The sequence below is a fragment of the Mesorhizobium sp. M0808 genome (assembly GCF_040320025.1).
Taxonomy (GTDB): Bacteria; Pseudomonadota; Alphaproteobacteria; order Rhizobiales; family Rhizobiaceae; genus Mesorhizobium.
The window spans coordinates 1-204665 of sequence record NZ_JAMYOX010000008.1; the positions used below are offsets into that span (position 1 = coordinate 1).

The window sequence follows — 204665 nt, forward strand, 5'->3', positions numbered from 1 at the left end:
TCGCGAACCCCACCTTGGCCAGCGGCCGCAAGGACCGTGCTCAAAGGCCGGACATATGGACGCAAGCGATCGAAAACGACGCAAAACAACCGTTGCAGGCAGGGCGCCGTCCACATATGGATCCCAGGGTCTCCGCGACGGAGCTCCGCTCCTGCTTCGCCCTGGGATGACGAAGTTCGGGGGCTTCAGCCAATCGCGAATGGGCTGGAGTAAACCTCCTCCTCACCAGGCACGTGACAAGCGCCTCCGCGTCGACTATATCAGCCCTCATGATCAACCTGACCGCCACCTATTGGTACTTTATGAGCTCGCTGGCGGCGGGAGGATTGCGCTCGATCTGAAGATTGCAGCAACAATATCCGAACAGCCGCCAGACCTGGCGGCTTTTTTGTTTCAGCCGGCAGGTCTCCCAATCAGGAGCATAAGCCGTGTTGACGACCACAGACGATGTTCGGGTCAAAGAAATAAGGGAATTGAGCACGCCGGACGAGGTGATGCGGGAGATACCGCGCAGGCTGACGGCGACGCGCACCGTTGCCGCGTCACGCAATGCGATCCACGCCGTGCTGACCGGCACAGACGATCGGCTGGTGGTCGTCGTCGGCCCCTGTTCGATCCACGACCCGGCCGCCGCCGTAGACTATGCCAGCCGTTTGGCATCGCTGCGTGAAAACCTGTCGGACCGGCTGGAGATCGTGATGCGGGTTTATTTCGAGAAGCCGCGCACGACGGTCGGCTGGAAGGGCCTGATCAACGATCCCGACCTCGACGGCAGCTTCAACATCGACAAGGGTCTGCGGATGGCCCGCAACGTGCTCTCGGCGGTTAACAATCTCGGCCTTCCCTCAGCGACCGAGTTCCTCGACATGACAACTCCGCAATACATTGCCGACCTCGTCGCCTGGGGCGCGATCGGCGCACGCACGACAGAGAGCCAGATCCATCGCGAGCTCGCATCGGGCCTCTCCTGCCCGGTCGGCTTCAAGAACGGCACTGACGGCAATCTGCGGATTGCCGCCGAGGCGGTGAAGTCCGCCGCCCAGCCGCATCATTTCATGGCGGTGACGAAGGGCGGGCGCAGCGCCATCGCGACGACCACCGGCAACGAGGACTGCCACGTCATCCTGCGCGGCGGCATTGCGCCCAACTATGACGCGGCAAGCATAGCTGCTGCCTCCGCTGAACTCGGCCGGATCGGCGTGGCACCGCGGCTGATGATCGATGTCAGCCACGCCAACAGCAACAAGAAGCCGGAAAACCAGCCGCTGGTGGCGGCTGACGTGGCGGGCCAGATCGCGGCGGGCGACGAGCGCATCATCGGCATCATGATCGAGAGCAATCTGGTCGCCGGCCGGCAGGAGGTCGTGCCCGGCAAGCCGCTTGTCTATGGCCAGAGCATCACCGATGGCTGTATCGACTGGGAAACCACCGAAACGGTGCTGCACGGCCTTGCCGACGCCGTCGAGCAGCGCCGGTCGGCGCGACGCGCCATGATCGCTGGCCGTCCGGGAGCCGCCTGAGGCAGCCAATGCCGGCCCTGTCCCTTCTCCCCTTGTGGGAGAAGGTGGATCGGCGCGCAGCGCCGAGCCGGATGAGGGGTGCTGGAAGAAACTTGGCGTAAAATATTGAGGGATTTTAAGCGGTTATTTCTTCGCTGTAGCGATCCGTCAACACCCCCTCATCCGACCGAGCTTCGCTCGGCCACCTTCTCCCACAAGGGGAGAAGGGGCTTATTACCGCACCTCCACCCAGCGCTGTTCCGCGAACGAGCGCGCCATCGCGTGCACCGTGCGCTCGATCTCCAGGCCTTCGTCGAAATCGATGATCCGCGCCGGCTTGCCGGCAAGTCGCGTCAACAGTTCCCGGCATTCGATAATCTTGAGGTCATTAAAGCCAAGGCCGTGGCCGGGCGCCGGCAGGAAGGCGTCATAAGGCTTATGATGCGGCGCCACCAGGATGGTGCGATAGCCTTGCTCGGTCGGCCGGTCGGCCGTCAGATAGAGTTGGAACTCATTCATCCGCTCCTGGTCGTACAGGATCGAGCCCTTCGAGCCAAAAATCTGGATGGCGATCCGGCCTTTGCGGCCCCAGGCCGAACGGTTGACCAGCAGCGTGCCGGCGATGCCGTTTTCGAGATGCATCAGGATGCTGGCGATGTCGTAGGTCTCGACCGCGCGGCGCCCGCCCGAGGCGACGCGGCGGTCGGCATAGGGTCTGGCCATGTCGCACATGACGCGGGCAACGCGGCCGAACAGTACGGCGATGAGCGACAGCGGATGCACGGCGAAATCGTCGAGCGCGCCGTAACCGGACGCCGCCTCGTGCTTCCAGAAGAACAGCGCCTCCGGATCGGCCATGAAGTCCTCGTCCATCTCGATACGCAGATGGTTGACCTCGCCGATGATCTTCTCGTCGAGCAGCGCGCCGATATGGCGGATCGCTGGGTTCTGAATATAGTTATAGCCAAGCGCGGCGACCTTGCCGGACTTTTGGGCCGCCGCGGCCATTGCTTGCGCCTCGGCGAAGCTCGGCGCCATCGGTTTTTCACACCACAGATGCTTGCCGGCTTCGAGGATGGCGATGGCCATTTCCGGGTGGAACTGGTTCGGCGTGGTCAGCGAGATGACATCGACATCCGGGTCGTCGACGACGGCGCGCCAGTCACCGGACGCCTTGGCGAAGCCGAATTCGCTGGCACGGCGTTTGGCAAGATCCTCGTTGACCTCGCCCAGATGGACCAGCCTTGGCTTGGCCACATCGGGAAAGACGGTGCCGACCGCGTTCCAGGCAATGGCGTGGCACTTGCCCATGAAACCCGTGCCGATAAGACCTACCCCGACCATCCGCTTGCCTCCCTGTGTGCAAAATTTGTGTGGATGAATTAGTCCATTTTGTCTGGAGATGGAACGCTTGTCTCATTTTTTATGGTGTTCTTGCACAGGCCCGCTATGATGGGGCACAGAGGGAACCAGACGATGAGCCTGGGCGGAGCGACGATGGACGAACGGGTGCCGCGCGATTTCGAGACGCTGCGGGCGACGATCCTGGAGCGGCGCCACAGCTTGCCGAAACGTATCGCCCAGATCGCCGCCTATGCGCTCGACAACCCAGACGATATCGCCTTCGGCACCGCTGCCAGCATCGCCGCTTCCGCCGGTGTCCAGCCTTCGACCCTGATCCGCTTTGCCCAGCAGCTTGGTTTTGATGGTTTCACCAGCCTGCAGTTGGTGTTTCGCGAGCGCCTGCGCGAGCGCAACTCATCCTATGATGAAAGGCTGGCGGCATTGCGCGCCAAGGCCGAGGAAGGCGCCGGCCACCGCGCGATTTTCGACGGTTTTGTTGCCGCAGCCAGTACCTCGCTCAACGACATTTCGCGCACGCTGAATGAAGACCATTTCGAAGATGCAATCACCGTGTTGGCCAAGGCCGAAACCATTTACGTGCTGGCCAAGCGGCGCTCCTACCCGGTCGCCTCCTATATCGCCTATGCATTGGGCAAGCTCAAGATCCGCAACCAGCTGATCGAATCGGCCGCCGGCCTCAATGCAGAGATGATCGGCTTTGCCTCTCCAAGGGACGCCGTGATCGCCATCAGCTTTTCGCCCTATGCCCCGGCCACCATCGAGGAGGCGCGCGTCATTTCGGAGCAAGGCGTGCCGATCGTGGCGATTACCGACAGCTCCTTTTCGCCACTCGCCCAATTCGCCAGGATCTGGTTCGAGGTCGCCGAGGCCGATTTCGCCGGCTTCCGCTCGCTGTCGGCGACGATGGCTTTGGCTATGGCGCTGACCGTCGCGGTCGGCGAGAAGCGGCGCGATACTGGCAAGAAGCGCAAGCCTTAGATCACCTCTATTGCGGTTTCGCCTTCTGCCGAAAGCCGCGCTGCGTCGCGGGCAGGCGGCGACCCGAACTGGCGGGCATACTCCCGGCTGAACTGGGAAGCACTCTCATAGCCGACGGCGAAGGCGACACGTGCGACGTTGCCCGGCTGGGCAATCAGCAGATGGCGGGCTTCCAGCAAGCGGATTTGCTTTTGATACTGGATTGGGCTCATGGCCGTCGCCGCCTTGAAGTGACGATAAAACGCAGCACTGCTCATACGGGCAATCTCGGCCAGATCGCCGACCCGGACCGGCTGATGGGGATGCGAACGGATCCAGGCGATCGCCCGGCCAATCCGGGACAGATGGCCATCGGCGCGCGCAAGTTCACGAAGCTTTCCGCCTTGGGGGCCTTGCAGGAGCCGAAACAGCATCTCTCGCTCGATCATGGTCGCGAGCACGGGAATCTCCGCTGGCCGGTCAAGCAGCCGCATCATTCGACGCAACGCGTCGAGCAGATCGTCATCAGCGGGAGAGGTGGAGAAACTGTCGCCACTGAGGGCCGGCGCGTGTTCGACGAGGAGCGCGGCGACGGCCTGCAGGTCAAGGGTCAAGCCAATGGCCAGGTAAGGACGCGCCGCGCTCGCTTCGATTATCTGGCTGATGGTGGGCGTCTCGACAGTATAGATGAAATAGCTGGCCGGATTGTAACGAAGAGCCCGGTCGCCGATCAGAACCGTCTTCGCGCCCTGCAGTACGAATAAGATCCCCGACCCCCACACCCCTGACAATGGCGGCGTGGCGACTTCGCTGCGGCCGATCGAAACGCGGGGAACCGCCGTTCTTGTTCGTCGCCCGCGCGCATGGCGGCTGGCGATCTCGATCAACTCCTGCAGCGCTTCGCTCATTGCGCCAGCATCGCGCATTCGCACCGGCGGCGCAACAGCGTGAGAGGATTAGGCAAGAGCTGGAGAGTTTCCGGCGCGCAACGCCCGCTGCCTCGCACCATTTGTGGGTCTTCCACAAGAAAAATGGAGACACCGATTATGAGAACATCGAAAAGCGCGCTGGTGACCGGCGCCAACAAGGGTATAGGCCGTGAAATCGCCCGGCGACTGGCGACCATGGGCTTCAAGGTCTGGCTCGGCGCCAGGAGCGCCGAACGCGGCATGGCGGCGGCGCAGGCATTGCGCGCCGAAGGCCTCGACGTGGAGTGGCTTGAGCTGGACGTCACGCGGGATGACAGTGTGAAGGCGGCAGCCGAGGCATTCAGGCAGGCCAGCCCCTGCCTCGACGTGCTGGTGAACAATGCCGGCGTCGCCATCAATTACGACCTGCCGCCGAGCCAGCAGCGGATCGCCGACATCCAGGCCACCTACGACGTCAATGTCTTCGGCCCGATCCGCGTGACCCAGGCATTCCTGCCGCTGCTGCTAGCAGCACCTGCTGCCCGGATCGTGATGGTGAGCAGCTCCACCGGGTCCATCGGCCGGGCGCTCGATCCCGCCACTGCGAACCACGCCGTTAACATGATGGGCTACGGCAGCTCCAAGACAGCCTTGAATGCCATCACGGTGGCGTTCGCCAGGGAGCTCGCGCCCCAAGGCATCAAGATCAACGCCGCGGCGCCCGGCTACACTGCCACCGATCTCAACGGGTATAAAGGTCACCGCACGGTGCAGCAGGCGGCCGAGATCGTCATTCACCTGGCGACCTTGGACGCCGATGGCCCGACCGCCGGGTACTTCAACGATGATGGCCCGCTTCCTTGGTAAATCAGCTGGTTTCAGTGGTAGACACTTGACGTTCGTCTGACTTCAAAGTTTCTGAACGCGCGAGCCTTGCACAGCACTTTTCAGCCTTGGGAATGCTCGTTCCATATTGACTATGGATTGGAATTATTATTTCATATTGCCGGCGCCACGCTGCCGCTCGCGCGTGTTACCCAAGACAACAAAGCCGATGGGAGGTTTGAATGGGCGAAGCCGTGGAAGCGAAATATTCGCCGCTCGACATCATCACCATCGGCCGCGCTTCCGTCGATCTCTATGGTCAGCAGATCGGCTCGCGCCTCGAGGACATTACTTCCTTTGCCAAGTCGGTCGGCGGCTGTCCGGCCAATATCGCGGTCGGTACTGCCAGGCTCGGCCTGCGCTCGGCGCTGCTCACCCGCGTCGGCAATGAGCAGATGGGCCGCTTCATCCGCGAGCAGCTGACCCGCGAGGGCGTTTCGGTCCAAGGCCTCAAGACCGATCCGGAGCGGCTGACCGCCCTGGTGCTGCTGTCGGTCGAGGATGAAGGCGTCTCGCCGATGATCTTCTATCGCAGCGATTGCGCCGACATGGCGCTTTCGAAAGACGATATCGATGAGGCGTTTATCGCTTCGGCACGCGCGGTCGTCGTCACCGGCACGCATTTTTCACGGCCCAACAGCGACGCCGCCCAGCGCAAGGCGATCCGTGTCATGAAAGCCAAGGGCGGCAAGGTGGTGTTCGACATCGACTACCGCCCCAACCTCTGGGGTCTCGCCGGCCACGCCGAAGGCTTCGAGCGCTATGTGAAATCCGACCGCGTCTCGGCGCAGTTGAAGACGGTGCTGCCCGATTGCGATCTCATCGTCGGCACCGAAGAGGAAATCATGATCGCCTCGGGCGCAGACGATTGCCTGAGCGCGCTGAAAACCATCCGCTCGCTGTCGGCGGCAACCATCGTGCTGAAACGCGGCGCCATGGGCTGCATCGTCTATGACGGGCCGATCAGCGACGACCTCGAGGACGGTATTGTCGGCAAGGGATTTCCAATCGAGGTCTACAATGTGCTCGGCGCCGGCGACGCCTTCATGTCGGGCTTCCTGCGCGGCTGGCTCGGCGAGGAAGGCCTGGCGACGGCGGCGACCTGGGCCAATGCCTGCGGCGCCTTTGCCGTGTCGCGGCTGCTCTGCGCACCGGAATACCCGACTTTCGAGGAATTGAATTTCTTCCTGAAAAACGGCAGCAAGCATCTGGCGCTGCGCAAGGACGAGGCGATCAATCACATCCATTGGGCGACCACGCGCCGGCGCGACATCCCCTCGCTGATGGCGTTCGCCTGCGACCACCGCGTCCAGCTGGAGGATGTCGCGGCAAAAGCCGGCGCCGATCCGTCGCGAATCCCAGCTTTCAAGGTGCTGACGGTCAAGGCTGCGGCCAAGGTCGCGGCTGGCCGCGCCGGCTACGGCATGCTGCTCGACGAAAAATACGGACGCGAGGCGATGTTCGAATTCGCCCACCATTCCTTCGCCTGGCTCGGCCGGCCGGTCGAGTTGCCGGGTTCGCGACCGCTTCGCTTCGAGTTCTCGCAAGACATAGGTTCGCAACTGACCGAATGGCCGGTCGACCACTGCATCAAGTGCCTGTGCTTCTATCATCCCGACGATCCCGCGGCGCTGAAGAGCGAACAGCAGCAGAAACTGCGCGCTTTGTTCGAGGCCGCGCGGAAAGTGGGCAGAGAACTTCTGGTCGAGATCATCGCCGGCAAGCACGGCAGGCTCGACGACATGACCATCCCGCGCGCGCTCGAGGAACTCTACGCACTCGGCATCAAGCCCGATTGGTGGAAGCTCGAACCGCAGGCATCGGCCGGCGCATGGGCAAAGATCGAGGCGGTGATCCTGAAGAACGATCCGTGGTGCCGCGGGATTGTGCTGCTTGGCCTCGAAGCGCCGCAGGACGAATTGGAAGCGGCCTTTGCTGCCACCGCCAAGGCGTCTATCGTCAAGGGCTTTGCCGTCGGCCGCACCATCTTCATCAACGCGGCCGAACAATGGCTTGCCGGCAAGATGTCAGACGATGAAGCGGTTGCCGACATGGCATCTCGCTTCGAGAGACTGACCGAGGCATGGCTTGCGGCGCGCGGCCGCAAAGCAGCATAAGAAGGCGCGGCATAAGGACTGCGGAGGACCCGACATGACCAAGACAATCCGCCTGACGATGGCGCAGGCGCTGACCCGCTTTCTTGCTCGACAGATGACCGAGATGGACGGGAAGAAAGTGCCGATCTTCGGCGGCGTCTGGGCGATCTTCGGCCACGGCAATGTCGCCGGCGTCGGCGAGGCGCTCTACCAGGTTCGCGACGAACTGCCGACCTTCCGTGCCCATAACGAGCAGGCAATGGCGCATGCGGCGATCGCCTACGCCAAGGCCAATTTCCGCCGTCGCTTCATGGCCGCGACCAGTTCGATCGGCCCCGGCGCGCTCAACATGGTGACCGCTGCGGCACTTGCGCATGTAAACAGGTTGCCTGTCCTGTTTCTGCCCGGCGACGTCTTCGCCAATCGCATTCCCGATCCCGTCCTGCAGCAGGCCGAGGATTTTTCCGACGGCACGGCGACGGTCAATGACTGCCTCCGCCCGGTGTCGCGCTATTTCGACCGCATCACGCGGCCGGAGCAGATCATGCCGGCGCTCAACCGCGCCATGCAGGTGCTGACCGATCCCGCCGAATGCGGCCCGGTGACGCTGGCGCTGTGCCAGGACGTGCAGGCCGAGGCCTATGACTACCCCGAGAGTTTCTTTGCCGAGCGACTCTGGACGCCGCGACGGCAGCGCCCGGACCGCAACGAACTGGCGGCCGCAGTCGCGGTACTCAAAGCGGCGAAAAAGCCGCTGGTGATCGCGGGCGGCGGCGTACTCTATTCGCAGGCGTCCGAGGAGCTGGCAAAACTGGTGCAAGACACCGGCATTCCGGTCTGCGAGACGCAAGGCGGCAAATCCTCGCTGCCAGACGATCATCCGCTGAACATGGCTGCGGTCGGCGTTACCGGCACCTCGGCGGCCAACAGGCTGGCCGAAGAGACCGACGTCGTGCTTGCCGTCGGCACCAGACTGCAGGATTTCACCACCGGCTCCTGGGCGCTGTTCAAGAATGCCGGCAAGACCCTCATCGGGCTCAATGTCCAGCCTTTTGACGCCGGAAAGCACCAGGCGCTGCCGCTGGTCGCCGATGCGGCGGAAGGGCTCGCCGAACTCGCTGCGGCGCTGAAAGGCTGGAAAGCCCCTTCAGACTGGACCGACAATGCGATTAGCGGCAAGAAGGAATGGCAAGCGGATGCCGACAAGGTGACGGCGTCGACCAATGCCGCCTATCCGTCCGACGCGCAAGTGATCGGCGCAGTACAGCGCGCCATGGGCTCCGGCGTGGTACTGCTTCATGCCGCCGGCGGCTTGCCCGGCGAATTGCACAAGCTATGGCAGGCGGGCGCGCCCGGCTCCTATCACGCAGAATACGGCTTCTCGACAATGGGCTACGAAATCGCCGGCGGGCTTGGCGTCAAGATGGCCAAGCCGGACGAAGAGGTCGTGGTGATGATCGGCGACGGCTCCTATCTGATGCTCAATTCCGAGATCGCGACCTCGGTGATGCTCGGCCTCAAGCTGACCATCGTGCTGCTCGACAACCGCGGCTATGGCTGCATCAACCGGTTGCAGATGGCGACCGGCGGCGCCAACTTCAACAATCTGCTGAAGGACGCCCGTCACGAAACCTTGCCCGAGATCGACTTCGCCGCGCATGCTGCGAGCATGGGTGCGATTGCCGAAAAAGTGCCATCGATCGCCGGGCTGGAAACGGCGCTGGCGCAAGCGAAGAAGAACACGCGAACGACCGTGCTGGTCATCGACACCGACCCGCTGGTTTCGACCGAGGCCGGTGGAAGCTGGTGGGATGTCGCAGTGCCGGAAGTCTCGGCACGGCCGCAAGTGAATGCGGCGCGCAAGAAATATGAGGAAGCGCTGAGCGGGCGGGTTTCTTTAGCCATCCGCGAACGCGCCTCGAATGTCTGAAACTGGAGTGACGACTTGAAAGCCAAACTGGGCATGTCCCCCATTGCATGGTGGAACGACGATCTTGCCGAACTCAGCGATGATGTGTCGCTGGAGGAGTGCCTGCGCCAGTCGCGCTCGGCTGGCTTTACCGGAATGGAAATGGGCCGCCGCTTTCCCAACGATCCGCAAATCATGCTGCCGATCCTGAAAGAGGCCGACGTGACGCTTTGCGGCGGCTGGTTCTCGGGGACGCTGGTCGACGAAGACATGGCGAAGAACAAGGATCGTATCCAGCCGATGATCGACCTGTTCAAGGCGGTGAACGCGCCCTGCATCGTCTATGGTGAAGTCGGCCGCTCCATCCAGGGCGACCGCTCGAAGCCGCTCGCCAGCAAGCCCAGGCTTTCGGACGAGGAAATGAAAGCCTACGCCCGGCGGCTCACGCAGTTCGGCGAATGGTGTGCAGAGCAAGGCATGCGGCTCTCCTACCATCATCATATGGCGGCAGTAGTTGAGACCGAGCCAGAGCTAGATGCCTTCATGCGCTATTCGGGAGAAGGCATTCCATTGCTGCTCGACGCGGGTCACCTGGCCTTTGCCGGCGGCGATGTGCTGCGCGCTATTGATAACCACCACCCGCGCATCAACCATGTGCATGTGAAAGATGTGCGCATGGAGGTGATCGCGGGACTGGATCGCGAGAAGCAATCGTTCCTCGACGCGGTGGCACTTGGCGCCTTCACCGTGCCGGGAGATGGCTCGCTGGATTTTGGCGCCATCGTCCAGAGGCTCGCCGACCATGGCTATGAAGGCTGGTTCGTGGTCGAGGCCGAGCAGGATCCGAAGAAGAACCCGCCGCTCAAGATGGCGCAGGTCGGCTACAAGGAATTGATGCGGGCTATGACGGCGGCCGGCTATACGGTGGAGACACAGGGCTTTCCCAATGCTTGAGGCTCGCGAGGAAAGGTGTTGATCCGATGAAAGACTCCGAGCACCCGTTTTTCCGGCCGCTGTGGCGGCGCGTTGCCGTTGTCGCGGTCTGCCTGGTCTGGTCGGTGATCGAATTCGCTACGGGCACACCGTTCTGGGGCGTGATCGCGCTCGGCTTCGCCGGCTATGCCGTCTGGCAATTCTTCTATCTCTACAAGCCGGCTGACGAGGACAAGCCATCGGCAGACGCCAAACCGAAGGAATGACCATGTCGAAGCTGCTCGTCAAAGCCAATAAGGGCCACGGCCGCATCGCCCATGTGACGCCGCAAAGCGCCGGCTGGACCTATGTCGGCTTCGATCTGCATCGGCTCAGGCCCGGCGAGAGCGCTTCCGGGCAAACCGCGGATCGTGAGGTCTGCCTGGTGTTCGTCACCGGCAAGGGCAAGGCCAAGGCCGGCGGCAAGGATCTCGGCTTGCTCGGCGAACGCATGTCGCCGTTCGAGGGCAAGCCGTGGTCGGTCTATGTGCCGCAGGGGTCGGAGTGGTCGGTGAGCGCCGATACCGATCTCGAACTTGCCGTCTGTTCGGCGCCAGGACTGGGCGGCGGTCTGCCGGTCCGTGTCATCGGGCCCGACGATCTCGGCCAGGAGGTTCGCGGCAAAGGCACCAACACGCGCTATGTCACCAACATCCTGCCGGAGGGCAAGCCGGCCGATTCCTTGCTGGTGGTGGAGGTCATCACACCCGGCGGCCACACATCGAGCTATCCGCCGCACAAGCACGACCAGGACAATCTGCCGGCTGAATCCTATCTCGAGGAGACCTATTACCACCGTCTCAACCCGCCACAGGGCTTTGCTTTCCAGCGCGTCTACACCGATGCCGACGAGAACGGTGCTCGTTCGCTCGACGAGGCGATGGCGATCGAGGATGGCGACGTCGTGCTGGTCCCCAAGGGTTATCACCCCTGCGCAGCCTGCCACGGCTATGATCTCTATTATCTCAACGTCATGGCCGGACCGAAGCGGACGTGGAAATTCCACAACGCGCCCGAGCACGAATGGCTGATGAAGGCCTAACAGGTTTTTCGCTTCGCCTTCATCCGCTGGTCCAAGGCGAAAAAATCGTCGGCTAATGACCCGCCTGGACAACTTTGTTATCAGAAGCAATCACCAGCTTCGTCATTTCGTCATGCAAATCGCCTATGGGCAGCGGGGCTGACGAGGAACTTCGATGCGCTACGCGATCTATTTCACCCCCCGACAAGACGAACCGCTGGCACGGATCGCCGCCAACTGGCTCGGCCGCGACCCATTCGGTGCCGCCACAAAGCCGGTCGAGGCTGCGGGCGAGTTGTCGGCGGCAGAAGTTGCCTTCCATACCGCCTCGGCGCGCCGCTATGGCTTTCATGCGACACTGAAGGCGCCCTTCAGACTGGCCTCCACCGAGACGGAAACCTCGCTTCGTGCAGCACTCGACGATTTTGCCGAGGCGACGCCGGTGGTTACGATCCCGCGCCTCGTCGTCAGCCAGATCGACGGCTTCTTCGCGCTGTTGCCGGAAGCACCGCTGCCGGCGCTCAACCGCTTCGCCGACGACGTGGTGCGCGACTTCGACCGCTTCCGCGCGCCGTTGACGGAAGCCGAGATCGAACGGCGCAGCCCCGATTCGCTGAAGCCCGACGAGTTCCGCAATCTCTGCCAGTGGGGCTATCCCTATGTCTTCGAGACGTTTCGCTTCCATATGACGCTGTCCGGCCGGGTGTCGTCACAGGAAAGCCCTCGTCTTCGCCTAGCAATCGACAGCCTGTTTGCGGACGTGCTGCAACGGCCGGTGGCGGTGGACGCGCTGACGCTGTTTGTGGAAACTGAACCGGGCGCACCGTTCATGGTGCTGTCCCATCACGCGCTCGGGCGCCGCCCGGCCAGAAGAACTGCCTGACCAGAAGAACTGCCTAAATGACTATTTGTTCTAACCGCATTTGTACGACGCCAATTGGTTCCAGTTGGCTGCAAAATCCTGCAAGGACTGCTTGAAATGACCGCCGAGACTGTTCTTGACAACGCCCGGATCGTGCTCGCCGACCAGATCGTCGAAGGGTCGATCGTGCTGCGCGACGGCATGATCGCCGCCATCGATGCCGGACCCGGCCGCAGCGGCGAGGACATGGGCGGCGACTTCATCATCCCTGGCCTGGTCGAGCTCCACACCGATCATCTCGAAGGCCATTACGCGCCGCGGCCGAAAGTGCGCTGGAACCCGATCGCAGCTGTGCTCGCGCATGACGCGCAGGTGGCGACCGCCGGCATCACCACCGTGCTCGACGCTTTGCGTGTCGGCATGGACGAGGATGCCGACCTGACGGCCGCCGACATACGCAAGCTGGCCGACGCGATCGAGGACAGCGTGCAGCAGGACCGGCTCAGGGCCGACCATTTCCTCCATCTGCGTTGCGAGGTTTCGGCGCCGGACTGCCTCACGGCCTTCGCCAATTTCGACGGCGACGAGCGGGTCAGGCTGGCGTCGCTGATGGACCATGCGCCCGGACAGCGGCAATTCGTCGATCTCGAAACCTATGCCTATTATTACCAGCGCAAGCTGAAGCTGACCGATCGCGATTTCCAGAAATTCTGCGAAAAGCGGATGGCGGAATCGGCGAAGAACTCGAGCCCGAATCGCAGCTTCATCGCCGCTGCCTGCCAAGAGCGCGGCATCGTGCTCGCCAGCCATGACGACGCGACCGTCGGCCATGTCGACGAAGCGATCGAGCAAGGCGTCCGTGTCGCCGAGTTCCCAACCACCGAGGAGGCGGCTCGGGCTTCGAAAAAGGCAGGGCTCGGCGTTTTGATGGGCGCGCCGAATGTCATGCGCGGCGCTTCGCATTCGGGCAATGTCTCGGCCCGCACGCTGGCCGGCGATGGCCTGCTCGATATCCTGTCGTCGGACTACATTCCCTTCAGTCTGATCCAGTCAGCCTTCTTCCTCGGCGACGTGGTCGAGGGCATTTCCTTGCCACAGGCGGTGGCGATGGTCTCGAAGAACCCGGCCGAGGCGGTCGGCCTCACCGATCGCGGTGTCATCGAGCCCGGCCGGCGCGCCGATCTGGTTCGCGTGCGCGTCGACGACCATGTCCCGGTCGTCCGCACGGTCTGGCGGCAGGGACGCCGAGTCGCATGATGGTGTCGGCATCGGTCGAGCGTGAATTGTCCGCTACGGGATTTCCGATCCGCGACGGTGTCTTCGTCGCCGTCGTCGGGCCGAGCGGTGCCGGCAAGGACACGGTGATCGGCTATGCGCGCGCCGTGTTTGCCGACGAGAGCCGGCTGGAGTTCGTGCGCCGGGTGATCACCCGGCCGAGCGATGCGGCCACCGAGGATCACGACACGCTCGCCGACGTTGCCTTCGTCGAGGCCGAAGCGGATGGCGCCTTCGCGATTTCCTGGGAGGCGCATGGCCTGCGCTATGGCATCCCGGCCGAAGTCGATTGGTCGGTCTCAAACGGCCGTGTCGCGATCGCCAACGTCTCGCGCGCGATCATCCCGGCGCTGCGGGAGCGCTACGCCAATCTGGCTGTCGTCGAGATCACGGCTACACCGGATATCCTGGCCGAGCGGCTGGCATTGCGCGGTCGCGAATCGCGCGGCGAAGTGCTGGCACGGCTGGCGCGCAGTGCCAATGTCGCGCTGTCCGGACCGGGTGTCACCTCGATCGACAATAGCGGCCCTCGTGAAGCCGCCGGCGAGCGCTTCGCCGAGGTGCTGCGCAAGGCCATGGCCTTCTCCGACATGTCGGGCCTTATCTAAAGTAGCGCCCATCCGATGCATTCGGTATGGGCGCTACTTGTCTAACCGATATCTTTTTGGAAACCGGTATCCACTTTTCGGGATTATGGCCTCATGCGGCGTGCCGGTCCCGACCAGCGTGACGAGTATCCGTGGCAGTGGTTGTCGAAGGCTTCGCTGGCGCATCCGCTGGTGTGTCCAGAACTGCAACGTGGTGCCGATACACCATCTCCCAGCCCTTCCAGCCGGTGAACAGCAGTATGCAGACCACTATGAACGACAAGAGCACACCCCATGGGCGGACCGCGGCTTCGGCGCCTTGCGCATAGCGAAGGTAGAAATTGATCAGTGCCACAACGACCGCGGTCAAGTTGCCCAGCATGTGGTATCAGGCGTCGGACAAGGCGCGAATGCGCGGCTCGTTGAGGAAGTCGATAAAACCGGCTGTCGCAGCGAGAAGGGCCATTACTATGGCTGCCCCGATCAGCCACATCGATGCTCGTGCCCAGAAGGCATCGGCAGTCCCCCAGAAAACCAGGTCGGTGACAAACGCACCGACAAGAAACGCGACAGGAAAAGGTATCAGCATCGGGTGGAGGGGGTGAGTTCCTACTTTGGCGGTACTAACTGGATTCGTGGGCATGGAACGCCTCCGCGTAGCAAAGCTTAAATAAACGCTCAGATACGGGTTTTCGTTCCAAATAGAGACCGACCTGAACTGCTGTCGCGAAGCTCCGGCTGACTCTTTCACGCCACCTGCCATGGCAGTCGGCGTATTTCATCCAGCTATTTTTGCGTCACTCAGCGGCAGCACCCGCCACGCCCTTGCGTGTGGCTTCCAGCATCCGCCGCCGCGCCCTGAACACGCCCCATTGCTGGTCGACCAGCACGCCGATGAGGATCACCCCGCCCATGACGGCGAAGTTGAGCGAGGACGGGATGCCGAGCAGGTTGACGAGGTTCTGCAGCTCCTGCAGCAGCACCGTGCCGAGCAGGACGCCGATCAGCGAGCCTTCGCCGCCACGCAGCGAGAAGCCGCCGAGCACCGCGGCCGCGATGGCATAGAGCTCGTAGAACTGGCCGTGGCTCGCCGGCGAGATCGAGCGTGTGTACATGGCGAAATAGATAGCCGACAGCGCCGTCAGCACGCCGCAGATGACATAGGCGGCCATGACGATACGGCCGGTGCGGATGCCGGAATATTTTGCCGCTTCCTCGTTCTTGCCGATGGCATAGAGATAGCGCCCGAACACCGACCGGTGCAGCACCACCCACATGACGACGGCGATGACGATCAGCGCGATGAAGCTGTTCGGCACGCCCCAGGACCGCCCCGCCGTCAGGAACTCGAGTTCCGGGAAGTTCTGTCCGAAGGCAAAGCCGGCGGTGCCGTCGGCGGTGTAGAATCGCGCCACGCCGCGATAGATCAACAGGCCGCACAAAGTCACCACGAAAGGCTGCAATTTGAGCCGGGTGATCAGCCAGCCATGCGCCAGCCCGATGATGCCGCCGAGCACCAGGATCAGCGGCAGGGCGACCGGCCAGGCCATGCCGCGCGTGGCGATGAAGTCGATGAACAGCACGCCGAGCAGCGCAACCACCGAGCCGACCGACAATTCGATGCCACCGGTGATGATGACGAAGGCTTGGCCAATCGACAGGATGCCGAACAACCCGATCAGGTTCGAGGTGTTGGCGAGATTGATCGGCAGCAGGAAGCGTGGGTTGATGATCGCCACCACCGCGCCGACCACCAGGATCAGGATCAGCAGGCCGAGATCTTTCTTGCTCATCGTCTTCTCCCAGTGCCTGCGAACTACTTCGGCTGCTTGCCGACCGCCAGCAGCAGCACGTTTTCCTGGCTGAACCGGTCCTTGTCGAGAATGCCGGAGATCTGGCCTTCATGCATGACGGCAATGCGGTCGGAAACGCCGATCACCTCCTCCATGTCGCTGGAGATCATCAGCACGGCGACGCCGGCATCGGCCAGCGCCCGCATTAGCCCGTAGATCTCGGCCTTGGCGCCGATGTCGATGCCGCGGGTCGGCTCGTCGAGGATCATCACCTTCGGCTTCATCGCCAGCCATTTGGCCAGCACGACCTTTTGCTGGTTGCCGCCCGACAGCGTGCCGGTGCGCGTCTGGACGGAGGGCGCCCTGATGCCGAGATTGGTCTTCTGCTTCTCGGCGGTGGCGGATTCCGCGCCGGCCGAGACCAGCGAGCGCCGCGAATGCGCCGGCAGATTGGGCAGCGAGATGTTCTGGGCAATCGACAGGTCGAGCAGGATGCCGGTCAGCTTGCGATCCTCGGGGACGAGGAAAATACCGTTGGCCACTGCGTCCGCGGCCGAACCAAGAACCAGATCTTTTCCGTCAAGCTGGAACGAGCCGCCAAAGCTCTTGTCGATGCCAAACAGGACGCGCGCCAGCTCCGTCCGACCGGAGCCGACGAGACCGGCGAGGCCGAGGATCTCGCCATGCCTGACATCGAGGTCGACGGGCCGGTCGGGATAGGCAGCGGTGCGAATGGCCTTGACCGACAGCGCGACAGAGCCCGGCGGGCGCGCCGATTCTGCGGCCTTCTCCCTCTCCTTCAGCATGCGGCCGATCATCAGCTTGACCATCTGGTCGTGATTGATGGCGCTCTTCGGCAAGGTTCCGGCGAGCATGCCGTCCCTGAGCACGACGACGCGGTCGGCGACGCGCTCGACCTCGTGCAGGCGGTGCGAGATGAAAATGACGCTGATGCCGTCTGCCTTCAGCGCCTTGATGACACCGAGCAGCTTGTCGGTTTCTGCGATCGGCAGGCTCGATGTCGGTTCGTCGAGGATGACCAGCCGCGCCTCGATCGACAGCGCCTTGGCGATCTCGACCATTTGCTGCTGGGCCAGCGACAGCGCCGACACCGGCGTATCGGCCGAGAAATTGGCGCCCACGCGTTTGAGCAGCGGCGCCGCCAGCGCTCGCAGCCTGGCGCGGTCGACCAGCCTGAACGGGCCGGCGCGCAGCGGTTCGCGGCCGAAGAAAATATTGGCGGCGACGTCGAGGTTCTCGAACAGGTTGAGTTCCTGGTGGACGAAGGCGATGCCCGAACCGATGCTGGCTTCGACGGTCAGACTGTCATGGGCGACGCCATCGACGGTGATGGTGCCGGTGTCCGGCCGGGTCACGCCGCCGAGGATCTTCATCAGCGTCGATTTGCCGGCGCCGTTTTCGCCGACCAGGCCGATGACCTCGCCGGGCCTGACCTCGATCGAGAACCCGTCCAGCGCGACAACGCCGGGATAAGTCTTGCGCACGCCGTCGAGGCTCAGGAACGGAGCGGCCGTGGATGCAACGATGGATGGGTCGGAATAATTCATCACGCCTGACAGCAGCCGGTGAGCCGTTTTGGCCTCAGACTGACGGGCCTTGCGAGGCGCGTCAATAGAATCGCCGGCTCAGGGCGAACCCTTGAGCCGGCGCAACTTATTCGCTCAATTTCCCGACATCGCCTTGAGGTTGGCGGCGTAGGCGTCGACATCGTCCTTGCCGATGATCTTGGTCGGCACGATGATCAGGCCATCGGCGGGAACGCCCGACTTGTCGCCCTCGAGATAGGCAGCCATCAGCTTCATGCCCTGATAGGCCCATTCGAAGGGTTGCTGCACGACGGTGGCGGCGACGGTACCTTCCTTGACGCCGCCCAGCGTGATCGGATCGTCGTCGAAGCCGACGACGGTGATCTGGCCGAGCTTGCCGGCATCGCGCAGCGCTTCATAGATGCGCGGCGTGTTGTAGGAGTAGAAGCCGACCATGCAGGTGACGTCGGGGCTGGCGACCAGCGCGTCCTCGACGTTCTTCTTGGCGCGGGCCTGATCGATGTCGTCGCCACGCACGTCGACCAATTCGATCTTGGTGCCCGCGAGGCCGTCCTTCATGCCCTGGATGCGCTCCTTGGCATTGTCGGCGCCGAGCAGGCCAACGAAGCCGAGGCACTTGCCGCCGTCGGGCATTGCCTTCTTGGCGATCTCGGCCGCCTGCTTGCCGGCATCGACATTGGACGAGCCGATATAGGCGACACGCTTGGTCTGCGGCGCGTCGCTGTCGGTGGTGAACAATGCCGTCTCCGAGGCGATCTTGTTCAGCCCGTCGGTCGACGTCTTGGGGTCCACCGCCGAAACCATGATCCCCTTCACGCCGGCCGTCACCAGATCGTCCATCAGGCGCTGCTGTATGGCGACCGAGGACTGTTCCGGATATTTGAGCTCCAGACTATAGTTGGGCAGTTCGCCTTGAGCCTTCTTGACGCCGGCTTCGGCCGCCTTCCAGAAATCGGAAGCGCCGTTGACGACGAAGGCCAGCGTCGGCTTGTCGTCGGCGCGCGCAATTGCCGTGACGGACAGGCCGAGCAGCAGGGCCGCGGCGGCGACGGACGTATTTCGTATCACAGATTTCATGTTCAACCTCCCATTTGAATCAGTCGTGTCGCTGATGTGAATTTGCGGATTGCGGCTTGGACGCCCCTCCTCCTCAAGGGTTCCGGCAGCGAAAGAACGGCGCCAATCCAGCCACGATGCAAACTCTAGACACTCGTTTGCGGTTAGTAAATAGTCCGATTTGTCTGACATTTTCGTGATTGCGCGACGCATTTACGCCGGCCCGAGAGCCGCCAGACATCGCGTCGCACGCTCGATTTGCCGCGCCCAGCATGATCCATGCCGGGCATGACAAATTGACTTTAGAACGTTGCGAGTTATTAGTAAACAGTATTAGTTTCTTGGTTGGAACGTCGCTTGCCATGAGCGGCAAGGCCTTGGCCGCCGCGTGGAGCAGAGAGGCGCCAGGGGATCGAGCGGACCGTCGATGGCTTGCGCAGCGGCAGAAATCCGCGAGAAATCAAGCTTTGTGGCGAGATTGTCGTTTGCGCCGCCGTATGGCGGGCGATGGGATTCGATTGATAATAATGATAAATTTGATTTCCGTTTATAAACGCGGCATGTCGGACCGGCTTGCCGCCCGCGACGCGATCCGGTTAGACGGGCCGGGGTGGGAAACATGAAACCATGAGCGAACCGACGGATCTCAGCGATCCCGATGTCTCCAGGCGGCGCAAGCCGTCGGGGAAAAACCCCAAGGGCCGCGTTACCATGACCGACATCGCCAGGGCGGCAGGCTGTTCGCAGGCGACGGTTTCGTTCGTGCTCAACAACACGCCGGGCATCAGGCTGTCGCAGCAAACCCGAGAGCGGGTGATCGAGACGGCGCGAACGCTGGGCTATTCGCCGCCCGTGTTTTCTGCCTTGCGAGCCCCGGTTGCAGCATTCGACGGGCTGGATGGCGTGATCGGCTTCGCCGTCGACCAGTTGGCGACCAGCCCGGAGGCGGTCGTCGCCATTGAAGGGGCGCGGCAAGCCTCGTGGAACGCCGGCAATGTAGTGTTGGTGGCGCAGACCATGGGCGACGAGGTGATGGAGCCCCGGGCCATCGCGGCACTGACCAAGCGGGGCATTTCGGCACTGATCTACATGACCATTTTCACCCGCGAGATCGTCGCGCCGGACTATCTCTACGGCCTCGACATTCCGGTCATCCTGCTCAACTGCTACACCGCCGACTATGCCTTCCCCGCCGTGGTGCCGAGCGAGATCGCCGGCGGCCAGAGCTCCACCCGCCACTTGATCGGCCATGGCCACCGGCGCATCGCCACCATCACCGGCGAGCCCTGGATGCAAGCGGCGCAGGACCGGCTGAAGGGCTACCGCCGGGCGCTGGCGACGGCCGACATTCCGTTCGACCCGGCGCTGGTCGTCGAAGGCGACTGGTCGGCGAGCGCCGGCTATGCCGCGACCGTCAAGCTCTTGGCGCTGAAGGACCGGCCGACCGCGATCTTCTGCCAGAACGACCGCACCGCGATCGGCTGCTACGAGGCGCTGAAGGAGGCCGGCCTGCACATCCCCCGGGATATTTCGGTGATCGGTTATGACGACGAGGAGATCGCGCGGCATCTGTTCCCGCCGCTGACGACGTCGATCCTGCCGCATATGGCGATGGGACAATGGGCGATCGAGCAGCTCGAAGTCCCCGCTGCTCCCGGTCGTGGCCGCTATCCCATCACCAAGCTCGAATGCCCGCTGGTGGAGCGGGAGTCGGTTGGCGCTCTGGCGGGCTGAGGCGAGAGCGCCGGCGATCGACAATGGCACAGGCTTGACATCGGGCCCGGCATATACCCGATTGATTTCATGAGATTGCAAAGCTGCTACAATTTTCAGGACTTCCGCCGGCTGGCAAAACAGCGCCTGCCAGGTCCGATCTTCAATTATATCGATGGCGGCGCGGACGACGAGACGACGCTGCGGCGCAACACGGCGGCGTTCGAGGACTGCGATCTCGTCCCCAACGTCCTTGCCGGCGTCGGACAGGTCGACATGTCGGTCACCGTCATGGGCCAGAAGCTGGCGATGCCGGTCTATTGTTCGCCGACGGCTCTCCAGCGACTGTTTCACCATAGCGGCGAGCGCGCCGTCGCCGCGGCGGCGGAGAAGTTCGGCACGATGTTCGGCGTCTCGTCGCTCGGCACGGTCAGCCTGGAGGAAGTCCGCAAGCACAGGACGCCGCAGGTCTATCAGTTCTATTTCCACAGGGATCGCGGCCTGAACCGCGCCATGATGGAGCGCGCCAAGACGTCCGGCGTCGACGTGATGATGCTGACGGTCGACAGCGTCACCGGCGGAAACCGCGAGCGTGACCTGCGGACCGGCTTTTCCATCCCCTTTCGGCTTACGCTCGGCGGCATGATGCAGTTCGCGATCAAGCCGAGATGGGCTATCGACTATTTGACGCACGAAAAGTTCAGCCTGCCGCAGTTGGACGGCCATATCGATCTCGGCGGCGGAGCGCTTTCCATCAGCCGCTATTTCACCGAGATCCTCGAGCCGTCGCTGGATTGGAAGGACGTCGAAGACATGGTCCGCTTCTGGAACGGCCAGTTTTGCCTGAAGGGGATCATGAGCGTCGCCGATGCCAGAAAGGCGGTCGACATCGGCTGCACCGGTATCGTTCTGTCAAATCATGGCGGCAGACAGCTGGACGGCTCGCGCAGCCCCTTCGACCAACTGTCGGAGATTGCCGACGCGGTGGGCGACAAGATAGACGTGATCATCGACAGCGGCGTCCAGCGCGGCACGCATGTGCTGAAGGCCCTGTCGTTGGGCGCCAAGGCCGTCGGCGTCGGGCGCTACTATCTCTTCCCGCTGGCAGCCGCCGGACAGGCCGGCGTCGAACGGGCGCTCGGCCTGATGCGAACCGAGATCGAACGCGACATGCGGCTGATGGGATGCAGGTCGGTGGCAGAGCTTTCCAGGGGGAATGTGCGGTTTAGGTAATAGAGCCGGGAAGTGGCGCACGGCATAAGCTTTTCGAAGTGCGAAACTATACCGACCTGCCGCTGCTCCTGCCGTCCGTTTCGAAGACAGCCTCGCCGGAAACAGCATCCGTATATCCGCCCTCAAGCTGCTGCAACGTATGGCGGAACCGATCAAGATTGCCCAGCATTTTGTGCCTGGCATCGACCATGTGCTGAAAAGTGTCCCACTCTCCAATCGAGAAGAAGGCGCCATCTCCCGATTTGATGAGAGCCATTTTTCGCAATCCCTCGAAATTGCGCGGAGCGCTGCTGAATAGTTCGACGAATTCGTCTTCACTACCCGGCTTGACCCGGAAGCGGACGCTGTTGAATGCCGTCATGTACGTTCCCCCGTGAAAGAACTGAAAACCTCGAATATGCGAGGCCCTAACGCGCCTCGAACCCTTCGAACAGGTGTACAGGAAAATCGGAAGGTTGGCTTCAGTCACCTCTGGCCGAAAGCCCCGTTTCTGGCGCTATTTTGCCAGGAAGAGGACGACGCTCGATCTCAATCGGTACGCCCTTCCGACCGGCAATGAAAACGCGCTGTTAACGCCGTTCGCGGGTGACAGGATGTTGGCCGCAGTTCGAAGGTATAATCTGCGTCTCGCTGTCAGTTGCGGAGGCGAAAATGAATTTGCTTCGGATTGCGCTCTTGTGCACGGCCATGATCGACCTTGGAATGCCGGCCGTTCGCGCTGAGGATCGGCCTGTGCCGTAGAACAATAAAGCCGCAACAACGCAGCCGCCCGTTCATTGTGAAGGCCAAAATTGTCTCCCGCCGGCGAAAGATCCCGTGCAGGAATGCACTGGCCAGGATTGCACGCCAGGCCCGCCGACTGAACCGGGCCCGGAGATTAAGCAGGCCGACTGAGCAGCATTAGCTGACGATCCCCTTTTTGGCATGGATGGCGCTCAGCCCTCGCGACTTTCCGGCCACCGGTGGTAGATTCTGTTACCTATGTTCCCGGGGTAGGCATGGGTTTAATGGCGCGCCCGAAGAGATTCGAACTCCTGACCCCCAGATTCGTAGTCTGGTGCTCTATCCAGCTGAGCTACGGGCGCGCAACAGGCCATGCTTTGCATAGCCCCGCGATCCGATCCTGGCGACCGGCCGCGAATGTGAGCTGTTCCCTAGCGACTGAATTTGCGAAAAGCAAGCCGATCCTGGCCAAAAGTTTTGCCGTCATGTGCCGGCCGGCGAAGGCAAGATCGCGTCACGCGGCGGCCGAGCCGATAGGTCGTCGTCTTGGATCAGTCATTTGCCAATCGGAACGGCCCGTAACGAAACACGCCGTTGCACGGCGGCCGAGCCGACGGCTCGTAGTCTCGGACCAACCATTTGCGAATTGAAACGGTCCGTAACGAAACGGTTCGTTACGCCGGGCGGCGCAGACCGTTGCGGGCCTGGTCGAGCCGGACCGGCTGGTCGGGAATGGTGACCGCGAATGTGGTGCGGCCGCCGATGCTTTCGACCAGCTCCACCGTGCCGCCATGGGCGCGGATCAATTCATGGGCGATCGCCAGGCCAAGGCCGGTGCCGCCGCTGCGGGCCGAGCCGCGAAATGCCGCGAACAGGTTTTCTCGCGCCTTTGGCGGCAGGCCGGGGCCGGTGTCGGTGACGACGATGCGGCTGACGCTGCCGATGCGCTCGGCCGATATGGTCAGGCGGCGCACCACGGCGCTCTCGGTGTCGGCCGCCATCGCCTGCACGGCGTTGCGGCTAAGATTGGTGAGCACGCGGAACAGCTGGTCGGAATCGGCGTCGACCTCGAGCACCGGATCGACGGCGTTGACGAATTCGATGCCGCATTCGATGTCGAGCAGGCCCTGGACGTCCTCGACCAGCTGGCGCAGCCGCAGCCTGCGGCGCGACGGCGGCGGCTCCTGGGTGCGGCCATAGGCCAGCACGCCCTCCGAGTAGGACACCGCACGGTCGAGCGCGCGCAGCAGTTTTGGTGCGAAGGCCTGCACGGTCGGGTCCTTGACCTGGCGCAGGCGGTCCGACATCAGTTGCGCCGAGGCGAGGATGTTGCGCATGTCGTGGTTGATCTTCGACACGGCCAGGCCGAGATCGGCCAGGTGCTTCTGCTCGGTCAGCATCTTCTGCAGCCGCTCCTGCATCTGCGACAGCTCGCGTTCGGCGACGCCGATCTCGTCGGCCCGGGCGGCGGGGTGAATGATGCGGCCGGGGTCGTCGGGCGCCTCGGAAAAGGACAGCATCGAGCGTGTCATCGTCCTGATCGGGCCGATCATGATCAGGTCTATCGCGGCGTAGACCAGCATGGCGGTGAACAGCGAGATCAGCAGCGAGACGAAGGCGACGTTGCGCGAATAGATCAGCATGGCATTGCGCAGGCGGTGGTCGGGCATGATCAGCTCGAATTCTTTGTCGCTGTCGCCGACCGGCCCGAAAACGCGCAGCATCCGCTTGCCGCCGAAAAACAGCGTGTCCAGCGCGCCGGTCATACCCTCGATCATGCCGACATTGGCGATATCGATATGCTCGTCGACCTGCGGCGGCATTTCGGCCACGACCAGAAGCCGCGAGACGCCGCCGTCGCGCACGGCGATCGCCTTGGCGCCGATCGCCATCAGTACGTCGTTCTGGGCGGCACGCGACAGCGAGGCAGGTTCGCCCTGCACTAGGACGATGGAAACCGCGGCGGCGGTGCTCAGCCTCTCCTTCAGCCAACTCAGCCTGTAGCTGGCGATCCAGGGCACGAAGATGAGGATTTCGGCCAAGAGCACGAAGACGATGGTGAGCAGCAGCAACTTGGTCGACAGGCCGCGCGCCAGCGGCACCCTGCGGGTGGCCGCCTTCGCCTGGGCGATGCTTTCGTCGGTTGCTGGGACTTCACTCATGCTCGTCGTCACGGCTGCCTGTCATCACGGCTGCTTGTCTTAGGGACTGCTCGTCTTCACGATCGCTTGATCGGGTGAGATTAGGCGATTGCGGCTTTTTTGCCAAATTCATCCTTGGTCGAAGCCGGACAAAGGGCCGCAAGACTTCAATGCCGGTCCGACAATGCCGGCCCGACACGCTGGATTGACTTCCAAAACCCTTCTTTCTATAAGCCCGCTCACGCTCGGGCCATTCGTCCCGGCGCGGTTTCGATCGCGCCTAAACCGGCCCGGCAAAGCTCCTGTTACAAAGTGACAGAATCAAGAAGGGCCGCACCCCGCGGTATTTAAACAAATGAAGCGTACTTACCAGCCGTCCAAACTCGTCCGCAAACGCAGGCACGGTTTCCGCGCCCGCATGGCCACCAAAGGTGGCCGCGGCGTCGTCGCAGCCCGCCGCAACCGCGGCCGCAAGCGTCTCAGCGCCTGAGCACCAAGCGAGAGACAAGATCGTTGCCCGCAACCGGCAAGCCAACGGGTGCCCATCCCAAGCGGCTTCTGAAGCGCGCGGAATTCCTGGCTGTCCGCCGCGGCGAAAAGCGCCGCGGGCGGCTTTTCCTCGTCGAGGTCCTGGGCCGCGGCGACAGCGAGGCGCCGCGCGTCGGCTACACCGTCACTAGGAAGGTCGGCAACGCCGTCGTTCGCAACCGCATCCGGCGGCGGCTCAGAGAGGCCGTGCGCACGCATGCCGCGGATGACATGGCGCCGGGCAATGATTATGTCATCGTCGGGCGCGAAGACGTGCTTACCACTCCGTTCGGCCAGTTGAAGGCCGAACTCTCCCGCAGATTGCGTGGAACACGATAGGCCAAGGGCTTCGATGGAAAACAACCGCAACTTCTTCATCACCATCGCACTGTCGGTGCTGATCCTGGCGCTTTGGCAATATTTCTATGTGATGCCGCGCAGCGAGATGCAGCGCGAAGCCGCCCGCATCGAAGAGCAGCGCGTGGCGGAGCAGAAGAAGGCCGCCCAAGGCACCAGTCCGGGCGCCAGCGAAACACCGGTGCAGCCCGGCGCCATTCCGAGCGCGCCTGGCGGCGAAGCCGTCACCGCGGCTAGCCGCGACCAGGCGATCGCCTCGACCAAGCGCGTCAAGATCGACACGCCGAGCCTCGAAGGCTCGATCAACCTCACCGGCGCACGTCTCGACGATCTCAAGCTCAAGCATTACAGGGAGACGGTCGACAAGACCTCGCCCGAGATCGCGTTGCTCAACCCGGCGTCCCTGCCGAACGGCTATTTCGCCGAGATTGGTTTTTCCGGCACGCCGGATGTGGGCAGGCTGCCGGGTCCCGACACCGTCTGGCAGACCGACGGCAATGCGACGCTGACACCGGCGACGCCGGTGACACTGACCTTCACCAACGACAAGGGCCTGACCTTCAAACGGACCTTCTCGGTCGACGCCCAGTATATGTTCACCGTGTCCGACACGGTCCAGAACGGCGGCTCGGCGCCCGCGACGCTGTCGAACTATGGCCGCGTCACCCGTTTCGACAAGCCGGCTATCGCCAGCACCTATGTGCTGCACGAGGGCCTGATCGGCGTTACCGGAAGCGAGGGCCTGCAGGAATACAAATACTCCAGCGTCGAATCGGACAAGGAATACAAGCCAGGCAAGTCGACCGACGGCTGGCTAGGCATCACCGATAAATATTGGGCGGTGACCCTGGTGCCGCCTGGCGGCCGCGAATTTCAGCCCAAATTCTCTTATTTCGAGTTCAAAAGCGGGCCCCATCCGCACAGCTACCAGTCCGATTTCCTGTCCGATCCGGTCACAATCGCTCCCGGGCAATCGACGACCGTGGAGTCGGAGATATTCGCCGGCGCCAAGGAAGTTTCGACGATCAACGCCTATGAAAAGGACCGTCATATCCGTCAGTTCGACCTCCTGATCGACTGGGGCTGGTTCTATTTCATCACCAAGCCGATGTTCTGGCTGATCGACACGCTTTACAAATTCTTCGGCAATTTCGGTCTGGCGATCCTCGCCACCACCGTCATCGTCAAGGCGCTGTTCTTCCCGCTTGCCAACAAGTCCTATGCGTCGATGGCGAACATGAAGAAGGTGCAGCCCAAGATGCTCGAGATCCGCGAGAAATACGCGGACGACAAGATGAAGCAGCAGCAGGCGATGATGGAGCTCTACAAGACCGAGAAGATCAATCCGCTCGCCGGCTGCTGGCCGGTGGCATTGCAGATCCCGGTGTTCTTCTCGCTCTACAAGGTGCTCTACATCACCATCGAGATGCGGCACGCGCCGTTCTTCGGCTGGATCCAGGATCTGGCGGCGCCGGACCCGACATCGATTTTCAACCTGTTCGGGCTGATCCCCGTTACCTTGCCGCACATGCTGATGATCGGCGTCTGGCCGCTGATCATGGGCGTGACGATGTTCCTGCAGATGCGCATGAACCCGACGCCGCCGGACCCGACGCAGGCGGCGATCTTCACCTGGATGCCCGTGATCTTCACCTTCATGATGGCGGGTTTTCCGGCCGGCCTCGTCATCTACTGGGCCTGGAACAACACGCTGTCGATCCTGCAGCAGGGCGTGATCATGAAGCGGCAAGGCGCCAAGATCGAATTGTGGGACAATCTGGTCGCGCTGTTCCGCAAGAAACCGTCGCCGGCGGAATAGCCGGCGCTCCGACGATGCGAGACCAAAAAGCCCCGGTTCGTCCGGGGCTTTTTGCACAAGCTGCCCGCCTGGATTAAGCGATTGGTACTGCCGGACGGATCGCGCTATTTTGACCTGCCTGGCAGTTGCTCGACGGAGCTCGATATGACCGGACCCAATCCATCGATCAAGCATCCGATCCCGTTGCACACGCGCGTCGGCTTTCTGAAACCGCTGGTGACGGCGCCGAATATCGAGATCGGCGACTTCACCTATTATGACGACCCTGACGGACCCGACAAATTCTCCGAAAAATGCGTGCTGCATCATTATCCGTTCATCGGCGACAGGCTGATCATCGGCAAGTTCTGCGCCATTGCCGAAGGCGCGCGCTTCATCATGAACGGCGCCAATCACGCCATGTCCGGCTTTTCGACCTATCCGTTCAATATCTTCGGCCATGGCTGGGAGGAAGGCTTCGACCCGGCGACATGGTCGAAGGAGGTGCGCGGCGATACAATCGTCGGCAACGACGTCTGGATCGGCATGGAAGCGGTGACGTTGCCGGGCGTGAAGATCGGCGACGGCGCCATCGTCGCGGCAAAGTCGGTGGTGACGCACGATGTGCCAGACTATGCGATCGTCGCCGGTAATCCGGCCAAAGTGGTGAAGATGCGCTTCGACGACAGGACCATCCGGCGGCTGCTGGCGCTGGCGTGGTGGCACTGGCCGGTGGAAAAGATCAGCCGCAATCTCGATGCCATTCGTGGCAGCAACATTTTTCTTCTGGAGGCAGCGGTTTGAACGCGTTGAACAAGACCACGATCGGCATCGAATTGTTCACGCGAGCCTGGATCTTCATCCGCGGCGTGCCGGCGATGAAATTCCTGCCGCCGGAGGGTCCACCCGAGATCGCCTTTGCCGGCCGCTCCAATGTCGGCAAATCGTCGCTGATCAACGCGCTGGTCAACCAGAAGGGGCTGGCGCGCACCTCCAACACGCCGGGCCGGACGCAAGAGCTCAACTATTTCGTGCCTGGCGGATTTTCGGGAGAAGGCGCCGATCTGCCGCCGATGGCGCTGGTCGACATGCCAGGCTATGGCTACGCCACTGCGCCGAAGGAAAAGGTCGACGAGTGGACGAAGCTCGTCTTCGACTATCTCAAGGGCCGGGTGACGCTGAAGCGCGTCTACGTGCTGATCGATGCCCGCCACGGCATCAAGGCCAAGGACGACGAGGTGCTGTCGCTGCTCGACAAGGCGGCGGTGTCGTATCAGATCGTGCTGACCAAGACCGACAAGATCAAAGCGGCGGGGGTACCGCGGCTGATCGAGGAAACGCTCCAGAAGATCAAGAAACGCCCGGCGGCATTTCCCTTCGTGCTCGCCACGTCGTCGGAAAAGAGCGAGGGCCTCGAGGAATTGCGTGCGGCGATCGTGCTCGCCGCCAACGGCGGATAGGCAACGGACTCCGACGGCTGGTCAGGCGGGGCTGGAGGCCCGTTCCTGCTCTGCAAGCTGTTCGGTGCCGTAGGCCTTCAGGAACACATCGACGCCCGACCTGACGATGTGTTCGATCTCGGCCGCACTTGGCGCCTTGGTGCGATAGGCGAAAATGCACTGGCGGAAAAGACCGGCCAGACACAGCTCGGTGAACTGATAGGCGGCAAGCTCGACGTCGTCGATCTTCAGCAGGCCGCGTTCGATAGCCATGTTGAGGAAAACGACGACCCTGTCATGGCCACGCTTCGGGCCGCGTTCGTAGAACCGGGCACCAAGCTCCGGAATGCGTTCCGACGCGCCGATCACCGTCCGCTGCGCCAGGATGACCCTCGCCGAAGTGATCTTCATGGACAGCACGACGCCGAACTTCACCAGCGTCTGGCGAAGGTCGCCAATCTGGTCGAGCACTTCATACATGTTCTTGAAAATCGTGCCGCGCTCTTCCTCAATCAGCGCTTCGAACAGCTCTTCCTTGTTGGCGAAGTAGACATAGATGGTGCCCTTGGACACGCCGGCCTCGCGCGTAATGTCGTTCATCGACGCGGCTTCGAAGCCCTTGTCGATGAAGACACGGCGCGCACCCTCGATGATCTGGCTGCGCTTGACCGGGTCTTGCCCCGCGGCCGGGCGGCCGCGCGGCAGACTGTCCAGCAGATCGCACTGGTTCTTGCCGGCGCTGGGCAATGGGCCTGAATCAGGCAAAGGAGCGGCCTTGGGGGCTTCGGCCATAATGTCACACCTCGTAAATAATTCGAACCATCCGGTTCGATTGCTCTTGATATGGGCCTCTTTAAGCGCTAAGTCAACGTCGAGATCGAACCGAACGGTTCAGTCTGACGAAATTCAGCGCCAGTTAATTTAGAGAGATATCATGTCCTCGAACGCGCCCACCAGTGCCGAAGTCCGCCCCTTCCCCAGTGCCAAGGTCCAGCCTGCGATCGAGGCGCCGGAGGCCCCTCTCAAGCCCGCCGACGTCGCTCCCGCCAAGAAGAAGCGCTCAATGCGCTCGATGTTGCTGCCCATCATCGGCCTGGCCCTGCTGGGCGCCGGCGCCTGGTATGGCTATGATTACTGGACCGACGGGCGCTTCATGATCACGACCGACGACGCCTATGTTCAGGCCGACACGGCGTTCATCTCGCCAAAAATCTCGGGTTATGTCGATCAGGTCAAAGTGACCGAGAACCAGCAGGTGAAGGCCGGCGACCCGCTGCTGATCGTCGATGACGGCGACTACAAGATAGCCGTTGCCCAGGCCGAGGCGCAGATCGCCACGTTGAGCAAGACGCTCGACCGCATCGATGCCCAGACCGAGGCGGCGCGCGCCTCGCTCAAGCAGGCGCAGGCGCAGAAGACCGCCGACCAGGCCGCGGCCGATAATGCGAAGCGAGCTCAGGTTCGTGCCGCCCAGTTGCTCAAGACCCGCGTCGGTACCCAGGCCCAGTTGGACGATGCCCAGACGGCGGTCGAGCAAGCCAATGCCGCACTAGCCGGCGCCGACGCGCAGATCGCGGCGGCTCAGGCCAATATCGGCGTGCTCCAGGCGCAGCGGGCGGAATCGGCAAGCACGCTGGCCTCGCTGCAGCTTGCCCACGACAAGGCGGTGCGGGATCTGTCCTTCACCGTGCTGCGCGCACCCTATGACGGCGTGGTCGGCAACCGCTCGGTCGAGCAGGGCGACCTGATCAGCCCCGGACAGAAGCTCGCCGTCATCGTGCCAATGGACAAGCTCTACATCGTCGCCAACTTCAAGGAGACCCAGCTTGCCCGGCTGGTGCCTGGTGAAAAGGTCAGAGTGTCGGTCGACGCGATCGACGGTCAGGACATCGAGGGTACCGTGTCGTCGCTGGCCCCGGCTTCGGGAGCAGTGTTCTCGCTGCTGCCGCCGGAGAACGCCACAGGCAATTTCACCAAGGTGGTGCAGCGCGTTCCGGTTCGCATCGACGTGCCCGCGGATGTGCTGAAGACGGGCAAGCTGCGCGCCGGCCTGAGCGTCGTCGTCGCCGTCGACAGCCGCACGGCGCCTTCGGCATCGAAGTAAAGCGGAACCGGGAGCAAAGGTCATGGCGACCGCAACCCTAACTGCAGGATCGGCGCCGACGCCAGCCATGCCGGTGCCGGTTGACCACATCTCGACACGCCGCGTCATCGCCTTCCTGGCAATGGTGTTCGGCATGTTCATGGCCATCCTGGACATCCAGATCGTCTCGGCCTCGCTGGCCGAGATCCAGGCGGGCCTGAGCGCCAGTTCGGACGAGATTCCGTGGGTGCAGACGGCGTATCTGATTGCCGAGGTGGTGATGATCCCGCTGTCGGGCTTCCTCAGCCGGATGCTGTCGACGCGGGTGCTGTTCACAATCTCGGCGGCAGGTTTCACCGCGGCCAGCGCGCTGGCGGCGACCGCAACCAATATCGACCAGATGATCGTCTACCGCGCCGTGCAGGGCTTCATCGGCGGCGGCATGATCCCGAGCGTCTTTGCAGCCGCCTTCACCATCTTCCCGCCGTCGCGTCGCGCCATCGTCTCGCCGATGATCGGCCTGGTAGCGACGCTGGCGCCAACCATCGGCCCGACCGTCGGCGGCTATATCAGCCATGCCATGTCCTGGCACTGGCTGTTCCTGGTCAACGTCGTGCCCGGCATTCTGGTGACGACGGCCGCCTGGTCGCTGATCGACTTCGACAAACCCAATCTCAAGCTGTTCAGCAAGTTCGACTGGTGGGGGCTTGCCGGCATGGCCGCCTTCCTCGGCTGCATGGAATATGTGCTGGAGGAAGGTCCCAACAACGACTGGCTGCAGGATCAGGCGGTGTTCATCTGCGCCGTCATCATGACCTTCGGCGCGGTGCTGTTCTTCTGGCGCGTGTTCACCGCCGAGGAGCCGATTGTCGATCTGAGGGCTTTCAGCAATATCAATTTTGCCTTCGGCTCGCTGTTCTCCTTCGTCGTCGGCATCGGCCTCTACGGTCTGACCTATCTTTATCCGGTGTTCCTGGGGCGGATCCGCGGCTACGATTCGATGATGATCGGCGAGGCGCTGTTCGTCAGCGGCCTGGCCATGTTCTTCACTGCGCCGATCTCCGGCATCCTATCGAACAAGATGGACCCGCGCATCATGATGATGATCGGCTTCTTCGGCTTCGCCACGGGGACCTGGTGGATGACGCATCTCACCGCCGACTGGGATTTCTATGAACTGCTGATCCCGCAGATCCTGCGGGGCTGCTCGATGATGCTTTGCATGGTGCCAATCAACAACATTGCGCTCGGAACCTTGCCGCCGGAGCGGCTGAAGAATGCGTCTGGCCTGTTCAACCTGACCCGCAATCTCGGCGGCGCCGTCGGCCTGGCAGTCATCAACACCGTGCTGATCGACCGCAATGCCTTCCACTACGCCAGGCTCTCCGAGCACGTGCAATGGGGAAGTGCCGCTGCGCAGCAGAAGCTGCAGAACATGACGCTCAACTTCGAGCAGACCGCCGGGCTCGACGCCTCCAAGGCGGCCATCTCCAAACTGTCAGGCATGGTCCAGCAGCAGGCGTCGCTGCTGTCGTTCATGGACGTATTCTTCATGCTGACGGTTTTGTTCGCGACGCTTGGGCTCTTCACCCTGGTGATCCGCAAGCCAGCCGCTCAGGGCGGCGGTGGCGGAGGCCATTGAGGCGCGCTGGATCCCCCGCCTGGCGCCCTCGCGCATGACCCCGAAAAAGCGATTTTCGGGGTCATGCGCAAAATCAACCATTACGAAGTTCTCTCGCGCTCCGACAAAGTCAGGGTCGCAGCCGTCCTCACGCCGTCGCCGGCTTGAAGGTCAAGGCAACGCCATTGATGCAGTGTCGCAACCCGGTCGGCGGCGGACCGTCGTCGAATACGTGGCCGAGATGGCCGCCGCAGCGGCGACAATGGACCTCCGTGCGGGTCATGCCCAAAGACCTGTCCACGGTCTTGCCGACGGAATTCGGGATTTCCTGCCAGAAGCTCGGCCAGCCTGTGCCGGAATCGAACTTGGTCTCTGACGAATAGACCGGCAGGCCGCAGCCGGCGCAAGCGAAGATGCCTTTGCGGTGCTCGTTGAGCAGCGGACTGGTGCCCGGGTATTCCGTGCCCTCCTTGCGCAGCACATTGAAGGCCGCGTCGGACAGGATGGCGCGCCACTCGGCTTCGGTCTTGGTAACCTCGAAAGTCTCAGCCGCGCGTGCATCCTGGGCTCCGCCCATGCGCAGCGCGGTGGCGCCTGCGACAACGCCAATGGCTGCCGCACCACTCAAAAGAAGCTCGCGACGGTTCATGGCCATTCCTCCTGTCATTGCTTGTGCCAAATTCGACCGCCGCACGGAAATCAAAAGCCGGTGACGATCGCTGTCCTCAAAGCGGGACTCCGCGCCTATCCACATCTTGCGTGAACGGCGCGGAGTGTACGCAGGGAGGCCCTTAGCGATATCTTCGCCGGCAGCGTGCGTTTGTTACATCTTCGGCAGGAGAACCTTGTCGACGACGTGGATGACGCCGTTGGACTGCTCGACATCGGCGATCGTCACATTGGCGACGTTGCCGTTCTCGTCGGTCACGGTGACCTTGCCGCCGTCGGCCTTGAGCGACAGTTCGCAACCACCGACCGTCTTGACCTTGTGGGTGCCGCCGTCGTTCTTGACCATCTTGGCGACGTCGGCGGCCATCGCTTTGGCGCCGATGACATGGCAAGTCAGGATCTTGACGAGCTTGTCCTTGTTTTCAGGCCTGAGCAGCGTCTCCACCGTGCCGGCTGGAAGTGCCGCAAAGGCCTCGTTGGTCGGCGCGAACACAGTGAAGGGGCCAGCGCTTTGCAGCGTATCGACCAGGCCGCCTGCCTTGACGGCAGCGACCAGCGTCGTGTGGTCCTTCGAGTTGACAGCATTTTCGACGATGTTTTTCTGGGCATACATGGCGGCGCCGCCGACCATCGGATTTTGAGCATAGGCAATGGTGGCGAGCGCGGAAATGGCGACCGTTCCGGCAAGCAAAAGGGTGGCGGATTTACGCATGATTTCAATCTCCTCGGGTTATCGTTCCCCTCATTTGGGAACGCAAGGAGATACGCGATAGAAATGCTGGAGTTTCGTCCTCTCCGCAAAAAAATATTTGTCGCTGCAATTTGCCCGGCGCGGATCGACAGCCGCCAACAAGCTTTGCAGGCGTTTCAATCGCGGGAGATAGATTTCAGGTCTGCTTCCGGAGATGAGAAGCGGTCAGATGCTCTTCAGATCGCCCGCTGCGACCACCGGTCCAGTCGGCTGGCCGGTCGGTGAACCGCCGGCAGGCTCAACGCTGACCGCAAGCACGGCGCCTTTCGCCAATTTCTCCTGGACGGCGGGCGGGATGGCCAAATGCGCGGTCGCACCGGCCGGGATGACGCCCATCGACACCGGCGCCTTCTTGCCTTCGATCATCCACAGCTCGAAGTCCTTGCCGGCGGCCCGCTCGCCGGAAACGTGGGAAAGACCGACCTCGTGACGGGCGGCATCGTAGACGACGAGATATTTGACGTCGCTGCCTTCGGCCGCCAGCGAGGCGACAAGCCGCGCCTGCGGCGGTTCGGTGGACGGGCGGAAGTAAGGCACGGCGATGTAGATCGCCAGCGCCGCAATGGCGGCGGCGGCAAGACCGCGCCAGAAGCCAAGGCTCGACCACAGGCCGGCGCGCGGCTCTGCAGCGAACAGCCGGCGGTCCAATGCTTCCTTGACCCTGATCGGAGGCTCTGTCTCCGGATAGGCGGCGGCCATCGGCGAAAGATGCGCCTCCCAGGCATCGACAAGGCGCGCGAAGGCGGCGTCCGCATCGATGCGGCGCGACGCGATCTCGCGTTCATCGGCGGCCAGAACGCCAAGAACGTATTCGGCGGCGAACAGGTCGTCGCCCCCACGTTCCGGTCCATTGTCGTCAGCCAGCGTCATCTTTCCAGGCATTCTCTCAGTTTCAACAGGCTGCGGCGCAGCCAGGTCCGCATCGTGTTCAGCGGTACGCCATAGCGCTCCGCCAGTTCGGCATAGCTTTTGCCATCCAGATAGGCGCCCCGGACGGCCGCCGCCCGGTCCTTCTCCAATTCCTTGAGACAATGGTAGATGCGTTCGGACTCACCGCCCGCCACGGCCATGGCCTCCGGCCCCGGCGCCGGATCGGCCACGTCGAGCGCGGCATCGATATAGGCGGCAGGCTCTCGCCGCGCCCTGATCCGATCGATCGCATGATTGCGCGCAATGGCCACCAGCCAGGAGATCGGGCTCAGATCCGAAACGGCGAAACGGTCCGCCTTCGTCCATATCTTGACGAAGACCTCTTGAAGCGCCTCTTCTGCATCTCCCCGATCCTTCAATACACGAAGGCAGACGCCGAAAAGTTTCGCGCTGGTCTGCCGGTAGAGCAGATCGAACGCAGCCCGGTCCTTCATCGAAGTCCGGACAATCAGGTTGCTGATGTCCTGCGGCGTCATCCGCCGCCAAATTAGGCGATTGCAATGTATTTGCAACGACTGAAATGGTCTTGCGCACCGGCAGCGCCAGCGTCGATTGCCAATGAAATCGCAGCCCGCTAGCTTGCAATGAGCGGGAGGGCGACCATGTCGATCGAGCGGGTTCTGTGGGAGCATGACGCAACCGGCCAGGCCGCACTCGTGCACAAGGGAGAGATCACACCGCAAGATCTCGTCGATGCGGCGATCGCCCGGGCCGAGGCCACCCACCCGGAGATCAACGCCATCGCCGAACCGCTCTATGAGGCGGCGCGGGCGCGGGCGAAAACCGTCGACCACAAGCTGCCGTTTGCCGGAGTGCCCTTTGCGCTGAAGGACCTCGGCATCGCCATGAAGGGCGTGCCGACGCATGGCGGCAGCCGCATCCCGGCCTTCACCCCCGATTTCAGCTCGGTGATGACGGAACGCTATCTGGCCGCCGGCCTGATCCCGATCGCCACCAGCACCGCACCCGAACACGGGCTGAGGCTGGTGACCGAATCGGCGGCTTTCGGCATCACCCGCAACCCATGGGACACCGCGCATACGACCGGCGGTTCCTCAGGCGGTGCGGCTGCGCTGGTCGCGGCCGGCGTCGTGCCGGTGGCGCATGCCTCGGATGGCGGCGGCTCGATCAGGGTGCCTGCGGCCTGTACCGGGCTGGTCGGGCTGAAGACGTCGCGCGGCCGGGTGCCCTTGACGCCGCTCGTCACCGAAAGCTGGTACGGCTTCGTCGTCGACCATGCGCTGGCTCGCTCGGTGCGCGACACGGCCCGGCTGCTCGACCTGACCCACGGGCCGGACCCACTGTCGCCCTATGCGGCACCGCCGCCGAAAGGCAGTTTCGCTGCGGCCGCCGGGCGCGATCCGGGCAAGCTCAAGCTCGCCTTCTATCGAAAATCGCCGCTCGGCCTGCCGATATCGGAAGAGACGTTGAAAGCTCTGGATGCGGCGATCGGGCTGGCGCGCGAAGGCGGACACAGCGTCGAGGAGATCGACCTGCCCTATATCGATCGCGATTTCATCGCCGATTTTGCCAGAACCGTCGCTGCGGCGGTGGCCGGCACGATGCGTGGCGAGGCCTTGCGCGTCGGCCGCTCCATCTCAGGCGACATCGAACGCGCCACGCGCGTGATGAGCGGGTTCGGTGAAATTCTCTCGGCCGGCGAAATCTATGCCGGCCTGCAGCGGCTGCACGCAACCTCGCGCCGGCTTATCACCGAAACCGCGCATTATGATGCAGTGCTGATGCCTGTCATCGCGCACCCGCCGCTCGCCTGCGGCACCATGGACCCGAAAGGCGCCGACGAATTCATCGAGAATGTTCTGGACAGACTGCGCCTCGCCGGCCTGCTGAAGTTCAAGCCGCTATTCGGCCAGCTGATGGACAAGAGCCTGTGGTTCACCCACTGGCCGGCGATCCAGAACGTCAGCGGGCAACCGTCGATCACGCTTCCGGTTTACGTCACCGATGCCGGCCTGCCGCTCGGCGTCCAGGCCGCCGGCCGCCCCGGCGACGAGGAAACGCTTTTGTCGTTCGCCGCGCAGATGGAAAGGATCTCGGGCTGGCTGGGCCGACGGGCGCCGCTGCAGCGGCCGGCATAGGCGGTGATTTTGATCGATCGTGACAGCAAAGCCGTTTGCCCCCTCGTCCAATTCCCGCTAAGACGCCGCCGTTCATGCCAAGCTGGGAACCACGCCGATGACGGATGTCGCCGCCACCGCCGAAATGCAGGCCGCGCTGCTTTCAAGGGCGCTGCCCTATATGCAGCGCTACGAGAACAAGACGGTCGTGGTGAAATATGGCGGCCACGCGATGGGCGACATCGCGCTCGGCAAGGCTTTCGCCCGCGACATCGCACTTTTGAAACAATCCGGCGTCAACCCGATCGTCGTGCATGGCGGCGGGCCGCAGATCGGCGCCATGCTCAGCAAGATGGGCATCGAATCCAAATTCGAGGGCGGCTTGCGCGTCACCGACCAGAAGACCGTCGAGATTGTCGAGATGGTGCTGGCCGGGTCGATCAACAAGGAGATCGTCGCGCTGATCAATGCCGAGGGCGAGTGGGCGATCGGGCTGTGCGGCAAGGACGGCAACATGGTGTTTGCCGAAAAGGCGCGCAAGACCATGATCGATCCGGATTCCAACATCGAACGGGTGCTCGACCTGGGCTTCGTTGGTGAACCTGTCGAGGTCGACCGCACATTGCTCGACCTCCTGGCACGATCCGAAATGATCCCGGTGCTGGCGCCGGTGGCGCCCGGCCGCGACGGCCATACCTACAACATCAACGCCGACACGTTTGCCGGCGCCATCGCAGGCGCCTGCCAGGCGACGCGCCTGCTGTTCCTCACCGACGTGCCCGGCGTGCTCGACAAGGACAAGAAGCTGATCGACGAGTTGACCGTGGCCGAGGCCAAGGCCCTGATCAAGGACGGCACTGTCTCGGGCGGCATGATCCCCAAAGTCGAGACCTGCATCGAGGCAATCGAGCGCGGCGTCGCAGGCGTCGTCATCCTCAACGGCAAGACGCCGCATGCGGTGCTGCTCGAGCTGTTCACCGAACACGGCGCCGGCACGCTGATCGTGCCGTGATTGGCGGCCTCGGGATTCAATCGTCTTTGAGCAGGCTTCGCGTCAAATCCTCTTCGTTTGGCATGCTTCCGTGCAGCAGGATTGCTTGTAGCGCGTCGCGTAAGAGCAACCAAGCCCGCGCCCAATTCTCCATGCTAACCGGCTTTTGTGAACCATGAGAAATCCTGCTGCGGTCCCCATAACTTTTTTTCGCGGCCTCATATGTGACGGAACGGGAATTGAGCGGGGCTAGTAGCTCCGCTAACAGCAGAGATGTTCGAAACGTTATCTCGGTGCTTATCGATGGAAAAAGGCCTTCGATTCCCTGCCAGATATGAAGGATCGAGCTCCCCAGATCAGGGATTAGCGGGGCTTTGACCAAGGCACGGCGCGCCGCGCGCAGTACGGGCGTCTCTTTTTCGAAAGCGAGCCACTTTGTCATATCTTGGGCGACCCCATCGGCGACACCCTCACTTACGTTTCGGGTAAATTGACCCGGTTCGCCGACGATGCATACAAAGGATAGCTCATGCGACCAGGTCTCAACCCGCGCGGTCGCGTGCGTGATTCCTTCGCGCATTCCTTCGTGCATTGTCGCTTGATGGCCGGATGAGCGGGCGTTTATGCCGGCGTAAGCGTTGAGCGACGTGTTGCAACCAAACGGCGCGACTGTGGGGCAAGTCCCACGAAGGTATAGCATCGCGCGGTACGCATCGATGCGATCGGCGGCCTCGGGAAAATCTCTGCCAGTAGTCTCAAATTCGAGATTTACGCTTTGCTTGCATCAGCTCGGCCGGCACCCTGATGGGATGATGTTCCGCGACGAGGGAATACAAATCGAAGATCGGGACCTCCCATTTGCGCTTGTGCACGCGTACGAGGTCGTTGCCGCACACATCCCCCTCGAATTCAGGGAGCAGCCAGGTTATGGGGAAAAAGAAGTTCGGCATGGGGATATTATAACCTAATGCCCCATTTGCGGCATCGGAAGTTCAAGCGCGCAGTGCTAATTACCTGGACGCGTCGGCGACCAAGCGCCGCGTGAAGCTACAAAGGGAATAGAGAGCCTCTCGCCACTATCGGCAAAAACCGATTAAGCGACCAGATCCGTTGCGCGGCAAAGGCCCTTGGCCTGCACTTGATCGTCAATGTGACGGGCCAAGGCGCATATCGCGTGCCTCGCATCGTTCACGAATGGGAAATCAAGTTTAATGCGCCCTTCCGATATCGCGATTGCAGCGTATTTCGCAGTATAAGCCGCATCTATTTTACCGTCGTTGTGAACAATTATGTGCCGCGCGTCCAGGAAGGGCATGGCGGCATCAATCGTCACCTGCGTCAATTCCAGGCCCAGTCGTTTGTCTATTTTTTCGATTAGCTTGATCGTGCTCCGCTCATTTTCCAGGGAACGGAAGATCGTCTCGGAAACCTTTTTGATCATCTCATTCCAAGAACCCGTCGCGAGAAGGTCGCTTAGTTTAATATCGACCTTGAGGTCACCGATTATGCGTGCAGGATCGAAGCCAGCGAGAGCGGCGACGCCTACGATCGAAGTCAAGAACTCGCCAAAATCCTCGTAAGCATCCTTGATGAAGGACCCATAGACAGTCCTTTTGAGATGGATACCCACGATTTTCCGGGAAGTCTTTGTGTTTACCCTGCCATCGAGTTTTTGATGAGTATGGGGGTTCGCATTGATAGCGACGGCCACCGTTTGGTTACTGTCCGGCGTTTGATTGATAAATTTATTGAGTAGTACATTTGAAAGCTCAAGGTCCGTCTCGTACGCGGCGATTCGAGCAACAAATCTCTGATGCACTTTCGTCTGCATGCGGCCCTCCCCATTCTCCATCGCACATATCAGTTTGCGCACCGCATCGCACTTTATCTCTAGAGGTCGCGCGAGCGGTCGTACGTCATGCGCATAGTCAGGTATCAGGCGCCGGGCGAGATCGCGACGACTGTTTCTACCGCCTTGCGGGCCGGGCGCGCGACCACCATCGATTCCTCCTCCTCGTCTTGCGGCGCGCCCCAGAATTCGGCGAGCGTCGGGCCATTTTTCAGGCGGCGGTCGCGGACCAGAAAGCCCCAGACTTCGCGGAACCAGACGCGGCGGCCCATTTTGGTGTACCAGCGCATCGAATGCCGTTGCTCCGGATCCTTGTGGAACAGGATGCGCGCCAGCGCCTTGGGCCGCGACTGCACGGCCAGTTCGATCAGCTTGACGGCGAAGAACAACATCCACGGCTTGAGGCGCGTCATCCGCAGCACCTGGTGCTTGTAGTCCCACAGGCGGGCGTCCAGCTGGATCACCTTGCGGTCCCTGGCAATCCTGAAGAACGGCGTCCAGCGGTGCGGCGTTACATAGAGCGCCTGGATCTGGTCGGGGTCATAAGCGATCAGCTGGCGGAAGCCGCGCCAGAGGTCGCGCAAACTTTCGTCCTCGAAACCGGCCACCCAGGTCGCCATCGACAAGATGCCATTGAGGCGCAGCAGCCGTATCGCCTCGCGGTCGGACGAGGTGCTGCCGCCCTTGCGGATCAATGCAAGCGTCTGCTCGTCGGTATTTTCCATGCCAAGCAGCCAGCGGATGACGCCGGCCTGGCGATAGAGATGCAGGCTGTCGGCGTCGCGGACGATGTCGTCGGCGCGGGTGGAGCCGACGATCAGCACCGGCACATTCTCGGCGATCATCGCATCGAGAAAGGCGCGCCAGGCTTTTTTGGACGACGTCGGGTTCTCGTCGGCAAGGTTGATCAGCTCGACGCCTTGCTCGCGGTATAGCCAGGCAATCTCCCGCGCGAACTTCCCGGGGTCGCGGTGCCGCCAGCGCGTCCAGAAGCCGCGCTGGCCGCAATAGTTGCACAGATGCGGACAGCCTCGCGAGAACTGCATGACTACTGCGCGCTTGCCGCCCCAATAGCTGTAGCGACTGAAGTCGATCAGTTCCCAGCCGATGCGGTAATCGTCGAAATTGGCGATCGTCCTTGCCGGCCGGGTGGCAAAAGGACGGCGCAAATCGTCAGGAAAAGCGATCCCCGCCACGTCCGACAGCGGCTTGCGTTTCTCAAGCGCTTCGGCCAGCGCGACGATTGTCGCCTCGCCCTCGCCGCGCACGATGAAGTCGAAGGCATGCGTTTCGGCCAGTATGTCGCGCCAGTGATAGGTCGGAAACACGCCGCCATAAATCAGGATTGTCGCTGGCTCGATGTCCTTGACCATGCCGGCGATCAGCAGGGCTGTCGGATGCGCAGAGGTCGAGCCGGAATGGCCGATCAGAATGCAGTCGGGATGATCGCTCAAGGCGTCCCGGACCAGCGTGGCAAGCGGCATCGGCCCGAATTCGGCATCGACGAGCCGCACCTCGTGTCCCGCGTCGATCAGCGGACCGCCCAGTGTCAGCAAGCCGAGCGGCGGCAGATGGTCGTCCGGCACACGGCTGCCGATGGCGGTATGCGGCGGGTTGATCAGGACGATTTTCATGGCGGGCCTTATGCAATGGCGGTCCGCATGTCGTAGTCGGCGATCTAGTTCCGGAGATTGGCTCGCTTCAGCAGTTTGTGTGCAGCTTTTCCGCAGAAATGCCTATCGTCTGAGATGTGCAAGCGGGACATGGCCGGGCCCCTTGATGTTCTGCAGCACAAGCTGAGTGTGTACGTCGCGCACGCCTTCGAGCCGCATCAGCCGGTGCATGACGAAGGCATTGAGCTCGTCGACCGACGGCACCATGACATGCAGCAGGAAATCGTAGTCTCCAGTCATCGTCCAGCACGACGACACCTCGTCCATGCGCTGCACGGCGGCGATAAAGGTTTCGGGCGAGCCGTCGCTGTGGGTTACGAGGCGCACCTGGATGAACACTTCGACCATCAGCCCGACGGCGCGGCGGCTGAGCACCGCAGCAAAGCCCTTTATGATGCCCGCCTGCTGAAGGGCCTCGAAGCGCCGCGCGCAAGGTGTCGTCGACAGCCCAATCTCCTGCGCCAATTCGGAGACCGGCTTGCGCCCGTCGCGCTGCAGGATGTCGAGCATCTTGATCTCGAATTCATCAAACTGAGGCATTTTCACTCTCCCAAAGCTCGATCGTGGAGTCTTTTACCTCCAACCCCGCATTTGAGCCACCATCAAAGCTGATTTGCCTCGCGCCATCCGGCTAGAATTTCCGGCAATCCGCTGATCATGATTTCCAGGGAGAGCAAGCCATGACAATGAACGTTGCCGACTATGCCCGCGAATGCGCTGCGCGAGGCCTTCGCGGCGATTATTCGGTCTGCCGTGCCGATTTCACCGTGGCGCAGGGCTACAATTATAGCGACGAAGAACAGGCGGTGTGGCGCACGCTGTGCGACCGCCAGACGAAGCTGACCAGGAAGCTCGCCCACCATTCCTATCTCGATGGCGTCGCGGCGCTCGGCCTTCTCGACAAGATCCCGGATTTCGGTGCGGTCAGTGAGAAGCTGCGCAAGCTCACCGGCTGGGAGATCGTCGCCGTGCCGGGGCTCATCCCCGCCCAGCCGTTCTTCGACCACCTCGCCAACCGCCGCTTCCCGGTCACCAACTGGCTGCGAACCCAAAAGGAGCTCGACTACATCGTCGAGCCCGACATGTTCCACGATTTCTTCGGTCACGTGCCGATCCTGACGCAGCCGGTCTTTGCCGACTTCATGCAGATGTATGGCAAAAAGGCCGACAGCGTGATTGCGCTCGGCGGCGACGAGATGATCACCAGGCTTTACTGGTACACCGTCGAATACGGGCTGATACGCGAGCCGGGCCAGCCGCTGAAGGCTTTCGGTGCCGGGCTGATGTCATCCTTCACCGAGCTTCAGTTCGCGGTCGAAGGCGGCGAGGCGCACCATGTCCCCTTCGACCTGGAAACTGTAATGCGCACCGGCTACGAGATCGACAAGTTCCAGCGTGCCTATTTCGTGCTGCCGTCGTTCGACGCCCTGCGTGATGCTTTCGAGACCGCCGATCTTGCGGCGATCGTGGCGCGCCGCAAAGGCGAGCCAGCGCTCGACCCGGCGAGCCTATAGGCTGTCGGTTATTTCCAACGCCTCGGCCTTCAGCCGGGCCAGCTGGTCGCGCTGAAGGTCGAGCGACGCCGTAACGAAGCGCAGGATCGTGGCGAGTTCAGTGTCGCTGAATGTGGCGATCACCTTTTCCCCCTCCTGCGCGATCGCGCCATAATAGCGCGTCGATAGTTCTCGCGTGAGTTCCGTCGCCTCTATGACCACCTTGCGCCTGTCCTCGAGGCTGCGCGTTCGTGTCAGCAGGCCGCGTGCCTCCAGCCGGTCGATCAGCGCGGTGACCGCGGCCGGCGTCAATCCTGTTGCGGCCGCGACCTCGCCAGCCGATCGCGGGCCGCCATAGAGCAGCGCCAGGCAATGGCGTTCCGCCGTACTCAGCCCAAGCCTATCGCCCACTGCCTCGTCATAAGCCTGCGTCGCGTCCTGCCAGCCCATAATGGCAAGGCTGATGGCGGTCTTCATGTCGGCCCGATTCATGCTTGACGAATTTATTTCGATCATCTAACTATCAATCTGTCTAACATTACGGCCATTATAGTAATATGCTGCATCAGGCGCAAGGCAAGGCCGGTCGCAGCCTGCAAGGAGTGAACCATGAATCAGACCCCAACGCGCGGCCTACTCACACCGGCCGAGGAGTTCAAATATGCCAAGCTGGCGATGGAGTGGTATGGCTGGGGCTCTCCCATTGGCCTTGGCATCGCTCTGGTGGCGCTGGCGGCGACCGCCCTGCTGTTCCGCATCGCCATCTTCGGATTTTGACCGTCTGGCAGCGGCGCGGTTGAATGCAGCAGAAGGCTTAGGGCCGAGCTCAGGCGGCTTCGGAAATATCGCGGTCGATGATCGACAGATTGCGGCCGCGATGCTTGGCCTCGTAGAGCCGCTGGTCGGCGGCGCGCATTAGCTCCGACACTGCGGCGTCTCTGCCGCAGGTGATGCCGCCAATACTGACTGTCAGCGGAACCGTTCGTTCGTCGACGGGCCGGAAACGGATACGCTCGACTTCACGGCGGATGCGCTCGGCGATGCGCCTGGCCTCGTGTTCGGTGGCACCAATCAGAAGGGCGCAGAATTCCTCGCCGCCGATGCGGCCAAGCACGTCGCCGCTGCGCACGCCACGCTCTATCGCGTTTGCGATCAGGAGCAGCGCATCGTCGCCGATCAGATGGCCGTAGCTGTCGTTGATGGTCTTGAAATGGTCGGCATCGACGATCAGCAATGCCCCGCGATCGGATTTGCCCCGGGAGCCGTCGAGAGCGGCAAAGAAACTTTCGCGGTTGAGCATGCCGGTCATGTCGTCGCGGCTCGCCTTTTCCGCCAAGCGCCTGTGCGCGGCGGCGAGTTGGGCATGGGCGCGGGCGAGCTCGCGATGCGCGGTCTGCAACCTTTCGCCCTGCCAGAACGTATAGGCGCCGACGCTCCAGGCAAGCGCGAGCGGGCACACGGTGGATGTCAGCCAAATGGTGCGATTGATCGGAAACCCCATTGCCGGCACGACGATCAGCGTCAGCAAAAGCGAGACCGCGACGGAGGCGAAAGCGATGGCGGCAGACTTTAGAAATATGCGATTCATCGCTTGCTCCCACTGGTCCGTCTTGGTTCCAGCAAAGCGCTGAATGTCACCTTTCGGCGATGCTTAAGATTTTAATCATGGCGCCATTTTTACTACCCAGGGCGCGCATAGGTTGTGGATAAACCTCCTGTTAGAAAGATCGTTTCGTGCCATAAGGACGTATGACCACACTTCCCGACCCCGCCCGCTTTGCCCATGTCACCGACTGGGTGTTCGATCTCGACAACACGCTTTATCCGCACCATTCGAATCTGTTCTCGCAGATCGATGTGAAGATGACCGCCTACGTCGGAGAATTGCTGACGCTGCCGCGCGAGGAAGCACGCAAGCTGCAAAAGGAGCTCTACCGCGAATACGGCACGACACTGAACGGATTGATGACGCGCCACGGCATCGACCCCGACGATTTTCTCGAGAAAGTGCACGACATCGATTATTCCTGGCTGGTTCCAGATCCCGTCCTCGGCACCGCCATTCGCCAGCTTCCCGGCCGTAAATTCATCTTCACCAACGGGGATCGCCGGCATGCCGAACGCACCGCGCGGCAGTTGGGCATTCTCGAGCATTTCGATGATATTTTCGATATCGTCGCAGCCGGACTGAACCCCAAGCCGGCGCGGCAATCCTATGAGAAATTTGCCGAACTCCACGCCGTTACCGGGCAAAATGCGGTGATGTTCGAAGATCTTGCCCGCAACCTGTCGGTGCCGAAATCGCTGGGCATGACCACAGTGTTGGTGGTGCCGCGCAATTTCGAGCCGACCTTCTCGGAAATCTGGGAACGCGACCCGGCCAGCGAGGACGATGTGGACTTCGTCACCGACGACCTCGCCGGCTTTCTCACGGCGATCGTGGAAGTCCCTGCTTGAGGCAGCCGGCGCGCTTCAAGTCCTTGCTTGCATGTCAAAGTTTATAGAAGCGGCTGACGATCCCCCAGGCCTCGTCGGCAGTGTCGACGAAATCGATGATATCCTGGTCGCCGGGCGTGATCGTGCCTTGCTCGGCGAGGAAATCGAGGTCGATCGCCCTTGCCCAGAAAGCCTTGCCGAACAGGATGACCGGCACGCGTTCCATGCGGCCGGTCTGGATCAGGGTCAGCGTTTCGAAGAACTCGTCCATCGTGCCGAAGCCGCCTGGAAACACCGCAACGGCCTTGGCACGCATGACGAAATGCATCTTGCGGACCGCGAAATAGTGGAAGTTGAAGCAGAGTTCCGGCGTCACGTAGGCGTTTGGCGCCTGCTCGTGCGGCAGCACGATGTTGAGACCGATCGACGGCGCGCCAACATCGTCGGCGCCACGATTGCCGGCCTCCATGACGCCCGGCCCGCCGCCGGTCACCACGACGAATTCGCGATAGTACGAGATGGCCGACTGCTGCGAGCAGAGGCGGGCGAATTTGCGCGCCTCCTCGTAATATTTGCTGTTTTGCTCGAGGTTCTTCTTCTGCGTCTCGTTCTTGGCCGCCCAGGCTTCGCCGCCGGGCTCGGGGATGCGGGCGCCGCCGAACAGGATGACGGTCGATTGGATGCCGCGCTCGGCCAGGATCATCTCCGGTTTCAGCAGTTCGAGCTGCAGCCTGACCGCGCGCAACTCGCGCCGCGTCATGAAATCGGGATCGTTCCAGGCCAGCCGGTATGTCTCCGCGCGCGTTTGCGGCGTGTCCGGCACGCTTCTCGACCGCTCCAGATCCTCGTCCGAATGCGGCAGCGGCGTCCATCCCGTCTTTTCCATGGGAGTCATATTTGCTTTACCCGTCCAATCATTCACCTGCGCCGTCCCGTGACGCTGCCGCGATTGACCCTCCCCAAGCCTTCACATAGGGTCCGCGCGACTTTCAAACAGGTTAAGGCGCCGGCCCTTAACAGCTTGGTAATGGAGCGAATTCATGTCGAAGCCCGATCTCGCGAGCCTCGAGGAGATTATCGAGAACGCCTTCGAGGAACGCGACACGATTTCGACCGCAACCCGCGGCGAGACGCGCGAGGCCATCCAATCGGCGCTCGACCTGCTCGACCGGGGCGTCGCCCGCGTCGCCGAGCGGCAGGCCGACGGCAAATGGCACGTCAACCAGTGGCTGAAGAAAGCGGTGCTGCTGTCGTTCCGGCTCACCCCGATGGAGATCATAAAGGGCGGTCCCGGTCAGGCGGTATGGTGGGACAAGGTGCCTTCGAAGTTCGACGGCTGGAGCGCCGTCGATTTTGAGAAGGCGGGCTTCCGCGCCGTGCCGTCGTCGATCGTGCGCCGCTCCGCCTATGTCGCGCCCGGCGCCGTGCTGATGCCGTCCTTCGTCAATGTCGGCGCCTATGTCGACAGCGGCACCATGGTCGACACCTGGGCTTCGGTCGGCTCCTGTGCCCAGATCGGCAAGAATGTGCATCTGTCGGGCGGCGTCGGCATCGGCGGTGTGCTGGAGCCGATGCAGGCCGGCCCAACCATCATCGAGGACAATTGTTTCATCGGTGCCCGTTCCGAAGTGGTCGAAGGGTGCATCGTTCGCGAAGGCTCGGTGCTCGGCATGGGCGTCTTCATCGGCCAGTCGACCAAGATCGTCGACCGCGCCACCGGCGAGATCTTCTACGGCGAGGTGCCGCCTAATTCCGTCGTCGTCGCCGGCTCGCTGCCGGGCAAGCCTTTTCCAAACAACGAACCCGGCCCCAGCCTCTACTGCGCCGTCATCGTCAAGCGGGTCGACGCCAGAACCCGTTCCAAGACATCGATCAACGAATTGCTGCGCGATTGATCTTTCCCCACGAATACGGACGGAATTCGCTTGCCTGACAGATCAGACCTCATCTGGCTTTTCTTCAGAACTTCGGGCCGCGTCAGCCGCGCGGCCTATTTTCTGGGAGGACTGCTGGTGGCCATCATACAAGCCCTCCCACTCTACCGTTTCACGCTGGTTCCGGAAGGCACTACCGAGAGCAACATGTGGTCGTTCATTTTCTTCATCGCCTTCATTGCCTCGCTTTGGTCGAACGTGGTGCTGGCGGTGAAGCGGTTGCATGACCTCGACAAGCCGGGTGTTGCGGCGCTGGTGCTGTTCGTGCCGGTTGTCTCGATTATCGCTTTCCTCGCGCTTTGCCTGTTTCCCGGGCGGCCGGGACCCAACCGCTACGGCAAGCGCACCAACGCCCCGGCCGAACCCTGAGCACCGATCGGACATTTCGTCATGCGCTACCGCTCGCTTGATCCGAAACTGATCCTCGAAACCGCCGAACGGCTGGAAGGGCGCGTCGCCGAGCGCTTTCCCGATGCAGGCTTGCGCGGCGTCGCCGCCGAGCTCGTGTCGCTGTCGCGCGATCTGGCAAAGGCAGCCAAGGCGCTGGAGGCGCCGATCTGGTGGCTGCGCGGCCTCATCATCGCCGCCTTCGTCGTCGGAGCGCTGATGTTCCTGTTCGTCGGCACAATCCTGCCGCTCGGCCGCATCTCGGGAAACCACGATGCCTTCCAGTCGGTGCAAGGCATCGAAGCCTCCCTCAACATGATCATCCTCGCGGTGCTGGGCTTCCTGGCCCTGATTCGCTCCGAGGAGCGGATCAAGCGCAAGCGGGTGTTTCGCCAGCTCCACGGGCTGCGGTCGCTGATCCACGTCATCGACATGCACCAGCTGACCAAGGATCCGGCAACGCTTTCAGCCAGTTTCAAGCCGACTGCGCATTCGCCAGCCCGCATCACCAACGCCGCCGACCTTGCCCGCTATCTCGACTACTGCTCCGAAATGCTGTCGATCACCGGCAAGATCGCCGCGCTGTTCGCGCAATCGGTGAATGACGCCGTGGTCATCGACGGCGTCAATGACATCGAGAACCTGGCTTCGAACCTCTCGCGAAAGATCTGGCAGAAGATCACGCTGATCGAAACCCCTCATGGGCAGCCGGCACGTGCGGCGAAGACCGATCCCGAGCCGGGCCCGCCGCGCCGGCCTGCAGTCCGCAGACGACCGGGGCCGGCAAGCTAAAGCCGGCGACCCGGCGACAGATCCGCTAGAACGGTTCATCGTTTCGCAGAAACGCCGAACCGCTCTATCTTTTTGTTTTGACGCAATTCCGGACGGAAAACCGCTTCACACTTTTCCTGGAATTGCTCCAGAGCGGCGGAGCGGGGAGTTCCGAAAGCCCGGTTTTGCGCCGGATGCTCTAAGCGAATGTTAATCACCCTGGCCCAGCATGCCGGCGAAGACTGTGTCGACCGGCACGGAGCGCTCGACTGGCAAGCGACCTATCCCTGATCACCAAGGAGCCGCGCAAAACGTGGAGCGCCGCCGCTCGCCTATTTGCCTGGTTCTCTTCGCCGATGAAATTGGAACCGGAAGCTGTCCGCGCCCGGCTTCTCGACACCACCTTCGACCGCAAATTCGCAGTCCTGTTCGGCACCATCAGCGTTCTGTTGGTTGCAGTCAGCGCCGCTCTTGCCACCGGGGATTGGTGGCCCTACGCCTGGATTGCCGCCGACCTGATGCTTTTCACCGTCCGCGTGCTGCTGATGCGGGAATGCGAGCAGGCCCGCAGGCGCGGCTCGAAAGGGCCGCTGGCGGGCCTGATGGCAGCCAGCGGCGTCTGGTCGGTCGTTTTCGGCCTCGGCTGCTATGGCTGTGTTGCCAGCGGGAATATGGCGCTTTCCGTACTTGCCGCCTTGAATGTCGCAGGCGTCGTCGGCGTGGTGTCGTCACGCAATGCGGCGACCCCGCGCTTCGCCATGTTCGTCATGTTGGCCGTAAGCCTGCCTTACGTGGTCGGTGCATTGTTTTCTGCGGCGCCCGGAATGCCGATCGTCGGAATTCAAACGCCGTTCTATGTGGCCGGCGTCATCATCGTGCTGCTTCAGAACCACGCAATCAATGCCCGCATGATCCGCGCCGAACTGGACAATCGCGACCTGGCCATCAAGGACGCGCTGACCGGCCTGCCAAACCGCATCTTCCTGCAGGAGAAATTGCGCGACATGTGCCGCGACCTTGCGACGCCGGCCGCCAATGGCGGCAAGCCGTTTGCAGTGCTCAGCATGGATCTCGACGGTTTCAAGCAGGTCAACGACCGTTTTGGCCACGCCGTCGGCGACGTGCTGCTGCGCAAGGTGGCCGAACGATTGAAGCGCGGCTTCCGTCCGGGGGACGTGGTCTTCCGCATTGGCGGCGATGAATTTGTCATCCTTTTGCCCGCAACCTCGGAGATCGAGGCCACCTACCTGGCAAAGCGGGCCATCGAAAAGGTCTCGGTGCCCTTCGACCTCGGGGTCGGCTCCGCCATCCATGTCGGCTTGAGCGTCGGCAGCGCATGCGCACCCGCCGACGGAGGCGATCCGGAAATCCTGCTCACCTGTTCCGACCATGCGCTCTACGAAGCCAAGCGCACCGGCAAGGGCCGTTACTGGGCGCCTGTGCGGGCTACGATCTGACGGTCGCAGCGACAGCTTCCGGCGACAGGCAGGGCGATCCGCGCCTCTTCTGCTCGGCCGCGCGCACCAGTGCCGTGACATGCTTCAGCAACGGCGCCGGCGTGCCGGCCTTTTCGGCCAAACGCAGGACCGCGCCTTGCAGTTCGCCGATCTCCGTCGGCCGGCGGCGCTGAAGGTCATCCCACATCGACGAACGCGCGGCCGGATCGATGGCAAGCATCCGCCGCGCCAAGAACTTGAACAGCCAGTCGGGCAGGCGAAGCACTTTCGGCAGCAGCGCGGGACGCAGGCCGGCGATGCGAGCGGGTTCGATGCCTGTCGCCATCATTGCCGCCAATGCTTCGTCGATCTGGCCGGCCAGGATCAGCCGCCAGCGGCGATCGGCAAGCTCTGCCGCCAGCGGCAGGCCGGAAAGCGCCACCAGCGCGTTGTTGAGGTTGAGCAGCAGCTTGCCCCATAGCACCGCTTCGATGTCACCATGCGTGGCGACGGCAAAGCCCTCGACGTCAAGCAGTTCGTCAAGGCCTGTCGGACCCTGTTCGATCATCACCTTGCCGCCGCTGGCGCGGTGCAGGCGAAGCGGCAATTCGCCCTCCGCCGATTGGACCACGTTGAACGGCACCATGCCCGCGAGCACCCGCCGGGCGGCGAGATGGGCTCGCAACTTATCGGCATTGTCGACGCCGTTCTGCAGACTGAGTATCACCGCATCCGGTCGGGCATGGGCCGCAATAAGCCCGGCCATGTCCTGCGTCGCGCCGCTCTTGACCGTTAGCAGGATGACATCGGCACCGGGGAATGCCGCGGCCGGATCGGCGGTGACCGACAATGCCTCCGGCTTGACGGATCGGTCGCGGCCATCACGGTCGGTGATGTGCAATCCACCTTTTTGCAGCACCTTCTCGATGCGCGGCCGCGCCAGCAGAACCACCCTTCGCCCGGCAAGTATCAGGCAGCCGCCGGCGTAGCATCCGATACTGCCGGCACCGGCGATTACGATCGTCCTGCCATGCGTGATCATGCGATGGCCCTGTCCTGGTCGAGAGGCCTTGCCGCAACTATACGGCATGAAAACCATAATGTCGGCGGCATGGCTGGCCCTTATGTCTGGCCGTGACAGGCCTTGCGCTTTCGACTATCGCTTTTGCCCATGACGCTGCCTACCAATCCGACCAGAAATCTGGCTGCTCTCATCCGCTGCGCTTCCGTGACGCCCGCCGAAGGCGGTGCGCTGAGCGCGCTGGAAGAAATGTTGAAGCCGCTCGGCTTTGCCGTCGAGCGCCCGGTGTTTTCCGAATCCGGCACACCTGACATAGAGAACCTTTACGCGCGGCGTTCCGGCAACGGCCCGCATCTGATGTTTGCCGGCCATGCCGATGTGGTGCCGGTGGGCGATGAAACAGCCTGGACGCACCCACCCTTTGGCGCCGAGATCGCCAATGGCGAGATGTTCGGCCGCGGCGCCGTCGACATGAAGGGCGGCATTGCTTGTTTCGTCGCGGCGGTAGCGCGACATATCGCGCAGAAGGGCGGCCCGAACGGGTCGGTCTCGCTGCTGATCACCGGTGATGAGGAAGGGCCGGCGATCAACGGCACGACGAAGCTGCTCGAATGGGCGGCCGCCAAGGGTGAGAAATGGCATGCTGCGATCGTCGGCGAGCCGACCAATCCCGACGCGCTCGGCGATATGATCAAGATCGGCCGGCGCGGCTCGCTCTCCGGTACGGTCGTCGTCAACGGCCGCCAGGGACACGCCGCCTATCCGCAGCTAGCCGACAATCCCGTGCGCGGCCTGGTGACGCTGGTCGACGCCTTGCTTGACCCCGTCTTCGACAACGGAACAAGGGATTTCCAGCCGACCAATCTTGAGGTCACCTCCATCGATGTTGGCAACCCTGCCACCAACGTCATCCCGGCGAAGGCAGCGGCTACTTTTAATATTCGCTTCAACGACACATGGACTGCCGAGACGATCCAGGCCGAGATCCACAACCGCCTCGACCGGGCGGCGAAACGCAAGAAATACCGCGCCGGCAAGAAGACGCCGGTCGACTACGAGATCGTCTGGCGCGACGGGCCGAGCCATGTTTTCCTGACACGCGACGACAGGTTGATCGAGACGCTTGGCGGCTCGATCAAGGCGGTGACCGGCAGAAAGCCGGCGCTCTCCACCTCTGGCGGCACCTCCGATGCCCGCTTCATCAAGGATTATTGTCCGGTGGTCGAATTCGGACTGGTCGGCAAGACCATGCACATGGTCGACGAACGCGTGGCGATTGCCGACCTCGAGACGCTGACGCAGATTTATCTGCGCTTCGTTGAAGACTGGTTTGCGCAGGACATATCCTAGTGATGCTTTCAGCGGATGAAACCTACGCTTCGCTTGCCGGTGCCTGGCGGCTGATGCTCGGCAAGGCCGACGGATTTCGCCTGCTCGACCTTTCGGCGGACGGTTTCTGGAACTCCTTTTTTGCCATCGTTGTCGCGGCGCCGGCACTGATCGTCGGCTGGGTCGGTATTGCCAACGAGATCGGCGATCCCAACGCATTCGTCGGCCGTTTCAGCATGTTGATCCGCCTGGCCACCGTCGATATCGGCGCCTGGGTGCTGCCGCTCATAGGCCTCGCCCTGGTGGCGCCGCGGGTCGGCGTCGGCGGCCGTTTCGTCCATTATGTCGTGGCCAGCAATTGGGCCTCGGCGATCATCGCCTGGATGATGCTGCCATCGGCGTTGATCCGGCTTTTCCTGACGTCGGCCAACGAAGTCTCCGGACTCGTGTCGCTGCTGTTGTTCGCGCTGTCGATGGTATTGACTTGGCGGATGACCAACGTTGCGATCGGCAGGGGTGCGGCCACCGGCAGCGCCGTTTTTGCCGGCATGTTCGTGGCGTCGCTGATCGTCCTGTTCGGCCTGCAGGCGCTGCTCGGGATCAGCGTTCCGGATCAGCCAGGCGTCGGATAATCGACGCCGACGAGAAACAGCCCGTCGGGCGGCGCCACCTGACCGCAGGCCGCACGGTCGCGCGCCTCAAGCGCCGCCTTGAGGTCGGCAACAGTCCAGCCGCCTTCGCCGACACGTTTGAGCGAGCCGACCATCGAGCGCACCTGGTTGTGCAGGAATGACCGCGCCGAAGCGCGGACCTCAATGAAATCGCCCGCCCGGCTGACATCCAGCCGGTCGAGCGTGCGGACGGGGCTGGTGGCTTGGCACTGGGTCGAGCGGAAGGTGGTGAAATCATGCCGGCCAAGCAGCACCTTTGCCGCCTCGTGCATGGCACCGGCATCGAGCTGCTTCGGTACCCACCAGATCTTGCCCTTGTCGAGCGCCGCCGGCGCGCGGCGATTGACGATGCGGTAGAGGTAATGGCGGCCGATCGCCGAGAAACGCGCATCGAAGCCATCCGGCACGACGGCGGCCTTCAGGATGGCGATGCGCACCTTGGCCGCTTGCAGATGCGCGTTGACGGCGTCGCGCACCTTGTCGCCGGGCCATGCCTTGATCAGATCGACATGCGCCACCTGAGCGGTCGCATGGACGCCGGCATCGGTGCGGCCGGCGGCGCGCAGCGAAACCTGCTGACCACAGAACTTCTCGATCGCCTGCTCGATCGCCTGCTGCACCGATGGCTGGTTGGCCTGGCGCTGCCAGCCGGCGAAGAGACTGCCGTCATATTCGATGTCGAGGCGAAAACGCGGCATTCCCGGATCGAGGCGAAATCAGGCGGCGAGGGCTGAGCCGAAGGCCGAGGCGTAGACCAGCCTGCCGGTCTCCGGCGCCTCGCCCCAGGCAAGCGCCTGCAGGGCTTCGCCCTGATAGTCGCTGTCGAATTTCGCGGCACGGGCACGGCTGTAGCCGAAACGGCCATAGTAAGCCGGATCGCCGAGCACCACGGCGAGCGTCTCGCCAGCAGCCTTCAGGCGGATATGAGCCTCGCGTACCAGGGCACCGCCGATGCCGGTGCCGTGGAACGACGGCTCGACCGCCAAAGGAGCCAAAGCCACCGCCGGGAAGCTCTTGCCGCCATTCTGCACGAAAAGCCGTGAAAACAGGATATGGCCGACCACTTGCCCGTCTTCGTCCGCCACCAGTTCGACGACGGCATCACCGCCGGTGACCAGCGCGTCGACCAGTCCGGCCTCCGTCTGCTGGCCGAATGCGTGTTCTTCGACAAGGCGGATCGCCTCGCGGTCCCGCGGCGTCGCCGCGCGTATGGACATCATGCTCATGACAATTTCATTCCTTTTTCGAGCTTGGCCCCGCGCAGAAACTCCTGCGCGGCAATGGGCCTTCCGCCCGCACGTTGAACTTCGACCAGCCTGATCGCGCCTGACCCGCAGGCGACCGTCAGTCGGTCATCGAGAATTCCTCCCGGTTCGCCGGCGCCTTGCGAGAGCGTCGAGCGAAGCAGTTTCAGCCGTTCCACGCGGCCGCCGATTTCGGCCTCGCACCATGCACCGGGAAAGGGCGACAGGCCGCGAATCTGGTTGTGCACGTCGCCGGCAGGTCGCAGCCAGTCTATGCGAGTCTCCGATTTATCGATTTTCTTGGCGTAGGTCACCCCCACCTCCGCCTGTGTGGTAAATGTCAGCGTATTCCGCTCCAGCCGTTCGAGCGCTTGCACCATCAGCGCAGCACCGAGGACCATCAGCCGGTCGTGCAGATCGCCGGCCGTCATGTCGGGACCAATGGGACATTTTTCAACCATTGCCACCGGGCCGGTGTCGAGGCCTTCCTCCATCCGCATCACCATAATGCCCGTTTCGGTATCGCCGGCCATGATGGCGCGCTGGATAGGGGCAGCGCCGCGCCAGCGCGGCAATAGCGATGCGTGACCGTTGAGGCAACCGAGCCGCGGCGCCTCGAGAATGGGTTTGGGCAGAAGCAGCCCGTAGGCGACGACCACGGCGACGTCGGCACCCAAGGCGCGGAACGCCTCCTGCTCCGCCTCGCCCTTCAGCGACACCGGCGACCGCACCTCGATGCCAAGCCGCTCCGCCTCGCGCTGCACCGGCGACGGCGTCAGTTCGAGCCCGCGCCGGCCGCCGGCGCGCGGCGGCTGCGTGTAGACGGCTGCCAACTCGTGCCCGGCCCCGGCAATCGCCCGCAGCGTCGGCACGGAGAATTCGGGCGTACCCATGAAGATGACACGCAGGGGCATTCGTCGACGCCTACCCCACCATCTTGCCCGGCGCCTTGTCCCTGGCGAGCTTCTTGAATTTCTTGACCACCATGTCGCGCTTCAGCTTGGAGATGTAATCGATGAACAGCACGCCGTTGAGGTGGTCGATTTCATGCTGCAGGCAGGTCGCCATCAGGCCCTCGGCCTCGATCTCCTGCAGCTTGCCGTCGCGATCGAGATATTTCACCCGCACCGCCGCGGGGCGCTCGACCTCGGCATAGTAGTCCGGGATCGACAGACAGCCTTCCTCGTAGACCGAACGCTGGTCGGAGCTTTCAAGGATTTCGGGATTGATGAAGACGTGCGGTGCCGGCGTCTCGTCCTCTTTGGCCAGGTCGATCACCAGCATGCGCAAGGGTTCGCCGACCTGGATCGCTGCGAGGCCGATGCCGGGCGCGTCGTACATGGTGTCCAGCATGTCGCCGGCCAGTTTGCGCAAATCGCCATCGACACGCTCGACCGGTTTTGAAACCTGGCGCAGGACGGGATCGGGGAGGATGATAAGCGGCTTGATCGACATGGCGTCTCACCTAAGACGTCGCAGGAAAAGCGTCAACCGGGGCGCCTCCGGGCCGTTCACGTTTTGATCTGTGCCGACGTTCCGAATCATCTATGCTGTCGGCATGAACGAACTGGCCACCATCCTGTCCGAACCTGTCGCCCGCCTCGGCGCCACCACACTCACCCTCGGCCATGTCCTGGGTTTCGGTGCAATGCTGTTCCTCGGTCTGTTCGTGGCGTTGGTCATTGCGCTGTGGCGATCGGCCAAGGCGCGTGCGGTAGCGGCCGCGGAAGCCGCCGACCATGCCCGCGACGCCGAGGCGCGGATGGCCGGCATTCTGCAATCCCAAGCGGAAATGCAGGGCCGCATGGGCGCCATCGCCGAAGTGTTCGGGGCGCGCCAGGCGGAACTGACACAGTCGATCGGCCAGCGCCTCGATGCCATGACCGGCCGCCTGGGCCAGACCATGACCGAGCAGACGAGATCGACGCATGAGAGCCTCGCCAAGCTGCAGGAACGGCTGGCGGTCATCGATATCGCGCAAGGCAACATCCAGTCGCTGGCCGGCCAGGTCGTGCAATTGCAGGCGATCCTTTCCAACAAGCAGACGCGCGGCGCCTTCGGCCAGTCGCGTATGGAAGCCATCGTCGCCGACGGATTGCCGCACGGCGCCTATGAATTCCAGGCGACCTTGTCGAATGGCAGCCGGCCCGATTGCCTGGTGAAGATGCCGAACGGCGCACCGTCGCTTGCCATCGATGCAAAGTTTCCGCTCGAGGCCTGGAATGCCATCCGGGCCGCCGAAGGCGCCGAACTGCAGAAGACCGCCGCACAGGCTTTCCGCCGCGACATCGAGGTGCATGTCCGCGATATTTCCGAAAAATACCTGATCCAGGGCGAGACGCAGGACACCGCCTTCATGTTCGTGCCTTCGGAATCGGTGTTCGCCGAAATCCACGAGAATTTCGAGGCCGTTGTCCAGAAGGCGCATCGCTCACGGATCGTCATCGTCTCGCCATCGCTTTTGATGCTGTCGATCCAGGTCATCCAGGCGATCCTCAAGGATGCCCGCATGCGCGAGCAGGCACACCTGATCCAGGGCGAGGTTATCCGGCTGATGGAAGACGTCTCCCGGCTAGACGAGCGGGTGCGCAAATTGCAGACGCATTTCGGCCAATCGGCCAAGGATATCGACGACATTCTGGTCTCGACATCGAAGGTGACCAGGCGCGGACAAAAGATCGAGGCGCTGGAGTTTGGCGTGCAGCCGGCGGAGGACACCGCTGGTTCGAATGGCAGCGGAGCAAAAGCGGAAAGCAGCCCGCGCGTCGCCGATTCGAAAACCGGGCAGTTGAGGCTAAGGGTCGTCGAAGGCGACGATTGAGGCCTGCGCCGGAACCGGAGGCTTCGCCCCGGTCTGGCGCTACTGCTCCTCGATGATGGTTGTGCCTTCGAATTCCGGCAGCCAATGCAGCGCCGAGCGGTGCCAGATCTGCTTTCTCGGCACCAGTTGCTCGCGCTGCCGTGCCGTGCCGACCCTGATACCGTAAACCTTCGGTCCCTCGCCCGCCGACGTGGCGTAGAGATGCGAGCCGCACTCACCGCAAAATGCCTGGGCACGCTTGGCGCCGCTCGAACCGGTCTTGATGTAGATCTTCGGCGTGCCCTTGGTGATCCTGTAATTGTCCTCGGACGCCGGCACGGTGACGCGAAAGGCCGTTCCGGTTAGCTTCTGACAATCGATGCAGTGACAAATGGTGGTCTTTTCCGGATCGACTTCGGCCTCGTAAGTGATAGCGCCACAATGACACGCGCCGTCGATTTTCATCTTCGTTCCTCCTGGAGCTTTTGCCCGCAATCATAACCGGGACTGCCCGATGGCGCAGCCATTTTCCTCAGGCCGGTTCCCCTCCGGACGCCGCCAAGGCCTTGCTCCGGCGTTCCCAGGTGCCGGTGGTCTGCGGCTTGACGAACAGCCGCGTCACCTCCGGCATCTCCGCCTTCAGCCGCGTCTCGAGGCGCTCGACACAGGTCTCTATCTCGGGCGCCGACAAATGATCCTCGAACTCGATGCTCAAAGCGGCGACGATCTCCTGCGGACCCATATGCAGCGTCAGCACGCCATTTGCCCGTTGCACCGCCGGGTCCTGCTGGATGATGGCCAGCACCTCTGTTTGCACCTCGGGCGAGGCCGGCTCGCCGAGCAGCAGGCTCTTGCTTTCGCGCGCCAGGAAGATCGCGGTCGCGCCCAGGATGAGCGCGATGCCGATCGACGCGGCGCCGTCGAGCTTCGGCATGTCCAGCAATTCCGCCGCCAATATGCCGGCGAAGGCGACAACGAGGCCGAGAAGTGCCGCGCTGTCCTCGAAGAGTACGGTGTAGACACTCGGATCCTTGCTGAGCTGCACCGCCTCAAGCCAGCCGTGGCTGCCTTTTTGGTGGCGGAATTCCTTCAGCGCCACCAGCCAAGAGGTGCCTTCGAAGAGGAAGGAAAGGCCGAGGACAGCGTAGTTCACCTTGGCGTTGGCGATCGGCTCCGGCGCCATGATGTGCATCACGCCTTCGTAGAACGATATGCCGGCACCCAGTGCAAACACGAGGAGCGCGACGATGAAGCTCCAGAAGTACAGCTCGCGGCCATGGCCGAGCGGATGCGTGCGGTCGGCCGGCCGGGCGGCACGGTGCATGCCGTAAAGCAGCAGGCTGCCATTGCCGGTATCGACGAGCGAGTGGACGCCTTCCGAGAGCATTGCCGAGCTGCCCGTGAACAAGGCAGCGGCAAATTTGGTCAGTGCGATCGCAAGATTTCCGGCGAGCGCCGCATAGATCACTTTTTTCGACCCGCCATGCGCCGCCATGGTGTGCTGCCTTGGTTGATGCACCGAGATTGGCGGAGCGCCCGCCCACGCTCCACAGTCCCCACAACGCCCGAAGGGCCCAGTTGTTCACAAGGTCAGTTGTTCAAAAGGGCGGCGCGGGGCTATTCGACGACCTCGTCCGTCCAGACCTTGAAGCCAGCCAGCGCGCCCGGCCCGAAAATGTGGTCAGCGGCACATCGGCGGCATCGCGTCCGGAGGCAATCAGGATGCGGCCGATGCGCGGCGCGTTATTGCGCGGGTCGAACGCGTGCCAGCGGCCGCCGAGATAGACCTCCATCCAGGCGGCGAAATCCATGTCCGACCACGGCTTTGGCAGGCCGATATCACTGATATAGCCGGTGCAGTAGCGGGTCGGAATGTTCAGGGCGCGGCAGAAGGCAACAGCGAGGTGAGCAAAGTCGCGGCATACACCACTCTGCTCGCGATAGGCCTCGGCGGCGGTGCGCGTCGGCCGTGCATTGAAATAGTTGAAGGCGATGTGGTTATGGACGAAGTCGCAGACCGCCTGGACGCGCGGAATGCCGTGCGGGGTGCTGCCGAACAGCCGCCACGCTTCATTCGACAGCACGTCGCTCTCGCAATAACGGCTGGGCAGCAGGAACAGCAGCGTCTCCGACGGCAGATCGCGCACCTCGTGCTGCCACGCCGTCAGCTCGCGCGTCTCGAAGGAGCCGGGGTCGCGGATCACCGCGTCCGTGCCGAACGCAAAGCGCCCGGCCGGCGCAACGAAACGGTTGCACCAATTGCCGAAACTGTCGCGGTAGCTTTCGATCGGCACCGGCGGGTTCGACGTCAGGAAGTCCGGCCGCTCAAGATCGGATGCGCGCGAATAATGGACGTTTAGCATCGCGATCAGCGGTGTTTCCTGCGGGAAGTCGAAGCTCATCTGGCAACCGATGTGGATCCGCATTGTCGTCCTGACCGGCCTGCTTGATCATCAGCCGGCGAAACGCAAGGGCTGATGCTGCAGTGCGAAGAAGACCATGGCACGGACCGCTGCGGTTTACGAGGGAATTAGAAACCAGTTGACAGCCATCGGCCAGGGCGACTGCACGGCAGCGGCCTCTTGCAGTCGAGCGTTTTCTCTTGTTTCACTTCGCCAGACATCAACTGGAGGAACGAATCATGGCTAAGGGTGCGATGAAGGCAGGCAAGGAGGCCCGCAAGCCGAAGAAGGACGCGAAGAAACCGGCTCCGGCGCCGGCCCTGAAGGCACCGCCGGTGAAGGCGATGAAGCTGAAGGACAAGTAGGGCCGCAGCTACCGTTTCGGCTTATCTCGACCGGCCGCAAACGCGGCCGGTATGATTGTTCACTAAGCTCACGCGCATCCCCTATGGATGCGGCGAAGGCAATTTTTGCGCTTTTCAAGAAATCGGCCGGAAGCCATCGAAACGGAGCGTTCCAATGTCGTGGATCTTCCTGTTGTTCGCCGGACTGTTCGAGATCGGCTGGGCGATCGGCCTCAAATACACCGACGGATTCTCGAAGCCGCTGCCGAGCGTCCTGACGGTAGCCTCGATGATCGTCAGCCTGACCTTGCTCGGCCTGGCGCTGAAGGCGTTGCCGGTCGGCACCGCTTACGCGGTGTGGACCGGCATCGGCACCGTCGGCACGGCGCTGTTGGGGATATGGCTGCTCGGCGAGCCAGCGACGGCGATCAGGCTGGCCTGCATCGCGCTAATCGTCTGCGGCATCATGGGACTGAAGCTCGCGGCTTAGCCGATTCTGACGGACGAACGCGTGCGGGGCCGCTGCAAGGCGGCCCTGATTCTTGAATTCGGCTGATCAGCGCCGGAAAGCGCTATCGCGCGGAGAAGCCGGGCGGCGTCCTGCCGGTGCGCTGCTTGCGCGCCGCATAGCGCGCATCACGCTTGGCCTTGCGTTCCGCCTCGTCGGCAAGAAAACGGGCGATGCGCTCGTTCTCTTCAGCTTCCCGGATCTTCGCTTCGGCCTGTGCGGCTTCTTCCGCGGCGATGCGTGCCGCTTCGGCGGCTGCCTCGCGCTCGGCCTTTTCGGCCGCTTCGCGCGCCAGCTTTTCCTGCTTCAGCCTGGCCTTTTCGGCCTCGCGTATCGCGCGGGCCTCGAGGATCGCCTTGCGCTCGGCCTGTCGTGCCAGCACCGCTGGATCATCTGGCGCCGGCTTTGCCTTGAAGCGCTCCAGAAGCGCCTTCTTTGCCTCGTTTGCGGCATTGCGCCGCTCGAAAACGTCTTTTTCCCTATAGATAGCCAAGTCCACTTCCCTGAAGTCAATTTGCGAGGCTTACATACGCGCGAAAACCGAGAGTTCAAGCGCCAAAACGGTATGCCAGCCATGAAATTCTGATCTGTTGCAGCCGGGAGACGCCATTTCGATTGAATTCGGCTGAAAGGCACCCGCACTGTTCACCATCCAGGCATCTGGCGGGGCGGCGGACTGATCGCTACGTGTAGCGCCAAGACAAAACGCTGAGATGACACACTATGGAACTCGGTCTCTACACCTTCGCCGACGTCAGCCCGGAACCAGGTCCCGGTGCGATCGGTGCGCATGAGCGGTTGCGCAACCTGATCGAGGAGATCGAGCTCGCCGACCAGGTCGGGCTGGACGTCTTTGGTCTCGGCGAGCACCACCGTCCCGACTATGCTGCCTCGGCTCCGGTGGTGGCGCTGGCGGCGGCGGCCGAACGGACCAAGCGCATAAGGCTGACCAGCGCTGTCACCGTGCTGTCGTCCGACGATCCGGTGCGCGTCTTCCAGCAGTTTGCCACCCTCGATCTTCTGTCCGGCGGCCGTGCCGAGATCATGGCCGGGCGCGGCTCGTTCATCGAGTCCTTTCCGCTGTTCGGCTACAATCTCGAAGATTATGACGAGCTCTTCGCCGAGAAGCTCGACCTGCTGCTCGCCATCCGCGATCATGTCAAGGTGACCTGGTCGGGCAGTCTGCGCGCGCCGATCAACGACCGCGGCGTCTATCCGCGGCCCTTGCAGGACAAATTGCCGATCTGGATCGCCGTCGGTGGAACACCGCAATCCGTCGCCCGCGCGGGCGTGCTCGGGTTGCCGCTGGCACTGGCGATCATCGGTGGCGAGCCGGCGCGGTTCGCACCGCTGTTCGACATCTACAGGGATGCAGCCAGGCGCGCCGGCAACGATCCGGCAAGCCTTGCCACCAGTCTCAACGTGCACGGCTTCATTGCCGACACCACGGACCAGGCAGCCGACGATTTTTACGGGCCGCAGGCCGAGGTGATGAACCGCATCGGCCGCGAGCGCGGCTGGGGGCCGACATCGCGGGCGCATTTCAACCAATCGCGCGGCCCAAACGGCGCGCTGTTCGTCGGCAATCCAGAACAGGTGGCCGAGAAGATCATTGCCCAGCACAGGATATTCGGCAACGACCGCTTCCTGCTGCAAATGGCGATCGGCACCATGCCGCACGCCAAGGTGATGAAGGCCATCGAACTCTACGGCACCAAAGTGGCGCCGATCGTGCGCCGGGAAACTGCTAAGGCCGTTCCCGCCGTGGCGGCGCCGGTTGCCTGATTCCCAGTCACCTGATTCATTGCCAAGGCCGCGAGGCGGCCTTGCCGGTGACGCCGGCTAACGGAACCTTGAAGCGACAGAGGCGTTTTCGCCAACGGTCTGCACCAATCGCGGTGTGCCGCCGAGGGTCAGAATGAAAGCCGAACCCGACGCTTCGGGCGCAAGCGCTGCCGAAAGCCTGGATCCGCGCGTCGAGGCGCGGGCGGATGCGCATCTGATGCGTTCGCTGCTCGTCGGCATCTTCATTCTCATGGCGATCTACGCGCTTTACTTCGCCCGCGCCTTCTTCATGCCGGTCATTCTGGCTTTCCTGCTGGCGCTGACGCTGACGCCGATCGTTCGCTTCCTGCGCAAGCATGGCATGCCCGATGTCATTTCAGCGACACTGTTGGTGCTGCTTTCGTTCTGCCTCGTCGCCGTCGCGGGATTTCTGCTCAGCGGCCCGGTCATCGACCTCATCAACAACACCTCGACGATCGGCCAGCAGCTTACCGAACGTCTGGCACAACTGCGCCGTCCGTTCGAACGGATCGTGGAGATTTCGCGCCAGATCGAGGGCCTGACACAGACATCCCAGGAGCCGGGCGTTCAGAGGGTGGCGACGGCGCCATCCGGTATTCTCTCGCAGGCCGCCGGCAATGTGCTGTCGGCCGGCGCCAGCGTTACCATCGTCTTCGTCCTGTCGCTGTTCCTGCTCGCCTCGGGCACGATGTTCTATGAAAAGATCGTCCAGTCCTTCCCCAGTCTCAGCGAAAAGAAGCGGGCGCTGCGCGTCGTCTACGACGTAGAACGTGAAATCTCGCATTATCTGCTTACTGTCACGGTCATCAATACATGTCTCGGCGTGGTCATCGGGCTCGGCCTGTGGGCGCTCGGCGTGCCCAACGCGCAGGTCTGGGGCGCGGCAGCGGCTCTGCTCAATTTCCTGCCCTATATCGGGGCGCTGACCACCATCACGCTGGTTACGATCATCGCGCTGATAAGCTTCGACACGATTTCCTATGCGCTGCTGGCGCCGGCCTTCGTCCTTATGTGCGATGTCGTCGAAGGCCAGTTCGTGACGCCGACGGTGGTCGGCCGCCGTCTCGAAATCAACGCAGTGGCGATCCTCATCGCCATCGCCTTCTGGTCGTGGCTGTGGGGTTTTGTCGGCGCGCTGCTGGCGGTGCCGCTGCTGGTCGTCATCAAGGTGTTCTGCGATCATTTCGACGGCCTCAGTCATGTCGGCAATTTCCTGGCGGCGCAGCATACGGCAGCGATCGAGGACGAAGAGATTCCCGAGGTGAAAAAGTAGCGGCTTAAAGGGTCAAAAGCGTCCCCCCGATGGGGCAGATCACGACCTTGCATCGGTCGCACGTCCGTTGTGCCCTCAGCGCTCCATCAACATTTTGAATTTGCCGCCTCGGCAACGGCTTCCTACATCCCTTCGGCCCACAGGAAACCCGCGCCGATGACCGTTCTTTCCGTTCTCGACCTGTCGCCGATCGTCGAAGGCAGCAACGCTTCACAGTCACTCGCCAATTCGCTCGATCTCGCCCGTCATGCCGAGCGGCTGGGTTACCGGCGCTATTGGCTGGCAGAGCACCACAATATGCCGGGCATCGCCAGCGCCGCCACCTCGGTGGTCATTGCCCATGTGGCCGGCGGCACCAATACGATACGCGTCGGCGCCGGCGGCATCATGCTGCCCAATCATTCGCCGCTGGTCATCGCCGAGCAGTTCGGTACGCTTAACGCTCTGCATCCTGGCCGCATCGATCTCGGCCTCGGCCGGGCGCCCGGCACCGACATGGCCACGGCACGGGCGCTGCGCCGTAACCTCGACGCTGGCGCCGACAATTTCCCGCAGGACGTCGTCGAGCTGATGGGTTACTTGCAGCCGGCCGAAGACGGCCAACGCATCCGCGCGGTGCCCGGCGAAGGCGAAAAGGTGCCGATCTGGATTCTCGGTTCCAGCCTCTACGGCGCGCAGCTTGCCGCCATGCTCGGCCTGCCCTACGCCTTCGCTTCGCATTTTGCGCCGGCCGAGCTCGACCATGCTCTGGAGATCTACCGCTCGCGTTTCCAGCCTTCGGAGCAGCTCGACAAGCCTTATGTGATGCTCGGCCTCAACGTCTTCGCCGCTCCTTCCGATGCCGAGGCGCGGCTGTTGTTCACCTCGCTGCAGCAGGCCTTCGTCAATCTGCGCACCGGCCGGCCCGGCCGATTGCCGCCGCCGGTCGAAGGATATGAGCGCGACCTCGATCCAATGGCCAAGACCATGCTCGGCCAGGCGCTTTCCTGCGCCGCCGTCGGCTCCCCGGAAACGGTCAGGCAAGGCATCGAGGCGTTTGTGCGCCGCACAGGGGCCGACGAGCTGATGGTCACAGCGCAGATTTTCGACCATGCGGCGCGGGTGCGCTCGTTCGAGATCCTGGCCGACGCTCACAAATCGCTGTCGGAAGCTGCCTGAGAGTTGGTTCGCCACTTGCCACTGTTGCGGGCAAGGCCGGCCTTAGGCAGGGAACATCGCGAACAGGTGTGCGAAGACATAGCGAACATTTCGCGCGTTTTACGCGGAGGTTTTCGATCCGTCATGCTCGTCCGTTAGCGGGAAACGCGGCGTCCACTAAATAACGATCACCTTGGTGCCGATTGTGGAGCGGTCATAGAGATCGATGATGTCCTGGTTCATGAGGCGAATGCAGCCCGCAGACACGGCTTTGCCGATGGACCACCATTCGGGGCTACCGTGCAGGCGATATCCAGTGTCACCCTTCTCGTTGAAAAGATAAAGCGCCCGCGCACCGAGCGGGTTCACGAGTCCGCCCTCCATATGGGCCGGTATGATGCGGCCTCGCTTCTGCTCGCGCACGATCATCGCGGACGGCGCGCTCCAATCCGGCCATTCGCGCTTCCTCGCAACGTGAGCAGTGCCATGCCACTCGAAGCCCGCCTTGCCGACGCCGATGCCGTAGCGCAGTGCCTGACCGTCTCCCAGCACGTAGTAGAGAAACTTCGCTCCTGTATCGACAATGATGGTGCCAGGCTCCTCGTCAGTTGCATAAGGCACTGTCTGCCGACGGAACTTTGGGTCGACCTTGTAGATCGGAACCGGCGGAATGCGGAAACCGGCGTCGGTGAGGCCGCCATAGGCCTGGGGAAAGGTCTGTAATGCTCCGCCGGTGGTGCAGCCGGAGAATGCGACCATCCCAGCAAGTCCCAGCCCAATTAGGATCGATTTCACGCGCATGACTCAAGCCGGCGCCCGTGTGAACGATCAGCCGCATCTCGTCATATTCCTAATCCGACATGCTTCGATTGCCAAGATTTTCCTGACTGTCGGCTGGCTGATTGTTGGCCACTTGGCTCGATCGGCGCCGCGTCCTTCAATTGCTCGGTTTTCGAACGACGAACGCCCGTAGTGGCTGCGAAGGCCCGGGGTCGGCAGGACAGAGGGAGCGCTGTCCGTCCGGCATTGCAAAGTTTCTGAACAGAGCCCAAGCGCTACGCGCTGACGCTCTGCGCAGTCGCACCTAGCGGACGGCATGAATTGCGGATCATCAGGCGTCCCTTGAGCGTCAGCTTGCGCGGCGGCGCATCCCTGTTTCCGGCGAGCCGGTCGAGCAGCAGATTGGCCGCCTGTTCGCCAATCGCCTGCACCGGCTGTGCGACCGTGGTCAATTGCGGCCGGAACACATCCGACCACGGAAAGTCGTCGAAGCAGGCGACCGAAATATCCTCCGGACAGGACAGGCCGATATCGCGAATGGCCTTCATGGTGCCGATCACCATCGGGTTGTTGGCCGAAAAGATGGCGCTCGGCCGGTCGTGCAGCGAAAGCAGCTGCATGGTTGCGTTGTAGCCATCGACTTCGTGGAAGTTGCCGAAGCGGACGAGTTCGGTCTCGGCCGGCAGGCCGGCGGCCTGGAGGGCCTCGCGGTATCCCGCCATGCGGTCATGCATCGGCGAGATATCGAACGAGCCGGAGATGTAGCCGATGCGCCGATGGCCGAGATCGATCAGGTAAGTGATGGCGTCGAACACCGCGCGCTGATTGTCGAGAACGACGGCATCGGTGTCGACACCCTGGCAAACACGGTCGAGCAGCACGACCGGCACATTGGCGTCGTCGACAATCCGTTTGAGGATCGCGCCGTCACCGACACGCGCGACGATCAGTCCGTCGACCATGCGGTCGAGCAGCAGCCTGATCTGGTCGTCCTGCGTGTTCAGGTGCTCGTCGGTGCAGCACAGCATGACGGCGTAGCCGGCCCTGTCGAAAGCCTGCTGGATGACCGAAACGACGTCGGTAAAGAACGGATTGGTGATGTGTGGGACGGTGAGCCCGATGGTGCGTGTGGTGCCCATCTTCAGGCTGCGGGCAATGGCGTTGCGCTTGTAGCCGATGTCGCGGATCGCCTGTTCGATGCGCTGGCTGAGCTCGGGGCTGACGGTCGCGGTGCCGTTGATCAGCGCCGATACGGTGGCCACGGAAACACGCGCGGCCTCGGCCACATGAAGCATAGTCGGAGCCGTGAATTTGCGCTGCTTTTTTCGTCCTGACGCTGTCATTTTCGAAACGTTTCACCACTCCACGGTAGCAATACGTACGGAATCTTATGATTTTGCGCAAGAATTGAAATGGAACAATCTCAGGCTCCAGATATTGCCTTGACATGATCGAAACGTTTAGATTAGCGTTTGAGGTGTTCGGTGACGACGGAGGGAGGCCGTCCTTGTCATGCAGCACGGCAATTCCATCCCTGCGCAAGGCGTTATGGCGGACGGCTCGGCTGTCGTACTGAGCGCCGAGCACATCTCCAAGTCCTTCGGCGGTATCGCCGCGCTTGTCGATGTCGGCTTCGAACTGCGGCGCGGCGAGGTCCATGCGCTGATGGGCGAGAACGGCGCCGGCAAGTCGACGCTGATGAAGATCCTGTCCGGCGTCTACACGGATTATAACGGAACGGTCAGTATCGATGGCCACCCGGTGCGCTTTACCGGCGTCCGCGAAGCCGAGCGCGCCGGCATCGCCATCATCCACCAGGAGCTGAACCTCGTCCCCGAACTCAGCGTCGCCGACAACATTTTTCTCGGCCGCGAGAAGCTGATCGCCGGACTGATCGTCGACCGCAAGGCGAGCAGCCGCGCCGCCGGAACGCTCTTGCAAAGGCTCGGCATCGAGCTCGACCCGGATGCGCGCGTCGGTGCCTTGCGCGTCGGCGAACAGCAGCTGGTCGAGATCGCCAAGGCGCTGTCGATGTCGGCGCGCATTCTGATCATGGACGAGCCGACCTCGGCGCTTTCGCCGGCCGAATGCCAGCGGCTGTTCCGCATCATCCGCCAGCTCGCCGACAGCGGCGTGGCGATCGTCTACATTTCGCACCGCATCGACGAGGTTATGCATCTGGCCAGCCGCGTCACCGTGTTTCGCGATGGACGCCACGTCCTGACGCAGGCGATGGACAAGCTCGACGAAGACGCCATAATTTCGGCGATGGTCGGGCGAAACCTGCTTGCTTCCTCCCAGGAACACCGCATTCCCGGTGGCAACACCGTCCTTTCCGTAAGCGAGCTGTCGCTGTCGAAGCCCAATCGCCATGGCTGGCGCACCGTGCTCGACGGCGTCAGCTTCGATCTTGCCGCCGGAGAAATTCTCGGTATCGGCGGATTGCTGGGCTCGGGCCGTACCGAAATCCTGGAAACCATCTTCGGGTCCAGCGGCGGCCGTGCCGGCGGTGAGATCTGGCTCGATGGCGAGGCAGTAGAAATCCGTTCGCCGCGCGACGCACGCCGGCTCGGCATCGCCCTGGTCACCGAAGACCGCAAGACGCAAGGCCTGCACCTCGAGGCCTCGATCACCGACAATGTCGCACTGCCGCTGGTCGGCGCGCTGGCGCGGTTCGGCCTGCGCTCGCTGGCCGGCGAGCAAGGGCTGGCACGGGACGCCGTCAAGGCGCTCGGAATTCGCTGCGAGACCGTCGAGCAGCCGGCCGGCACGCTGTCCGGCGGCAACCAGCAGAAGGTCGTCATCGGTAAATGGCTGGCGACGAGGCCGCGGGTGCTGCTGCTCGACGAGCCGACGCGCGGCATCGATGTCGGTGCCAAGCGGGAAATCTACGATCTCATCTTCAAGCTGGCGCGAGACGGGCTGGCAATCGCCGTCATCAGCTCGGAATTGCCGGAGCTGCTGCATCTTTCCGACCGTATCCTGGTCATGGCCGACGGCCGCCAGACGGGAATCCTGTCCCGCGCGCAAGCCAGCGAGGAGGCCATCATGCGGCTTGCGGCGCCGCGACGGACGATGACGAGGCCTGCCGCATGAGCATTTTGCATATCCTGTCCCGGACGAAGCTCTATTGGGGCCTGATCGCCATCTTCCTGATCGGCGTGCTCGGCTCGCCGATCAGCTCCAAGGGCAACAACATCTTCCTGTCCTACGGCAACCTGCTCGATGTGCTGCGCCAGGTGTCGACCACCGGGCTGATTGCCACCGGCATGACTGCGGTGATCATCACCGGCGGTATCGACCTTTCCGTCGGCTCGCTGATGGCTATCTGCACGGTCGTCTGTGCCATGCTGCTGACGGTCCCCGGCGTGACGCCGGCGGTGGTGCTGGGGGTGCCGACAGTTGCCCTGGCAGCCCTTTGCCTCGGCATTCTCGTCACTCGTTTCATCCTGCTGAACATCGAAAAATCCCGCGCCGGCGCGCAGGCCACGCACGACATCAGGTTGGACAGCGTTCGCGGGCTGGTGACACCCGGCATTGTCGGGGTGATCCTGTGCAGTCTGGTGCTGTGGTTCCTGCTGCCGCAGGTGGGCTCAAAATTCGGCGTGCTCGGCGTGCTGCTGGTGGCGCCTTGCGTCGGCCTGCTGTTCGGCGCGCTCAACGGCTTCATCATCGTCGCCGGGCGGCTGCAGCCCTTCATCGTGACGCTGGCGATGATGGTCACTGCGCTCGGCATCGCCCGGCTGACGGCCGGCCAGAACAATGCGGTGCTGCCGGTCTACACCGGCTCGAATGCCACCGCCGATTTCGAAATGCTGCGCTCGCTGGTATTCGGCGTGATCCCGATGCCGGGCCTGTTCTTCCTCGGCGCCATCCTGATCTACGGCGCCGTGCTGCGCTTCACTCCGTTCGGCCGCTATGTCTATGCGATCGGCGGCAATGAGGAGGCGGCGCGGCTGTCGGGCATCGCCGCAGGCCGCGTGAAGATCGCCACCTATGCCGTGTCAGGGCTGCTGGCCGGCATCGCGGCGGTGCTCTATGTCGCGCAGTACCGGCAAGGCAAGCCGGACGCCGGCGCCGGGCTGGAGCTCGACGCGATTGCCGCCGTGGTCATCGGCGGCACCAGCCTGATGGGCGGACGCGGCAGCCTCACCGGGACGTTCTGCGGCGTGCTGATCTTCGGGCTGCTCTCCAACATCCTGCAGCTGCACAACATCAATTCGAACCTTCAGCTGGTGCTGAAGGGGATGATCATCATCGGTACCGTGCTCGTACAGGAGCGCAGTGCCGGTGATCTTCTCTTCTATCTGCGACTGCCCGGTGGGCAAGCGCACAAGGAAACGGCCGCGGCAAAGCGGCCGTCGCAAGAGACCGCGTCTCTGAATATTGGAGGAAACAAGAAATGAAACGACGTGAATTGTTGAAGCTCGCCGGGCTGACAGCGGCACTCCTGACCACGACCGCCATGCTTGCCGGCGGCGCCCATGCGCAGGACAAGAAGTGGAAGATCGGCTTCTCGCAGGTGACGACCATCGAACCCTGGCGCGCCCAGTTCAACAAGGACATCCTGGCCGAAGCGGCCAAGCATCCGGAAGTCGAGCTGATCATCACCGACGGCGAGGACAAGACCGAGAAGCAGGTCGCCGATGTCGAAAACCTTATCCGTCAGGAGGTCGATGCGCTCTTGGTATCACCGAAAGAATCCGCCGGCCTGACCGGTGTCGTGCAGCAGGCGATCGATGCCAAGATCCCGGTCTTCGTGCTCGACCGCAACGTCGAAACCAACGACTACACGCAGTTCGTCGGCGGCGACAACAAGCTGATCGGCCGGGCTGCCGGTGAATATGCCGTCGAGCTGCTTGGCGGCAAGGGCAAGGCCGCCGGCAACGTCGTCGAGATCTGGGGCGGCATGGGCACCCAGCCGGCACACGACCGCCATGATGGCTTCCATGAATTCACCGACAAGGAGCCAGGCATAAAATACCTGCTCGACCAGCAGTCGGGCGACTGGAAGCAGGACCAGGCCTACAACATCATGGCGACGGCGTTGCGTAACAACGAGAAAATCGATCTTGTCTACGGCCACAATGATCCGATGGCCTATGGCGCCTATCTTGCCGCCAAGGACGTCGGACGTGAGAAGGACATCAAGTTCATCGGCATCGACGGCCTGCCCAATGAAGGCGTGCAGCTGGTCGCCAATGGCGAGCTGACGGCGACGTTCACTTATGTGACGCCGGGCGCCGAAGGGCTGCGGCAGGCGATCAAGTTCCTGAACGGGGAGAAGGTGGAAAAGACCATCACCCTGCCGACGCAGAAGATCACCAAGGAAAATGCCGCCCAGATCCTGAAGGACAACGGCCTCTGAGACGAGGCTTTCCTGCCGGGCGTTCAGCGCCCGGCAGGAACAACAACCAAACGCCGGCAGGCAGCAGATTAAGCCAGCTTGGCCAGCAGCTTCATGAAAATGGCCGCTTCCTTGGCGGAAAGCGGCGCCAGCGTTTCCTGCGTAATCTCACGGGCAAGCGGAATCAGCCGCTCGATCGCGTCGCGCCCCTCGGCGGTCAGATTGACCAGCAGGCGCCGTTTGTCGACTTCGTGTTTGCTAAGTTCGACAAAGCCACGCGCTTTCAGCCGGTCGATGACGCCCTTCACGGTCGCCGCATCCATGGCGATCAGGCTGCCAAGCTGGTTCTGCGAGGTCTCGCCGACGTCGCGCAATTTGGCCAAAGCGGCAAATTGCGGCGGCGTCAGATCGGCGATGTGTGCGGCGAAGATCGAGACATGGCGCTGATGCGCCTTGCGCAGGATGAAGCCGACCTGCTCCTGCAAGCGATAGTCGTTTTCGTCAGGCTCCTCGGCCTCGACCAGCTTGAGCAGATTGTCCTCGGCGCTCACCGCAGCCCATCCCATGCCTTAATGTCCTTGGCCGCCAGCCCACCCATGCGGTCGTGCACGCGCGGGCCGCAGGTCATGGCGAGGCAAAACAGGATCTCGTCGGGACGGGGGCCATCGCTGATGCCGATTTCCATGGCATCGAAATGGCTGCGCACATAGGCGGCGTTGATGTGGCCGAGCGGCACATCGAGCCGCGCGCCGAAGCCGCCGACCTTTTTCGCCGAGGGCACGATCGCCTTGGCGTCGCCGAGCCGTTCGCGCATGGCATAGCCGCCCGGCACATGCCACAGCGCGCCATGCTCCAGCTCGCCCGCCATGCCGACGATGGCGCCCTTGCCGTAACCGTCGATCTGTTTGACGTCGCCGCCCAATGCGGCAATAAGCCTGTCGGAGAGCAGCAGCCCGAGCGGCTTCAAATCCTCCATGGCGCTCTGCAGTTCCTCGACGTAACGGCCGGCGAACGGGTTCTTGACCACAGCCATGGCCGCCGCGCGGTGCCGCGGCACCTTCGCCACCGGCCCGCCTTCGTGAAAAATCTCTTCGGTCAGCACGGCGATCTTGCGGATCGGAAACTCAGGCATGAGCAATTTCCCTCTCTAAAACTTTATTGGCGAGCGCCATCGGACCTGCGATGCGCGCCTGACCGCCGAGGAAAAGCGCCGCGGCGGCAATCAGGCCGCGCCGCCGAAACTCCTCGGCAACGGCAAATCCGCCTTCCAGCGCAATAGCGATTTCAGCGGCGGAAAGCAGCCCCACGCCCTGCGTCACCAAACGGTCGCCTAGGTCGCTGTCAGGTGCGAGATCGCGCGCCCGTACGCGCCTAACGGCCGGATGACCGGGCAGGTCGACGGCGTTGGCGATCAAGGTCGCGGCGGCATCGGCTTCAGCACCCGTTCGCGCCAGCACTGTGACCGCGTCGGCGATGCCCAGCGAAAAGGAGCGGCCGCGCCAGCCGCTTGTCGCGACACCGCGGATCCCGTCTTCGGGGCGAATCGTGAGACGATCTGCCAACCCATGACCTGTCCCGGCAATGGCAAGCGTCATCGACTGCCCGTGGCCGAGATAGATCGCGCTGTCGCCGCCATTGTTGACATAGGCGCGCTCGAGCCGGCGGCCGGCAAGCAGCGCGCCAAGCACTTCGTCGGCTACCGAGCCGGCGACGGCCGCCATCGGTGTGATGAATTGTTTCGCTAGCGGAACGACTGCCGCTTCCATGCGGCGCGCCGTCGGGCCAGCGAAAGCACGTGGCCGCGAGGCGGCCGGGCGCCGCAGTTCGGGCAACTCTTCGACCAGTTCGGGCAAGATTGTCTGGAAGCGCGCCACTGCCTGGCGATATGCGGCGCTGCATTCACTCGCCTCGCCGAATGCCTCGACGATCAGGTCGATCGGCCCATGATTGAGGTGAAGCCTCCGGCCGTCCTCGAGCCAATGTGCCTGCGGGCCGTTCATCGCCCGGCCCCGTTTGCGGTCGCGCAACGCAACTGCGCCAGCGGCGGCCAGGGATTGTCACGGGGTGCGGCCGTGCCGCGGCGCGGATTGAGATATTCGCCGCCCTTGGCCAGGATATCGTCGACGCTGCGGATTTCGCCTTCGTAGCCGCCAAGCCTGACATAATCGTCGCGGCGCATGGTGAACTCGATCGGCGCCACCAGCGCCGGGGTCGGCACATAGCCGAAGGCGCCTTCCGGCACGCGGGTGACGTCGACCATCAGCGTGATGCCGCCGCCCGGCCAGACATAGACCGGCGCGCCGCCGACCGTCACATAGGTCGTCAAGCCCTGCACCGAGCGGGTCAGATTGACCGGGTTCTCGGTGACGCCGGCGCGCAGCGAGCCGCCGGCGCCGCCGACGAAAAGCACGGTGCAGAGCGCCGGCTCGCAATTGTCCTCGATCAGTTCGACCGACTTCCGCAGCCGCTCCGGGAACGGTTTCTGGACCGGCTTCAGTTGGTCGTCGAGCTCGTAATAGGCGAATTGCTCGCCGGTGGTCGAGACCATCAGCAGCGACATGCCGGGGCGCGCACCCTTTTTGGCGTTCCATTCACCAAGGATCGACAGCGGGTCGGAAATGCTGGTGCCGCCCCAGCCGAGACCGGGCTCCGACACCTTGAAATAACGGCCCGGCGTCGAACGGCGGCCGATGATCTTGATGCCGGTATCCTGCCAGCCAAGCACCTTGCCGGCCTGATGCTCGGAGACGACGCCGGTGATGTGGTCATCGACCACCACCACCTCGTCGACAAGGCCGCGCCATTGGGTCGCGAACATGCCTATGGTAGCCGAACCGCAGCCGACGCGCATGCGCTGCTCGAGCTTGCCGTCGATGACCGGCGGCTTGCCGGCTTCGACGATGACGGTGGCGCCGCCGTCGATGACGAGTTCAACCGGTTTGCGGTTGCACAGCGCGAGCATGGCGTCGCAGGTGGCGCGCCCTTCAGCCTTCGAGCCGCCGGTCAAATGATGTACGCCGCCCAGCGACAGCATCTGCGAGCCGTATTCGCCGGTCGTGACATGGCCGATCGCCTCGCCTTGGGCACGGACCGTAGCCGTTTCGGGGCCGATATGACGGTCGGTGTCGATCTTCACCTTGACGCCGCAATAGGAGAAGATGCCCTCGGTGACGACGGTGACCAGATCGACGCCCTCGACCTCCTGGCTGACGATGAAGGGCGCCGGCTTGTAATCGGGATAGGTGGTGCCGGCGCCGATGGCGGTGACGAAGCGGCGGCCGGTGTTGACCAGTTCGCCGTCCCATGTCTCGCCTTCTTCGGCAAAGGGTACGATTGCGGCGCCGGTCTCGGCCGCGTGGTCGAGGATGGTCAGTGGATCCATCCGCACGATCCTGCCGCCAACATTGCCGTAGCGGTCGCAGGCGCCGGTGCGGCCATCGGCGATGTAGCACATGACCGGACAGGCATCGCAGCGGATCTTCTCGGCCACCAGCTTCTCGCCGGGATCGTGTGTCTCGAAGCGTTCGGCAAGCTCGCTCATCGGCGCGCCTCCTTGTCGAGGATGGCGGCGCGGATGCGGGTCGGCGTCGCCGGAATTTTGGTGACCAGTACACCGGTGGCGTGGCGGATGGCGTTGAGGATCGCCGGCGCCGTCGGGATCAGCACATGCTCGCCCAAACCCTTGGCGCCGAAGGGTCCTTCCGGATCCGGAACTTCTATCAGGATGGTCTCGATCGGTGGCACGTCGCCGATGGTCGGGATCAGATAATCGTGCAGGTTTTCGGTGCGGCCGGGGATGAATTCCTCCATCAGCGCCATGCCGATGCCCTGGGCGATGCCACCCTCGATCTGGCCCTCTGCCAGTAAAGGGTTGATGGCCTTGCCGACATCGTGAGCGGCGGTGATTTTTATAAGCTTCACGGTGCCGAGCCTGAGGTCGACCTCGAGTTCGGCGATCTGGGCGCCATAGCCATAGACGGCATAAGGCTTGCCCTGGCCCTTGGCATCGAGCGGCAGCGTCGGCGGGTCGTAGCTTTCCTCGGCGCGGAAGACAAAGCCTTCGGCGTCTGCCTTCAGCGAGGAAAGATCGATGCGGCGCGTCGCTTCGCCTTCCCCGATGCTCAGACTTGTGCCGTCCAGCGCAATCGCCGCTTTTTCCGAGACATTGGCGAAACGCAAGATCTCATCGCGCAAGGCGCGGCCGGCCTTTTCGGCGGCCTTGCCGGTGACGAAGGTCTGGCGCGAGGCCGATGTCTTGCCGGCGTCGGGGGTGATCGCCGTGTCGGCGCCTTTCAGCCGCAGCTTTTCAAGCGGAAGACCCAACGCCTCGGCGCAGATCTGCGCGATGACGGTGTTCGAACCTTGCCCGATATCGACCGCCCCCTGATGCAGGACGACTTCGCCCGATGCCGAGATGCCGACCTTGATGGTCGACGGATTGGGCAGCGAGGTGTTGCCGCAACCGTACCAGCAAGAGGCGACGCCGACGCCGCGTTTTTTTTCGCTGCTGCTACGGGCGTTGAACGCGTCGGCGTCAGTTAGGGCACGCCGCCAATGTGAGCGCAGGGCCTCCAGGCAGTCGGCGATGCCGACGCCCGACTCGAGCCGCTGGCCGGTGACTGTTTCGGATCCGTTCCGAAGGCAGTTCTTCAGGCGAAAGTCGAGCCGATCCATGCCGAGCTTGTCGGCTAGGTCGTCATAGAGGGTCTCCTGCATGATCGTCGCCTGCGGCACGCCGAAACCGCGAAAGGCGCCGGCAATCGGGCCGTTGGTGTGGATGGCGCGGCCTTCGGCGCGATAGTTCGGCGTCGCATAGGGGCCGGAGGCGTGCACCGGCACGCGGTTGGCGACCGTCGGCCCCCAGCTGGCATAGGCGCCGGTGTTGAAATCGCCGGCGAAGACCATGCCGGTGACACGGCCGTCGGCATCGGCGCCGATGCTCGCTCTCATCAGAGCCGGATGGCGCTTGGTGGTCGAGATCATCGATTCGGTGCGGCTGTAGGCGAGCGCCGCCGGCCGGCCGGTTTTCATGGCGACGAGGCCGATGAGCGGTTGCAGCGAGACGTCGAGCTTGGAGCCGAAGCCGCCGCCGGTGGCGGTCGGCACGATGCGCACCTGTTCCGGGGCAAGGCCGAGCACTTTTGCCGTGTCGTCACGGTCCATATATGGCGCCTGCGTGCAGGCGACGACGACCAGCGTGTCGCCGTCCATGAAGGCATAGCCGGCTTCCGGTTCGATATAGGCATGCTCGACATAGGAGGTGTCGATGGTGCCGGAAACGACGAAAGCCGCACCGGCAAGCGCGGCTTCCGGGTCGCCACGCTCGACGAAGCCGGAGGTGAGCAGGTTCGAGGGCCGGTTTTCATGGACCAGTTGCGCACCGCCGGCCTGCGCTTCGCCAGTTTCCAGAAAATGCGGCAACTCGGTCCAACTGACAGGAAAATCGGCAAGGTCGAGATCGAGGATAGCCTCGCGTTCGCCGGCAACCAGCGCCACCGCCTCACCGCGAAAGCGCGAAACCCCTTCGGCCAGCGCCGGCTGGTCGGCGAAGGGCGCGATGACGCCGAAACAATTCTTTCCCGGAATGTCGGCGGCGGTGAAGACGCCGGCAATGCCAGGACGGGATTTCACCCAGCTGCCGAGATCGCCAAAAGTGAAAGCGGCATGATAATGCGGCGAGCGGACCACCAGCACCGACAATGCGTCGGCCGGGAATGAATCGCCGCCGAATTTTTCGCCGCCAGTGACTTTCGGAAGGCCATCGAGGCGGATCGGGGAGGAGCCGACGGCATGGCCAGAGGATGGCATGCGCTGATCGAAACCATCGGCGTGGCGCCAAGCATCCATCACCGCGGTGACGATCTTGCGGTAGCCGGTACAGCGGCAGAGCACGCCGCCAAGTGCATCCTGCGTTTCGGCCTCGCTCGGGCAAGGCGTCCTGTCCAGGAGTGCCGTTGCCGCGACCAGCAGGCCGGGCGTGCAGGCGCCGCATTGCGCTGCGCCATGGCTGAGGAACGAAGCCTGCAGCGCCGACAACCGGCCATTGGCGAGGCCTTCGACTGTCGTCACCACGGTGCCGGAGGCGGAAGCCGCGGGCATCAGGCAGGCGCAGACCGGCTCGCCGTCGACCAGCACCGTGCAGGCGCCGCAATCGCCGGCATCACAGCCGATCTTGGTGCCGGTCAGCCGCAACTCGTCGCGCAGCACCGCGGACAGCCGCCGCACCGGCGGCACACAAACGCTGACGGCGGCGCCGTTGACTTCGAAGGCGATGTCGGCGCGCTCCATGCCCATCAGGCCGCCGCCCTTTCGTCGGGAACAGCGCCCATCGCACCAAGCACGGCGCGGGCGACGATCTCGCGCGCAGCGTCCAGCCGATATTCGGCGCTGCCGCGCACGTCGCCGATCGGCGACAACTCGTCCATCGGTGCGGATTGGATCGCAGTGGCCAGCGCGTCGCCGACGGGCCGGCCGCGTAGCGCCGCCTCGACACCCGCCAGGCGCCTGGCGACAACCGAGCAGGAACCGACGGCGACGGCCGCGTTCCTGACCATACCATCTTCGACGGCCAGGCGTGCGGCGGCCATGGCGATGGAGATGACGAGATAACGCCGCGCGCCGAGTTTCACGAAGGCGGAGCTGCCGGCGGTCGCGGGTTTGGGAATGCGGATTGCCGTGACCATTTCGCCGGGCTGCAGTGCGGTGCGACGGTTGCCGAGGATGAATTCTGCAAGGGGCAGATGCCGGGTCGCCACAGCGGAACGCAGTTCGACTTCGGCATCGAGCACCAGCAGCGCCGGCACGCCGTCGGCGGCCGGCGAGGCGTTGCAGAGATTGCCGGCAATCGAGGCAACGTTCTGGATCTGCACCGAGCCGACTTCCCGCGCCGCCTGCTTCAGCGCGTCGAAAGCCGCCGGCAGAGGATGGCGGACGAGATCGGTCCAGGTGGTGCGCGCGCCGACGAGCCAATGGTTTTCGGCTTCGGCAATGCCGCGCAATGCCACCAGGCCATTGATATCGAGGACATTGTCGCGGAAAGGCTTGCTGCCCTGTGCCGGATAGAAGTCGGTGCCGCCGGCGAGGATGCGCCATTGCCCTTCGCCCAGCAAAGCGAGGGCGTCGTCGACCGTGGTGGGTTTTGCGAAACGGATCACGCTTTGCCTTCCCAGAATGGGCTTCCCGAGAGGGGATCCTGCCGAAAGATTTTCCCGAGCATTCAAGGCAGGAAATTCATTCGTATGCAAATGATATCAAGCCGGCAGGAATTGTCAAAGCCAGAGTTTGCACGGCTGTTGGCACCGGTGCACCCGGAACGCATTTGTTATGCCATGAGAGGTTGACGCAGCCGGCCATCTGGTCAAGTTTCTGCGTCCGGTCGCGTTTTCATTGGAGCCTAAGCTCAAGACCAAGAAAATAAGGAGGCTCCATGGCCGACGAAGCGCTTGTCGTTATCGACCTGCAGAACGATTTCTGCCCGGGTGGCGCCCTTGAAGTGGCCGGTGGCGACGAAATCGTGCCGTTGGTCAATGACCTGATCCGGCGGACCGGGCACGTCCTGCTGACGCAGGACTGGCACCCTGCCGGCCATTCGAGCTTTGCCTCCAGCCACCCCGGCAAGCACCCGTTCGAAACGATCGACGTGCCTTATGGCCACCAGACGCTGTGGCCGGATCACTGCATCCAGGGCAGCCTGGGATCGGATTTCCATTCGGGCCTCGCCTGGAGCAAGGCCGAGTTGGTGATCCGCAAGGGGTTCCGTCCTGCGATCGACAGCTATTCCGCATTCTTCGAGAACGACCGGACGACGCCGACCGGCCTTGCCGGCTATCTCCGGGATCGGAACATCGAGATGCTGACCCTGGTCGGCCTGGCGACGGATTTCTGCGTCGCCTTTTCGGCGCTCGACGCGGTCAAGCTCGGTTTTGAGACGTCCGTGCGGCTCGACGCCTGCCGCGGCATCGATCTCAACGGCTCCGTGGAGAGGATGCTGGGCCGGATGCGCGATGCCGGCGTGACACTGATTTGAACGTCATCCAGCCGAACCTGACAGACTTTTGAGGGCTTCATGCGGTTTGCGGCGTTGACGGCAAGTGCTGCACTTATTGCAGCAATCTTTTCTCCGAATGCGGTTCTCGCGGCCGAAGCGCACGAATTGCCGGGCGCCGCCATGTCGCTTTGGTGGGTGCTGCCGTTTGCCGGGCTATTGCTTTGCATCGCGACCGGCCCGCTGCTGTTCCATCATGCTTGGGAGCACCATTACGGCAAGATCGCTGCCTTCTGGGCAGCGTTGGTGATCGGGCCGCTGGCCATCGCCTTCGGCATCCCGTCCGCCACGCAGGCGGTGCTGCATGCGCTGCTCACCGAATACATGTCGTTCATCATCCTGCTGTTTGCGCTGTTCACGATTTCGGGCGGTATCTTCGTTGCCGGCAACATACACGGCACGCCGCTGGTCAATGCCGGGCTGTTGCTGGGAGGGGCGCTGCTTGCCTCGATCATTGGCACAACCGGCGCCTCGATGATCCTGATCCGGCCGCTCATCCGCGCCAACGACAACCGGCGCTTCAACGCCCATGTCGTCATCTTTTTCATCTTCCTGGTGTCCAACATCGGCGGGTCGCTAACGCCGCTGGGCGATCCGCCGCTGTTCGTCGGCTTTCTGCGCGGCGTCGATTTCTTCTGGACGACAGTTCACCTGCTGCCCGAGACGCTGTTCGTCGCCGGCGTGGTGCTGGCTGTTTTCCTGGCGATCGACATCATCATGCATCGCCGGGAGGAAGGCGCGCCGAAGATCAAGGATCCGACGCCCGACAGCAAGGTGCGCATTCGCGGCCTGGCCAACATCCCGCTGCTGGCCGGCGTAATCGCCGCGATCCTGATTTCCGCTGCCTGGAAGCCGGGAGTGAGTTTCTCTTTTCAGGGCGTCAGCCTCGAGCTGCAGAATCTGGTGCGCGACGCCGCCATCCTGATACTGGCCTTCACTTCGCTTGTCGTCTCGCCGAAGGAGTTTCGCGGCGCAAACGCCTTCAGCTGGGGGCCGATTGCCGAGGTGGCGAAGCTGTTCGCCAGCATCTTCATCTGCATCGTGCCGGTTGTCGCCATATTGCGGGCCGGGCTCGACGGCGCGCTGGCGCCGTTGGTGCTGCTCGTCAGTTCGCCGACCGGCGCGCCGGACAACCTTGCCTATTTCTGGCTGACCGGAGCGCTGTCGTCCTTCCTCGACAATGCGCCGACCTATCTGGTGTTCTTCGAGCTGGCTGGCGGCGATGCGCAGCATCTGATGACCGAGCTCGCCTCGACGCTGGCGGCGATCTCGGCAGGCGCGGTGTTCATGGGCGCCAACACCTATGTCGGCAATGCGCCGAATTTCATGGTCTATGCCATTGCCAGGCATCGCGGCATCAAGATGCCGAGCTTCTTTGGCTATATGGCATGGTCGGGCGCGGTGCTGATCCCGACATTCCTGCTTGCCGGCTTGCTGTTCTTTGCCTGATCATCCGACGCCGACATAGCGGCGGACCGCGGAGGGATCGGAACGCAGTTCCTCGACATCGACCGTCTCGCGGTTGCGGCCGTTTTCGATGAAGCAAACGCGGTCTGCGACCGAGAGCACGGCATCGACGCGCTGCTCGACAAGAATTGTCGACACGCCAAGCGCACGCAGCTTCGACACCGTTTCGCGGATCTTGGCGATCATCGATGGCATCAGCCCTTCGGTCGGCTCGTCGAGCAGAAGCACCTGTGGTTCCAGGCACAGGGCGCGGGCCATGGCCAGCATCTGCTGCTCGCCGCCGGATAGCGTGCCGGAACGCTGCCTGAGGCGCTGGCGCAGCAGCGGGAAAAGATCGAGCACGTTTTCGCGCGTCGCCTTGCCCTTGTTGCGGGCCATCAGGCCGATCTCGATGTTTTCACCCACCGTCATCTCGGCGAACAGCCGCCGGCCCTGCGGCACGTAGGCGACGCCGGCCTTGGGCACCTCGTGCGCCGGCAAGCCGGTCAATTCCCGCCCTTCGAGCCTGATCGAGCCGGCGGCTGCCGGCACCAGGCCCATGATCGCCTTCAGCGTCGTCGTCTTGCCGGCGCCGTTGCGGCCGAACAGGCAAAGCACCTCGCCCTCGTTCAGAACCAGATCCAGCCCATAGAGCACCTGGACCTCGCCATAGAAGCAATCGAGCCCGGAAACGGTCAGTGCCTTGGACTGGACCTCAGTCATGGGTGGTCCCCAGATAAGCGTCCTGCACCGCGGCATTGGCGCGGATCTGCTCGGGCGTGCCTTCAGCCAAAATCCTGCCGGCGTTGAAGACGGTGATGCGGTCGGCGAGCCGCATGACCACCGGCATGTTGTGCTCGATCAAAAGCACGGTGGCGCTATCGGCGATCTCGCGCACCAGCTCGATGAAATTGTCGATCTCGCTGTCGGCCAGCCCTTGCGTCGGTTCGTCGAGGATCAGCAGCCGCGGCTTCAGTGCCAGTCCCATCGCCACTTCCAGCAACCGCTGGTGACCGTAGGACAATTGCCCGGCCGGCATTTGCGCGCGGTCGGCAAGGCCGGTACGCTCGAGCGCGGCCATGACGCCGGTGTGAACCGCGCCCTTCGAGCGGCCGTCGGTCAGCGTGCGCTGCACCGGCAGGGCAACATTGTCGTAGGCGCTGAGATTGGCAAAGACGCTGGTGATCTGGAACGTATAGGCGATGCCAAGGCGAACCCTGGCGTAGGCAGGCAGGCTGGTGATATCGGCGCCGTCAAAGATGATCGTGCCCGACGAGGACTGGATGCGGCCGCTGACCAGGCTGACGAAGGTGGTCTTGCCGGCGCCGTTAGGGCCGATGATGGCGCGAATCTCGCCCGGTATCAGCGCGAAGTCGACGCCGTCGACGGCACGCAAGCCCCCGAAACTGCGCGACAGGCCTTTGGTGGTGAGCAGCGGCATCATGGCAACCACCCGAGCCAGCGCTGGCGGATGCTGCCGAGAACGCCTCTCGGGAAGAACAGCACCAGCAGGATGAGCGCTATGCCGACGATCAGCAGATAGGCCGAGGTGTAGCCGCTGGCGATGTCGATGACATAATACATGAACAGCGTGCCGATCAGCGGACCGAGCGTGGTGGCGGCGCCGCCCAGCAGCACCCAGAGCAGCGGCAGGATGGAATATTGCACCGAAGCGAAGCTCGAGCCGACATAGCCGAACAGCAGCGCATAGGCCGCGCCGGAAGCCGCGCAGATGCTGCCTGAGATGACGACGGCGGCGAGCTTGTTGGAAAATGTATCGTAGCCAAGCATTTTGGTCCGCTCTTCGTTCTCGCGGATGGCGACCAGCACGCGACCGTAGCCGGAGCGGACTATCGCCAGGCTTATGAGCAGCACGATCGAGAACAGTGCCAGCGCGCTCATATAGCGCACGGTCGGGTTGGTGAGGTCGAGTGACGTGCTGCCCAGGACAAGGACACGCATCGGCTGCGGCACGACCATGCCCTGGTCGCCACCGGTCCAGGCAGCGAAATAGAGGATGACGAGATAGAATACCTGCGCGAACATCATAGTGACGATCATGAAGGCGACGCCGAAGGTGCGCAGCGCCAGCAGCCCGATCCCCAGCGCGAGAAGCGCGCCGCAGGCAAGCCCGGCTGCGAAGGCGGCCGGCACGCTCCAGCCGAGATGGATGACGGCAAGGCCGGCGCCATAGAGCCCGGCTGAAAAGAACATGGCATGGCCGAGGCTAAGCAGCCCGACATAGCCGAACAGCAGATTGTAGCCCATGGCGAAGACCGCCAGCACCATGATGCGGGCGAGCAGGCCGTGATGGTATTCCGGCAGGACGAAGCTAAGCCCGCAAAGCAGGGCGATGGCGCCGAGGTGCAGCGCATATGGCTTTGCCGGCGAAGCATCCTTCATCGCGATGTCGTCCCGAACAGGCCCTGCGGCCGGAACACCAGCACCATGGCGACGAGCAAGGTGGCGATGATCTTGGCCAGCGTCGGTGAGAAGAACACCGAGATGATGCCGTCGGAAAGGCCGATCAGCACCGCGGCGACGACCGTGCCGCGCAGCGAGCCGAGGCCGCCGATGATGACGACGATGAACGACAGCAACAGCGGGTCCTGCCCCATCAGATAGTGGGCCTGGCTGATCGGCACGATCAGCACCGCGGCGACAGCAGCCAGCATGGCGCCGAGCGCGAAAACACCGGCATAGACTCTGGTCACCGGGATGCCGAAGGCCTGCGCCGTCTCGCTGTCATATTGCGTGGCGCGCATGACGAGGCCGATTTTCGTGCGCGTCAGCACCAGCCAGGTCGCGACCAGCAGCAGCGCCGACGCGGCGATGATCGACAGCTTGTAGCCGGAATAACCGAACCACGGCAGGAGGATGCGGTAGCTGAACGGCGGCTCCACCGGCCGCGCCTCCGGGCCGTAGAAGGTCAGTGCCAATTGCTGGATGATGTAGAGCATGCCGATAGTGGCGACGATGGTGGCTTCCGGATTGTAGTTGAGCCGGCGCAGCACCAGCCGTTCGGCGAGCAGCGCGATCAGGCCGACGATCAGCGGCGCCAGCACCAGGGCGGCCAGGAAGCCGAGCGCCGGATGGCCGGATATCGCCGTTGAGATCGCCCAGGCAAGCACCGCGCCCAGCATGAAGAACTCGCCATGCGCGACATTGACGACGCGCATGACGCCGAACACCAGCGACAGGCCAAGCGCCGTCAGCGCCAGCACGGCGGAGGTGACGAGGCCTTCGAGAGCGGCGAGGAGCAGGTGAGGTCCGAAGTGCATCGGTTACACACCCATCGCAGGTGCGAGGCGCACCCCCCTCTGTCCTGCCGGACATCTCCCCCTCAAGGGGGGAGATTGGCAGTTCCCGCGAAGGCGGCCACCTACCGGCCTTTGCGATTGGCGAAAGCGCTGGTGACAGCCAATCTCCCCCCTTGAGGGGGAGATGTCCGGCAGGACAGAGGGGGGTGGGCCGAAGCGCACTGTGCTTAATGAAACCAAGCTCACAGCGTCTGCGTCGTGTAATCCCCCTCAGGCTCATAGAGGCCGTCCTCGATCTTGGTCTTGTGGACGACATTCAGCCGGCCGCCTTCGACCTTGGAGATGTTCTGGATACCAAAGCACTGGTGGATCTTGCCGTTGAAGGTTTTCGGTCCCTGCGGATGCTCGGGCCCCTCGGCGAACTCGGTCAACGCCTCGGTCGCCTCGACCAGCTTGGCGCGGTCTTCCGGGCCCTTGTAGCCGGCATCCTCCATCGCCTTCTTGACGACGTAGAGCGTTTCCCAGCAGCCGAACATGTGCGCGGCGGTGGAGACGTCCTTGGGGTCGCCGACGGCGGCACCATTGTCATCGATGCCGACGGCGGCGCGGTAGGCCTTCTGTGCGGGGGAATCATCGGGCTGCGCGTAGCGCGGCGAGCCTTCCCAGAAATGGCTACCGTCGAGGAATTCGAGGCCGGGGCTGTTGATGTCGGTGGCTTCGAGCGAATCGATGAAGCCGAACAATTGCGGCCGATTGGAGCCGTAGAACTCGCCGAGCTCCTTGACGAAGGTGAGCACCGCCGGGCCGACCATGACGTGGTAGATCACCTCGGTCTCCGCGGGGATCTGCGGGAAATATTTGGTGAAGGAGGATTCCGTCGGCGGAATCGCGATCTGCGCAATGACCTCGGCGCCTTGCGCCTTCAGCGCCGGCGGCAGGTAGTCGCGATGGTCATAGCCGAAAGCGAAATCGGGGAAGATCTGCGTCACCTTCTTGCCGGCATTGGCGGCAATCCACGGTGCCATCGACTGGATCTGGCTCTTCACATCGGTGATGCCGGGCTGGAAGACGTAGCGGTTCAACTTGGTCGAGGCGACGTGGTGGCCTTCGCTGACAACGAAATAGGGCATCTTGGCCTCGCCGGCGGCCGGCGCCGAGCCGATCACGACATGCGAAAACAGCGTACCGTAGACGATGTCGGTCTTGTGCTGGGAGGCGAACTTGCCGACGACTTCGGCGCCCCGGCCGGGATCGGTGCCGTCATCCTCGATGATCACCTCGACCGGTCGGCCGTTGATGCCGCCGGCATCGTTGATCGCCTTGACGGCAGCCGCCGTGGTCTTCTCGTACCAGCGGCCATAGGCGGCGCCGATGCCGGTGCGGTGCGACTGAAAACCGATCTTGATCGGCGCCGAGCTCTGCGCCTGGCTGTAACGCACGAAACCCGGCGCGACGGCAAGACCGGCGCCGGCGGCAAGGCCCTTCAGCGCCGTGCGGCGGGTGAGAGCGGATCTGGAGAGATCGAAAAACCCATTCTTGTCAGTCACGGCAGTTCCCCTTGTTTTTTGAGCTTTGACCAATGGCTGTAGCAGGCAGGCCACTCTTGTTAAGAGGGGCAAAAATTGCATGTGTACAAACTAAATCACCAAAGCTCTGACGTGGCAAGCGAGCTTTCCCCAAGGTTCGATTGACGGGCATCGCACACCTCGTTCATCCGGCGCTCGGCGTCGCAAGCAGCCATAGGCCGAGGACGGTGTAGGCGATCATCAGCACGGTGAGCGGGAACTGGCTGAGCGCGGCGCGAGCCGGAATGGCGTGCAGCCGCCAGGCCAAGCCATGGGCGACAAGCACAGCAAGCATGTGGCCGGCTATGATGACGCCGGCCTGGAGGTTCCACAGCCACCACGCCGAACCGGCACCGGCGACGACGCCGGCTTCAATTGACATGTCGGCGGTACCGAACAGGTTCCAGCCCAGCGCAAACGGGTCGGAGAGACCGGCAATCGCATATTGGCCGTCGACCAGCAGCGCCGTCAGATAATGCGCGAAGTGGTAGGCGAGCGCGATCGGTACGATCGACCAGACCAAAAGCCCGGCGGCGTGACCGAGCGAATGCTTGCTGCCGGCAAGGTTCTGGCCAAGAAAGACGGCGAGCGCGAACACGGCCGCAAGCACGGCAAAGCTCAGCACAAGGCCGAAGCTGCCGATGCCGATCAAAGCGGTGCGTCCCGGAAACTCCAGCGGATTGATGCCGAACCAGCCTAGCCAGAAGAAGGTTTTCGACAGGCCGTCGAAGGACACCGACGACAGCGCAAGCAGCAGGAAAGCGACGCCGCTGCGCGGTAGCGGCGCGGCACCGAGCAGCTTGGCGCCCGGCCAGCAGAGTTTTAGCCGGCCGTCTGCGCTACGTTCGACGATGGCGAAGCGCGCCACCATGGAAAAGAACACGGTCAGGAACTCACCGCGCAGGGTCCAGTCGCGGTAGCCGAAGACCTGCATGGCGGCAAAGCTCAGCAGCCAGTAGAGGCCGGCGGCCCAGGCCAGCCGCGCCGGATCGTCGGGCGCAGGGTCGATCAGCTCGAACCAGGCGAAGGCGAAGAACAGCAGGAAAGCCGGCCAATAGCCGAGCCGTTGGGGGAGCAGATACGGCTGCGTTCTGCCGGACAGGCGCGAGGCGACGCGGCATGGCCCGTACCAGGGGTTGAGCCACGACCAGAGATCGCCGCCGAGCCCCTGCAACAGAGCCAGGCCAACCCAGAGAAGCGTCCATACGGTCAGCGGCATCGGATTGGAAAGCGGATCGCGGCTGCCGAACAGGCCGGCGGCAATCAGAATTGCAAAGCCGGCAAAGGATACCAGGCTGACGGCAGTCCGCGCGCCGTCGCCGAAGGTAAAAAGCGGCAGGCGTTTGCGCCAGAAGCGGTCGAGGGAGTCCGGCGGCAGTAGCGCCAGGACAAGGAAACTGGCGGCAACCGAGAGCGCGCCACCGACGACGTAGTAGCCGGTGGGGAGGAGCAGGACGTGGCCGCGGTCGGAGGCGTGGGCGAAGGCGGGCGTGGATGGGAATGCCAAGGAAGCGACGAGGCCGGGAAAGGGCCTGATTGCAGAAATGCAGCGCTCTACGGCGCCCCCCTCTGTCCTGCCGGACATCTTCCCCTCAAGGGGGGAGATCGGCGGTTCCGCCGTCGGCTCTCCTTCTGCAACTTTAGCGATTGGCGAAAGCAGCAATGAGGGCGCAATCTCCCCCCTCGTGGGGGAGATGTCCGGCAGGACAGAGGGGGGCGCGAAGGAACTCATACTACGCAAGAGTTCCCCTACCTCACACCTTCACCAACTGCTCCACGCGGTCCTTCTGGCCGAAGATGCGCAAATAGCGCTCGATCTCTTTCTCGTCGCCTGTCGACTTGGCCGGATTGTCGGAAAGCTTGACCGCCGGCCTGCCGTTGGCTTCGGTGACCTTGCAGACCAGCGAGATGGCGTCTAGCCGGTTGGTCTCGGTCGGCGCGCAGCCCTCGAAATCGTTGGTCAGGTTGGTGCCCCAGCCGAAGGACATGCGCACCTTGCCGCGGAAGTGGCGGTAGGTTTCCTCGATGGTCTCGACCTCCAGCCCATCCGAGAAGATGAGCAGCTTCTGCTTGGGGTCCTTGCCCTTTTCGCGCCACCAGGAAATGATTTTCTCGCCGCCTTCGATCGGCGGCGCGCTGTCGGGGCGGAAGCCGGTCCAGTCGGCGACCCAGTCCGGTGCATCGCGCAGGAACGCCGCGGTGCCGAAGGTGTCCGGCAGTACGATCAGCAGGTTGCCGCCGTAGTAGCGCTGCCAGTCCTGCAGCACGTTGTAGGGCGACTGTTTCAATTCCTTTTCCGAATTGGTGAGCGCGGCGAACACCATCGGCAGTTCATGCGCATTGGTGCCGAGCGCCTCGAGATCGTTGTCCATGGCGAGCAGCACGTTGGAGGTGCCAGTGAAGGCCTCGCCGATGCCCTCCTTCAACGCTTCGACGCACCAGCGCTGCCACAGGAAGGAATGACGGCGGCGGGTGCCGAAATCCGAGATGCGGATGCCGGGCAGCGCCTTCAGCCGCTCGGTCTTGGCCCACATCTTGGCCTTGGCGCGGGCATAGAGCACGTCGAGCGCGAACGGCCCGAACGCCCGCATGGCCGCGCGAGATCGAAGTTCATTGATAATTGCCAGCGCCGGGATCTCCCACAGCGTCGTGTACATCCACGGACCGCTGAAGGCGAGTTCGTATTGACCGTCGCGCTTGGAAAGCTCGTATTCGGGCAGCCGGAAATTTTCCAGCCAGGCGAGGAATTCCGGTTCGAATATCTGCTTGCGGCCATAGAAGGTGTTGCCGCCGAGCCAGATCATCTCTTTCTTAGAGAAGCGCAAGGTGCGGGCATGGTCGAGCTGCTCGCGCAGCTCCGTCTCATCGATCTCCTCGGCAAGGCGGACCGAGGTGGTGCGGTTGATCAGCGAGAAGGTGGCGTCGACCTTGGGATACATGCCCCAGATCATCTGCAGCATCAGAAGCTTGTAGAAATCGGTGTCGAGCAAGCTGCGGACGATCGGGTCGAGCTTCCAGGTGTGATTGTAGACGCGCCGCGCTATATCGGTCTTTGCCATCGCTCAATGCGCCTTCGCTGCTCGCTCTAGCTTTTGTCTAGCGCAATTCCGGACGGAAAACCGCTGCGCACTTTTCCTGGAATTGCTCCAAATGCCTCTTAGCATCGAATTTTTGAACGCGCCTCCCGCTTTGCGGGCTGGCCCGACAAAAAGAAGCCCCTGCGGCAAGCGGCGCCTACGGCAGTTTCGGCCTCAGGATGCGGTCTTGGCGCCGACCACCTTGAGCGCTGGACGCTTGCGGCGAATGCCGATGCGGCCTGCCACCGGCGCGTCGGCGCGGCGGTCGGCCTGCTCTTTCTCGGCAAACAGCCAGTCGATGAACAATTGCACGATCGGCGCCGACCGCATCTCGTTGCGGCAGACGATGTAGAAATCGTCGACGGCCGGCACGGAAAGACTGAACGGGGCGACAAGCAGGCCCCTGGCGAGCAGTCCGCTTGCCGTCACCGTGTCGCCGAGCGCCACGCCATGGCCGTGGACAGCGGCCTCGGTCGCCATGCGCGCGTCGCCAAGATGGTGGCGGCGGCCGCGCTCCAGGTCCAGCGCGTCAGCGGCGGCCAGCCAGGTATGCCATTCGCGGCCGTCGTCGCCATGCAGGAAGACGTGATCGGCGAGGTCGCGGACGGTGCGGATCGGGCGGTTGTTGATCAGCGTCGGGCTGACCACCGGGAACAGTTCGAGGCCCGACCATTTGCGCATCCAGCAGTCGGTCCAGCTGCCGTCACCATAGTGCACGCAGACATCGATATGCGGTGCGCGGACGTCCTTGGCATCATTGGATGGGATCAGCGTCAGCCTGATATCCGGATATTGCGACGTGAAGCTGCCCAGCCGCGGGATCATCCACAGCAACAGTAGCGCCGGCACGCAGGATACAGAGAGAACGCCGGTGCTGGCCGGCCTCGTCATGCGCTGCGTGGCGGCGGCAATGCCGTCGAAGGCGGTCGACACCGCCGGCAGCAACTCGGCGCCGTGTGGCGTCAGCTTCACCCGCTGACCGGCACGCTCGAACAGCTTGACACCCAACGATTGCTCGAGCGCCTTGATCTGATGGCTGATGGCGCCGTGGGTGACGTTGAGCTCAGCCGCCGCCTTGCTCAGCGAGGCGTGGCGCGCCGTCGCCTCGAAGGCGCGCAGCGGGTTGAGCGGTGGCAAACGCTTGGCCATTTGGACCCGAGGCTCTGTGAGATTTTCTCACAGATAACACACTAACAATATCAATTGATTTTTCAATGCAGCTACGGGACACTTTGCCCAGGCATTGCATCAAGACGTGAAATCTGCAGGCAGCCGACGGCTGCGGCTATCGGGGCCGCTGTCCGCGCGCCGCACCAGCCATGGAGGACCGACATGGGTTACGACCGCGGCAAGCTCGAAGCGTTGCGCCGCAAATACGGCGAGAGCCATGGCGGCGAAATGTTCGACCCGAAATTCCAGCGTGTCGCCGACAAGATCTTCTCCAAGACCGGCACGCGACTGGCGCCCTATTCCGGCATCCCGACCTTCCTCGCGGCGCCCTATCGGGAAATCGCCGCCGACAATCCGGATTTCGGCGATCTGCAGGTGGCGATGATCGGTGTGCCGATGGATCTGGGCGTCACCAACCGGCCGGGCGCCCGTTTCGGGCCAAGGGCGCTGCGCGCCATCGAGCGCATCGGCCCCTACAATCATGTGCTGGAATGCGCACCGACGCATGAGCTGAAGGTCGCCGACATCGGCGACGTGCCGTTCCAGAGCCGCTACCGGCTGGAGACCAGCCATGACGACATAGAACGCCGCACCAACCAGATCGTCGACGCCGGCGTCCTGCCCTTGTCTGTCGGCGGCGACCATTCGATCAGCCACCCGATCCTGAAGGCTGTCGGCAAGAGGGCGCCGGTGGGCATGATCCATATCGACGCGCACTGCGATACCAGCGGCCTGTTCGACATGACCAAGTTCCACCATGGCGGGCCGTTCCGCAACGCGGTGCTGGACGGCGTGCTCGACCCGAGCCGTACCATCCAGATCGGCATTCGCGGCTCGGCCGAGTATCTGTGGGAGTTCACCTATGAGTCCGGCATGACCGTCGTGCATGCCGAAGAGGTGACCGGCCTCGGCATTCCCGCAATTATCGAGAAGGCGCGCAGGATAGTCGGCGACGGCCCGACCTATGTCTCGTTCGACATCGACAGCGTCGATCCGGCCTTTGCGCCGGGCACCGGCACACCGGAAGTCGGCGGGCTGACGACGCGGGAAGTGCTCGAGCTGCTGCGCGGCCTGAAGGGACTCAACATCGTCGGCGGCGACGTCGTCGAGGTGGCACCGCAGTACGACGCGACCAGCAACACGGCGCATGCCGGCGCGCAGGTGCTGTTCGAGATCCTCAGCCTGATCGTCTTCAGCCCGGCAATCACCAGCAAGGCGGGCTGACACGCTCGACCATGATCCCGAAAAGGCGGAACCGGTTTTCGGAGAAGATCATGGTCCACTAGAGAACCCAAAGGCGACCGCCGCGCTGGAGTCGGCGGTTGCACTCAAACAAACAAGCTTCCAGCAGGGGAATGACAATGACACTTCACATGAAGCTCAAATCATCCATCGCCGCCGTGCTGATGCTCGGCGCGACCGGTCTTGCTTTCACCAACCAGGCCGCCAATGCCGACGCGATCGACGACATCGCCAAGGCCGGCGCCATCAATGTCGGCATCTTTTCCGACTTCCCGCCCTTCTCCTCGGCCAGCGCCGACATGAGCATCAAGGGCTACGACATCGACGTGGCGCAATCCATCGCCGACCAGCTCAAGGTCAAGCTCAATCTGGTCAGCGTGACCGGCCAGAACCGCATTCCGTACCTGACCGACAAGCGGGTCGACCTGCTGATGAGTGTCGGCTATTCCAAGGAGCGTGAGCAGGTGATCGATTTCGCCGCCGCCTACGCGCCCTATTACATCGCAGTCATCGGCCCGGCAGCTCTTGCGGTCAAAGGCAAGGAAGACCTCGCCGACAAGTCGATCGCCGTCAATCGCGGCACGCTGGAGGATACCTCGCTGACCGAGGCGGCACCGGCCTCGGCCGACATCCGCCGCTTCGACAACTATAATTCCGTCATCCAGGCCTTCATTTCGGGCCAGACCCAATTGATGGTGGTCGGCAACGATGTCGGCGCCCAGGTGCTTGCCCGCCAGGAGGAACTGAAGCCGGAGCAGAAATTCCAGCTTCTCACCTCGCCCTCGCATATCGGCCTCAACAAGAAGGAAGACCGCCTGAAGCAGGCGGTCAATGACGCGGTTGCCAAGATGCTGGCCGACGGCAGACTGGACGAAAGCTCGAAAGCCTGGCTGAAGACGCCGCTCGATCCCGCCAATCTCAAGGATTGATGGCCGGTGAGCTATAGCCTCGACTTCGGCTGGCTTGCCGGGGCGACAGGGGCGATCGCGCGCGGCGCGGCCACGACGATCCTGTTGATCACTGTCACCACGCTGGCGGGAACGTTGCTCAGCATCCTCGGCGCCGCAGGGCGGCGGAACGGTCCGCTCCTGCTCAAGCGGGCGATCGGCGTCTATGTCGAGGTGATCCGCAACACGCCGTTCCTGGTGCAGCTATTCTTCATCTTCTTCGGGCTGCCCAGCATCGGCGTCAGGCTCGATCCGATGCTGGCAGCCATGCTGGCGATGACGCTCAACATGGCTGCCTATACGATCGAGATCGTTGGCGCCGGGCTCGACGCGGTGCCGCCCGGGCAGACGGAAGCGGCACTGGCGCTTGGGCTCAGGCCGCGCCAGGTCTTCATCAAGATCGTTCTGCCGCAGGCGCTCAAGGTGATCTATCCGGCGCTGACCAGCCAGATCGTCATCATGATGCTGGAATCCGCCGTGGTATCGCAGATCGCCGTTCGCGAGCTGACCTATGAAGCCGACATGCTGCAGGCGCGCACGTTCCGGGCTTTCGAGACCTATTTCATCGTGACGATGGTCTATCTCATCCTGTCGATTGGGCTGCGCCGGCTGCTGGTCGGCGGCGGGCGCCGGCTTCTCGGAGCCGGCGTGTCATGATCGAATTCACCTTCTGGGACATTCTGCGCAACCTGCTGCTGGCGGCGCGCTGGACGGTGCTCTTGTCGCTGGCCGCCTTTGTCGGCGGGGCCGTGGTCGGCATGATCGTGTTGTTCTTCCGGATCGCCAAGAATAAATGGGCGCGCCGGTTTGCCTCCGGCTACATCGCGCTTTTCCAGGGCACGCCGCTGCTGATGCAGCTCTTCCTGATGTTCTTCGGCTTGCCGATGCTGGGCCTGCGCATCGAGCCGTGGACCGCGGCGGTGCTTGGCCTGACCTTCTTTGCCAGCGCCTATCTCGCCGAGATCTGGCGCGGCGGCGTCGATGCACTGCCGCGCGGCCAGTGGGACGCCGGCGCCAGCCTCGGCCTGCACTATCTACAGGAACTCCGGCTGATCATCTTGCCTCAGGCGTTTTCGATCACCCGCGCACCGACCGTCGGCTTTCTGGTGCAGCTGATCAAGTCGACCGCGCTGACGTCGATCATCGGTTTCGAGGAGCTGGTGAGGACATCCAACGCGATCAACAATGCGACCTTCGAACCGTTCAAAGTCTATGGGCTGGTAGCGCTGATCTTCTTCGTCATGTGCTTTCCGCTGACGCAATACGCACGTTCGCTCGAGCAGCGGGCGGCGGCCCGCTGAGCGGGCGACCAGCAATTCAACGCCCGAATACCAGCGGCGGCGCGATCTTGTCTCGCCGCAGCCAGCGCACCAGCAGGAGTGCCGCAACCACCGCCAGTCCCGACGACAGGCCGATCCAGATGCCGACGCCGTTGAAGCCGAAACGAAAGGCCAGCAGCACGCCGAGCGGCAGCCCGATGCCCCAATAGCCGATCGCGGCATAGATCATCGGCACCTTGGTGTCGTGCAGGCCGCGCAGCATGCCGCTGGCGACCGCCTGCGCACCGTCAAAAACCTGGAACAGCGCGGCAAAGGCGAGGAACGACACGGCAAGCGCCACCACCTCGGCATTAGCCGGATTGCCGAGATCGATGAAGGCGCCGATCAAGAGATGCGGCCACAGGATCATCACTAGCCCCATCAGCGCCATGAAGGAGACAGCGACGACATAGGCGGTCCAGCCAGCCCGGCTGACACCTTCCGGATTGCCGGCGCCGTGGGCAAGTCCGACGCGCACCGTCACCGCCTGGTTGAGGCCGAGCGGCACCATGAAGGTGATCGAGGCGATCTGGATGGCGATCGCATGGGCGGCAAGCGAAGCCGCATCGATCAGGCCCATGAGAAAGGCCGCCGCGTTGAAGATCGTCACCTCGAACGCCAGCAGGCCCGCGATCGGCAGGCCGAGCCGCAGCAGGCCCTTGAAGCGCGGCCAGTCGGCGCGCCAGAAGCGTCCGAACAGACGATAGCGCCGGAATTTCTTCTCAAGCATCACCACCGCCGCCATGCCGGCGAACATCAACGTGCTGGACAGAGTGGTGGCGAGGCCGGAGCCGGCGATGCCCATCGATTGGATGCCGAGATTGCCGAACATGAACAGCCAGTTGAAGAAGGCGTTGCAGGCGACGGCAACGAAGACGATGATCAGCGCCCAGCCCGGCCGTTCCAGCGCCGAAATGAACGAGCGCAGGACGATGTAGCCGAAAAAGGGCAGCACCGCCCATTCGAGCCAGCGCAGATAGATGCCGGCCTGGTGCGCCAGCGCCGGTTCCTGACCCATGGCCAGCAACACGCTCTCGCCGTGCCAGAGAAGGGCCCATATCGGAATGCAAATGAGGATCGCCAGCCATAGACCCTGGCGCACGGTGCGGCGCAGGTCGCGCACCGAGTGCCGGCGACGGCCGAGCTCGGTCGCCATCATCGGCGAGGTCGCCAGCATCAGGCCGAGCCCGAAGATGAGCGGCATGAAGTAGAGGTTGGCACCAAGCGCACCGCTGGCCAGCGTGTCCGGCCCCAGCCGCCCCATCATCATGACGTCGGTAGCGGTCATCGCGGTCTGGCCGAGATTGGTCAGCACCATCGGCCAGGCGAGCGCCAGCATCGCCCTGATTTCCCGACGCCAAAGGTTTTCCGGCGCGCGAGCGTCGGCTTCGATCGCAGACATTCTAGTTTTCCGCCTATCCGATTGCGGCACGTCGGCAAGAGCCGGAAGCCGCGTCTCAGCGCGGAAAATGGCCAAGATCGGCCGGATTCCGCATTACGACGGGTTTGTCTATCAAATGGGCACCGGTGGCAAGAGGCTGACTTGTGGAAGGGTTAAGCCAGTCGGTTCAATGCAGGCTATTGGAGAGGCTATGGAAGCCGCTATGGTCGCGGCAGATCCATTTGAAAGGCAGCCTGATGAGCGCGTTTCCCGAAATCTATCTGGTTCGGCATGGCGAGACGGAATGGAGTGCGTCCGGAAAACATACCGGCCGAACCGACATACCGCTGACGCCGGCCGGCGAGGAAGCGGCAAGGCGGATCGCTGAGCGGCTCAAGGGCCTGTCCTTCTCGGCGGTGTGGTCGAGCCCGTCGCAGCGCGCCTTCAACACCTGTGCGCTGGCCGGCTTCGGCTCGTCAGGCGTGAAGAAGGACGATCTGGCGGAGTGGGATTATGGTGCCTATGAGGGATTGACCACCAAGCAAATCCTTGCCGAAGGTCCAGGCTGGCGTCTCTTTCGCGACGGCTGCCCGAGGGGCGAGTCAGCCGCGGATGTCGGCTCGAGGGCGGACCGGATCGTCAGCCAGTTGCGCGAGGTCGGCAGCAATGTCCTGGTCTTCTCAAGCTCGCATTTCCTTAGGGTGCTGGCCGCACGCTGGCTCAGCCTGCCGCCGCAAGCCGGCGCGTTTTTCGTGCTGGATACCGCCAGCATAAGCGTGCTCGGCTATGAGCACGACCTTGACGAGCCGGTCATCCGGCGCTGGAACCAGAGATAGCAACCGATCCCGATTTATCGGATCGCGTCCAGCGCCTGCCTTTGCCTGTGCATTTCGAGAAACACGCGGTAGTCGCGATCGAACCGGCCGGCAGCAGCCGGATTGGGCCCTCGCGTCCTGCCGCCCTGTTGCATGGCGACGCAGGCAGCGTTCAAATCGGGAAAAAGCCTGGCCGCGGTGGCGGCAATCATGCCGGTGCCGAGCAGCACCGCCTCGTCCGCCAGCGGCTCGACCACCGTGCAGCCGGTGGCATCGGCATAGAGCTCCATCAACAGCGGGTTCTTGGTGTGGCCGCCGGTGACGTGCAGCGTGTCGATCAGATAGCCGTTCTCGTTCAGAGCTTCCAGCACATGACGGACGCCAAGCGCGATGCTGACGGCGGTGCGCCAGTAGAGCTTGCACAGACTGTCGAAGGAGGCATCCAGCGTCAGCCCGCTGATGACGCCGACGGCATGCGGGTCGGCGAGCGGCGAGCGGTTGCCGTGAAAATCGGGCAGTACGTGCAGCCTTGCGGCGAGGTTGTCGCCCTCGGCGGCGCGCAGCTCGGCGACGCGGTGGGCAATCCTGGCATGCATGGCGGCATCCGGCTCGCCGCCGGCGCCATGCCAGCGGATGATGTGGTCGAGCAGCGCGCCGGTGGCCGACTGGCCACCTTCCGACAGCCACAGGCCGGGAAGGGCTGCGCCATAATATGGGCCCCAGACACCGGCGAAAGGCTGCGGGTCGGGCGACATCGCCATGACGCAACTCGACGTACCGGCAATCAGGGCCAGATGGCGGCCGATGTTCGTCGCGTCACCGGCGAAACCGCCGAGCACGCCAAGCGCGCCGGCATAGGCATCGATGACGCCGGCGCCGACCCGGCATTTTTCGGTGAGGCCAAGCTCCGTCGCGGCTTGCGCGCCGAGCGGGCCGATATCGGCACCGACCGGGCTTGCCTTTTCCGGCAGGTTGCCGTGCTCAAAGATATCGCCGAGCCCGACGGCTTCGAAGAAGTCGCGCCGCCAGCCGGTCGCTTCATGGGCTAGATAGGTCCATTTGGCGGTCAGCGTGCATTGTGAACGGGAGAGCGAGCCGCTTGCCTTCCAGGTGAGGAAGTCGGTGAGGTCGAATAGATAGCCGGCTTCGTTCCATGTTCCGGGCAGGTTGCGCTTCAGCCACATCAGCTTCGGCGTCTCCATTTCCGGCGACATGACGCCGCCGATATAGTCGAGCACAGCGTGGCCGCTTTCAGTGCATTCGTCGGCCTCGGCAATTGCGCGATGGTCGAGCCAGACAATGGTGTCCCAGCGCCTTTCACCAGTGACGGACACGCTGAGCTGGCCGCCATGCCGGTCTCGCACCACCAGCGAGCAGGTGGCGTCAAAGGAGATGCCGACGATATCCTCGGCCCGCACGCCCGCCTTTTCGCGGGCAGCGCGGACGGCCATGCACACCGCCGACCATATATCCTGCGAATCGTGCTCGGCATGGTCGGCCTTCGGCTGTTGCATGGCGATCGGGTGCTCGGCGCGGCCGAGCAAGGCGCCACCGGTGTCGAGAATGCCGGCACGAGCGCTTCCGGTGCCGACATCGACCGCGCAAACGAAACTGTTGGTCAAGGTGTTCTTGCTCTCGCTCCCAAGCCTGCAATCAGATCGGGCAATTGCAGCATGTCAGCGAATATAAAGTCCGGCTCACTCGACGCAAGCCGCGCTTTCAATGCCGGGTTGCCGGTGTGCGAGCCGCCGGTGAAGGCAAGGACGCGCATGCCGGCCGCCCGCGCCGCTTCGATGCCGGCCGGGCTGTCCTCGACGACGAGGCAGTTTCGCGGGGCCGCTCTCATTTTATCTGCTGCGTGGAGAAAGAGATCGGGCGCCGGTTTGCCCCGCGCCACCATGGCGGCGCTGAACAAATGCGGCTCCAGCAGCCCAAGCAACCCGGTGACGGCGAGCGCATAGCGGATGCGTTCCAGGGTGCCGGAGGAGGCGACGCAGCACGGTACGCCGAGCCTCGGCAGGACCTGTGCGATACCTGGCATCGGTTTCAGCTCCTCGCGGAATCTGCGCATCAGTTCGGAGCGCATCTCGGTCAGATGCTGGTCGGTGAGATCGAGCCCGAAGTCGCTTGCGAGGATTTCGCGGACGCTCTTCATGCTCTTGCCGAGGAAGTGCTCGTAGGCAATGTCCTCGCTGACGTTGCCGCCGGCAAGCGCGATCATCTCCAGCAATGCCGAGACGGACAGCATCTCACTGTCCACCAGCACGCCGTCACAGTCGAAAATGACCAGTTCAGGCGTCATCGCGCTGGATCGGCTTCAGAGGTCGCCGGCGAGATAGCGCGTCAGTGTCGCGCGCGCGCCGTCCGCCCACAGCAGTCTCAGCGCTTGGCCGAAGGCTTCAGCGAACGGCGGCGAGCGGCCGACATCGCCATAGATGTCCTCCATGGCAAGCCAGGCGGCAGGCATGTCCCTGGCCGCCTTGGCCGTCGCCTGCAACCGGCCCCAGTTCGGGTCGTTGGGCTCGGTGACGGCACCGGAATCCGTCGTGCCGAAGCAGTAGCGACACCAGAGCGCCGATTCCAGCGCAAGGCCGGTGACACTTTTGCCAGCCTTCAGCCGGTCGGCGATGGTCGGGATGATGAATTTCGGCTGGCGGTTGGAGCCGTCGAGGCAAAGCCGGCGTATGGTGTCGCCGATCTTCGGATTGGAGAAGCGGTGCTCGATGAGCTGGTAGTAATCTTCGAGGTCGGTGTCCGGAACCGGCGGCACGGTCGGGATGATTTCGTCATACTCGAGCTTGTCGAGGAAGCCGCGTACCAGCGGCTCCTGCATCGCCTCATGGACGAAATGGATGTCCATCAGCCCGGCCGGATAGGCGATGGTCGCATGGCCGCCATTGAGGATGCGGATCTTCATCAGCTCATAGGGCGCGACGTCGCTGACGAACTGCACGCCGACCTTTTCCAGCGGCGGGCGGCCGTCGGTGAAACGGTCCTCCAGCACCCATTGCTTGAACGGTTCGCAAAACACCGGCCAATTGTCGTCGAGGCCGAACTCGCTGGAGAGAATGCCGCGCTCGCGGTCGGTGGTGGCCGGCGTGATGCGGTCGACCATGCCATTGGGAAAGGCAACGTTCTCGCTCACCCAGTTTGCCAAACCTTCGTCGATCAGCCGCGCAAGGCCGATGACGCCATCTGAGGTGACGTGGCCGTTATGGGGGATGTTGTCGCAGGACATGATTGTGAAGGGCACGATACCGTCGGCGCGGCGGCGCAGCAGCCCGGCGAGGACGAGGCCGAAGACGGTCTTCGGCGTCGCCCCCGGCTCAGCGTCGGCAACGATGTCGGGATGTGTCGGATTGAAGACGCCGGATGCCGGATCGATGAAATAGCCGCCCTCGGTAATGGTCAGGGAGACGATCTTGATCGCCGGATCGGCAAGCCGCTCGACGATTGCGGCCGCATCGCCCGGCACCAGGAAGTCGATCATGACGCCGGTGACGCGCGCGCTCATATGGCCGCTGTCCTGCTCGACCACGGTGGTCAGCCAGTCCTGCTCCTGCAACTTGCCGCGGCCGACCTTCTCGCCCTCGAAGACGCCGGCGCCAACAATGGCCCAGTCGTGGCCGACACCCGAATTGAACAGGTCGTCGAGATAGACGGCCTGGTGCGAGCGATGGAAATTGCCGACGCCGAAATGCACGATGCCGGCCTTGAGCGCGGCGCGATCATATTTCGGGCCGGCGACCTTGGGCGGCAGCTTGGCGAGGATGGAAGAAGAGAGTTTCACGGTCATCTGCTTTTACCCTTTAGCGGGACGGCTCTTCCCCCCGTGGAGGAGACGGGGGGAAGAGCGCCTTCGCCCCCTCAACTCATCCACTGGCCGCCATCGACATTGTAGGTCTGGGCGACGATGTACTCGGCCTCATCGCTGGCCAGGAACACCGCCATGCCGGTGAGGTCTTGCGCCGTGCCCATGCGGCCATAAGGCACGGCTTCGCCGACCAGCCTCTTCTTCTCGCCCCTCGGCCGGTTCTCGAACTTGGCGAACAAGGCATCGACATGGTCCCAATGCTCGCCGTCGACGACACCCGGGGCGATGGCATTGACGTTGATGCGGTGTTTGATCAGGTCGAGCCCTGCCGACTGGGTGAGCGAGATGACCGCCGCCTTGGTGGCGCAGTAGACGGTGACCAGCGCCTCGCCGCGGCGCCCGGCCTGGCTTGCCATGTTGATGATCTTGCCGCCCTTGCCCCGGGCAATCATCGAACGGGCGGCGGCCTGCAACGTAAACAGCGTGCCGGCGACGTTGACCGAAAACAATTTGTCGTAGCTTGTCTTGGTGATCTCGACGATCGGCGCCAGGTCGAACAAAGCAGCGTTGTTGATCAAGATATCCAGGCCGCCGGCCCTGGCTTCGACTGCCTTGACGGCCTCATCGATAGACGCGAGATCGGTGACGTCGAGCTTTACCGCGTAGGCGTTGCGGCCGATTTCCGAAGCCGTCTTCTCGGCGGCTTCGAGATTGATGTCGCCAATCGCGACCGTCGCCCCTTCGCGCATGTAGGCTTCGGCAAACGCCCTGCCGATGCCGCGCGCCGATCCGGTAATCAGCGCCGATTTACCCCGGAGCCTCATTGCAGCATCGCCTTCCCGTCGGCGCCGAAACGATGCAGCTTGGCCTTTTCCGGCGTCAGGTAGATCGTGTCGCCGTGATGGGCGGCCAACTCGCCGTCGGCACGCACCGTCAGCTGCCCGACACCATCCGCCTGGACGTGCAAAAACGTGTCGGAGCCGAGATGCTCGGCAACCCCGACCGTCGCCTTCCAGTCGCCTGACGTCTTCGAAATGTTCATATGCTCCGGGCGGATGCCGACCGTCTTGGCGCCATATTTGGCGGCCGGCGCGCCTTCGATCAGGTTCATCTTCGGCGAACCTATGAAGCCGGCGACGAACAGGTTCTTCGGCGTCTTATAGAGCTCCATCGGCGAGCCGACCTGCTCGATATTGCCGGCATTGAGCACGACGATCTTGTCGGCCATGGTCATCGCCTCGATCTGGTCGTGGGTGACGTAGACCATGGTTGTCTTGAGCTGGTGATGCAGCTCGCTAATCTCCAGCCGCATGGTGCCGCGCAGCGCCGCGTCGAGATTGGACAAAGGCTCGTCGAACAGGAAGGCCGACGGCTGGCGCACGATGGCGCGGCCGATGGCGACGCGCTGCCGTTGGCCGCCGGAGAGCTGGCCGGGGCGGCGGTCGAGGTAGTTGGTGAGGTTCAGGATCCGCGCGGCGTCCTTCACCTTCTTGTCGATGGTCGCCTGGTCCTCGCCCGCCATCTTCAGCGGGAAGGCGATGTTCTTGGCCACCGTCATGTGCGGGTAGAGCGCATAGGACTGGAACACCATAGCCAGCTTGCGCTTGGCCGGCGCCTCGCCGGTGACGTCGCGACCATCGATGATGATGGTGCCGCCGCTGGTATCCTCGAGACCGGCGATCAGACGCAACAGGGTGGATTTGCCGCAGCCCGACGGGCCGACGAAGACGACGAACTCTCCGTCCTCGATGACGAGATCGAGGCCGGGGATGATGGACGTCGCCCCGAAGGATTTGGAGACGTTCTTGAGCGTGATGTTTCCCATGGTTTCCTCCCCCGAAGGGCTATCTTTTCGTTTTGCGTCAGGCGATGCCCGCTACTTTACCGCACCGAATGTCAGGCCTCGGACCAGCTGCTTCTGGCTGAACCAGCCCATGATCAGTATCGGTGCGATCGCCAGCGTCGAGGCGGCCGAAAGCTTGGCCCAGAACAGCCCCTGCGGGCTGGAGAAGGAGCTGATGAAAGCGGTGAGCGGCGCGGCCTCGGTGGTGGTCAGCCGGATCGTCCAGAACGCCTCGTTCCAGGCGAGAATGATGTTGAGCAGCATGGTCGAGGCGATGCCGGGGACCGCCATCGGCGTCAGCACATAGATGATCTCGTTCCAGAGCGATGCGCCGTCCATGCGCGCCGCTTCCAGGATCTCGCCCGGGATCTCGCGAAAATAGGTGTAAAGCATCCAGACCACGATCGGCAGGTTGATCAGCATCAGCATGACCATCAGGCCGATACGGCTGTCGAGCAGACCGGTATCGCGGAAGATCAGATAGATCGGAAACAGCACGGCGACGGCCGGCATCATCTTGGTGGAAAGCATCCACATCAGGATGTCCTTGGTGCGTTTGCCCGGCGAAAACGCCATCGACCATGCCGCCGGTATGGCGACGAGCAGAGCCAGGATGGTCGAGCCGACCGACAGGAACACCGAGTTCAGGAAGAATTTGAAATAGCCGTTCTGCGCCTGGACCTCGGAATAGCTCTCCGTGGTTCCCGACGGGAACAGGTTGAAGCCCTGGATAGCCTCCTGCTCCGACTTGAACGAAGTGATGATCGTATAGAGGATCGGGAAGAAGATCAGCAGCGCGACGATCCAGGCGGCCGCGGTAGCAATCGTCTTGTGCTGGGTGGTGACTGCACGTGCCATGGTCAGGTCCTCCCTATCGGCGATGTTGGCGGCAGGGTCGACCCCCACTCCGGTTTGCTGCGCAACCCACCTCTCCCCCGATCGAGGGGGTGGAGGAAGGGCGCGGTTTCGATGCAGGCCTTTCCTCTACCCCGGGCAGGGGGAGAGGTGTCCCGCGCAGCGGGACGGAGTGGGGGTGGTTCAGCGCACGTGCCATCTTATCCTCCCTTATTTATCCAGGTTCTTGCCGACAGCGCGCATGGCGAAGAAGGCAACGATGTTGGCGAGAATGACGGCAATGATACCGCCGGCGGACGCCTGGCCGATTTTGAACTCCAGCAATGCCTTCTGATAGACGAGGAAGGGCAGGTTGGTGGAGGCGTAACCCGGGCCGCCATTGGTGGTGACGAGGATCTCGGCATAGACCGACAGCAGGAAGATCGACTGGATCAGGATGACGACGGTTATGGCGCGCGACATATGAGGCAGCGTCAAATAGATGAAGCGGCTGATGAAGCCGGCGCCGTCCATTTCGGCGGCTTCCTTCTGCTCGCCGTCGAGCGACTGAAGCGCGGTCAACAGGATCAGCGTAGCAAACGGCAGCCATTGCCAGGCAACGATGATGATGATCGCCAGGAGCGGATGCTGCCCGAACCAATCGATCGGCTGCCCGCCGAAGAAGCGCGCAATATCGGCGAAAACCCCGTACTGCGGATGCATGATCATGTTCTTCCAGACCAGTGCTGCCACCGGTGGCATGACGAAGAACGGCGAGATGACAAGGATGCGGACGATGCCCTGTCCCCACATCGGCTGATCGAGCAGAAGGGCGAGCAGAATACCGCCGATCACCGTGATCAAAAGCACGCTGACGACGATGGTGAGCGTGTTGAGGATCGACTGCAGGAATGCCGGGTTGGAATAGAACAGCGCGTAGTTCGAAAACCCGACGAAGCCGTCGCGCATCGGATTGAGCGGGTTGTATTGCTGGAAGGAAAACCACAGCGTGAATGCCAGCGGCACAATCATCCAGACCAGCAGCAGCACCACGGATGGCGCCATCATGAAACGGGCAAGCGAACGGGTCTGCTGAGTAGCCATGACGGTCACCCTTCGAGGTCGGCCAAGTTTTCAGCGGTGTGAAAGCTGGCCGCCCGAACTGGGATTCGGGCGGCCGTTGCCGGTCGCCATTGGCAACCGGCACCGGGAGGAGCTTACTTGATGTAACCGCCCTCGGTCATCGTCGCGGTGGCGGCGTCCTGCGCCTGCTTCAAGGCATCGTCGACGCTCGACTGGCCGGCAAGTGCCGCCGAGAAGAGCTGGCCGACGGTGGTGCCGAGACCCTGGAACTCAGGAATGGCGACGAACTGGACGCCGACATAAGGCACCGGCTTGACGGTCGGGTGCGTCGGATCGGCGGAGTTGATCGAGTCCAGCGTCATCTTGGCGAAAGGTGCTGCCTTCTGGTATTCGGGATTGGCATAGAGCGACGAGCGCGTTCCCGGCGGAACGTTGGCCCAGCCTTCCTTCGAGGCGACGAGCTCGGCATAGTGCTTGCTGGTTGCCCAGGCTACGAACTTTTGAGCGGCGTCGGCCTTCTGCGTGCCGGCGGGGATGGCTAGCGACCATGCCCACAGCCAATTGCCGCGCTTGCCGAGGCCATTGTCCGGCGCCAGCGCATAGCCGACCTTGTCGGCGACGGTGGAGTTCTTCGGGTCGGAAACGAAGGAGGCAGCGACGGTAGCGTCGATCCACATGCCGCATTTGCCCTGCTGGAACAGCGCCAGGTTTTCGTTGAAGCCGTTGGACGACGCGCCCTCGGGGCCGTCGGCCTTCATCAGGTCGACATAGAACTGCAGCGTGTTCTTCCATTCGGGCTGGTCGAATTGCGGCTTCCAGTTCTCGTCGAACCAGCGCGCGCCGAACGAGTTCGACATGGCGGTCAGGAAGGCCATGTTCTCGCCCCAGCCGGCCTTGCCGCGCAGGCAGACGCCGTTCACGCCGTTGGCGCGGTCGGTCATCTTGTCGGCGGCCTGCTTGATGAAGTCCCAGGTCGGTGCATCGGGCATCTTGAGCCCGGCCTTTTCCATCAGGTCCTTGCGGTACATGACGAAGGAGCTTTCGCCGTAGAACGGGGCTGCGTAGAGCTTGCCGTCGACCGACAGGCCGCCGGCTATGGCCGGGATGATGTCCTTGACGTCGTAATCGTCGCCGAGTTTGTCGAGCGGCAAAAGCCAGTTCTGCTTGGCCCAGATCGGCACTTCATAGGTGCCGATAGTCATCACGTCGTACTGGCCACCCTTGGTGGCGATGTCGGTGGTGACGCGCTCGCGCAGAACGTTTTCCTCGAGCGTGACCCACTGCAGCTGGACGTCGGGATTCTTGGCGGTGAAGTCGTCGGTCAGCTTCTGCATGCGGACCATGTCGCCATTGTTGACCGTGGCGATGGTGATGGATTCGGCATGCGCGGCGAAAGCGAGCGCGCTGGCCGAGAACAGGCCTAGGGTGAACGTGCGAAGTTTCATCAAAATTCCTCCCATAAACCAAGATGAGCATTTGCCTTGGCTGTGAGCAATTACTCACTTGCGATGAATTATGTCAAGACGGATTCGTTGCTGCAGCGCAGCACGCCGGGTCTTGTGCAGCGGCAAGCCTGGGACGTTTGCGGCATGTCTGACGAAGGATTCGGCCGGGCTGATTGGGCCCGGCGCTTTGCTATCGGGCTTGCTGGGATTCAGCCTACTGGCAAGCGATTTCACTCAGGATCCAATCGCGGAAGGCGCGGATCTTCGGCACGTTGCGTCGTGCCGTCGGATAGACCAGCCAATAGGCGTGGCCGTCGTCACCGACCAGATCAAAGGGCTGGATCAGGCGGCCGTCGGCAAGTTCGGTCTTGAACAGCGCCTTGGTAACGATCGCCACGCCGTGGCCGGCAATCGCGGCATTGGCCTCGTAGGCCTGCGCGCCCATGCTGGTGCCGGGACGCCTGGCCAGATCCTCGACCGGCAGGCCGGCGGCGGCAAACCAGTCCCGCCACCAGATGTCACCCGGGTCGAGGATCGGCAGCCGCAGCAGGTCGGCCGGCTCCTTGACTCCGCCGATGCTTGCCGCGAGCTTTGGACTAAGGACCGGCGTGAAATCGGCCCTGAAAAGCATATGGGTCTCGACGCCCGGCCAGTTGCCACCGCCGGAGCGGATGGCGATGTCGATATCCTCTCTGGCAAAGTCGACAACCCTGTTCGAAGTATCGACGCGCACCGCCAGCGACGGATGCGCGACCTGGAACGAACCGAGATGCTGCGCCAGCCAATTGGAGGCAAATGTCAGCAGCGTCGAAACGCAAAGCAAGCCGTCGGCGCCGGTGCGCGCGGCGGCATAGGCGCCGCTCAACAGCGCGAACGCCTCGCTGACCGCGGGCGCCAGGCGCTGGCCGGGTTCGGTCAGCACGATCTGTTTTGGCTGGCGCAAGAACAGGGGCGCGCCGATGCGCTCCTCCAGAAGCTTGATCTGATAGCTTGCCGCCGCCTGCGTCATGCCAAGCTCCTGGGCGGCCTTGGTGAACGAGAGATGCCGCGCCACCGCCTCGAACACCCGGATCGCCTGAAGCGGAGGAAGCTGCGAAACCAGCTGTCGTGAATTGAGCTCCGGCATAAGCCCTCCTTATGGGCAGTGATCGACGTTTGATTGGCGGCACCGGCCGGTCCTACCGATATTCCGTATTGAAGATCAATTACGCCTAGGGATAGCGAAGGCTGACGATCATGACCACAATACAGGAAAAGCTGCTTCTTGCTCCAGCCCATGGCTGGTTTTCACGGTTGGCGCGGGGATTGGCAAGGCACGCGGCGCGGAAACGGGCCTATCTCGACGTCCGGGAGCTGCCGCCGCATCTGCAGCGCGACATGGGCTTTCTCGACGGCAACGATCCTTGCGGCCGGCACCAGTAGTGACGCTCGTTTTATCGGGGATTCAGATGCGTTTCGATTTCACATGATCGTTTCCGACCGCCAGCGGCTCGGAGATCATGCGCCCGCCAGCAAGGCGGCGGCGGTCCGCTCATCGGTGATGAGGCCGTTGACCAACCGCCGGTTGACGGCGGCGAAGATGCCCGGCAGCTTGCGGTCGCCCATGGCAAGCGCGATCACCAGCGACTTTTCGCGCGACGGCAGCGGCGCCGACGACACCCGATCATTGGTGATGCCCTCGATCATGCGGCCGTCACGATCGAATACCCAGCCGACGATCTCGGCGACGCCGCCGGCCTTCTGCAGCGCCTTTAATTCGCCCTCCGAAATGAAGCCGTCTTCGTAAAGCGGCGCTTTCGGGCCGAGATCGCCGATGCCGACAAAGGTGACGTCGGCCTCGGCCGCAAGCGCCAGCGTCGGCTGGATCATCGGCTGGCTGAGCAGCATCTCGCGCTCCTCGGGCGAGGAAGCGATGACCGGCAAAGGCATCGGAAACGAACGCGCCTTGACCCTGTCGGCCATGGTGAAGATGACGTTGTAGAAGGCCGCCGAGCCGTCCGGCGAGATGTTGCCGGTCAGCGACACCACTTTGTGCTGCGGGCATTCCATCGGCGGCAGTTGCTCGATCGCGGCCTTCAGCGTGCGGCCGGTGCCGATCGCCATGACGATCGGCCCCCGCGACCGCAGCCGCCGTTCGATCTCGGCCGCCGCCGCCTCGGCGACGCCGATGACGGTGGAGGAAGAAGAAGGGTCGCTCGGCACCACCTCGACCAGATCGAGCGCAAAGCGCGATTTCAGCCGTGCCGCAAGGTCGAGGCAATTGGCGATCGGATGGTCGACGCGCACCTTGATCAGCCCTTCGGAGACTGCGAGCGACACCAGCCGCTGCGCCGTCTGCCGCGAGATGCCAAGCGTGGCGGCGATCTGGTCCTGGGTGTTGCCTGCGACATAATAGAGCCAGCCGGCACGCGCCGCGTCGTCCAGCCTGTTGCCGCCGCTGTCCTGCCGCGAATTCAAGTTCCTGCCTCCCAACCCCGCCGAGCATAAGAGGCGGAGCGCAGTAGTTTCGCAGGGAATGAACTTGCGCGCAATTGCCTATTGTAAGAGCAATTGCTTAGTGATGAAACTTGGGTGTTTGGAGCGAAGTGACAGGTCGACCCAGTCTCGTTGCAACAGCAAGGCTGTCGAGGTCGCACCAATCACGGTTCTAAAGCGCGTTGCGTTCGATCGACCTCATGCGACGCGTTTTAGGTTCCTTTTTATGCATGTCGTCATCGCAAAACCGCTGCACACTTTGCGCGACATGCATTAGCGGGGACGCGGCGGTTTATCTCGCGCGCTAAACGCTTTAAGGAATTTTTTGAGAATGGAGCCTTGCATGACGCCGAAAGCGGTTTTCTGGGATATGGACGGCACGCTGGTCGACAGCGAGCCGCTGCACGAGGCGGCGCTGATTGCGGCGCTGCACAGCGTCGGCATCGCGCCGCCGGCCGACCTGCATGAGCGCGTGCTCGGCATCGCCGCATGGCCGGTCTACGAAATGCTGCGCGACGAGTTCGGCCTCGACCTGCCTTTCGACGACTGGATCGTGCGCAAGTACGATCACTATCTGCCGATGGCCGAAACGCTGACGCCACGCACCGGCGCGATCGAGATTTTCAATGAGCTGCTCGCGCTTGGCGTGCCGCAAGCGGTGGTGTCCAACTCCGACAGGCTGATCGTCGATGCCAATCTGCGCGCCGTAGGCCTCGTATATCCCGGCATGAAGACGGTCAGCCGCAACGACGTGCGTGAAGGCAAGCCGCATGCCGAACCTTTCCTGCGCGCCGCCTGGTTGGCCGACGTCGATCCCGCCGAGGCCGTGGCGGTCGACGACAGCGTGACCGGCGCCACGGCGGGGCTGGCAGCTGGAATGAAGACGATTTTCTGGCCAGAGGTGCCCATGGAGGGGCCGCCGGGGGCGATTGTCATCAACAGCGCCGGCGAATTGCGGGCCGAACTCGGGCTTTAAGCCAGGCCCGGCGGGACCGCGCTCAACTCCGGTAGGCAGGCTCCTGCTCGTCGAGGATCGCCTTCAGTTCGGAAAGGTGGCGCTCGGCCTGGCCGGGATAGTCTTCCTGTTCCCTTGCCGCTTTCTCGGCGATCTCATCCGGCAGTACCCGCAGCGGCCGGCCGGTCCACAGCGCCTTGATATAGGTTTCGGCGGCGCGCTCGAAATAGAACATGCGGTTGAAGGTGTCGGCGACGCTGTCGCCGATGACCAGCACGCCATGGTTGCCCATCACCATCACCTTGACCTTCGGGTCGACAAGAAGCTGCGAGCAGCGCTCGCCCTCTTCCTCGAAGGCCAGCCCGCCATAATGAGCGTCGACGACATGGCGGTTGAAGAAGATCGCCGAGTTCTGGTCGATCGGCGGCAACGTCGAGTCAGCGAGCGAGGCAAGCACGGTGGCGTGGATCGAGTGGACATGCATGACGCAGCGTGCATGACGCACGTTGCGATGGATGGCACCATGCAGGCCCCACGCCGTCGGGTCGGGCGCATTCGGGCCGACCAGCGTGTCGGGATCATTGGCGTCGATCAGAAGCAGATCGCTCGCCTTGATACGCGAGAAATGCACCTGGTTAGGGTTCATCAGGAATTGCGAGCCATCGTCGTTGACCGCCAGCGAAAAATGATTGGCCACCGCCTCATGCATGTTAAGCCGCGCCGTCCAGCGGAAGGCGCAAGCCAGATCGACGCGCTCCTCATAGAACGGCAGGTTGGTCAGCACTTCCTTCTGCAGGCGCGTGATGCTCATCGTAACCTCCGTGAAAGAAGCAAGGATGCCGCGCGGCTGGAACGCGCAACCGGTTTCGTTTGGTACAGGCGAGCGCCGTTATGCCGCCGTGCTGGTGGCCGCGCCGACCCGAAGCCCGCCATGCTCGACGATGAAATCGATCACCTCCTGCAGGCCCTTGCCGCGCGACAGGTCGGTGAAGCCAAACGGCCGTTTGCCGCGCATGCGGGCAGCGTCGCGTTCCATGATGTCGAGATTGACGTTCACATAGGGCGCAAGGTCGCTCTTGTTGATGACCAGGAAATCGGACCGGGTGATCGCCGGTCCGCCCTTGCGCGGAATCTCCTCGCCCTGGCAAACCGAGATGACATAGAGCGTCAGGTCGGCAAGGTCCGGCGAGAAGGTGGCGGCGAGGTTGTCGCCGCCCGATTCGATGAAGACGATGTCGAGATCCGGGAATTTTTTGGTCATCTCGGCGATCGCCTGCAGATTGATCGAGGCGTCCTCGCGAATGGCGGTGTGCGGGCAGCCGCCGGTCTCGACGCCGATGATGCGATCCTCGGGCAGCGCCTGAAGCCGGGCCAGCATCATGGCATCTTCCTTGGTGTAGATGTCGTTGGTGACGACGGCGATCGAGAACTCGTCACGCAGCGCCTTGCAGAGCTTTTCGGTGAGCGTCGTCTTGCCGGAGCCGACCGGGCCGCCGATGCCGATGCGAAGAGGACCGTTGGCTTGTGTCATCTAGGGAACTCCGTGATGGCAAGAATGGCGAAGCCGAGCCCGATCAACAGACAGAGCGGCGAATAGTAGCTGACATCAAGCCGCGCGAAAGGCTGTTCGGGCGCCAGCCGGCGCCACCACGGCGTGAAGCCGGCAATGCCGCGCGCCAGGAAGACCAGCGCGATGAGCAGCGCCGTGGCGGCCAGCCCGGCCTTGGGAAAGGGCGTGGCGAACACGCCTTCGAGCGCCATCGGCCACAGCGTCGCCAGGCCGAGGCAGGCGGCAACGGCGAAGCTGGCGAAGGGTGCCGGCATCTCGTCGACGCCGCGAAAGCCGATGACCGCGCGAGCGCAGGAGGCGGCGTCCCTGCCCGGCCAGATGCCGCCAATGCCCCAATAGACATGCAGTGCTGTGATCAACAGCAGGACCAGCGAGAGCGCGAAAGCGAGGACGATCATGAGCGGAACAGCCGCGAATACTGGGCTTCGTGCTTCATCGCCGTGACGTCGGAGATGAAAGCGCAGCCGCCGAGATCATCGAGGGTCGAGCCGGCAGCGCGGTCGGCCGTGGCCAGGGCAAGCGGTTCGAAGGCGGCCAGTAGCGTCATCGCGGCACTCTGGCCAACGATGCCGAGCCGGATCGCGGCCTGGACGAGATTGGAGAAGAAGGCCTGCAGAAAGGCCGCCAGGGCGTCCCGCAGCGCAATGCCGTGATCGCCGGCAACGGCGCCGACGGCAACGCAATAGGCACATTCGGCCGGCAGGCGATCCAGCACCTGGCACGGCCAGGCGAAGGCCGCCTTCAGGAAAGCAGCGCCCTGCAGCATGGTCTCGGCATGGCGCTCGCGCGAGCCTGCCAGAGCTTCGGCAAGGGCGACGATTTCATCGAGATCGCCGGTTTCGCGCCCCCTGCGCCAGCTTTCGGCAAACAGCACCGCATCATTCCAGCCCGAACCCATCTCGACCAGCGTTTCCAGCCACGCGGCGAGCTCTTTGCTGTCGGCAACCAGCCCGGCATGCACGGCTTGCTCGAGACCATGGCTGTAGGAAAAGCCGCCGACCGGGAAGGAAGGCGACAGCCACGCCATCAGCCGCAACAAAGCAATATTGGAAGGCTGGGCAACGTTGGAAGGCTGGTCAGTCATGGTCATGGTCATGCGAATGGCTGTGGGAATGCGATTCGCTATGGGTATGGGAATGCGCTTCGGCGTGGCTGTGCGCATGCGCCTCGGCATGAGCGTGGCCGTGGCCGCCATGCCCGGAATAGGCGCCGCGCACCGGCTTGAACGGCTCGGAGACGTCGCTAACGGTGGCGCCCAATCCCTCCAGCATCGCCTTGATGACATGGTCGCGCAGAATGAGGATGCGCCCAGCTTCGATGGCGGCTGCGAGATGGCGGTTGCCGATGTGCCAGGCAAGCTCTGCCAGATGGACAGGGTCGCTGGCCCGGACGTCGTAGAGCGCCTCCTCGGCCGCGATGATCTCGATGTGGCGGCCATCCTCCAGCACCAGCCGGTCACTATGGTTCAAGGTCACCGGTTCGGGCAGGTCGACCAGCACCTTGTCGCTACGGGCCGTTTCGATGGCGCGACGGCGCAGATGCCGCTCGTCATGGGCAAGCACCGCACTGTCGTATGGCGTGGTGGTTCCGGCTTCGCCCGCGGCCAGGACGGAGACGGCGCGCGGGAATTTGGTGAAGTCGGTGCGAATATCGAGCTTCATGTAAAAACTGCCTCTCCCAAAAAGCCTAGCCTATCGCGTCCGCCGCCCCAATGGGGCTCAGACGATCGTGTCGAAGAGCCGCAGGATGAACGATATCTGATAGACGAGCGCGCCGGCGACAAAGGCGATGTGAAAGCGGCGGTCGCGCAGCAGGATCGCAATGACGCAAAGCGCGACGAAAACCGGCGTGCGGATCAGATATTCGACGCCAAAATGGGCGAAATGCTCCGGCCCTTTCAGCAGCGTATCGATCACGTCGAGCAGATAGGTCGCCGCCAGCAGGCCGAAGAACCAGGCACGGCGCGAATAAAAGAAATCCTCATAGCTGGTGTAGTCCAGCATCGAATCCGGAAACAGCAGTGCGCAGAGCAGGAACAGCGTGACGGCGTAGAAGATGATGAACAGGTATTTGCCGAAGGTCCAATTCTCGATCTGGAACAGGCCGAACTCCCACCACCAGAAATGCACCAGCATTAAAAGCACCGACGCAACCCAGGCGAGGTGCACGGGATAGAGCCGGTATTGGCCGGGATGCTGGACGATGCGGGCGACCCCCGACAGCAGGCGGGTGACGCCGAGGCCGATCACCATGCCCAGGACGATGCGGATATGCGGGAAAATGTCGTGGGCGTAGGGGAGTTGCGGGTCCATAAGCCTGGCGCGGCATGTTCTACATCGGTCGTTCTAACGCCTATGGTTCAGAACAGGAAGTAGCGTTGCGCCATCGGCAGCACGGAAGCCGGCTCGCAGGTCAGGAGTTCGCCGTCGGCGCGGACCTCATAGGTTTCGGGGTCGACCTCGACATGCGGCGTGGCGTCATTGAGCACCATCGAATGCTTGCCGATGCCGCCGCGGGTGTTTTCGACCGCGACCATCTGCTTGTCGACGCCGAGCCTGCCGCGCAGGCCTGCGTCGAGCGCGGCCTTCGAAACGAAGGTCACCGACGAATTGGTCATCGCCTTGCCGTAGGCCCCGAACATCGGCCGGTAATGCATCGGCTGCGGCGTCGGGATCGAGGCGTTGGGATCGCCCATCGGGGCGGCGGCGATCATGCCGCCGATCAGCACCATGTCCGGCTTGACGCCGAAAAAGGCCGGATTCCACAGCACGAGGTCGGCGCGTTTTCCCACCGCCACCGAGCCGATGTCCTTCGACAGGCCATGCGCGATGGCCGGATTGATGGTGTATTTGGCGATGTAGCGGCGGACGCGGAAATTGTCGTTGTCGCCGGTCTCCTGCGGCAGCGAACCGCGCTGGCGCTTCATCTTGTCGGCGGTCTGCCAGCAGCGGATCGCCACTTCGCCGACACGGCCCATGGCCTGGCTGTCCGACGAGATGATCGAGAAGGCGCCGATGTCGTGCAGAATGTCTTCGGCGGCGATGGTTTCCTTGCGGATGCGGCTTTCGGCAAAGGCGATATCTTCGGGGATCGACGGCGACAGATGGTGACAGACCATCAGCATGTCGAGGTGTTCGGCCAGCGTGTTGATCGTGTAGGGGCGTGTCGGGTTGGTCGAGGACGGAATGACGTTAGGCAGGCCGCAGACCTTGATGATATCAGGCGCGTGGCCGCCGCCGGCGCCTTCGGTGTGGAAGGCATGGATGGTGCGGCCCTTGATCGCCGCGACCGTGTTTTCGACGAAGCCGGACTCGTTCAGCGTGTCGGTGTGGATCATCACCTGCACGTCGTAATCGTCGGCGACCGACAGGCAGCAGTCGATTGCAGCCGGCGTCGTGCCCCAGTCCTCGTGCAGCTTCAGCGAGCAGGCGCCGGCGAGCACCATCTCCTCGAGCGCGGCAGGCAGCGACGCGTTGCCCTTGCCCGACAGGCCGATATTCATCGGGAAGGCGTCGAAAGACTGGATCATGCGCGCCAGATGCCACGGCCCAGGCGTGCAGGTGGTGGCCAGCGTGCCGTGCGCCGGGCCGGTGCCGCCGCCGAGCATGGTGGTGATGCCCGACATCAGCGCTTCCTCGATCTGCTGCGGGCAGATGAAATGGATATGCGCGTCGAAGCCGCCGGCGGTCAGGATCTTCCCCTCGCCGGCGATGATCTCGGTGCCGGGACCGATGATGATGGTGACGCCGCCTTGGGTATCCGGATTGCCGGCCTTGCCGATCGCGGCGATACGGCCGTCCCTGAGGCCGATATCTGCCTTGACGATACCGGCGGTGGCATCGACGACCAACGCATTGGTGATGACGGTGTCGACCGCGCCTTGCGCGCGCGACACCTGGCTCTGGCCCATGCCGTCGCGGATGACCTTGCCGCCGCCGAACTTCACCTCCTCGCCGTGAAGAGTGAGATCCCTTTCGACCTCGATGAACAGCTCGGTGTCGGCGAGCCGGACCTTGTCGCCGACGGTCGGGCCGTACATCTGCGCGTAGGCGGCGCGGGTGATTTTAGCCATCAGCAATTGCTCCCGAAATACAGCCCGGAAATACCGCTTGTCGAAGCCGGGCCCCACATTGCCGCCATCCTATGGTCACGCAATGACCCGCTGAGCGACACTTTCCGATCCCATTTAGCGTTTGAGGTGGCCGGGCCACCCCAAAACGACCATTTGCCAATCGATGGAAAGGAACATCCATGCGCAAAACGACCCTTCTGGCAGCCGCCGCCACGCTGGTGCTCGCAACCGCCGCCAGCGCCCAGCAACAGCCTGCGCAGCAGCCCAGTCCGGCGCCGGCTGCGCCTGCTCCTGCCGCGCCCGGGGCGCAGCCGCAGGCGCCCACCATCCAGGCGATCAACGTCGTCGATATCAAGGATCTGCCCGCGGACACTCAAGCCAAGGTCAACGAGGTGATCGCCAAGCGCAGCGATGCCGACCTGCAGAAACTGCGCGGCTCGATCGACGCGACACCGCAGGTCAAATCCGCGCTCGAAGCCAAGGGGCTCACCTCGGCGCAGGTGATCGCCGCCAGCATGAGCACCAATGGCGCGCTGACGCTGATCACCAAGAAAGCGAGCTGACGAGACGAGGCGGCGGGCCGGCGCCCGGCCAGCCCGCCGCATCGCAAAGGGAACCTTCACGGGGGACGTTACGTTTCGGTCCTGTCGCCCTGACACGAGCCTCGAAAAGGACCCTGAGAACGAGCGATGGCGATCACCACCTTCTCCGACACCAGATGGCTGCATGGGATTGCCGCGACCGCGTTTCTGGCAGCCAGCATTCCGAACGCCGCGCTGAACGCGCAGAGCCTCGACAGCGCCGAGACCGTCAATCGGATCGTCGGCTCGGAGGTCGGCCAGGAAGAGACCCAGACAAATGCGGAAGCCGGCAAGGTCAGTTCGGCGATCGACCGCACGCGTGAAAATATCGCCGCCGTGCGCAAGACATCCAAGCTCGACAAGGTCGATATCGTGTTTCTTACCGATGCCGCGCGCACCGAAGGCGGCCCGCCGCCGGCGATCGAAAACAAGGTCAGGCAACATCGGGACGACATCGCCGAGCTGCGCAAGGAGATCGAGGCGAACGCATTGCTGTTCAACGCCATCGATTCGCGGCGAGTGCAAACCGAGGACGTTCTGGCGGTGGAATTCGACGATCCGGGAAAGGTCGTCATCTATGCGGCGGCCAAGCCGCCCGGCTGAGCCGAAACTGCTCGACGCCTTCGATCTCACAGCGCGCCCATGATCTTCTGCTGAAATCCGTAGACCTCGCGCTTGCCGCCGAACGGCACCAGGGTAACGTCGCGCTCTTGGCCGGGCTCGAAGCGCATGGCGGTGCCGGCAGCGATGTCGAGGCGCATGCCGCGGGACTTGTCGCGATCGAATCTCAGTCCCTCATTGGTCTCGAAGAAATGATAATGGCTGCCTACCTGGATCGGCCGGTCGCCGCTGTTGGCTACCTTCAAGGTGACCGTCGCCAGACCCTTGTTCAGTTCGATCTCGCCGCTTGCCGTGATGATTTCGCCGGGGATCATCGCGGCCTCACACGACGCCGAAAGCGAGGCCGGCGCCAATCGCGGCACAAGCGGCGCCAGCGGCGCGGGCAAGCCCGCGGAAGCGCCAGCCGAGGCCGAGACCGGCCGCGATGCCGACGGCGTGGAGCAGTGCCGTGGCAACGGCAAAGCCCGCCATATAGCCGAGTCCGCCGACATTCTCGGGCACCTCGGTGCCATGGGCATAGCCGTGGAACAGCGCGAACAGGCCGATGACGGCGACGCCGGCCGAGACAGGAAGATCGACGGCGAGCGCAACCAGCAGCCCGATTGCCACGACGGACGCCAGTATCGCCGGCTCGACGAAAGGCATCGGCACATGCAGCATGCCGAGCACGCCGCCGGCCAGCATGACGCTTACGAAGGCCAGCGGCCATGCCCAGATCGCTTTGTCGCCCTTGAGCGCGGCCCATAGCCCGACGGCAATCATCGCCGTCATGTGATCGAGGCCGGAGAGCGGGTGGGAGAAGCCGGCGGTGAAGGACGAAACCGTGCCGATGCCGACATGGGCATAGGCTGGCATTGCTGCCGCCAGCAGCAGGACCGCCGACAGCGTTGAGCGTTTCATCGTAGCGGGGATCATCGGCGTACCTTCCATCTTCGAGTACCTCTCACGCCGCCTTGCGGGCCGGAGCGCAGCCCTCTGCCTTGAGGACGCGCTTGGTTGAGGCCGGATATTTCTTCAGCAGCGCTGCCGGACGGATCGGGCGGGCCGAGAAGTTGCCGCCGCAATTCGGACAGGCGCCGCCGAGCACGTTTTGTGCGCAGTCGGCGCAAAAGGTGCATTCGAAGGTGCAGATCACCGCATCCGTCGCATCGGGCGGCAGATCCTTGTCGCAGCACTCGCAGTTGGGACGCAGCTCAAGCATTTTCCTCTCCTTGGCGGTGTTATCTGATCGGCTCGTGCACGGTCACCAGCTTGGTGCCGTCTGGAAACGTCGCCTCGACCTGCACATCGTGGATCATTTCTGCAATGCCTTCCATCACCTGGGCCCGGGTGACGACATGGGCGCCGGCCTCCATCAGCTCGGCGACCGCGCGGCCGTCGCGGGCACCCTCGACGACGAAATCGGTGATCAGCGCGATCGCTTCCGGATGATTGAGCTTGACGCCGCGTTCGAGCCGCTTGCGGGCCACGATCGCCGCCATGGCGATCAGCAGCTTGTCTTTCTCCCTCGGCGTCAGATTCATGCTTTTTCCTGCGGTGGCGCAATCGAAATCAGAGTGACCATAATTTGGGCAGGCCCGCCCGTCCGTTGAGCAATTCGACAAGCGGCACCAGCCGCTTGCGGAGCTGGTACCCGTCCTCGGCGAACAGCCTCGCAAGAAGCTTGCCAGATTTCCGCACGCTCCAGAAACTGACGCCGCCCTGGCCGCCGACTATGCCCCGGGCCGGCTCGAGCAAAGCCTCTGCCCGTGGCGACACCATCAGCAGCGTCGCCACGGCGACGGCACCGCCGGCCGCTGCGGGACGGTTCAAGGTGGCCGCAATGTCCGGCCCGATGCGGAACTCCTCTGCATGGACCAGCGCCCCGTCCTGGCGGACGCGCCAGCGGTCGTGGAAATGGCCTTGCGAAGCCCGTTCACCCATGGCCAGGCGGCCGAAGACGGTAGCCTCCAGGATCAGCGCCTCGGCTCCGGTGGCAAGCTCCACGTCAAGGCTGCGGGCAAAGGCCGAGCGGTCGAAGACGATGGTTTCCTGTGGCAGCCAGGCAATGTGGCCGTCTTCCCCGACAGTCAGCTGCACCCGCACTTCGGCGCGGTCGGATGCGGCGCGATAGATTTTCTCGCAGGCCTGCGTTGTTATGATTGCGGAGGCGCCGGCACCGACATCGACCTCCCAGGCGAGACGGTCGCCACCGGTCAGCCCACCGGCGGTGTTGATCAGGACGGCTTCGAGCGGATCGGCCGAGACCGCCGGCATGCGGATCTTGGCCGAACCGTCCTGGTACAGACGCCGAAGACGCGTGCGGCCTCCGTTCCAGTCGCAGCCAAGCCGCGCGACGCCGGCAACACGCTGGGCCGGCGGCACTGAAGTCAAGCTATATGCGATCGTATCCACGACACCAACGTTAAGCACTGCGGCGGCTTTGTCGATATATAGCTTGTTGCTTGACAGCGTTTCGGTTTCTATAGAGGGAGCCACCTTGGTACGGTCACCGGCGCCTGGCGGGGGTAAAAGGCGACGATGACGACGTAATCGAGGACAAAAGGGGCGCTGATCAGTTGGCGTCGGGAAACGACAGAGTTGGGGAAGAAACCGAATGGCTGACCAGCTGGCAAACGATATCATCGCCAAGATCAAGGCTCATGCCGAGCCGGGCGGCGAGGAAATCACCACCAGTACCGAACTGACCGCCCTTGGCATCCATTCGCTGGAACTGACGGAGATCATCTTCGATCTCGAGGAAGAGTATGGCATCGAAATCGAGATGAACACTGTCGATGCCTGGAGCAATCTGAAGAATGTCGGCGACATGGTCGAGGCGGTTCGCGCGCTGATCGCGAAAAAAGCCTGACTGAATGCACAAGCGCGTCGTCATCACGGGCATCGGCGGATTATGCGGGCTCGGCACCAATGCACCGGCAATCTGGAATGAAATGCGCGCCGGCCGTTCGGCAATCGGCGCGATCGACAATCCGCTGCTGCATGATCTGAAGGTCAAGGTCGGCTGCGAAATCAAGGCGCTTCCCGAGCACGGCATCGACCGCAAGCAGGTCGTGTCGATGGACCGCTTCAGCCTTCTGGCGACGATCGCCGCGCGGGAGGCGGCACAGCAGGCGGGATTGAACCCGCACGCGGCCAACACCTACCGGATGGGCACCATCGTCGGCGTCGGCGTCTGCGGCTGGGAGGCAATCGAAGAGAACTATCGCGCCATCCTGCTCGAAGGCAAGAACCGCGCCGGCATCTTCACCGTCCCGAAAGTAATGCCGGGCGCTGCAGCCGGCCATGTCAGCATGAATCTTGGTCTGCGCGGGCCGGTGTTCGGCATCACCTCTGCCTGCTCGTCATCCAACCACGCCATTGCCTCGGCGGTCGATCAGATCAGGCTCGGCCGGGCCGACGTCATGGTCGCCGGCGGCACCGATGCGCCGCTGGTCTGGGGCATCCTCAAGGGCTGGGAGGCCCTGCGGGTACTGTCGCCGGACACCTGCCGGCCGTTTTCGGCCGACCGCCAGGGGCTCGTGCTCGGCGAAGGCGCCGGCATGGTGGTGCTGGAAACATATGAGCATGCCATGGCGCGCGGCGCCGCCATCCTTGCCGAAATCGCCGGCGTCGGCCTTTCCGCCGACGCCTCCGATATCGTCGCGCCAACCATCGAAGGGCCTGAGGCGGCGATGCGCTTCTGCCTCGTCGATGCCGGGCTCAATCCCGAGGACGTCGACTATCTCAACGCGCATGGCACCGGCACCAAGGCCAACGATCAGATCGAGACGGCGGCGATCAAACGCGTGTTCGGCGGCCATGCCTACAAGCTTTCGGTGTCCTCGACCAAATCGATGCACGCCCACTGCCTCGGCGCCTCCGGCGCGCTGGAAATGATCGCCTGCGTGATGGCGATCCGCGAAGGCATCGTGCCGCCGACCGCCAATTATCGGGAAGCCGACGCCGACTGCGATCTCGACATCACGCCGAACGTGGCGCGCGAACGCACCGTGCGCACCGCGATCAGCAACAGCTTCGCCTTCGGCGGCACCAATGCGGTGCTGGCGGTCAAGGCCGTGTGACCGCACCCCTTGCGGGTCCTTCACCGGGGCCGGCGAAACTTTCCATGCGCATATTGATCGCGCCAGGCGTCGCGCCTAATTCTCTGCGACCTGCCATGACCGTGCCGCTCGGCGCGGTCCCCTACCAGGAGTTTCGATGACCGATCTGTCCGCGTTTCCGATTGCCAGGCGCTGGCCGGCGAGCCACCCCGACCGCATCCAGCTTTATTCGTTTCCGACGCCGAACGGGGTGAAGATATCGATCGCGCTGGAGGAACTTGGCCTGCCTTACGAGCCGCATGCCGTCGATCTCGGCAAGAACGAGAGCTGGACCCCGGAATTCCTGTCTTTGAACCCGAACGGCAAGATACCGGCGATGATCGATCCGGACGGCCCGAGCGGCAAGCCGATCGGCTTGTTCGAATCCGGCGCCATCCTGCTTTACCTCAGCGACAAGACCGGCAAGCTGGTGCCGGCAGACGCGACGCTGCGTTATGAGACGATCCAGTGGGTGTTCTTCCAGATGGCTTCGATCGGGCCGATGTTCGGCCAAGTCGGATTCTTCCACAAATTCGCTGGGCGCGAAATCGCCGACAAGCGCCCGCTGGAACGTTATCGCGACGAGTCGCGACGGCTGATCGGCGTCCTCGAAACGAGGCTCAAGGGCCGCAGCTGGATCATGGGCGACGATTACACCATCGCCGATATTTCGATGCTTGGGTGGGTGCGCAATCTGATCGGCTTCTACGAGGCGCGGGAACTCGTCGGTTTCGACGATTTCCCCAGCGTGGGCGCATGGCTGGAGCGTGGCCTCGCCCGGCCGGCGGTGCAGAGGGGCCTCACCATTCCGGCCAGAAGCTGATCTTACATCGATTCCGCTCGGCTATTTTGCCTTGGTCCGGGGTTTTGAGCCGCCCTTGCCGACTACGGAAGCAGCAAGCGACGCCGCACCTTTGGCGGTGGCAAGCACGGCACCGGCGGCGACATTGGCCGTTGCTTTAACAGTGCGCATTGCGCTGCCTGCGATCGATCCTCTGCTGCTTGCCGATCTTTTGGGCTTGGGTGCAGCGGCTTTGGTCGCGGCAGGCATCACCTTTTTCGGCGCCGCCTTGCCAAAGCTGGGCTTTGCCGCATCCTTGGAGCGGGCCGCCGCTGCCGGGCCGGCGCTGGTTTTCACTCGAGTGGCTTTTGATCGTGTTGCCCTGCCCTTGGCGGGCGCAGGCTTTCTTGCCATGGTTTCCATCGAACGGTTCCCTCATGGGCACAATTGCCGTATCCGGGATAACGGCCTGAAACTGTCAAGGTTCCGGCCGGGCGGTTCCTTGCAAGTCAGGCCAGGTCGCCGACCACCAGGTCGGCGGCCCGCCGACGGGCAAGCACGCGGTCGATGTTCGGCATATCGTTAGAGGCGATCCAGGCGCGCGCATCCTCGTCGGAGCGGCCGTGCTCGTGCCATCGCGCCAGCAGTCGGCGCTCGAGCTCGGCGCGCGGCACATCGACGAAGATCGAGAAGTCGAACAGCGGCGCCAGCCGCGTCCAGGGTTCCTCGTCGAGCAGCAGATAATTGCCTTCGACCAGAATGAATTTGGTGTCGGCGGCGACAATCGCAGCGGCGGCGCGCGACAGCTCCATGCTGCGGTCGAAGACCGGGATGGCGATATCCGGCTCGCCGGCGCGGATGCGCTTCAGCAGCGCTTCGAAGCCGGCAAAATCAAAGGTTTCCGGAGCACCTTTTCGCGCGCGAAGGCCGCGTCGATCGAGAACGACGTCATCGTAATGGAAGCCATCCATCGGCACGACTTCCGCCGTGCCTTCCGGCAGCAGGTCGTGCAAGCCTGTCGACAATGTCGACTTGCCGGCGCCGGGCGGACCGGCAATGGCAACGATGAAGCGCGGCGCCTTGCCGGCGCGCTTGAAAATGGCAGCAGCGATATGGGCGATTTCTGACATTGGCCCCCTTACGGTGGTTCTGGCGCATTTTGGCGGCAGTTTTCGAAAATTTCAAACGCCGGATTGTGCCAAGCCTTCAATCGGGCCTGGATTGACCGATCCGCAGGAAATCGCTGTCGAAGGCGATGTCGCGCACGGCACCGTCAGCCGCCAGGATGCGCATGCGGCCCGGCGAGGTCGTGACGTCGTGCGGCGGCTCGCCGGATGGCCATGGCAGTGCGCCGATGACATGGCGGAACGAAAAGCGGCGCCCTTCGGAAAGGGCAAAGGCGGTCGCCACGCCTTCGCGCTTCAGCCAATTGTCGCCGAGCGATGCGGCGTGGCCGACGGCCGTGCGGCCGTCCTCGATGCCGAGCACGCCGCGGTGGCGGCCACTCCATGGCGCATAATCGCGCCCGCCATTGCTGACCCACAGCATGGTGACCGGCAGTTCGGCCGGGTTCTTCAGCACCAGCACGAGATCGGCTTCCGCCTGACGCGCCAGCGCGGTCCAGCCCGGCCCGCCATGATCGGCCTCGACCAGCGTCACGAAGTCCTCACGCAGCTGGTCCATGCGATAGGTGGTCAGGTCGATCGTGCCGCCGTCGGCGGCGGGAAAGCGCGTCAGGTCGGCGGTTCGCGCCGGGTAGGCGAGCAACGAGCGCCCGCGGGCGGGATTGGGCTCCGGCGCCTCGTTGGGCGTCGCGGCAAAGCGCTTCGGCGAGAAGGCCAGCCTGCCGCCGGCCGTCATCACCGTCATCGGATGGTGGGCGACGGGAATGGCGCCGGCGCCGCCGGAAAAGACGTGCTCCTGATAGAGAAAGGGATGATCGTCGCGCAAGGTCAGGATCTTGTCGACGGTTGCGCCCATGACCGGGCGCTGCAGGCGGAAGACGGCGCGCCAGCCATCGGCCGTTGCCGCGCTGTCGACGACGTCCCAGCGACTATTTGCCGGCCAGCCATGCAAAGGTGCCGCTTCGACGTCGCTGATCGAGAACGGCGCGCAGAGGAAATCGCCGGACAGGTGGACCGTCCCTTCAGGCAGGTCTTTCGGCAGCATCTCGCGCGGCTCGCCGACCCAGGGTGCGCGATGCAGCGGCTTCAGCCGGCGGCCATCGATATCGACCGTCATGTCGGCGAGATGGCCGACGGCAAGATCGACCGATACCGAAATGCCCTTCGCCGTGATCGTGACCGTATCCATGTGCACCTACCGATTCTGCCAGCCCGATTCTGGCGGCCCGATTCTGCCGGCGCCAGCAAAGCCCACTCGCCGCCGGCTGCGCAAGCGCGGTGGCCGGCAATTCACATCAGGCGGCGCCACGTCGGCCTGTGGACAGGGCACCGTTCGAGGGCCAGACCGATATTAACCAAATGGACTGTGCCTTTGCGTTAAGATAGCTTCGCGTCGTCTCAGAAACTGCCTGCCTTCGGAACTAACTTGTCCGCCTTCCGGTTCTTTTCGTCCATCCACAAATGCGTCGCTGTGCTGGCGCTGCTGCTGTTTGCTGCCGGCTGCACGACTGTCACGCCGCCCGACAGCGTGCTGGCCGTGCCGGCGCCTCCGCAGAAATATGCCGCCATGGTCATCGATGCCGGCACCGGCAAGACGCTGTTCGAGGTCAATTCGACGGCGCCGCGTTATCCGGCGTCACTGACCAAGATGATGACGCTCTACCTCCTGTTCGAGGCGCTGGACCAGGGCCGCATCAGCAAGGAGACGCAAATCCCGGTGTCGGACAACGCCGCCCGGCAGCCGCCGACCAAGCTGCGGTTCAGGCGCGGCGAGACCATCGACGTCGATTCGGCGATCCGCGCCGTAGTCGTCAAATCGGCCAATGACGTGGCGGTCGCCGTTGCCGAATATCTCGGCGGCAGCGAAGAGGCGTTCGCCGGCATGATGACCGCCAAGGCGCGCCAGATCGGCATGAGCAGCACCGTTTTCCGCAACGCCTCGGGCCTGCCGGACGGCGACCAGCACACCAGCGCGCGCGACATGGCGGTGCTCGGCATGGCGCTGCACGCCCGCTTCCCGCAGCATTTCCACTATTTCTCTGAAAGCGACTTCATGTTCCGCGGCAGGCTGGTGCGCGGCCACAACGACATGCTCGGCCGGGTGCGCGGGGTCGACGGCATCAAGACCGGCTACATCAGGGCTTCGGGCTTCAACATCGTCACCTCCTATAATGCGGACGGGCACAGGCTGATCATCGTGGTGATGGGCGCCGACAGCGCGCGCCAGCGCAACGACCACGTCGAGGCGCTGATCCAGCGCAGCCTGTTGCCGACCTCCGAGGCAAAGACGCGGCTGCTGTATGCCGAGGAGCAGTGACAGTTGAAGTCCGAGTGTTGACCGCGTGCGGGTTCAGGCGACAAAATCAGAGCCGCCGTTTTGCGCGACACTGCTGAGATACTTTGCCGGCGGCTTGCCAAGCGCTTTCTTGAACATGGTGATGAAGGCGGTGACCGATTCGTAACCGAGATCGGCCGAAACCTGCTGCACGCTGGCGCCGGAGGCCAGCTCGCGCATTGCGACGATCAGGTGCAGTTGCTGGCGCCAGCGCCCGAAGGTCAGCCCTGTCTCTTTCACCACGAGACGCGCTAGACTGCTCTCGCTGAGCGCGACGCGACTGGCCCATTCCGCCAGGGTGCTGCGATCGGCAGGATCTTGCGCCAACGCCGCCGCGATGCGCCTCAAGCGCGGCTCGGACGAGATCGGCAAATGCAGCTGCTGGACAGGCATGCGCGGCAGTTCGGTGAGCAGAGCCCTGGTCAGGAGCTCGCCCCTCGCGTCATCGTCCTCAACGCGATCCGCCAGCTCGATGATGAGCTCGCGCAGCAACGGCGTGATCGAAAGCGTGCAGCACCGGTCCGGCAGGTCGGTAGCTCCCGGTTCGATATAGACGAAGAAAATCCGGGCATTGGCGGTCGCGATATTGCTGTGCTCCATGTCGCCGGGAATCCACACCGCGCAATGCGGCGGCACCATCCACAGGCCGCTGGGGACGCGACATGTGACGCCACCGCCCAGCGCGAAGACGAGTTGCCCTTTGCGGTGGTGGTGGTCCGGCACCTCCGCCCTGGTTTCGGTAACGTCGACGCGCACGGCGATTGCCGGGGCGAGGACATCATCCGGATCGAAAGGCCAGGGGTAGCGGAGAGGCTGTCTCATATTGACTGATTTTAGCGATCGACTGCCAAGATATCTAAATTCTCAAACAGGAAAGTCGATAGTTTAGGGATGAGTAACTCAGAAGCCGACAGGCGGGCTTCCATTTAGTCATGCCCTGCTTGCGTTCTGAACGTCGGACCAACAAGCCCGGCGCACGGAAACAGGCTGGCGTCCGCCACGCAGCAAGAAGGGACGATACCAATGCTCGCCTTGGTCACATCTTCCGACAGCGCCACCGGGTTGCGGCTCGCCGAGCTTGGTGAGCCGGAGCCCGCCCCGCATGAGGCGCTGGTCTCGGTCCGGGCAGTCTCGCTGAACCGCGGCGAACTGCGCCTGCTCAACATCCGTCCGGACGGCTGGGTGCCTGGCCAGGACGTCGCCGGAATTGTCGAGCGCGCCGCGGCCGACGGCTCCGGGCCGGCCGTCGGCGCCCGGGTTGCGGCTCTGGTCGACGAGGCCGGGTGGGCCGAACGGGTCGCCGTTCCGACCGACCACCTCGCCGTCCTGCCGGACGACGTCAGCTTCGTCTCCGCCGCCACTGTTCCGGTCGCGGGCACGACCGCACTGCGGACCCTGCGCCTCGGCGGCGACCTGGCCGGCCAGCGGGTCCTGATTACCGGCGCAAGCGGCGCGGTCGGCCGTTTCCAGATCCAGATCGCCCGCCAGCAGGGCGCGTCGGTGGTGGCGGTCGCCGCTGAACGGCATGCCGACGATCTCCGCGGCCTCGGAGCCGAGCGGGTCGTCGAAACGATCGAGCTGGCCGAAGGACTGTTCTCGCTGATTACCGAGTCGGTCGGCGGCGATAGCCTCGCCCACGCGATCGAACGGATCGCGCCCGGCGGGACCGTCGTCATGTTCGGCTCGAGCAGCGGCGAACTCACGCCCATCGGCTTCCGCCAGTTCGTTCCGGGGCACGAAGGTGCGCGGCTGCAGACCTTCGCCTACTACGCTTCCGGTCCGGAGGTTGGCGCCGACATCGCCTCGCTGCTCGCGCTGATCGCAGCCGGCCGGCTCGAAACGCGCGTAGTCCTCACCGTGCCGTGGCGGGACGTCGGCCAAGCCCTCGACGCGCTGCGGCAGCGCAGCATCAGCGGCAAGGCAGTGCTTACCGTGACAGAATGAGCAGGCGGTGGCGCCGGACGGGACGGTGTCTATCCCAAGGATGCTACTGCGGTGTCGCTGATTTCGCGGATGCGGTTGACGAGCCTCATCACACGGTCCTCGTCAAAGACCTGCTCAGGTCCAGTAGGCGCGACGTCGGTGAAGGGCGGCTCATAGAGCAGGCTTGGATCCATCGTGCCCTGGTCGGTCAGGTGCTCGATGATCATGCCGACAAATTCGATCTGAGCGGCGGAAGCTGTCCCCGCCGACAGGAACTCGCTGAAGGCCTCCGAAACGGCTGCGCGGTCGAGTCCAACCAGTGAACGGACAAAGCGACCGAAGCCGTGGCTCGTCTCGCGTGCGCGCTCGATGTCTCCGGCATCACCAATGCCTGCCTCGAGTAGCATCTTTTCCAACTCGGCCAGATCAGTGGTTGTAAGCGGCCTTCCCTGCCGCAGCTTGTGCAGGACGAGATGATCCTCGTGCTTCCTGAGGAAATGGCGCGCCTTCTGCTTGAAGCGGGCGAAATCCGCCTCGCCAACTTGCGGCAGATCGATTTCGACGCCCTTGCCGATCTCGTCGTCAAAATCGGAATAGACGACTGCTTTCCGGCCTTTCTCGATGTGCTGGACGAGGTCACGCAGACGTAAACGGACCAGCTCTAGCAAAGGAACGCTGACGCCTTCCCACCAGATGTCCGTCTGAATCTCCTCGATCAAGGCGGCCTGATGAGCAATTGCCGGAATGCCAGTCTGGTCCTCCAGCGCTGACGCGATCTCGAGGAGTTGCTTTTTCAAGGTGCTGAAGCGCCTGGAGCCCTTCAGCAGCGCGAGCTGCAGCGAGAACATCAACAGGTCGAACCGTTTGGCTTCCTCGGTTCCGAACTGCTTCGCCGACGGCAGAGGTGCAATCTCGTCAACGAGTTCCTTTCGCTTCTCGTCGTCGATCGCGATCCAGGCTTCCGGCGTTTGGTATTTCTCCACGGCACGACGGCGCTGGCGCACAATGAAGTTGTCCAGGTTCAACCCAGCTATGGTGTCGCGCAGAACGTCAACTGCGTCAGCTCGAATTCCGTCCTCAGTCGGCGGCAACTCGGCGTCGCTCGCGTTTTTGAACGATGTCGCATCCTCGGCCAGGCCATCGGACTTTTGTTTCTTTTCGTCCAGCGCTCGCACTAGGTCGAGCCGCGCTGCAAACAGTCGTTCCGACAGCGATCTCGCAGCGCTAGCTTCCTTCAGTTCCGGATTGGCGCCGAAGAACTCCAGGTTCTGACAATAGTCGAAGACGCGGAAGAACTCCTTGTCCTGGCCTGGTCCGAACAGGTCCGGGCAGAGCCGCGTGCCACGTCCCATCATCTGCCAGAATTTCGTCTTCGAGCGCACCTGCTTGAAGAACACCAAGTTGACTATTTCGGGCACGTCGATACCGGTGTCGAGCATGTCGACCGAAACAGCGATATGAGGCGCCTTTGTCTTCTTCGAAAAATCGTCGATCAGCGTCTGCGCGTAGGCTCCGCTCTCATAGGTGATGACGCGGGCAAAGTGGCCGGCGAGGTTCGGATAGGCCGCGTTGAATCGCGCCTCGATGAACAACGCATGCGCCTGGTTTTTGGCAAAGATGATAGTCTTGCCGAGCCGGTCGCCGCCTTCGACCTTAATGCCGTTGGTCATCAAATGCGCAATGACAAGGTCAACAGTGTCGATGTTGAAGAGCCGCTTGTTTACCTCTGCGGCGTCGACACTATCGGGGATTTCTTCCTCGCCCCATTCCAGCATGTCCCAACGATCTTTTTCCTCGTCGCTCAGATCGTCATAGCGCAGGCCGGAGCGCACGATCTTCAGCGGCACGGAGATCGCCTTTGGCGGCACCAGATGGCCATCGGCCACCGCCTCGTCGAGCGAATAGGCGTCGGTCGGCACGCCGTCTTCCAAGTCGAACAGCGAATAAGTGTTGCGATCGATCTCGTCCTTTGGTGTCGCCGTCAGTCCGACGAGGAAGCTGTCGAAATATTCGAAGATCGCCCGATAGCGCTGATAGACCGACCGATGGGCCTCATCGATGACGATCAGATCGTAGTGACCAGGCCCGAACTTGCGCTTCTCGTCAGCCTTTCCGTCGATGAGGTTCATCATCGTCGGGTAGGTGGACAGAAAGACGCGGCCCTCGTTGGTCCGTTCAGTGACGAGATTAACGGGCGCCGAATCAGGCAGATGCGCCTTGAACGCGCCGGCCGCCTGGTTGACTAGTGCGACGCGGTCGGCGAGGAACAGCACGCGCTTAGCCCAACTGGCGCGCATCAGCAGGTCGACCAGCGCGATCACCGTGCGCGTCTTGCCTGAGCCGGTCGCCATGACCAGCAGCGCCTTGCGCTCGCCGTCGTCCTCGAAGCTCTTGGCGATGGCGCGGATGGCGCGCTGCTGATAGGGCCTCCTGTGGCCGGCGATCTTGGTATCGATGCGAGTCCCGCTGAGCTTCTTCCGGTTGGTGCGACGCTGGATTAGCAGTTCCAGCTCGTCGCGCTTGTAGAAGCCGCCGACCTGGCGCGGCGGGTAATTCTGGTCGTCCCAGATCCAGTGCTCGTAACCGTTCGAATAGAATATGACCGGCCGCTGGCCGTAGTGCGCTTCCAGCCGGTCGGCATAGAGCTTGGCCTGCTGCTGGCCCTGGCGCGCATCCTTGCGCGTACGCTTGGCCTCGACCAGACCGAGCGGCTTGCCGTCGGCTCCCCACAGCACATAGTCGACGAAGCCGATGCCTTCATTGTTCGGCATGCCCTCGACACGAAATTCAAGATCTTCCGGCTTGTCCAGCGCCCAACCGGCCTCGCGCAGCAGGAGGTCGATGTAACGATCGCGGGTCTCGGCCTCGTTGTAGTCATGTTGATCAGGCGTCGCTTCGCTGGCCTGCCGTGCCGCAGCAACTTCGGCCCGCAGCCGCTTCAATTCCTCGTCGAGATTGCTTTTGTCGGAAAGGAGTTTTGCCAGTTCGCCGTTCTTGGCGTCGAGTTCCTCCTGCTGCGCCTTTAGGTGCGCGAAGGCCTTCTTAAGCGTCTCGTCGCGGCGCGATAGCATCGAAGTGTCGAAGGTCAGCCCATCCGCCGGCTTTGCCTTGCGCGCATAGGTGCGGGCGAGCCAGAAGCAGACATGGAAAAGCTCTTTAACAGCGCCGGCCGCATCGCCAGGGCGGATCGTCTTCTCCTCGTGCACGGCGCAGTTGCGTAGCGTGTTGATGAACTTCGCCTTGGCGAACACCGCTTCGCCCGCCGCGCGGCGAAAGCTCGGCTCGTGCAGAAGCGCCGCAATGTTGTCTTGATAAGGGAGCTTGAGGCCTGGATCCGAGCGGAACGCCCATTTAACCGCGAGCTCGACTGTTTTACCTGCGAAGAATGCAGCCGCCGTCGGCGACACCCCTGCCTGCCGCTCAGCCTCCACCGCCGCCTCGTGGACGGTCGGGAATTCGGCAGCGAGGAATGCGAAGTTGGACACTTTTGGCCCCGGGCTAAAGTCGACCTGAAAACGCGTGCTGTTGGAGTGCGGAGAACAAAGCGTCCGCTCGATTTTTCTGAACTTTCATCACTCCTGAAAGCTGCCGCAGCTTACTCATCCGGCGTGAGAATTCTAGCTGGCGACTCATCGGCGGGACCGCGACAGGAAGCTCTCTAAGTCTTCCAAGTGTGATCTCCAGGAACGTTGCGCCCTTTACTTGAGCAGCGATCCATCGCTGGATTCTTTCAGATCTAAGATAGCCAAGCAAATATTCAGAGCGAACTTTATCGCCTGGAGCAATGCGTGCGGTTCCTTGTGTAAGGTTCGCCCCCTCTAGAGCAGGTGGCACGATAGCGGTGGTCCCTACAGTTGCGCGGATGCTCATAACTATATCGCCTGCCTCGACCCGGGATCGACCAAACTTCGCGGCAATCGCCCGATTTGTGCGCCTCAGGTTCGCCGCTTGGATCTCGCCGTCGACAAGGTCACCGGTCCTAATATACGGTACGCCGTCAACAACCTCTGGACCTGCCTGAACTATTCCGTAAGTAACGATTGTTCCTGCCTTAACGACATCTTTCAGTTCAAATGTTGCCCCGCTATTCTCCTCAAACATTTCCAGGAAGGTGGCGTCGGCTAGGCTGTCGAGAAGTTCTGCGGCGCGCTTGCGCGTGCGGCGAAGCCCATCCCCCTTGTCCAGGATCGCCGCAATGCGCCGCTGCTCGTCGAGCGGGGGAAGAAAGACTTTGTGCGCTCTGACATCTGATGGACGAATAAACGGCTGCGCGAGACCCCGGCGCGGCCAGCGCGCTTCATCATTCAATTGATACCAGAGGAACCGAACGTCTGCCTTTTTGGAGTCGGGGAATATCACTTGGGTATTTGCCAAGCTTGACCATTGGCCCTCAGCCAAAAAACACTTTCCGCAACGAGCTCCAATGGCTGAAAGGATAACCGCGTCCCGATTGAATTCTGGCTCCGGTAGAAAGCCGTTCACTCCGCCGGCACCATAGGCGGGGAATCCATTCGCCACGAAATTCTTGCCAGACAGACCATGCCGCCCGCCTTGCACGAAATCAGCGATTTGCTGCAATTCCACGAAGGTCACAGCATCGCCTCGAGTTCCTGCAGTCCTTCCGCGATTTCCCTTTCCAGCACCTTCAATTCCTCGATGATCTCCCTGGGGCGCCGTTGCTGTGCCGCTGCGTGCACTAGTTCCTTGTAACGATTGATGGATAAGTCGTAGCCAGCGGCCGCGATCTCGGCCTTGGGCACGCAAAAGCTCTGATCGGTGCGGGCGCGCTTGTGCTCCGCCGTATGACGCTCGGCCCAGCGGGCGGCGATGTCTGGCAGGTTATTCTTCGCAAGCTCGTCATCGGTCAGCGTAATATTGACGAAATGCCCTGCCTCACGGCGGCCGGGTGTTGGTCCTACCTTTTCGACCGAAAGAAGCGGCGTGCGCTTGTCGTCAAGTGAAAATCCGTCAGCCTGGCAGTCATAGAACCAAACATGGTCCGTGCCACCGGAATTGGTCTTGGTAAGCAGCACGATTGCGGTCGAGACTCCGGCATAGGGCCGGAACACTCCGGACGGCAGCTTGACGATGCCGTCGAGCCTATGGTCTTCGACCAGCATTTTCCGGATCGCCTTGTGCGCGGTGGAGGAGCCGAACAGCACGCCATCCGGCACGATCACCGCCGCCCGACCGCCGGGCTTTAGTAGCTTCAAGAACAGCGCCATGAACAGAAGCTCGGTCTTCTTGGTCTTGACGATTGAGAGGAGGTCCTTGGCGGTGGTCTCGTAATCGAGTGAGCCTGCGAAGGGTGGATTGGCCAGCACCAGCGAATAGCGGTCCTCGTCGCCAGCATGCTCCTGGCTAAGCGAATCCTTATAGCGGATGTCGGGATCCTCGACACCGTGCAGCGTCATGTTCATCGAACCGATGCGCAGCATGGTTTGGTCGAAATCGAAGCCGTGGAACATTTCCTCGTTGAAATGGTCGCGGCTCTTTTGGTCGATGAACAGCTTCGGATGGTTGTCGCGCAGATATTCACCTGCCGCGACAAGGAAGCCGCAGGTGCCGCAGGCCGGATCGCAGATGACGTCCTTTGGCGTCGGCGCCGTCATCTCCACTATCAGCGCGATGATATGGCGCGGCGTGCGGAATTGGCCGTTCTGGCCGGCGCTGGCGATTTTCGACAGCATGTATTCGTAGAGATCGCCCTTGGTGTCGCGATCCTGCATCGGCAGCTTGTCGATGAGGTCGACTACCTTCACCAGCAGCGCCGGAGAGGGAATGGTGAAGCGCGCGCCCTTCATGTGCGTGGCGTGCGCGGTGCCGTCCTCCGCCATGGTGCGCAGGAACGGGAAGACGTGTTCTGACATGGTGCTGAACATCGTGCCCGCATCGCTGTTCTTCAGCCGCGACCAGCGCATGTCCGCGTAAGCAACGCCACCTTCCTTGCCGATGCCGTCCTTGCCATCCTTGAAGATGCGCCGGCGCATGGGCTGTCCGGTCCGCGTCGAACGGTTTTCTTCCAGTTGCTCCGCCTCGTCCAGCCCGCGCATGAAAAGCAGATATGTGATCTGCTCAATCACCTCGAGCGGATTGGCAATGCCACCCGCCCAGAAGGCGTTCCAGACGGCTTCGATTTTCGAGCGAAGTTCACCTGTGATCATTATTCTGATTCTCGATTGCTTCAGCCGCTCACTCTGCGGCTATAACTGTTTCACTTAGACCTCTAGCAGCGCCGGAGTTCTCAAGCCAGGTTGCCCATCTCATAAGGAACTCGCGAAACCCGCTCTCCGAAATTCGCAGAATGTTGAGACTTTCGATTGGCGGCCCCGCGTAGGCGCATTTCGAAGTTCCGTCTCGGCAAAGGGGTTGTTTCGTGCCGCGTTTGCCGCTGACAAATGCAAGCATTTCCGCTTCGGCCTCGGAAGATTCGCCTTTGCTGTCCAGATACATGATCCCACCGTGGGAAAGTCCATTCCGAAGACGACTGAAGAATGCGCGCACCTCTAGGTTCCCAGCCGCATTTTGGGCAGCGGCACTACGCAACTCTTCGGCTAAATCAGGTGGAAGTCGCTTACCGAGGTCAAACATTGCCCAGCCGCTAACGGAGGTCCAGCCAAGACCCTCAAAAAATGAGGTTTCCTTTAGCCGTTTGTCACATTCGCTTCGAACCGCTTTGGTTAGGACAGGATCTATGCCCGTCTCGTCGGAGTAACCCGGATTGCCGTCCAAGGCCTGCAGTATACGTTCAGCCGGTAAAACGATCATCGGCGTCGCCAAAGCCAATAACAATGTCGTGCCCAAAGGACCGCCATGCCTATCAGCTTGTCGCTGATCCGCCTTTACTAACGGGTAAAGAGTTTTGACCAATTCGCTACAGCGCACCGGCAACATGTGGCTGTAGTGCTGCGGAATGCCCATGGCTCAATCCTCCTAAACGTGCCGTCGGATCACTACGGCTGTTTGCCCGTTCGATCTAGCTCTCATTCGGCACATAACCGGCGCACCCGACTGGCGTCGAACTTGTGACCTCTGCCTGAGGAGGCAAGCGCAATTCCATTTGCCCGTTGAAGCCCGCCTCTGCTTCCGCTAAGAAGCCGTGGCTGGCCGGTTTACCGGCTGGTTCGTTTTCCGGATTGTCGATCCTGAAGGCACCCGTAGCTCAGCTGGATAGAGCGCTGCCCTCCGAAGGCAGAGGTCACAGGTTCGAATCCTGTCGGGTGCGCCAAACTTGCGAATTTTGCCATCACCATTTCGGCCGTATCTTGTCTCATAAAGCGGGAAATCAAATCCAGTACTCCGGTTCCTGACGATCACCGTCGATCTCAACAACCGCCTGGAACTCAATCGGCCTCAAATTTGTTCGTGAGATAGATCGAAAGGAGCGCCCCGTGCCCGCACCGCCCGAAATGGATGTCGTCCTCGAAAAGCTGCCTTTGAGGATCGGCGCCTATATCCCCGATGATTTGCTGGAGGACTGGTTTGCGCCGGGAACCGGCATGAACCCGGTCAGCAAGGAGGCGCTTGCCGCCGCCAAGAATTACGGTTGGCGCTTCGAATGCGAGTTCAAGCACTACCCCGACCGCAAGGAGGGCGTGCTCTGGAAGTGGGTGCCGGCGATCTGATCCGCGCTCCACAGCCGGACGGACTTGGACTGAAGCAGGTCGCCAAGCCTGTCGAATCCCCTCAGCCTCCGCCTATCGGCGTCACCACCTTGCCGGTTCCGCCGCATTCGGGGCAGGTGCGGCCGTCGATCATCCCTGACCCTGCACAGCGGCGGCAAATATTCTCGCCAGCGCCTGGAGTGCCTGCGGGGACTTCGTCCGTGTTGGTCTGACCGGCTTGCCGGGGCTTGCCCTGCAGCTTGTTTCTCAGCCGGGCGACCCAGCCTTCGTCGACCTCGAGCGGCCTGCTGCTGTCGTCCGGCAGGCCTTCGCCGGATTGGCCGATGGTTTCATTGCGCGGCCGGTCGTTCGCGCCTGTCGTGATCTTCTGAGCCATTGCGTTTGCCTTTACGCCTTGCAATTTTTCGAACGCCTCAGCTCCGCAGAGGTTCCGGTTCGACCGGCAGCCTTTCAGCCGGGTTTTCGCCGCACATTATCTATCCTGAACCCGGATTTCGGCCGCGCCGGCATGCGGGCAAGCGAGACGGTCATATCCTGATCAGGCACCTGGTAGGCCATCGACCGCGTCAGCAGGCGAACCGCTTCCATGATCAGCGCGACGGTGACGGCTTCTCCGGGGCAGCGATGGGTAGTCGCCGGATCTCCGCCGCCATGCGGGATGAAGTCGAAGCCGCGGGTTTTCCAGCTCAAGCCGCGCTCCGGGATGAATCGGTCCGGCTCCACAAACAGGCGGCGATCGTGGTTGGTGCCGTGCAGGTCGAGCAGAACCCAGTCGCCTTTGCCGAAGCGGTAGCCCTTCCATTCGAAGGGGTGGCGGGCGCGGCCGCCGATGAACGGGAAGAACGGATAGAGCCGGCGAACCTCCTCGGCGAAGGCTTCCAGCCCGTCGTCATCGCCGGCAGCGAACTTGTCGTACCATTGGCGGTGCTGGTGAAGCGCCAGCGCCGCAAACATGATGAAGCGGCCGATGGCGACGATTGGACGGATAATGTTGATGATTTCGACCGCGGCACTGGCAACATCGAGCGGCATTCCCTCGGCATCGACATATTCGCTGACCAGGCGGACCGGGCTGTTTGCCGGCAAATCAAGCGCGCCGCTTCGAACGCGCCGTACAAGCTCGCCGATAGTGCGTTCGGTCCGGCGTCGCCGCCACAGCGCCAGCATGGTCGACGGCCCGATGCCGCCGGCGTTCTCGACCATGCCGCTGAGCTCGCGGCAGAGTTCGGCGCGATCCTTGTCGGCGGGGATGCCGGCCCAATCCGCTGCCGCCTGGGTCAGGACGAGGTTTACGGCGTCGAACAGGACGATCTCGTCACGCCGCTGCCAGTCTTCCAGCTGGTCGAGCCAGGCGCGACGGAAGGTTGCGCGGAGCCGCTCGATCTGGTCACCATCCAACAGGATCGACAGGAAAAGCGCCTTGCGGTGGTGGTGAGCGGCGCCGTCGAGCGCCTGGACGCTGCCCTTGTCCTGCAGCAGACGCAGCGTGGTCTGCGGCATCGCACCAATTCGGGTGAAGTGGTCGCCGCCATAAAACATCTCGGCAGCCTCGGCACCGCGGACGCAGATTGCCGGCCGCAGCATCAGGCGCGTGGCAAAGATGTCGGTGTTCATGCGCCGGCAGCGGGCCGAAATGAAGTCATAGCCTTCGCGCAGCAGGGCCAAGGTGCTATCGAACGCGGCGCGCGGAATGGGTTTTGCGGCATGATTGCCGCCATCGGCATCGATCAGTTCACGTCTGTTCATGGCGTGCTCCCTGGCGTTGAAATTCCTCAACGCACGGCCGGCACTTTCGATCACTCGACTTTTTGACGGCTTAGCCGCGCCGCCCTTCGGCCGCGGCTGGCAAGGATGGTGGTCAGCGTGACCGGACGAAAATCCCAGCTGTCGACGCCGACGTCATACTGGCGCGTGACCGGGGTCAGCCTGCCGTGGGAATGGCCATGCAGGTCGATCGATTTCCTGCCGATCTGGTTCCAGGTGCGAAAAGGGTAGTGGCAAAGGATCAGCAGGCTGCCGTCGAGCGCCAGCTCCTTGTAGTGTTGCGTGCTCGCCCAACCTGTGGCCTCGATGGTGGCCGCAGCATCGTTGTTGCCGATGATCAAATGCTTGCTGCCATGAAGAGACGCCAGAAGCGACGACACGAACGCGGCCGATCCCCTGGCAAAATCGCCGAGATGCCAGATCTCGTCGTCCGGCCCGACAGTCTCGTTCCAGAACGCAATGAGCGACCGGTCATGTTCCGCCAGCGAGCCGAACGGGCGGCGGTCGATGCGCAAAATGCGCGGGTCGCTGAAATGCGTGTCGGCCGTGAAGTAGATCATGCGCACTCGCTGGGCCTGTTGTCGAACTGCCGCGCAGGTAGGCGCGTGGCGCACCAAGTCCATGTTGCTCTCCCGATGCTTGCTCAACCCGCTCGATCGCCGGTTGTTCCTGGAAGCAGGCCTAGGCGGTTCCCGCTCGTCGGAACTTCAAAAAGGGGGAACTTTGAAACGGGGGAACTTTGAAATGAGACGCAGGTTAGAATGCTTGAGGCCGATGCTCTGAAAGGACCTCGACGATGACCGACGCAGAACCTCTTGGGCGAAGCCCGGCTCAAGCGCGGGGCGATATCGATGCCGGGCGCGAAGGGGACAAGACCCCGGGCATCGATCCGGCTGCGGCTCCCATGGAAACGGACGCGGAATCCGCCGGCAACGCTCCGCCGAAGAGCCCTGCCGCGCGCCATGAAACGCCGAAGTTTACCAACCAGGCGAGCTATGCCAATGCGATGCGCCCGCTGAAGGATGAGCCCGACGTCCAACCGAGCAGATATGGGCCAGTCCTGGTGATTGCCGCCATCGTCGTGCTGGCCGCGGCGGTTTTCATCGGCGCAGCCATGCTGCGCTGAATACCGCTGCCCCAGGTTCGGTGGCGCGATGGCTGGACATTTTGTTTCCGGTCCGGGACCTTGCTGACGCGCCAAGTTCAGGCGTGATCGAGTCTGCTGCACATTGACCACCAACCATCAATTCTTTGCCCGAGACGCCACCACCGTGGCGCGCGACATGATCGGCGCGATGCTGCTCTTGCACGGCGTCGGCGGCATCATCGTCGAAACCGAAGCCTATCGCCCGGATGATCCGGCTTCGCACGCTTTCGGTGGCAGGACGGTGCGCAACGGCGCAATGTTCGGCGCCCCCGGCAGCGCGTATGTCTATCGCTCCTATGGCCTGCATTGGTGCCTCAATGCCGTGTGCCTGCCCGGCAGTGCCGTGCTTATCCGCGCAATCGAACCGCAATCCGGGCTGGAGGTGATGCGGGCCAATCGCGGCGTTGACGATCCCCGGCTGCTTTGTTCGGGACCGGGTCGCCTTTGCCAGGCGCTGGCAATCGACAAATCCCATGACGGGCTGCCGCTGGACGTGCCGCCATTCGAATTCACGCCGCCGGGCGAAGCCGGCGCCGTTCTAACAGGCCGCCGGATCGGCATTTCCAAGGCTGTCGATGCCGAGTGGCGGTTCGGCCTGCGCGGCTCGGACTATTTGAGCCGCAAGTTCTGATGCCCGCGGCAGCGGCAGAGCAGTTGCCCGGCATCACTCGTCGGGTTTGCCGAGATGCATGGGTGTCGCCTGCTGGCGGGCTTCCCTGGTCACCTCGTCGGCTCCGGCAGGTGAAATCCCTCGCAACGCCTTCGCGGCTACGGTCAGCCGGCCGCGATCATTGCCGAAGCTCTTGATCAGCTGGCGGACCTGGTCGGCGGTGATGCCGTTCTGTTGGGCAAAATACTCGACTTCACGGTCGTCTTCCGTAGAAACGCGGTCGCGCTCGCGGAAATCTCGCTTGCTCTTATCGTCGGCCATTTTTTCCTCCTGGTGGAGCGTCGCATCCATGGCAACGTGGGCAAGCGGCTTTCGTTGCCGCGACCAGGCGGACTTTTGCGCCGTCGTGCCGACTGACCAGGAACCATGAGGCGAGCAGCCGGTTTGGCTTGGATGCAGACATATTCGGCTACAATTCATACCGATGGAGAATACGATGACGCTCGCAAGCAAAACCACGGTAATTGCTGCGGCGCTGGCCATGTTGGCCGCGCCGGCATTCGGCCAGACGAGCCCACCTGCGCCCGCAGCGCCGGCACCGGATCGTGGCGCCGAACCGTCGCCCGCAATGAGCGGGCAGAGCCAGGATGCCATGCGCGAAATGATGCGCCAGATGATGACCGAGATGCTGGAGGAGAGAATGCAGGAAGATCGCGCGCCCCGGGCAGAACGGCGAGGTCCCGACCGCTGGCATCGCGGCTACAGGATGGGCCCGCCTGACCGAGGTTGGGAGATGGGAGGCCGCGGTGGCATTGCACGCGGGATGCATGGCGCGAGGATGCGAATGATGTTCGCCATAGTGGACGCGGATGGCGATGGCGCGCTGTCTCAGACCGAGGTCCAGGATTTCGTCGGGCGGATATTCAACGCCGTCGATGAGAACGGTGACGGCAGCGTCGACATGCAGGAAATCCGGTCCTTCTTCCACGGAGGCGGCGCCGAGGATCAGGAGTAGGTCTCCTACTGGTCGGCAAGGAGGCCCTAGCTGAGGCGGCGCCCCCTATAACGACCGGGGAGGGCGAAAACCGTCGCTGGCAGATGCATTCCCTGGCTGGCCTTGCCAAGCCGAATGCCGGGTTGGAACGATTCGAGACAGCAGGAATTCAATGGCGATGACAGAGAAAACTCCAACCATCGCCCGTGTCTGGCGCGGCAGAACCGTGCCTGAAAAGGCGGATGCCTATGAGAGTTACAATTACGAGGCCGGCATCAAGCCGCTGATCGAGAAGGCGCTGGGCGTGCAGACTTTTCGCGAGGACACGCCGACCCATTCGGAGTTCGTGACGATTTCCTATTGGGAAAATGTCGAGGCGATGGCGGCCTTCACCGGCGGCGATCCGACGACAATCCACCATCTCGAGCGAGACGAAGAGTTCCTGATCGAGCTGCCGTCGCGGGTGCAGGTGTTGCGCATCCGATCGAGTCACGGGCGGCTGGGATAGGGCAGCGCCGCCCGGTTCGGCCCGATCTAAGAAATCGCCGTCAAGTCGATTTCGGTGATGTGCCAGCGGCCGAGATTTGCGGTGTAGAGCTTGTCGTCCTTGAAGGCAATGTTGGTTGGGTGGGCGAGCGTCGTTGCCGCCGGATCCTCGATCAGCACCTCGAGCCCGCTATCCTTTCGCCAGCGATAGATGCGGCTCGGCTCGTAGCATGAGATGAACAGCGAACCGTCCGGCGCCAAGGCGACGCCATCGGGAACGTTGTTCACGCCCTCCACGACGAGCTGGCGAGACCCTGCCGTGCCGTCGGCAAGGATCGGCACATAGCTGAGGCAGGCCGCATGGCTTTCCACGACGTAAAGCCCATCGCCACCCGGCGCCATCGCCATGCCGTTGGCGAAGGCCATGGTCTCGCTGCACCACAGGCCGCCTTCGCCGGTCTTCAAATCGTAGCGAAAGATGCCGGAGCGGTTGTCTTCGCCTACGCTGTCCGACACGTAGAGCCAGCCGCGTGTCTCGTCGACGATCGGATAGTTCGGCACGCGGATGCCGGCCGAGGCGAAGCGCGTCATACCAGCCGTCGCGGCATCCCAGCGAAAGATCGCCGCATGTCTGAGATCGCACGCGAAGCAGTTGTCCGCGCTATCGAAGGCGATGCCGAGCAGAAAGCCCTCCGTACCGCCCATGCGTTCGACCGAGCCGCCATCGGCGGCCAAGCGCAGCAGGTCGCCGGTTTCGGTGCCGCACCAGATCGAGCCGTCGCGATGGATGGCCACGCCTTCCGGATGGGCAACGCGCGGGCTGGTGAAGATGCCATCGAAGAAGACCCTCGCGGCCGACATTTCGAGCAACGGCTTTGCCATGCGCCACCCCTCTTCAATCCGGTGCAGCATGCGACCGCTGTGCGGCGATGCAGCGCTCGACCATCCGCCGGTCGGTGGCCAGGATCTCGGCGATCAGCGCGCTGCGCTCCCTGGCGCTGACGAATTCGAGGCGTCGCAGGCCGAGCGGGTCGATGCGGTTTCGCAGGATGTCGAGCGTCTCGTTCGAGGGTAGCGCAACTTCGCGGCAATCGGCATCGAATGTCAGGGCAAAGCCGGTGGCATCCTGGAGCTGCTGGCGCGTCACGCACGGCATGGTCTCGATGACGGCCAATTGCCGGCTCTCGCCGTCGAGCCGAAACACGCAAAGGTCGGTGAACACCAATGCCGCGCCGGTCCGATAGCCCATCGGCTCGCGTTCGGCCTCAGTCAACAGGCCGCGCGCCGAGCTGGCAATCTCGACCGTCTCGACCAGCGACTGCACGGAATGGCGGGGGACGTAGAGCAGATAATCGCGATGCATGTTGGCGACGTCGGCCATGCCGCCTTGCCCGGGCAGCCGGATAAGGCTGCCGTCACGCTTGCGCAGCGCAATGGTGTTGACGCGCCCACGGCGGTCGACCTGCGCGGCACCGACGATCTCATGCGTCACCGCGCCGGCCTGGTAGTAGGTCGAATAGGTGTCGTCGCCGCCGGCATGCGCCACCGCCGTCTCGCAATCGAGGCTTTCGATCAGCGACAGGATCATCGGGCTCGGTGCTATGTCGAGATGGCCGCAACTCATGGTGGCGATGATCATGTCCGGCGCGTGCGTCGCTTTGGCCAGCCGGTAGGCGACATTGGCGAGCGGCGACACCGCGCCGGCACTGGCAAAGCTCTCATTGTCGAGCTCAGCGGCGATGCGGGCGGCGATGATCTCGTCGATGGACGCCTCCTTGTTGCCGTGCACGAGCCTGGGCATTGCGAGGACTGTTTCAGCGCGGACTTTTGCAGCGTCTTGAACCCGCTCCGGCACGCCTTCCGAAGGCATGCTCAGGCTGTCCGACAAAGGTATTTCCTTGGCCGCGAACGCCCCCGCCAACGCCTGATAATCCGTCACATAGAATGGCAGGCAGGAGGCGGGATAGGCGCCGCCTGGTGCCAGCGCGATCGCCGACACCTGGTTGCGGGTCAAAATGCTCTGCCGACCATCATGCCGCAGCGCTCCGACCGGGACGATCTCCTCGACCGTCACCAGCACCTCGCGCGCCGCGCCGGCCATGGCGAAATCCAGCGCCCGTGGTCCGATGATCTGGACATTGCCGCTCTCGTCGGCACGCTGGGCATGGACGACGAACGTATCGAGCCGCAAGGCCGGGATGATCCCGGTCGTGATTCCCGCGATCGGATCGGGCGCGGCGATCGCACCCGGCACGCGCGCCAGCATGTCCGAACCCTCCGGAAGCTGAAACGGCATCAACGGCAGGTTCTGCTGCCCCGCCCGCAGCGCCTGGATCATGGCCAGCGCCGTCCAGTCGCGGACCGGCACGGCATTGGTCTCGGCAGCCGCGCGGAAGCGCGGCGGCAAGCCAAAAATATCGAGGCTGGAAAAGCAGATATCGACCTCCGCCACGGCATTCGCTTCGAGAAGCAGTTCGAGCGGCAGGCCGCCGGCCCAGCAGACATAGCGAAGATCCTTGACGCCCAAGCGGGCGATGGCCCGCAACAAGGCGATCGGCAGCCGGGCAAAATGATGGCCACCGACACCGAAGACGTCGCCGCCGCCGACCATCGCGGCCAGGCCCTCGACATCGGTGAAGCGCGGCCGGTTTTGCTTGACCAGGGACGTCATTTCGCAGCCTTCGGCCGCGTCGCGCTCTTTTCAGCAAATTCCTTGACGCGCCGCTGGCCGGTCTCGCTGCGGTACAGGCCACCCAGGACATCGCGCTCCATGGCAAGGCCGTCGGCCAGATCGCCCGACACGGCATGCGCGGTCAGCGCTTTCAGCCCTTCGATCGCTGCGGCCGGTTCGGCGGCGATCATCTCGGCAAGGTCCAGCACCCGCGGCATCAGCCTTTCGGCATTGACGATCTCGTTGACCAGACCGGCGCCGACGAACTCGGAAGCCGGCACGATGGCGCCGGTCATCAGCAGAAAATTGGCGCGGTTGCGGCCGAGCTTCTGGACGCTGCGCTGGGTGCCGCCGCCGCCGGGGACCAGCCCGAGCTTGATCTCGGGCAGGCCGAGCTTCGCGAACTGGTTGGCGATGACGATGTCGCAGCACAGCACCAGCTCCATGCCGCCGCCGAGCGCAAAGCCGTTGACCGCGGCGATGACCGGTTTGCGGTTGTTCTCGACCGCCGCATACATGCGCGTGCCGGCGGCCTGGAAGGCGTCGAACTCGATAGCTGTCTGGGCAGCGTATTCCTTGATGTCGGCGCCGGCCATGAAGCCGCGCCCCTCGCCGGTCACCACGATCGCGCTGACGCTGTCATCCTGCGACAGCGCCTCGAAAACCTCGGTGATCTCGCTTTGCATCAGCCGGTTCATGGCGTTGAGCTGATCGGCGCGCCGGAAGGTGACGACTGCGACGCGCCCGGATAGTTCCAAGGTGAGTGTCTGGTAAACGCTCATCGTCAGGCAGCATCCACGGTCATTTCGCCGGACGCCTCAAGCGCTGCAATCTCGTCGCTGGAGAGGCCGAACTCGGCCAATATCTCGCGGCCATGCTGGCCGACCAGCGGCGCCGGCCGTTCTATGGTAGCCGGCGTCTCGCTCATCTTGACCGCCGGCGCGACCACCCTGACCTTGCCGCCGCGCGGATGATCGTAGCTGGTGATCATGCCCAGGTGCTTGACCTGCGGGTCCTCGGCTGCGCGCCTTATGTCCTTCACCTCGGCACACCAGATGTCGGCTGCCAGCAGCCGCGCCAGCAGGTTCTGCGTGGCAAACTTCCTGGTTTCGGCGTTGACCTTGTCGAACACCTCGTCGCGCCTGTCGAACAGCGTCTTCAGATCGTCGTAGACAGCAAGCTGCGGCGCCTCCAGCACTTCATACAGCGTCTTGAACGGGCTCATGGCGATCGACACATAGCCGCCGTCCTTCGCTTCATAGACACCGAACGGCGCCTGCATGCCGGGGTGGCCGATGCCGGAATTCGGGCGCACGAAATCCTCGCCGAGATTGAGCACGGCGACATATTCCTGATTGAGATGCGCCAGCATGCCGGCGAGCAGATTGACCTCGATCTTCTGGCCCTTGCCGGTCTTCTCGCGATAGTAGAGCGCCGATAGGATACCGTAGACCATGTTCATGGCGCCGATCTGGTCGGCCAGGCCGGCACCGGCCGGAACAGGAGCCTGATCGCCGCGGCCGGTGTTGGAGATCAGCCCGGACAATCCCTGGATCAGCATGTCCTGGCCGGGGCGCTCGACATAGGGGCCTTCCTCGCCATAGCCGGAGCCCGAGCAGTAGATGATGCCGGGATTGACTGCCTTGAAGTCCTCGTAGCCATAGCCGAGCCTGGCGAGCACGCCGGGGCGGAAATTCTGCACCACCACATCGGCCTTCTCAGCCATGTCCATGATGATGGCATGCACCTTGCGACTTTTCAGGTTGAGCGCGATGGAGCGCTTGTTGCGGTTCCAGGCGAGGAAATTCGGGCTTTCGGAGCCGCCGACCCATTTGGCGAAAAAGGTCATGCTACGGAACATGTCGCCGGCGCCGGCACGCTCGATCTTGATGATGTCGGCGCCCATGTCGCCGAGCAGCTGCGTGGCGAACGGCCCTTGCAGCAGATGGCTGAAATCGAGAATGCGGACGCCTTCGAGGGCTTTGTTCATTTCATGTCTCGTTGGTTGTCAAAGCAGGTCGGGTACGTAGCGGGGTGCTGCGGTAAGGCCGCCGTCGACGCGCAGGTCGGTACCGGTGGTGAAGCCGGCGGCGTCGGAGGCGAGATAGACGGCGGCTTCGGCCACCTCGGACGGTTTGCCGATGCGGCCGAGCGGATGCATCTTGACCCAGGCCTTGGCGAGATTGCCGCCGATCTCCTTGACCAATTTGTCGTTCATCGGCGTGTTGATGGTGCCGGGCGAGATCGAGTTGACGCGGATGTTGAGCGGGCCGAACTCGACCGCCATCTGGCGCGTCATCGCCATCACCGCACCCTTGGCGCCGGCATAGGCGGTCCAGCCGTCGAGCCCGATATGACCTTGCGCCGAGGCCATGTTGATGATCGAGCCGGATTTCTGCGCGATCATATGCGGCAGCGCATATTTGCAGCCGCGGAACACGCTGGTCAGGTTGACGGCGATCAGCCGGTGCCACTGCTCGTCGGTCATCTCATGGACCGGCATGCCGCCGATGGCAACGGCGGCATTGTTGACGAGAATGTCGAGATGGCCGGTCTTGCCGATAGCTGCGTCGATCAGGGCGGCGATGTCGGCCTCCTCCGCGACGTCGCAATGGATGTAGTCGGCGCGGTGGCCGGCGGCGCGCAGCTCGGCTGCGAATTTTTCACCCTTCTCGTCGGCGATGTCGCCGAGGAAGACGTGCGCGCCTTCCCTTGCCATCGCCTTGCTGATCGCGTGGCCGATGCCGTCGGCGGCGCCGGTGACGATTGCGGTTTTCCCTTTGAGACGATCCATATCAGCCTCCAATGGCGCGCCGGCGCTTTGCTTCGTCGAAGGCGACGGCGGCAATGATGATCATGCCGGTGATGACCAGTTGCCACTCGGTCGGCAGGCCGAGACCGCGCAGCCCGTTGGACAGGAACTGCAGGATCAGCACGCCGAGCGCCATCCCGGTCAGGCTGCCTATGCCGCCGGCAAGGCTCACCCCGCCGAGCACGGTGGCGGCAACGACCTGGAACTCGAAATTCAGCCCGGCCGTATGCTGCGCCGAACCGACGCGGGCGGCCAGGATGATGCCGGCTACCGTCGCCAGCAGCGCGCTGATGATGAAGCAGGTGAACTTGACGCGGCGCACGTCGTAACCCGCCAGCCGTGCCACTTCCGGATTGCCGCCGACGGCATAGATCTGCCGCCCGAACGGCCGGTGCTGCATCACGTAGGCGAAGACGGCGAGCAGGACGATGGCGATGACAGCCGAATAGGGAACGACGTTGAACAGGCGGCCGTCCGACAGCGCGATGAAGCTGTCGAGCGCGGCATCGTCTGGAATAGCGCGCTGGCCGGTATAGAGATAAACGCCGCCGCGCATGATGAACATCGTGCCCAGGGTCACGATCAGCGAGTTGATGCCGGCGTAGGCCGTCAGATAGCCATTCACGACGCCGATGATCAGCCCGAACAGCAGCGCGCCACTGATGCCGAGCAGCAGAGAATTCGTGTCGTTCATGATGATGATCAGCGGCAGGGCGATGGTCGCCAGCAGCGAGCCGATCGAGATGTCGACCTCGCCTGATATGAAGACGATGGCGCAGCCGATGCCGGCTGTCAGCGCCAGCGAAGCCTGACCGAGCACATTGGTGATGTTGCGCACGGAGAAGAAATTCTCGGCCGTGAAGGAAAAGAACGCGATCACCAGGATGAGGCAGAGGAGCAATGCCAATTCCTGCCGCGCGACGAGCCGCGCCAGCATGGACGGCCCAGCTTTCATGGTGTCGGTGCTTGCCAGGCTCATCGCTTGGTCCCTTTGCGAAGCGTCATCGTCTTAGCCGATTGCCGCATTGAGGATGTTCTCCTGCGTGGCCTCGTCGCGAGGCATGATCGCGGTGAGGCGGCCTTCGCACATCACCGCGATGCGATCGGCAAGCCCCAGCAGCTCGGGCATTTCGGACGTCATCATGACGACCGCCAGGCCCTCGCCGGCGAGCCGGTCGATGAGCGCAAAAATCTCCGACTTGGCGCCGACGTCGATGCCGCGGGTCGGCTCGTCGACGACGATCACCTTGAGACCGCGCATCAGCCAGCGCGAGATCAGCACTTTCTGCTGATTGCCGCCGGACAGATTCTTGACCTGCTGGAACAGGCTGGGCGTCCGGATGCGGAAACGGTCGACATAGTCCTGCACCGCCTTGCGTTCGCTGACCTTGTCGACGAAGCCCATTCTGGCGAAGGCGCCGAGTGAGGCGAGGCTGGCATTCTGGTAGACCGGCAACTCGCCCATCAGCCCCTCGCTCTTGCGGTCCTCGGTGAGCAGGCCGATGCCGAGCCGGACGCCGGTGTGCGTTTCGTGCGGCAGCAGCCGGCTGCCATCGACCGAAATGACGCCGGAAGTGATCGGGTCGTAGCCGACGATGGCCTTGGCGAGCTCGGTCCGGCCGGCCCCCATCAGGCCGAAGAAGCCGAGGACCTCGCCGGCATGCGCCTCGAACGACACATCCTTCAGCTTCTTGGCGGTGCTGAGCCCCTCAACGGAAAGCGCGACCTTGCTGCCCGGCGCGCCGCGCTTGCGAGGGAACAGGTTTTCGATGCGCCGGCCGATCATGTCCTGGATCAGCGTGTCGTTGGTGTGCTCGCCGATCGGCCTGGTCGAGACGTGGCGGCCATCGCGCAGCACGGTCACGGTGTCGGCGATCTCGAAGACCTCGTCGAGCTTGTGGCTGACATAGAGCACCGCGATGCCGAGCGCGGCCAGCCGGCGGATGACGGTGAACAGCAGCGAGACCTCGTTCGGCGTCAGCGAGGAGGTCGGCTCGTCCATCACCACGACGCGGGCCTCATGGGCGAGTGCGCGGGCGATCTCGACCATCTGCTGCTGGCTGACCGGCAGCGATCCCGTGCGCGCCGCCGGGTCGACATTGAAGCCGATACGCTTGAACAGAGCGGCCGCATCGGCACGGATCTTCTTCCAGTCGATCGAGCCGCCTTTGCCGGTCGGATAGCCTTCGAGGAAGATGTTTTCGGCGACGCTGAATTCGGCGATCAGCGCGATCTCCTGGAACACCACCTTGATGCCCTCTTTCAGGCTATCGCGCGGCGACTTGATGTCGGCCTCGCGGCCGCGCAGGCGGATGGTGCCGGCATCCTTGCCGTAGACCCCGGCCATGATCTTGATCAGCGTCGACTTGCCGGCGCCGTTCTCGCCCATCAGGGCATGGATTTTTCCGGGTTCCAAGGTCAGATCGACATTGTCCAGCGCCACCACGCCGGGAAAACGCTTGCCGATACCGCGCATCTCCAGCGCCGGCACGCTTTTGTCGACAGCCACGGTTTCGCCGGGGTGAAGGAAATCAACCGACATTGGCCCTGTTCCGCACGATGTCGAGATAGGTCGCCAGGATGATGACTATTCCAGGCACCACCATCTGCAGATCCTGGTTCCAGCCGAGGATGATGATGCCGTTGTCGATGACCTTCAGCACCAGCACTCCAAGCAACGTGCCGAGCAGCGAACCGCGGCCGCCAAGCAGGCTGGTGCCGCCGAGGATGACGGCGGCAATCACCGTCAGCTCGAAGCCGCGGCCGGCGGTCGGCTGGCCGGCATTCATCAGCGACGACAGGATCATGCCGGCAATGCCGACGCACAGGCCGGTGACGACGAAGGCGAACAGTTTCAGCCGTTGCGAGCGCACGCCGGAGAGACGAACCGCGCGCTCGTTGGCGCCGACAGCGTAGAGATAACGGCCGAGCGTGGTGAAGCGCAGCGTTGCCGCGGCCAGCGCGAAAATCAGCGCGGCAATGACTACGGGCAGCGGGATCGCGCCGAGATAGCCGGCGCCGAGATCGGTGAAGCCGGCAAGCCGGTGGTGGTTCTGCACCGCCTCGCGGGTGAACAGATAAACGCCGCCCTGCAGCATCATCATGGTGCCGATGGTGGCGATCAGCGAGTTCACTTTGAGCCTGGTGACGACCAGCCCGTTGAACAGGCCGACGGCACCGGCAAAGGCGAGCGCCGCCAACAGCCCGAGCGTCAGGCTGTGCGTCGAATTGAGCACGGCCATGCCGATGCAGCCGACAAAAGCCAGCGATGCACCGACCGACAGGTCGACTTCCGCTGTGATGATCAGCATCGTCATGCCGGAGGCAACGATCAGCACCAGCGCGCATTGGCGCAGGATGGCGATGATGTTGGCCTCGGAATAGAATTGCGGCGCGGCAATCGAGATGGCCATGCAGAGCACGGCCAGGATCACGCCGAGCACCAGCTGGCTGCTGCCCAGCAGCTGGCCGCCGATGAAACGCCTTGGCGCGGAGGATTGCGTAAGCTCGCTCATGTCCATTTCATTTCCGGGCCGCATCGGGTGCCGTCGCCGTCTGGAAACTGCCGGCCAAAACAGGGCGGTTGACCTGTTTTGCCGTCGGCATCCGATCCGATGCCCTTCCCGCCGCGCGGGAAGGGCTAGCCGGAATCCTTACTTCTTCAGATCGGCGGAAGTTTTCATGCATTTTTCCGGTGGCTGAAGCGCATTGACGGCATCCCATTTGATTTTGCGTGTGGTGCCATCGTAGTCGTAGAACTTCTTCCAGTCGTCGCCGTTCATCGGCGCGGTCGGGCTGACGATGTGTTCCGGCACCTCTTCGCCGTTGAAGAGCTTAACCGCTGCATCGATGGCGGTGTAGCCTTCCTTTTCCGGGAACATCGCGGCTTCGATGCGATAGGACGGCTCGTTCTGCATCGCATTGATGAAGGCGAGGCCTTCGCCGCCGGTGCCGACCGTCAACAGGCCGTCCTGCGACTTGCCGGCCGCTTTCCAGGCCTGAAGGCCGCCGAGCGAGGAGGAATCGTTGATGCCGTAGATGATGTTGATGTCGGCGTTCTTGGCAAGTGCCGCCGAAGAGACTTCGAGCGCGCGGTCGGGATTGCCGCCGCCGTCGAGGTCGTGGACCATGACCGCGTCGGGGATGATGGTCTTGAGGCCGTCCATGAAGCCCTGCGACCGCAGCACCGTGGCGGACAGCAGCGGCAAGCCGACATTCATCACCTTGGCTTTGCCTTCGAGCTTTTCCTTGGCGTATTTGCCGGCTTCGACGCCGGCGGTGTAGCCGGTGTCGTAGTCGCAGATCGCGACCATTGTGGTCATGCCCTTGACCGGATTGCCTTCGAGCACGACTGGAACGTTGTTGGATTTCGCCTGGCGCAGCAGCGGCACGACGCCTTCCTCGTTGACGGGCGTGATGATCAGGACGTCGACGCCCTTGGCCATGAAATCTTCGGCGGCGGAGACCTCCTTGGCAACGTCCAGATTGGCGTCCTGCACCTCGAGCTCGATACCAAGTTCCTTGGCGCGGGACTGCATGCCCTTGATGACGTTCTGATACCACTCATGCGTGGCGTAGTTGGTGACGTAGCCGATGCGCTTCGGCATGTTTTCGGCGTGTGCCGCGGCGGCGCTCAGAGCAAGCACCGCCGCCGAGGCAAACAGCATCGATTTGGACCAGTTCATGTTTCTTCTCCCTGTATTTCTTGTCAGTTGCTGAACGGATAGTCCCGCCGTTCCGGGTCGGCACGTGAAGAGGCGGCAGCTTCGCCCGCGCCCAGCGCCGCCGATATCGTCTCGGCCGCCGCCTTCGTCCGCTCGAAGACGGTGCTGCGATCGAAGCGGGCGGCCTTTTGCGGCAGGAAGGGGACGGTGAGCGCGGCAATGACGGCGCCGGTATGGTCGCGCACCGGCATCGAGATGTTGGTGCAGCCCTCGACAGCCAGCGAGGCGCGCATTTCATAGCCGAGCCTTGCGACCTCGTTCAGCCGCGCTTCGATTTCCGTCCGGCTGCCTTGGCCTTCGCCTGCGGCGACGATCCGTTCGACGATGCGGTCGCGCTCGGCGCGGCTCGAATGCGCCAGCAGCACCGCGCCGGAGCTCGTTTCGAGTATCGGGAAATGCGAGCCAAGGGCAACCGAATAACGCATCGGCAAAGGCGAATCGATCTGCAGCACGACCAGTGCGCTCTCGCCTTCGCGCACGACGAGATGGCAGCTCTGGTCGGCATTGGCGGCCAGGCCGCGCATCACCGGCAGCGCACATTCGACCAGGCGGTTTACCGGCGGATGCATATGCGCCAGCTCGAACAGCTTCAGCGACAGGCGGAAGCGGTCCGATTGCGTCCGGAAAATGTAGCCGCGCTTCTCCAGCAACAGCAGGATGCGGTAGATCTCGTGAATGGAGCGCCCCATTCCGGTGGCGATCTCGGTTTGGGTCAGCGGCTCGCCGCTGGCAGCCATGAATTCCAGTATGTCGAGCGCCTTCTCCACCGCCGGCACCCGATAGCCGTTGCGGCCGCTTTCGCCTTCGTCGACGATCTGGGCAATATCGGCGGCCATTACGCGACGCTCCGTTGCGGCTGGCCATGCCTGGTCTCGCGATAGAGCCGGTTCAGCCGATCCGCGAGCTCGGCCGCCTGCAATTCGCCGGCGATCGCCGCCGCGGCATGAGGGGCGCATTGGCGGAAGAAGCTGATGAAGCCCGGATGGGTCGGGCGCAGATAGGAGGCTTCGATCGTCGCCAGCGTCGAGGCGAAGAAGCCGCCCGAGAGAGCGTTGACCTCGGTATCCTGCCACGCCGCCAGCGACCCCGGCTGTCCGCCGGATTTCACATAGTCGCCGCGCTGATAGCCGGGCGAGCACAGAAATAGCGCGTAATCGATGGCTGCCTGCTTGTGTTTCGATTGGGCGCTGACGCCGATGCCGGCGCCGCCGAGCAAGGCGCCGGCGGATCGCGGCGTCGGCACGTCGGCGAAGCGCAGATACGGCCTGTCTGCCTTAGAGGCGTAGTTCACATAGCCGAAGGCGAACGGCACGTAGACCACGTCGTCATGCGCGATCATCTGATCGTAGCAACGGATCGGGTTCCATTTCGGCGAGTTCGGGTGCGACAGCGCCGCAAGCTGGCGCAACTGCCCGACGGCCTGCTCGATTTTTTCCCCGGCGATGAACTCGTCGCCGTCTTCCCGGGGCTCACCCAGCGTCAAAAGCAGGCACATGGCGTCAGTCGGCACCAACGGCAGCCCAAGCCATTTGCCGTCCTTCAAGGCGCGCCGGCCGAGCTCCAGCACCTCGTCATGGCTGCGCGGCAGCGGCCCGTAGCGCTCCAGCAGATCGGGGCGATATGAGGCAACCTGACAGGCAGCATCGATCGGCAACGCCCATTGGCGCCCGTCCCTTGCGTAGGATTGCCAGGACGCGCCGACCGAATCCCGTTCGAAGCCGCGGCGCTGCTCGGCCGACAAATCGAACGGCACCATCAGCCCGCCTTCGGCAATATCGCCGATGAACGGATGGTCGAACACGACAAGATCATAGGCGCCGAGCACCGGACCAAGCGCGCCCTCGCCGAACTCGTAGAGGCTGCGGCGGTCCCATTCGATCTCAAGACCGGGATTGGCGGCACAATACGGCCCGATGCTGGCGTCGAGCGGACCCCAGCAGCGTCGGTGATCCCACGCGAGGCCGCGCAGTCTTGTCATGCCGAAATTCCTCCCAGAGGCGGCCATGCGCCGGCCCAGCCGATTAGTAGCAACTATTTTCACCTAGACAAGTAGTTTTTACATACGCAAAGCCAGTCCTCGCTTCTGTTTGGCGAGAAAGCCGCCCAACCATCCTTGGTGCGCATCGCGTTGCCGCCGGCCTGCAACCAAAGGCTGCGATGGATCTGGCTTTTTGGGAACTTTCGCGACGAACATTCGTTCGGTTGGCGCAGCCATCTGGAGCAGCATCACTGGGCAGCGTCACTGGATTCAGCGCCGAGTCGCGGGGAGCGGACTAAATGGACAACGGTGGGCGCGGCCATGAACCGGTTTACCGCCTTGGCATTCGCCACGTTTCTGGCGATAACTTCGATCTGGGTCCTGTCGCTGGTTTCTTAAGATTTGGCTCTGGTTGCTTGGGATTTGCCGCTGGTTTTTAGGATTTTGAGGGGTTCTCGACAGGTCGACCGCTTAACGATGACGTCCGCCGCATGTGGTTCTGCCAGCCGGAGCCGCGTGCGTGAAGAAACTGTCGCCAGGAGCACACCGGCGCGCACATTCGGGGTTGGCAGCCACGCTGCCTGCAACGTTCCAATCGGTTTTCAGGAAACGGCGAGATCTCATGCTGCTGAGGGTGATCGTTCGAAACTGTGCCGCCATCCGTCTTGGCTGCCTCGGCGCGACGATTTTGCTGGTCGGGCTGCTTGCCGGCTGCCAGGGCGGCGTGCTCGATCCGCAAGGGCCGGTGGGGGCGGCGCAGCGGACGATCCTGCTCAATTCGGTCGCCATCATGCTGGCCATCGTCATCCCGACGATCGTGGCGACGCTCGGCTTTGCCTGGTGGTTCCGGGAAACCAACACAAGAGCGCGGTACCTGCCGGAATGGGCCTATTCCGGACGCATCGAACTGGTGGTCTGGTCGATCCCCATCCTCGTCATCCTGTTTCTGAGCGGCATCATCTGGATCGGGTCGCATGACCTCGATCCAATGAAGCCGCTGGATTCGCAGCAAAAGCCGCTTGAGGTGCAGGTCGTCTCGCTCGACTGGAAATGGCTGTTCATCTACCCCGAGCAGAATGTGGCGAGCATCAACCAGCTCGTGGTGCCGGCGGGCAGGCCGGTGCATTTCTCGCTTACCTCGGCAAGCGTCATGAACGCGTTCTTCGTGCCTCAGCTTGGCGGCATGATCTATACGATGAATGGCATGACGACGCAGCTTCACCTGCAGGCGGATCAGCCCGGCGAATTCTATGGGCGGTCGGCCCATTTCAGCGGTGACGGTTTTCCAGGCATGCAATTCGTGCTGCATGCCGTCGCAGCGGATGCCTTCGACGCGTTTGTCAATTCGGCGCGAAGCCAGGGACAGGCACTCGACAAGGCCAGCTACCAGGAACTAGCCAGACAGAGCATCGACGTGCCGCCTTCGACCTATCGCTCGGTCGAGCCGGACCTTTTCCATGAAATCGCGACGCAGGGCGTTCCGCCCGCGCCCGGTCCCCAGGCCGGTCGCCCCGAGCCGAGCGTATCGCCCGCGACAGGAGGCTGACAATGCTCGGAAAATTGAGCTGGGACGTCATTCCGTTCGATCAGCCTCTGCCGATGATCGCCTCGGCGGTCGTCGCCCTGGCAATTCTCGGCGTGCTGGCCTGGGTCTTCCTGGCCGGCCATTTCCCCTATCTGTGGCGCGAATGGATCACCAGCGTCGATCACAAGCGGATCGGCGTGATGTACACGCTGCTGGCGCTGCTGATGCTGCTGCGCGGCTTCAGCGACGCCGTCATGATGCGGTCCCAGCAAGCCCTCGCCTTCCAGGCGCCCGGCTATCTGCCGCCCGATCACTTCAACCAGGTCTTTTCCGCCCACGGCACCATCATGATCTTTTTCGGGGCGATGCCGTTCGTCATCGGACTGATGAACCTGGTCGTGCCGCTGCAGCTCGGCGTCCGCGACGTTGCCTTTCCGACGCTCAACTCGGTGAGTTTCTGGCTCACCGCCACCGGTGCGCTGCTGGTCAACATCTCGCTGGTGATCGGAGAATTCGCCCGTACCGGATGGCTGCCCTACCCGCCGCTCAGCGAGACCGCCTACTCACCGGGCGTCGGCGTCGACTATTATCTGTGGGCGGTGCAGATATCGGGCGTCGGAACGCTGCTCACCGGGATCAATTTCGTCACCACGATCCTGAAGATGCGGGCGCCCGGCATGAGTTACCTCAGGATGTCGATGTTCTGCTGGACCTCACTCGCCGCCAGCCTGCTCATCGTCGCCGCCTTCCCGATCCTCACCGCCACGCTCGCGATGCTGACGCTCGACCGCTATTTCGGCTTTCATTTCTTCACCAATGAAGCCGGCGGCAACATGCTGATGTTCGTGAACCTGATCTGGGCCTGGGGCCATCCCGAGGTCTATATCCTCGTCCTGCCGGCGTTCGGCATCTTCTCGGAGGTCATCTCTACCTTCTCCAGCAAGCCGCTGTTCGGCTACCGCTCGATGGTGGCCGCGACGCTCTTCATCTGCATCGTCTCCTTCATGGTGTGGCTGCACCACTTCTTCACCATGGGCGCCGGGGCCGACGTCAACGCCGCGTTCGGCATCGCCACCAGCATCATTGCTGTCGGTACCGGCGTGAAGATCTACAACTGGATGTTCACCATGTATGGCGGCCGCATCCGCTTCGCGACGCCAATGCTGTGGTCGCTGGGCTTTATGGTGACGTTCGTCATCGGCGGTATGACGGGCGTGTTGCTGGCCGTGCCGCCGGCCGATTTCCTGCTCCACAACAGCCTGTTCCTGGTGGCGCATTTCCACAACGTCATCATCGGCGGTGTGCTGTTCGGCGCCTTCGCGGGATATACCTACTGGTTTCCAAAGGCATTCGGTTTCCGGCTGCACGAGGGCTGGGGCAAGCTGGCCTTCTGGCTGACTCTGATCGGCTTCTACGTCACTTTCGTGCCGCTCTACGCTGTTGGCCTGCTCGGCATGACCCGCCGAATGCAGCATTTCGACGTGTCGGCATGGTATCCCTGGGTGCTGGCTGCCGGCGTCGGCATGTTAATCACTACCGCCGGCGTGGTCGCGCAGATCGTACAGCTCGTCGTCAGCATCCGGCAGCGCGCGGCGCTTCGCGACGCCACCGGAGATCCCTGGGACGGCCGCTCGCTGGAATGGGCCACGCCCTCGCCGCCGCCGGTCTTCAACTTCGCCGCGCTTCCGCATGTCGAGGGCGAAGAGCCCTACTGGAGCATCAAGCAGCGGGCACGCGAACAAAACCGGCTGCGCGACGAGCCTGACTACGAGCCGATCGAGATGCCGCGCAACAGTCCCACCGGGTTCATCTGCGCCTTCTTTGCGACCGTAATGGGTTTTGCCCTCATCTGGCACATCTGGTGGATGGTGGCGCTCGGCGCTCTCGGTGCTTTGGCCACCTTCGTCGTATTCGCGTGGCGCGACATCCCCGAATACGTCATTCCTGCCGCCGAAGTCGCCCGGATCGACCGCGCCAACCGAAGTGCCCGCCGCGAGGCGCTGGTTACCTACACAGGGCCAAGGCCATGACCGCGATCGATGTTCGAGAGCGTGACCCTTACCGCCTCCATGGCGGGTACGGCCATGCACCTGGCCACGGCGACGGCGGCCCGGCACCGATCCGGATCGTCGTCGGCTACGGCTTCTGGATCTTCCTCCTGAGCGACATCGTGATGTTCTCGGCCTTCTTCGCGGCCTACGCCGTGCTGGCGGGCAAGACGGCGGGCGGACCAAGCGGGGCCGAGCTGTTCGACCTGCGCAACGTCGCGATCGAGACGGCGGCCCTGCTTTTGTCGAGTTTTACCTGCGGTCTCGCCAGCCTCGCCGTGACAGCGCGGCGAAGCTCCTGGTTCTATGTCGCGATGGCTGTCACCTTCGTGCTCGGCGCCAGCTTCATCCTGCTTGAGTTGCGCGAGTTCGCGCATATGGTTGCCAGCGGTGCCGGACCGACGCGCAGCGCTTTCCTGTCGGCGTTCTTCACGCTGGTTGGATGCCATGGCCTTCACGTCACGGCGGGGCTGCTGTGGCTGCTCACGATGGTGGCGCAGATCTTCGCCAAGGGATTCCGTGACGATATTCTTCGGCGTTTCATGTGCTTCAGCCTGTTCTGGCACGCCCTCGACATCATCTGGGTCGCCCTGTTCACGGTGGTCTATCTCCTGGGAGCAAGTCGATGAGCAATGCGGACGATCGCCACGCGCAACGGCGCGACACCGATGGGCTGGAGCGCTACGACATCGATACGGCGCCGGGTGACGAATACCTCGGCGACACCGAAGTCGGATCCGGGCTACGCGGCTATGTGATCGGCCTCGGGCTGGCAACGCTGTTGACCATCGCCTCGTTCTGGTTGCTCGGAACCAACCTGATATGGGCACCCGGCATTCCGGTGGCGCTGGTCGTGCTTGCGATCGCCCAGATGGGCGTGCATCTCGTCTTCTTCCTGCACATCACGACGGGGCCGGACAACACCAACAACGCTCTAGCGCTTGCCTTCGGCGTGCTGATCGTAGTTCTGGTGATTGGCGGCTCGATCTGGATCATGGCCAACCTCGACCACAATTTGATGCCGATGAACGCGGTCATGAACATGAACCGCTGATGCATGTCGCGCAAAAGTGTGCAGCGGTTTTGTGATAACGACATGCGTAAAAACAAGAATCTAAAGCGCGTCGCATGAGGCCGATCGAACGCGACGCGCTTTAGCGATTATTCCGGCCGTTCGCCGCAGTTCATGCGACAGCGAGCTCCGGTCTCAAGCCCGTTCGAATGTGCCGACGAGCTCGGCCTCTCCCACGACGTGCGGCGCGGCCTGTTTCAGCACGTCTTCGACGGCAGCCTTCTCGTCGAGACGCAGCGTCTCGACGTCGACCGCAAGAAGCCGGAAATGGTAATGGTGGAGCCCATGCCCAGGCGGCGGCTGGGGGCCGTCATAATGAGGATTGCCGAAATCATTGACGCCGTGTCCGAGGCTCTCGGTCTTGGCGCCGGCGGTCGTGCCTTCGGGAAGAAAGTTCCGCTGTGCGTCGATGTCGTAGACCGCCCAATGACGGAACATGCCTGAAGGGGCGTCGGGGTCCTCGACGGCCAGGACGAAGCTTTTGGTTCCTTGCGGCGCGTCCGTCCACTCCAATGGCGGCGAGACGTTGCCGCCGTCGCGGGAATAGCGCGGCGGTATTTTTTCGCCATCGGCAAAGGCAGAGCTTTTGAGCGTGAAAGCCATGGTCTCGATCTCCCTGGCTGAGGTTCCCGCATAACAACCGCGAGCCACCGATGTTCCGGGCAGCCACCTGGTCAAACCCGCAGCCGGCCGTTGGCCGGAACATTCGCCGAGGAAGCGGGTTTTTCGGTTCGGACGCATCGCCGCGGAATGGCGGCAAGAGGCTCGGCAATGGACGAAGGGCGCGACATGACCGGGCTAAGCGGTAAGCAACCAAGCGGGGCGAAAGGTGTTGTGGTCGCATTCTCCGTGCCGGGCGGCGAGACAATCTATACCCACGAGCGGGAAACCGTCGCTGCCGTTGCGCGCACGATTGCGGCGTTGAAGGGCTTTGCCTTCCGCCAGGGCCTGCGTGACGGCGGCGGTGACAGTGGCCGACTGTATTTCGTGCCGGACGACAGCCTGCTTGCCGTCGATGCGCTCCAACTGGGCATAAACGGGCCGGACGACCTCTTCGGCGGTGTGGTGCCCTGGCGCCTCGCAACCACCAAGGCCATAACCCACGAGCTGGTGGACGGATCGGCGGCACGGCCAAAAGAATGGCACGCCGGCTTCGGCAGGGCCGTCGCCGCGGCCGTACTGCCCGGTTACACCGCATTTTCACGCCACGACGCGCTGCGCGCAGCGCAACGTCTGCTGGAGCTCGGGCTGGTCCGGTTCAAGCCACCGCGCGCTTCGCGGGGCCGCGACCAGCACACCGCCGCGACGGTCGGCGATGTCGAAAGGCTGCTGGACCAATATCCATCCTCTGACCTAAGCGAATACGGCCTTGTTCTCGAAACGCAGCTTCGCGACATCGTTACGCTGAGCGTTGGCAGAACCATGATCGACGAATTGTCGATCAGCTATTACGGCACCCAGCGGACGACGACCGACAACGACGGACAGCCCGTTTACGGCGGATCCGATCTGGTCGTCGTGCGCGGCGGATGGGAGGCGCTGGATGAGCTGCGATTATCGCCGACGCTGGGTTTGGCCGTGGCGCAGGCGAGAACCTATGACGCAGCGATGGATGGTTATCCCGGATTTTTCGCCTCACGGCGCAACTACGACATCGGCCAAGGTGTCGATTCCTCGGGCATCTGGCGATCGGGTGTGCTGGAAGCCAGCTGGCGGATCGGTGGCAGCAGCAGCGCCGAGCTGGCAGCGATGGACGCCATGAAGCGCGACCCCGACATGCAGATCGTGCATGTCTCCGCCGTCAAGCAGTTCGGCAGCACTGCGCGGCTGCCGCCGAACGCAGCAATCCACTTCCACGGGGAGGACCCCGAGGAGGGTCAAATCACGCGTTATACCGTCGTCACCCAGGCGATCCGAGGGCCGATCGGGGAAGCCGGCCGATCGTCATTCTAGCCATGTCAGGTTGAAGTCAAGCACGCCTCCGGCAGGGAACATCCACCAATGGCCGAGTTTGTTTCGGGCAGGCAGCAAGTCAGAGACCGGAGGAAAAAATGATCGAGATGATTTCCGCTCCCCAGAACGTAGCCGCCTTTCGTGTCACCGGCACCGTGACGGCGGACGACTACGACAAAGTCATCCCGGCAATCGAAGCGAAACTGAGCGACCACAAGGACATCGGCGTCCTGACCGATCTTGCCGATTTCGAGGACATGACGGCTGGCGCCTTGCGGCGCGACCTGCAGTATGGGCTGAGCAAACTTGGCGAGCTCCACCGCTTCAAACGTGCCGCGGTGATTTCCGACAAGCAGTAGATCAAGGCCGCCACGGAAATGACGGACGCGCTGTTTCCGCAAATCGAGGCGCGGGTGTTCCCGGAGGACGAAAAGGCCCAGGCCCTGAAATGGGTGGCGGGCGTGCAATAGCGGCGTTGCCTGCAGGAGTGGTTACGGAAATGGCCATGCCAACCGTTTACGACAAACGACAGGATCCGGAAGGCCTCTGGGAGGTCTATGACAGCGAGAGCGACGAAGCCGTCGTGGTCGATGGATTGCCGCTTTCCGGTCTCGACGAAAGCGAAGCCGATGAAGCGATTGAAAAGCTCAATCGGGGCGATCTGACGTCGGACAACATCCCCGAGACGGTTCGGTCAGGGTGGCCTCCGACCAAGGACGGTTTGTGATGACAGCCTGACGGACGTCACCGAGGCGATCGGTCGCGGATCTACGACGAGGCCTTGACCCCGAGCTTGCGGGCCTTGTCCTCGAAGTCGTCACGAATGTCCTCGATCGTCGGCAGATGCAGTCGGCGCAGCTGGGCGTGCAACTTTTTGGCAGCGTCGGAATTCAGGTCGCGCTTGAAATTGGTCGCGACCTCCTCGGCCGAGCCGTAACGGCGATAGCGCTCAATCTCGGTCTTCGTGGCCTGCTGGACATGTTCGAGCGTCTTGCGCTCGGCATCGGATTTTCCGTCCGGTTTGGCCCGCATGACCGGGTTGAAGGCTTTGCTGATAACGAATTCGACCAGTTCCTGCTGGGCGTGAGCCATGATTGTTCTCCCTCGAAGGAGGCCTGTCCGGGCCTAGAACGGTTCGTCGTTTCCCGGAAACGCTGAACCGCTCTATTTTTTCGTTTTGACGCAATTCCGAACGGAAAACCGTTCCACACTTTTACTGGAATTGCTCTAACCGCGGCGACAATTGAAGGTTCCTTGGCGGATTTCGTTACCGCTGCAGGTCAAGCGCAGTTCCTCGAAGTCACAGCCGAGCCTTGGTGGTGCGTGGCGTTGCCAGGAGCAGGCTTGTTTCGCTGCCGGTAATTCCGGGGATCAGGCGGATACGTCTCAGCACCGCATCGAACTCGCTCAGGGTCTGGGTTCCGAGTTCTATCACCAGATCCCAGCGGCCATTGGTGGTGTGGATGGTCGAGACCTCGGAGAAGCCGCCCAGCGCCCGAATGACGCGATCGGCGGCGTGGCCTTCGATCTCGATCATCATGATGCCACGCACGCGCTGATCGACCGCGTCGGCGCGCAGAATGACGGTGTAGCCGACGATGACGCCGTCCCTTTCAAGTCGCTCGATCCGGGACCTTACCGTTGCCCGGGAGACACCCAGGCTGACGGCAAGATCGGAAATGCTGCGCCGGGCGTCGTGCCGCAAAGAGGTGATGATCTGCTCGTCGAGCTGGTCCATGATTGCTCACAACGGAAGTAGATGATGCCACAATGGTAAGGCACTTCGACAAATTTGCCAATTTGACATGTTCATTCTGCCAGCGATGCCCGCTTCAATAAAGGCATCGTAATTCGGTGGGGTATGACAAATGCATTGCACAATCGTTGGGGCACCGATCCAGGCCGGCTCGGGTAGGATGGGCTGCGAGATGGGGCCGAGTGCGCTGCGCACGGCCGGCCTGGCCGGCGCGCTGACCGAGCTTGGCCATACGCTGACCGACCTCGGAACGATTGTCCCTGCCGATATGCGCCCTGTCGTACACGGCAATGCGGCGGTGAAGGCGCTGCCGGAAATCGCCGCCTGGACGGCGGCAATCAGCGAAACCGCCTATGCCGCGAGCGCCGATGCGATGCCGATCTTTCTCGGCGGCGACCACAGCATTTCGGCCGGCACGCTCGCCGGCATTGCCCGCCGGGCGGCGAATGCCGGCCGGCCGCTCTTCGTGCTGTGGCTCGATGCGCACCCCGATTTTCATACCCTCGACACGACGACCAGCGGCAATCTGCATGGTGTGCCGCTGGCTTATGCCAGCGGGCAGCCCGGCTTCGAGGGCTATTTCCCCCGCCTTGCAGCGCAGGTGGAGCCGGCTCGCATATGCGCGCTGGGGATCCGCAGCGTGGACCTGGCGGAAAGGGATGCATTGCGCAGAGCCGGCGTGACGGTCCACGACATGCGTTCGATCGACGAGCACGGCATCGCGCAACTGCTTCGCGCCTTTCTCGAACGGGTGAGCGCCGCCAACGGCATGCTCCACGTCAGCCTCGACGTCGATTTTCTCGACCCGTCGATCGCCCCGGCGGTCGGCACCACCGTCCCAGGCGGCGCCACCTTCCGCGAGGCGCATCTGGCGATGGAAATGCTGCATGACAGCGGCCTCGTCACCAGTCTCGACCTGGTCGAGCTCAACCCTTTTCTTGACGAGCGCGGCCGCACCGCCACGCTTTTGGTCGACCTGACCGCAAGCTTGATGGGCCGGCGGATCATGGATCGCCCGACGAGGGGGTTCTGAGCCATGACGGTCAATTTGAACATCGTTCCTTTCGTCAGCGTCGACCGCATGATGAAGCTGGTGCTTGCCATCGGCATCGAGCGCTTTCTGGTCGAGCTTGCCGCCTATATCGAAGAGGATTTCAGGCGTTGGGAGCTGTTCGACAAGACGCCGCGCGTCGCCTCGCACAGCCGGCGTCATTGAGCTGATGCCGACCAGCGACGGGCAGCTTTACGGCTTCAAATATGTCAACGGGCATCCGAAGAACACGCGTGACGGCCGTCAGACCGTGACCGCTTTCGGCGTGCTTGCCGATGTCGGCAACGGCTATCCGATGCTGCTTTCGGAAATGACCATCCTGACCGCCCTGCGAACGGCGGCCAGCTCGGCGGTTGCCGCGAAATACCTCGCTCCCAAGGCCGCCCGGTGCATGGCGATCATCGGCAATGGCGCGCAATCGGAATTTCAGGCCATTGCGTTCAAGGCGCTGCTTGGCGTCGACAGGCTGCGCCTCTACGATATCGACCCGGCGGCCTCGACCAAATGCATGAAGAACCTTGCCGGCATGGGTTTCGACATCAAGCTCTGCGCGTCGGCGCAGGAGGCCGTCGAAGGTGCAGAGATCATCACCACGGTGACCGCCGACAAGCGGTCGGCAACAATCCTGACCGACAACATGGTCGGGTCCGGCGTGCACATCAACGCGGTCGGCGGCGACTGCCCGGGCAAGACCGAGCTGCATCGCGACATTCTGCTGCGCTCGAATATTTTCGTCGAGTATCCGCCGCAGACGCGCATCGAAGGCGAGAGCCAGCAGCTCGATGCGGACCATCCGATCACCGAATTGTGGCAGGTGATGACAGGAAAGGCAGCAGGCCGGACGGACGCCGGACAGATCACGCTGTTTGATTCCGTCGGCTTTGCGATCGAGGATTTTTCCGCGCTGCGCTACGTCCGCGATCAGCTTCAGCGGACCGGCCTTTACGAGGAACTAGACCTTCTGGCCGATCCCGATGAACCGCGTGACCTGTTCGGCATGCTGCTGCGCGCCGAAAAAGTGGCCGGGCTGGCGGTTGCCGGCAGCTGAGCTGCGATCCTGTCGGTCAGTCCTTCTTTTCCTGGTAGAGGCGCTCGGTGGCGCGGTCGCTTTCCCTGCGCTCCGCCGGGCCGCGACGGCGCTGCGTGAGCAGGGCGTAGGCGATCAGGATTGCCAGCAGCAGTGGACCGCCTGCAACAACGAGCAACCACAAACTAGTCTCAAACATCGAACCGTCTCCTTTCCTTCACAACCGGGAAGGACCAGAACCGTTCCTCCGTCTTATCGGAGGTCGCCCGCACGGCGTGGCGCGATTCAGGATTTAATGCTTCGAGCGGGGCGTTCCACGCCTTGTCTGCACTCAGGATGCCCTTATCTAGAGTCTTATCATTCGGTCACAGGCACTCTCTGCAAAGTGAAGGGAACCACAAGGGCTTTCCGACATTTGGTTGTTCAAGAGACAAACGTGCAGCCACACCGGCTCCGGGGCTAGGAATACCATGCGTGAGAATCAATCCGACGTCTTCGATCTGTTTTCCGAGGTTTACAAGAATGCGGCGCAGGAGGAGATAAGCCTCCAGCAATATCTGCTTGCCTGCCGCGAGGACAAGTCGATGTACGCCTCGGCGCCCGAGCGGATGGTCGAGGCGATTGGCGAGCCGACCTTTGTCGATACCAGCAAGGACGAGCGGCTTGGCCGTATTTTTTCGAACCGGACGATCAAGATCTATCCGACCTTCGCCGACTTTTACGGCATGGAGGATACGATCGAGCGTATCGCCGGTTATTTCCGCTATGCCTCGCAAGGGCTCGAGGAACGCAAGCAGATACTCTATCTCCTCGGCCCGGTCGGCGGCGGCAAGTCCTCGCTTGCGGAGCAGCTGAAAAGGCTGATGGAGCAGCGTCCGATCTATACGCTGAAGGTCGGCGGCCAGGTCAGCCCGGTGTTCGAATCGCCGCTCGGGCTGTTCGACCCCGACCGCATGGGCGACCTTTTGGAGGATAAATACGGCATCGCCCGGCGGCGGCTGAACGGCCTGATCTCGCCCTGGGCGGCCAAGCGCCTCGACGAATTGTCCGGCGACATCTCCAAATTCAGCGTCGTCAAGCTGATGCCGTCCAGGCTTCGCCAGATCGGCATCGCCAAGACCGAGCCGGGCGATGAGAACAACCAGGACGTTTCGGCCCTGGTCGGCAAGGTCGACATCAGGCAGCTGGAAAACTTCAGCCAGTCCGATCCGGATGCCTATTCCTATAGCGGCGGCCTGAACCGGACCACGCAAGGACTGCTCGAATTCGTCGAGATGTTCAAGGCGCCGATCAAGGTGCTGCATCCGCTGCTGACCGCGACCCAGGAAGGCAGCTACAACGGCACCGAGAATTTCGGCGCTTTCCCCTATCAGGGCATCATCGTTGCCCATTCCAACGAATCGGAATGGCTGCAGTTCAAGAACAACAAGAACAACGAGGCGTTCCTCGACCGTATCCTGGTGGTCAAGGTGCCGTATTGCCTGCGGGTCACCGAAGAGCGGCAGATCTACGAGAAGCTGTTGCGCGAAAGCGAATTGGCCTCCAGCCCCTGCGCTCCGGAAGTGCTCGATATCCTCAGCCGGTTCACCGTTTCGACCCGCCTGGCCGAACACGACAATTCGCCGCTCTACACCAAGATGCGCGTCTATGACGGCGAGAACCTCAAGGAAACCGATCCCAAGGCGAAGTCGGTCCAGGAGTACCGAAACGCGGCCGGTGTCGATGAAGGCATGACCGGCGTCAGCACCCGCTTCGCCTTCAAGATCCTGTCGCAGACCTTCAACTACGACACCGAAGAGGTGGCCGCCGATCCGGTGCATCTGATGTACATCCTGGAAGAGGCGATCAAGCGCGAGCAGTTCCCGAAGGAAACAGAGGCGGACTATCTCGATTTCATAAAGTCGGAGCTGGCGACCCGTTATGCCGAGTTCATCGGACACGAGATCCAGAAGGCTTATCTGGAATCCTATAGCGAATACGGCCAGAACCTGTTCGACCGCTACATCGCCTATGCCGATGCCTGGATCGAGGATCAGGACTACAAGGATACCGATACCGGCCAGATCCTCAATCGCGAGGTTCTGGACAACGAACTGTCGCAGGTCGAAAAGCCGGCCGGCATCGCCAATCCCAAGGACTTCCGCAACGAAGTGGTGAAGTTCACGCTGCGCGCGCGGGCCAGAAACCATGGCCGCAACCCATCATGGACAAGCTACGAAAAGCTGCGCGAAGTCATCGAGAAGCGGATGTTCGGGCAGGTCGAAGATCTGCTGCCGGTGATCAGCTTCGGCTCCAAGCAGGACAGCGTGACGGAGAAGCGGCATACCGAATTCGTGCAGCGGATGATCCAGCGCGGCTACACCGAGCGCCAGGTCCGCCGGCTGGTGGACTGGTACATGCGGGTGAACAAGGCGGGTTGAAGCCAGCCCGGGGTAACATATGCCGATCTTCATCGATCGCCGACTGAACCCGAAGGACAAAAGCCTCGGCAACCGGCAGCGTTTCCTGCGGCGGGCGCGCGAAGAGTTGAAGCGCACCATCCGCGATCAGATCCGCACCGGCAAGATCGCCGACGTGGACGCCGAGCATGCCGTTTCGATGCCGGCGCGAGGCACCGGCGAGCCGAGCTTCAAGGATGCCCGGAACAGCGGCAGCCGCCAGCACGTCCTGCCCGGCAACAAGCATTTTGCCCGAGGCGACCGGCTGCCTAAACCCGGCCAGGGCGGCGGCATGGGATCCGCCCCGGGGAGAACCGAATCGGAGGACGATTTCCGTTTCGTGCTGTCGCGCGAGGAGGTGCTCGACCTCTTTTTCGAAGACCTCGAACTGCCTGATATGGTCAAGCTCAACCTCAAGGAGATCCTCGCCTTCAAGCCGCGCCGGGCCGGCTTCGCCGCGACCGGCTCGCCGACCAACATCAATGTCGGGCGCACGATGCGCAACAGCCATGGCCGCCGCATAGCGCTCAGGCGCCCCAAGCAGGAGGCGGTCGACGCTGTCGCGCAGGAGATCGCGACGCTGGAGACGAAGCCGCAAAACGCCGAGATGCGGCAGCGCATCGTGGCGCTGCAGGAAGAGCTTGAGCGGCTGGAGCGCCGCCGCAAGCGGATCGCCTTTGTCGATCCGGTCGATATCCGCTTCAACCGCTTCGACGCCCAGCCGGTGCCGAACGCCAATGCGGTGATGTTCTGCCTGATGGACGTGTCCGGTTCGATGGGCGAACGCGAGAAAGATCTGGCCAAGCGCTTCTTCGTGCTGCTGCACCTGTTCCTGAAACGGCGCTATGACCGCACCGAGGTCGTCTTCATTCGCCACACGCACGAGGCGCAGGAGGTGGACGAGGAAACCTTCTTCTACAACACTCAGAGCGGCGGCACGGTGGTTTCCACGGCGCTCGAGGAGATGCACCGCATCGTCGAGCAACGCTATCCCAGCCGCGAATGGAACATCTATGTCGCCCAGGCCTCGGACGGCGACAATTTCGTCACCGATTCCGAGCGCTGCATCGCCTTGCTCGACGAACAGATCATGCGGCTTTGCCAGTATTTCGCCTATGTCGAGATCCTCGACGAGCGTGAGAGCCACATCTTCGGCGCCACCGACAACGGCACGTCGCTGTGGCGTGCCTACAGTGCGGTCAAGCTGAGGTGGTCGAACTTCCAGATGAGCCGCATCGCCACGGCGGCCGACATCTACCCGGTTTTCCGCCAGCTCTTCGCCAGACAGCCGGGTTATCAAAAGAGCGCTGAAAGAGGGGGCTGATGGCGAGCAAATCCGGGTTGCTGTTTTCCGGTTCCGACTGGGATTTCAGGACGCTGTCGCGTGCGTACGAGACCATCGAGGCGGTCGCCACGGAAGAGCTCCACCTCGACGTCTATCCGGTGCAGATGGAGATCATCTCCTCAGAACAGATGCTCGACGCCTATTCCTCTGTCGGCATGCCGCTGATGTACCGGCACTGGTCGTTCGGCAAGCACTACCTCTACCAGGAATTGCTCTATCGCAAAGGCGGACGGGGGCTCGCCTATGAACTCGTCATCAATTCCAATCCCTGCATCGTCTATCTGATGGAGGAAAACACCATGGCTCTGCAGGCCCTGGTGACGGCGCACGCGGCACTCGGCCATAACCATTTCTTCAAGAACAATTATCTGTTCCAGCAGTGGACGGACGCCAGCGCCATCCTCAGCTATCTCGACTTCGCCAAGGGCTACATTTCCCGCTGCGAGGAGCGGCATGGCGTCGATGCGGTGGAAGAGATCCTCGATGCCGCACATGCGCTGATGGAACAGGGCGTGTTCAGATATCACCGGCCGCCGAAACTGTCGTCGGAAAAGCAGCGCGAGGGCGTTCGCGAGCGCCTGGAATACGAGGAGCGTTCCTACAATGACCTATGGCGCACGCTGCCGCCTTCGAAGGACGGCACCAAGCCCCGCGAGACGGATACAATGGCGGAGCGCAGAAGATCGCTCAAGCTGCCCGAGGAAAACCTGCTTTATTTCCTGGAGAAGAACAGCCTGATCCTGGAACCCTGGCAGCGTGAGGTCATCCGGATTGTCCGCGTCATCGCGCAGTATTTCTATCCGCAGCGCCAAACGCAGGTGATGAACGAGGGCTGCGCGACCTTCGTGCACTACACGCTGATGAACCTTTTGTTCGACCGCGGCCTGATCGGCGAAGGCGCCATGCTGGAAGTGCTGCGCAACCATTCGAACGTGATCTTCCAGCCGGGCTTCGACGATCCGCGCTTTTCCGGCATCAACCCTTACGCGCTGGGCCTCGACATGATGCAGGACATCCAGCGCATCTCGACCGCGCCGACCGCCGAGGACCGCGACTGGTTTCCCGATATCGCCGGCAATGGCGACTGGCGCCAGACCCTGCTGGACGCCTGGGCCAACCATCGCGACGAGTCCTTCATCCGCCAGTATCTGAGCCCTACCCTGATCCGGAAATGGCGGTTCTTTGTGCTTGCCGATGCGGCCAACGATCCGCACTACGAAGTCGCCTCGATACACAATGAGCGCGGCTACGAGAGCATCCGCGCCGCACTCGCCCACAGCTACGACATCGGCGCCAGCCGGCCGGACATCCAGGTGGTGGACGTGGACCTGCTCGGCGATCGGCATCTGCGCCTGCAGCATAAGGTCAAGGACGGCATAGTGCTGGAAGGCGGCAGCCGCGACGCCACGCTGCGCCATATCCGCAAGCTCTGGGGCTACGAGGTCAGCATGGCTGCGGTCGACTCACAGACCGGCGCCACAGTCCACGAACGGTCGACCAGCCAGATCGGGGAATGACCGAACCGGACTTGCCGGCGAAGTCGGGTGTCGTTGCCTTTACCGGATCACCAACCACCCTAAGTACGCGCGCGCCACGAGGGCATCATTCAGGGAGCAGGAACATGCGCGCATTGATGATCGCCACCGTCCTTCTGGTCGCTGTCACGATGGCGCTCTCACTTGTGCACGCACTGGAATTGCCCGGCAAGTTGCGCCTCAAGGAGGCCACCTACAGATCAGTGCAGGCGATCTATTATCCCGGCTTCACGATCGGCGGCTTTGCCGAGATCGGCGGCATCATTGCCCTCGCCATCATGCTCTACCTGACGCCTTATCCAAGCGCTCGATTCTGGTGGACCTTGGCGGCGCTCGCCTTCTTGCTGGCGGAACATGCGACCTATTGGTTGATAACGCATCCCGTCAATAATTTCTGGGTGCAAGACGTTGCCATGCCGAAATCAGCCGCGACGTTTTTTTCAATGTTCTCTCGAAAGCAGACCGGCGACTGGAGAGACTTGCGCAACGTCTGGGAGGCTTCGCATGTCGCCAAGGCAGGCCTGGCGATGCTGAGCCTCGTCTCAATTGCTATCGCCGCGACATTTTTTGCTGAATAGCGCCAGGGATCAAGACGGCCCTCGTCCGCCAACTTGTCGCCACGAACGCTGCATCCGAGATCAGGGAACGGAACCGGCGTACTATCTTAACGTCAAGCGATCCTGCCGTTTCAGCGGTCGGCGCGATGCTTGTTGTGGGCGCTTTCCTGGTGCTCGCCGCGAATTATGTTGCGGTCGTCGGGATCGGCAATGTCCTTCGGGTCCGATCTGAGCTCGGCACCGCGCCGGAACGCCTCGCGCTCTTGCCTGGTCTTTTTCAAATCCGCTTCCGCGTCGAAATCCTTGCCGGCGTTTTTCGTGTTCTCGCGCTCTTCGATAATGCGCAATTGCTGCTCATGAGTCTTTTTTCCGGCCATCGGTGACCTCCTTCTTTTGATTTTCCGCTTTCCCAGGGTCCAAATTCGCTACAGCCCGAAAGGATAGGTCTCGGGAAGGCCTGTCCCCGCATGTTCCGGCCCAAGCGGCGTCACGGCACTGGTTTCATCGAACCAGACGAAAGCATCGAACTGGCGGGCGAGCGAGGCGTCCGCATAATGGCTGTGGAGCTCGGTTTCGGGCCGGTAGATGACGCCGATAAAGCGTTCCAGCCGGCGCTCCAGAAGCCGTTCGCGCAGCGTGTCGTCGCGCTCGAAATCGAGCAGGAAAGGCGAGACGCCGCTGTCGTGGCAAAGCCGCTCATAGCTGTCGTTGTGGGAAGGCCGAACCGGTTTCACTTCCATGTCGCCGTCCCAGTCGGTGGCGGCGGCCACCGTCCCGGAATGCGTACTGAGCCCGATCAAGGCAACCTCGTCGCCAAAACGCTGGCGGCAGAGCTGGCCGATGTTCACTTCGTCCCTGACGATCCCCATCTCGGTGTAGCGGGCATCGCCGATATGGGAATTATGTGCCCATACCACCGCCTTGGCGTTCGGGCCGCGGGCCTGCAGCAGGTGCTCCAGCGTTTCGAACATATGGGTGTCGCGCAGGTTCCAGGATTGCGCGCCGCCGTAATACATGGTGCGGTAATAGCGCTCGGCGGAGGCGACCAGACGGGCATTCTGGCTCGCGTCGAGGAAATCGATGCCGTCCTGCTGCGCATAGTCGAGCTCTCTGGAAAGCAGTTCCCGGCATTGCTCGAGCACGGCCTTCTCGCATTTCTGGTAGCCGGAGGTGAGTGCGACACGGCCATAGGTGGCCGGGTCGTTCTGCCACGGCGTCAAGCAGCCGTAGCGTTCGCGCGCGATCCTTGCCGCCTGCGGATCGACCCGGTCGAGATATTGCAGGACCGCCGCAATCGATCCGCCCATATTGTAGATGTCTAGGCCATAGAATCCGGCCCGCCGGGAGGAAATGCTGATCCGCTCATTACGCACTCGCATCCAGTCGACGAACGCCGCGACGTCGGTGTTGCGCCACATCCAGGTGGGAAAGCGCTGGAAGGGCGGCGCGGCGCCCGGCCGCGGCGGTCGATGGCGGACGTAGCGGTCGATCGCCGCGGCATCGGGCCAGTCGGCCTCGACCGCGACGATGGTGAAGCCATGCTTCTCGATCAGCCTGCGAGTGATCGCGGCGCGCGCACGGTAGAACTCCGACGTGCCGTGGCTGGCTTCGCCGAGCAAGACGACGCGGCGGTCGGCAAACCGGTCGAACAGCGCACCGAAGGCCGGATCGTCGAAATCCGGAAGCGGTTCGGCGGCGGCCGCTATCATCTGCGGCAGGCTGCTCCTGCGCTGATGCCGGTGCGGAAGATCGGCCGCTATTTGGCTGTCGCTGCCTGGCTCGCCCCAGCCTTGCTCGCCGATCAGCGGAACAAACCGCACGCCGCCGAAATCCTCCTCGGTGTAGGTTGCGGCGCCGGTACGGGTGACCTTGAGCAGGCGCTGCGAGTCGAATTCATCGCCGACCGGGATGACAAGCCGGCCAGCGACGTCGAGCTGTTCTTGCAGAGCGAGCGGTGCGCCGGGTCCGGCGGCCGCAACCAGGATCGCATCGAAGGGTGCCGCCTCGGGCCAGCCTTTGGTGCCGTCGCCGGTGCGGACTTCGATATTGTCGTAGCCAAGCTTTTTGAACCGTTGCCTTGCCGTTTCAGCCAACGCGGCGTGGCGCTCGATCGTGTAGACGCGTTCGACGATCCGGCTCATTACGGCAGCCGCATAGCCCGAGCCGGTGCCAACCTCGAGGACGTGGTCGCCGGCTCCGATCTCCGCCATTTCGATCATGAATGCAACGATATAGGGCTGCGATATCGTCTGACCTTCGGCGATCGGCAGCGGCCCGTCCTCATAGGCGAATTCTTCGAAACCAGGCTCGACGAAAGCCTCGCGCGGGACCTCGCGCATCGCCTGAAGGACATTGCGGTCGCGAATGCCACGGCGGCTCAAGTGGATGTCGACCATTTGGTTGCGGGCATGGGAGAGATCGAGCATCTTTTTGCTCCTCCTATGGCGCCTCCGCTACAATCGCCCAAGCTGCTCAACGCCACCTCGGCCGGCTCGTATCTCAGGGCCTCGGCAGTCCCTTTGGATTCAAGCAATGCGGTGCATCTCCCTAACCGTTAGCAAGCCCCGAGGTTCCCCAAAAGACCGACCCGCTTTTGTGTGGCGAGGCGGGTTGCAGGATCGGCAAGCGGGCGCTAGCCACGCCGCCCAAACTTATTTCGAGGCAAATCCTTTCTCCGACGCGGCGCCACTCCAGATAACGACGGACGAGGGTATTCCGGAGGCATTTCCATGAACGACGAGGTCCGCACCGCTGCGCACCCGACCGGCCTTGATCAGATCGATCTGATGGACCGCTACTGGCGCGCCGCGAACTACATCTCGGTTGGCCAGATCTACCTGCTCGACAATCCGCTCTTGCGCGAGCCCTTGCGGCCCGAGCACATCAAGCCGCGGCTGCTCGGCCATTGGGGCACGACGCCCGGCCTCAATTTCATCTATGTGCATTTAAACCGGATTATCCGTGAACGTGGTCTCGATGTCCTGTTCATCTGCGGTCCGGGTCACGGCGGCCCGGCAATGGTCGCGAACACCTGGCTCGAGGGCACCTACAGCGAAATCTATCCCGAGGTCGGCGGGGACGAAGACGGCCTGCGCAAGCTGTTCCGGCAGTTCTCGTTTCCCGGCGGAGTGCCGAGCCACGCGGCTCCGGAGACGCCCGGCTCGATCCACGAAGGCGGAGAGCTCGGCTATGCGCTTGTCCATGCCTTCGGCGCCGCCTTCGACAATCCGAACCTTGTGGTTGCCTGCGTCGTCGGCGACGGCGAAGCCGAGACCGGCCCGCTCGCCGCGGCCTGGCATTCCAACAAGTTCCTGAACCCGGCATCCGACGGTGCCGTCCTGCCGATCCTGCATCTCAACGGCTACAAGATCGCCAGCCCGACCATCCTCGGCCGCATGGAAGACGAGGCGTTGCGCAGCCTGTTCCTCGGCTATGGCTACGAAACCTTTTTCGTGGAAGGCCATGAGCCTGCCCCGATGCATCGGGAGATGGCCAGCACGCTCGATACCGTGCTCGGCCGGATCCACTCCATCCAGGAGCCCGCACGAGCCGCGGGCTGGAAGGGAGAGCGGCCGCTGTGGCCGATGATCGTGCTGCGCAGCCCAAAGGGTTGGACCGGGCCGAAAGAGGTCGACGGCAAGAAGGTCGAGGATTTCTGGCGCTCGCACCAGGTCCCGGTGTCGAATGCACGCGGCGATGCGGCGCACCGGCAGATCCTCGAAGACTGGATGCGCAGCTACGAACCGGAGACGCTGTTCGACGAAGGCGGCCATCTCCTGGCGGAGCTCGCAGCGCTTGCGCCAACAGGACCAAGACGAATGGGCGCTATCCCCTACGCCAATGGTGGCCTGCTGAAACAGGACCTCGTGCTTCCCGACTGGAAAGGCCTGGCGCTCGACGTACCGCGTCCGGGCGGCACTGTCGGGGAGGCGACGCGGACCGTCGGGAGCTATCTTCGCGATGTGATCCGCTTGAACGCCGAGGCCAGGAATTTCCGGCTGATGGGACCCGACGAGACGTCCTCCAACCGCCTCGACGACGTGTTCGAGGTCACGGATCGGATCTGGATGGAGCGGATCGAGCCTTACGACGTCCATCTTTCCCGTGACGGCCGCGTCATGGAAGTGCTCAGCGAGCATCTTTGCCAAGGCTGGCTGGAGGGCTATCTGCTGACCGGCCGCCACGGCCTGTTCTCGTGCTACGAGGCGTTCGTCCACATCATCGATTCCATGGTCAACCAGCACGCCAAATGGCTGAAGACCTCCGGCGAACTTGCCTGGCGCAAGCCGATCGCCTCGCTCAACTACCTGCTGACCTCGCATGTCTGGCGACAGGATCACAACGGCTTCAGCCATCAGGACCCAGGCTTTGCCGATTTCGTCGCCAACAAGAAGGCCGACACGGTCAGGCTCTATTTCCCGCCCGACGCCAACACGCTGCTGTGGATCACCGACCATTGCCTGAAAACCTACAACCGCATCAACGTCATCGTCGCCGGCAAGCAGCCGGCGCCGCAATGGCTGTCCGCCGAAGACGCGGAAGCACACTGCAAGGCCGGCGCCGGCATCTGGGAATGGGCCGGGACGGTTGCCAAGGGCGAAGATCCGGATGTGGTCCTGGCCTGCGCCGGCGACGTGCCGACGCTGGAGACGCTGGCTGCAGCCGATATCCTGCGCTCGGGCATTCCGGACCTGAATATCCGCGTCGTCAATGTCGTCGACCTGATGATTTTGCAGTCGAATTCCGAGCATCCGCATGGCTTTGCCGATGACAGGTTCGACGCACTGTTCACCAGGGCCAAGCCGGTCATCTTCGCCTATCACGGCTATCCCTATCTCATTCACCGTCTGACTTACCGGCGCGCCAACCACGACAACATGCATGTGCACGGCTTTCGCGAGGAAGGCACGACCACGACGCCGTTCGATATGGTGGTGCTCAACCAGCTCGACCGCTATCATCTGGCGCTCGCCGCGATCGCGCGTGTGCCGGGGCTGGCCGAGCGGGCGAAGGATCTTGCCGCGGCGTTGCACGGGAAATTGGCTGAGCACACGGCCTATGTCCGCGAACATGGCGAGGACATGCCCGAGATCCAGAAATGGTCCTGGCCGCAGGACGGCGCGACGAGGGCCGGCGATTAATGCGACGATCGATCCTTGCGTTGAATGCCGGCTCGTCGAGCATCAAGTTCGGGCTTTACGATCTTGGAGTGTCCGCCGAGCCGGATCTTGCCTCGCGCGGTTCGCTGGATCTGGGCGATGCGCCAAGGCTGACCGCGAAAGCCGCCGATGGGGAGCTGCAGTGCGATCGGCCACTTGCCGCGGACGCATCGCCCGATTTAGCCATCGGCCAGATGCTGCAATGGATCGAGAACGAACTTGGCGGAAGGAAATTGATCGCCGCCGGCCATCGCATCGTCCATGGCGGACGCGAGTTCGTCGAACCTGTCCGCCTGACGCCGACAGTTGTCGAGGCTCTCGACAGGCTGACCCCGCTTGCGCCATTGCACCAACCACGCAGCCTCGCACCAATCCGGGCGCTTGCCGCGCTGCGGCCCGACCTGCCGCAGGTCGGATGTTTCGACACGGCCTTCCATCGGACCATCGAGCCTCTGGTCAGCCGTTTTGCGCTGCCGCGCCGCTATGAGGCAGACGGCATCCACCGCTACGGCTTTCACGGGCTTTCCTACGAATATGTTGCCGGCCGGCTCAAGCAGATATCGCCTGATCTGGCGGCGAAAAGAACCATCGTCGCCCATCTCGGCAACGGGGCGAGCCTGTGCGCCATGCGCGCCGGGCGAAGCATCGATACGACGATGGGGTTTTCGGCGCTTGACGGCCTGGTCATGGGCACACGCTGCGGCGCCATCGATCCGGGCGTGCTTTTGTACCTGCTGCTGGAAAGAGGCCTTTCGGGAGAGGCGCTGCAAGACATGCTCTATGAGGAATCCGGGCTGCTCGGCGTGTCCGGTATTTCCGGCGACATGCGCACGCTGGAAGCCAGTGACGACCGCCGGGCGCGCGAATCGGTGGAGCTTTTCGCCTTCCGCGCCGCCAGGGAAGTTGCCGCCCTCGCCAACACGCTGGGCGGGCTGGAATGCCTGGTGTTCACAGCCGGCATCGGCGAGCACTCGGCCACGGCCCGTAAAGCGATTTGCGACAGGCTTGACTGGCTCGGCGTGGCGATCGACGAGGCCGCCAACAGCTCTCATGCCGCGCTGATGAGCCAGGCGGAGAGCAAGGTCGAAGTCCGCGTCGTGGCGACCGACGAAGAAGGTGTCATCGCCCGCCACACGCGCAAGGTGATGGAGGGGCCCGGCTGAGGCGGATGGCCTCGAATGGCGGCGCTTGCTCGACCGGCTACGTCGCGAGGGCGGCCGATCTGTTGAACACGATGGTCACCCGCGTTCCTTTGCCGGGGGCAGAATCCACCTCGAACCGGGCTTTGGCATTTTCGGTCAGCGATTGAGCGATCAGTGCTCCGAGCTTGCCGGGTTTCGGCCAGGTCTCGCCTTCGCTCGGTTTTTTTCGGCTTCGGCGGACATTCCAAGCTTTCGATGTTTTGGGTGGGGACCATGATCAATATCAGGTCGCTCGCCAACTGCGAAGTCCGCTCATTGCCACCACGCGGCCAGGCATGGCGGAGAGCCGAGATCGTGGTTGAGAAGCGGCTGAAGGCTCAGCTCGAATGACTCTGCTCGACCAGATGGTATTTGTACCGGTCGCGAATATGCTCGTTGAAGAACCGGCCCTTTGACGAGGCTTTGCAGAATGTCGCGTGGACCTGCGGCGGCACGTCCTCGTAATCATGGCGGTTTCCGCTCGGGACGAACCATACGGAGAGGATCCTCGTCGCCGGTTGGTAATCGATGCTTCTGATCGCAGTTGAAGGCATCCTCGACAGGTCCAATGCTCGGCAGTGCTCCATTCCATATCGTCATGTGAATAACCCTGCACGGAGAGCGAGGTTCCTTGCTGCCGAAGCAGCCTTGCCGCTACGGGCCGGCTTCACCAAATACGGTTGATGCCATCGCCCAAGACATCGGCAGCAGCCCGCCAGGGCGAACTCTTTGCCGCCGCCGACGACCTGCCGGAAGGATTCCGCTACCGGCCCGAACTGATCACGCCGGACGAAGAAGCAGCGTTGGCGAGCCAGCTCGCAAGCCTGCCTTTTCAGGCCTTCGACTTTCACGGCCATCTGGCAAACCGGCGGGTGGTCGGTTTTGGGCTGCGTTATGATTACGACCGGCGCGAAGTCGTCGAGGCACCGCCGATACCCGGCTTTCTGCTGCCGCTCAGGGAAAAGGTTGCAGCCTTCGCCCGCCTGCCCGCCGAGACCTTCGTGCAGGTGCTGATCAACGAGTACCGGCCGGGCGCCGGTATCGGCTGGCACCGCGACAAGCCTCATTTCGAGGCCGTCGCCGGTGTTTCCCTGCTGGCCGCCTGCAGCTTTCGCCTGCGGCGGAAAAACGGCACGCGATGGGACCGCAAGACGGTCACCGTCGAGCCAAGATCGGCCTATCTGATGACGGGCGCCGCGCGCAGCGAATGGGAGCACAGCATTCCGCCGGTTGCGGAGCACCGCTATTCGATCACGTTGCGCACGCTGCGGCCGCAACGCGCTTAAAGCAGAGCGGTGAGGAAGCCCGAGCACTGCCCTAAGAACTGGGCTGAAACAAATTCATCCGTCGCCATGCCGACCGGCAAAGTCCGCCAGCATGGCGCGCTGGCCTTTCAGGATCTTGAGGTTGGCTTCAGGCAGGGAGAACCAGCCCGCTCTGTCGACTTCGGCAAATTCCTTCATCGAGCCGGACCTTGGCGGCCATTCCATGACGAAGGTGTTGCTGTTGATGGCGTCGCTGTCGAAATCCGCCTCGACGCACCATGCGATGACGAGCTTGCCGCCCGGCTGCCTGTAGCTGCCAAGGTGTTCGAAAACACCATCGATGGCGACGCCTAGCTCCTCTTCGGCCTCGCGTTTTGCTGCCCCCAGCTCGTCCTCGTTCTCGTCGACCAAGCCCTTCGGGATCGACCATGCGCTGTCGTCCTTCTTCGCCCAGAATGGTCCGCCCGGATGCACCAGCAAGACCTGGAGATGTCCTTCCCTTCGGCGAAAGATGAGCAATCCTGCGCTGCGTTGGGCCATTCCGCTATTCCCCTGACGAAAATGAAACGAACGTCCGGGCCGGCATATGGAACAGCCTGCCATGGCGGAACGATTTCCGCGCGCAGCCGTTCCGTCCGTTCGACAAATGAGTGATCGACATGGCGACGCCGCGAGCTGCCTGGAAGGGCTTTATGAAAGTCGGATCGGTTTCCTGTGGCGTCAAGATCATCGGTGCCGTCAGCGAGGCCGAGAAAGTGCATTTCAGGATCCTGAACCGCAAAGACGGTCTCCCGGTCAAGAGCGCCTATCTAGACGAGGAGACCGGCGACACGGTCGAGGCGGCCGAGCAGGTAAAAGGCTATGAGGTCGAAAAGGGTGAGTTCATCCATATAGAGCCGGACGAAATCAAGAAACTGAAGATGGTATCGCAGCATACGCTCGAAATCGGCGAGTTCGTGCCTGCCGCCGAAATCGACGCACGCTACCTCGAAAAACCCTACTATCTCGTTCCGGCCGACGCGCCCTCCACGGAGGCTTTCGCGGTGATCCGGGACGCCATGGCCAGGAAGAAAGTGGCAGCCCGCTCCTGCGTCGTGCTGTACCAGCGAGGCCGAGAGGTGCTGATCCAGCCACTGGGCAAGGGCATGCTGATGACGGAATTACGCAACCACAATGAAGTGGTCGCGGCGGACGCGGTGTTCGAAGGGCTGAAGGCTCGCAAGGTCGATCCCGAGATGCTGGAAATCGCGCAATTGCTGATCGACAAGAAGCCCGCCAAATTCGACCCGTCGAAGTTCGACGATACTTATGAAAAGGCGCTGGTTGCAATGATCGAGGCCAAGCGCAAGGGCAAGAAACCGCCCAAGCCGGCACCTGAGCCCAAGACGAACGTCATCAATCTCGCCGATGTTCTGCGCAAAAGCCTGGCGCAGGAAGGCGGCAAGGCTCCCAGCAAAAAGCCGAGAACGGCCCCGAAACGCAAATCAGCCTGAATGTCCGAAAGCGGATCGAACGGAACCGAAAACGCTCGCGCGCATTTAGATGACGTAGCAATCCGTCGGCAAGCCAAGCAGAGCGGGGGACTGGTGGACGTCGTTGAACTAAGGACTGGCGGGATCCCGCAAGTTTCCTCCGCCGATCTGATGCAGGCGTTGCCTGTGGCCGTCTACACCACCGACAAACAAGGCTACATCACCTTCTTCAACGAAGCCGCTGCCGATCTCTGGGGATATCGTCCGGTTATCGGCCAGGATCGCTGGTGCGGGTCATGGAAGCTTCGCCACCTCGACGGGCGACCGATGACGCATGACGAGTGTCCAATGGCCGTTGCCTTGCTCGAGGAGCGGGACGTTCGTGGGGGCCGAGCCATCGCCGAGCGGCCGGACGGCCAACTCATCCCGTTCAGTGCGCATCCGGTCCTGCTTCGCAATGAAGCCGGCGAGGTTGTCGGTGCCATCAACACCCTGCTCGACCTGCGCATGCAGACGCTGGCCGACGACGCCGGCATAAGGCTCGCCGCCATCGTCGAATCCTCGATGGACGCCATCGTGTCCAAAGACTTGAACGGCATTATCACCAGCTGGAACGACGCGGCACAACGCCTGTTCGGCTATACGCCCGCCGAGGCGATCGGGCGCCCGGTGACGATCCTCATCCCGCCCGACCACCTGGATGAGGAAGCCATGATCATCAGCCGCATTCGCGCCGGCGAACGGATTCCTTCATACGAGACTATCCGGCAGCGCAAGGACGGCACCCTGGTTCCGGTTTCGCTCACCATCTCGCCGATACGCGACGGCATCGGACGTATCATCGGCGCCTCCAAGATCGCGCGCGACATCAGCCCCCACAAGGAAAGCGAACGGCGCATCCGCACACTCATGCGCGAAGTCAACCATCGCGTTAAAAACCAGTATTCGGTGATCGTCTCGATGATCCGCGAGACCAGCAAGCTGGCGGGTACGCCAGAGGCCTTCCTTTCACGGGTCCGGGAACGCATCATGGCGCTTTCGGAATCGCACGACCTCCTGGTCGATGCGGAATGGCGTGGCGCGACCATCGGCGAATTGATCCATGCCCAGACCAAGGCCTTCGCGACACAGGCCCGGCTGTCGATGAGCGGGCCGATGATCATGCTGCAGCCGAACGCCGTGCAATATCTCGGCATTGCCTTTCACGAGCTGGCCACCAATTCGGTAAAGCACGGAGCGCTGTCGCACCATGACGGACGGGTCGAGGTCGAATGGACCGTGACCCCAGCCGCCGATGGCAGCGATGGCTTCCGCCTTGTCTGGCGGGAGCTGGACGGACCATTGGTGGATGAAAACACGCGACGCGGTTTCGGAACGGTTGTGCTCAAACGCGTCACGCCGCAGGCGCTCAGCGGCACCGGCCGCCTGGAATTCGCCAGGCACGGCATCAGCTGGAAGCTGGAAGCGCCGCTGCGCTTCGTTCAGATGTCGACGGCCGGCATCGCGGCTGATTGAAGGCCGCTGCCTCGGCCGCGGCTTGGCGGCCGTGTGTTAGCGCAATCCCTGTGGTAGCAATCAGGAGGAGCAGCGATGAGTTGGCTGGGCACCTGGCGGAATCAGTACGGGTCGGTGGTCGAACTGACCAGCGAAGAGGGCGGACGGATCAGCGGAACCTTCAGGACGGCGCTAGAGGACAGCGCCTTCTTCGGCATGACCGTGCCGCTGTTCGGAGCCTGCCATGGAGATGTCATCGGCTTCACCTGCGCGGCCGAAGGGCGGGTCGGAGCCGCGGCGGTGAGCTATACCGGCATCCTCAGGAACGGGAAGCTGGAGATGCTGTGGCACACCGTTGCGGATGCTGCTTTGTCGGCGGAACAGGAAGGTGCCCCGGCCCGTGCCAGGAAACTCCCCGCCTGGCGCGCGTTTGGAACCAGCCTCGACAGTTTTGAACGCGTCTCCTGACTATCGCGCCCGCCGCCGCGGCATTCAGCTCGCAAGTGAGGCAGCAGGGTTCCCGCGGTGCATCGGAACTCGCGCTGACGATGGCGCGTTAGCCAGGACATGCGCTGTTCGTTACGGGGTCGACCCAATGAGCGTGCTTTATCGCGCAGCGAAAATCGCCGAACAGGCTCATGCCGGGCAGACGGACAAGACAGGGCGGCCTTATATCGAACATTGCCGCCGGGTCGTCGATGCCGTCGAAACGCTCGACCAGAAAGCCATCGCCTATCTTCACGACGTCATCGAAAAAGGCGACGGCTGGAACCGCGACCGGCTTGAGGCGGCCGGGTTCGGGCCATCCATCGTATCGGCCGTCGATGCCATGACGCGGCGGCCGAACGAGGGCGATGCCGCGTTCGTTCGCAGGGCTGCGGCCAGCCCGCTGGCATTGCCGGTCAAGCGCGCCGATCTCGCCGACAATCTATGGCAGGCACGGCAGATCGGTGCCTCGACAGCGAAATACGAAGACGGCCTGCGCATTCTCAGGGAAGAGTTCGCGAGCTGACGGACAGCTGGCGGCTGTCGCCGATGTGGGTCTACTCGGTGACGTGCGGCGTGTGCCGCTTGTCTTCCGCGGGATCGGCGTCGATCCGCGCCCTGCCGGGATCGAACGCACCATGGCGGGCGATCGCCAATGCCGGGGTGTCGGGCGTCTCGTAGGCCCACATGAAGTCTTCTGCCGACGAACCGACCGCATGAACACGCCAATAGCTTGCCGTGCCCTTCAGCGGGCCGTGGCTCGTCGTGTTCGTCTTCTCCAAGAGGTCGAAATAGATGTCCTCGAAGGGTATGTAGAAAACAGGATCATGGCCGTCTTCATAGAGCACCTTTGCCCGCTCGCTCGACGCAATAATGGCATCGGAGAACCGGACGGTCACGGTTCCATCAAACGGGACAATCCTGAGCGGGCCTGGGCGGGGGGCGGAATCTGCGGCTAAGGACTGCATTCGACTTCTCCGTTGACTGCGCTGCCTTCCCGAAACGTGTTGTTGCCCGTCAGGGTTCCAGACCGCGGGCGCGCCGAGGCCGGGTGGTGGAACGGTTTTCCAAGGTCGTCGTTGTTTCAGACCTCCGCACGCGCCATAATCGCAATGGCCGCCACTCGCCGACTCAACAGCAAATGGACCACATGCTGGATCGATCGCCTACCCTCCCAAGGTCGCTTGGCGCTGCGCTGCGAAGGGAAGTGCCGCGGTTTGCGGCACCCGGCAATGAAATTTCATGCACTACGGTCGCATCCTACAATGTGCATAAATGCGTCGGCACCGACGGCAGGTTCGATCCGGAGCGGGTCGCAGCCGTGGTCAAGGAACTCGATGCCGATATCATTGCTTTGCAGGAGGCCGACGAAAGAACCGGAAGCAGGCAGGGATTGCTGGATCTCGCGGCGCTCGAGCGGGACAGCGACCTCGTCCCCACCCATGTCCCGGAAAACCGCCGCAGCCATGGCTGGCACGGAAATCTGATCCTGGCACGCCGTGGCGTGGTCGAAAGCGTGAACCAGATCCGGCTGCCCGGCCTGGAGCCGCGCGGCGCGGTCATCGCGGACCTGGAGCTGAAGGGCGTCTCGCTTAGGATCATAGCCGCGCATTTCGGCTTGCTGCGGCGCTCGCGCTCGCAGCAAGCCAACGCACTTGTCGAAGCCACGCACCCGGTTCTGCGGCCAACAATCCTGCTTGGCGACCTCAACGAATGGCGCGTCCGCAACAGGTCTTCGCTGCTGGCCCTGCTGCCGCATTTCGGTCCGATCGATGCGGTTCTGCCGAGTTTTCCGTCGCGCTTTCCGCTGTTTGCGCTCGACCGCATCCTGGCCAGGCCGCCGCACCTGATTTCCAGCATCGAGGTGCACAAGACGCCGCTGGCGCAGCGGGCTTCCGATCATCTGCCGATCAAGGCCCGGCTGAACCTGGACGCGATACGGCAGCCGCGACTGCAACCAGAATGAACCTGAAGGGTTGTTAGTCAGATTTCAGACGGTTTGCTTCGCTGATGTTTGTCGGTGCACTTTATGGATACAGCCATTTCGCGGTTTGCCCGGGACAAGATCGCTGCCGGCAATAGCGGGCTGGTGCTGATCGCCGACAATTATGACGCGTTTGCCGCACGAATCCTTGCCGCGCGCAGTGCCACCAGCAGCCTCGACCTGATGTACTATCTCTGGCACGACGACCATAGCGGCCGGCTGCTGATGCAGGAGGTCGTCAAGGCGGCGGAGCGCGGTGTCCGCGTCCGCATGCTGCTGGACGATATAAATCCGCGCAACAGCGACGCCGCTTACCTGGCGCTCAACAGCTACAAGAACATCGAGCTGAGGCTGTTCAACCCCAGCGGCATGAGGAACGGCAGCATCTTTCGCTCGCTGGAGATGGTCGCCCGGCTGTTTGCGATGACCCGCCGCATGCACAACAAGGCCTGGATCGCCGACGGGAGCCTGGCCATCGTCGGAGGAAGAAATATCGGCGATGCCTATTTCGACGCCGCGGAGACAAATTTCCGTGATCTCGACCTGTTGCTTCTCGGTCCTGCCGTTGGGCAGACGATGCAGATCTTCGAGGCGTTCTGGAATTGCGAGGCGGCAAAGCCGATCCAGCTGCTCAACCCGGCTGCGGTGGGCTCGCGCGCCGATTTCCTCGATAATCTCGATGCGTCGATGGACGGCCAGCTTTTGAACAGCCTCAGTGCCTGGCGCACGATCACGGAGTTCATTGCGGCGCATAACGAGGTCTGCTGGACGAAAGGCGTTCGCGTCATTTCCGATCCGCCGGAAAAGGTGCGCGGCAAGCGGCGCAGGAACTGGCTGACCAAGGAGCTGCTTCCCGCTATCGCGGCGACCAGACAGCGGCTCGAAATCGTCTCGCCCTATTTCATCCCCGGCCGCACCGGGTTGGCCATCCTGTCGAAGCTGGTGGATCGTGGCGCCGAGGTTGCAATCCTGACCAACTCGCTCGCCGCGACGGACGTCGCCGCCGTGCACGGCGCCTATGCCAAATACCGCCGCAAGCTGCTTAAAAAAGGTATCCAGCTTTTCGAATTGCAACCCTTCAACCGCCAGGCCAACATCTCCGTTTTCGGCTCAAAGGGAGCCAGCCTCCATACCAAGGCCTTTACGGTCGACGACACGCTGGGGTTTGTCGGTTCCTTCAATTTCGATCCGCGTTCGGTGTCGTTGAATGCGGAAATGGGCGTGCTTTTCCACGATGCCAATCTGGTGATGGAGTTGCGCCGGCTGTTCGAGCACGAAAAGTCACCGCAGACGAGCTACCAGCTGGTCCTGGACAAAGGCGCCTTGCGCTGGCTCGGCATGGCGGATGGCGAGATGCGGCAATATTCGCGTGAACCGGAGGCCAGTCTCTATCGGCGCATCGTTGCAGCGTTGGTTGGCTGCCTGCCGATCGAATCGCAATTATAGAAGCGACGGATTTGTCGGAACGCAACTCTTTGGCGGAACGGAAATGCGGGACACGAGTTGTAACCGTTGTCCGGAGCATGCCGATGAAGACCACGATATACAGTTTTCTTGCCGAGCTCTTGCCGTTCTGGGTGGCGCATAAACGCAAAATGCGCGTCGACCGCGCCGCTGAGCGGCCGACACGACCGGCTGCTGCCGATGACGATGGTCGGCCGACAAGCGATCCGAATCGAGCAACACCGGCGCGGCGGCGCAACACGTCTTAGGGCGGGATGCTTTCAAATTAGATCTCGCTCCAACTGTCTGGCTAGCCGCATTTCCGCGACGCCGATAATCCGATTTGGCTGCAGAAGCTCTAGCCCCTAGGGCGATCACGCTATCGTCAAGTATCGCTATTCGAAATCCGGCGTTGCCAAGCATCCATTTTGCAGCACGTACGTTAATGTGCACTACAGGGTTGCCGCTATAGGTGCGCGCCATGAGTGACAGTGCGATAGAATTCTTGCAGGACTGGATCCACGAAAACGTTCATGTGCCGCCGCCTCCGATCAAGCTTGAAAGGGAGGCGGAAATCCTCGCCAGGGAATGCAAGGAAGAGGCGGCCGATGCCGGTGTACCCATCGAAGACATCGAGGAAGAGGTTGGCGACCTCAAGGATCTGCTCGTCGCCAAGCTCGAAGACGCAGCCGAGGACGAGGCCCGGCAACTCAATGGCCACGGCCAAAAGATTTCTACGCTGGCGGCCGGGCAAAAGCGGGCCGTATGAGGCCGGTCCGAGCGCAGGCAAGGCATCACGAGGTGCGCCGCTTCGGCCTATTGTCCGATCAGCGTCAGCCCGAACAGGATCATCAGCCAAAACCCGGCAGCAGCGACCGCAAGACGTGGCAGGACGCCGTCGCTGGCCAGATGCATGAACAGGATGGCGATGACGGCGGTCTTGGCCGCGGCGATCACCAGATTGAGTGCCGAATTGAAGCCGCCGAGCGCGAGGAAGGACGAGCCGACGGTCAGGGCCAGCAAGGCTAAAAGCCCGATATAAGCAAGCGTGAGTTTGCGGAACTCGCTCATCTGTTGATCAGATAGAGGACGGGGAACAGGAAGACCCAGACGACATCGACGAAATGCCAATAGAGGCCGATTGCCTGCACGCGCCGGAACCGGCTGGCCTCGATCGTGCGTGGCCACAGCGCAAGGATGCCGCCGATGACGATTACGCCGCAAATCAGATGCAAGGCGTGCAGTGACGTCATCGCGAAATAGAGGCCGAAGAAGAATTCGGCATGAACAGGATCCGGGCCCTTATAGATGAAAGGTGCGCCGAGCACCGGCGCCAGCCCTTCGCCGAATTCCCTGGCGTACTCCGTCGCCTTGATCGCCAGGAAGACGACGCCGAGCAGCGCCGTCGCAGCCAATGCCCAGCCAGCGGCGCGCCATCGCCGCGCGGCCGTGTACATATGGGCGAGCGCCATAGCGAAACTGCTGGTGATCAGGACGACGGTGTTGGCGGTGCCCAATGGCAGCGACAGATGCTTCGCCGCGCCGGCGAAGGCGTCGCCGTAACTCAACCTGGCAAACATGAAGACGAGCAGGATGGCGCCGAACAGCATCACCTCGGAGCCGATGAACACCCACATGGCAAAGCTGTCGGCTGCCGTTTCGCGAGCCGGCCGGTCGAAGGCGATGCTTGTCGTCGGTGACTTCAAACCAGATCCTCCACCGGGTCCGACCGTTTCTCGGTCAGGCCTTTCATCGGATAGTCGTAGGCTGGTCTGGTGACGGTCGGCATGCGATCGAAATTATGCGCTGGCGGCGGCGAGCTTGTTTGCCATTCCAACCCGGTCGCTCGCCACGGATTGGCCGGCGCCTGCGCGCCTCGAAACAGCGACCATGCCAAGTAGAGGAGCGGCATCAGATAGCCGATCGCCAGCACCACGGCGCCTGCCGACGACAGAATGTGCCAGAAAGCGAATTCCGGCGGATAGGTATGGTAGCGCCGCGGCATGCCCAGAAAGCCGAGCACATATTGCGGAAAAAAGGTCAGGTTGAAGCCGATGAAGGTCACAGCCGCGGCTATACGGCCCCAAACCTCCGAATACATTCGGCCGGTGAGTTTCGGCCACCAGAAATGCAGCCCTGCCATGTAGGCGGTCACCATGCCGCCTACCATGATGTAGTGGAAATGGGCGACGACGAAATAGGTGTCGTGAACGTGGACGTCGATGGCGAGCGCGGCAAGGAAAAGGCCGGCCAGCCCGCCGAAGGTGAACAATGCCAGGAAGAACAGCGCATAAAGCATCGGCGTCTCGAAGCTGATTTCGCCCTTGCGCAGCGTCAGGCTCCAGTTGAAGACCTTTATCGCCGATGGGATCGCGACGCAGAAGGACAGGAACGAAAACACCACGCCGGCATAGGCCGACTGCCCGCTGACGAACATGTGGTGGCCCCAGACGAGAAAGCCGAAGACGGCGATCGCCATCGAAGCCAGGGCGACGGCCTTGTAGCCGAACAGCGGCCGGCGGCTAAAGCAAGGCAGCACTTCCGAGACCACTCCCATGCCTGGCAGGATCATGATGTAGACGGCGGGGTGCGAGTAGAACCAGAACAGATGCTGGAACAGCAGCGGATCGCCGCCGAGGTCGGGATTGAAGATGCCGATGCCGAAGACGCGCTCCAGCACGATGAGGATCAGCGATGCTGCAAGCACCGGCGTCGCCAGCACCATCACCAGGCTGGTGGCGTACAGGGTCCAGACGAAGATCGGCAGCCGGAACCAGGTGAGGCCAGGCGCTCGCAAGGTGTGGACGGTGACGATGAAATTGATGCCGGTCATGATCGTCGAAAAGCCGACGATGAAAACGCCGAATGCCGCGGTCGAGACAAACCCGTTGGCATAGAGCGTCGACAGCGGCGTGTAGAAGGTCCAGCCGGTGTCGACGCCGCCCAAAACCACCGAGGCGAGCGCGAACAGGCTGCCGAACATGAAGACGTACCAGCTTGCCAGGTTGAGCCGGGGAAAGGCGAGGTCGCGCGCGCCGATCATCAGCGGCAGCAGGAAATTGCCGAGCGTTGCCGGGATCGACGGCACCAGGAAGAACCACACCATGATGATGCCGTGCAGCGAAAACAGCCGGTTGTAGACATCGTCGGAGACCAGGTCGCCGGCCGGCGTCGCAAGCTCGATGCGCATCAGCACGGCAAAGGTTCCGCCGAGGAAGAAGAAGGCCGTCAGCGAGACGAAATAGAGCCACGCCACCCGTTTGTGGTCTGTTGTCAGCAGCCAGGAGCGCGGCCCGGCACCTTCTGCGAGATAGCTTGCCGACGCCAAATCGCTGCTCATTGCGGCGCCTCGTTTTTTGCCGCCGGGAACGAGGGAGATTGGAGCGATAGGGATTTGAGATAGGCCATCAGCATCTGCAGTTCGGCTTCGTCAACGAGACCGTCGAAGCTCGGCATCACCGGCTGGTAGCCGGCGGCGATTTCCTTGTTCGGGACAAGGATCGAATCGCGCAGATAGCGTTCGTCGGCGATGACCGTCTGCCGGTTGGCCAACGCCACCGGCTGGCCGAAAACCCCATCGAGGCCGGGCGCCCGCACCTTGCTGAAATTGCCGTGACAGCCGGAGCAGCCGAGCGCGCGGAACAGTTTCCCGCCGCTCGTGGCAAGGCTTTCGCCTTCACCTTGACTGCCGAGCCATGATGCATATTGCTCCGGCGCCAGCACCGTCACCCAGCCGCCCATCTCGGAATGCTGCGTGCCGCAATATTCGGCGCAGAACAGGTGATAACGCCCCGGCTGCGTGGCGATGAACCAGACATTGGCCGTGCGTCCGGGAACGGCATCCTGCTTGACCCGAAAGGCTGGCACGTAGAAGGAGTGGATGACGTCCTGTGATGCCAGCGACACCACCACCGCCTTGCCGACCGGCACGTGCAGCTCGTTGATCTCGCGCTGGCCGCCGGGATGGCGGAATTCCCACATCCATTGCTTGCCGAGGCCGGCGATCTCGACGGCGTCCGGTGGCGGACGGTCGCGCCGGACAAAAAGGACTGCGCCCCAGCCGAAGAAGATGAAGGCGATCACCAGGCTGGCAATGGTCCACGTCATCTCCAGCGGCAGGCTGCGGGCACGCGCCCCGGTACGGTCGGCTGCGGAGCCGATACGATATTTGACGGCGTAGCCGACAACGAGAACGGTCAGGAACAGGCCGAGCGCGCCTGCGAAAGCCAGCAATGTGTAGAACAAGGCATCGACGCTGCCTGCGATGGACGAGGCTTCCTGCGGGAAAAACCGGATGCCGAAGCTCACGCCCGCCTCCCGCGCGCCAGCAGTATGGCCGTCGCCAACCCCACCACCATCACGATGCTGGCGAGCTTCAACGCAGCCCAGATCGCCGGCGTATATCGCCCCTTGGACGCATCGAAGCCGGCGCAGAGCAGGAAGACATGATCGGCGATCGAGCCGAGCCTGCCGGAAGATGCCTCGACGAGGGCAAGCTCAAGATCGCGCGGCGTGAAGCTCAGCGCCGGCAGCACCTGCGCTATCCGGCCTTTTGGCGTCAGCGCGATGACCGCGATCGGATGGGCGAATTGGTCGATCCGGGCGCGGGTGTCGAAACTGATGCCGGCTTCCGCGGCAAGGGCGCCGCCGGCGCCGTCGGCACTGGTCAGGAACCGCCACGCCGACAGGTTCCTCGCGTCGGCCGCCGCGGCGACCGTGGCTTGCGCATCGCCCGCATCTTCGGGCGTGTCGGCGGCATCGATCGAGACGAACAAAGCGCGATAGGTGTCGGGGTCGAGCGAGGTCTTTTTCAAATCCGAGGCGACCGCCTGTTGGGTCACACCACAAAGGTTCGGGCATTTGTCGTAGCCGAAAATCAGCAGCGCCGGCCGGCCGGCAAGCATTTGGCCGATCGTGCGCTGCTCGCCGGACGCATCGCGAAACACCCGGTTGAGGCTGAGCTGCGCGCCGATCTCGGGATCGAAGGCCGGGCGTGCGAAGGCCATGGCCGGCAGTGCCGCGAGAAGGGAAAAAGCGGTTAGCCAGGCCTTCACGGCCGGCCTCCCTGGGCTGGCGCGGTCCGGCAGCGAGCGGCCTGTGGCGCGCGTGGTATCTCGGCCTCGACCAATCCGCAGTCGGCGCCGGCGGCCGGCGCCGGCTGCCCCCAGTTCGGCAAACCATGGCTGACGATCGCCCACATGGCGTCCTCGATCGGAATGCGGGCAATGCCGGCGGTGCGGTCGACCCAGCCGACCTTGTTCAGCTCCTGCTCCTCCGCCTTGCGGAAGGCAGCGAGGTCGTCTTCTGGAAAGCGCTGCAAGGCTGGACTGGCCCGGTTGCCGACCGATGATGGCCCCGGCAGCGGCCCGAACGGCCTGGTGTCGAAGACGAGCCCGAGGACGATGACTGTTGCGGCCAGGAGCAGCAGCAGGCCGGCCGCGAAGGCAAGCAGCGCGCCCGGCCAGACGTCGCGCGTTTCGGGATGGCGGGCTGCCCTAGCCATGGACCGGCCTCCGGCACCAGAGGGCGATCCGGTCCGGCCGGCCAAGCACGAAAAGCAGCAGCGCAAGCCAGAGGCCGCCAGCTCCTGCCAGCGCGGCAAGATCGTACCAGAATGCGATCACATTGCCGTCCGCCAACGGCGGTCTGATCCGCCAAAGGACATCGACGTAGTGGCCAGCCAGCACGATGCCGCAGATCGACAGCAGGCCGGCATGGCTGCGCTTTAGATCCCGGCTGAGCAGCCCGGCAAAGGGGACCGCGAATTGCAGCGCAATCAGCAGCCAGAGCAGATACTGCCAGCCATTGCTGCTGCGGATGAGGTACCAACGGATCTCGTTTGGCAGGTCGCCGCCCCAGGTCACCAGCCATTGCATGAACGACAGGTAGGTCCACAGCAGCACGAAGCCGAACAGCATGTTGGCCAAATCCTCGCTGAGCGCGACATCCTCCTCGCCGCCCGCCATGACCTCGATCGAGCGGTTAACACACAGTACCGTCATCGCAGGGCGTAAGCGCCGACGACTTCGGCCGACGCTTCCAGCAACGCATAGATGGTCGAGGAGAACTCCGGCTCCAGCGAGAGCATCCAGTCGATGGCAAAAATCGTCACAGCCAGCCCATGCGCAATCAATCCAGCGGCATAGGCCTTGCCGCGGCCGGCGCTGCCACGACCGCTATCGGTCGTTGTCCAGTCGAGCACGCGCCACGCCAGCACCAGCCAGATCGCGGCGCAGGCGGCAAAGCGCAGCAAAAAGAACGGAACGTTCAGATAAGAGAATTTCTGGCGCACCGTCTCGGGCAATGCAGCCGCGTCGGCACTCGCCCAGGGAACGACCAGGTCGAGCCTGAGCAGAACCGGCAGCAGCAGAAGCAGCGCCAGCGGCAGCGTCGCGACGAGAGCGCGCAGCGGCTGGCGGATTGCCTCGCCCCAGCGGCCGCCGGTCAGCCCATGCACCATCAGGATGGTCAGCGCGCCGAGCGGCAGGCCGAGCAGGAAGAGCGCCGCAGGCAGCCAGCCGGCCAACATGGCTCTGAAGTCGAAGGCCAATCCCGTGGCGCAAAGCACAAGTCCGACGGCGGCCACGGCAAGCGCCGGCAAAATCAAACGTTCGGTGGCAAGCCGCATCATCGCCCGCATCATCGATCCGGCTCCGCATTGAGCTCGGCACGCAGGCTTTCCGGCAGCTCGGCAATTGGTGCATCGCGCGAATATTGCAGGGCGCGGATATAGGCGACGATCGCCCAGCGGTCGGCAGGCGGGACACGCGCCGCGTAGGAATACATGGCGCCATAGCCGTTGCTGATGACGTCGTAGAAATGCCTGTCGCTCGCCTTGCGCAACGCGTGCTGGTGATAGGTCGGCGGCGCCGGAAAGCCCCGCTCGACGATCATGCCGTGGCCGTCGCCGGCGCGGCCGTGGCAAGGCGAACAGAAGATGTCGAAGCGTTGCTGGCCTCGCCGCAGCAGCATCATCGTGACCGGATAGGGAAAAGTGTCGGGTACCGGCGAAAGATCGGCATCGCGTGCGACCGTGTCCTCGACCGGCGCCCGCGCCGACATGCCGTCGGCGAACTGGTTGCTGCTTTCGAGCGGATCGTAGCGCGGCTGGTCCTCCATGTCCTGCCGGCAGCCGGCGACCAGCAAGGCTGCCGACAGCAGGATCGTGCGCATGTTCACGCCTCCACCTCCTCGACGGTTTCGGCGCCGAGCCGTGTCAGCTGGCCCTTGGTCACGCCCTTGCGGAACTTCGGATCGGCGGCCTCGACGAGCAGATAGAACTTGCCGCCGCGCGCATAGGTGAAGCTCGTGGCGTTGAAGACCGGGTGGTAATATTCGGGCAGGCGATTGGCGGCCAGCATGCCGAAGAATGCGGCCAGCGCAGCGCCAAGTATCGCGGCCTCGAAGGCGATGACGAGAAAGGCCGGCCAGGAATGCAGCGGCCGGCCGCCGACATTGAGCGGAAAATCGATCTCGACCGAATAGAGGATCAGGCCATAGACAAACACCGCGCCGACGATGGCGCCGCCAAGGATGGTCCATGGCAAGCGCGTCTTGCGCATGCCGAGCATGTCGGCCAGCCCATGCACATGGAACGGCGAGAACGCGTCCATGCGCCGGTAGCCGCGCGCCCGCATGGTGCGGACCGCCTCGGTCAGCGCTTCGGGATCGGCGAAAGCCGCAATGACGCCGTAAAGGCTCATCTTGCGCCGCCCCTCTCCCCGGCCAGCTCCTCGACCTCGAAAATGGTGATGGCCGGCAGGACGCGGATGAACAGGAAGACCAATGCGAAGAAGGTGCCGATCGAGCCGAACAGGATGCCGAAGTCGAGCCATCTCAGTGATTGTTCGCCCCAGGACGACGGCAGGTAATCGCGGCTTGGCCCGGTGACGACGATGACGTAGCGCTCGATCCACATGCCGACATTGATGATCAGGGCAATGGCGAACAGCACTGGCATGTTGAGGCGCACCCGCCGGAACCAGAGCAATTGCAAAACAGCGCCGTTGCAGGCGAGCATGGTCCAGAACAGCGGCGCATAGGGTCCGAAGGCGCGCTGCCACATCATCGTGCGCTCATAGGTTTCGCCCGAATACCAGGCGAAGAAAGCCTCGGAGGCATAGCCGTAGATGACGATCATGCCGGCGGCGATCATCAGCTTGGCGGCATTGTCCATGTGCCGCAGCGTGATCAGATCCTGGACCGAAAACGCCCAGCGCAGCGGGATGGCGATGGTAAGCACCATGGCGAAGCCGGACAGCAGCGCGCCGGCAACGAAATAGGGAGGAAAGATAGTCGAATGGAAGCCCGGCGTGATGGCGAAGGTGAAGTCGAGCGAGACGATCGAATGCACCGAGACGACCAGCGGCGTGGCCAGTGCCGCCATAAGGAAATAGACCGTCTGGTAGCGCGCCCAATGAAAGGCCGAACCGCGCCAGCCGAGCGCCAGTATCCCGTAGAACAGCTGCGCCGGGCGCGATTTCGCCCGGTCGCGCAGGACGGCGAGATCGGGCAGCAGGCCCATATACCAGAACATCAGCGAAACGCTGGCATAGGTGGCGATCGCCGCGAAATCCCAGACCAGTGGGCTGCGCCATTGCGGCCAATGCATATGCGTGTTGGGTAGCGGCAGCAGCCAGTAGAAGAACCACGGGCGGCCGAGATGCAGGATCGGGAAAAGCCCCGCCATTGCCACGGCAAACAGCGTCATCGCCTCGGCAAAGCGGTTGATCGAGGCGCGCCATGGTTGGCGCAGAAGCAGAAGCACCGCCGAGATCAGCGTGCCGGCATGGCCGATGCCAATCCACCAGACGAAATTGCCAATCATCGTGCCCCAGACAACCGGAATGTTGACGCCATAGGCGCCAACGCCGACCGAGATCAGATAGGTAATCGAATAGAGAAAGATGAGGACGAAGACGAAGCAGGCGAAAAACGCGGTCCAGAAATAGCGCGGCAGCCTGCCGTCGAGGACGATCGCACTGATACGGCCGCTGATCTCCGGAAGGTCGTGCCGGCCGCGCAGAACGGGCAGTGCGCCCGGTTTTCCAGCAATAGCCTCAGCCATCGGCTTTCCCGCCTGGCGAGAGACGGCCGTTGATATTCCTGATCTTGCCGAGATAGGTGGTGCGGGGTCGCGTGTTGAGGTCCTCGAGCAAGGCGTAGTGTTGCGGCGCTGCTTTTTCCTGCACGACAGCGGCGCCCTTGCTGTTGAGGTCCCCGAAAACGATCGCCTGTGTCGGGCAGGCCTGCTGACAGGCGGTCACCACTTCGCCGTCGGCGATGTGGCGGTTTTCGATCTGCGCCTTGATGCGTTTTTCGGAAATGCGCTGGACGCAGTAGGTGCATTTTTCCATCACACCGCGCGAACGGACGCTGACGTCTGGATTGTGCGCGGCCTGTTCCGGTCCGGCCGCATCCTTGTCGAATTCCTGGAAGTCCAGGAAGTTGAAGCGCCGCACCTTGTAGGGGCAGTTCTGCGAGCAGTAGCGCGTGCCGATGCAGCGGTTGTAGACCTGCGCGTTCAGCCCGTCATGGGTGTGGGTGGTGGCGTTGACCGGACAGACGACCTCGCACGGCGCCTTCTCGCAATGCATGCAAGGCACCGGCTGGAAAAAGACGTCGGGATCGTCGAGCGGGCCGGAGTAGTAGCGGTCGATCCGCAGCCAATGCATCTCATGGCCGAGTGCCGACTCGTCCGGCCCGACGGTGGCGATGTTGTTTTCCGCCTGGCAGGCAGAAACGCAAGCCATGCAGCCGATGCATGCCGACTGGTCGATCGACATGCCCCAGGCTTCCTGGCTGTATTGCCAGTCGGGATAGAGCGATCCGGTTGGCGCGGGCGGGGCGCCGTCGCGCACGAAGTGTGGATTTTTGCGGAAGGCCTCGAGCGAGGCATGGCGAACGATCGCCCTGCCCTCCATCGCCTGATGGTGTTGCGTGGTGATGACCCGCGCACTGCCGTCCCGCGGCGCGACCGTGGCGCCATAGACGATCCAGGGAGCCTCGAGGCTTCGCAGCCTGTACGCGTCGTGGCCGTCGGCGAGTGCTGCCACCGAACCGAGCTTCCGGTCGAAGCCCAGAGCAAGTGTCACGGTCTCGTCGGGATGGCCAGGCATGATCCAGACCGGCGCATCGATGTCCGTGCCGTTCGAGGCGATATTGACGACCCGGGCGTTTTCCACCTGAAGCCGCCCCGCCGTCGCTGGCGATATCAGCGCTGCATTGCCCCAGACGATCTTGCTCAGTGGCCGCGGCAATTCCTGCAGCCAGGACGAGTTGGCATTGCGTCCGTCGCGCAGCCAGGGATCGGCGACGAAACGGATTTCGACGCCTTTGGCCGCTTCGACGCGCGGGTTCAGGCCGCGCAAATCCGCCGGCATCGCAACATCGACTGGAGTGCTGGCACTTCCGGATACAAAGCCGTCGCGAAGCGCCTTTCGCCACGCGGGATCGTCCAGTGCTTGCGCCCAAGTCGTTTGTGCCCATGTCCGGCGGACGAGCGGCAGCGCAGAAACAGCGAATTCACCGCCAAGCACGGCCAGGATTTCATGCACCGCCCGCCCCTGGTAAAGCGGCCTGATCAGCGGCTGCACGATCGACGCGGTTCCGTCATGGGCGCGCAGGTCACTCCAGCTTTCGAGATCATGCGCAGCAGGGACATGCCAGTGTGCGGCGAAGGCGGTTTCGTCGCGGTAGAGACCCCAGTGGACAAGAAGCTTCAGCTGCGAAAACACGTCGCGGACATCGAACCCCGCAGGTGCGGTGTGGAGAGGATTGGCGCCGAGTATGACAACGGTGTCGATATCTCGCGCGGCGATCGCCTGGCAAAGTGCAGCGAGGTCGCCCTCGATGGGCATCGCGTCGGGCGGCTCGATCAGTTCCACGGTGTTGCCAAGCGCACCAAGCCGCGCATTCATGGCAAGAGCCGCGGCATGGACGAACGGTGTTTGATGGACGCCCGGCACGATCAGCGCCGAGCGGCCGGCCGCCTTCAGATCGTCCGCAGTGGCAGCCAGCCAGGCCGGGTCCAGTGCCAAGGCGCTTGGCGCCGCTTCGCCGCCAAGCACCGCGCTCAGCGCCGCGGCGACGGCTTCGACCTCGCTCGGCCGCACCGGCCTGCGGTGATCGGCGGCAGCGCCGGTGATCGTCGGCGTCGATTCCACCGCATAGACCCGGCTCATCGTATCGTCCGCCCGGCGCACGCGACGCCGCGCGGCAAAGTCACGGGCGTAAGCGAGACGGCCGGGGCCCTCGCCCAGGAAATCCGCGTCGAGACTGACAATCGCGTCGGCGCGATCGAACCGGTAGACCGGTGCAAGCGCCCTGCCGAAAAGGGTCTGCGTGGCTTCGGCGCCGGACGGCGTTGCCAGGGGATCGTGCTGGAACAGCCTCAGCCTGGGGTAGCGCGCGCGCAGCGCCTCGAGCTGCGCCTTCATGGTGGGCGAGGTCGTCGCCTCGATCAGCAGCGCCGCGCCGGCACCGCCTGAGCCGGCCAGCCGCGAGGTGAGCTCGGCCATGTCGGCAAGGAAGTCGCCATAGGCCGCCGGTTCGCCGTGTTTCAGCGGCATGCGCGAGCGATCGGGGTCGAAAAGCGACAGCACCGCCGCCTGCATGATGGCGTCCGTCGCACCGCGCGAGGCCGGATGGTCGGGATTGCCTTCCACCTTGGTCGGCCGGCCCTCATGGCTTTCGACCACCGCACCGATACCGTAGCCATCGCTCGAAAGCGTGGTCGCGTAATAAAGCGGCTTGCCGGGAACGATGTTTTCCGGCTGGCGGATATAAGGCAGGATGTCTTCGGCCCGGCTGCAGGCGGCAAGCCCGGCCAGCGTCAGCGATGCACCCATCAGCTTCAGCAGCGTGCGCCGGTCGAGCCGCGGGATGCGCTCGGCGATCGAGGGAAATTCGGCATCGACGAAGCGGCGGAATTCCGGCGTATCGGCGAGCTCGTCGAGGCTTCGCCACAGCTCCGGGCCGGGCGAAAGCCGTTCGCGCAGGCCGGCCATGTCTGGAGCCGCGATCGGTTTGTCAGCGGTGGCAGACATAACAGTCGGTCATGGTCTCGGGGTGGATATCGAGAAGGCTGATGAGTGACCGGCGGATTTCGGCGATGCCGGCCGGTGGCTTCCAGTGCATCAGGAACACGTCCTCCGGCGGACGCAAATTAGGCTCGGGATCGCGATGGCATGCCAGGCACCATTCCATCGATAGTGCGTGCGCCCGCCGCATCAGCGGCATGTCGTCGACCTCGCCATGGCACGTCTCGCAGGCGACGCCTTTAGCGATATGGATCGAATGATTGAAATAGACGAAGTCGGGGACACTGTTCACCCGCTGCCACTGCAATGGCTGCCCGGAAGCAAGGCTTGCCCGTATCGGCGCCAGCATGTCCACGTTGGTGAACAGCTGCGAATGGCAGGTCATGCACACCTCGGTCGCCGGCAGACCCGCCGATGACGAAGTCTCGGCGCCGCTATGGCAATAACGGCAATCGAGGCCGAGCTCGCCGACATGGTGCCTGTGGCTGAACGGCACTGGTTGCGCCAACGGCCGGCCAACGCCGGTGACGAAGTCCGAACGCAAGACGGCGGTACCGCCGAGAGCCGCAAAGATCGCCATGAAACACGCGCCCCACAGAGCGAAGCGTGAAATGCCGTTGGCACTCCTTGAAAAGACCTGCGGCATCCCCTCGCCGATTTCGCATCCAGCAAACCGTATTCACCCCCCAAAGTGCCTAACTAAGGCTGCGTGGGTAAGTTCCGGCTGGAGCAGCGGAGATCACAGAATGGTTACCCCGCCCTGGCCCATCAGGTCGGGGTGACCGGAAACCATCGAACCCTCCATACGTTCGGATGAGGTCACGTTCTGTTTCACCCGGATAAGCATCATGACCATCCCCCACCCCATCCCATTCGCCGCCGGTCCGGCGTTGCCTTCTGGTGGACGATGTTCGTCGGCGCGCTGCTGACGATCCTCGGCCTGCCGATCGGAGGGGGCGGTGCCTGGCTGATCGCGCTGGGCGGATCCTGGTACTATCTGCCCGCCGGGATCGCCCTGCTGGCCGCCGGCAGCCTGCTGCTTGCCGGCAATGCCGCCGGTGTATGGCTTTATGTCCTGACCTGGCTGGCGACACTTGCACCCGGCGGACACCATTTCATGGAGACCAGGATCGGCGACGACGTCATTGCCTACGCATTGCCTAAAAGCTGACGCCAGACGATGACGGCTTCGCGGGACGCTTCCATCCTGATCGTCGGCGCCGGCCCGACCGGGCTGACGGCGGCAGTCGAACTGGCAAGGCGCGGCATTGCACCTCGCATCATCGACCGCAAGGAAGGCCCGACGCCGCTCGCCAAGGCGGTCGGCATCAGTTCGCACAGCCTCGACATCCTTGAACCGTCCAAAGTCGCTGCCCGATTGCTCGCCGAAGGATTGAAAATTCGCCGAGCCCGTTTCTACTTCGAAGGACGAGCGCTCGGCGAGATCGATTTCTCGATCCTGCCGCACCGCCATAATTTTCTGCTGTCGCTGCCGCAGCGCGACACCGAATCGCTGATGACCGATACGCTCAAGGGATTTGGCATCGACGTCGAATGGCGAAGCACATTTGTCGGCATGGCCGAGCACAAAGGTCGGGCCGAGGTGCGGATCGAGGCGCCAGACGGCCGTGACGAGGCAAGTTTCGACCTTATCTTCGGAGCCGACGGTGCGCAAAGCACGGTGCGTGATGCCATGAGCATCGGCTTCGATGGCTACACGCATCGGCGGCAATGGAGCATTGCCGACGCCGACATCGACGATTGGCCCTATGAGCCGATGGCCGCCCACGCATTTCTTCACAGGAACGGCGACGTCGGTTTCATCATCCCGATCGGCGAGAAGCGCCATCGCGCGGTCTCCAACACCGAGGATGCGCTGGCCCGCATCCCCGGCAATTACCGGATCACGCGGTTGTTGGGGACCGACCGCTTCCATATTCCGGTACGACAGGCGCCGCGTTATCAAACCGCATGCGTCTTCCTGGGAGGCGATGCCGCGCATGTGAATTCGCCGTTGGGCGCGCGCGGCATGAATCTCGGCATCGAGGACGCCGCGTCATTCGCCAGGCGTTTCGTCGACGGCACGCTTGCCGGCTACACAAGCGAACGCCACCCGGTGGGGCAACGGTGGATCACGCTCAGCGAGCGCATCCTCTCGCTGGCCCAATCGGACAACGGCATCATGCAAGGCGTCAGGAACGCGGCCTTCAGCGTCGTCGGCCATCTGCCGCTGCTGCAACGGCCGCTGCTGGAGCGTGTCGCCGGGCTCAAGGAATGACGTGGTCGCATCAACCTTTTCGCTGGACATGCGTTGTTGGGTTTCAAGCCAGGGAGATGACCATGCAGATAAAATCGGAAATCGCCGGCGAGGCCGCCAAGCAGCGGCATATCCAGCGCCGTATCGACGAGAAGGACAAGTCCAAATCCAATGGCAAGCAAAAAGGCGCCATGCAGGCCGGCGCCCGCAAATATCCGGAGCCGCCCTTCCCCGAGCAGCACCAGCCGAAGCCGGGCCATGAATGGGCGATCGAGCCGGCGCCGCTTTACGATGCGCCATTTTATATCGGATCGAAAAAGCTCGACGGCAAAGTGGCCGTCATTACCGGCGGCGATTCAGGCATCGGCCGTGCGGTGGCCGTGCTCTATGCGCGTGAAGGCGCCGATGTGGCGATCGTCTATCTCTCGGAGGATAGGGACGCCAAAGATACCAAAAGGGCCGTCGAAGCGGAAGGCCGGCGCTGCATCCTGATCAAGGCCGACGTCAGCGAACGCAACCACTGCCACAACGCGGTGGCTGAGATCGTGCAGGAGTTTGGGCGGATCGACGTGCTGGTCAACAACGCCGCTTTCCAGATCCACTCCAGCGATTTCAGCGAGCTGACCGAGGAGCATTTCGACACGACGCTGAAGACCAACCTCTACGGCTATTTCCACATGGCGCAGGAGGCCGTGCCGCACATGAAACCCGGTTCGGCGATCATCAATACCGGTTCAGTGACCGGCATCGAGGGCTCGAAGCAACTGGTCGATTACTCCATGACCAAGGGCGGCATTCATGCCTTCACCCGCGCGCTCTCAGGCAACCTTGTCGACAAGGGCATAAGGGTCAACGCCGTGGCGCCAGGCCCGGTTTGGACGCCGCTCAACCCCTCGGACAAGGAAGCCGGCGATGTTTCGAAATTTGGCGCCGATACGCCGATGAAACGGCCGGCCCAGCCGGAGGAGATCGCGCCGGCCTACGTGTTCCTCGCCTCGCCACACTGCTCGAGCTACATCACCGGCGAGATATTGCCGATCGTGGGCGGCTACTGACGGCATGTATTTCATTGCCCTGGCCACTGACTATGACGGCACGCTGGCGCATGAAGGGGTCGTTGCCGAGAAGACGCTTGCGGCGCTTGAACGCTTCAAGAAGAGCGGCCGCAAACTCATTCTCGTCACCGGGCGCGAGCTGCCCGACCTGAAACGCGTCTTTCCCGAAGTCGCGATCTTCGACAAGGTGGTCGCGGAAAACGGGGCGCTGATCTACACGCCGGCCAGCGAGGAGGAGCGGACGATATCCCCGCCGCCCGCCCCCGAGTTCATCGCCAAACTCAGGAAACGCGGTGTCAAACCGCTTTCGGTCGGACGCTCGATCGTCGCAACCTGGGAACCGCATCAGGCTACCGCGCTCGAGGTCATCAAGAAATTGGGGCTGGAGCTGGAAATCATCTTCAACAAGGGCGCGGTGATGATCCTGCCCAGCGGCATCAACAAGGCGACCGGGCTGACAGCCGCGCTTCAGGACCTCAGATTGTCGCCGCACAACGTCGTCGGTGTCGGCGACGCCGAAAACGACCACGCCTTCCTGCGCGCCTGCGGCTTCAGCGTGGCCGTCGACAACGCACTGCCGGCAGTCAAGGATACGGCGGATCTCGTGACACGCGGCGCGCGCGGAAAAGGCGTCGAGGAACTGATCGCCAAGGTGGTCGAGCGCGATCGCGAGCTTGTGCCGAACCGCGACGGCATTCTGCTTGGCTCGGAGGATGGCAAGGAGGTGTATCTGTCGCCAACCGATACGGTGCTGATCGCCGGCAGCTCCGGCATCGGCAAATCGACCCTGGCGACTGCACTGACGGAGCGCTTCGTCGAGAGAAAGTTCCAGTTCTGCATCTTCGATCCGGAAGGCGACTATGACGGTCTCGAAGGCGCCGTCCGGCTGGGCGACGGCTCGAACGCGCCGACGAAGACGCAGTTGCTCGATCTCCTGGAGAAGCCGGACAACAATCTGGTCGTCAATGGCCTGGCGCTGCGCGTTAACGAGCGGCCGGACTTCTTTGCCGACCTGCTGCCGGGCCTTGGCGGTGTTCGCTTCCGCACGGCACGACCACACTGGCTGATCATCGACGAGGCGCATCACCTCTTGCCGAAGCGGCGCGACGACACGCCAATGGTGCTGGCCATGGAATTGCCGGGCACGATCCTGATCACGGTTCATCCGGACGCGATCTCAACCGAGGCATTGCGGCTGGTCACCGCCGTCATCGCACTCGGCCCCAAGGCGAAAAAGGTCATCAAGACGTTCTGTCACGAGACCGGCACCGAACCGCCAAAGGACAAGGACCTGAACTCTCCAAAAGACGAGCGCGTGCTGTTCTGGCGGCCGCAGGCGCGCAAGAAACCTGCCATGGTCGAGCCGATCGAACCGCGACAGTCGCTCAAGCGGCACAGCCGCAAATATGCCGAGGGCCAGCTGGACGAGAAGGGCAGCTTCTATTTCCGCGGCCCCGACAATGCGATGAACCTCCGCGCCCATAATCTGATGATTTTCGCCCAGATCGCCGAGGGCATCGACGACAGGACCTGGGAACATCATTTGCGCGCCGGCGACTATTCCGAATGGTTTCGCCACCAGATCAGGGACAAGGAACTGGCGCGCGAAACCGCCGAAGCGGAGAAAGACGGCACACTTTCGGCGCAGGAGAGCCGCAAGCACGTCCTGGACGCGGTGCGCCGCCGCTATACCGCGCCCGCGACCGCGCCGAAGGAATAGATGCAAACGGCGCCCAGCCGGTCCCAAGCCGGCTGGGTTCACCTCGTGGTCGATCTCCGTCCCACCTCGGCAGACGGCCGAGTCCCAGTCAGTTCCAACCGTCGATGGTCCATCGTGGAACCTCATCCGCCAAACGAAATTGTGTTCTATCGGGCGCCAGATCTATTCAATGCTGAATAATTGCTCGAAAGGAGACGATGGATGAGCAACGACCGGGACAAGGATGGTCCTGTCTTTTCAGCGGAACAGGCGCGGCAGGGCGAGATCATCCTGCGGACGCGGGCGCGCCGGATCATTTTCATCGCCGGCCTAGTGGGTCTCGTCTTGCTGGCATTGCTGGTGTGGTGGATTTGAATTCCTGACGGCTGGAGCGAAATCATGAAATCACAGCTTGTTGCCGAAAGCGCCGGACAGAGAACGTTCGTCGTTGTGCTTGATCCCGGCGAAGAGGCGTTTGCGCAGCTGACGTCATTTGCAGTCGACCGTGGCGTCGGCGGCGCGTCGCTGACCGCGCTCGGCGCTTTCGAAAGCGCAACCGTCGGCTGGTTCGACCCTGGAGAAAGGACCTACCGGAAAATCCCCGTCCGGGAACAGTGCGAAGTGCTGAGCGCGATCGGCGATGTTGCTATCGGCGACGACGGCAAGCCCAGCCTGCACGTCCACGCAGTCCTTGGATTGAGTGACGGCACCACGAGGGGCGGTCATCTGCTGGACGGCATCGTGCGGCCGACGCTCGAGGTCACATTGGTGGAGACGCCTGGCCATCTGCGCCGCAGGCACCGTCCCGAACTCGGCGTCGCCCTGATCGACTTGGAGGCTTGATCCGAGCCGATCACTTCGTTGATTTGACTGCGGCCGTTTCGGGTACGACCTCCCAACCGAAGACGCTGCGGCCGCCGAGCAGATGCGATTGCTCGAACTCCCGGCGACGATTTCCTTCAGGCTTGGGCCGGTGACATAGCGCTCGACCTGCCTCGACTGGTCGTCCAGCCGCCGCAACGCGCCGATCTCTTCGTCACGGCCGAGCCTGGCCTTCTGGACAGCCGACTTCAGCACGCCGATCGTCTCGTCATAGACCTTCAGCGGCACGGGGAACGGGTGCCTGTCCTTACCGCCATGCGCCAGCGAGAAACGGCCTGGATCGGAAAAACGGCACGGCGCGCCATGCACGACTTCGGCGACCAGCGCCAGCGCCCGCACCGTGCGCGCGCCGACATTGGGCACCAGGAGAAGCCCGGCGAAATCTGTCGGGCCGCGCTCGGCCGCCGCCGCGATGTTGCCGTGCAGGCGGCGCATGACGACGTCGCTTTCGCGCACATCGTGGTGCGCCGGCATCACCAGATGCGGCAGCAGCTTTTGTGCCGGCTCCGGCGCTGGCGCCGAACCCCGCTCCAAAGCGGCAAGCTCCCTCACGATGCGATCCGGTCCAAGGTCGTGCAGAAGGTCCAGTTGTCCCTGGCGCGACGCTTCAGCGCGCCGGTCGGTCAGGTTGACGATCTCGCCCTGGTTGGCGCCCTCGATGGCAGCATGCGGCTGGTCGACAAAGCTCTTCAGGCCTTCGGACAGCCAGTGATAGCGGCGCGCCACCTTGCTGTCGCCGTTCATGCCCTGCTGCACCACCACCCACTTGCCGTCGTCGGTGACGATAAAGCCGTGCAGATAGAGATCGAAACCGTCCTGGACCGCGGCGCTGTCCACCTTGGCGACAAGCCGGCTGGCAGTCGCGAGGCCTTGCCCGTCGAGGCCGACACGCTCGCCGATCAGGGCAAGCTCGTGCGGGGTCTTGCGCGAATGCGCGCCGCGGCCGCCGCAAACGTGGATGCCGAGTTCGCCGGAAAGCGGCGACAGGCCGCGCTTCAACGCTCCGACGACGCTGGTGGTGATGCCGGAAGAGTGCCAGTCCATCCCCATCACGGCGCCAAAGGACTGGAACCAGAACGGATGCGCCAGCCGGCGCAGCAATTCATCGCGGCCGTAATGGTGGATGATCGCCTCGCACATGACCGCGCCAAGCCGCGTCATGCGGTCGCCGAGCCATTTCGGCACGCGTCCGCCGTGAAGTGGGAGATCAGCACTTCCCGATCGCTGTGCCACGCTCTTTTGCTTGCTCCTTGAGTCCTGCCTCGACAGATAGGTATCGAAAGGGGTGTGGAGAAGCTATGGCCTGATTCAGGCCGCGATCGTTGCAAGCCGCCAGCTAGCGGGCAGGTTCGCTGAGGAGATCAAACTTCTGGATCTCGCAATGCTCGCCCACCGATGCCAGCAGATCCATTGGCGGTGCGCCAGTGTCGGGCCGCCTCCAACTGATCTCGAACGAGAACACAGGGTCCTTGAGATCTGGGCGCCTCTCTATTGCGACGAGGCGTGCCTGGTAGCCAAGCGGCCCGATGAGCGTATCGAGCTCCTGTCGAGCCGCGGCCTTCCACGTCAGTGCCAACTGGGCATGGTGTTCGCGCGACATTCGAAGGTCCACCCATTTCAGGACCAGCAAGGTGGCCAGCGTCAGCGCCGTGCCGGCCGCGCCCAAGCCGTATTGGCCACCACCGAAAGCCAATCCGATCGCCGTCATCACCCACAACGTGGCCGCCGTGGTGACGCCGCTGACAAGATTGCCGCGGCGAAGAATGGCGCCACCGCCGATAAAGCCGACGCCGGTCAACACGCCCAGCGGAAAGCGCAAGACGTCCATCGTTGCAAACGAATCCGGGTGCTTGCCAACGGTCTCGAGCAGAATACTGGCCTGGATCATTGTGATGGCGGCGGCCAATCCGACCAGCACGGTGGTGCGTAGCCCCGCCGCGTGCCCGCGCGCCTCGCGGTTGAGGCCTATCAACAGGCCGGCGAGCGCGGTCAGAAGCAGTCGTGCCGCGATGTCCTGCCAGACCGGAACAACGAGGAGCATCGCGTTCACCCGTCAGGCCAAGCGCTGCTGGCCAGGAATAGCGCCAAGGTCAAAGCGAACAAGGGCAAGAGCGTCTTCATCGCAAATTCTTTTCGTCGATAAGCAACAAACGATGCGCTTGGATTTTGGTTGCGCCGCCGACGATTCACCCCGGCGATGGGCAGCGGCGGAACAAAACCTTCGGCCTGCGGGTTGGTGGGTTCACACCAACGAAGGATTTGCAGTCATGGTCCGCTTGCTGCTTGCCGGAGCCGTCGCTTATCTGGCCTATCGCATCACCAAGGAGATCGGCGGGACCGACGAGGTTGATCCGCTGTCGCCTTCGCCCGAGCAAACCGGCCGCAAGGTGTCGAGACGGCAAGGCGGGGCACAGGGGAATGGCCGGCGACGGTAGCGAATGCCTCAGCGGCGGCGCGGACCAGCCATGACCGCATTTCCGTTGCCGCTCGACCTTCGTCCGATGGAAGCCAAAGCCGCCGACGCAATTCCTGGCGGCGACGGGCTTTGGCAGTACGAACCGAAATGGGACGGGTTTCGCTGCCTCGTGTTCAAGGGCGACGATGCCGTCGATCTGCGTGCAAAATCGGGCAAGCCGCTTGGCCGCTATTTTCCCGAACTGGTCGCGGTGCTGCGCGATGTGAGGTCGCGACAGTTTGTGGTCGACGGCGAGATCGTCATCGAGGTCGACGGATCGACTTCATTCGAGGCCCTGCAAATGCGCCTTCATCCCGCCGAAAGCAGGATCCGCAAGTTGAGCCTCGAGACGCCCGCCATGCTGGTCCTGTTCGACATGCTGGCCGAACCCGGCGGCGGGATCATCACCGAAGAGCCTCTCACCACCAGGAGGCAGGCGATTGAGGCCTTTGTCGCGTCGGCGGCACGGCCCGAACTGCGCCTGTCCAAATGCACGCACGATGCCGCTGCCGCCGAGCGCTGGCTGCAGGGCTCCGGCCATGGCTCGACCGACGGTGTCGTTGCAAAACTGATCGCCGGGCCATACCGGCCCGGCGAGCGCGCCATGGTCAAGGTCAAGCGGCTGCGCACTGCGGATTGTGTGGTCGGCGGCTTTCGCTATCTCGCCGGCAGCAACGAAGTCGGATCCCTGCTGCTCGGCCTCTACAACAACGAAGGCAGGCTGGACCATGTCGGGTTCACCTCGACCATCGGCAAGGACGACAGGGCGGCGCTGACCAGGCGGCTGGAAAAATTGCGGGCCAAACCGGGTTTCACCGGCAAGGCGCCCGGCGGGCCAAGCCGCTGGAGCACGGAGCGCAGCGGACAATGGGAACCGATAAAGCCTGAACTGGTGGTCGAGGTTCGTTTCGACCATGTGACAGGCGACCGTTTCCGGCATGGAACCAAGCTGTTGCGCTGGCGGCCGGACAAAGAGCCCCGGCAATGCACGTTCGAGCAGATCGAGTAAGTCCGATCCGAGGCACCGCTTCAAGGCGCTTGCTGCCCGCTCTACCGTTCATGACGGACCAATGCAGAATTTCACCGGTTCGCCGCGGCCAACCGAGCCTTGGCAACCATTTCCGAGGCTCGGTTGCGGTTTTGAAATCAAGCGGCTTCTTGCATTGCGCGTTCGTTGACACCGCTTTCGCCGAGCTTGGAAAGCGCTTCGTCGGTCGCGACCTCTTCCTTGAGAGTTGCCCTGAGCAGCTCGACAACGTCGCTCTTGCCGAGTTCTTCCGCCCACGCGATCAAAGTGCCGTAGCGAGCGATCTCGTAATGCTCGACGGCTTGCGCCGCACCGACAAGCCCGGCGTCGAGCGCGGGAGCACCGTTATACTCCTCGAGCATTTCCGAGCCCTCTTCGATGATTCCGTCAATCGCCGGACAGGTTTTGCCGCGGGCCGGCTTGCCGAATTTCTCGAACACCTCTTCCAGGCGGTCGACATGTCCTTCGGTTTCCATGCGGTGTTTCTCGAAGGCGGCGGTCACTTCTTCCGACTCCGCGCCCTTGGCCATTTTAGGCAGCGCTTTCAGTATCTTCTTCTCGGCGTAGTAGAGGTCTTTGAGCCCGTCGAGGAACAGATCCTCAAGGCCCTTGCTTGCCGCCTTCGCGGCCTTTTTCGTGGTCGCCATGATCCTCTCCCGAATGGTTGGTGCCGCCTCGCAAAGTAGAGGCGTCCCATAACCCTCCGACGGGAAACAAGTTCCCTGACGGTCCGGGAGCTTTGAAAATTTTTCCGACCCGCCGTGTAGTGTCGCAAGGGGCCTCGACCTGCGGCAGCAATCGGCCAGGAAAGCGCCGTCAGCGCTCGCCGATATGCTCCACCAGGCGGATGTATTCGGCCTCGGCCAGGCCGTAGCCGCCATCCGCCAGTGCGACGAGACCATCGCGATCGCGAATGATAATTTCGCCGCGGCGGGACCGGATGAGCCCTCGCCCCTCGAGCAGCTGCAGCGCGACCGTGACACCCGGACGTCTTACGCCAAGCATGATCGACAGGAATTCGTGAGTGATCGTCAGCCGGCCGCCGTCCACCCGATCGTCACACATGAGCAGCCAGCGCGCCAGCCGGTCTTCAAGTTTCGATCGCGCGTTCACCAGCGCGGTATAGCCAGTCTGGACATGCAGATATTGCACGTAGCGCAGCAAGAACAGCCGCAGCGTCGGGCTTTGCGTCAGCGCCGCCTTGAACGGCTCGGCGTCGATCCTGGCGGCTTCTCCCGCCAGCTGCACATAGCAATCATGGACCGTACGGTCGTCGCCCATTATCAGGGCCGAGCCGGTCATACCTTCCAAGCCGACAAGGCCAACTTCCGCATCGCTGCCGTTCGGCATTTTCGCAACCACCGAACCGATGCCGTCCTCGAAGAAATAGACGGCCTCGATCGGCGATCCGGACACCTCGAGCGATTGCCGCAACTCCAGCGAACAGCGCTCGAGGTGCGGCTCGAGAAATGCGAAATCGTCGGCGCTCATCCGGCCCAACAGTTTGTTTTTGTATAGGCTTTTGTTGGAAATTGCTGGATCAGACATAGCTTGGCCCAAAACAGGGCAAGAGCTTTTTGATCTCCCAGCCGTCCGCGCCCGGTATCACCTGCGAACGATAACGCTCATATAGGCACTGAAAAGTATGGGGCCTACTAAATAAAAAATGAATCGATGTACGGCAGTTTCTCCTGCCGCTTGCCTACGAAACCATCCGACTGAAAATTAGAGTTGGAAACGTACCAAAGACCGCTTGGTACGAAAACAACAATTGGGAATGTCCGGCGCGAAAGAGCCCGTCGCGAGGGATGCAACGGGCTCCATTCGGGCGTCGTGGGCTACGCCCAATGATCCAAATGAGGGGTGGGTTGGATCGCAGCAACAATGCAGGTGCAAGGCAGTCGTTCCCAAACTGTCTGTTTGGTAATTTCCGTACATTGAGTTTGGACGAGAGCGGCGCTAATTGAATTGGAGTCGTCCACACAGACATGGCGAGTGGACGCTTGAAAGACGCTTCGCGCTTTCGCCCTTTTTCAAGGGAGGATGGCATGTCGATGCAAGGTGCAGCAACTCCAGCCGAACTGAGCGTGCTGAAAAAAGCGCTCGACGACTGCTGCCGTGAGTTGGGTGTTGCGGACGACAGTCCTGTCCGCGAGCGGTTGGCCGCCCGTATCATGTCGCTGTTCAACGAGGGTGTGCTCAGCGCCGATCTGAAAGAAGCGCTGGCCGCCGATCGCCAACACTAAGCTGCTGCTATGGTGGTGTCCTCGGTGCCGAAAGGTTCGGGACCGGGTCGCCGTTTTTAGCCAAGGATCCTGGTTGGCCAAGGATCTTGGAAATCTCGTCTCTTCACGACAAAACGCCCGGCGCTTGTTGCCAAGCGGCAGGCGTTTTTGTCGTGAGCGGACACTAAGGCGCGTCGCGTTCGACCGGCCTCATGCGATGCGCTTTAGGTTCCTGTTTTATGCATGTCGCTATCACAAAACCGCTGCACACTTTTGCGCGACGTGCATCAAATGCGCCCAAGCAGGACCAGGATAATGACGATAAGCAGCACCAGGCCGAGGCCGCCACCACCGTAATAGCCGGTGCCATAGAACGGTCCGCCGCCCAAGCCGCTGAAGCCGCCAAGCAAGGCAAGGACCAAGATTATGATGAGAATGGTTCCAAGGCCCATGATGTCTGCTCTCCTTGTTTGCGCTGCCGCCATTCGCATCAGCGCGTCGCATTGTACAAAGGTATGAACTCGCAAGAAGCATTCCTGTTCCGGCGGAACGGTAAGGCGTACGCTCATGCGGCGAGCAAAATGCCGGGCTGTGCCGTTAGAAAAGTCCACAGATGCGTGCCCGCGGAGAATGGCATGGCGGCCACCTTGAACACCTGAGAACATGCTGAATTCATAGGAGATTTGTCGGAACCTTCGCTCGCCCGAACGGTTGTTTTCGTAGTCGCAACGCGACGACCCTCGTAAAAAGGAGAAGCATCATGCTCACGAAAATTCTCGCAGCTTCGGCGCTTACGATCGGTCTGGCTACGTCAGCGATGGCGCAGAACGTCGGCGACCCTTCCGGAGCCGCTGCCGACGGTAGCGGGCGGACGATCGTAGTCCCGGATAATGGCGGCCCTGACACCGGCACGGATTCGACCATCACCAATAGCATTCGCGATTTCTCAACGACGAATTCGAATGCCGACCGGAATTGCCCGCCGGGCCCGCAGGGGGCTCTGCCCGATGCGACCGGCAAGGCTCCGGGCACGATGGCGCCGACGGTGAACGACAACCACTGCGGCAAATCTGGAACGACACCCATGGCGAAGTCGATATCTTCGTTGCCGGCATCGGGACCGGCGGCACCATCACCGGCGTCGGCCAGGTGCTGAAGAAGCGTAAGCC

209 protein-coding genes, 2 tRNA genes and 6 pseudogenes are annotated in these 204665 nt (G+C 63.0%); 96 read left to right on the top strand and 121 right to left on the bottom strand.

The window, feature by feature from the left end; translation table 11 throughout:
- Positions 1-428 precede the first annotated feature (428 nt).
- Positions 429-1520, top strand: coding sequence for a 3-deoxy-7-phosphoheptulonate synthase (locus tag NKI25_RS12580; RefSeq protein WP_352588506.1), 1092 nt, complete (start codon positions 429-431; stop codon positions 1518-1520).
- A 213-nt stretch (positions 1521-1733) separates the two neighbouring features.
- Here NKI25_RS12580 and NKI25_RS12585 read toward each other — a convergent pair whose 3' ends face one another.
- A complete protein-coding gene (locus NKI25_RS12585) occupies positions 1734-2843 on the bottom strand; it encodes a Gfo/Idh/MocA family protein (RefSeq protein ID WP_352588509.1) in 1110 nt (369 codons plus the stop codon).
- 153 nt (positions 2844-2996) lie between these two features.
- On the opposite strand from NKI25_RS12585, the gene NKI25_RS12590 reads away from it, so the two are divergent.
- The gene (locus NKI25_RS12590) at positions 2997-3842 is read left to right on the top strand and encodes a MurR/RpiR family transcriptional regulator (protein ID WP_352840022.1); all 846 of its coding nucleotides are present in this window, start codon (positions 2997-2999) and stop codon (positions 3840-3842) included.
- Here NKI25_RS12590 and NKI25_RS12595 read toward each other — a convergent pair.
- On the bottom strand, positions 3839-4729 hold the full coding sequence (locus tag NKI25_RS12595) for an AraC family transcriptional regulator (RefSeq protein ID WP_352839816.1): 891 nt from the start codon (positions 4727-4729) through the stop codon (positions 3839-3841). The genes NKI25_RS12590 and NKI25_RS12595 overlap by 4 nt on opposite strands.
- Positions 4730-4867: 138 nt before the next feature.
- Here NKI25_RS12595 and NKI25_RS12600 point away from each other — a divergent pair, with 138 nt between their 5' ends.
- The 9 genes from NKI25_RS12600 to phnN all read left to right on the top strand — a co-directional run bounded on the left by NKI25_RS12600 (position 4868) and on the right by phnN (position 14357).
- Positions 4868-5596, top strand: coding sequence for an SDR family oxidoreductase (locus NKI25_RS12600; protein WP_352691445.1), 729 nt, complete (start codon positions 4868-4870; stop codon positions 5594-5596).
- Positions 5597-5796: 200 nt separating this feature from the next.
- Positions 5797-7731: a bifunctional 5-dehydro-2-deoxygluconokinase/5-dehydro-2-deoxyphosphogluconate aldolase gene (locus NKI25_RS12605; RefSeq protein ID WP_352691443.1), complete on the top strand. Its 1935-nt coding sequence runs from the start codon at positions 5797-5799 to the stop codon at positions 7729-7731.
- 34 nt (positions 7732-7765) lie between these two features.
- Positions 7766-9640 carry a 3D-(3,5/4)-trihydroxycyclohexane-1,2-dione acylhydrolase (decyclizing) gene (gene iolD / locus NKI25_RS12610; RefSeq protein WP_352588519.1) on the top strand — a complete coding sequence of 625 codons (1875 nt, stop codon included), beginning with the start codon at positions 7766-7768 and terminating at the stop codon, positions 9638-9640.
- Positions 9641-9655: 15 nt separating this feature from the next.
- The gene (iolE, locus tag NKI25_RS12615) at positions 9656-10573 is read left to right on the top strand and encodes a myo-inosose-2 dehydratase (RefSeq protein ID WP_352588522.1); all 918 of its coding nucleotides are present in this window, start codon (positions 9656-9658) and stop codon (positions 10571-10573) included.
- Positions 10574-10599: 26 nt separating this feature from the next.
- Positions 10600-10818 carry a DUF3329 domain-containing protein gene (locus tag NKI25_RS12620; RefSeq protein ID WP_254815905.1) on the top strand — a complete coding sequence of 73 codons (219 nt, stop codon included), beginning with the start codon at positions 10600-10602 and terminating at the stop codon, positions 10816-10818.
- A 2-nt stretch (positions 10819-10820) separates the two neighbouring features.
- Positions 10821-11633: a 5-deoxy-glucuronate isomerase gene (gene iolB, locus NKI25_RS12625; protein ID WP_023677507.1), complete on the top strand. Its 813-nt coding sequence runs from the start codon at positions 10821-10823 to the stop codon at positions 11631-11633.
- Between the two features lie 154 nt (positions 11634-11787).
- Positions 11788-12495: a DUF1045 domain-containing protein gene (locus tag NKI25_RS12630; protein ID WP_023677506.1), complete on the top strand. Its 708-nt coding sequence runs from the start codon at positions 11788-11790 to the stop codon at positions 12493-12495.
- A gap of 96 nt (positions 12496-12591) precedes the next feature.
- On the top strand, positions 12592-13731 hold the full coding sequence (locus NKI25_RS12635) for an alpha-D-ribose 1-methylphosphonate 5-triphosphate diphosphatase (protein ID WP_023677505.1): 1140 nt from the start codon (positions 12592-12594) through the stop codon (positions 13729-13731).
- Positions 13728-14357, top strand: a complete 630-nt coding sequence (gene phnN / locus NKI25_RS12640; RefSeq protein WP_352464731.1) for a phosphonate metabolism protein/1,5-bisphosphokinase (PRPP-forming) PhnN — start codon at positions 13728-13730, stop codon at positions 14355-14357. Before NKI25_RS12635 ends, phnN begins: the two co-directional genes overlap by 4 nt.
- Before the next feature lie 91 nt (positions 14358-14448).
- Here the strand turns inward: phnN and NKI25_RS12645 are convergent.
- The 4 genes and pseudogenes from NKI25_RS12645 to NKI25_RS12660 form a co-directional block, all read right to left on the bottom strand.
- Positions 14449-14979: pseudogene (locus NKI25_RS12645) on the bottom strand (DUF2231 domain-containing protein).
- Positions 14980-15133: 154 nt separating this feature from the next.
- Positions 15134-16129, bottom strand: coding sequence for an ABC transporter permease (locus NKI25_RS12650; protein ID WP_023677502.1), 996 nt, complete (start codon positions 16127-16129; stop codon positions 15134-15136).
- Positions 16130-16152: 23 nt separating this feature from the next.
- The gene (locus tag NKI25_RS12655) at positions 16153-17697 is read right to left on the bottom strand and encodes a sugar ABC transporter ATP-binding protein (protein WP_352783755.1); all 1545 of its coding nucleotides are present in this window, start codon (positions 17695-17697) and stop codon (positions 16153-16155) included.
- 114 nt (positions 17698-17811) lie between these two features.
- On the bottom strand, positions 17812-18774 hold the full coding sequence (locus NKI25_RS12660; protein WP_352588525.1) for a sugar-binding protein: 963 nt from the start codon (positions 18772-18774) through the stop codon (positions 17812-17814).
- A 606-nt stretch (positions 18775-19380) separates the two neighbouring features.
- Here NKI25_RS12660 and NKI25_RS12665 point away from each other — a divergent pair.
- Positions 19381-20487: a LacI family DNA-binding transcriptional regulator gene (locus tag NKI25_RS12665; protein ID WP_352724651.1), complete on the top strand. Its 1107-nt coding sequence runs from the start codon at positions 19381-19383 to the stop codon at positions 20485-20487.
- Between the two features lie 69 nt (positions 20488-20556).
- Positions 20557-21699, top strand: coding sequence for an alpha-hydroxy acid oxidase (locus NKI25_RS12670; protein ID WP_352724652.1), 1143 nt, complete (start codon positions 20557-20559; stop codon positions 21697-21699).
- A gap of 46 nt (positions 21700-21745) precedes the next feature.
- On the opposite strand, the gene NKI25_RS12675 is transcribed toward NKI25_RS12670, so the two are convergent.
- The 3 genes from NKI25_RS12675 to NKI25_RS12685 form a co-directional block, all read right to left on the bottom strand.
- Positions 21746-22060 carry an antibiotic biosynthesis monooxygenase family protein gene (locus NKI25_RS12675; protein ID WP_352701780.1) on the bottom strand — a complete coding sequence of 105 codons (315 nt, stop codon included), beginning with the start codon at positions 22058-22060 and terminating at the stop codon, positions 21746-21748.
- Positions 22061-22707: 647 nt separating this feature from the next.
- Positions 22708-22784, bottom strand: a tRNA-Arg gene (locus NKI25_RS12680).
- A gap of 312 nt (positions 22785-23096) precedes the next feature.
- Complete coding sequence (locus NKI25_RS12685; protein ID WP_352455990.1) at positions 23097-24584, bottom strand: ATP-binding protein; 1488 nt, start codon at positions 24582-24584, stop codon at positions 23097-23099.
- A gap of 334 nt (positions 24585-24918) precedes the next feature.
- Here NKI25_RS12685 and rpmH point away from each other — a divergent pair, with 334 nt between their 5' ends.
- The 5 genes from rpmH to yihA all read left to right on the top strand — a co-directional run bounded on the left by rpmH (position 24919) and on the right by yihA (position 28706).
- Positions 24919-25053 (top strand): 50S ribosomal protein L34, encoded by a 135-nt coding sequence (gene rpmH, locus NKI25_RS12690; protein WP_008833937.1) that lies wholly within the window; start codon positions 24919-24921, stop codon positions 25051-25053.
- Positions 25054-25076: 23 nt separating this feature from the next.
- Positions 25077-25430, top strand: a complete 354-nt coding sequence (gene rnpA / locus NKI25_RS12695) for a ribonuclease P protein component (protein ID WP_352539960.1) — start codon at positions 25077-25079, stop codon at positions 25428-25430.
- 13 nt (positions 25431-25443) lie between these two features.
- Positions 25444-27267: a membrane protein insertase YidC gene (gene yidC / locus NKI25_RS12700; RefSeq protein WP_352464739.1), complete on the top strand. Its 1824-nt coding sequence runs from the start codon at positions 25444-25446 to the stop codon at positions 27265-27267.
- A gap of 144 nt (positions 27268-27411) precedes the next feature.
- A complete protein-coding gene (locus tag NKI25_RS12705) occupies positions 27412-28050 on the top strand; it encodes a CatB-related O-acetyltransferase (protein WP_352464740.1) in 639 nt (212 codons plus the stop codon).
- Positions 28047-28706: a ribosome biogenesis GTP-binding protein YihA/YsxC gene (gene yihA / locus NKI25_RS12710; RefSeq protein WP_031193748.1), complete on the top strand. Its 660-nt coding sequence runs from the start codon at positions 28047-28049 to the stop codon at positions 28704-28706. Before NKI25_RS12705 ends, yihA begins: the two co-directional genes overlap by 4 nt.
- 21 nt (positions 28707-28727) lie before the next feature.
- On the opposite strand, the gene NKI25_RS12715 is transcribed toward yihA, so the two are convergent.
- Positions 28728-29477: a TetR/AcrR family transcriptional regulator gene (locus NKI25_RS12715; RefSeq protein ID WP_352769518.1), complete on the bottom strand. Its 750-nt coding sequence runs from the start codon at positions 29475-29477 to the stop codon at positions 28728-28730.
- 142 nt (positions 29478-29619) lie between these two features.
- Here NKI25_RS12715 and NKI25_RS12720 point away from each other — a divergent pair, with 142 nt between their 5' ends.
- Both NKI25_RS12720 and NKI25_RS12725 read left to right on the top strand, forming a co-directional pair.
- A complete protein-coding gene (locus tag NKI25_RS12720) occupies positions 29620-30789 on the top strand; it encodes an HlyD family secretion protein (protein ID WP_352998540.1) in 1170 nt (389 codons plus the stop codon).
- A 67-nt stretch (positions 30790-30856) separates the two neighbouring features.
- Complete coding sequence (locus NKI25_RS12725) at positions 30857-32410, top strand: DHA2 family efflux MFS transporter permease subunit (protein WP_245274730.1); 1554 nt, start codon at positions 30857-30859, stop codon at positions 32408-32410.
- A gap of 127 nt (positions 32411-32537) precedes the next feature.
- On the opposite strand, the gene msrB is transcribed toward NKI25_RS12725, so the two are convergent.
- From msrB to NKI25_RS12745, 4 genes are all read right to left on the bottom strand, one after another.
- Positions 32538-33038: a peptide-methionine (R)-S-oxide reductase MsrB gene (gene msrB / locus NKI25_RS12730; protein ID WP_023677487.1), complete on the bottom strand. Its 501-nt coding sequence runs from the start codon at positions 33036-33038 to the stop codon at positions 32538-32540.
- Positions 33039-33212: 174 nt separating this feature from the next.
- Positions 33213-33770 (bottom strand): fasciclin domain-containing protein, encoded by a 558-nt coding sequence (locus NKI25_RS12735; protein WP_352682581.1) that lies wholly within the window; start codon positions 33768-33770, stop codon positions 33213-33215.
- A gap of 204 nt (positions 33771-33974) precedes the next feature.
- On the bottom strand, positions 33975-34679 hold the full coding sequence (locus NKI25_RS12740) for an anti-sigma factor (RefSeq protein WP_023677485.1): 705 nt from the start codon (positions 34677-34679) through the stop codon (positions 33975-33977).
- Positions 34676-35215 (bottom strand): sigma-70 family RNA polymerase sigma factor, encoded by a 540-nt coding sequence (locus NKI25_RS12745; RefSeq protein WP_023677484.1) that lies wholly within the window; start codon positions 35213-35215, stop codon positions 34676-34678. The genes NKI25_RS12740 and NKI25_RS12745 overlap by 4 nt, the downstream gene beginning before the upstream one ends.
- A gap of 126 nt (positions 35216-35341) precedes the next feature.
- Between NKI25_RS12745 and NKI25_RS12750 the strand changes: the two genes are divergently transcribed.
- Both NKI25_RS12750 and argB read left to right on the top strand, forming a co-directional pair.
- Positions 35342-36838 (top strand): amidase, encoded by a 1497-nt coding sequence (locus NKI25_RS12750; protein ID WP_352998541.1) that lies wholly within the window; start codon positions 35342-35344, stop codon positions 36836-36838.
- 97 nt (positions 36839-36935) lie between these two features.
- The gene (gene argB / locus NKI25_RS12755) at positions 36936-37829 is read left to right on the top strand and encodes an acetylglutamate kinase (RefSeq protein ID WP_023677482.1); all 894 of its coding nucleotides are present in this window, start codon (positions 36936-36938) and stop codon (positions 37827-37829) included.
- A gap of 16 nt (positions 37830-37845) precedes the next feature.
- Here the strand turns inward: argB and NKI25_RS12760 are convergent, their stop codons facing one another.
- The 4 genes from NKI25_RS12760 to NKI25_RS12775 form a co-directional block, all read right to left on the bottom strand.
- On the bottom strand, positions 37846-38388 hold the full coding sequence (locus NKI25_RS12760; protein WP_352998542.1) for a hypothetical protein: 543 nt from the start codon (positions 38386-38388) through the stop codon (positions 37846-37848).
- 513 nt (positions 38389-38901) lie between these two features.
- Positions 38902-39639, bottom strand: a complete 738-nt coding sequence (locus tag NKI25_RS12765) for a hypothetical protein (RefSeq protein ID WP_352634813.1) — start codon at positions 39637-39639, stop codon at positions 38902-38904.
- A gap of 104 nt (positions 39640-39743) precedes the next feature.
- Positions 39744-41291 (bottom strand): magnesium-protoporphyrin IX monomethyl ester anaerobic oxidative cyclase, encoded by a 1548-nt coding sequence (gene bchE, locus NKI25_RS12770; protein ID WP_352998543.1) that lies wholly within the window; start codon positions 41289-41291, stop codon positions 39744-39746.
- A gap of 102 nt (positions 41292-41393) precedes the next feature.
- A complete protein-coding gene (locus tag NKI25_RS12775; RefSeq protein ID WP_023677481.1) occupies positions 41394-41870 on the bottom strand; it encodes an Lrp/AsnC family transcriptional regulator in 477 nt (158 codons plus the stop codon).
- A 140-nt stretch (positions 41871-42010) separates the two neighbouring features.
- On the opposite strand from NKI25_RS12775, the gene phhA reads away from it, so the two are divergent.
- Positions 42011-42844, top strand: a complete 834-nt coding sequence (gene phhA, locus NKI25_RS12780) for a phenylalanine 4-monooxygenase (RefSeq protein WP_352568518.1) — start codon at positions 42011-42013, stop codon at positions 42842-42844.
- Here the strand turns inward: phhA and NKI25_RS12785 are convergent.
- The gene (locus tag NKI25_RS12785) at positions 42839-43339 is read right to left on the bottom strand and encodes a MarR family winged helix-turn-helix transcriptional regulator (RefSeq protein ID WP_352588555.1); all 501 of its coding nucleotides are present in this window, start codon (positions 43337-43339) and stop codon (positions 42839-42841) included. The genes phhA and NKI25_RS12785 overlap by 6 nt on opposite strands.
- A gap of 93 nt (positions 43340-43432) precedes the next feature.
- Between NKI25_RS12785 and NKI25_RS12790 the strand changes: the two genes are divergently transcribed.
- Positions 43433-43600, top strand: a complete 168-nt coding sequence (locus tag NKI25_RS12790; RefSeq protein ID WP_352998544.1) for a hypothetical protein — start codon at positions 43433-43435, stop codon at positions 43598-43600.
- Between the two features lie 49 nt (positions 43601-43649).
- Here NKI25_RS12790 and NKI25_RS12795 read toward each other — a convergent pair whose 3' ends face one another.
- Positions 43650-44411 carry a GGDEF domain-containing protein gene (locus NKI25_RS12795; RefSeq protein WP_352998545.1) on the bottom strand — a complete coding sequence of 254 codons (762 nt, stop codon included), beginning with the start codon at positions 44409-44411 and terminating at the stop codon, positions 43650-43652.
- Positions 44412-44572: 161 nt separating this feature from the next.
- Here NKI25_RS12795 and NKI25_RS12800 point away from each other — a divergent pair, with 161 nt between their 5' ends.
- A complete protein-coding gene (locus NKI25_RS12800) occupies positions 44573-45280 on the top strand; it encodes a pyrimidine 5'-nucleotidase (protein ID WP_352588561.1) in 708 nt (235 codons plus the stop codon).
- A gap of 34 nt (positions 45281-45314) precedes the next feature.
- Here NKI25_RS12800 and NKI25_RS12805 read toward each other — a convergent pair whose 3' ends face one another.
- Positions 45315-46154 carry an LOG family protein gene (locus NKI25_RS12805; RefSeq protein WP_352588564.1) on the bottom strand — a complete coding sequence of 280 codons (840 nt, stop codon included), beginning with the start codon at positions 46152-46154 and terminating at the stop codon, positions 45315-45317.
- 145 nt (positions 46155-46299) lie between these two features.
- Between NKI25_RS12805 and dapD the strand changes: the two genes are divergently transcribed.
- From dapD to NKI25_RS12825, 4 genes are all read left to right on the top strand, one after another.
- On the top strand, positions 46300-47154 hold the full coding sequence (dapD, locus tag NKI25_RS12810) for a 2,3,4,5-tetrahydropyridine-2,6-dicarboxylate N-succinyltransferase (protein WP_023677474.1): 855 nt from the start codon (positions 46300-46302) through the stop codon (positions 47152-47154).
- Between the two features lie 30 nt (positions 47155-47184).
- A complete protein-coding gene (locus NKI25_RS12815) occupies positions 47185-47562 on the top strand; it encodes a DUF805 domain-containing protein (RefSeq protein WP_352588567.1) in 378 nt (125 codons plus the stop codon).
- Between the two features lie 21 nt (positions 47563-47583).
- Complete coding sequence (locus NKI25_RS12820; RefSeq protein WP_352455973.1) at positions 47584-48372, top strand: hypothetical protein; 789 nt, start codon at positions 47584-47586, stop codon at positions 48370-48372.
- Between the two features lie 335 nt (positions 48373-48707).
- Positions 48708-49808 carry a GGDEF domain-containing protein gene (locus NKI25_RS12825; RefSeq protein WP_352588570.1) on the top strand — a complete coding sequence of 367 codons (1101 nt, stop codon included), beginning with the start codon at positions 48708-48710 and terminating at the stop codon, positions 49806-49808.
- On the opposite strand, the gene NKI25_RS12830 is transcribed toward NKI25_RS12825, so the two are convergent.
- A complete protein-coding gene (locus tag NKI25_RS12830; RefSeq protein WP_352588573.1) occupies positions 49798-50829 on the bottom strand; it encodes a 2-dehydropantoate 2-reductase in 1032 nt (343 codons plus the stop codon). The two genes, NKI25_RS12825 and NKI25_RS12830, sit on opposite strands and share 11 nt — an antisense overlap.
- 129 nt (positions 50830-50958) lie before the next feature.
- Between NKI25_RS12830 and dapE the strand changes: the two genes are divergently transcribed.
- On the top strand, positions 50959-52158 hold the full coding sequence (dapE, locus tag NKI25_RS12835; RefSeq protein WP_352844940.1) for a succinyl-diaminopimelate desuccinylase: 1200 nt from the start codon (positions 50959-50961) through the stop codon (positions 52156-52158).
- A gap of 2 nt (positions 52159-52160) precedes the next feature.
- On the top strand, positions 52161-52769 hold the full coding sequence (locus NKI25_RS12840; protein WP_352455970.1) for a transporter: 609 nt from the start codon (positions 52161-52163) through the stop codon (positions 52767-52769).
- On the opposite strand, the gene truA is transcribed toward NKI25_RS12840, so the two are convergent.
- From truA to def, 4 genes are read right to left on the bottom strand one after another with little or no spacing between them, the layout of a single operon-like run.
- Entirely contained in the window at positions 52751-53506 is a 756-nt protein-coding gene (gene truA, locus NKI25_RS12845) for a tRNA pseudouridine(38-40) synthase TruA (RefSeq protein ID WP_352568526.1), read from the bottom strand. The two genes, NKI25_RS12840 and truA, sit on opposite strands and share 19 nt — an antisense overlap.
- A gap of 18 nt (positions 53507-53524) precedes the next feature.
- Positions 53525-54034 carry a GNAT family N-acetyltransferase gene (locus tag NKI25_RS12850; RefSeq protein ID WP_352568527.1) on the bottom strand — a complete coding sequence of 170 codons (510 nt, stop codon included), beginning with the start codon at positions 54032-54034 and terminating at the stop codon, positions 53525-53527.
- Positions 54031-54960, bottom strand: coding sequence for a methionyl-tRNA formyltransferase (gene fmt / locus NKI25_RS12855; protein ID WP_352691558.1), 930 nt, complete (start codon positions 54958-54960; stop codon positions 54031-54033). The genes NKI25_RS12850 and fmt overlap by 4 nt, the downstream gene beginning before the upstream one ends.
- A 16-nt stretch (positions 54961-54976) precedes the next feature.
- Positions 54977-55507, bottom strand: a complete 531-nt coding sequence (def, locus tag NKI25_RS12860; protein WP_352455964.1) for a peptide deformylase — start codon at positions 55505-55507, stop codon at positions 54977-54979.
- A 103-nt stretch (positions 55508-55610) separates the two neighbouring features.
- Between def and NKI25_RS12865 the strand changes: the two genes are divergently transcribed.
- Positions 55611-56873 (top strand): DNA recombination protein RmuC, encoded by a 1263-nt coding sequence (locus NKI25_RS12865; RefSeq protein WP_352691418.1) that lies wholly within the window; start codon positions 55611-55613, stop codon positions 56871-56873.
- Between the two features lie 39 nt (positions 56874-56912).
- Here the strand turns inward: NKI25_RS12865 and NKI25_RS12870 are convergent, their stop codons facing one another.
- The 3 genes and pseudogenes from NKI25_RS12870 to NKI25_RS12880 form a co-directional block, all read right to left on the bottom strand.
- Positions 56913-57317, bottom strand: coding sequence for a GFA family protein (locus NKI25_RS12870; RefSeq protein WP_023676952.1), 405 nt, complete (start codon positions 57315-57317; stop codon positions 56913-56915).
- 67 nt (positions 57318-57384) lie between these two features.
- Positions 57385-58347 carry a cation diffusion facilitator family transporter gene (locus NKI25_RS12875; RefSeq protein WP_352998546.1) on the bottom strand — a complete coding sequence of 321 codons (963 nt, stop codon included), beginning with the start codon at positions 58345-58347 and terminating at the stop codon, positions 57385-57387.
- Positions 58348-58469: 122 nt separating this feature from the next.
- Positions 58470-59278: pseudogene (locus NKI25_RS12880) on the bottom strand (transglutaminase-like domain-containing protein).
- A 215-nt stretch (positions 59279-59493) separates the two neighbouring features.
- On the opposite strand from NKI25_RS12880, the gene NKI25_RS12885 reads away from it, so the two are divergent.
- Positions 59494-59619 (top strand): hypothetical protein, encoded by a 126-nt coding sequence (locus NKI25_RS12885; RefSeq protein ID WP_013528464.1) that lies wholly within the window; start codon positions 59494-59496, stop codon positions 59617-59619.
- A 154-nt stretch (positions 59620-59773) separates the two neighbouring features.
- A complete protein-coding gene (gene sugE / locus NKI25_RS12890; protein WP_352588587.1) occupies positions 59774-60088 on the top strand; it encodes a quaternary ammonium compound efflux SMR transporter SugE in 315 nt (104 codons plus the stop codon).
- 82 nt (positions 60089-60170) lie between these two features.
- Here sugE and NKI25_RS12895 read toward each other — a convergent pair whose 3' ends face one another.
- Entirely contained in the window at positions 60171-60599 is a 429-nt protein-coding gene (locus NKI25_RS12895) for a DUF6481 family protein (protein WP_023676956.1), read from the bottom strand.
- A 230-nt stretch (positions 60600-60829) separates the two neighbouring features.
- Here NKI25_RS12895 and NKI25_RS12900 point away from each other — a divergent pair, with 230 nt between their 5' ends.
- From NKI25_RS12900 to NKI25_RS12910, 3 genes are all read left to right on the top strand, one after another.
- Positions 60830-61891 carry an LLM class flavin-dependent oxidoreductase gene (locus NKI25_RS12900; RefSeq protein WP_352588590.1) on the top strand — a complete coding sequence of 354 codons (1062 nt, stop codon included), beginning with the start codon at positions 60830-60832 and terminating at the stop codon, positions 61889-61891.
- Between the two features lie 133 nt (positions 61892-62024).
- Positions 62025-63185, top strand: a complete 1161-nt coding sequence (locus tag NKI25_RS12905) for an AI-2E family transporter (protein WP_352998547.1) — start codon at positions 62025-62027, stop codon at positions 63183-63185.
- A 156-nt stretch (positions 63186-63341) separates the two neighbouring features.
- The gene (locus NKI25_RS12910; RefSeq protein WP_352568533.1) at positions 63342-64343 is read left to right on the top strand and encodes an LLM class flavin-dependent oxidoreductase; all 1002 of its coding nucleotides are present in this window, start codon (positions 63342-63344) and stop codon (positions 64341-64343) included.
- A gap of 156 nt (positions 64344-64499) precedes the next feature.
- Here the strand turns inward: NKI25_RS12910 and NKI25_RS12915 are convergent, their stop codons facing one another.
- Positions 64500-65123, bottom strand: a complete 624-nt coding sequence (locus NKI25_RS12915; RefSeq protein WP_352568534.1) for a L,D-transpeptidase — start codon at positions 65121-65123, stop codon at positions 64500-64502.
- Between the two features lie 254 nt (positions 65124-65377).
- Positions 65378-66397: a LacI family DNA-binding transcriptional regulator gene (locus tag NKI25_RS12920; protein WP_352998548.1), complete on the bottom strand. Its 1020-nt coding sequence runs from the start codon at positions 66395-66397 to the stop codon at positions 65378-65380.
- Between the two features lie 217 nt (positions 66398-66614).
- On the opposite strand from NKI25_RS12920, the gene NKI25_RS12925 reads away from it, so the two are divergent.
- The 3 genes from NKI25_RS12925 to NKI25_RS12935 are packed head-to-tail and all read left to right on the top strand — an operon-like array spanning position 66615 to position 70470.
- Positions 66615-68198, top strand: coding sequence for a sugar ABC transporter ATP-binding protein (locus NKI25_RS12925; RefSeq protein ID WP_352691417.1), 1584 nt, complete (start codon positions 66615-66617; stop codon positions 68196-68198).
- A complete protein-coding gene (locus NKI25_RS12930) occupies positions 68195-69508 on the top strand; it encodes an ABC transporter permease (RefSeq protein WP_023676963.1) in 1314 nt (437 codons plus the stop codon). Before NKI25_RS12925 ends, NKI25_RS12930 begins: the two co-directional genes overlap by 4 nt.
- The gene (locus tag NKI25_RS12935) at positions 69505-70470 is read left to right on the top strand and encodes a substrate-binding domain-containing protein (protein WP_254815861.1); all 966 of its coding nucleotides are present in this window, start codon (positions 69505-69507) and stop codon (positions 70468-70470) included. Before NKI25_RS12930 ends, NKI25_RS12935 begins: the two co-directional genes overlap by 4 nt.
- A 68-nt stretch (positions 70471-70538) precedes the next feature.
- On the opposite strand, the gene NKI25_RS12940 is transcribed toward NKI25_RS12935, so the two are convergent.
- The 6 genes from NKI25_RS12940 to NKI25_RS12965 are packed head-to-tail and all read right to left on the bottom strand — an operon-like array spanning position 70539 to position 77603.
- The gene (locus tag NKI25_RS12940) at positions 70539-71000 is read right to left on the bottom strand and encodes a MarR family winged helix-turn-helix transcriptional regulator (RefSeq protein ID WP_023718174.1); all 462 of its coding nucleotides are present in this window, start codon (positions 70998-71000) and stop codon (positions 70539-70541) included.
- Entirely contained in the window at positions 70997-71581 is a 585-nt protein-coding gene (locus tag NKI25_RS12945; RefSeq protein WP_352998549.1) for an amino acid synthesis family protein, read from the bottom strand. Before NKI25_RS12945 ends, NKI25_RS12940 begins: the two co-directional genes overlap by 4 nt.
- Positions 71574-72449, bottom strand: a complete 876-nt coding sequence (locus NKI25_RS12950; protein ID WP_352998550.1) for a UPF0280 family protein — start codon at positions 72447-72449, stop codon at positions 71574-71576. Before NKI25_RS12950 ends, NKI25_RS12945 begins: the two co-directional genes overlap by 8 nt.
- The gene (locus tag NKI25_RS12955) at positions 72446-73990 is read right to left on the bottom strand and encodes a 6-hydroxynicotinate reductase (protein WP_352998551.1); all 1545 of its coding nucleotides are present in this window, start codon (positions 73988-73990) and stop codon (positions 72446-72448) included. The genes NKI25_RS12950 and NKI25_RS12955 overlap by 4 nt, the downstream gene beginning before the upstream one ends.
- Positions 73987-76743, bottom strand: a complete 2757-nt coding sequence (locus tag NKI25_RS12960) for a molybdopterin-dependent oxidoreductase (RefSeq protein WP_352998552.1) — start codon at positions 76741-76743, stop codon at positions 73987-73989. The genes NKI25_RS12955 and NKI25_RS12960 overlap by 4 nt, the downstream gene beginning before the upstream one ends.
- Positions 76743-77603, bottom strand: coding sequence for an FAD binding domain-containing protein (locus tag NKI25_RS12965; RefSeq protein ID WP_352998553.1), 861 nt, complete (start codon positions 77601-77603; stop codon positions 76743-76745). Before NKI25_RS12965 ends, NKI25_RS12960 begins: the two co-directional genes overlap by 1 nt.
- Positions 77604-77875: 272 nt before the next feature.
- On the opposite strand from NKI25_RS12965, the gene pncA reads away from it, so the two are divergent.
- Positions 77876-78475: a bifunctional nicotinamidase/pyrazinamidase gene (pncA, locus tag NKI25_RS12970; protein ID WP_352588610.1), complete on the top strand. Its 600-nt coding sequence runs from the start codon at positions 77876-77878 to the stop codon at positions 78473-78475.
- A gap of 39 nt (positions 78476-78514) precedes the next feature.
- Positions 78515-79942 carry a sodium:proton antiporter gene (locus NKI25_RS12975; protein ID WP_352588613.1) on the top strand — a complete coding sequence of 476 codons (1428 nt, stop codon included), beginning with the start codon at positions 78515-78517 and terminating at the stop codon, positions 79940-79942.
- Here the strand turns inward: NKI25_RS12975 and NKI25_RS12980 are convergent, their stop codons facing one another.
- From NKI25_RS12980 to gcvA (NKI25_RS13015), 8 genes are all read right to left on the bottom strand, one after another.
- The gene (locus tag NKI25_RS12980; protein WP_352588616.1) at positions 79943-80662 is read right to left on the bottom strand and encodes an ABC transporter ATP-binding protein; all 720 of its coding nucleotides are present in this window, start codon (positions 80660-80662) and stop codon (positions 79943-79945) included. It abuts the gene before it with no gap.
- Positions 80655-81383 carry an ABC transporter ATP-binding protein gene (locus NKI25_RS12985; RefSeq protein WP_352588619.1) on the bottom strand — a complete coding sequence of 243 codons (729 nt, stop codon included), beginning with the start codon at positions 81381-81383 and terminating at the stop codon, positions 80655-80657. Before NKI25_RS12985 ends, NKI25_RS12980 begins: the two co-directional genes overlap by 8 nt.
- Complete coding sequence (locus NKI25_RS12990; protein ID WP_352588621.1) at positions 81380-82342, bottom strand: branched-chain amino acid ABC transporter permease; 963 nt, start codon at positions 82340-82342, stop codon at positions 81380-81382. Before NKI25_RS12990 ends, NKI25_RS12985 begins: the two co-directional genes overlap by 4 nt.
- Positions 82339-83220 carry a branched-chain amino acid ABC transporter permease gene (locus NKI25_RS12995; protein ID WP_352455934.1) on the bottom strand — a complete coding sequence of 294 codons (882 nt, stop codon included), beginning with the start codon at positions 83218-83220 and terminating at the stop codon, positions 82339-82341. Before NKI25_RS12995 ends, NKI25_RS12990 begins: the two co-directional genes overlap by 4 nt.
- A gap of 221 nt (positions 83221-83441) precedes the next feature.
- Complete coding sequence (locus NKI25_RS13000) at positions 83442-84746, bottom strand: ABC transporter substrate-binding protein (protein ID WP_352539928.1); 1305 nt, start codon at positions 84744-84746, stop codon at positions 83442-83444.
- A 163-nt stretch (positions 84747-84909) separates the two neighbouring features.
- The gene (locus tag NKI25_RS13005; protein ID WP_352691404.1) at positions 84910-86349 is read right to left on the bottom strand and encodes a hypothetical protein; all 1440 of its coding nucleotides are present in this window, start codon (positions 86347-86349) and stop codon (positions 84910-84912) included.
- 169 nt (positions 86350-86518) lie between these two features.
- Positions 86519-87823 (bottom strand): nicotinate phosphoribosyltransferase, encoded by a 1305-nt coding sequence (gene pncB / locus NKI25_RS13010; protein WP_254815847.1) that lies wholly within the window; start codon positions 87821-87823, stop codon positions 86519-86521.
- Positions 87824-88015: 192 nt separating this feature from the next.
- Positions 88016-88990 (bottom strand): transcriptional regulator GcvA, encoded by a 975-nt coding sequence (gcvA, locus tag NKI25_RS13015; protein ID WP_352998554.1) that lies wholly within the window; start codon positions 88988-88990, stop codon positions 88016-88018.
- Positions 88991-89173: 183 nt separating this feature from the next.
- Here gcvA (NKI25_RS13015) and speB point away from each other — a divergent pair, with 183 nt between their 5' ends.
- From speB to NKI25_RS13035, 4 genes are all read left to right on the top strand, one after another.
- Positions 89174-90235 carry an agmatinase gene (gene speB / locus NKI25_RS13020; RefSeq protein ID WP_352998555.1) on the top strand — a complete coding sequence of 354 codons (1062 nt, stop codon included), beginning with the start codon at positions 89174-89176 and terminating at the stop codon, positions 90233-90235.
- 137 nt (positions 90236-90372) lie between these two features.
- Positions 90373-91182 carry a transporter substrate-binding domain-containing protein gene (locus NKI25_RS13025; RefSeq protein ID WP_352588638.1) on the top strand — a complete coding sequence of 270 codons (810 nt, stop codon included), beginning with the start codon at positions 90373-90375 and terminating at the stop codon, positions 91180-91182.
- Positions 91183-91188: 6 nt separating this feature from the next.
- Positions 91189-91857, top strand: coding sequence for an amino acid ABC transporter permease (locus NKI25_RS13030; protein ID WP_352697263.1), 669 nt, complete (start codon positions 91189-91191; stop codon positions 91855-91857).
- Positions 91854-92501, top strand: a complete 648-nt coding sequence (locus NKI25_RS13035; RefSeq protein ID WP_023722520.1) for an amino acid ABC transporter permease — start codon at positions 91854-91856, stop codon at positions 92499-92501. The genes NKI25_RS13030 and NKI25_RS13035 overlap by 4 nt, the downstream gene beginning before the upstream one ends.
- A gap of 16 nt (positions 92502-92517) precedes the next feature.
- Here the strand turns inward: NKI25_RS13035 and NKI25_RS13040 are convergent, their stop codons facing one another.
- A complete protein-coding gene (locus NKI25_RS13040) occupies positions 92518-93921 on the bottom strand; it encodes an MATE family efflux transporter (RefSeq protein WP_352998556.1) in 1404 nt (467 codons plus the stop codon).
- A 233-nt stretch (positions 93922-94154) separates the two neighbouring features.
- Here NKI25_RS13040 and NKI25_RS13045 point away from each other — a divergent pair, with 233 nt between their 5' ends.
- Positions 94155-94736, top strand: coding sequence for a histidine phosphatase family protein (locus NKI25_RS13045; RefSeq protein ID WP_352588953.1), 582 nt, complete (start codon positions 94155-94157; stop codon positions 94734-94736).
- A 14-nt stretch (positions 94737-94750) separates the two neighbouring features.
- Here the strand turns inward: NKI25_RS13045 and NKI25_RS13050 are convergent, their stop codons facing one another.
- The 9 genes from NKI25_RS13050 to gcvA (NKI25_RS13090) form a co-directional block, all read right to left on the bottom strand.
- Entirely contained in the window at positions 94751-96337 is a 1587-nt protein-coding gene (locus NKI25_RS13050; RefSeq protein ID WP_352588647.1) for an FGGY-family carbohydrate kinase, read from the bottom strand.
- Positions 96334-97017, bottom strand: coding sequence for an HAD family hydrolase (locus NKI25_RS13055; RefSeq protein ID WP_352588650.1), 684 nt, complete (start codon positions 97015-97017; stop codon positions 96334-96336). The genes NKI25_RS13050 and NKI25_RS13055 overlap by 4 nt, the downstream gene beginning before the upstream one ends.
- A gap of 15 nt (positions 97018-97032) precedes the next feature.
- Positions 97033-98511, bottom strand: a complete 1479-nt coding sequence (locus NKI25_RS13060) for a mannitol dehydrogenase family protein (protein ID WP_352998557.1) — start codon at positions 98509-98511, stop codon at positions 97033-97035.
- A gap of 71 nt (positions 98512-98582) precedes the next feature.
- Complete coding sequence (locus NKI25_RS13065) at positions 98583-99353, bottom strand: L-iditol 2-dehydrogenase (protein ID WP_023676990.1); 771 nt, start codon at positions 99351-99353, stop codon at positions 98583-98585.
- Positions 99350-100354 (bottom strand): ABC transporter ATP-binding protein, encoded by a 1005-nt coding sequence (locus NKI25_RS13070; RefSeq protein WP_023676991.1) that lies wholly within the window; start codon positions 100352-100354, stop codon positions 99350-99352. Before NKI25_RS13070 ends, NKI25_RS13065 begins: the two co-directional genes overlap by 4 nt.
- 51 nt (positions 100355-100405) lie before the next feature.
- A complete protein-coding gene (locus NKI25_RS13075; RefSeq protein WP_023676992.1) occupies positions 100406-101230 on the bottom strand; it encodes a carbohydrate ABC transporter permease in 825 nt (274 codons plus the stop codon).
- Between the two features lie 207 nt (positions 101231-101437).
- Positions 101438-102310: a carbohydrate ABC transporter permease gene (locus NKI25_RS13080; RefSeq protein WP_352998558.1), complete on the bottom strand. Its 873-nt coding sequence runs from the start codon at positions 102308-102310 to the stop codon at positions 101438-101440.
- Positions 102311-102423: 113 nt separating this feature from the next.
- The gene (locus NKI25_RS13085; protein ID WP_352568548.1) at positions 102424-103734 is read right to left on the bottom strand and encodes an ABC transporter substrate-binding protein; all 1311 of its coding nucleotides are present in this window, start codon (positions 103732-103734) and stop codon (positions 102424-102426) included.
- 214 nt (positions 103735-103948) lie between these two features.
- Complete coding sequence (gene gcvA / locus NKI25_RS13090; RefSeq protein ID WP_352568549.1) at positions 103949-104860, bottom strand: transcriptional regulator GcvA; 912 nt, start codon at positions 104858-104860, stop codon at positions 103949-103951.
- A 110-nt stretch (positions 104861-104970) separates the two neighbouring features.
- On the opposite strand from gcvA (NKI25_RS13090), the gene NKI25_RS13095 reads away from it, so the two are divergent.
- Positions 104971-105156, top strand: a complete 186-nt coding sequence (locus NKI25_RS13095) for a hypothetical protein (RefSeq protein WP_254815832.1) — start codon at positions 104971-104973, stop codon at positions 105154-105156.
- Positions 105157-105231: 75 nt separating this feature from the next.
- Here the strand turns inward: NKI25_RS13095 and NKI25_RS13100 are convergent, their stop codons facing one another.
- Entirely contained in the window at positions 105232-106191 is a 960-nt protein-coding gene (locus tag NKI25_RS13100; RefSeq protein ID WP_352701860.1) for a sugar-binding transcriptional regulator, read from the bottom strand.
- A gap of 361 nt (positions 106192-106552) precedes the next feature.
- Between NKI25_RS13100 and NKI25_RS13105 the strand changes: the two genes are divergently transcribed.
- Positions 106553-107185: an HAD family hydrolase gene (locus NKI25_RS13105; protein ID WP_023676998.1), complete on the top strand. Its 633-nt coding sequence runs from the start codon at positions 106553-106555 to the stop codon at positions 107183-107185.
- A 22-nt stretch (positions 107186-107207) separates the two neighbouring features.
- On the opposite strand, the gene NKI25_RS13110 is transcribed toward NKI25_RS13105, so the two are convergent.
- The 7 genes from NKI25_RS13110 to ureC form a co-directional block, all read right to left on the bottom strand.
- The gene (locus NKI25_RS13110) at positions 107208-107975 is read right to left on the bottom strand and encodes a class II aldolase and adducin N-terminal domain-containing protein (protein ID WP_352998559.1); all 768 of its coding nucleotides are present in this window, start codon (positions 107973-107975) and stop codon (positions 107208-107210) included.
- A gap of 78 nt (positions 107976-108053) precedes the next feature.
- Complete coding sequence (gene ureG / locus NKI25_RS13115) at positions 108054-108695, bottom strand: urease accessory protein UreG (RefSeq protein ID WP_023677000.1); 642 nt, start codon at positions 108693-108695, stop codon at positions 108054-108056.
- Complete coding sequence (locus NKI25_RS13120) at positions 108692-109132, bottom strand: DUF3995 domain-containing protein (RefSeq protein WP_023677001.1); 441 nt, start codon at positions 109130-109132, stop codon at positions 108692-108694. The genes ureG and NKI25_RS13120 overlap by 4 nt, the downstream gene beginning before the upstream one ends.
- Complete coding sequence (locus NKI25_RS13125; RefSeq protein WP_031211833.1) at positions 109129-109830, bottom strand: urease accessory protein UreF; 702 nt, start codon at positions 109828-109830, stop codon at positions 109129-109131. Before NKI25_RS13125 ends, NKI25_RS13120 begins: the two co-directional genes overlap by 4 nt.
- On the bottom strand, positions 109811-110395 hold the full coding sequence (locus NKI25_RS13130; protein ID WP_023677003.1) for an urease accessory protein UreE: 585 nt from the start codon (positions 110393-110395) through the stop codon (positions 109811-109813). Before NKI25_RS13130 ends, NKI25_RS13125 begins: the two co-directional genes overlap by 20 nt.
- Positions 110396-110452: 57 nt before the next feature.
- Positions 110453-111046, bottom strand: a complete 594-nt coding sequence (locus NKI25_RS13135; RefSeq protein ID WP_023677004.1) for a hypothetical protein — start codon at positions 111044-111046, stop codon at positions 110453-110455.
- A gap of 47 nt (positions 111047-111093) precedes the next feature.
- On the bottom strand, positions 111094-112806 hold the full coding sequence (ureC, locus tag NKI25_RS13140) for an urease subunit alpha (RefSeq protein WP_502896924.1): 1713 nt from the start codon (positions 112804-112806) through the stop codon (positions 111094-111096).
- 179 nt (positions 112807-112985) lie between these two features.
- Here ureC and NKI25_RS13145 point away from each other — a divergent pair, with 179 nt between their 5' ends.
- The gene (locus tag NKI25_RS13145) at positions 112986-113369 is read left to right on the top strand and encodes a hypothetical protein (protein ID WP_023677006.1); all 384 of its coding nucleotides are present in this window, start codon (positions 112986-112988) and stop codon (positions 113367-113369) included.
- A gap of 126 nt (positions 113370-113495) precedes the next feature.
- Entirely contained in the window at positions 113496-113990 is a 495-nt protein-coding gene (locus tag NKI25_RS13150; protein ID WP_352998560.1) for a hypothetical protein, read from the top strand.
- A gap of 26 nt (positions 113991-114016) precedes the next feature.
- Here the strand turns inward: NKI25_RS13150 and NKI25_RS13155 are convergent, their stop codons facing one another.
- The 5 genes from NKI25_RS13155 to NKI25_RS13175 are packed head-to-tail and all read right to left on the bottom strand — an operon-like array spanning position 114017 to position 116381.
- Positions 114017-114322: an urease subunit beta gene (locus NKI25_RS13155; RefSeq protein WP_352588675.1), complete on the bottom strand. Its 306-nt coding sequence runs from the start codon at positions 114320-114322 to the stop codon at positions 114017-114019.
- 7 nt (positions 114323-114329) lie between these two features.
- Positions 114330-114923: a HupE/UreJ family protein gene (locus NKI25_RS13160; protein ID WP_352588678.1), complete on the bottom strand. Its 594-nt coding sequence runs from the start codon at positions 114921-114923 to the stop codon at positions 114330-114332.
- A gap of 28 nt (positions 114924-114951) precedes the next feature.
- Positions 114952-115209, bottom strand: coding sequence for a DUF1272 domain-containing protein (locus NKI25_RS13165; protein ID WP_352455915.1), 258 nt, complete (start codon positions 115207-115209; stop codon positions 114952-114954).
- A gap of 19 nt (positions 115210-115228) precedes the next feature.
- Positions 115229-115531 carry an urease subunit gamma gene (locus tag NKI25_RS13170; protein ID WP_023677011.1) on the bottom strand — a complete coding sequence of 101 codons (303 nt, stop codon included), beginning with the start codon at positions 115529-115531 and terminating at the stop codon, positions 115229-115231.
- A gap of 28 nt (positions 115532-115559) precedes the next feature.
- Complete coding sequence (locus tag NKI25_RS13175) at positions 115560-116381, bottom strand: urease accessory protein UreD (RefSeq protein ID WP_502897369.1); 822 nt, start codon at positions 116379-116381, stop codon at positions 115560-115562.
- Between the two features lie 223 nt (positions 116382-116604).
- Here NKI25_RS13175 and NKI25_RS13180 point away from each other — a divergent pair, with 223 nt between their 5' ends.
- From NKI25_RS13180 to NKI25_RS13190, 3 genes are all read left to right on the top strand, one after another.
- A complete protein-coding gene (locus NKI25_RS13180; protein ID WP_023677013.1) occupies positions 116605-116859 on the top strand; it encodes an acyl carrier protein in 255 nt (84 codons plus the stop codon).
- Positions 116860-116863: 4 nt separating this feature from the next.
- The gene (locus tag NKI25_RS13185; RefSeq protein WP_352588683.1) at positions 116864-118072 is read left to right on the top strand and encodes a beta-ketoacyl-[acyl-carrier-protein] synthase family protein; all 1209 of its coding nucleotides are present in this window, start codon (positions 116864-116866) and stop codon (positions 118070-118072) included.
- A 136-nt stretch (positions 118073-118208) separates the two neighbouring features.
- Complete coding sequence (locus NKI25_RS13190; protein ID WP_352588686.1) at positions 118209-118913, top strand: glutathione S-transferase family protein; 705 nt, start codon at positions 118209-118211, stop codon at positions 118911-118913.
- A gap of 21 nt (positions 118914-118934) precedes the next feature.
- Here NKI25_RS13190 and NKI25_RS13195 read toward each other — a convergent pair whose 3' ends face one another.
- From NKI25_RS13195 to NKI25_RS13210, 4 genes are all read right to left on the bottom strand, one after another.
- Positions 118935-119063 carry a hypothetical protein gene (locus tag NKI25_RS13195; protein WP_302893450.1) on the bottom strand — a complete coding sequence of 43 codons (129 nt, stop codon included), beginning with the start codon at positions 119061-119063 and terminating at the stop codon, positions 118935-118937.
- Complete coding sequence (locus NKI25_RS13200) at positions 119050-119310, bottom strand: hypothetical protein (protein WP_352697276.1); 261 nt, start codon at positions 119308-119310, stop codon at positions 119050-119052. Before NKI25_RS13200 ends, NKI25_RS13195 begins: the two co-directional genes overlap by 14 nt.
- 70 nt (positions 119311-119380) lie before the next feature.
- Positions 119381-120001: a nucleoside triphosphate hydrolase gene (locus NKI25_RS13205; RefSeq protein WP_352998561.1), complete on the bottom strand. Its 621-nt coding sequence runs from the start codon at positions 119999-120001 to the stop codon at positions 119381-119383.
- Between the two features lie 76 nt (positions 120002-120077).
- A complete protein-coding gene (locus NKI25_RS13210; RefSeq protein ID WP_352998562.1) occupies positions 120078-121184 on the bottom strand; it encodes a hypothetical protein in 1107 nt (368 codons plus the stop codon).
- Between the two features lie 237 nt (positions 121185-121421).
- Between NKI25_RS13210 and NKI25_RS13215 the strand changes: the two genes are divergently transcribed.
- Positions 121422-122312: a D-alanyl-D-alanine carboxypeptidase family protein gene (locus tag NKI25_RS13215; protein WP_352517157.1), complete on the top strand. Its 891-nt coding sequence runs from the start codon at positions 121422-121424 to the stop codon at positions 122310-122312.
- A 33-nt stretch (positions 122313-122345) separates the two neighbouring features.
- On the opposite strand, the gene NKI25_RS13220 is transcribed toward NKI25_RS13215, so the two are convergent.
- Entirely contained in the window at positions 122346-123152 is an 807-nt protein-coding gene (locus NKI25_RS13220; RefSeq protein WP_352998563.1) for an AraC family transcriptional regulator, read from the bottom strand.
- A 201-nt stretch (positions 123153-123353) separates the two neighbouring features.
- Here NKI25_RS13220 and NKI25_RS13225 point away from each other — a divergent pair, with 201 nt between their 5' ends.
- Positions 123354-124274, top strand: a complete 921-nt coding sequence (locus NKI25_RS13225) for a zinc-binding dehydrogenase (RefSeq protein WP_352998564.1) — start codon at positions 123354-123356, stop codon at positions 124272-124274.
- 29 nt (positions 124275-124303) lie between these two features.
- Here the strand turns inward: NKI25_RS13225 and NKI25_RS13230 are convergent, their stop codons facing one another.
- Genes NKI25_RS13230 through NKI25_RS13245 form a run of 4 tightly spaced genes read right to left on the bottom strand, consistent with a single transcriptional unit; the run spans position 124304 to position 131174 of the window.
- Positions 124304-127738: a DEAD/DEAH box helicase family protein gene (locus NKI25_RS13230; RefSeq protein WP_352998565.1), complete on the bottom strand. Its 3435-nt coding sequence runs from the start codon at positions 127736-127738 to the stop codon at positions 124304-124306.
- A 13-nt stretch (positions 127739-127751) separates the two neighbouring features.
- Positions 127752-128846 carry a restriction endonuclease subunit S gene (locus NKI25_RS13235; RefSeq protein WP_352998566.1) on the bottom strand — a complete coding sequence of 365 codons (1095 nt, stop codon included), beginning with the start codon at positions 128844-128846 and terminating at the stop codon, positions 127752-127754.
- Positions 128843-130417 carry a type I restriction-modification system subunit M gene (locus NKI25_RS13240; RefSeq protein WP_352998567.1) on the bottom strand — a complete coding sequence of 525 codons (1575 nt, stop codon included), beginning with the start codon at positions 130415-130417 and terminating at the stop codon, positions 128843-128845. Before NKI25_RS13240 ends, NKI25_RS13235 begins: the two co-directional genes overlap by 4 nt.
- A 28-nt stretch (positions 130418-130445) precedes the next feature.
- Positions 130446-131174 (bottom strand): hypothetical protein, encoded by a 729-nt coding sequence (locus NKI25_RS13245; protein WP_352998568.1) that lies wholly within the window; start codon positions 131172-131174, stop codon positions 130446-130448.
- A gap of 230 nt (positions 131175-131404) precedes the next feature.
- On the opposite strand from NKI25_RS13245, the gene NKI25_RS13250 reads away from it, so the two are divergent.
- Positions 131405-131481 (top strand) — tRNA-Arg (locus NKI25_RS13250).
- 163 nt (positions 131482-131644) lie between these two features.
- Positions 131645-131878, top strand: coding sequence for a hypothetical protein (locus tag NKI25_RS13255; protein WP_352998569.1), 234 nt, complete (start codon positions 131645-131647; stop codon positions 131876-131878).
- 61 nt (positions 131879-131939) lie between these two features.
- Here NKI25_RS13255 and NKI25_RS13260 read toward each other — a convergent pair whose 3' ends face one another.
- From NKI25_RS13260 to NKI25_RS13270, 3 genes are all read right to left on the bottom strand, one after another.
- Positions 131940-132254, bottom strand: coding sequence for a hypothetical protein (locus NKI25_RS13260; protein WP_352998592.1), 315 nt, complete (start codon positions 132252-132254; stop codon positions 131940-131942).
- Between the two features lie 74 nt (positions 132255-132328).
- On the bottom strand, positions 132329-133624 hold the full coding sequence (locus NKI25_RS13265; protein WP_352998570.1) for a cytochrome P450: 1296 nt from the start codon (positions 133622-133624) through the stop codon (positions 132329-132331).
- A 50-nt stretch (positions 133625-133674) separates the two neighbouring features.
- A complete protein-coding gene (locus NKI25_RS13270; protein ID WP_352637343.1) occupies positions 133675-134202 on the bottom strand; it encodes a metallophosphoesterase in 528 nt (175 codons plus the stop codon).
- Positions 134203-134438: 236 nt separating this feature from the next.
- Here NKI25_RS13270 and NKI25_RS13275 point away from each other — a divergent pair, with 236 nt between their 5' ends.
- Complete coding sequence (locus tag NKI25_RS13275) at positions 134439-134768, top strand: hypothetical protein (RefSeq protein WP_023677029.1); 330 nt, start codon at positions 134439-134441, stop codon at positions 134766-134768.
- Positions 134769-134871: 103 nt separating this feature from the next.
- Complete coding sequence (locus tag NKI25_RS13280; RefSeq protein ID WP_352998571.1) at positions 134872-135420, top strand: DNA-3-methyladenine glycosylase; 549 nt, start codon at positions 134872-134874, stop codon at positions 135418-135420.
- 33 nt (positions 135421-135453) lie between these two features.
- On the opposite strand, the gene NKI25_RS13285 is transcribed toward NKI25_RS13280, so the two are convergent.
- The gene (locus tag NKI25_RS13285; protein ID WP_352998572.1) at positions 135454-135942 is read right to left on the bottom strand and encodes a DUF3606 domain-containing protein; all 489 of its coding nucleotides are present in this window, start codon (positions 135940-135942) and stop codon (positions 135454-135456) included.
- Here NKI25_RS13285 and NKI25_RS13290 point away from each other — a divergent pair.
- Both NKI25_RS13290 and NKI25_RS13295 read left to right on the top strand, forming a co-directional pair.
- Positions 135941-136414, top strand: a complete 474-nt coding sequence (locus tag NKI25_RS13290; RefSeq protein ID WP_352998573.1) for an EF-hand domain-containing protein — start codon at positions 135941-135943, stop codon at positions 136412-136414. The genes NKI25_RS13285 and NKI25_RS13290 overlap by 2 nt on opposite strands.
- A gap of 157 nt (positions 136415-136571) precedes the next feature.
- Complete coding sequence (locus tag NKI25_RS13295; RefSeq protein WP_352577642.1) at positions 136572-136901, top strand: hypothetical protein; 330 nt, start codon at positions 136572-136574, stop codon at positions 136899-136901.
- A gap of 26 nt (positions 136902-136927) precedes the next feature.
- Here the strand turns inward: NKI25_RS13295 and NKI25_RS13300 are convergent, their stop codons facing one another.
- The 11 genes from NKI25_RS13300 to NKI25_RS13350 form a co-directional block, all read right to left on the bottom strand.
- Positions 136928-137761: an SMP-30/gluconolactonase/LRE family protein gene (locus NKI25_RS13300; protein WP_352577643.1), complete on the bottom strand. Its 834-nt coding sequence runs from the start codon at positions 137759-137761 to the stop codon at positions 136928-136930.
- A 13-nt stretch (positions 137762-137774) separates the two neighbouring features.
- Positions 137775-139550: a CoA-transferase gene (locus NKI25_RS13305; protein WP_352577644.1), complete on the bottom strand. Its 1776-nt coding sequence runs from the start codon at positions 139548-139550 to the stop codon at positions 137775-137777.
- Positions 139547-140332, bottom strand: a complete 786-nt coding sequence (locus NKI25_RS13310) for an enoyl-CoA hydratase/isomerase family protein (RefSeq protein ID WP_352998574.1) — start codon at positions 140330-140332, stop codon at positions 139547-139549. Before NKI25_RS13310 ends, NKI25_RS13305 begins: the two co-directional genes overlap by 4 nt.
- Positions 140333-140334: 2 nt before the next feature.
- A complete protein-coding gene (locus NKI25_RS13315; protein ID WP_352998575.1) occupies positions 140335-141540 on the bottom strand; it encodes a CaiB/BaiF CoA transferase family protein in 1206 nt (401 codons plus the stop codon).
- Positions 141541-141558: 18 nt separating this feature from the next.
- The gene (locus NKI25_RS13320; protein WP_352998576.1) at positions 141559-142344 is read right to left on the bottom strand and encodes an SDR family NAD(P)-dependent oxidoreductase; all 786 of its coding nucleotides are present in this window, start codon (positions 142342-142344) and stop codon (positions 141559-141561) included.
- 1 nt (position 142345) lies between these two features.
- Positions 142346-143341 (bottom strand): ABC transporter permease, encoded by a 996-nt coding sequence (locus NKI25_RS13325; protein ID WP_352501149.1) that lies wholly within the window; start codon positions 143339-143341, stop codon positions 142346-142348.
- Positions 143342-143371: 30 nt separating this feature from the next.
- A complete protein-coding gene (locus NKI25_RS13330; RefSeq protein ID WP_352637330.1) occupies positions 143372-144904 on the bottom strand; it encodes a sugar ABC transporter ATP-binding protein in 1533 nt (510 codons plus the stop codon).
- On the bottom strand, positions 144894-145877 hold the full coding sequence (locus tag NKI25_RS13335) for an ABC transporter permease (protein WP_352588749.1): 984 nt from the start codon (positions 145875-145877) through the stop codon (positions 144894-144896). Before NKI25_RS13335 ends, NKI25_RS13330 begins: the two co-directional genes overlap by 11 nt.
- A gap of 138 nt (positions 145878-146015) precedes the next feature.
- Positions 146016-147047 (bottom strand): sugar ABC transporter substrate-binding protein, encoded by a 1032-nt coding sequence (locus NKI25_RS13340; RefSeq protein ID WP_023677042.1) that lies wholly within the window; start codon positions 147045-147047, stop codon positions 146016-146018.
- A gap of 23 nt (positions 147048-147070) precedes the next feature.
- A complete protein-coding gene (locus tag NKI25_RS13345) occupies positions 147071-147922 on the bottom strand; it encodes an IclR family transcriptional regulator (RefSeq protein ID WP_023677043.1) in 852 nt (283 codons plus the stop codon).
- Positions 147922-149064 (bottom strand): ABC transporter substrate-binding protein, encoded by a 1143-nt coding sequence (locus NKI25_RS13350; RefSeq protein ID WP_352571839.1) that lies wholly within the window; start codon positions 149062-149064, stop codon positions 147922-147924. The genes NKI25_RS13345 and NKI25_RS13350 overlap by 1 nt, the downstream gene beginning before the upstream one ends.
- A 622-nt stretch (positions 149065-149686) precedes the next feature.
- On the opposite strand from NKI25_RS13350, the gene cyoA reads away from it, so the two are divergent.
- Genes cyoA through cyoD form a run of 4 tightly spaced genes read left to right on the top strand, consistent with a single transcriptional unit; the run spans position 149687 to position 153691 of the window.
- Complete coding sequence (gene cyoA / locus NKI25_RS13355; RefSeq protein WP_352620540.1) at positions 149687-150610, top strand: ubiquinol oxidase subunit II; 924 nt, start codon at positions 149687-149689, stop codon at positions 150608-150610.
- Between the two features lie 2 nt (positions 150611-150612).
- On the top strand, positions 150613-152619 hold the full coding sequence (gene cyoB / locus NKI25_RS13360; protein ID WP_023677047.1) for a cytochrome o ubiquinol oxidase subunit I: 2007 nt from the start codon (positions 150613-150615) through the stop codon (positions 152617-152619).
- Positions 152616-153266 (top strand): cytochrome o ubiquinol oxidase subunit III, encoded by a 651-nt coding sequence (cyoC, locus tag NKI25_RS13365; RefSeq protein WP_352998577.1) that lies wholly within the window; start codon positions 152616-152618, stop codon positions 153264-153266. The genes cyoB and cyoC overlap by 4 nt, the downstream gene beginning before the upstream one ends.
- On the top strand, positions 153263-153691 hold the full coding sequence (gene cyoD, locus NKI25_RS13370; RefSeq protein ID WP_352998578.1) for a cytochrome o ubiquinol oxidase subunit IV: 429 nt from the start codon (positions 153263-153265) through the stop codon (positions 153689-153691). Before cyoC ends, cyoD begins: the two co-directional genes overlap by 4 nt.
- A gap of 153 nt (positions 153692-153844) precedes the next feature.
- On the opposite strand, the gene NKI25_RS13375 is transcribed toward cyoD, so the two are convergent.
- A complete protein-coding gene (locus NKI25_RS13375) occupies positions 153845-154312 on the bottom strand; it encodes a YbhB/YbcL family Raf kinase inhibitor-like protein (protein ID WP_352998579.1) in 468 nt (155 codons plus the stop codon).
- A 168-nt stretch (positions 154313-154480) separates the two neighbouring features.
- Here NKI25_RS13375 and NKI25_RS13380 point away from each other — a divergent pair, with 168 nt between their 5' ends.
- The 3 genes from NKI25_RS13380 to NKI25_RS13390 all read left to right on the top strand — a co-directional run bounded on the left by NKI25_RS13380 (position 154481) and on the right by NKI25_RS13390 (position 156389).
- Positions 154481-155662 (top strand): DUF3182 family protein, encoded by a 1182-nt coding sequence (locus NKI25_RS13380; RefSeq protein ID WP_352637321.1) that lies wholly within the window; start codon positions 154481-154483, stop codon positions 155660-155662.
- 98 nt (positions 155663-155760) lie between these two features.
- Positions 155761-156021: a SpoIIAA family protein gene (locus NKI25_RS13385; protein ID WP_352588764.1), complete on the top strand. Its 261-nt coding sequence runs from the start codon at positions 155761-155763 to the stop codon at positions 156019-156021.
- A 146-nt stretch (positions 156022-156167) separates the two neighbouring features.
- Positions 156168-156389: a hypothetical protein gene (locus NKI25_RS13390; RefSeq protein ID WP_352588767.1), complete on the top strand. Its 222-nt coding sequence runs from the start codon at positions 156168-156170 to the stop codon at positions 156387-156389.
- A gap of 41 nt (positions 156390-156430) precedes the next feature.
- On the opposite strand, the gene NKI25_RS13395 is transcribed toward NKI25_RS13390, so the two are convergent.
- Both NKI25_RS13395 and NKI25_RS13400 read right to left on the bottom strand, forming a co-directional pair.
- Complete coding sequence (locus tag NKI25_RS13395; RefSeq protein WP_352588770.1) at positions 156431-156754, bottom strand: hypothetical protein; 324 nt, start codon at positions 156752-156754, stop codon at positions 156431-156433.
- A gap of 208 nt (positions 156755-156962) precedes the next feature.
- Positions 156963-157400, bottom strand: coding sequence for an Lrp/AsnC family transcriptional regulator (locus NKI25_RS13400; protein WP_352588773.1), 438 nt, complete (start codon positions 157398-157400; stop codon positions 156963-156965).
- Between the two features lie 130 nt (positions 157401-157530).
- Here NKI25_RS13400 and rocF point away from each other — a divergent pair, with 130 nt between their 5' ends.
- Entirely contained in the window at positions 157531-158451 is a 921-nt protein-coding gene (gene rocF / locus NKI25_RS13405) for an arginase (RefSeq protein ID WP_352588776.1), read from the top strand.
- A gap of 3 nt (positions 158452-158454) precedes the next feature.
- Positions 158455-159517: pseudogene (gene ocd, locus NKI25_RS13410) on the top strand (ornithine cyclodeaminase).
- Between the two features lie 16 nt (positions 159518-159533).
- Here the strand turns inward: ocd and NKI25_RS13415 are convergent.
- Complete coding sequence (locus NKI25_RS13415) at positions 159534-159695, bottom strand: hypothetical protein (protein ID WP_023677058.1); 162 nt, start codon at positions 159693-159695, stop codon at positions 159534-159536.
- Positions 159696-159966: 271 nt separating this feature from the next.
- Between NKI25_RS13415 and NKI25_RS13420 the strand changes: the two genes are divergently transcribed.
- The 4 genes from NKI25_RS13420 to NKI25_RS13435 are packed head-to-tail and all read left to right on the top strand — an operon-like array spanning position 159967 to position 165392.
- The gene (locus tag NKI25_RS13420; protein WP_023677059.1) at positions 159967-161916 is read left to right on the top strand and encodes a PrkA family serine protein kinase; all 1950 of its coding nucleotides are present in this window, start codon (positions 159967-159969) and stop codon (positions 161914-161916) included.
- A gap of 19 nt (positions 161917-161935) precedes the next feature.
- A complete protein-coding gene (locus tag NKI25_RS13425) occupies positions 161936-163258 on the top strand; it encodes a YeaH/YhbH family protein (RefSeq protein WP_023677060.1) in 1323 nt (440 codons plus the stop codon).
- On the top strand, positions 163258-164796 hold the full coding sequence (locus NKI25_RS13430; protein WP_352788089.1) for a SpoVR family protein: 1539 nt from the start codon (positions 163258-163260) through the stop codon (positions 164794-164796). The genes NKI25_RS13425 and NKI25_RS13430 overlap by 1 nt, the downstream gene beginning before the upstream one ends.
- Complete coding sequence (locus NKI25_RS13435; RefSeq protein ID WP_352989152.1) at positions 164793-165392, top strand: DUF1772 domain-containing protein; 600 nt, start codon at positions 164793-164795, stop codon at positions 165390-165392. The genes NKI25_RS13430 and NKI25_RS13435 overlap by 4 nt, the downstream gene beginning before the upstream one ends.
- 110 nt (positions 165393-165502) lie before the next feature.
- On the opposite strand, the gene NKI25_RS13440 is transcribed toward NKI25_RS13435, so the two are convergent.
- Positions 165503-165748, bottom strand: coding sequence for a hypothetical protein (locus tag NKI25_RS13440; protein WP_023720508.1), 246 nt, complete (start codon positions 165746-165748; stop codon positions 165503-165505).
- A 48-nt stretch (positions 165749-165796) separates the two neighbouring features.
- Complete coding sequence (locus tag NKI25_RS13445) at positions 165797-167797, bottom strand: protein-L-isoaspartate(D-aspartate) O-methyltransferase (RefSeq protein ID WP_352797329.1); 2001 nt, start codon at positions 167795-167797, stop codon at positions 165797-165799.
- Between the two features lie 303 nt (positions 167798-168100).
- Between NKI25_RS13445 and NKI25_RS13450 the strand changes: the two genes are divergently transcribed.
- Positions 168101-170512 (top strand): phosphoketolase family protein, encoded by a 2412-nt coding sequence (locus NKI25_RS13450; protein WP_352998580.1) that lies wholly within the window; start codon positions 168101-168103, stop codon positions 170510-170512.
- Positions 170512-171693 (top strand): acetate/propionate family kinase, encoded by a 1182-nt coding sequence (locus NKI25_RS13455; protein ID WP_352998581.1) that lies wholly within the window; start codon positions 170512-170514, stop codon positions 171691-171693. Before NKI25_RS13450 ends, NKI25_RS13455 begins: the two co-directional genes overlap by 1 nt.
- Positions 171694-171730: 37 nt before the next feature.
- On the opposite strand, the pseudogene NKI25_RS13460 reads toward NKI25_RS13455, so the two are convergent.
- Positions 171731-171886, bottom strand: a pseudogene (locus NKI25_RS13460) (histidine kinase); the annotation flags it as partial.
- Positions 171887-172049: 163 nt separating this feature from the next.
- Positions 172050-172298, bottom strand: coding sequence for a KTSC domain-containing protein (locus tag NKI25_RS13465; protein WP_352998582.1), 249 nt, complete (start codon positions 172296-172298; stop codon positions 172050-172052).
- Positions 172299-172394: 96 nt separating this feature from the next.
- Between NKI25_RS13465 and NKI25_RS13470 the strand changes: the two genes are divergently transcribed.
- Positions 172395-172997: an alpha-ketoglutarate-dependent dioxygenase AlkB gene (locus NKI25_RS13470; protein WP_352998583.1), complete on the top strand. Its 603-nt coding sequence runs from the start codon at positions 172395-172397 to the stop codon at positions 172995-172997.
- Between the two features lie 54 nt (positions 172998-173051).
- Here the strand turns inward: NKI25_RS13470 and NKI25_RS13475 are convergent, their stop codons facing one another.
- Positions 173052-173516 (bottom strand): NUDIX hydrolase, encoded by a 465-nt coding sequence (locus tag NKI25_RS13475; RefSeq protein ID WP_352998584.1) that lies wholly within the window; start codon positions 173514-173516, stop codon positions 173052-173054.
- A gap of 119 nt (positions 173517-173635) precedes the next feature.
- On the opposite strand from NKI25_RS13475, the gene ku reads away from it, so the two are divergent.
- The 4 genes from ku to NKI25_RS13495 all read left to right on the top strand — a co-directional run bounded on the left by ku (position 173636) and on the right by NKI25_RS13495 (position 176954).
- On the top strand, positions 173636-174469 hold the full coding sequence (gene ku, locus NKI25_RS13480) for a non-homologous end joining protein Ku (RefSeq protein WP_023677071.1): 834 nt from the start codon (positions 173636-173638) through the stop codon (positions 174467-174469).
- A 93-nt stretch (positions 174470-174562) separates the two neighbouring features.
- Positions 174563-175963: a PAS domain-containing HWE histidine kinase family protein gene (locus NKI25_RS13485; RefSeq protein WP_352998585.1), complete on the top strand. Its 1401-nt coding sequence runs from the start codon at positions 174563-174565 to the stop codon at positions 175961-175963.
- A 75-nt stretch (positions 175964-176038) separates the two neighbouring features.
- Complete coding sequence (locus NKI25_RS13490) at positions 176039-176410, top strand: avidin/streptavidin family protein (protein ID WP_352998586.1); 372 nt, start codon at positions 176039-176041, stop codon at positions 176408-176410.
- 127 nt (positions 176411-176537) lie between these two features.
- Entirely contained in the window at positions 176538-176954 is a 417-nt protein-coding gene (locus NKI25_RS13495) for an HD domain-containing protein (RefSeq protein WP_352577668.1), read from the top strand.
- 31 nt (positions 176955-176985) lie between these two features.
- Here NKI25_RS13495 and NKI25_RS13500 read toward each other — a convergent pair whose 3' ends face one another.
- Complete coding sequence (locus tag NKI25_RS13500; RefSeq protein ID WP_352473066.1) at positions 176986-177396, bottom strand: DUF427 domain-containing protein; 411 nt, start codon at positions 177394-177396, stop codon at positions 176986-176988.
- Between the two features lie 182 nt (positions 177397-177578).
- On the opposite strand from NKI25_RS13500, the gene NKI25_RS13505 reads away from it, so the two are divergent.
- From NKI25_RS13505 to NKI25_RS13520, 4 genes are all read left to right on the top strand, one after another.
- Positions 177579-178394, top strand: coding sequence for an endonuclease/exonuclease/phosphatase family protein (locus NKI25_RS13505; protein WP_502897026.1), 816 nt, complete (start codon positions 177579-177581; stop codon positions 178392-178394).
- 63 nt (positions 178395-178457) lie between these two features.
- Positions 178458-179858 (top strand): phospholipase D family protein, encoded by a 1401-nt coding sequence (locus NKI25_RS13510; RefSeq protein ID WP_352998587.1) that lies wholly within the window; start codon positions 178458-178460, stop codon positions 179856-179858.
- Between the two features lie 83 nt (positions 179859-179941).
- Entirely contained in the window at positions 179942-180124 is a 183-nt protein-coding gene (locus NKI25_RS13515; protein WP_352684404.1) for a hypothetical protein, read from the top strand.
- A 212-nt stretch (positions 180125-180336) separates the two neighbouring features.
- Complete coding sequence (locus tag NKI25_RS13520) at positions 180337-180624, top strand: hypothetical protein (protein ID WP_352449563.1); 288 nt, start codon at positions 180337-180339, stop codon at positions 180622-180624.
- A 47-nt stretch (positions 180625-180671) separates the two neighbouring features.
- Here NKI25_RS13520 and NKI25_RS13525 read toward each other — a convergent pair whose 3' ends face one another.
- Genes NKI25_RS13525 through NKI25_RS13585 form a run of 13 tightly spaced genes read right to left on the bottom strand, consistent with a single transcriptional unit; the run spans position 180672 to position 192542 of the window.
- Entirely contained in the window at positions 180672-180926 is a 255-nt protein-coding gene (locus NKI25_RS13525; RefSeq protein ID WP_023677081.1) for a cytochrome C oxidase subunit IV family protein, read from the bottom strand.
- Positions 180923-181561 (bottom strand): cytochrome c oxidase subunit 3, encoded by a 639-nt coding sequence (locus NKI25_RS13530; RefSeq protein WP_352588812.1) that lies wholly within the window; start codon positions 181559-181561, stop codon positions 180923-180925. Before NKI25_RS13530 ends, NKI25_RS13525 begins: the two co-directional genes overlap by 4 nt.
- Entirely contained in the window at positions 181558-183195 is a 1638-nt protein-coding gene (gene ctaD, locus NKI25_RS13535) for a cytochrome c oxidase subunit I (protein WP_023677083.1), read from the bottom strand. Before ctaD ends, NKI25_RS13530 begins: the two co-directional genes overlap by 4 nt.
- Complete coding sequence (coxB, locus tag NKI25_RS13540) at positions 183192-184163, bottom strand: cytochrome c oxidase subunit II (RefSeq protein ID WP_352588818.1); 972 nt, start codon at positions 184161-184163, stop codon at positions 183192-183194. The genes ctaD and coxB overlap by 4 nt, the downstream gene beginning before the upstream one ends.
- A complete protein-coding gene (locus NKI25_RS13545) occupies positions 184160-184909 on the bottom strand; it encodes an SCO family protein (protein WP_352577676.1) in 750 nt (249 codons plus the stop codon). Before NKI25_RS13545 ends, coxB begins: the two co-directional genes overlap by 4 nt.
- Positions 184906-185358 (bottom strand): hypothetical protein, encoded by a 453-nt coding sequence (locus NKI25_RS13550; protein WP_352588821.1) that lies wholly within the window; start codon positions 185356-185358, stop codon positions 184906-184908. Before NKI25_RS13550 ends, NKI25_RS13545 begins: the two co-directional genes overlap by 4 nt.
- On the bottom strand, positions 185351-185857 hold the full coding sequence (locus tag NKI25_RS13555; RefSeq protein ID WP_352588824.1) for a hypothetical protein: 507 nt from the start codon (positions 185855-185857) through the stop codon (positions 185351-185353). The genes NKI25_RS13550 and NKI25_RS13555 overlap by 8 nt, the downstream gene beginning before the upstream one ends.
- A complete protein-coding gene (locus tag NKI25_RS13560) occupies positions 185854-186498 on the bottom strand; it encodes a hypothetical protein (protein WP_352975387.1) in 645 nt (214 codons plus the stop codon). Before NKI25_RS13560 ends, NKI25_RS13555 begins: the two co-directional genes overlap by 4 nt.
- Complete coding sequence (locus NKI25_RS13565) at positions 186495-187028, bottom strand: c-type cytochrome (RefSeq protein WP_023677088.1); 534 nt, start codon at positions 187026-187028, stop codon at positions 186495-186497. The genes NKI25_RS13560 and NKI25_RS13565 overlap by 4 nt, the downstream gene beginning before the upstream one ends.
- 2 nt (positions 187029-187030) lie before the next feature.
- Complete coding sequence (locus NKI25_RS13570; protein ID WP_023677089.1) at positions 187031-187558, bottom strand: DUF3341 domain-containing protein; 528 nt, start codon at positions 187556-187558, stop codon at positions 187031-187033.
- A complete protein-coding gene (gene nrfD, locus NKI25_RS13575; RefSeq protein WP_023677090.1) occupies positions 187555-188922 on the bottom strand; it encodes an NrfD/PsrC family molybdoenzyme membrane anchor subunit in 1368 nt (455 codons plus the stop codon). Before nrfD ends, NKI25_RS13570 begins: the two co-directional genes overlap by 4 nt.
- On the bottom strand, positions 188915-191902 hold the full coding sequence (locus NKI25_RS13580; protein ID WP_352998588.1) for a TAT-variant-translocated molybdopterin oxidoreductase: 2988 nt from the start codon (positions 191900-191902) through the stop codon (positions 188915-188917). Before NKI25_RS13580 ends, nrfD begins: the two co-directional genes overlap by 8 nt.
- Positions 191886-192542, bottom strand: coding sequence for a cytochrome c3 family protein (locus tag NKI25_RS13585; protein ID WP_502897371.1), 657 nt, complete (start codon positions 192540-192542; stop codon positions 191886-191888). Before NKI25_RS13585 ends, NKI25_RS13580 begins: the two co-directional genes overlap by 17 nt.
- Positions 192543-192803: 261 nt before the next feature.
- Between NKI25_RS13585 and NKI25_RS13590 the strand changes: the two genes are divergently transcribed.
- The 6 genes from NKI25_RS13590 (at position 192804) to NKI25_RS13615 (ending at position 197750) form a co-directional block, all read left to right on the top strand.
- Complete coding sequence (locus tag NKI25_RS13590; RefSeq protein ID WP_352998589.1) at positions 192804-193067, top strand: hypothetical protein; 264 nt, start codon at positions 192804-192806, stop codon at positions 193065-193067.
- A gap of 9 nt (positions 193068-193076) precedes the next feature.
- Positions 193077-194174: an FAD-dependent oxidoreductase gene (locus NKI25_RS13595; protein ID WP_352588836.1), complete on the top strand. Its 1098-nt coding sequence runs from the start codon at positions 193077-193079 to the stop codon at positions 194172-194174.
- A gap of 62 nt (positions 194175-194236) precedes the next feature.
- A complete protein-coding gene (locus NKI25_RS13600) occupies positions 194237-195208 on the top strand; it encodes an SDR family oxidoreductase (RefSeq protein ID WP_023677096.1) in 972 nt (323 codons plus the stop codon).
- A gap of 4 nt (positions 195209-195212) precedes the next feature.
- Positions 195213-196928 (top strand): HAD family hydrolase, encoded by a 1716-nt coding sequence (locus NKI25_RS13605; RefSeq protein WP_023677097.1) that lies wholly within the window; start codon positions 195213-195215, stop codon positions 196926-196928.
- Between the two features lie 201 nt (positions 196929-197129).
- Complete coding sequence (locus NKI25_RS13610) at positions 197130-197282, top strand: peptide ABC transporter permease (protein ID WP_352457805.1); 153 nt, start codon at positions 197130-197132, stop codon at positions 197280-197282.
- A 24-nt stretch (positions 197283-197306) separates the two neighbouring features.
- Complete coding sequence (locus NKI25_RS13615) at positions 197307-197750, top strand: PPC domain-containing DNA-binding protein (RefSeq protein ID WP_352637306.1); 444 nt, start codon at positions 197307-197309, stop codon at positions 197748-197750.
- 10 nt (positions 197751-197760) lie between these two features.
- Here the strand turns inward: NKI25_RS13615 and NKI25_RS13620 are convergent.
- Both NKI25_RS13620 and NKI25_RS13625 read right to left on the bottom strand, forming a co-directional pair.
- A pseudogene (locus NKI25_RS13620) lies at positions 197761-199022 on the bottom strand (DUF763 domain-containing protein).
- 103 nt (positions 199023-199125) lie between these two features.
- The gene (locus NKI25_RS13625; protein WP_352746795.1) at positions 199126-199830 is read right to left on the bottom strand and encodes an MgtC/SapB family protein; all 705 of its coding nucleotides are present in this window, start codon (positions 199828-199830) and stop codon (positions 199126-199128) included.
- Between the two features lie 226 nt (positions 199831-200056).
- Here NKI25_RS13625 and NKI25_RS13630 point away from each other — a divergent pair, with 226 nt between their 5' ends.
- Both NKI25_RS13630 and NKI25_RS13635 read left to right on the top strand, forming a co-directional pair.
- The gene (locus NKI25_RS13630) at positions 200057-200224 is read left to right on the top strand and encodes a hypothetical protein (protein ID WP_352821621.1); all 168 of its coding nucleotides are present in this window, start codon (positions 200057-200059) and stop codon (positions 200222-200224) included.
- A 30-nt stretch (positions 200225-200254) separates the two neighbouring features.
- Positions 200255-201253, top strand: coding sequence for an ATP-dependent DNA ligase (locus NKI25_RS13635; RefSeq protein WP_352998590.1), 999 nt, complete (start codon positions 200255-200257; stop codon positions 201251-201253).
- A gap of 137 nt (positions 201254-201390) precedes the next feature.
- Here NKI25_RS13635 and NKI25_RS13640 read toward each other — a convergent pair whose 3' ends face one another.
- Both NKI25_RS13640 and NKI25_RS13645 read right to left on the bottom strand, forming a co-directional pair.
- Positions 201391-201918 carry a YciE/YciF ferroxidase family protein gene (locus NKI25_RS13640; protein WP_254815759.1) on the bottom strand — a complete coding sequence of 176 codons (528 nt, stop codon included), beginning with the start codon at positions 201916-201918 and terminating at the stop codon, positions 201391-201393.
- Positions 201919-202087: 169 nt separating this feature from the next.
- Positions 202088-202762, bottom strand: coding sequence for a Crp/Fnr family transcriptional regulator (locus NKI25_RS13645; protein WP_502897372.1), 675 nt, complete (start codon positions 202760-202762; stop codon positions 202088-202090).
- Positions 202763-203319: 557 nt separating this feature from the next.
- Between NKI25_RS13645 and NKI25_RS13650 the strand changes: the two genes are divergently transcribed.
- Entirely contained in the window at positions 203320-203517 is a 198-nt protein-coding gene (locus tag NKI25_RS13650; protein ID WP_292655400.1) for a hypothetical protein, read from the top strand.
- 266 nt (positions 203518-203783) lie between these two features.
- Here NKI25_RS13650 and NKI25_RS13655 read toward each other — a convergent pair whose 3' ends face one another.
- Entirely contained in the window at positions 203784-203948 is a 165-nt protein-coding gene (locus NKI25_RS13655) for a DUF3309 family protein (RefSeq protein WP_023677107.1), read from the bottom strand.
- 613 nt (positions 203949-204561) lie between these two features.
- Here NKI25_RS13655 and NKI25_RS13660 point away from each other — a divergent pair.
- A pseudogene (locus tag NKI25_RS13660) lies at positions 204562-204665 on the top strand (cysteine synthase A); the annotation flags it as partial.

Coding starts and splice junctions, on each gene's coding strand:
- NKI25_RS13345 (WP_023677043.1), bottom strand. CDS start 147,922: ATGGCCGCCGATATTGCCCAGATCGTCGACGAAGGCGAAAGCGGCCGC.
- iolB (WP_023677507.1), top strand. CDS start 10,821: ATGTCGAAGCTGCTCGTCAAAGCCAATAAGGGCCACGGCCGCATCGCC.
- NKI25_RS12910 (WP_352568533.1), top strand. CDS start 63,342: ATGACCGTTCTTTCCGTTCTCGACCTGTCGCCGATCGTCGAAGGCAGC.
- NKI25_RS13450 (WP_352998580.1), top strand. CDS start 168,101: ATGAACGACGAGGTCCGCACCGCTGCGCACCCGACCGGCCTTGATCAG.
- NKI25_RS13590 (WP_352998589.1), top strand. CDS start 192,804: ATGTTCGTCGGCGCGCTGCTGACGATCCTCGGCCTGCCGATCGGAGGG.
- NKI25_RS12605 (WP_352691443.1), top strand. CDS start 5,797: ATGGGCGAAGCCGTGGAAGCGAAATATTCGCCGCTCGACATCATCACC.
- NKI25_RS13035 (WP_023722520.1), top strand. CDS start 91,854: ATGATCGAATTCACCTTCTGGGACATTCTGCGCAACCTGCTGCTGGCG.
- NKI25_RS13340 (WP_023677042.1), bottom strand. CDS start 147,047: ATGAACTGGTCCAAATCGATGCTGTTTGCCTCGGCGGCGGTGCTTGCT.
- NKI25_RS12825 (WP_352588570.1), top strand. CDS start 48,708: ATGAAATTGGAACCGGAAGCTGTCCGCGCCCGGCTTCTCGACACCACC.
- sugE (WP_352588587.1), top strand. CDS start 59,774: ATGTCGTGGATCTTCCTGTTGTTCGCCGGACTGTTCGAGATCGGCTGG.
- yidC (WP_352464739.1), top strand. CDS start 25,444: ATGGAAAACAACCGCAACTTCTTCATCACCATCGCACTGTCGGTGCTG.
- NKI25_RS13180 (WP_023677013.1), top strand. CDS start 116,605: ATGGCTGACCAGCTGGCAAACGATATCATCGCCAAGATCAAGGCTCAT.
- NKI25_RS13085 (WP_352568548.1), bottom strand. CDS start 103,734: ATGAAACTTCGCACGTTCACCCTAGGCCTGTTCTCGGCCAGCGCGCTC.
- pncA (WP_352588610.1), top strand. CDS start 77,876: ATGGCCGACGAAGCGCTTGTCGTTATCGACCTGCAGAACGATTTCTGC.
- NKI25_RS12995 (WP_352455934.1), bottom strand. CDS start 83,220: ATGCACTTCGGACCTCACCTGCTCCTCGCCGCTCTCGAAGGCCTCGTC.
- NKI25_RS12785 (WP_352588555.1), bottom strand. CDS start 43,339: ATGATCGAAATAAATTCGTCAAGCATGAATCGGGCCGACATGAAGACC.
- NKI25_RS13185 (WP_352588683.1), top strand. CDS start 116,864: ATGCACAAGCGCGTCGTCATCACGGGCATCGGCGGATTATGCGGGCTC.
- NKI25_RS13190 (WP_352588686.1), top strand. CDS start 118,209: ATGACCGATCTGTCCGCGTTTCCGATTGCCAGGCGCTGGCCGGCGAGC.
- NKI25_RS13220 (WP_352998563.1), bottom strand. CDS start 123,152: ATGAGACAGCCTCTCCGCTACCCCTGGCCTTTCGATCCGGATGATGTC.
- NKI25_RS13375 (WP_352998579.1), bottom strand. CDS start 154,312: ATGGCTTTCACGCTCAAAAGCTCTGCCTTTGCCGATGGCGAAAAAATA.
- NKI25_RS13130 (WP_023677003.1), bottom strand. CDS start 110,395: ATGAAGCTCGATATTCGCACCGACTTCACCAAATTCCCGCGCGCCGTC.
- NKI25_RS12765 (WP_352634813.1), bottom strand. CDS start 39,639: ATGCAGACGAAAGTGCATCAGAGATTTGTTGCTCGAATCGCCGCGTAC.
- NKI25_RS12830 (WP_352588573.1), bottom strand. CDS start 50,829: ATGATCACGCATGGCAGGACGATCGTAATCGCCGGTGCCGGCAGTATC.
- cyoD (WP_352998578.1), top strand. CDS start 153,263: ATGAGCAATGCGGACGATCGCCACGCGCAACGGCGCGACACCGATGGG.
- NKI25_RS13385 (WP_352588764.1), top strand. CDS start 155,761: ATGATCGAGATGATTTCCGCTCCCCAGAACGTAGCCGCCTTTCGTGTC.
- NKI25_RS13615 (WP_352637306.1), top strand. CDS start 197,307: ATGAAATCACAGCTTGTTGCCGAAAGCGCCGGACAGAGAACGTTCGTC.
- truA (WP_352568526.1), bottom strand. CDS start 53,506: ATGCCGCGTTTTCGCCTCGACATCGAATATGACGGCAGTCTCTTCGCC.
- NKI25_RS12630 (WP_023677506.1), top strand. CDS start 11,788: ATGCGCTACGCGATCTATTTCACCCCCCGACAAGACGAACCGCTGGCA.
- NKI25_RS13310 (WP_352998574.1), bottom strand. CDS start 140,332: ATGAGCGTTTACCAGACACTCACCTTGGAACTATCCGGGCGCGTCGCA.
- NKI25_RS12595 (WP_352839816.1), bottom strand. CDS start 4,729: ATGAGCGAAGCGCTGCAGGAGTTGATCGAGATCGCCAGCCGCCATGCG.
- pncB (WP_254815847.1), bottom strand. CDS start 87,823: ATGGCAAAGACCGATATAGCGCGGCGCGTCTACAATCACACCTGGAAG.
- NKI25_RS12670 (WP_352724652.1), top strand. CDS start 20,557: ATGAGATTGCAAAGCTGCTACAATTTTCAGGACTTCCGCCGGCTGGCA.
- NKI25_RS13390 (WP_352588767.1), top strand. CDS start 156,168: ATGCCAACCGTTTACGACAAACGACAGGATCCGGAAGGCCTCTGGGAG.
- NKI25_RS12635 (WP_023677505.1), top strand. CDS start 12,592: ATGACCGCCGAGACTGTTCTTGACAACGCCCGGATCGTGCTCGCCGAC.
- NKI25_RS13320 (WP_352998576.1), bottom strand. CDS start 142,344: ATGGATCGTCTCAAAGGGAAAACCGCAATCGTCACCGGCGCCGCCGAC.
- NKI25_RS13205 (WP_352998561.1), bottom strand. CDS start 120,001: ATGTCAGAAATCGCCCATATCGCTGCTGCCATTTTCAAGCGCGCCGGC.
- NKI25_RS12715 (WP_352769518.1), bottom strand. CDS start 29,477: ATGGCCGAAGCCCCCAAGGCCGCTCCTTTGCCTGATTCAGGCCCATTG.
- dapD (WP_023677474.1), top strand. CDS start 46,300: ATGTCGAAGCCCGATCTCGCGAGCCTCGAGGAGATTATCGAGAACGCC.
- NKI25_RS12735 (WP_352682581.1), bottom strand. CDS start 33,770: ATGCGTAAATCCGCCACCCTTTTGCTTGCCGGAACGGTCGCCATTTCC.
- NKI25_RS13330 (WP_352637330.1), bottom strand. CDS start 144,904: ATGTCGGTTGATTTCCTTCACCCCGGCGAAACCGTGGCTGTCGACAAA.
- NKI25_RS13150 (WP_352998560.1), top strand. CDS start 113,496: ATGGCGATCACCACCTTCTCCGACACCAGATGGCTGCATGGGATTGCC.
- NKI25_RS13195 (WP_302893450.1), bottom strand. CDS start 119,063: ATGCGCACTGTTAAAGCAACGGCCAATGTCGCCGCCGGTGCCGTGCTT.
- NKI25_RS13435 (WP_352989152.1), top strand. CDS start 164,793: ATGACCGAACCGGACTTGCCGGCGAAGTCGGGTGTCGTTGCCTTTACC.
- dapE (WP_352844940.1), top strand. CDS start 50,959: ATGACGCTGCCTACCAATCCGACCAGAAATCTGGCTGCTCTCATCCGC.
- NKI25_RS12865 (WP_352691418.1), top strand. CDS start 55,611: ATGAACGAACTGGCCACCATCCTGTCCGAACCTGTCGCCCGCCTCGGC.
- NKI25_RS13580 (WP_352998588.1), bottom strand. CDS start 191,902: ATGTCTGCCACCGCTGACAAACCGATCGCGGCTCCAGACATGGCCGGC.
- NKI25_RS13335 (WP_352588749.1), bottom strand. CDS start 145,877: ATGAGCGAGCTTACGCAATCCTCCGCGCCAAGGCGTTTCATCGGCGGC.
- NKI25_RS13065 (WP_023676990.1), bottom strand. CDS start 99,353: ATGAGGCTCCGGGGTAAATCGGCGCTGATTACCGGATCGGCGCGCGGC.
- NKI25_RS12665 (WP_352724651.1), top strand. CDS start 19,381: ATGAGCGAACCGACGGATCTCAGCGATCCCGATGTCTCCAGGCGGCGC.
- NKI25_RS13075 (WP_023676992.1), bottom strand. CDS start 101,230: ATGGCACGTGCAGTCACCACCCAGCACAAGACGATTGCTACCGCGGCC.
- gcvA (WP_352568549.1), bottom strand. CDS start 104,860: ATGCCGGAGCTCAATTCACGACAGCTGGTTTCGCAGCTTCCTCCGCTT.
- NKI25_RS13570 (WP_023677089.1), bottom strand. CDS start 187,558: ATGAGCCTTTACGGCGTCATTGCGGCTTTCGCCGATCCCGAAGCGCTG.
- NKI25_RS12675 (WP_352701780.1), bottom strand. CDS start 22,060: ATGACGGCATTCAACAGCGTCCGCTTCCGGGTCAAGCCGGGTAGTGAA.
- NKI25_RS12985 (WP_352588619.1), bottom strand. CDS start 81,383: ATGATGCCGCTGCTCACCACCAAAGGCCTGTCGCGCAGTTTCGGGGGC.
- NKI25_RS13200 (WP_352697276.1), bottom strand. CDS start 119,310: ATGAGGGAACCGTTCGATGGAAACCATGGCAAGAAAGCCTGCGCCCGC.
- NKI25_RS13125 (WP_031211833.1), bottom strand. CDS start 109,830: ATGACCATGACCATGACTGACCAGCCTTCCAACGTTGCCCAGCCTTCC.
- def (WP_352455964.1), bottom strand. CDS start 55,507: ATGTCGATCAAGCCGCTTATCATCCTCCCCGATCCCGTCCTGCGCCAG.
- NKI25_RS13470 (WP_352998583.1), top strand. CDS start 172,395: ATGCCATCGCCCAAGACATCGGCAGCAGCCCGCCAGGGCGAACTCTTT.
- NKI25_RS13595 (WP_352588836.1), top strand. CDS start 193,077: ATGACGGCTTCGCGGGACGCTTCCATCCTGATCGTCGGCGCCGGCCCG.
- NKI25_RS12805 (WP_352588564.1), bottom strand. CDS start 46,154: ATGACTCCCATGGAAAAGACGGGATGGACGCCGCTGCCGCATTCGGAC.
- NKI25_RS12920 (WP_352998548.1), bottom strand. CDS start 66,397: ATGCTTCATGTGGCCGAGGCCGCGCGTGTTTCCGTGGCCACCGTATCG.
- NKI25_RS13260 (WP_352998592.1), bottom strand. CDS start 132,254: ATGGCTCAGAAGATCACGACAGGCGCGAACGACCGGCCGCGCAATGAA.
- cyoB (WP_023677047.1), top strand. CDS start 150,613: ATGCTCGGAAAATTGAGCTGGGACGTCATTCCGTTCGATCAGCCTCTG.
- NKI25_RS12955 (WP_352998551.1), bottom strand. CDS start 73,990: ATGAGCGAGCTTGCCGAACGCTTCGAGACACACGATCCCGGCGAGAAG.
- NKI25_RS13475 (WP_352998584.1), bottom strand. CDS start 173,516: ATGGCCCAACGCAGCGCAGGATTGCTCATCTTTCGCCGAAGGGAAGGA.
- NKI25_RS13465 (WP_352998582.1), bottom strand. CDS start 172,298: ATGGAGCACTGCCGAGCATTGGACCTGTCGAGGATGCCTTCAACTGCG.
- NKI25_RS12655 (WP_352783755.1), bottom strand. CDS start 17,697: ATGAATTATTCCGACCCATCCATCGTTGCATCCACGGCCGCTCCGTTC.
- NKI25_RS13315 (WP_352998575.1), bottom strand. CDS start 141,540: ATGAACAAAGCCCTCGAAGGCGTCCGCATTCTCGATTTCAGCCATCTG.
- NKI25_RS13605 (WP_023677097.1), top strand. CDS start 195,213: ATGTATTTCATTGCCCTGGCCACTGACTATGACGGCACGCTGGCGCAT.
- NKI25_RS12745 (WP_023677484.1), bottom strand. CDS start 35,215: ATGACGCCGCAGGACATCAGCAACCTGATTGTCCGGACTTCGATGAAG.
- phhA (WP_352568518.1), top strand. CDS start 42,011: ATGACAATGAACGTTGCCGACTATGCCCGCGAATGCGCTGCGCGAGGC.
- gcvA (WP_352998554.1), bottom strand. CDS start 88,990: ATGGCCAAGCGTTTGCCACCGCTCAACCCGCTGCGCGCCTTCGAGGCG.
- NKI25_RS13505 (WP_502897026.1), top strand. CDS start 177,579: ATGCTGGATCGATCGCCTACCCTCCCAAGGTCGCTTGGCGCTGCGCTG.
- NKI25_RS12585 (WP_352588509.1), bottom strand. CDS start 2,843: ATGGTCGGGGTAGGTCTTATCGGCACGGGTTTCATGGGCAAGTGCCAC.
- NKI25_RS13415 (WP_023677058.1), bottom strand. CDS start 159,695: ATGTTTGAGACTAGTTTGTGGTTGCTCGTTGTTGCAGGCGGTCCACTG.
- NKI25_RS13155 (WP_352588675.1), bottom strand. CDS start 114,322: ATGATCCCCGGCGAAATCATCACGGCAAGCGGCGAGATCGAACTGAAC.
- NKI25_RS12960 (WP_352998552.1), bottom strand. CDS start 76,743: ATGGGCATGGAGCGCGCCGACATCGCCTTCGAAGTCAACGGCGCCGCC.
- ku (WP_023677071.1), top strand. CDS start 173,636: ATGGCGACGCCGCGAGCTGCCTGGAAGGGCTTTATGAAAGTCGGATCG.
- NKI25_RS13625 (WP_352746795.1), bottom strand. CDS start 199,830: ATGCTCCTCGTTGTTCCGGTCTGGCAGGACATCGCGGCACGACTGCTT.
- NKI25_RS12945 (WP_352998549.1), bottom strand. CDS start 71,581: ATGCCTGAGTTTCCGATCCGCAAGATCGCCGTGCTGACCGAAGAGATT.
- NKI25_RS13420 (WP_023677059.1), top strand. CDS start 159,967: ATGCGTGAGAATCAATCCGACGTCTTCGATCTGTTTTCCGAGGTTTAC.
- iolD (WP_352588519.1), top strand. CDS start 7,766: ATGACCAAGACAATCCGCCTGACGATGGCGCAGGCGCTGACCCGCTTT.
- NKI25_RS13500 (WP_352473066.1), bottom strand. CDS start 177,396: ATGCAGTCCTTAGCCGCAGATTCCGCCCCCCGCCCAGGCCCGCTCAGG.
- NKI25_RS12705 (WP_352464740.1), top strand. CDS start 27,412: ATGACCGGACCCAATCCATCGATCAAGCATCCGATCCCGTTGCACACG.
- NKI25_RS13005 (WP_352691404.1), bottom strand. CDS start 86,349: ATGTCCGGCAGGACAGAGGGGGGCGCCGTAGAGCGCTGCATTTCTGCA.
- NKI25_RS12590 (WP_352840022.1), top strand. CDS start 2,997: ATGGACGAACGGGTGCCGCGCGATTTCGAGACGCTGCGGGCGACGATC.
- NKI25_RS13350 (WP_352571839.1), bottom strand. CDS start 149,064: ATGACAAGACTGCGCGGCCTCGCGTGGGATCACCGACGCTGCTGGGGT.
- NKI25_RS12925 (WP_352691417.1), top strand. CDS start 66,615: ATGCAGCACGGCAATTCCATCCCTGCGCAAGGCGTTATGGCGGACGGC.
- NKI25_RS13325 (WP_352501149.1), bottom strand. CDS start 143,341: ATGAGCCTGGCAAGCACCGACACCATGAAAGCTGGGCCGTCCATGCTG.
- NKI25_RS13145 (WP_023677006.1), top strand. CDS start 112,986: ATGCGCAAAACGACCCTTCTGGCAGCCGCCGCCACGCTGGTGCTCGCA.
- NKI25_RS13510 (WP_352998587.1), top strand. CDS start 178,458: ATGGATACAGCCATTTCGCGGTTTGCCCGGGACAAGATCGCTGCCGGC.
- cyoA (WP_352620540.1), top strand. CDS start 149,687: ATGCTGCTGAGGGTGATCGTTCGAAACTGTGCCGCCATCCGTCTTGGC.
- NKI25_RS13495 (WP_352577668.1), top strand. CDS start 176,538: ATGAGCGTGCTTTATCGCGCAGCGAAAATCGCCGAACAGGCTCATGCC.
- msrB (WP_023677487.1), bottom strand. CDS start 33,038: ATGAACCGTCGCGAGCTTCTTTTGAGTGGTGCGGCAGCCATTGGCGTT.
- NKI25_RS13525 (WP_023677081.1), bottom strand. CDS start 180,926: ATGAGCGAGTTCCGCAAACTCACGCTTGCTTATATCGGGCTTTTAGCC.
- NKI25_RS12980 (WP_352588616.1), bottom strand. CDS start 80,662: ATGACTGAGGTCCAGTCCAAGGCACTGACCGTTTCCGGGCTCGATTGC.
- NKI25_RS13080 (WP_352998558.1), bottom strand. CDS start 102,310: ATGGCTACTCAGCAGACCCGTTCGCTTGCCCGTTTCATGATGGCGCCA.
- NKI25_RS12820 (WP_352455973.1), top strand. CDS start 47,584: ATGCGCTACCGCTCGCTTGATCCGAAACTGATCCTCGAAACCGCCGAA.
- NKI25_RS13610 (WP_352457805.1), top strand. CDS start 197,130: ATGAGCAACGACCGGGACAAGGATGGTCCTGTCTTTTCAGCGGAACAG.
- NKI25_RS13400 (WP_352588773.1), bottom strand. CDS start 157,400: ATGGACCAGCTCGACGAGCAGATCATCACCTCTTTGCGGCACGACGCC.
- NKI25_RS13560 (WP_352975387.1), bottom strand. CDS start 186,498: ATGATGCGGGCGATGATGCGGCTTGCCACCGAACGTTTGATTTTGCCG.
- NKI25_RS12795 (WP_352998545.1), bottom strand. CDS start 44,411: ATGAATCGCATATTTCTAAAGTCTGCCGCCATCGCTTTCGCCTCCGTC.
- NKI25_RS12600 (WP_352691445.1), top strand. CDS start 4,868: ATGAGAACATCGAAAAGCGCGCTGGTGACCGGCGCCAACAAGGGTATA.
- NKI25_RS12650 (WP_023677502.1), bottom strand. CDS start 16,129: ATGAGCAAGAAAGATCTCGGCCTGCTGATCCTGATCCTGGTGGTCGGC.
- NKI25_RS13565 (WP_023677088.1), bottom strand. CDS start 187,028: ATGCGCACGATCCTGCTGTCGGCAGCCTTGCTGGTCGCCGGCTGCCGG.
- NKI25_RS13445 (WP_352797329.1), bottom strand. CDS start 167,797: ATGCTCGATCTCTCCCATGCCCGCAACCAAATGGTCGACATCCACTTG.
- bchE (WP_352998543.1), bottom strand. CDS start 41,291: ATGAAAATCGTCCTGATCAACCCGCCGCATACCGCCATCGGCAGCCGT.
- NKI25_RS12660 (WP_352588525.1), bottom strand. CDS start 18,774: ATGAAATCTGTGATACGAAATACGTCCGTCGCCGCCGCGGCCCTGCTG.
- NKI25_RS13585 (WP_502897371.1), bottom strand. CDS start 192,542: ATGCCGCAGGTCTTTTCAAGGAGTGCCAACGGCATTTCACGCTTCGCT.
- NKI25_RS13640 (WP_254815759.1), bottom strand. CDS start 201,918: ATGGCGACCACGAAAAAGGCCGCGAAGGCGGCAAGCAAGGGCCTTGAG.
- NKI25_RS13245 (WP_352998568.1), bottom strand. CDS start 131,174: ATGGGCATTCCGCAGCACTACAGCCACATGTTGCCGGTGCGCTGTAGC.
- NKI25_RS13295 (WP_352577642.1), top strand. CDS start 136,572: ATGACAGAGAAAACTCCAACCATCGCCCGTGTCTGGCGCGGCAGAACC.
- NKI25_RS13395 (WP_352588770.1), bottom strand. CDS start 156,754: ATGGCTCACGCCCAGCAGGAACTGGTCGAATTCGTTATCAGCAAAGCC.
- NKI25_RS13285 (WP_352998572.1), bottom strand. CDS start 135,942: ATGGCCAGCGCCGCAGCAATTACCGTGGTTTTGCTTGCGAGCGTCATC.
- NKI25_RS12850 (WP_352568527.1), bottom strand. CDS start 54,034: ATGAGCATGATGTCCATACGCGCGGCGACGCCGCGGGACCGCGAGGCG.
- NKI25_RS13300 (WP_352577643.1), bottom strand. CDS start 137,761: ATGGCAAAGCCGTTGCTCGAAATGTCGGCCGCGAGGGTCTTCTTCGAT.
- NKI25_RS13275 (WP_023677029.1), top strand. CDS start 134,439: ATGACCGACGCAGAACCTCTTGGGCGAAGCCCGGCTCAAGCGCGGGGC.
- phnN (WP_352464731.1), top strand. CDS start 13,728: ATGATGGTGTCGGCATCGGTCGAGCGTGAATTGTCCGCTACGGGATTT.
- NKI25_RS13070 (WP_023676991.1), bottom strand. CDS start 100,354: ATGGGAAACATCACGCTCAAGAACGTCTCCAAATCCTTCGGGGCGACG.
- NKI25_RS12790 (WP_352998544.1), top strand. CDS start 43,433: ATGAATCAGACCCCAACGCGCGGCCTACTCACACCGGCCGAGGAGTTC.
- NKI25_RS13270 (WP_352637343.1), bottom strand. CDS start 134,202: ATGATCTACTTCACGGCCGACACGCATTTCAGCGACCCGCGCATTTTG.
- rpmH (WP_008833937.1), top strand. CDS start 24,919: ATGAAGCGTACTTACCAGCCGTCCAAACTCGTCCGCAAACGCAGGCAC.
- NKI25_RS13095 (WP_254815832.1), top strand. CDS start 104,971: ATGACCACAATACAGGAAAAGCTGCTTCTTGCTCCAGCCCATGGCTGG.
- NKI25_RS13655 (WP_023677107.1), bottom strand. CDS start 203,948: ATGGGCCTTGGAACCATTCTCATCATAATCTTGGTCCTTGCCTTGCTT.
- NKI25_RS12800 (WP_352588561.1), top strand. CDS start 44,573: ATGACCACACTTCCCGACCCCGCCCGCTTTGCCCATGTCACCGACTGG.
- NKI25_RS13120 (WP_023677001.1), bottom strand. CDS start 109,132: ATGATCGTCCTCGCTTTCGCGCTCTCGCTGGTCCTGCTGTTGATCACA.
- NKI25_RS12740 (WP_023677485.1), bottom strand. CDS start 34,679: ATGACGCTGGCTGACGACAATGGACCGGAACGTGGGGGCGACGACCTG.
- NKI25_RS13290 (WP_352998573.1), top strand. CDS start 135,941: ATGTTGGCCGCGCCGGCATTCGGCCAGACGAGCCCACCTGCGCCCGCA.
- NKI25_RS13170 (WP_023677011.1), bottom strand. CDS start 115,531: ATGAATCTGACGCCGAGGGAGAAAGACAAGCTGCTGATCGCCATGGCG.
- NKI25_RS13055 (WP_352588650.1), bottom strand. CDS start 97,017: ATGACGCCTGAACTGGTCATTTTCGACTGTGACGGCGTGCTGGTGGAC.
- rocF (WP_352588776.1), top strand. CDS start 157,531: ATGCATTGCACAATCGTTGGGGCACCGATCCAGGCCGGCTCGGGTAGG.
- NKI25_RS12775 (WP_023677481.1), bottom strand. CDS start 41,870: ATGCCTCAGTTTGATGAATTCGAGATCAAGATGCTCGACATCCTGCAG.
- NKI25_RS12975 (WP_352588613.1), top strand. CDS start 78,515: ATGCGGTTTGCGGCGTTGACGGCAAGTGCTGCACTTATTGCAGCAATC.
- NKI25_RS12935 (WP_254815861.1), top strand. CDS start 69,505: ATGAAACGACGTGAATTGTTGAAGCTCGCCGGGCTGACAGCGGCACTC.
- cyoC (WP_352998577.1), top strand. CDS start 152,616: ATGACCGCGATCGATGTTCGAGAGCGTGACCCTTACCGCCTCCATGGC.
- NKI25_RS12840 (WP_352455970.1), top strand. CDS start 52,161: ATGCTTTCAGCGGATGAAACCTACGCTTCGCTTGCCGGTGCCTGGCGG.
- NKI25_RS13305 (WP_352577644.1), bottom strand. CDS start 139,550: ATGACGTCCCTGGTCAAGCAAAACCGGCCGCGCTTCACCGATGTCGAG.
- NKI25_RS12760 (WP_352998542.1), bottom strand. CDS start 38,388: ATGCGCGAAGGAATCACGCACGCGACCGCGCGGGTTGAGACCTGGTCG.
- NKI25_RS13210 (WP_352998562.1), bottom strand. CDS start 121,184: ATGGATACGGTCACGATCACGGCGAAGGGCATTTCGGTATCGGTCGAT.
- NKI25_RS12875 (WP_352998546.1), bottom strand. CDS start 58,347: ATGGCGGCGCATGGCGGGTCGAAAAAAGTGATCTATGCGGCGCTCGCC.
- NKI25_RS12720 (WP_352998540.1), top strand. CDS start 29,620: ATGTCCTCGAACGCGCCCACCAGTGCCGAAGTCCGCCCCTTCCCCAGT.
- NKI25_RS13135 (WP_023677004.1), bottom strand. CDS start 111,046: ATGGACCCGCAACTCCCCTACGCCCACGACATTTTCCCGCATATCCGC.
- NKI25_RS13455 (WP_352998581.1), top strand. CDS start 170,512: ATGCGACGATCGATCCTTGCGTTGAATGCCGGCTCGTCGAGCATCAAG.
- ureC (WP_502896924.1), bottom strand. CDS start 112,806: ATGGCTAAAATCACCCGCGCCGCCTACGCGCAGATGTACGGCCCGACC.
- NKI25_RS12885 (WP_013528464.1), top strand. CDS start 59,494: ATGGCTAAGGGTGCGATGAAGGCAGGCAAGGAGGCCCGCAAGCCGAAG.
- NKI25_RS13040 (WP_352998556.1), bottom strand. CDS start 93,921: ATGTCTGCGATCGAAGCCGACGCTCGCGCGCCGGAAAACCTTTGGCGT.
- NKI25_RS13515 (WP_352684404.1), top strand. CDS start 179,942: ATGAAGACCACGATATACAGTTTTCTTGCCGAGCTCTTGCCGTTCTGG.
- argB (WP_023677482.1), top strand. CDS start 36,936: ATGACGGATGTCGCCGCCACCGCCGAAATGCAGGCCGCGCTGCTTTCA.
- NKI25_RS13225 (WP_352998564.1), top strand. CDS start 123,354: ATGCTCGCCTTGGTCACATCTTCCGACAGCGCCACCGGGTTGCGGCTC.
- NKI25_RS12915 (WP_352568534.1), bottom strand. CDS start 65,123: ATGCGCGTGAAATCGATCCTAATTGGGCTGGGACTTGCTGGGATGGTC.
- NKI25_RS13240 (WP_352998567.1), bottom strand. CDS start 130,417: ATGATCACAGGTGAACTTCGCTCGAAAATCGAAGCCGTCTGGAACGCC.
- NKI25_RS12930 (WP_023676963.1), top strand. CDS start 68,195: ATGAGCATTTTGCATATCCTGTCCCGGACGAAGCTCTATTGGGGCCTG.
- NKI25_RS13060 (WP_352998557.1), bottom strand. CDS start 98,511: ATGACCGTGAAACTCTCTTCTTCCATCCTCGCCAAGCTGCCGCCCAAG.
- NKI25_RS12620 (WP_254815905.1), top strand. CDS start 10,600: ATGAAAGACTCCGAGCACCCGTTTTTCCGGCCGCTGTGGCGGCGCGTT.
- NKI25_RS13160 (WP_352588678.1), bottom strand. CDS start 114,923: ATGATCCCCGCTACGATGAAACGCTCAACGCTGTCGGCGGTCCTGCTG.
- NKI25_RS13600 (WP_023677096.1), top strand. CDS start 194,237: ATGCAGATAAAATCGGAAATCGCCGGCGAGGCCGCCAAGCAGCGGCAT.
- NKI25_RS13440 (WP_023720508.1), bottom strand. CDS start 165,748: ATGGCCGGAAAAAAGACTCATGAGCAGCAATTGCGCATTATCGAAGAG.
- NKI25_RS13425 (WP_023677060.1), top strand. CDS start 161,936: ATGCCGATCTTCATCGATCGCCGACTGAACCCGAAGGACAAAAGCCTC.
- NKI25_RS13645 (WP_502897372.1), bottom strand. CDS start 202,762: ATGAGCGCCGACGATTTCGCATTTCTCGAGCCGCACCTCGAGCGCTGT.
- nrfD (WP_023677090.1), bottom strand. CDS start 188,922: ATGGCTGAGGCTATTGCTGGAAAACCGGGCGCACTGCCCGTTCTGCGC.
- NKI25_RS12990 (WP_352588621.1), bottom strand. CDS start 82,342: ATGAAGGATGCTTCGCCGGCAAAGCCATATGCGCTGCACCTCGGCGCC.
- NKI25_RS13490 (WP_352998586.1), top strand. CDS start 176,039: ATGAGTTGGCTGGGCACCTGGCGGAATCAGTACGGGTCGGTGGTCGAA.
- NKI25_RS13635 (WP_352998590.1), top strand. CDS start 200,255: ATGACCGCATTTCCGTTGCCGCTCGACCTTCGTCCGATGGAAGCCAAA.
- NKI25_RS13555 (WP_352588824.1), bottom strand. CDS start 185,857: ATGACGGTACTGTGTGTTAACCGCTCGATCGAGGTCATGGCGGGCGGC.
- NKI25_RS13105 (WP_023676998.1), top strand. CDS start 106,553: ATGACGCCGAAAGCGGTTTTCTGGGATATGGACGGCACGCTGGTCGAC.
- NKI25_RS13380 (WP_352637321.1), top strand. CDS start 154,481: ATGGACGAAGGGCGCGACATGACCGGGCTAAGCGGTAAGCAACCAAGC.
- ctaD (WP_023677083.1), bottom strand. CDS start 183,195: ATGAGCAGCGATTTGGCGTCGGCAAGCTATCTCGCAGAAGGTGCCGGG.
- NKI25_RS13165 (WP_352455915.1), bottom strand. CDS start 115,209: ATGCTTGAGCTGCGTCCCAACTGCGAGTGCTGCGACAAGGATCTGCCG.
- NKI25_RS13110 (WP_352998559.1), bottom strand. CDS start 107,975: ATGAGCATCACGCGCCTGCAGAAGGAAGTGCTGACCAACCTGCCGTTC.
- NKI25_RS13520 (WP_352449563.1), top strand. CDS start 180,337: ATGAGTGACAGTGCGATAGAATTCTTGCAGGACTGGATCCACGAAAAC.
- NKI25_RS12870 (WP_023676952.1), bottom strand. CDS start 57,317: ATGAAAATCGACGGCGCGTGTCATTGTGGCGCTATCACTTACGAGGCC.
- NKI25_RS13025 (WP_352588638.1), top strand. CDS start 90,373: ATGACACTTCACATGAAGCTCAAATCATCCATCGCCGCCGTGCTGATG.
- NKI25_RS13265 (WP_352998570.1), bottom strand. CDS start 133,624: ATGAACAGACGTGAACTGATCGATGCCGATGGCGGCAATCATGCCGCA.
- NKI25_RS12725 (WP_245274730.1), top strand. CDS start 30,857: ATGCCGGTGCCGGTTGACCACATCTCGACACGCCGCGTCATCGCCTTC.
- NKI25_RS13630 (WP_352821621.1), top strand. CDS start 200,057: ATGGTCCGCTTGCTGCTTGCCGGAGCCGTCGCTTATCTGGCCTATCGC.
- NKI25_RS13550 (WP_352588821.1), bottom strand. CDS start 185,358: ATGGCTAGGGCAGCCCGCCATCCCGAAACGCGCGACGTCTGGCCGGGC.
- NKI25_RS13430 (WP_352788089.1), top strand. CDS start 163,258: ATGGCGAGCAAATCCGGGTTGCTGTTTTCCGGTTCCGACTGGGATTTC.
- NKI25_RS12750 (WP_352998541.1), top strand. CDS start 35,342: ATGTCGATCGAGCGGGTTCTGTGGGAGCATGACGCAACCGGCCAGGCC.
- NKI25_RS12685 (WP_352455990.1), bottom strand. CDS start 24,584: ATGAGTGAAGTCCCAGCAACCGACGAAAGCATCGCCCAGGCGAAGGCG.
- NKI25_RS13650 (WP_292655400.1), top strand. CDS start 203,320: ATGTCGATGCAAGGTGCAGCAACTCCAGCCGAACTGAGCGTGCTGAAA.
- NKI25_RS12950 (WP_352998550.1), bottom strand. CDS start 72,449: ATGAACGGCCCGCAGGCACATTGGCTCGAGGACGGCCGGAGGCTTCAC.
- NKI25_RS12905 (WP_352998547.1), top strand. CDS start 62,025: ATGAAAGCCGAACCCGACGCTTCGGGCGCAAGCGCTGCCGAAAGCCTG.
- speB (WP_352998555.1), top strand. CDS start 89,174: ATGGGTTACGACCGCGGCAAGCTCGAAGCGTTGCGCCGCAAATACGGC.
- NKI25_RS12900 (WP_352588590.1), top strand. CDS start 60,830: ATGGAACTCGGTCTCTACACCTTCGCCGACGTCAGCCCGGAACCAGGT.
- ureG (WP_023677000.1), bottom strand. CDS start 108,695: ATGACACAAGCCAACGGTCCTCTTCGCATCGGCATCGGCGGCCCGGTC.